At 44.8% G+C, this 172619-nt stretch carries 157 protein-coding genes, 4 tRNA genes and 1 riboswitch (1 of these 162 cut by a window edge); of the genes, 98 read left to right on the top strand and 63 right to left on the bottom strand.

Features of this window, described 5'->3' with window-relative positions; all coding sequences use genetic code 11:
• The first annotated feature begins 48 nt into the window (after positions 1–48).
• From DFP81_RS08390 to DFP81_RS08355, 8 genes are all read left to right on the top strand, one after another.
• Positions 49–1041 (top strand): TRAP transporter substrate-binding protein, encoded by a 993-nt coding sequence (locus DFP81_RS08390; RefSeq protein WP_220342876.1) that lies wholly within the window; start codon positions 49–51, stop codon positions 1039–1041.
• Positions 1042–1151: 110 nt separating this feature from the next.
• Entirely contained in the window at positions 1152–1844 is a 693-nt protein-coding gene (locus tag DFP81_RS08385; protein WP_115897317.1) for an L-ribulose-5-phosphate 4-epimerase, read from the top strand.
• Positions 1845–1853: 9 nt separating this feature from the next.
• The gene (locus DFP81_RS08380) at positions 1854–2705 is read left to right on the top strand and encodes a Cof-type HAD-IIB family hydrolase (RefSeq protein ID WP_115897316.1); all 852 of its coding nucleotides are present in this window, start codon (positions 1854–1856) and stop codon (positions 2703–2705) included.
• Positions 2705–4198 (top strand): FGGY-family carbohydrate kinase, encoded by a 1494-nt coding sequence (locus DFP81_RS08375; RefSeq protein WP_115897315.1) that lies wholly within the window; start codon positions 2705–2707, stop codon positions 4196–4198. Before DFP81_RS08380 ends, DFP81_RS08375 begins: the two co-directional genes overlap by 1 nt.
• Positions 4191–4835 carry a 3-keto-L-gulonate-6-phosphate decarboxylase UlaD gene (locus DFP81_RS08370; protein WP_115897314.1) on the top strand — a complete coding sequence of 215 codons (645 nt, stop codon included), beginning with the start codon at positions 4191–4193 and terminating at the stop codon, positions 4833–4835. The genes DFP81_RS08375 and DFP81_RS08370 overlap by 8 nt, the downstream gene beginning before the upstream one ends.
• 9 nt (positions 4836–4844) lie before the next feature.
• Positions 4845–5603, top strand: coding sequence for an IclR family transcriptional regulator (locus tag DFP81_RS08365; protein WP_115897313.1), 759 nt, complete (start codon positions 4845–4847; stop codon positions 5601–5603).
• A gap of 9 nt (positions 5604–5612) precedes the next feature.
• Complete coding sequence (locus DFP81_RS08360; RefSeq protein ID WP_115897312.1) at positions 5613–6485, top strand: L-ribulose-5-phosphate 3-epimerase; 873 nt, start codon at positions 5613–5615, stop codon at positions 6483–6485.
• A 179-nt stretch (positions 6486–6664) separates the two neighbouring features.
• The gene (locus tag DFP81_RS08355) at positions 6665–7360 is read left to right on the top strand and encodes a hypothetical protein (RefSeq protein ID WP_147299440.1); all 696 of its coding nucleotides are present in this window, start codon (positions 6665–6667) and stop codon (positions 7358–7360) included.
• A 92-nt stretch (positions 7361–7452) separates the two neighbouring features.
• Here the strand turns inward: DFP81_RS08355 and DFP81_RS08350 are convergent, their stop codons facing one another.
• Both DFP81_RS08350 and DFP81_RS08345 read right to left on the bottom strand, forming a co-directional pair.
• On the bottom strand, positions 7453–9087 hold the full coding sequence (locus DFP81_RS08350; RefSeq protein ID WP_115897310.1) for a BCCT family transporter: 1635 nt from the start codon (positions 9085–9087) through the stop codon (positions 7453–7455).
• 753 nt (positions 9088–9840) lie between these two features.
• On the bottom strand, positions 9841–10287 hold the full coding sequence (locus DFP81_RS08345; RefSeq protein ID WP_115897309.1) for a DoxX family protein: 447 nt from the start codon (positions 10285–10287) through the stop codon (positions 9841–9843).
• A gap of 146 nt (positions 10288–10433) precedes the next feature.
• Here DFP81_RS08345 and DFP81_RS08340 point away from each other — a divergent pair, with 146 nt between their 5' ends.
• Complete coding sequence (locus DFP81_RS08340) at positions 10434–11363, top strand: LysR family transcriptional regulator (RefSeq protein ID WP_115897308.1); 930 nt, start codon at positions 10434–10436, stop codon at positions 11361–11363.
• On the opposite strand, the gene ctlX is transcribed toward DFP81_RS08340, so the two are convergent.
• Entirely contained in the window at positions 11347–12273 is a 927-nt protein-coding gene (gene ctlX / locus DFP81_RS08335) for a citrulline utilization hydrolase CtlX (protein ID WP_115897307.1), read from the bottom strand. The two genes, DFP81_RS08340 and ctlX, sit on opposite strands and share 17 nt — an antisense overlap.
• Positions 12274–12429: 156 nt before the next feature.
• Between ctlX and DFP81_RS08330 the strand changes: the two genes are divergently transcribed.
• Positions 12430–12861 carry an Lrp/AsnC family transcriptional regulator gene (locus DFP81_RS08330; RefSeq protein ID WP_115897306.1) on the top strand — a complete coding sequence of 144 codons (432 nt, stop codon included), beginning with the start codon at positions 12430–12432 and terminating at the stop codon, positions 12859–12861.
• Between the two features lie 53 nt (positions 12862–12914).
• Here the strand turns inward: DFP81_RS08330 and argC are convergent, their stop codons facing one another.
• The gene (gene argC / locus DFP81_RS08325) at positions 12915–13850 is read right to left on the bottom strand and encodes an N-acetyl-gamma-glutamyl-phosphate reductase (protein ID WP_115897305.1); all 936 of its coding nucleotides are present in this window, start codon (positions 13848–13850) and stop codon (positions 12915–12917) included.
• 286 nt (positions 13851–14136) lie between these two features.
• On the opposite strand from argC, the gene DFP81_RS08320 reads away from it, so the two are divergent.
• The 13 genes from DFP81_RS08320 to DFP81_RS08260 all read left to right on the top strand — a co-directional run bounded on the left by DFP81_RS08320 (position 14137) and on the right by DFP81_RS08260 (position 24955).
• Entirely contained in the window at positions 14137–15069 is a 933-nt protein-coding gene (locus tag DFP81_RS08320; RefSeq protein ID WP_115897304.1) for a 2-hydroxyacid dehydrogenase, read from the top strand.
• Positions 15070–15243: 174 nt separating this feature from the next.
• Positions 15244–15975, top strand: a complete 732-nt coding sequence (locus tag DFP81_RS08315) for an HNH endonuclease family protein (RefSeq protein WP_115897303.1) — start codon at positions 15244–15246, stop codon at positions 15973–15975.
• Positions 15976–16057: 82 nt separating this feature from the next.
• Positions 16058–16645: a hypothetical protein gene (locus DFP81_RS08310; RefSeq protein ID WP_115897302.1), complete on the top strand. Its 588-nt coding sequence runs from the start codon at positions 16058–16060 to the stop codon at positions 16643–16645.
• Between the two features lie 12 nt (positions 16646–16657).
• The gene (locus tag DFP81_RS08305; RefSeq protein WP_115897301.1) at positions 16658–17038 is read left to right on the top strand and encodes a hypothetical protein; all 381 of its coding nucleotides are present in this window, start codon (positions 16658–16660) and stop codon (positions 17036–17038) included.
• The gene (locus DFP81_RS08300; protein WP_115897300.1) at positions 17028–17696 is read left to right on the top strand and encodes a hypothetical protein; all 669 of its coding nucleotides are present in this window, start codon (positions 17028–17030) and stop codon (positions 17694–17696) included. Before DFP81_RS08305 ends, DFP81_RS08300 begins: the two co-directional genes overlap by 11 nt.
• Before the next feature lie 130 nt (positions 17697–17826).
• Entirely contained in the window at positions 17827–18747 is a 921-nt protein-coding gene (locus DFP81_RS08295; protein ID WP_115897299.1) for a viperin family antiviral radical SAM protein, read from the top strand.
• On the top strand, positions 18695–18997 hold the full coding sequence (locus DFP81_RS18610) for a ParE family toxin-like protein (RefSeq protein WP_425453663.1): 303 nt from the start codon (positions 18695–18697) through the stop codon (positions 18995–18997). Before DFP81_RS08295 ends, DFP81_RS18610 begins: the two co-directional genes overlap by 53 nt.
• 131 nt (positions 18998–19128) lie before the next feature.
• Positions 19129–19602, top strand: a complete 474-nt coding sequence (locus DFP81_RS08290; protein WP_115897298.1) for a nuclear transport factor 2 family protein — start codon at positions 19129–19131, stop codon at positions 19600–19602.
• A 481-nt stretch (positions 19603–20083) separates the two neighbouring features.
• Positions 20084–20341: a hypothetical protein gene (locus tag DFP81_RS08285; protein ID WP_115897297.1), complete on the top strand. Its 258-nt coding sequence runs from the start codon at positions 20084–20086 to the stop codon at positions 20339–20341.
• 109 nt (positions 20342–20450) lie between these two features.
• Positions 20451–20888: an acyl-CoA thioesterase gene (locus DFP81_RS08280; protein ID WP_115897296.1), complete on the top strand. Its 438-nt coding sequence runs from the start codon at positions 20451–20453 to the stop codon at positions 20886–20888.
• A gap of 204 nt (positions 20889–21092) precedes the next feature.
• Positions 21093–22436 carry a site-specific integrase gene (locus tag DFP81_RS08270; RefSeq protein WP_115897294.1) on the top strand — a complete coding sequence of 448 codons (1344 nt, stop codon included), beginning with the start codon at positions 21093–21095 and terminating at the stop codon, positions 22434–22436.
• A gap of 261 nt (positions 22437–22697) precedes the next feature.
• Positions 22698–23066: a plasmid mobilization relaxosome protein MobC gene (mobC, locus tag DFP81_RS08265; protein ID WP_115897293.1), complete on the top strand. Its 369-nt coding sequence runs from the start codon at positions 22698–22700 to the stop codon at positions 23064–23066.
• A 2-nt stretch (positions 23067–23068) separates the two neighbouring features.
• Entirely contained in the window at positions 23069–24955 is a 1887-nt protein-coding gene (locus tag DFP81_RS08260; RefSeq protein WP_115897292.1) for a hypothetical protein, read from the top strand.
• A gap of 11 nt (positions 24956–24966) precedes the next feature.
• Here the strand turns inward: DFP81_RS08260 and DFP81_RS08255 are convergent, their stop codons facing one another.
• Positions 24967–25593 (bottom strand): hypothetical protein, encoded by a 627-nt coding sequence (locus DFP81_RS08255; protein WP_115897291.1) that lies wholly within the window; start codon positions 25591–25593, stop codon positions 24967–24969.
• A gap of 552 nt (positions 25594–26145) precedes the next feature.
• On the opposite strand from DFP81_RS08255, the gene DFP81_RS08250 reads away from it, so the two are divergent.
• The gene (locus DFP81_RS08250; RefSeq protein ID WP_115897290.1) at positions 26146–26451 is read left to right on the top strand and encodes a hypothetical protein; all 306 of its coding nucleotides are present in this window, start codon (positions 26146–26148) and stop codon (positions 26449–26451) included.
• 13 nt (positions 26452–26464) lie between these two features.
• Positions 26465–27154, top strand: a complete 690-nt coding sequence (locus DFP81_RS08245; RefSeq protein ID WP_115897289.1) for a hypothetical protein — start codon at positions 26465–26467, stop codon at positions 27152–27154.
• Positions 27155–27221: 67 nt separating this feature from the next.
• On the opposite strand, the gene DFP81_RS08240 is transcribed toward DFP81_RS08245, so the two are convergent.
• Positions 27222–27306 (bottom strand) — tRNA-Leu (locus DFP81_RS08240).
• A gap of 213 nt (positions 27307–27519) precedes the next feature.
• Positions 27520–28746 (bottom strand): EAL and HDOD domain-containing protein, encoded by a 1227-nt coding sequence (locus DFP81_RS08235; RefSeq protein ID WP_115897288.1) that lies wholly within the window; start codon positions 28744–28746, stop codon positions 27520–27522.
• A 214-nt stretch (positions 28747–28960) separates the two neighbouring features.
• Between DFP81_RS08235 and DFP81_RS08230 the strand changes: the two genes are divergently transcribed.
• The 8 genes from DFP81_RS08230 (at position 28961) to DFP81_RS08195 (ending at position 40919) form a co-directional block, all read left to right on the top strand.
• Positions 28961–29036: transfer RNA gene (locus tag DFP81_RS08230), tRNA-Ala, on the top strand.
• Between the two features lie 63 nt (positions 29037–29099).
• Positions 29100–29175, top strand: a tRNA-Ala gene (locus tag DFP81_RS08225).
• A gap of 130 nt (positions 29176–29305) precedes the next feature.
• Positions 29306–32671 (top strand): exodeoxyribonuclease V subunit gamma, encoded by a 3366-nt coding sequence (gene recC, locus DFP81_RS08220; protein ID WP_115897287.1) that lies wholly within the window; start codon positions 29306–29308, stop codon positions 32669–32671.
• The gene (recB, locus tag DFP81_RS08215; RefSeq protein ID WP_245959119.1) at positions 32668–36375 is read left to right on the top strand and encodes an exodeoxyribonuclease V subunit beta; all 3708 of its coding nucleotides are present in this window, start codon (positions 32668–32670) and stop codon (positions 36373–36375) included. Before recC ends, recB begins: the two co-directional genes overlap by 4 nt.
• A complete protein-coding gene (gene recD, locus DFP81_RS08210) occupies positions 36362–38275 on the top strand; it encodes an exodeoxyribonuclease V subunit alpha (protein ID WP_115897286.1) in 1914 nt (637 codons plus the stop codon). The genes recB and recD overlap by 14 nt, the downstream gene beginning before the upstream one ends.
• Positions 38276–38431: 156 nt before the next feature.
• Positions 38432–39439 (top strand): tryptophan--tRNA ligase, encoded by a 1008-nt coding sequence (locus DFP81_RS08205; RefSeq protein ID WP_115897285.1) that lies wholly within the window; start codon positions 38432–38434, stop codon positions 39437–39439.
• Positions 39440–39452: 13 nt separating this feature from the next.
• Positions 39453–40319 carry a Tim44 domain-containing protein gene (locus tag DFP81_RS08200; protein WP_115897284.1) on the top strand — a complete coding sequence of 289 codons (867 nt, stop codon included), beginning with the start codon at positions 39453–39455 and terminating at the stop codon, positions 40317–40319.
• 93 nt (positions 40320–40412) lie between these two features.
• Complete coding sequence (locus tag DFP81_RS08195) at positions 40413–40919, top strand: chemotaxis protein CheW (RefSeq protein WP_245959118.1); 507 nt, start codon at positions 40413–40415, stop codon at positions 40917–40919.
• Positions 40920–41012: 93 nt separating this feature from the next.
• Here DFP81_RS08195 and DFP81_RS08190 read toward each other — a convergent pair whose 3' ends face one another.
• Positions 41013–42311 carry an inosine/guanosine kinase gene (locus DFP81_RS08190; RefSeq protein ID WP_115897283.1) on the bottom strand — a complete coding sequence of 433 codons (1299 nt, stop codon included), beginning with the start codon at positions 42309–42311 and terminating at the stop codon, positions 41013–41015.
• A gap of 88 nt (positions 42312–42399) precedes the next feature.
• On the opposite strand from DFP81_RS08190, the gene DFP81_RS08185 reads away from it, so the two are divergent.
• Both DFP81_RS08185 and trxB read left to right on the top strand, forming a co-directional pair.
• Positions 42400–43173, top strand: coding sequence for a HesA/MoeB/ThiF family protein (locus DFP81_RS08185; protein WP_115897282.1), 774 nt, complete (start codon positions 42400–42402; stop codon positions 43171–43173).
• Between the two features lie 135 nt (positions 43174–43308).
• Positions 43309–44262 (top strand): thioredoxin-disulfide reductase, encoded by a 954-nt coding sequence (trxB, locus tag DFP81_RS08180; RefSeq protein WP_115897281.1) that lies wholly within the window; start codon positions 43309–43311, stop codon positions 44260–44262.
• Positions 44263–44355: 93 nt separating this feature from the next.
• On the opposite strand, the gene ppa is transcribed toward trxB, so the two are convergent.
• Positions 44356–44886, bottom strand: coding sequence for an inorganic diphosphatase (gene ppa, locus DFP81_RS08175; protein ID WP_115897280.1), 531 nt, complete (start codon positions 44884–44886; stop codon positions 44356–44358).
• A 191-nt stretch (positions 44887–45077) separates the two neighbouring features.
• Here ppa and ihfB point away from each other — a divergent pair, with 191 nt between their 5' ends.
• The 8 genes from ihfB to DFP81_RS08135 all read left to right on the top strand — a co-directional run bounded on the left by ihfB (position 45078) and on the right by DFP81_RS08135 (position 50915).
• Positions 45078–45401 carry an integration host factor subunit beta gene (gene ihfB, locus DFP81_RS08170; protein WP_281272028.1) on the top strand — a complete coding sequence of 108 codons (324 nt, stop codon included), beginning with the start codon at positions 45078–45080 and terminating at the stop codon, positions 45399–45401.
• A gap of 73 nt (positions 45402–45474) precedes the next feature.
• Positions 45475–45798: a LapA family protein gene (locus tag DFP81_RS08165; protein ID WP_115897278.1), complete on the top strand. Its 324-nt coding sequence runs from the start codon at positions 45475–45477 to the stop codon at positions 45796–45798.
• Between the two features lie 5 nt (positions 45799–45803).
• Positions 45804–46982 carry a lipopolysaccharide assembly protein LapB gene (lapB, locus tag DFP81_RS08160; RefSeq protein WP_115897277.1) on the top strand — a complete coding sequence of 393 codons (1179 nt, stop codon included), beginning with the start codon at positions 45804–45806 and terminating at the stop codon, positions 46980–46982.
• A gap of 109 nt (positions 46983–47091) precedes the next feature.
• Complete coding sequence (pyrF, locus tag DFP81_RS08155; RefSeq protein ID WP_115897276.1) at positions 47092–47799, top strand: orotidine-5'-phosphate decarboxylase; 708 nt, start codon at positions 47092–47094, stop codon at positions 47797–47799.
• A 130-nt stretch (positions 47800–47929) separates the two neighbouring features.
• Entirely contained in the window at positions 47930–48247 is a 318-nt protein-coding gene (locus tag DFP81_RS08150) for a ComEA family DNA-binding protein (RefSeq protein WP_115897275.1), read from the top strand.
• Between the two features lie 242 nt (positions 48248–48489).
• Positions 48490–50520: an excinuclease ABC subunit UvrB gene (gene uvrB, locus DFP81_RS08145; protein ID WP_115897274.1), complete on the top strand. Its 2031-nt coding sequence runs from the start codon at positions 48490–48492 to the stop codon at positions 50518–50520.
• Between the two features lie 33 nt (positions 50521–50553).
• Positions 50554–50736, top strand: coding sequence for a hypothetical protein (locus tag DFP81_RS08140; RefSeq protein WP_115897273.1), 183 nt, complete (start codon positions 50554–50556; stop codon positions 50734–50736).
• A gap of 102 nt (positions 50737–50838) precedes the next feature.
• Positions 50839–50915, top strand: a tRNA-Val gene (locus tag DFP81_RS08135).
• Between the two features lie 197 nt (positions 50916–51112).
• Here the strand turns inward: DFP81_RS08135 and DFP81_RS18210 are convergent.
• Both DFP81_RS18210 and DFP81_RS08130 read right to left on the bottom strand, forming a co-directional pair.
• Positions 51113–51268 carry a hypothetical protein gene (locus DFP81_RS18210; RefSeq protein WP_181903058.1) on the bottom strand — a complete coding sequence of 52 codons (156 nt, stop codon included), beginning with the start codon at positions 51266–51268 and terminating at the stop codon, positions 51113–51115.
• Positions 51269–51743: 475 nt separating this feature from the next.
• Positions 51744–52277, bottom strand: a complete 534-nt coding sequence (locus tag DFP81_RS08130; protein WP_115897272.1) for a cysteine hydrolase family protein — start codon at positions 52275–52277, stop codon at positions 51744–51746.
• Positions 52278–52384: 107 nt separating this feature from the next.
• Here DFP81_RS08130 and DFP81_RS08125 point away from each other — a divergent pair, with 107 nt between their 5' ends.
• Positions 52385–53344, top strand: coding sequence for a GlxA family transcriptional regulator (locus tag DFP81_RS08125; RefSeq protein ID WP_115897332.1), 960 nt, complete (start codon positions 52385–52387; stop codon positions 53342–53344).
• A 120-nt stretch (positions 53345–53464) separates the two neighbouring features.
• Here DFP81_RS08125 and pssA read toward each other — a convergent pair whose 3' ends face one another.
• Positions 53465–54802, bottom strand: a complete 1338-nt coding sequence (pssA, locus tag DFP81_RS08120) for a CDP-diacylglycerol--serine O-phosphatidyltransferase (RefSeq protein ID WP_220342874.1) — start codon at positions 54800–54802, stop codon at positions 53465–53467.
• A gap of 258 nt (positions 54803–55060) precedes the next feature.
• On the opposite strand from pssA, the gene lhpI reads away from it, so the two are divergent.
• Together lhpI and DFP81_RS08110 are read left to right on the top strand one after the other, a co-directional pair.
• Complete coding sequence (gene lhpI, locus DFP81_RS08115) at positions 55061–56809, top strand: cis-3-hydroxy-L-proline dehydratase (RefSeq protein WP_115897270.1); 1749 nt, start codon at positions 55061–55063, stop codon at positions 56807–56809.
• Positions 56810–56854: 45 nt separating this feature from the next.
• Complete coding sequence (locus DFP81_RS08110) at positions 56855–57358, top strand: GNAT family N-acetyltransferase (RefSeq protein ID WP_115897269.1); 504 nt, start codon at positions 56855–56857, stop codon at positions 57356–57358.
• 57 nt (positions 57359–57415) lie between these two features.
• On the opposite strand, the gene DFP81_RS08105 is transcribed toward DFP81_RS08110, so the two are convergent.
• The gene (locus tag DFP81_RS08105) at positions 57416–58663 is read right to left on the bottom strand and encodes a cysteine desulfurase-like protein (protein ID WP_115897268.1); all 1248 of its coding nucleotides are present in this window, start codon (positions 58661–58663) and stop codon (positions 57416–57418) included.
• 41 nt (positions 58664–58704) lie between these two features.
• Positions 58705–59355 carry a 2OG-Fe dioxygenase family protein gene (locus DFP81_RS08100; protein WP_115897331.1) on the bottom strand — a complete coding sequence of 217 codons (651 nt, stop codon included), beginning with the start codon at positions 59353–59355 and terminating at the stop codon, positions 58705–58707.
• Positions 59356–59829: 474 nt separating this feature from the next.
• Here DFP81_RS08100 and DFP81_RS08095 point away from each other — a divergent pair, with 474 nt between their 5' ends.
• A complete protein-coding gene (locus DFP81_RS08095; protein WP_115897267.1) occupies positions 59830–61389 on the top strand; it encodes a methyl-accepting chemotaxis protein in 1560 nt (519 codons plus the stop codon).
• A 56-nt stretch (positions 61390–61445) separates the two neighbouring features.
• On the opposite strand, the gene glgX is transcribed toward DFP81_RS08095, so the two are convergent.
• The 4 genes from glgX to DFP81_RS08075 all read right to left on the bottom strand — a co-directional run bounded on the left by glgX (position 61446) and on the right by DFP81_RS08075 (position 70875).
• Positions 61446–63470 (bottom strand): glycogen debranching protein GlgX, encoded by a 2025-nt coding sequence (glgX, locus tag DFP81_RS08090; protein ID WP_115897266.1) that lies wholly within the window; start codon positions 63468–63470, stop codon positions 61446–61448.
• Positions 63471–63586: 116 nt separating this feature from the next.
• Positions 63587–65791 (bottom strand): 1,4-alpha-glucan branching protein GlgB, encoded by a 2205-nt coding sequence (gene glgB / locus DFP81_RS08085; protein WP_115897265.1) that lies wholly within the window; start codon positions 65789–65791, stop codon positions 63587–63589.
• 19 nt (positions 65792–65810) lie between these two features.
• Positions 65811–68948, bottom strand: a complete 3138-nt coding sequence (locus tag DFP81_RS08080; RefSeq protein ID WP_115897264.1) for a phosphorylase b kinase regulatory subunit alpha/beta — start codon at positions 68946–68948, stop codon at positions 65811–65813.
• 307 nt (positions 68949–69255) lie between these two features.
• Positions 69256–70875, bottom strand: coding sequence for a methyl-accepting chemotaxis protein (locus DFP81_RS08075; RefSeq protein ID WP_115897263.1), 1620 nt, complete (start codon positions 70873–70875; stop codon positions 69256–69258).
• Between the two features lie 254 nt (positions 70876–71129).
• Between DFP81_RS08075 and DFP81_RS08070 the strand changes: the two genes are divergently transcribed.
• A complete protein-coding gene (locus DFP81_RS08070) occupies positions 71130–71561 on the top strand; it encodes a YqaA family protein (RefSeq protein ID WP_115897262.1) in 432 nt (143 codons plus the stop codon).
• A gap of 40 nt (positions 71562–71601) precedes the next feature.
• Positions 71602–72267 carry an SPOR domain-containing protein gene (locus DFP81_RS08065; RefSeq protein ID WP_115897261.1) on the top strand — a complete coding sequence of 222 codons (666 nt, stop codon included), beginning with the start codon at positions 71602–71604 and terminating at the stop codon, positions 72265–72267.
• Between the two features lie 100 nt (positions 72268–72367).
• Here the strand turns inward: DFP81_RS08065 and DFP81_RS08060 are convergent, their stop codons facing one another.
• Positions 72368–73975 (bottom strand): NAD(P)/FAD-dependent oxidoreductase, encoded by a 1608-nt coding sequence (locus DFP81_RS08060; protein WP_115897260.1) that lies wholly within the window; start codon positions 73973–73975, stop codon positions 72368–72370.
• 247 nt (positions 73976–74222) lie between these two features.
• On the opposite strand from DFP81_RS08060, the gene DFP81_RS08055 reads away from it, so the two are divergent.
• The 15 genes from DFP81_RS08055 to rho all read left to right on the top strand — a co-directional run bounded on the left by DFP81_RS08055 (position 74223) and on the right by rho (position 91733).
• A complete protein-coding gene (locus DFP81_RS08055) occupies positions 74223–74579 on the top strand; it encodes a Fis family transcriptional regulator (protein ID WP_115897259.1) in 357 nt (118 codons plus the stop codon).
• Positions 74580–74774: 195 nt separating this feature from the next.
• Positions 74775–75602: a 5'-nucleotidase, lipoprotein e(P4) family gene (locus tag DFP81_RS08050; RefSeq protein WP_115897258.1), complete on the top strand. Its 828-nt coding sequence runs from the start codon at positions 74775–74777 to the stop codon at positions 75600–75602.
• A gap of 155 nt (positions 75603–75757) precedes the next feature.
• A complete protein-coding gene (locus tag DFP81_RS08045) occupies positions 75758–76837 on the top strand; it encodes an N-acetylmuramoyl-L-alanine amidase-like domain-containing protein (protein ID WP_115897257.1) in 1080 nt (359 codons plus the stop codon).
• Positions 76838–77095: 258 nt separating this feature from the next.
• The gene (gene serC / locus DFP81_RS08040) at positions 77096–78277 is read left to right on the top strand and encodes a 3-phosphoserine/phosphohydroxythreonine transaminase (protein ID WP_115897256.1); all 1182 of its coding nucleotides are present in this window, start codon (positions 77096–77098) and stop codon (positions 78275–78277) included.
• A 384-nt stretch (positions 78278–78661) separates the two neighbouring features.
• A riboswitch (guanidine-I (ykkC/yxkD leader) is annotated at positions 78662–78769 on the top strand.
• Between the two features lie 62 nt (positions 78770–78831).
• Positions 78832–79884 carry a putative urea ABC transporter substrate-binding protein gene (locus DFP81_RS08035; RefSeq protein WP_115897255.1) on the top strand — a complete coding sequence of 351 codons (1053 nt, stop codon included), beginning with the start codon at positions 78832–78834 and terminating at the stop codon, positions 79882–79884.
• Between the two features lie 88 nt (positions 79885–79972).
• Positions 79973–80791: an ABC transporter permease gene (locus DFP81_RS08030; protein ID WP_115897254.1), complete on the top strand. Its 819-nt coding sequence runs from the start codon at positions 79973–79975 to the stop codon at positions 80789–80791.
• Positions 80788–81633, top strand: a complete 846-nt coding sequence (locus DFP81_RS08025) for an ABC transporter ATP-binding protein (protein ID WP_220342872.1) — start codon at positions 80788–80790, stop codon at positions 81631–81633. Before DFP81_RS08030 ends, DFP81_RS08025 begins: the two co-directional genes overlap by 4 nt.
• Positions 81630–82370 (top strand): urea amidolyase associated protein UAAP1, encoded by a 741-nt coding sequence (locus tag DFP81_RS08020; RefSeq protein ID WP_115897253.1) that lies wholly within the window; start codon positions 81630–81632, stop codon positions 82368–82370. The genes DFP81_RS08025 and DFP81_RS08020 overlap by 4 nt, the downstream gene beginning before the upstream one ends.
• A 3-nt stretch (positions 82371–82373) precedes the next feature.
• Complete coding sequence (locus tag DFP81_RS08015) at positions 82374–83015, top strand: urea amidolyase associated protein UAAP2 (protein WP_115897252.1); 642 nt, start codon at positions 82374–82376, stop codon at positions 83013–83015.
• Between the two features lie 116 nt (positions 83016–83131).
• Complete coding sequence (uca, locus tag DFP81_RS08010) at positions 83132–86776, top strand: urea carboxylase (protein WP_115897251.1); 3645 nt, start codon at positions 83132–83134, stop codon at positions 86774–86776.
• Positions 86773–88617, top strand: coding sequence for an allophanate hydrolase (gene atzF / locus DFP81_RS08005; RefSeq protein WP_245959117.1), 1845 nt, complete (start codon positions 86773–86775; stop codon positions 88615–88617). Before uca ends, atzF begins: the two co-directional genes overlap by 4 nt.
• 248 nt (positions 88618–88865) lie before the next feature.
• On the top strand, positions 88866–89543 hold the full coding sequence (locus DFP81_RS08000; RefSeq protein WP_115897250.1) for a haloacid dehalogenase type II: 678 nt from the start codon (positions 88866–88868) through the stop codon (positions 89541–89543).
• A gap of 30 nt (positions 89544–89573) precedes the next feature.
• On the top strand, positions 89574–89927 hold the full coding sequence (locus DFP81_RS07995) for a YkgJ family cysteine cluster protein (protein WP_115897249.1): 354 nt from the start codon (positions 89574–89576) through the stop codon (positions 89925–89927).
• A gap of 69 nt (positions 89928–89996) precedes the next feature.
• Positions 89997–90704 (top strand): pseudouridine synthase, encoded by a 708-nt coding sequence (locus DFP81_RS07990; RefSeq protein WP_115897248.1) that lies wholly within the window; start codon positions 89997–89999, stop codon positions 90702–90704.
• A gap of 75 nt (positions 90705–90779) precedes the next feature.
• On the top strand, positions 90780–91733 hold the full coding sequence (rho, locus tag DFP81_RS07985) for a transcription termination factor Rho (RefSeq protein WP_115897247.1): 954 nt from the start codon (positions 90780–90782) through the stop codon (positions 91731–91733).
• Between the two features lie 24 nt (positions 91734–91757).
• Here the strand turns inward: rho and DFP81_RS07980 are convergent, their stop codons facing one another.
• The 4 genes from DFP81_RS07980 to DFP81_RS07965 form a co-directional block, all read right to left on the bottom strand.
• Positions 91758–92528, bottom strand: coding sequence for an endonuclease/exonuclease/phosphatase family protein (locus DFP81_RS07980; RefSeq protein ID WP_115897246.1), 771 nt, complete (start codon positions 92526–92528; stop codon positions 91758–91760).
• A 62-nt stretch (positions 92529–92590) separates the two neighbouring features.
• Positions 92591–94060 carry a cardiolipin synthase gene (cls, locus tag DFP81_RS07975; protein ID WP_115897245.1) on the bottom strand — a complete coding sequence of 490 codons (1470 nt, stop codon included), beginning with the start codon at positions 94058–94060 and terminating at the stop codon, positions 92591–92593.
• Positions 94061–94167: 107 nt separating this feature from the next.
• Complete coding sequence (locus tag DFP81_RS07970; protein WP_115897244.1) at positions 94168–95448, bottom strand: DEAD/DEAH box helicase; 1281 nt, start codon at positions 95446–95448, stop codon at positions 94168–94170.
• Positions 95449–95607: 159 nt separating this feature from the next.
• The gene (locus DFP81_RS07965; protein ID WP_115897243.1) at positions 95608–95979 is read right to left on the bottom strand and encodes a glutathione S-transferase N-terminal domain-containing protein; all 372 of its coding nucleotides are present in this window, start codon (positions 95977–95979) and stop codon (positions 95608–95610) included.
• Positions 95980–96379: 400 nt separating this feature from the next.
• Between DFP81_RS07965 and DFP81_RS07960 the strand changes: the two genes are divergently transcribed.
• The 3 genes from DFP81_RS07960 to hemB all read left to right on the top strand — a co-directional run bounded on the left by DFP81_RS07960 (position 96380) and on the right by hemB (position 98471).
• The gene (locus tag DFP81_RS07960) at positions 96380–96850 is read left to right on the top strand and encodes a Dps family protein (protein ID WP_115897242.1); all 471 of its coding nucleotides are present in this window, start codon (positions 96380–96382) and stop codon (positions 96848–96850) included.
• A gap of 172 nt (positions 96851–97022) precedes the next feature.
• Entirely contained in the window at positions 97023–97304 is a 282-nt protein-coding gene (locus DFP81_RS07955) for a hypothetical protein (RefSeq protein ID WP_115897241.1), read from the top strand.
• 174 nt (positions 97305–97478) lie between these two features.
• Entirely contained in the window at positions 97479–98471 is a 993-nt protein-coding gene (gene hemB, locus DFP81_RS07950; RefSeq protein WP_115897240.1) for a porphobilinogen synthase, read from the top strand.
• Between the two features lie 85 nt (positions 98472–98556).
• Here hemB and DFP81_RS07945 read toward each other — a convergent pair whose 3' ends face one another.
• The 4 genes from DFP81_RS07945 to DFP81_RS07930 form a co-directional block, all read right to left on the bottom strand.
• Entirely contained in the window at positions 98557–100071 is a 1515-nt protein-coding gene (locus DFP81_RS07945; RefSeq protein WP_115897239.1) for an alanine/glycine:cation symporter family protein, read from the bottom strand.
• Positions 100072–100380: 309 nt separating this feature from the next.
• Entirely contained in the window at positions 100381–101073 is a 693-nt protein-coding gene (locus tag DFP81_RS07940; RefSeq protein ID WP_115897238.1) for a 2'-5' RNA ligase family protein, read from the bottom strand.
• Between the two features lie 240 nt (positions 101074–101313).
• Positions 101314–103455: a TRAP transporter permease gene (locus DFP81_RS07935; protein ID WP_115897237.1), complete on the bottom strand. Its 2142-nt coding sequence runs from the start codon at positions 103453–103455 to the stop codon at positions 101314–101316.
• An 87-nt stretch (positions 103456–103542) separates the two neighbouring features.
• Entirely contained in the window at positions 103543–104574 is a 1032-nt protein-coding gene (locus DFP81_RS07930) for a TAXI family TRAP transporter solute-binding subunit (RefSeq protein WP_115897236.1), read from the bottom strand.
• A gap of 235 nt (positions 104575–104809) precedes the next feature.
• On the opposite strand from DFP81_RS07930, the gene DFP81_RS07925 reads away from it, so the two are divergent.
• From DFP81_RS07925 to DFP81_RS07910, 4 genes are all read left to right on the top strand, one after another.
• Positions 104810–105448 (top strand): HAD family hydrolase, encoded by a 639-nt coding sequence (locus tag DFP81_RS07925; protein ID WP_115897235.1) that lies wholly within the window; start codon positions 104810–104812, stop codon positions 105446–105448.
• A 73-nt stretch (positions 105449–105521) separates the two neighbouring features.
• Positions 105522–106262, top strand: a complete 741-nt coding sequence (locus DFP81_RS07920; RefSeq protein ID WP_115897234.1) for a class I SAM-dependent methyltransferase — start codon at positions 105522–105524, stop codon at positions 106260–106262.
• Positions 106263–106355: 93 nt separating this feature from the next.
• A complete protein-coding gene (gene acs / locus DFP81_RS07915; RefSeq protein ID WP_115897233.1) occupies positions 106356–108314 on the top strand; it encodes an acetate--CoA ligase in 1959 nt (652 codons plus the stop codon).
• A gap of 32 nt (positions 108315–108346) precedes the next feature.
• Positions 108347–109000, top strand: coding sequence for a LuxR C-terminal-related transcriptional regulator (locus DFP81_RS07910; RefSeq protein ID WP_115897232.1), 654 nt, complete (start codon positions 108347–108349; stop codon positions 108998–109000).
• On the opposite strand, the gene yidD is transcribed toward DFP81_RS07910, so the two are convergent.
• Positions 108997–109245, bottom strand: a complete 249-nt coding sequence (yidD, locus tag DFP81_RS07905) for a membrane protein insertion efficiency factor YidD (RefSeq protein ID WP_115897231.1) — start codon at positions 109243–109245, stop codon at positions 108997–108999. The two genes, DFP81_RS07910 and yidD, sit on opposite strands and share 4 nt — an antisense overlap.
• A 65-nt stretch (positions 109246–109310) precedes the next feature.
• Here yidD and DFP81_RS07900 point away from each other — a divergent pair, with 65 nt between their 5' ends.
• The gene (locus tag DFP81_RS07900; protein ID WP_115897230.1) at positions 109311–110180 is read left to right on the top strand and encodes a prephenate dehydratase; all 870 of its coding nucleotides are present in this window, start codon (positions 109311–109313) and stop codon (positions 110178–110180) included.
• A gap of 181 nt (positions 110181–110361) precedes the next feature.
• Positions 110362–111165: a glycosyltransferase family 32 protein gene (locus DFP81_RS07895; RefSeq protein ID WP_115897229.1), complete on the top strand. Its 804-nt coding sequence runs from the start codon at positions 110362–110364 to the stop codon at positions 111163–111165.
• Positions 111166–111243: 78 nt separating this feature from the next.
• Here DFP81_RS07895 and DFP81_RS07890 read toward each other — a convergent pair whose 3' ends face one another.
• Positions 111244–112008, bottom strand: coding sequence for an alpha/beta fold hydrolase (locus tag DFP81_RS07890; RefSeq protein ID WP_115897328.1), 765 nt, complete (start codon positions 112006–112008; stop codon positions 111244–111246).
• 84 nt (positions 112009–112092) lie between these two features.
• On the opposite strand from DFP81_RS07890, the gene DFP81_RS07885 reads away from it, so the two are divergent.
• The gene (locus DFP81_RS07885) at positions 112093–112698 is read left to right on the top strand and encodes a CDP-alcohol phosphatidyltransferase family protein (RefSeq protein ID WP_115897228.1); all 606 of its coding nucleotides are present in this window, start codon (positions 112093–112095) and stop codon (positions 112696–112698) included.
• 24 nt (positions 112699–112722) lie between these two features.
• On the opposite strand, the gene yfaE is transcribed toward DFP81_RS07885, so the two are convergent.
• The 4 genes from yfaE to DFP81_RS07865 all read right to left on the bottom strand — a co-directional run bounded on the left by yfaE (position 112723) and on the right by DFP81_RS07865 (position 117607).
• Positions 112723–113019: a class I ribonucleotide reductase maintenance protein YfaE gene (gene yfaE / locus DFP81_RS07880; RefSeq protein WP_115897227.1), complete on the bottom strand. Its 297-nt coding sequence runs from the start codon at positions 113017–113019 to the stop codon at positions 112723–112725.
• Positions 113003–114136 (bottom strand): class Ia ribonucleoside-diphosphate reductase subunit beta, encoded by a 1134-nt coding sequence (gene nrdB / locus DFP81_RS07875; RefSeq protein ID WP_115897226.1) that lies wholly within the window; start codon positions 114134–114136, stop codon positions 113003–113005. The genes yfaE and nrdB overlap by 17 nt, the downstream gene beginning before the upstream one ends.
• A gap of 178 nt (positions 114137–114314) precedes the next feature.
• Positions 114315–116579 carry a class 1a ribonucleoside-diphosphate reductase subunit alpha gene (gene nrdA / locus DFP81_RS07870; RefSeq protein ID WP_115897225.1) on the bottom strand — a complete coding sequence of 755 codons (2265 nt, stop codon included), beginning with the start codon at positions 116577–116579 and terminating at the stop codon, positions 114315–114317.
• 308 nt (positions 116580–116887) lie between these two features.
• Positions 116888–117607: a heparan-alpha-glucosaminide N-acetyltransferase gene (locus DFP81_RS07865; protein ID WP_115897224.1), complete on the bottom strand. Its 720-nt coding sequence runs from the start codon at positions 117605–117607 to the stop codon at positions 116888–116890.
• 17 nt (positions 117608–117624) lie between these two features.
• On the opposite strand from DFP81_RS07865, the gene DFP81_RS07860 reads away from it, so the two are divergent.
• Complete coding sequence (locus tag DFP81_RS07860; RefSeq protein WP_115897327.1) at positions 117625–118188, top strand: alpha-ketoglutarate-dependent dioxygenase AlkB family protein; 564 nt, start codon at positions 117625–117627, stop codon at positions 118186–118188.
• 18 nt (positions 118189–118206) lie between these two features.
• Here the strand turns inward: DFP81_RS07860 and pdxH are convergent, their stop codons facing one another.
• Genes pdxH through DFP81_RS07840 form a run of 4 tightly spaced genes read right to left on the bottom strand, consistent with a single transcriptional unit; the run spans position 118207 to position 122192 of the window.
• On the bottom strand, positions 118207–118848 hold the full coding sequence (gene pdxH, locus DFP81_RS07855; RefSeq protein WP_115897223.1) for a pyridoxamine 5'-phosphate oxidase: 642 nt from the start codon (positions 118846–118848) through the stop codon (positions 118207–118209).
• A gap of 2 nt (positions 118849–118850) precedes the next feature.
• A complete protein-coding gene (gene coq7, locus DFP81_RS07850; protein ID WP_115897222.1) occupies positions 118851–119483 on the bottom strand; it encodes a 2-polyprenyl-3-methyl-6-methoxy-1,4-benzoquinone monooxygenase in 633 nt (210 codons plus the stop codon).
• A 14-nt stretch (positions 119484–119497) separates the two neighbouring features.
• Positions 119498–119839 (bottom strand): histidine triad nucleotide-binding protein, encoded by a 342-nt coding sequence (locus DFP81_RS07845; protein ID WP_115897221.1) that lies wholly within the window; start codon positions 119837–119839, stop codon positions 119498–119500.
• 43 nt (positions 119840–119882) lie between these two features.
• On the bottom strand, positions 119883–122192 hold the full coding sequence (locus tag DFP81_RS07840; RefSeq protein WP_115897220.1) for a 7TMR-DISM family protein: 2310 nt from the start codon (positions 122190–122192) through the stop codon (positions 119883–119885).
• 58 nt (positions 122193–122250) lie between these two features.
• Here DFP81_RS07840 and DFP81_RS07835 point away from each other — a divergent pair, with 58 nt between their 5' ends.
• Complete coding sequence (locus DFP81_RS07835; RefSeq protein WP_115897219.1) at positions 122251–122508, top strand: hypothetical protein; 258 nt, start codon at positions 122251–122253, stop codon at positions 122506–122508.
• A gap of 94 nt (positions 122509–122602) precedes the next feature.
• On the opposite strand, the gene DFP81_RS07830 is transcribed toward DFP81_RS07835, so the two are convergent.
• From DFP81_RS07830 to dsbD, 10 genes are all read right to left on the bottom strand, one after another.
• Positions 122603–122968 carry a TauD/TfdA family dioxygenase gene (locus tag DFP81_RS07830; RefSeq protein WP_115897218.1) on the bottom strand — a complete coding sequence of 122 codons (366 nt, stop codon included), beginning with the start codon at positions 122966–122968 and terminating at the stop codon, positions 122603–122605.
• Positions 122969–123065: 97 nt separating this feature from the next.
• Positions 123066–124352: a phosphoribosylamine--glycine ligase gene (gene purD / locus DFP81_RS07825; protein ID WP_115897217.1), complete on the bottom strand. Its 1287-nt coding sequence runs from the start codon at positions 124350–124352 to the stop codon at positions 123066–123068.
• 111 nt (positions 124353–124463) lie between these two features.
• On the bottom strand, positions 124464–126041 hold the full coding sequence (gene purH / locus DFP81_RS07820) for a bifunctional phosphoribosylaminoimidazolecarboxamide formyltransferase/IMP cyclohydrolase (protein WP_115897216.1): 1578 nt from the start codon (positions 126039–126041) through the stop codon (positions 124464–124466).
• An 83-nt stretch (positions 126042–126124) separates the two neighbouring features.
• On the bottom strand, positions 126125–126433 hold the full coding sequence (fis, locus tag DFP81_RS07815; protein WP_243712003.1) for a DNA-binding transcriptional regulator Fis: 309 nt from the start codon (positions 126431–126433) through the stop codon (positions 126125–126127).
• Positions 126434–126502: 69 nt separating this feature from the next.
• The gene (gene dusB, locus DFP81_RS07810) at positions 126503–127492 is read right to left on the bottom strand and encodes a tRNA dihydrouridine synthase DusB (RefSeq protein WP_115897215.1); all 990 of its coding nucleotides are present in this window, start codon (positions 127490–127492) and stop codon (positions 126503–126505) included.
• Between the two features lie 155 nt (positions 127493–127647).
• A complete protein-coding gene (locus tag DFP81_RS07805; protein ID WP_115897214.1) occupies positions 127648–128973 on the bottom strand; it encodes a zinc-ribbon and DUF3426 domain-containing protein in 1326 nt (441 codons plus the stop codon).
• Positions 128974–129020: 47 nt separating this feature from the next.
• Complete coding sequence (gene prmA / locus DFP81_RS07800; RefSeq protein ID WP_115897213.1) at positions 129021–129914, bottom strand: 50S ribosomal protein L11 methyltransferase; 894 nt, start codon at positions 129912–129914, stop codon at positions 129021–129023.
• A gap of 121 nt (positions 129915–130035) precedes the next feature.
• Positions 130036–131376, bottom strand: coding sequence for an acetyl-CoA carboxylase biotin carboxylase subunit (gene accC, locus DFP81_RS07795; RefSeq protein WP_115897212.1), 1341 nt, complete (start codon positions 131374–131376; stop codon positions 130036–130038).
• Positions 131377–131397: 21 nt separating this feature from the next.
• Positions 131398–131850, bottom strand: coding sequence for an acetyl-CoA carboxylase biotin carboxyl carrier protein (accB, locus tag DFP81_RS07790; protein ID WP_115897211.1), 453 nt, complete (start codon positions 131848–131850; stop codon positions 131398–131400).
• Positions 131851–132133: 283 nt separating this feature from the next.
• On the bottom strand, positions 132134–133978 hold the full coding sequence (gene dsbD / locus DFP81_RS07785) for a protein-disulfide reductase DsbD (protein WP_115897210.1): 1845 nt from the start codon (positions 133976–133978) through the stop codon (positions 132134–132136).
• A 107-nt stretch (positions 133979–134085) separates the two neighbouring features.
• Here dsbD and DFP81_RS07780 point away from each other — a divergent pair, with 107 nt between their 5' ends.
• From DFP81_RS07780 to DFP81_RS07755, 7 genes are all read left to right on the top strand, one after another.
• The gene (locus DFP81_RS07780) at positions 134086–134946 is read left to right on the top strand and encodes a hypothetical protein (RefSeq protein WP_115897209.1); all 861 of its coding nucleotides are present in this window, start codon (positions 134086–134088) and stop codon (positions 134944–134946) included.
• A gap of 11 nt (positions 134947–134957) precedes the next feature.
• Positions 134958–136019: a DUF2333 family protein gene (locus DFP81_RS07775; protein ID WP_115897208.1), complete on the top strand. Its 1062-nt coding sequence runs from the start codon at positions 134958–134960 to the stop codon at positions 136017–136019.
• 44 nt (positions 136020–136063) lie between these two features.
• Complete coding sequence (locus DFP81_RS07770; RefSeq protein WP_115897207.1) at positions 136064–136579, top strand: GNAT family N-acetyltransferase; 516 nt, start codon at positions 136064–136066, stop codon at positions 136577–136579.
• Between the two features lie 151 nt (positions 136580–136730).
• Complete coding sequence (locus DFP81_RS07765; RefSeq protein WP_115897206.1) at positions 136731–137150, top strand: tetratricopeptide repeat protein; 420 nt, start codon at positions 136731–136733, stop codon at positions 137148–137150.
• 195 nt (positions 137151–137345) lie between these two features.
• Positions 137346–137498, top strand: coding sequence for a hypothetical protein (locus DFP81_RS18445; protein ID WP_245959115.1), 153 nt, complete (start codon positions 137346–137348; stop codon positions 137496–137498).
• Between the two features lie 17 nt (positions 137499–137515).
• The gene (locus DFP81_RS07760; RefSeq protein WP_245959114.1) at positions 137516–137884 is read left to right on the top strand and encodes a GNAT family N-acetyltransferase; all 369 of its coding nucleotides are present in this window, start codon (positions 137516–137518) and stop codon (positions 137882–137884) included.
• A 26-nt stretch (positions 137885–137910) separates the two neighbouring features.
• Positions 137911–138453 carry an isochorismatase family protein gene (locus DFP81_RS07755; protein ID WP_115897205.1) on the top strand — a complete coding sequence of 181 codons (543 nt, stop codon included), beginning with the start codon at positions 137911–137913 and terminating at the stop codon, positions 138451–138453.
• A gap of 88 nt (positions 138454–138541) precedes the next feature.
• On the opposite strand, the gene DFP81_RS07750 is transcribed toward DFP81_RS07755, so the two are convergent.
• From DFP81_RS07750 to DFP81_RS07740, 3 genes are all read right to left on the bottom strand, one after another.
• On the bottom strand, positions 138542–139348 hold the full coding sequence (locus DFP81_RS07750) for an SHOCT domain-containing protein (RefSeq protein ID WP_115897204.1): 807 nt from the start codon (positions 139346–139348) through the stop codon (positions 138542–138544).
• A gap of 246 nt (positions 139349–139594) precedes the next feature.
• Positions 139595–140431, bottom strand: a complete 837-nt coding sequence (locus DFP81_RS07745) for an EamA family transporter (RefSeq protein ID WP_115897203.1) — start codon at positions 140429–140431, stop codon at positions 139595–139597.
• Between the two features lie 152 nt (positions 140432–140583).
• Positions 140584–141483 (bottom strand): homocysteine S-methyltransferase family protein, encoded by a 900-nt coding sequence (locus DFP81_RS07740; RefSeq protein ID WP_115897202.1) that lies wholly within the window; start codon positions 141481–141483, stop codon positions 140584–140586.
• A gap of 287 nt (positions 141484–141770) precedes the next feature.
• Here DFP81_RS07740 and DFP81_RS07735 point away from each other — a divergent pair, with 287 nt between their 5' ends.
• On the top strand, positions 141771–142628 hold the full coding sequence (locus DFP81_RS07735; RefSeq protein WP_115897201.1) for a crotonase/enoyl-CoA hydratase family protein: 858 nt from the start codon (positions 141771–141773) through the stop codon (positions 142626–142628).
• A 19-nt stretch (positions 142629–142647) separates the two neighbouring features.
• Here the strand turns inward: DFP81_RS07735 and DFP81_RS07730 are convergent, their stop codons facing one another.
• Positions 142648–143538: a pseudouridine synthase gene (locus tag DFP81_RS07730; protein WP_115897200.1), complete on the bottom strand. Its 891-nt coding sequence runs from the start codon at positions 143536–143538 to the stop codon at positions 142648–142650.
• Positions 143539–143653: 115 nt separating this feature from the next.
• On the opposite strand from DFP81_RS07730, the gene DFP81_RS07725 reads away from it, so the two are divergent.
• A complete protein-coding gene (locus tag DFP81_RS07725; protein WP_115897199.1) occupies positions 143654–144235 on the top strand; it encodes a 3'-5' exonuclease in 582 nt (193 codons plus the stop codon).
• Positions 144236–144302: 67 nt separating this feature from the next.
• Here the strand turns inward: DFP81_RS07725 and DFP81_RS07720 are convergent, their stop codons facing one another.
• The gene (locus DFP81_RS07720) at positions 144303–145655 is read right to left on the bottom strand and encodes a D-serine ammonia-lyase (protein ID WP_115897198.1); all 1353 of its coding nucleotides are present in this window, start codon (positions 145653–145655) and stop codon (positions 144303–144305) included.
• Positions 145656–145775: 120 nt separating this feature from the next.
• Entirely contained in the window at positions 145776–147122 is a 1347-nt protein-coding gene (locus DFP81_RS07715; protein WP_115897197.1) for an anti-phage deoxyguanosine triphosphatase, read from the bottom strand.
• 111 nt (positions 147123–147233) lie between these two features.
• Here DFP81_RS07715 and DFP81_RS07710 point away from each other — a divergent pair, with 111 nt between their 5' ends.
• Positions 147234–147524: a LysR family transcriptional regulator gene (locus DFP81_RS07710; protein ID WP_115897196.1), complete on the top strand. Its 291-nt coding sequence runs from the start codon at positions 147234–147236 to the stop codon at positions 147522–147524.
• A gap of 37 nt (positions 147525–147561) precedes the next feature.
• Here DFP81_RS07710 and DFP81_RS07705 read toward each other — a convergent pair whose 3' ends face one another.
• From DFP81_RS07705 to pabB, 3 genes are all read right to left on the bottom strand, one after another.
• Positions 147562–148296, bottom strand: a complete 735-nt coding sequence (locus tag DFP81_RS07705) for a phosphoadenylyl-sulfate reductase (protein WP_115897195.1) — start codon at positions 148294–148296, stop codon at positions 147562–147564.
• Between the two features lie 95 nt (positions 148297–148391).
• On the bottom strand, positions 148392–149042 hold the full coding sequence (locus DFP81_RS07700; protein WP_115897194.1) for an NUDIX hydrolase: 651 nt from the start codon (positions 149040–149042) through the stop codon (positions 148392–148394).
• Between the two features lie 8 nt (positions 149043–149050).
• The gene (gene pabB / locus DFP81_RS07695) at positions 149051–150505 is read right to left on the bottom strand and encodes an aminodeoxychorismate synthase component I (RefSeq protein ID WP_115897193.1); all 1455 of its coding nucleotides are present in this window, start codon (positions 150503–150505) and stop codon (positions 149051–149053) included.
• A gap of 69 nt (positions 150506–150574) precedes the next feature.
• Between pabB and DFP81_RS07690 the strand changes: the two genes are divergently transcribed.
• From DFP81_RS07690 to DFP81_RS07670, 5 genes are all read left to right on the top strand, one after another.
• Entirely contained in the window at positions 150575–151441 is an 867-nt protein-coding gene (locus DFP81_RS07690) for an alpha/beta fold hydrolase (RefSeq protein WP_115897192.1), read from the top strand.
• Between the two features lie 140 nt (positions 151442–151581).
• Positions 151582–152091, top strand: a complete 510-nt coding sequence (locus DFP81_RS07685; RefSeq protein WP_115897191.1) for a GspH/FimT family protein — start codon at positions 151582–151584, stop codon at positions 152089–152091.
• Positions 152088–152447: a hypothetical protein gene (locus DFP81_RS07680; RefSeq protein WP_115897190.1), complete on the top strand. Its 360-nt coding sequence runs from the start codon at positions 152088–152090 to the stop codon at positions 152445–152447. The genes DFP81_RS07685 and DFP81_RS07680 overlap by 4 nt, the downstream gene beginning before the upstream one ends.
• Entirely contained in the window at positions 152440–153336 is an 897-nt protein-coding gene (locus tag DFP81_RS07675; protein ID WP_115897189.1) for a hypothetical protein, read from the top strand. The genes DFP81_RS07680 and DFP81_RS07675 overlap by 8 nt, the downstream gene beginning before the upstream one ends.
• A gap of 5 nt (positions 153337–153341) precedes the next feature.
• Positions 153342–153788, top strand: coding sequence for a hypothetical protein (locus tag DFP81_RS07670; protein ID WP_115897188.1), 447 nt, complete (start codon positions 153342–153344; stop codon positions 153786–153788).
• A gap of 156 nt (positions 153789–153944) precedes the next feature.
• On the opposite strand, the gene DFP81_RS07665 is transcribed toward DFP81_RS07670, so the two are convergent.
• The gene (locus tag DFP81_RS07665) at positions 153945–154208 is read right to left on the bottom strand and encodes a PP0621 family protein (protein WP_115897187.1); all 264 of its coding nucleotides are present in this window, start codon (positions 154206–154208) and stop codon (positions 153945–153947) included.
• A 73-nt stretch (positions 154209–154281) separates the two neighbouring features.
• On the opposite strand from DFP81_RS07665, the gene DFP81_RS07660 reads away from it, so the two are divergent.
• On the top strand, positions 154282–155919 hold the full coding sequence (locus DFP81_RS07660; protein WP_115897186.1) for an NAD+ synthase: 1638 nt from the start codon (positions 154282–154284) through the stop codon (positions 155917–155919).
• Between the two features lie 91 nt (positions 155920–156010).
• Here the strand turns inward: DFP81_RS07660 and DFP81_RS07655 are convergent, their stop codons facing one another.
• Positions 156011–157090 (bottom strand): FAD:protein FMN transferase, encoded by a 1080-nt coding sequence (locus tag DFP81_RS07655; protein ID WP_115897185.1) that lies wholly within the window; start codon positions 157088–157090, stop codon positions 156011–156013.
• Between the two features lie 337 nt (positions 157091–157427).
• On the opposite strand from DFP81_RS07655, the gene rluF reads away from it, so the two are divergent.
• Positions 157428–158450 carry a 23S rRNA pseudouridine(2604) synthase RluF gene (rluF, locus tag DFP81_RS07650; protein WP_181903057.1) on the top strand — a complete coding sequence of 341 codons (1023 nt, stop codon included), beginning with the start codon at positions 157428–157430 and terminating at the stop codon, positions 158448–158450.
• A 278-nt stretch (positions 158451–158728) separates the two neighbouring features.
• On the opposite strand, the gene mdoH is transcribed toward rluF, so the two are convergent.
• Both mdoH and DFP81_RS07640 read right to left on the bottom strand, forming a co-directional pair.
• Entirely contained in the window at positions 158729–160849 is a 2121-nt protein-coding gene (gene mdoH / locus DFP81_RS07645; RefSeq protein WP_245959113.1) for a glucans biosynthesis glucosyltransferase MdoH, read from the bottom strand.
• Entirely contained in the window at positions 160831–162507 is a 1677-nt protein-coding gene (locus DFP81_RS07640) for a glucan biosynthesis protein G (RefSeq protein ID WP_115897184.1), read from the bottom strand. Before DFP81_RS07640 ends, mdoH begins: the two co-directional genes overlap by 19 nt.
• Before the next feature lie 430 nt (positions 162508–162937).
• On the opposite strand from DFP81_RS07640, the gene DFP81_RS07635 reads away from it, so the two are divergent.
• The 4 genes from DFP81_RS07635 to DFP81_RS07620 all read left to right on the top strand — a co-directional run bounded on the left by DFP81_RS07635 (position 162938) and on the right by DFP81_RS07620 (position 167203).
• Positions 162938–164173, top strand: coding sequence for a paraquat-inducible protein A (locus DFP81_RS07635; protein WP_115897183.1), 1236 nt, complete (start codon positions 162938–162940; stop codon positions 164171–164173).
• A 55-nt stretch (positions 164174–164228) separates the two neighbouring features.
• Positions 164229–165872 carry an intermembrane transport protein PqiB gene (gene pqiB / locus DFP81_RS07630; RefSeq protein WP_115897182.1) on the top strand — a complete coding sequence of 548 codons (1644 nt, stop codon included), beginning with the start codon at positions 164229–164231 and terminating at the stop codon, positions 165870–165872.
• Between the two features lie 15 nt (positions 165873–165887).
• On the top strand, positions 165888–166481 hold the full coding sequence (locus DFP81_RS07625) for a PqiC family protein (protein WP_181903056.1): 594 nt from the start codon (positions 165888–165890) through the stop codon (positions 166479–166481).
• Positions 166482–166600: 119 nt separating this feature from the next.
• A complete protein-coding gene (locus DFP81_RS07620; protein WP_115897180.1) occupies positions 166601–167203 on the top strand; it encodes a glutathione S-transferase N-terminal domain-containing protein in 603 nt (200 codons plus the stop codon).
• 109 nt (positions 167204–167312) lie between these two features.
• Here DFP81_RS07620 and hydA read toward each other — a convergent pair whose 3' ends face one another.
• The 3 genes from hydA to DFP81_RS07605 form a co-directional block, all read right to left on the bottom strand.
• Positions 167313–168752, bottom strand: a complete 1440-nt coding sequence (gene hydA / locus DFP81_RS07615) for a dihydropyrimidinase (protein ID WP_115897179.1) — start codon at positions 168750–168752, stop codon at positions 167313–167315.
• Positions 168753–168870: 118 nt separating this feature from the next.
• Positions 168871–170355, bottom strand: coding sequence for an NCS1 family nucleobase:cation symporter-1 (locus DFP81_RS07610; RefSeq protein ID WP_115897178.1), 1485 nt, complete (start codon positions 170353–170355; stop codon positions 168871–168873).
• Between the two features lie 107 nt (positions 170356–170462).
• On the bottom strand, positions 170463–171707 hold the full coding sequence (locus DFP81_RS07605; RefSeq protein WP_115897177.1) for a Zn-dependent hydrolase: 1245 nt from the start codon (positions 171705–171707) through the stop codon (positions 170463–170465).
• A gap of 314 nt (positions 171708–172021) precedes the next feature.
• Between DFP81_RS07605 and DFP81_RS07600 the strand changes: the two genes are divergently transcribed.
• Positions 172022–172619 carry the 5' portion of a TetR/AcrR family transcriptional regulator gene (locus DFP81_RS07600; RefSeq protein ID WP_115897176.1) on the top strand. It continues 62 nt past the right edge of the window, so only the first 598 of its 660 coding nucleotides appear in the window; it begins with the start codon at positions 172022–172024; its stop codon lies off the right edge, out of view.

Below are 172619 nucleotides of genomic sequence, written 5' to 3'. Positions count from 1 at the left end.
ACTGTTCCGATGAAATTGATAATTGGTTAACCCTCAAGGAGAAAAATAATGATAAAAATAAAAACGTTACTGAAGGGTATGGGTCTTGCGTCTGCAATGACATTAGCCGTTAGCGCTAACCATGCAATGGCTGCAACAACTTTGAAGTTGGCGCACGCTGCCCCTGAGTCTGATCTACAGCAGACAATGTCTGTGTTCTTCAAAAAAGAAGTTGAAGCTCGTAGTAATGGCGACCTAAAAATTAATATCTTTCCTCATGGTCAGTTAGGTACCGATGCGCAAATGATTGAAGGCAATCGTATGGGGATTATTGATTTCTCCATTGTCGGCTTGAATAACTACTCCGGTTTATTACCTGAGTCGGCGGCCTTTACCTTGCCATTTATGTTCCCGGACAGAGCCACTGCCTACAAAGTATTGGATGGCAAAGTTGGTCAAGGGGTGCTGAATGATATGCAGGGCTTTGGTCTGAAAGGTTTGGGTTACCCAGAAAATGGTTACCGAAACATCACTAATAATCGTGGCCCGATCCGTGAACCTGGTGATGTGAAAGGCCTGCAGATGCGCGTCAATGGCTCTAAAGCGTTGAACGATATGTTTGCTATTTTGGGCGCTAACCCAACTCAGATTCCTGTGGCTGAGCTTTATACTGCCTTGGAAACTGGTGTGGTAGACGCACAAGATCACCCAATCCCAGTTACGCTTTCTTTCAAATTCTACGAAGTACAAAAGTACTTGAGCTTAACTCAGCACGCGTATTCTCCTTTGGTGTTTACCATGAACTCTAAGAAGTTTAATAAGCTGAGCGACGCTGAGAAAAAAATCATTACCGATGTGGCAGCAGATGCCGTTGCTATGCAGCGTAAATTAAGCATCGAGAAAGAAGACAAAATGATTGCCGAGCTGGAATCCCACGGCATGAAAGTGAACCGTGACGTCGATAGTGCTGCGTTCCGTAGCGCAGTGAAACCTGTTTGGGATGCCTTCATCAAACAGTATGGCGACAACATGGTGAATGAAATTTTGGCTGCTTCAAAATAGTAAAATAACCAAATAGGGGCTTGGTCTGACCTGGTTCGCCCAGCCCCTCTTTTTACTATCGTAAGACATAGCGCGAGTCTATTTCTTACCTTGGTAGTGAGGAAATGAATATGTATCAAGCTCTGAAAGAACGAGTGTTGAAGGCGAATTTACAGTTGCCTGAGTATGGTTTAGTGACTTTTACTTGGGGCAATGTGTCTGAGATAGACAGAGAAAAAGGCGTTATCGCGATTAAACCATCCGGCGTCGAATATAAGCATATGAGCGTTGACGATATTGTGGTGATAGACCTAGAAGGCAACCGCTTAGAAGGCTCGTTAAACCCTTCAAGCGACACCCAAACGCACATTGAACTGTACAAGGCGTTTCCGAAAATTGGCGGCGTTGTTCATACGCATTCACGCCATGCGACTGTCTGGGCGCAAGCCGGTTTAGACATTCCTGCACTCGGTACAACTCATGCAGATTACTTCTATGGTGATATTCCTTGTACGCGTCAGTTATCGGCGGATGAAATTGCCAGTGAGTATGAAAAAAATACTGGGTTGGTGATTATCGAAGAATTTAACCAGCGGGGTCTGGATGCCATGGCGATCCCTGGTGCGGTTATTTCTGGCCATGCGCCTTTTGCATGGGGAAAAGATGCCTTTGATGCCGTGCATAACGCGGTGGTGCTTGAAGAAGTGTCTGCGATGGCCATTGCGACTCGCTCGCTTAACCTTGATATCAAGGTGCAAGAAGAGTTATTGGATAAGCACTATATGCGTAAGCATGGAAAAAATGCTTATTACGGCCAAAAGTAGGAGTGCAGCATGTACCAATTATTGGCTCTTGATTTAGATGGCACTTCATTAAAGTCGGATTTCACTATTAGCCCGGTGCTGGTTGATACGGTGCGAGTGTTAAGTAGAAGCATTCCAGTATTGATAGTAACAGGTCGACATCATACCGCCGCAGGGCCGTATTATCGAGAATTAGGCCTGACTACGCCGGCTATCTGCTGTAATGGCACGTATGTCTATGACTACCATCAGCGCGCCGTGTTGCATCATAATGCGATTGAAAAAAGCAAGGCTGTGCAATTTCTGCAGCTGGCGGAAGCGCGTCATCTTAAGATCGTTGTTTATTTGCAAGATGCCATGCTGTATTCCTCTGAGCGGCCTGTCATGCATGTGGCTAGATTGGCCCAGTGGGCAGAAGGGTTTGCCGGTGAGGTTAAACCTATTATTCGTCAAGTGGATGACTTCGCCACTGAAGTCGATGCTGCCAAACACATCTGGAAGTTTGTTGTAGAAGGAGACGAGGTAGACGAGTTTGCTCAGTTGCCTTTTATTCGCGAGCACTTTACCGGTGAGAAATCGTGGTCGAACCGTATCGACTTCGCCAGCATTGGCAACACCAAAGGTTCTGCACTGGCAGAACTCATCAAGCAAAAAGGCATCGCCGCAGAAAATGTGGTTGCGGTGGGGGATCACCATAATGATATTTCCATGTTGAAAATGGTTGGTATGGGGGTGGCAATGAAAAATGCCGATGCAGGCCTTAAAGGGCATGCCAAGATCATCACTCGCAATGACAACGACAATGACCATGGTGTAGCAGAATTACTGTATACACTCTTTCCTGAATACCTAAAATCTTCGCATCCGCTAGGTGGTCAGTGATGAACTATTTTATTGGCTTAGATTCCGGCGGCACGTTTATGAAGGCGGCCTTGTTTGATGGCTCAGGTCATCAGATTGCGATTGCCAAAGTGTCGGCGCAAGTCGTGAATAAGCAGCAGGGTTGGGTAGAACGCGATTTAGATGCTTTGTGGAATGATGCCAAAGTGGCGATTTCTAAATTGCTGGATAGCACAGAGGTGTCTGTTGATGACATTAAGGGCTTGAGTATTTCAGCCCAAGGAAAGGGCGTTTATCTACTGGATAAAAACCAAAAGAACCTGCGCAACGGAATTATTTCTTCAGACTCTCGCTCTTTAGACATAGTGAAACAATGGCAAGCCGAGGCGTTGCCTGAAACCATTTATCCGATGACGTTGCAAACCTTATGGACTGGGCACCCGGTGTCGATTGTACGCTGGTTGAAAGAGCACGAGCCTGAAAACTACAGTCAGATTGGCGCAATTTTAATGGCCCATGACTATATTCGTTTTCGCTTAACAGGCGAAGTAAATGCTGAGTTAACCAATATTTCTGAAAGTAATTTTTTCAATGCCAACACAGGGCAATACGATCCAGAATTATTGGCCTTGTTCGGTATTGAAGAAGTGTTTGCCGCGTTGCCGCCTATTATCAAGCCTGATCAACTAGCCGGTTATGTGACTGCTGAGGTAGCAAAAGAAGTTGGCTTAAAAGCAGGCACGCCAGTATTTGGTGGCCTTTTTGATGTGGTATCCACCGCCATTTGTTCTGGCGTTGATGCTAATGCGAACTCGTTGAATTATGTGATGGGTACTTGGGCGGTGACATCGGGTATTGCTGACGCCATTACCTCCCTAGATTATCGATATGTGTATGGGCATTACGTGGTGGATGGACAGTATATTATCCATGAAGCAAGCCCAACTTCAGCAGGCAATTACGAGTGGTTTGTTGATTATCTTGGTGAAGATGGCGAGTTTAATCACCAAGAAAACGAAGACTTAGTGGCGGCATTAGAACCCGCCAGCAGTGAATTGTTTTTTGTGCCTTTTTTGTATGGTTCCAACATGGGATTAGGCTTGAAGGCGGGGTTTTATGGTCTGCAAGCCCACCATACTAAGGCCCATTTGATCCAAGCGATTTGGGAAGGGGTGTTGTTTTGCCATAACGTACACTTGGATCGGATGCGCACACGCTTTCCTGATGCGACTTCATTGCGCGTTACCGGTGGCTCAACGGGGTCAACCGTTTGGATGCAAATGCTGGCCGATTTAACCGGCATGTCGATTGATATTCCTAGCATCGAAGAAACCGGTTCTTTGGGCGCGGCGTTAGTCGCCATGGTTGGCGCCAAAGAGTATCCGTCCATCGAAGCTGGATTAGCCGCCATGAAGGTCGACAGTCAGCGTTTCGAACCTAACTCGGCTCACTATGACCAATATCAGCGCAAGTATCGTCGCTATCTACAATTGGTTGCTTTTTTCAAAGAATTCGAGGAACAGAAGAATGACTAAACCTTTATTGCAAATGGCGTTAGATGCCACGGATTTAGACACCGCTTTTCAGTCCGTTTCTCGGGTGGCTGAGCAGTTAGACGTGATCGAAGTGGGGACCATATTAGCCTTTGCTGACGGGGTTAATAGCGTCGCTAAAGTCCGTGAAAAGTACCCGAATCATATTGTTGTATGCGATATGAAAATCACCGATGCCAGTGCCATTCTAACCAAGTTAGCGCTAGACGCGGGGGCAAACTGGGTTACGGTGAGTGCTGCGGCTCACATTGAAACGATTCGTGCGGCAAAGAAGGTCGCAGACCAGCATCAAGGTGAAATACAGATAGAACTTTACGGTCATTGGACCTTTGAAGATGCCAGAGCATGGTACGATATGGGTATTACTCAAGCCATTTATCATAGATCACGAGATGCAGAACTTGCCGGTGTTAGTTGGACAGACGACGATCTTAGCAAAATGCAGCAGCTTTCTGATATCGGTATTGAGTTGTCCATAACAGGTGGAATAGTGCCTGCAGATTTATACCTATTTAAACAAATAAAAGTGAAGTCTTTTATTGCTGGCCGCGCGCTGGCAAGTGACGAAGGTGTGTCTATTGCAGAAGCATTTCATCGCGAAATAGCAAAATTCTGGTAGGTCCTTTTTATGAGTGAGCAAATCAAATCATTAATCAAGGCGTTAAGTGTCTTAGAGTTCTTAGGGAAATTTCCTAACGGGACCTCTTTGAATCACATTTCCCAAACGCTCAAAATGACAAAGTCTTCAGTGCATAGGGTGTTATCTACCTATGAAAGTGAAGGCTATGTTGTGCAGCTGTCGAGTGGCGGTGATTATCGACTTACCATGAAATTGTTGCATGTAGGGCAGAGTGCTCTGAATTCAGATGTTACCGGTTATATCAAACCTCATTTAACGGGGTTATTAGAAGCGGTTAATGAAACCGTTAATTTCATTTCCTTTGATGGCGACAATATTATCTTCAAAGATAAATTGGAACCAAGAGACGCTTCTTTTCGCACTCGTACCTATGTGGGTTTGCATTCTCCTGCTTACTGTTCTGCTGCTGGGAAATGCTTTTTAGCCTTTGCGGATGATCAAGTTCGTGAAGCTTACTGGCAGCGTAATGCCAACACAATGAAGCGTTTAACTGAACGAACTATTTTAGATAAAGAGGAATTTTTTGCATCCCTTGATCGCATCAAAGAGCGTGGTTATGCGATTGATGATGAAGAAAATGAGGCGGGTATTTCCTGTGTTGCTACGCCTGTTTTTAATAAAGAGAAGATGCCGATTTATGCCATCAGTATTTCGTCATTAACCCCTAAAATGAACAGTATGGGTTTCGAAAACCTTGCACAACGCTTGGCGAATACCGCAAAGGCAATCGAAGAAACCCTATCTTGAGGCCATGAGATGATCAATTTTGATAAAAAATTCCGTATGGGCATTTATGAAAAAGCCTTACCTATTGAACTGTCTTGGCGCGAAAGGCTGACCAAAGCGAAACAGCTTGGCTTTGATTTTGTTGAAATCTCGGTAGACGAAACGGACGACAGACAGGCTCGATTAGACTGGTCAGATGAAGAAATTTATGGCTTACGAGATTTATGCATAGAGCTGGATATGCCATTGCAGTCCATGTGTTTGAGTGCGCATCGTAAGTATCCATTTGGCTCGATGGACGATGCGGTGCGTGAGCGTGCCTTTGAGATCATGGAAAAGGCCATCGCCTTTGCTTATAAGATGGGCATTCGCTGTATACAAATGGCAGGCTACGACGTGTATTACGAGCCTCAGTCCGAAGCAACCCATGAACGCTTTATTGAAGGTATGCAAAAAGCCACCAAGATGGCTGAGCGTGCTGGTGTATTACTGGGGGTGGAGATCATGGACACGCCGTATCTAAATTCGCTCAGTAAATTTGAAGTGCTCAAACAGAAAATCCCTTCCCCTTATTTTATGGCGTACCCAGATGTGGGCAATATTTCCGGCTGGAATCACCATGTGCCAACGGAATTAAAACTGTCTCACCAGCACATAGTGCAGGTGCATTTGAAAGACACCTTGCGCGTTTCCCCGGATTGCAAAGGTCAGTTCCGTGACTTGGTAATTGGTGAAGGGCAGGTTGATTTCCATGGGATTTTCAAAACACTGGCAGAGATTGATTATGCCGGTCCATTGGTGATTGAAATGTGGGCCCAGAACGAGAACTGGTTTGACGATATTGCGAAAGCAAAAGCGCGCTTAGAAACCATTGCAAGAGAGTCTGGTCTGGAGTTGAATTAGCGCGGATGGCTTTCTGTTGCACTGCAAAAGCCAAAAAGCTAGATAAATAGCATTACATAAAAGCCAAAAAACATACCGCGAAAATGCCTTTTTTTAGCGCTTAAAAAGGTAACAGGAAGGTTAGCCTAAGAATCCGCAGGTGTTTGGCTTAGCTGCTTTACTATATGGACAATACAAAGATGAGTGAGATGAATAGAGAAACCTATTATGGCGTGCTGAGAGACTTTAAAGGCGGCCAGTTTGAGTCCATCAGTCAGGATTACCATGGCATGTGCCGTGCTCAAGATGAGATGATTCGGAGCCTGCAAGAAAAAGGCGCGACGATCAAAGGTTGGAAAATAGTCGATGAGAATGAAGTTTTCATTATTTCGCCTATTTTTGATTTTCAATTGGTGAATAACCAGAATCACGTCTTCTCTCCAGCCAATGTTACGGGGTTTGAGGTGGAATTGTGTTATCAAGCAGTGGTTCCTGAAAGCGTTGATGAAGTGGAGGCTGTGGTTAACGCCTCTTCGCCAAAAGTGGCTATTGAGGTAATGCGTGAAAAGATTAACCCACTGAGTCATATTGCGTGTGACTTCTTTTTTAACTACGGCATTATCGTTGCTGATGCTTCTGTTGTGGGGGATTTTCAGTTCAACAAGAGTGGTTCAGATGAGGTCTTTGAGTACCAAGCAACAGACTCAACATTACTGGCTGAAAAGCAATATTTCTTAAAGCAAGGCTTGATTGAGTGTGTACGTCGTGGCTACCAAGGCGAGTTCTTTTTCATGACAGGCAGCCTTAATGGAATGTTAGCAGCAGAGACACGTTTAGGCAGCAATGCCATTGTTGATGATGGGCAAGCCATTATCCGTTTTGATGTGGCCAATTAGCAGCAGATCTTTAACCAGTATGGGCGATAAAAAAAGGACAGTCTGAAAATCAGAGTGTCCTTTTTTTGCCTAAGCGATGGAGTAAAACTCGATTATTTATTGATTGCCAAAGAGTCCAGCACGCCTTGGTCTGGGGTTTGTTGGTCCGCAGGTGCGTTCTTGTTGGTGCTTTCTGATCCTGTGTTAGCGATAACATCGGGGGCTAATTCGGAAGAGAAATCCTCTTTTATCCAGCGCAGCATAGACAGGCTCATAATAAAGAGCACAGGGATCATTGGAAGAGCAACCAGCACAGTGGAAGTTTGTACTATTTTTAACCCTCCGACAGAGAGTAATCCTACCCCAACCAAGCCCAATAAAAGTGCCCACAAAATTCTGTTCCAACGAGCAGGTTCCTGGTAGCCACTGATTTCTTTAGTACAGACGGCTGCAAGCATATAAGCAGAGGAATCCACGGTGGTCGCTAAGAATATAAAACACAATAAAGTGAAAAGTGGAATGATGAGGTCTGAAGCTGGCAGCTGTTGTAAAACCGCTACAACCGTAGCAGGAATGCCTTGTTGACTAAGAATCGTTTGTAGGTCGACGCTGCCGCTGACATCTAGGTTAAGCGCGAAACCACCCCAGATAGCAAAGAATGCCCAGCAACCAAATGAACCCCATAGTAGACCATTAAGAATAATGTCTTTAATGGTTCGTCCTCGAGATATCCTAGCGACAAATAATCCCATCATAGGGGCGTAGGCAATCCACCATGCCCAGTAGAAGATAGTCCAATTTTGTGGGAAGCCACTTTTGGCAATTGGGTCAGTCCAAAAAGCCATACGAAAGAAATTATTTACCAAGAGCCCAAAGCTATTAACCCATAGGTTGAGGATGAAAACAGTGGAGCTTGCGAACAACACAAAGACCAATAATATTAACGCCAATACGGCATTGATGTTCGACAGTGTCTGGATGCCTTTGTTTAGGCCGTTGTAAACACTCCAAGCAATCATCGCGATCCAAGCAGACAGTATGATCATCTGAAGGCCAAAGGAGTCTTGTAAGCCGAACATGGATTGAAACAGCTTAGAGACCAGCGGAACAGACAGGCCGAGAGAGGTTCCTACTCCGCCGACAATAGAAAAAATAACAATGATATCAATGGCTTTACCAATAGGGCCATCAACCAATCCGCCCAATACACCACGACATGCTTCACTCAACCTAAGTACATTCACTTTACGAACATACAAGGCATAGCCGATAGGAAGAGCAGGCATCAGGTATACCGCCCAAGGAACCACACCCCAATGAAACATAGGGTACATAGCAGCCCATTCAACGGCTTTGGTGGTATTGGCAGGGATCTCCATTGGCGGAGAAGATAGAAAGTAGAGTGGTTCCACAAAGGCCCAATTACAAATGGAAATGCCTATGCCGGCACAAAATAGCATGGAAACCCACGGTAGTTTGCTAAATTCAGGGGCCTCATCTGGGTCGCCTAATTTGATACGACCGACTGGGCCAAAGGCTAACCAGACCACAAATAGAAAGCTGCCAACACCGGCGAGAAGGTAAAGCCAGCCAAAGGTGCCAGTGCACCATGCGAGTAGCTGATTGACGACAATTTTACTGGCTTCAGGGGTGATAAGTAGTGGAGCGCTTATAGCGAGAATAACTAAAACCGAGGGTAAAAGTAGGGCAAGGTCGATTGCCACTTTTTTATTTTTCCGTGTACTCATTATTGTTTACCAAGATTGTATTTGTTTAGAACTCTGTATGACTGTTTGCTGTAACTCAATTCTCTTTAGGTTGATAAAAGGCGGCCTTATGCACTCAATGTTAGGTTGCATCGCAGGCGAGCATTTATTGGTTAGGCTAATTCCTTATTAGCGAGTTTATGTGCGCAGAAAAGTGTCCGAATGGTGCTGGCAAGACAGCAACTTGTGAGAGAGTCTCGTTGATTTTTATACACTTTTTAATTACGCATGAAGATTAGAGCTGTAACTTATTATTTTAGGTAACTATTTGTCAATAAATAATTTTTATTTGTTTTTCTACCTTGGTCAAAAAAAACCATGAAAAACAGGGGATTAAATGCTCGAATTTAGGTGCTTTTCAGGCGTGTTTGCAAGTGGAATGGCTTTCAGTGATTTTCAATAAATACAGCTCTAACGAGTCTGCTTTTGGTAAGCCCTCAATTGAGCGTTAATATGCGGCGCTAAGGCTTTTGTGAAAGCTCAATAAGACCCCGGACAGAGTCATTCCCCTTATTAGAGGCTTGATGGTGGAAGCGACTGAGGTGATAACCGTTACTTTTTCTAGAGAGTGGGGTCGAGGTTAGAAAAGTTCTCTAAGTTACGCTGAATACGAGAAGAGGTATGACAAATTAACGACTAAAAAAGCGATAAAAGCAGCACCTTTATCGCTTATGATTTTACTGGGTTTTCAGGCCCTCAGATTGATAACATGAGATTGCTGAGGGCCCATGGCAATTAGGACAATTTATTTTGGATCGCTTTGTCCACAGAGAAGCGTCCAGCGCCTTGGATCAGGATGGCGACAGCGACAACAAATAAGCTTAATGCGTATTCGTAGCCGCCATTAGATGCGAATAGGCCATGGCTGATGTGTACGCTGAAGATGGCTATTAGCATAGTAAACGCGACGACAAATGCTGCTGGGCGAGTCAATAAGCCAATCAATAACGCCAAGCCACCAAAGAACTCTGCACTGCCAGCCAAAAATGCCATCAAGTAGCCAGGGTTAAGGCCAAGGCTGGCCATGAATTGCCCAGTGCCTTCTAGGCCATAGCCACCAAACCAACCAAACAGTTTCTGGGCGCCGTGGGCCATTAGGATGATGCCAATAGGCGCACGTAGAATAAGAGCGCTTAGGCTGTTGTTTGTGCTAATCAGTTTTTTCAAAAGTGGTAAGCTCATGTATGACTCCGTTGTTAAGAGGTTTAACTCAGTGTTTAGAATATACGCACATCTTACTATCAATAATATTTATAATTAACATGGGATACATTGAATTATTAGCAACAAAATGGAGATAATAGCATTCTGATGAGTGAGGGGATGATATGGATAGGATAGATGCAATGCGGACGTTTGTGTCTGTCGTGACGGAAGGTAGCTTTAGTCGCGCGGCTGAGTATTTGCAATTATCTCCGCAGTTAGTAAGTAAGTATGTTTCCCAGCTAGAAGAAAAGCTGAATGTACGCTTGTTAAATCGTACAACACGTCGGGTGAGTCTCACGGAAGCCGGCATACAGTACCTGCAACACGCCAAACAAATACTGGCGAGCATAGATGAGATGGAACAACAGTTAGGTGGTTTGCATCAGAACCCGAAAGGCACCTTGCGTATTAGTGCTCCGGTGTCCTTTTCGATCAAGCACCTGGCTCCTTTATTAGCCGATTTTCAAAAGCATTATCCGTTGATCGATTTGGACTTGCAGCTGAATGACCGTAAAGTCGATGTGGTTGAGGAGGGGTTTGATGTTGTGCTGCGCATTGGTGAGCTAAAGAGCTCATCGCTGGTGGCTAAATATGTTGCCCCGATAAGGGTTATCCTCTGTGCCTCCCCTGAATACCTGAAACAGCATGGTACGCCGTCTAAGCCAGAAGATCTTAAGCAGCATAAATACCTCCACTATAGTTATCTTGAAATGGATGAGCGCAATGAGGTTTTTGCTTGGTTACGCAGTAAAAATGTAGAACAAGGGGGACTGTTCGAAAGCAATAATGGCGATGTCCTCGTTGAGGCGGCCATTGCGGGAGCAGGTATCGCGCTGCAACCTACCTTCATAGCAGGCGAGGCAATTAGAAAAGGCCAGTTAGTGCCGCTGCTGTTAGATTATGAACCTAAGGTGATGGGCTTGTACGCTCTTTATGCGCACCGCAAGCTATTGGCAAGTAAGGTGCGCTGTTTTATTGATTTTTTAGACGGCTATTTTGGTACGCCTCCGTACTGGGATGCTTTTGACAAGGACGCTAACTCGCAAGGTTAGAGCGGTGTACGCCTGCAATCATACAGCGGACTGATCCTCCCGCACTTTCGATGGTCGGGATGGCAAGTGGTAGCAGGGTAACAGATTCTTCAATAAGGCTTTTTTGCGCTACGGTGAGTGCATCAAAAGCGGTTTGTGAAAGCGCCAGTAGGTTTTCATTCGTGCCGCGTAATTCAATGGCGTTGCCGCAGAAATTTCGAACTTGCTGGTTGCTTAAATGAATGACTGATAGGCCGCTTTGTTGAAACAGGCTAAACAAGGCTGGGCGGTCTTTTTCTGCCACCATATCCATACCGATCATAACGAACTTAGCACTGATGCACATCATCACATTGGTGTGGTAAATCGGCACACCATTTTCATCCGCAGCATCAAATAGCACAGCTTGATAACCCATTTCTCGGCATACCTGCCGAAACAGCCCTTCACTGGTTCGATTAGAGCGCGCCGCATACGCAATATTGTGCTGGTGGTCGAAAACAATCGACCCGGTTCCTTCTAGAAACGCTTGTTCATCAGCATGGTGTCGCAGATTGATGTGGGTTTGGTAGTCATAGTGGGCGCTCAGAAAATCCATAATGTCTTGGCGATATTCATGGCGACGGTTTGGGGCGTACATAGGGTATTGGATTAGGGTGCCATTATGGTGAGTACTGAACCAGTTGTTGGGGAAAACAGAGTCTGGTGTCGCGTTCGATTTATCCTCAAACACATGTACTCTAACCCCTTTATCTTGCAATTTTTGCACGGCTTCAGAGACTTCATTGTAAGCGCTTAATGCGGCATTTTTACTTTTGCAAGCGTATTGAAATGCATTATCAGCCATGGTTTCAGGGTTAGAGATAAAGCAATGAGGGCGCACCATAACAATGGCTTCAGGAGATTGTGTTTTAGTGATGGTGTGGTTCATGTTAAGCCCCTCTGGAACAGATGAAAGATGAGTTGCCATATTAAAGGGAGTGAACGTTGTTTAAAATGTCATAATTTAATACTATTTGATGAGTTTTTTATCAAATAGTCAGGTTTAGTTGGCACTTTGATAGGTTTGCCAGATGAGGTGATAGTGATGAACCCCTATATTTATGATTCCTTAGATTCAGATTTGATTTCTGAATTGCGCAAAGATGGCAGGGCCTCGGTCTCGTATTTAGCGGACACCTTAAAAGTCTCTCGTGCAACGGTGCAAAACCGACTGGATCGATTGGTGTCGAGTGGCGTAATTTTGGGCTTTACCGTGCGAGTTCATCAGGAGGTAGAAAAAGAAACCGTGCGCGCGATAATGATGATAGAAGTGGCTGGTCAGTCGACTTCTCAGGTTATTAAAAAGCTGCGCGGCATTCCAGAGTTGGTGAAGCTGCATTCAACGAATGGCGCATGGGATTTGGTTGCGGAAGTGCAAACAACCAGCTTAGGTGAATTTGATCGTGTGTTGCGCCGTGTGCGAGAAGTGGATGGTATTTTGAACAGTGAAACCAGCTTGTTACTGTCGACTATGTAAAGGGCATTGTTCATTAGCGCCAACCAGTAGTGCTAATGAACAACGTATCTCGATTACAGGTTAACTGCAGTTTCTTCGGCAAAACCTAACATGATGTTGAGGTTTTGCACGGCGGCGCCAGAAGCCCCTTTACCAAGGTTATCGAGCTTAGCAACCAACACACCAGATTGATTGTCTGGGGCACTCAATACAGACAGCTCAACAAGGTTGGTGTTCTCTAAACCATGAGGTGTTAAGAAAGGCGCGGCGGCATCTTCAACAGCGTTAAAATCATTCACCTTAACAAAGCTATCAGAGGCATAAACGTCAGCCAATTTAGCTTGCAACTGGGCCATGGTGGTTTCGCCTGTTAGCTGAATCGGTAAGAAAGTCAGCATACCTTGGCTAAAGTTGCCCACACTTGGTACGAAAATCGGCGCTTTGTTGATGCCAGACCAAGTTTTAATTTCTGGTAAATGCTTATGGTTAAACGTCAGTCCGTAAGCACCAAAGATTGGCGCGTCTTCACCGTTTTCGTAACGATCAATAAGGGCATTACCGCCACCGCTATAACCAGAAATAGCGTTAATAGAGTAATCCCCAGCCGCAGGCAACAATCCCGCTTCCACTAATGGTTTTAGTAATAGAATTGCGCCAGTAGGGTAGCAGCCAGGATTGGAAACGAATTGTGCGGTTTTGATCTTGTCACGTTGGGTAACGTCCAACTCAGGTAAGCCATATACCCAACCTTCAGCCACACGGTGAACTGAGCTGGCATCCAAAATACGGCAGCCTTCTTCTTTTGCTAAGGCGACGCTGTCTTTCGCGGCATCGTCAGGTAGGCAAAGCACCGTTACATCAGCCTCTTTCATTAGGCGACGCTTTTCTTCTACATCGCGCTTTTTCGCTGGATCAATGCTAATAATGTCGATGTTAGGGTGATTGACCAAACGATCTCTTACTTGCAAGCCTGTGGTGCCAGTTTCACCATCAATAAATACTTTTTTCACTGCCTAGGGTCCTTTACTGTCTGTCTTAACGCATCGTGACTATGTCACCCAAACGAGCTATGTCGTTGGGTTTTCTATGGCGGTTAAGACATTGTTAATGCATAGCGAAGAGTGTAAAGCATCCCGCTTCGAGTGAATAGTTAAGCGCCTTGCTAAATGGCGAAAAATAGCTTGGAACCCTGACTTTTTCTTTTTTGATCCTGGTGCATTTGTAAAAGCCTTCTACCCTGTGGCAGGCTTGGTCCCGAAAAAGTACATGAGCCAATTTACTAGACAGAGATTCGCTATGAGCAATGACCTTTTACTCGTCACCAATAATGAGAAATACAGCGCTAAGCTGAAAGCCGCTTTTTTATCACGTCGTCCAGAAATCAACGTACTACTTGCCGATGACAGTGGTGCAGAACGGGCAACAATGGCCCTTTGTTGGCATCCAGGAAAAGACTTACTAACGCGCTTTCCAAATTTACAGTGTCTTCATTCTGTGGCCGCGGGCGTCGATCATTTTGGTGCTGAGTTACTCACCTCGGGCTTACCGATTTGTCGAGTGGTTGATGATCATCAAAAGCAAGGCATGCTGGAATACGTATTGTGGGGCGCTCTGACAGTACAGCGTAACTTTGACAAGATAAGTGCCAATCAAAAGGAGTCAAAATGGCAAGGCTTTCGCCAGCGCCCTGCATCTGATGTTCGCATAAGCGTTTTAGGATTGGGCGAGTTAGGGCAGTTTGTTGCGCGTGGCTTAGCGCAATTTGGCTATAGCGTATCGGGTTGGTCAAGAAGTCCTAAAAATCTGGATGGTATTCACTGCTACCAAGGGCCAGAAGGGCTAACTGAGCAGCTAAAAGAAACTGAGTTACTGGTGAATTTATTACCGCTAAGCCCAGCAACAAAAGGCATACTGAACAAAGACTTATTTAATAAAATGCCAGAGGGAGGCTACCTCATCAACGTTGGTCGTGGTGGTCACCTGATACCAGGTGACTTAATTGACGCGATCGATTCTGGTCATTTGCGAGGAGCATTACTAGACGTATTTGATCAAGAGCCCCTGCCAGCCAAAGACCCATTATGGACCACCAAAGGCGTCACAATCACCCCGCACTTAGCCTCCGATGCCTCACTTCCTACCATCATCGAACAAGTCGCCGACAACGTATTGAGCTTTGTTAGCAAGGGTGAGCTGACTAATCAAATAGACTTAATAAACGGCTACTGAAGTCGAGAGCCAGATCACAATGTCATTGTTCCCTCCCCTTATGTCTTCTAAGGGGGAGGGTTAGGGTGGGGGTATCTCCTTGTTTTGGTTATTTTATTTGCATTAATGACGAATAATAGTGAAAATCCTTAGATAAACAGTTTGTTTTTAATGAAAAGGAATTTCATTTTATCCATGGCGACTTCAGCTTCTAATTTTGTCTTTCTTAAAGGCCACGATGACTTTCTTTTCACTATTGCTAGGGCAGCAGAGAAGAATTACTCTGATAACACGCCTTCTCGAAACTGGCATTTAGATTGGCAAAATTTATTGGGCTGTCGCAACGGTGGCAGCCAACGTAATGTTGTTGATGCGAGCCAGCGTTTTACCAGTCCTGAAAGTTCTTGTGATGTGCCAAAAGGTGAGAAAAACCTAGACGGTATTATTTTGAACCCACTCCAGATCCCCGCTTTTCCTAAGTTGTTTTCCTGTGACAGATCCACAGGCGCTTTCTCTGTTGATTCAGACGCTTGTCAGCAAGCGGAGGTGGATGAGGCCGTCGTCCAAAATACGATTGATGAGCTGAATCTTGATGCTGAGCGTTTAAAACGTTTTCGTAAAGTCACTCTAAATAACCTCAATACTCAAATGACAAGCTTAGTAAGAGAAGGATTGTCTATTGGGGAAGCCCGTGAAAAATTGGCCAAAATGACGTTGAGAAAAAATAGCGCTGGTCATTGGCCTAAGTTTTTTACCAGCATACGCCGCTATCTTGGTCATGGCGCAGAAGATCAACTAAGAGCGATTCAGTACAGGGGTAACTGCAAAGAAATCGCTGCTTTTAATGTGTGTCTTTATATGGAATGTGATACTTGTGAAAGTGATCAAGCAGCAAGAGTAAATCGAATTTCAATAAGTAATCTATGATCGTGTTTATAGATTTGCAAATTTTAAACGCGGAACCTAACCAAAAAATCAATTAAATAAACTATAAGTTTAAGGATAAACAATGTCATCTAAGATAAATAAAATACAAAATCATAAGAATCTATTTTTGAGGTTTTTTAAGTCATTTTTAATGATTTTATTTGATTGTTCGATACTGTTGTTGGGGGTTATGGTTCTGTTTTCTATATTTTATATGCCATTTGAAGATAGTTTTAGATTTAACGAGTTAGATAACTCAGAAATACTTACATTACTATTTTTTTCTTTTTTTACATTGAAGTTCTTCAATAAAAAAGAGTTTGAAGGTTGTGGTTCTTGGGTTCGAGTTAAGGGTTATTTGCTAGCTATTTTAATTCCTGTGTTTATTTTAATTTTTGTTTTTATTGTTTTTTCCTTTCTTAATAAGCTGGATTCTTATGAGTTGGTGTCGAGTTTAAAAAGTTATTTTTCTTTTGTTGTTATGGTTGTTACTTTTGTTTTATTTTTTCTTTCGAGTTCAAATAAATTAGATTGGTTTAAAAAGCTAAAGAAACGTTTTAAAAAATCGATGAAGGTGGTCAATTTTCATATAATAAAAAAGTTTTTTTCTGGTGGCGAAGATGACACTACATCAGCCTCTTCTAGTTCAACTCAGTCTGATAAAAATTAAAAGGATTTTAATGTGATTAAAAAACAATGGGTGAGATTTATTCTGATAGCGTTGCTAACAATGAGTGGCAATAGCTTTGCTCGTAGTGATATTCCGATTGAAAATGGTTCAGGCTTCTTAGTAAGTGCTTGCCAAGAAGTAGTTGATATTTACGATGCTCATGGTAAAGAGAAGTTTTTAGCTTCTCAGCGTACTTCTTTAGCAGAGGGTATTCGAACAGGCTATTGTCTGGGTGTGATTATGCAGTACCGACAGCATGCAAGTTACTGTCGCTATGCACAAAACAACGTTTTAGAGATGGCTCAAGCTATTGCGCGTACCAATATGACTGAGTCCCAGTTAAAACGCACTAGAACTTCAGATATGTTGCAGGAAGCGTATTGTGGGTCTTGATTTCTACAGTGTTCCAGAGGCGTTAAAGTTTTTGTTTGGTTCACAGGTGTTAGTGGAAACGCCGTCTTTGCGAACCAGGGCTAACTCTTTTCTTCGTAATGGGGTCGTGAGTTTTCAAGCGGATTTGAATGTCCATAAGAATACAAATACCATTCAAGAAAGTGAACTGGATACCTTGTTTAACGCTATGCTGTTGAGCGCTATTTTTGCGGATTCAAAGGAAGTGAAAGCCATTTTCTGTGAACCTGAGAAGCGCGCTCAATGTGCAGGAGTGGTAAAGGCTATGTTTACTCGTCAGCATTCGTTGGCGGGTATTGCGCTTTCTAGTAGTAAAACGTCGGCTTTTGTTACGTGTCTTGAGGGGGATTTTGACCTTAGAGCGGAACGTTTACCCAATCCGTTTAAAGCTTTGCCTCAGACCACGCTTGGAACGAACTCTTCATTGCTTCGTGTGTTACTAGCTCAGGCCGCCGTGCTGGAGCCAATGGACAGCATTCTTATTAAGTATTTGGATGGCGAATGGCTCGAAGCCAAGGCGTTGATTGACGAGTTAGATGAAACCGCACATGGTGTGGCAGAGCTGAAGGCGGAAATTGATAAGAAGATTCATGACGCAGAGGAGGTGGATGATCTTCTCGATTTTATGCTCAAACTTTAGCGGTCGCATCGTTAAGAGTGTGAACAATAAAAAAGCAAAATAATTTAACAAACTGCTATGTTGTGCAGTGCACAAGTTGAATCTAGGTTTTGTTGCCAACATCCCGTTGGCAACAAAACGGAGATTCAATATGAAATCATTTGCTACTGGCACACAACGTAAAACTGACTTGGTTATTAACTTCCACATGACGGAAAGCTGCAACTATAAATGCAGTTACTGTTATGCCATTTGGGACGACCTCGAAGCAAAAAGTGAGCTTCATAGGTCATCTGATAAAGTGGAATCCCTTCTTGAAAATCTGGCGTCTTATTTCCTTTCAGACAATCCATTAAAAGCCCGTATGGGTTATGAAAATGTACGTCTCAATTTTGCCGGTGGCGAGCCTATGTTGCTGGGTCAGCGTTTTATCGATGCAGTGAAGCGTGCTAATCACTTAGGTTTTAAAACCTCACTTATCACCAACGGTCATTATTTAACCAGTGAGATTCTAGATGATATAGGCGCCTCTTTGGATGTGTTGGGTATTAGCTACGATTCGGCTGATCATGATATTGCTAAAAAAATAGGTCGGGTGGATAGAAAAAATCGCTGGATTACAGCGGACGATTTACTGTCGATATGTTCCCGTTATCGGACCTTAAACCCAACCGGTGTGTTGAAGCTTAATACCGTGGTAAACACGGTAAATAAAGACGATAGCTTGCTGCCTTTAATGACTCAAATTAATCCAGATAAATGGAAGTTGCTTAAGGTTCTGCCTGTTCATAATCACGATTTGGTCATCTCTCAAGATGAGTACCTAGCCTATGTGAACCGTCATCAGGTGTTGTCGGATTTTATTGTAGAAGAAGACAACGACGCTATGACGCACACTTATTTAATGATTAACCCAGAAGGCCGTTTCTATCAAAATTCAGAAGCAGGCTCAGGTTATTTATTGAGTGATTCAATACTTGCAGCCGGTGTAGAAAAGGCGCTAGAGCAGATTCCTTTTGATGTTTCTGGCTTTCAGCAGCGTTATCAGCTTATCCCTGCTGTCGAGGTGTAGGATGATGAAACTCATAATCCAGGGGTTGGATTCTATTCCTCGATACTTGCGTAAAAAAGCAAAAAAAGAAGCTTTACAGTTATCTCGTTCACCAGAGAGTAATAGGAGGTGGAAAAAAATGCACAGCAAGAAAGGTATGATTCGCAGCAAAATTAACCGCTCTTATCGTTTGGTTGTTTGCTGTTCTGATATTAAAACAGGTCCTTATTTTGCTATGAGCCACGCTGAGTTTGATCGGCGTTATAGCTAGGAGGCAATGATAGAGCCGTGGCTAGTAAATAGGTTGCGAAGTAAGAAGGAGATCAGCTTTGCATTGCAAAAGTAGAACGACTTGTCTATTCTGTGTGTAGACAAGTCGTTCTACTATCTAGGAGTGAACCCATGAGTGACGAAGCGAAAGCCCCTTTTCCACCTTACACAGAGGAAACAGCCAAACAAAAAGTGCGTATGGCAGAAGATGCTTGGAATACAAAAGACCCAGTTAAGGTATCTATGGCGTATACCCCAGATAGCCGCTGGCGAAATAGAGACACCTTTCCTGTGGGGCGAGAGCAGATCCAAGAGCTGCTGACCAACAAGTGGCAGAAAGAGCGGGATTATCGTTTGGTAAAAGAGTTATGGGCCTATGACAACAACCGCATAAGTGTACGCTTTGCCTACGAATGGCAAGATGCTGAAGGCAATTGGTTTCGTTCTTATGGCAATGAGAATTGGCAGTTTAATGAGCAGGGGCTGATGCAGGAGCGCCATGCCAGCATTAATGATTTGCCTATTGCAGAAAGCGAGAGAAAGTTTCATTGGCCAGCAGGGCCGCGGCCGCTTGACCATCCAGAGCTAAGCGAAATGGGCCTGTAGGGATGCTGACAAGGCGTAGGGAGGGAGCGAGCAAGCCGTTTCAGCCTCAAGCTTTCACAGAAATTCTCAATTAAGGCGCGCAGCTGATGGCGTGTCGCCCCCTTGCGAAGCATCATATGACAAAGCAACGAAATGGCTTTGTCATTTTTTTGTGTAACGTTTTGCGGCTGGGTATTGGCTGAAAAAGCTGCGCCCTATATTATCTTATTGTCGAGCTTGTAAGGAGGGAGCTAAGTAACTGTCTGATATAAAAGATTAATTTCTTATCCTTTCCGGTTTTCTTTGCTATTTTTCTAGCTTGCTTCTTTCTTTGTGTTGGCTGTTTCTCGTTGAGAGACGCATTTTTTGTAGATTTTCATCTATTGATGACAGTTTTTTGTCCAATTCTAGTAGGTTTTCCCTGTATAAAAGAGATCCTTGAGTAAGTTGTATCAAGAGCGACTAACCTTAGAGGGTATGACGGGGAAAGAGGGTTATATACATGGTTTATCAAGTTAAGCGCAGTGATTTAAAGGGGACCTACAAGTGGGACCCTGTCGAACATAAAGGCCCGAATGACGATATTGATAAAGAAAATGGTTTTGAAATATTGGCGTTAATACAAGCCTTTTATAATGAAAGAGAGTGGCTAACCGACAGCAATATACATGCGGTTGAAGCGTATCTGAAATTGTCATTTTTGAATGAAGTGCGCTCCCCTCAAAAATTAGCCAGTTACCTGCGAAGCGAATTTTCGTAATGCTTTGGTAAGTCGATGTTTTGTTGAGTCGAAGGCGGCGCTTTAGGTTGCGCTGTGGACACATCAGCTGATGTTTTAAAATTATATTTGTTTTAGCAAGAGGTTTTGTATGCCGGAGACGGAAGAAAAAGTAATAGGGCGCTTAACGACTCGTACGGTTGCGATGCCAAGTGATACTAACCCCGCTGGTGATATTTTTGGCGGTTGGGTAGTGTCTCAAATGGACATTGCAGCGGGTATTTGTGCTGGGCAGCGAGCACAATCTAGAGTGGTAACGGTTGCGCTTGATGGTATGAGTTTTATTCGTCCAGTTAAAGTTGGAGATATTTTAGGTATTTATACTCATGTAGACTCAGTTGGCCGTACCTCTATGAACATTCATGTGGAGGCGTGGGTAAGACGTGGCCGCATTGGTCAGCGTGAAAAGGTCACCGAAGGAAATTTCAAATTTGTCGCGATCGATGAGGAAGGGCTACCGATGCCAATCCCGAATGAAGCGGATTTGCCAGATTACGTGCTAGAGCATTTGTCTGAAGAGAATCAATAACAGGCATAAAAAAAGCCCCGAAGCATTTGCTACGGGGCTTTCTTATGTTGGTACCAGTAGGCGGACTCGAACCGCCACGCCTTTCGGCAACGGATTTTGAACTTATACTGTCTTTACAAAAAAGCTTGCTAATCATAGACTTATAGTTACTTTTAAAGTTGCTATGCAACTTTCTATACAACTATGAGCATCAGAGGATGAGCTATGGTAGCAAAATACGAGCGTTTAGCGAAGAATTTAGCGATTTATCGTCTTAAAAACTCTAAAAATTTTTATGCTCGTATACGAGTAAACGGAGTAGAAATTAAGCGAAGTTTGAAAGTTGCAGATGAAGATGAAGCAAAATTTCGGGCTTGGGAACTCCGTTCCGAACTTGAAAACCGAAATAAGCAAGGGTTAACTATTTTAGCTAATAAAAAAGTTTATGTTGAAGACATTATCAACAGTGTAATTATTCAGTTAGATAGTAAAAAAATACAGCTACAAATCTATAAAGACTATAAAACAGTTTTTTCAAATTTTATCATTCCATTCTTTAAAAATGTCGAAATTGTTGATTTTACAACTAAAAAAATAAGAGATTATTTTGATGGTCAAGAATTATCAATCACAAGAAAAAATATAAATAAAACGTGTTTTAAGATGATTTTTGATTATTTAGAAGAAGAAAAAATAGTTAAAAAGAATGATATTCCTGTTTTACCAAAAATTAAAGCTATGAAAATTGAAACGAGAGACGCTTTTAATGGTGATGATTTGGCAATGATTTTAGAGCACCTGCCAAAGTTTTACGAAGTTGAAAAAAATGGCAGGAAAGCTAATTTTAAGACCGTTGAGTATAGAAAAATATTAAATGAATACTTTATTATTTTGTTAGAAACGGGTGTAAGAACGGGTGAAGAATTTATAAACTTACACTTTAATGATATAAAAAAGAAAAAACATTCTTACTATAAAGATAATTTATTAATAGAAAATGATAATTATCTTGTTAAAATCACGAAAGGAAAAACAAAAAAATATTCGAGCGGTCGAGTTATCGCATTAAGTTCAAAAGCCATTAATGCAATTGTTAATATTGCAAAAATCACTCAACAAGATAAAAATATCACAATAGACAATTTTATATATAGTGACAAATTAATTTTAGAAACATCTTTTGGTAAAATTGCAGAGTTTAGCGATATCTTCAAGCAATTCACAGACTATTTAAAAGAAAATAATTTAATAAACACTCATTATACTTTATACAGTTGTCGCCATACCTTCATTACTAAAAGATTAATGCAAGGTGTAGATATTTATCTAATTGCAAAATATGTTGGTAGTTCTGTTGAAATGATTGAAAAGCATTATGATAGTTATAAATTATCACAGCAAGCGCATATAGATAGTTTGACAGATTTTAATCGCAGTGAGTTAGAATTAAAAGCTATCCTAAATAATGTATCTTATACAGATTATGATGATGTTCCGCCGGATTTAACCGAAGAAGAAAAAATCAGTTTAGATAAACAAGCAGAAGAATTTTTCAAATATAATAAATAATATATCAATATCTTTTTCAGAAAGGGCACGAAGTGCCTATTCTCTTTTCTCTTTTTGCTTCTCTAATGCCAATTTGACAGATCAATATAATATGATAAATAAAGTATATTGCGAGTTGAGGCTTGGGTTCCCCATTCCGCTCGATTTTCTCCGAAAATAAAAAATTAAAGGTAATTTTTTAAAAAACATTGAAGAGATAGAGGTATATATAATTTTCCGCATTAGCATTTGGATAAATTATTAAAATAAAAAGTGATTAGAATGAAAAAATTAAATAAAAACAAAAGAAGAAAAAGTATAAATATTAGGCTCGATGATTACAACCATAAATTATTAAATGAGATAAAAGCAATCTCTGGTTTTAGAACGTGGGAAGAGTTTATATTGCATTATATGAATAACGGCAGAGGCTTTAAAAAAGTATTAGTAGATGAGGAAGGCCAATCTTTAAAAGCATTAAACCACCTGATTAGATATGGAAATAATCTTAATCAATTAGCCAGAAAAGCAAATGAAAATAATTTACTTGATGAAGATGATATTAAAGAAATTAAGACATTTTTAAAAGAAGGTATTAAAGCAAGAAACTATTTCTTAAAACACGTTAAACCTTTTAATAGGAGTAAATAAAAATGGCTATTTATTCTTTAAAACACGAAGGTCAAACGCTAAAACAATTAAAAAAAGTTATTGCATATAATACCAATGATAAAGATGGATTAAACTCATTAAATAACCCCAGATTGATTTCTGTTACTTCTAATATCGGTTATTGTGAAAATACGAATAATAAAGATGATTATAATGACTTAATAGATAATTTTATAATGACAGTAGATAGTAATTCAAAACTTTCTAAAAACAATAGACAAAGACATATTTATGATCATTCTGTGATTTCTTTTTCAGAAGAAGATGATAAAAAATATTCTATTAAAGAATTAGAAAAAATGGCTATCGAAACGGCTAAGCTATACGAGCCAGGTTTTGAAGATACTCCATATCTCATCTATCCACAGATGGACAGTGGAAAGCTCCATTATCACGTTGTAAGAGGCTTACACGATGACAATGGAGATTATCACAGAGTAAAGAATTCTAAATTAAAAATGCAAAGCGCAGCCCAAAAAATTGAGAAAAAACACAACTTAACTTTAACAGGTAAAAATAATCCAGAAAATTATATATTTAAAATGGACGATAACGGAAAAATGGAAAAAATATATTTTCCAAAGAAATATGAAAATACTAAAATCTCTAAAAATAAAAAAATTGAAAACAATCATATTATAGATTTAAAAAATAAAGAAGTTGATGCAATAGATTTTAATAAATCAAAGATAGTTAATAAAAAAAATAAAGAACAAAATATAGCCAAATCAAATTATAAAAAAACAAATGATTTTGTTAATGATAAATATTCTAAAATAGAAAAATTAAAAGAACCTATCAATTATAGTTTTTTAGATAATATTAAAAATCAATTCACAAATCAGAAGGAATTAGATAAAGAATATAGAAATAAACTTATTAAAAGAGAAGAAGGCTATATTGATTCTGGAATTAAAAAATATCATACAGATTTATCAGATAGAAAAATTAAAGTAAAAAGATATAATTCTGAAATAGACAAAGAAAATAAAAAATCAGAAATAATAAATAACTCAATTAATTCTTTAAAAGGTAAAAATAGAAGAAATGATATTAGAGAAGAAAAATATGATACTTTTAAAACTAAAATTAATGACTTATATAAAAAATCAGAAAATGCTATGTCTTTTTTAAAGTTACTAAATGATGAAAATATTGAAATATCTGTCATTGAAAGAAAAAACCGAAATGGTGGTATTACTTTCACAGATTTAAAAAATGATATTTCTCTATCTGGTAGTAAAGTAAACTCATATTTTTCATATGGTAAAATGAAAAAAAATGATAAACATCTTTTTGACTTAATACATAATTATGAAAGTAATTCTATTAAAAAATTAGAGAATGACTATAAAAATGAAACTTTAAAAATAAATGATAATTATAAAAAAATTGAAAAAAATGGAGAAACTTTAATTTACTATAAACTAAAAGATAATGAAAAAAGACCATACAATTACAATCTAAAAATCTCAGAAAATAAAGATAGAATTTCATTTGGTCAAAACTCAAATGATTTTGATTTAAGGCTATCATATCAATGTGCGAAAGAGATGGGATGGAAAAATGCCACATCAGAAAATAAAGAGTTATCAATAAGATTAATGAAAATTGCTTATAGCGAAAATAAAGATGATTTGCTATTTTTTAGAAGTAAAGAAAAGCTTTCTTTAGTTGATCTTAAAGAGGTTACTAATGGAAAGCGCCTTAAAACGAAGCATTTAAACGAATTGTTAGACAATGATATGCTTCACGAAAAAGACGCTCAAAGGGTAAAAGAAGAGCTAAAAATTAGAGGTTCTATTCAAGAAAAAAGCTTTGATTGTGATGAGCCTATAAAAAATAGCGTTAAAGTAAGATTTCGATAAAATAATTAATTTTAATAATGAAATTTATAATGTTCTTCCAAAACTTCTGCGTTTTGATTTACTGGGTATTTATACTCAAAATCTACATTTATGCTTTTGAAAGCGTTTTTAATCTGTCTTATTCTTTCTTTTCGTTGTTTTTTCTCTGGAACTTTTAATACATCTAATAAATAATTTAGATGTAAATATCCTTTTTTATGATTTTCAATTATTAAGGCTAGTTTTGTTGCTTTTATATCTCTACAAGATTTTAATTTTTTCAATTCAATTTTATTAAATCCAGTATTTTTTCTCATTTCTCTAATATATTGATATGAAAGCTTAAAGCTGACTAATTTATTATTTACTGAAATAGTATCAAAAAAAGGTGATTCTAATGAGTTTATGATTTCTTCTATTGTATTAAAAGTTAATTTCCCAGATCTAGGTAAAAAACTATTTTTACCTAGCAGGCCATCTATGGTGAATGTCTGTATATAATCTACTTTATTTTTTCTATAAATTATTGTTGATATTGATAATATAGCTAAAAATACTTTAAACTTTACATTGTCTTCAAAGTCAAATAGATATTTGTGTAATTCATTTTTAGGCTTCATAATTTCTTTTGTTAATGGTAAAAATATTAATTCGTTCATTTCTTATTATTCCTTAATTTAAGCTTAAAAACTTCTTATTTAGAATAATTCTTTAACAATATATTGTTTGACAAATTAATATTTGATGATATATTTTTAATTATTCCCGTGAGAAAGGAAGTTTTTAAAATCATATGCATTAATTTGTATATGATTTTTTTGTTTCTAATATTCAATTAAACATAAATTTCAATAATGTCAAATATAGATAATGCGAAATGACCACCCCCTCTAATGCGAAGTGGCCACCCCTTCTAATGCGAAGTGAATACCCCCCTATTAATATAAGATATATTAATAAAAGAATTATTAATATAATAGTGATTGCTCTGTTTTATTAAGAGCATTAAGAGATAAAGAAATATGCCGCTTCACGGCTTCTGATGAAGGTCCGAAGAGCGAAGCAATGAGTGTATTAAAGAGTGCTTAGATGGTATTTCTGGCAGTGCCTAAAAGGAAGTAACATAAATAAGATATTTAAAGCATTGTTAGTCTATTGACTTTAATTGACTTTTTAGTATATTTTAACCTTTTTTTAAAGGAATAGAGATAATGACTGACATTGAAGTTTTTAAAGGAATTAAGGTTGATATTTTAGATATAAAAAAATCTCTCGCTGAAAATGACATAAATTCATCTTCAAAAAAGTACTCAGTTTTGAAGGAAAAGCTCAGGAATATGTCAAAAAAAACAAATGATGCTTTATATTTTTCTTATGCGATAGATGAAATACTCAATAAATCTTTTACTGCTAGAAAAAACACAAAGAACTTAACTCTTATTGCTCAATGTGTTGCAGACGCTAATAGTTATGTAGATTATTACATTGATATAATTAATAGTGATAAATTAATATAAGGATATTTTAATAATGCGTAAAGAAAAATTCATTCCTTTGAGTGTTGTTATGATCATTGCAGGTTGTGCAAGCTCACCCTCAATTCAATATAATTATGTAGCTAAGCTTAAAAAAACCTTAGTCCCAAGTATGCAGCAAGAAACTACTGTTTTTGTTGGCGATGCTATTTTGTCAGACAGGACATATTACGAAGTAGAAGCTTTGCACCTTAACGCCCCAGCCGCTTATGGGCTGTATCATTTTTCAAGTGGCTACTATTCGAAAATAGGCTCTGATAAGGATAGTGATTTTTATTCACCTTTTCCAATAGGTGAGCATAGCAGTTCTACTAATTTAGAAGGTGATGCTCGTAAATACGTTCAAGCTATCGCAGTAAAGAAAACTGGCGTTGGACAAATATGCCCTATACATTTAATTTCAGGCATGAAATGTATTAATGCTGATATTGAAATAGAAAAAATTCAAGCTAAAGATAGGGACTCTTTTGAGCAAACTCTTTTATATAATGGTCGTGTAGGTAATACAGTTAATATTGGGTACAGGGAGTTTTCAAATGGGCTTGCTCGTGCTGCATTTACAAATAATGTTGGGTATGATTTAAGTCAATCTAAGCAAGTGTCTTACAAAGGGGCTAGAATAGAAATTCTATCGGCTGATAATAGTAAGATTACATATAAAGTTATTAGTGCTTTTTCTCATTGAGTATATTACTTTATTTTAAGTATTTTTAGAGAAAAAAAAGCCACTCATTGAGTGGCTTTTTTGTATGTGGTAGCGCTGGGCGGACTCGAACCGCCACGCCTTTCGGCAGGGGATTTTGAATCCCCCGTGTATACCAATTTCACCACAGCGCCATATTTTGAAAAGCTATACAACTATTATACAACTTTTTTTGATATGTTTTATTTTTCAAGTTGTTGATATTAAAGAGATTTTACCCTAAAAATCAATAGATACTTTCGATTTTGAATCCGTCGTGTCTACCAATTCCACCACACTGGCCTTGAAAAAGGTGATGCGTATTCTATGGTTTTTCTCAGCGCTGTCAATCAATTAAGCTAAAAAAATTAATTTAATTGCTGCAGCACCTCGTCGGCCCACAACATGGCGTCTAAAAATGCGCGATTAAGCTGTGCGCGTTTCTGGTGAGGGATTCGTTGTAGCTTGCGCCACGCCTGCTGCTCTAGATTCATGGTTTGTTCTAGGTAGTTACCAAGAGGTCCTTCGAACTTTAAGATGGCATCCATCACATCTTGGCTAAGAGCGACTTGGCCTAAGATAGCGGATTTTTCCATGGCAAATAACACATCAATACCAGACATGACCCCAGTAATAAAAGCGGAGTCTGCCATTTCTTTGTTGTCTAATTCGGCAATAAGTTGGCAGCAGCGGGCTCGGGTCAGTAATATTTTGAAGAGAGATTTTGGTTGCTCAGAGTTCGACGTTAATGTGATAAGCAGTGCCCAGCGCTTTAGCTGCACCAAACCCAGGAACACGACAGCGTCTTTGATAGAGTCGACTGTTTTGGGGATACCACTGACTGGGCTTTTTAGGATGCGTAGCAATTGAAATGAAAGCGTAGGGTTTTGCGCCACCATATTGGTGATGGTATCAATGCTAATGTCTTTGTCTTGCAATGCATTTACTAAGGTAATGGCGCTTTGTGCTGCAGAAGATATTTTTTTGCCTTTGATAATCTCAGGTCTTTGTAGGAAATAGCCTTGGAAAAGGTCAAACCCAAGTTCTCGGCAATAATCAAACATGGCTTGGCTTTCGACTTTTTCTGCTACCAGAATCAAGCCTTTTGCTTTGAGGGCTTTGATCTGCTCTAAATACTCTTGTGGGGGGGTAGTGAGAACGTCGATTTTCACGATGGAAACCCAAGGCAGTAGGCTTAGGTACTCTTTATCGAAGTGGTAGTCGTCTAATGCAAAGCGGTAGCCTGCTTGTCGCCACTTTTTGACGGCCTCGATAAATTCTGGAGTAAGTTCCTGATCTTCTAAAATTTCGATGTACATGGTTTCGGGGGAGATCGGGAAGAAGGCATCGGACAACATTAGGTCAGTTGTCATATTGATAAAAAAAGGTTTTCTTAATTGCGTTTCTAAATGGGTGATGCCGATACAAAGGTTGACCAGCACTTGACTGGTTGCCAGCTCACCGTCTAGAACATTGGCGTTCTGGCTGTCTTGCCCGCGAAACAGCAATTCATAACCAAACAGTTCTTTAGATTTTTTGAAGATGGGCTGTTGCGCCATCATTAAATCGTCTAAAACATGAGGAAAATCAACCATAATTATTACCCTTCCGGATGACTATACGACGCTGATAAGCGCCACTTCTTCCCAGCAATTGAATTATAATAAAAGCACAAATTACGTGTTCTCCACAATCTTATTTAGTAGGTAATTTCTGAGGCCAAATCTAGACGAGGATCAATTAGTTAAAACTCAGCATGAAAGGGTTGACAGTGCCCCGAAGCGGCCATAAAATCTTGCGCTGTTTTGAGGGGCTATAGCTCAGCTGGGAGAGCGCTTGCATGGCATGCAAGAGGTCTGCGGTTCGATCCCGCATAGCTCCACCAAAACAATCCCAGGACATTTTTGTCCAAGAGTGACCTTATCTTATCGATAAAGCGACACTGTTTGGGGCTATAGCTCAGCTGGGAGAGCGCTTGCATGGCATGCAAGAGGTCTGCGGTTCGATCCCGCATAGCTCCACCATCCTTGATACATCCTCTGAAATGAATCCCCTAGCGAAACGAATATAGTCTTCTTTTTTGGCGCCTTGAAGGTTAGGCTTAACTCTGTCTGCTTGTTCTTACTTTTCATTGCCGATAACAAGGATTCGTGCATGTTTCAGCTTTATACAGGTAACCGTCTTGAAGATTTAGCGGTACTGCTGGCAAAAATATTGGCGCTTTCTCCGCCGCAAAACCCGTTCAAAGATGAGCACATTTTGGTGCAAAACCCTGGCATGGCCCAGTGGCTAAAAATGTCGCTGGCGGAATCTCATGGCATCGCTGCAGGGCTCACGTTTCCACTTCCTTCTACTTTTGTTTGGCACAGTTTTGCGCAAACCTTGTCGGATATTCCAGGGCAAAGTGAGTTTAACAAACCGTTTCTGGTTTGGCGCCTGATGCGGTTGCTTGATGCACGTTTATCCGATGAAGAATTTCAGTCATTAAGCTGGTATCTGCAAGACGATGATAGCCAGGTTCGGCGCTTTCAGTTATGCACCAGTATCGCGGATATTTATGACCAATATTTGGTGTATCGCCCGGATTGGATAAAAGTCTGGGAAGGCGGGGAGAGCCAAGATGAATCCTTAGCTTCACTGTTTGAACAGCAGCCTTGGCAGGCCATTTTGTGGCAAGACTTGGTGGCGGATGTGAGTCAGCGAGGCGAGTCTTTATACCATCGTGGTAACTTGATCGAAGCCTTGGCGGATGCCACGCGCTCGCAGACGCGACCGCCAGATATGCCTGAGCGAATTTTTATCTTTGGGGTGTCTTCACTGCCGCCTAATACCTTGGAATCTCTGCGGGTGCTGGCGTCTTCTGGCTGGATAGAAATGCATTTATTTTTGCAGAACCCGTGTCGCTTCTACTGGGGCGATGTGGTTGATAAGCACTATATTGGCCGGGTTATTAAGCGCCAAACCCTAAAGCCAGGTCTAAGCATGGACACCTTGCATTTGGATGCCAACCCGCTGCTCGCAAGCTGGGGACGATTAGGGCGGGATTACATCGCCCAACTGCAAGAAATGGCCGACAATGAACTGGAAGTGTTTGAAGATTATCTCAATGAATCGCAACAAGGGTTGCTGCAATGGGTTCAGCAAGATGTGCTGACATTAGAAAACCATGGATCTGCTGAAGAGCGGGATCCAAGCGTTGAAATGGCGCACTATCGTCACCCAATCGAAAAACAAGATCAAAGTGTCCGCGTACATTTATGCCACAGTCCATTACGCGAAGTGGAAGTGCTACACGACCAGTTGTTGGACATGTTTGAGCGCGATCCTAGTCTGACGCCGAAAGATATTATTGTCATGTTGCCTGATGTAAACACCTACAGCCCATTTGTTAAGGCCGTATTTGGTGGCTCAACAGGAGCATCAGAAGGTCATGGTCATAAGAGGATTCCGTTTGCCTTAATTGACCAATCCGGCGGCATGGAAAACCCGATAGTAGATGCCTACCTGTATTTATTAGGTTTGGGTGAGAGCCGCTTTACCTTATCTGAGCTGATCAGTGTTTTGGAAGTGCCGGCGGTGTTGGCTAAATTTGAATTGACGCCGGAGGAGTTGGAGCGAATTCGACAGTGGTCTGCTGAAGTTGGGGTGCGTTGGGGGTTAGACGCACACACGGCAGAGCATCACGCGCTGCCAAGCCAAGAGTCGCATACCTGGCTTAATGGTGTGCGCCGTATGTTGCTCGGTTATGCCATGGGCCATGATCATATCTGGGAAAACACCTTAAGTTATGGGGATGTAGAAGGCCTTGAAGCCGCCGTCGCTGGTAAGCTGGCCGAGTTTTTAGCGGCAATTAATCAAGCACAACAAAGGTTACAGGCGTCGTTAACACCAAAAGACTGGATCGACATGCTTTACTCGCTCAGTGAGCAGTTCTTTTTGGTGGAAGAGGACGACAGTTTCCCAACCTTATTAAGTAAGCAGCTGGATACCCTGACATTACAGTGGCAGCATGCGTATTTTGATGACAAATTAGATCAGCAAGTCATCCGTCAGTTGCTCACGCCTATGTTGCAGGAAGCCCAAGGTGGGCAGCGTTTCTTAGCGGGTCGAATCAATTTTTGTACGTTAATGCCAATGCGTTCTGTGCCTTTTAAAGTGGTTTGTGTACTTGGTTTAAATGAAGGGGACTATCCACGTAGCGTCGCTCCGATGGGCTTTGATCTAATGGTGGGCAATTATCGCAGTGGCGACCGCAGCCGTCGCGAAGATGACAAGTACCTGTTTTTAGAAGCGCTTATGTCAGCTCGAGAGTGTTTTTACCTGAGTTATGTGGGTAAAAGTATTCGAGATAATAGCGAGAAAAACCCCTCTATTTTGGTCAGCGAATTACTCGAATATATGGCACAAAGTTGTGTCTTTGTCGGCGATGAAACGCTGAGTCCAGAAGAGGCACAAGACGCATTCTTGAGCCAGTTAGTGATAGAGCATCCATTGCAGCCGTTTAACGAAAGCTATTATCAACAAAACCCTCGTCTTTACAGTTATAGCGAGCAATGGTTACCGGCAATATTAGCTTCTCATATAGAGCACGATACGCCTAATATTCATCCTTTGGCGGCGCAAGAGAGCAGTCGTGCAGAATTACCATTAGAAGAATTATCTCGTTTTATTGGTAACCCAGCGCGCTATTTCACCCAGCGGCGATTAAAGGCGTTTTTGAGTTTACGGGAAGAGGAAGAGTTTGAAGATGAGCCTTTTAATCTGGAAGGTTTATCTGGGTATTTGTTACGGGAGGACATGCTGGACGCGTTATTGCAAGGCGATGATGAGACCTTTTTTAAGCGTCTTCCATTAATGGGTGTGCTGCCTTACGGCGCCTTTGGTCGTTTATCTTTACAGCAATACCAAGATCAATGTCGGCAGTTAATTCAAGTGTTGCAAGGCTATGGTTTTGCCCATTGTGAACCGCTAGAGGTGAATCTTCAGCTTGGCGCATTTGCCTTACAAGCTTGGTTAAAGCTGGACACACCCACGACGCGTTTATCCTATCGTATTGGTGATCTTTCCGCTCACCAGAAAATGCAGGCATGGATTGAGCATTTGGCCTTGTGTGCACAAGGAACCCCGAAACAACATCACCTAGTGAATCTGGCTAAAAATGGCAAGGTTACTCAACATGGATTTATTATTTTGCCCCCGGACGAGGCGAAAAATCATTTATCGCAAATAATAGCCTTATTGCAGCAAGGCTTGTGTGAGCCGATTCCTTTGCCTTCAAAAAGCGCCGACGCTTGGTGTAAAAGCTATTGCGCTTCAAAAACCGCAGAAGATGAAGAAGCGGCTTGGCAGCAAGCACTAAAAATTTATCAAGACAGCAGCAGTGCATTTAGCAGTAGTGAAGTAGACGATGCCTACTGGCAACGCTATTTTCCATCTTTGGTTGAGCAGCGCGAGCGCTTTACTCAGTTATGTGAAGCGATTTGGTTACCAATGCACCGTCATTTGGAGTTGTTTGAATGAGCGAAATTACATCAGCGGGCGTCACCAGTGCCGAGTCATCAAGGTCGATGGCCCCAACCAACATGGCGCAGACGGTACAGTTGCTGGATGCATTAACCTTTCCTCTGTTTGGAAAGCGGCTTATCGAAGCCAGTGCTGGCACAGGTAAAACCTATACCATTGCCAATCTTTATTTACGCTTACTGGTCCCTACGGGGCTGCCAGGTGATCTAGAAAAACCGTTAACGGTGGATCAAATCTTGGTGGTGACCTTTACCGAAGCAGCCACCGCTGAGCTCAAAGCGCGGATCCGTGGCCGTATTCGAGTTGCCCGTAAAGCCTTGATGATGGGCGCCACCAAGGATGTGTTTTTGCAGGACTGGTTGGCGAATATGACAGACAGCCAGCAGTCCGATGCCATTGAAAAACTGCTCTATGCAGAAAAGCAAATGGATGAAGCGGCGGTGTTTACCATTCACGGTTTTTGTCAGCGGATGTTGAGTCAAAACGCCTTTGAAAGCCGTATGTTGTTCCAACAAACCATAGAAACAGACGAGCAAGCGCCTTTAGCCATGGCGGTTAAAGACGTTTGGCGTAGTGAGTTTTATCCGCTTGATGACAGTAAGGCGGCTTTGATTAAACCTATTTGGTCTTCTCCAGACGCACTGCAAAAAGATTTGTCCTTGTTGCAAAATCAGCCAGACGCAAAGTTAGTCACGCCAGATTATGATTGGCAGTCGGCTTTAGCGGCCTCTCAGCAAGCGATTGAAGTGGTGAGATCCACCTGGCTCGAGCAATCTCAAGACATTATTGATGCATTAGAGCACAGTGGTATTAAGCGTACTTTCTGGCGCAAAGACCCATCCAAAGATATTCAAGCGATGACGCAATGGGCGCAGTCATCCCGTTTTGAGCTGGATAAAAGTCTGGAAAAATTCGACACCAGTGAGCATGCCACCCGTTTGAGTAAAAACGGCGAATTGCCAGCCCACCCTTTCTTTAGTGCAGTACAAGCGTTAAGAGAATCTTTCCCTGAGGCGGGCCGATTAAAGGCGGTGTTGTTGCAACAATTATGGGAAAAAACCCAACAGCGCATGGCGCAGTGGAAACGCAGCACACAATCTTTGACCTTCACGGATTTGTTAACCTCTTTGGATGTCGCCCTAGAGCAAGATGACGCTGGCAAGCTTGCAGAACGTATTCGACACCTCTATCCGATAGCATTGATCGATGAGTTTCAAGATACAGATGCGGTTCAGTATCGCATTTTCTCCAGCGTCTATCAGCCTGCGGATACAGACCAACAGCGCTTGGGCTTGATTATGATAGGCGACCCGAAGCAGGCGATTTATGCTTTTCGCGGGGCGGATATTTATACTTATTTGTCGGCGAAACAAAGAGTAGATAGCGTCTACTCTTTGGCGACCAATTACCGCTCATCTGCGGCCATGATCCAATCGGTCAATGCCTTGTTTAGTACCCATGAGGCCCCTTTTAGGGTGGAAGGCATTCCCTTCGTTGAAGTGCAAGACCGCGGCGTAGCAGGGCAGTTTTTACGCCAAGGGGAGCAACAACCTGCGTTGCAGTTTCTTTACCAGCAAAGTGATGAGCCTGTTTCGAGTGCTCAGTATCGAGGGGCCATGGCAGAGGCGTGCGCAGCGCATTTGCACGCCATCTTGTTAGAAGGGCAAAGGGCAGAGGCTTGGATCGGTGAACGAGGCGTACGGCCAAAAGACGTGGCTTTGTTGGTGACCAATTTTAGCCAAGCCAATGCCTTAAAAGACGCATTGCGCAAGCGCGGGATTCCGAGTGTTTATCTGAGTGATAAAGGGTCGGTGTTTGAAACCGTAGAAGCTCGTGAACTCTTGATTGTGCTCACCGCTATCTTGTCGAACGCCCAAGAAAGTAAGATGCGCTCTGCACTGGCTACCAGTTTGGTTGCCTGGTCATTAGAAGACTTAGACACCCTGAATCACGATGACGTAGTGTATGAAAAGTGGGTGCAGGCGTTCCAGAGTTATTTAACCCTCTGGGACAGCCAAGGCCTGTTGCCTATGCTGCGAGCTTTTATGGCGGATGTGGATCTAGCAACCCATATGTTGCAGCAGATAGGCGGTGAGCGAAAGCTTACTGACTTTTTGCATCTGAGTGAAAAACTACAGCAAAAGTCACTGGAATTAGACTCCAAAGAAGGCGTGTTGCGCTATTTACGCTTGGCCATTCAAAACCCCAATGGCGACAGCGACGAGCAAAAAATTCGACTAGAGACGGATGCGGAATTGGTTCGTATTGTGACGATTCACAAAAGTAAGGGGCTAGAGTATCCGATTGTTTATCTGCCATTTGCCTTAACGCCGTTTCAAAATCGTGGCAGTTCGGCGCTTTACCATGATGATCAGCAACAGTTATGGATTTCTATTGACCCGGACGAAGAAGAACAGGAGCGCCATACCCAAGAGCTGTATGCCGCCGAAATTCGTTTGGCTTATGTGGCGTTAACTCGCTCTAAAGAAGCCTGTTTCATTGGTTGTATGGAAGTAGGTAAGGGCGCGACGAAATCTCGGGAGGCCATTTGCGACGTTCATTTAAGCGGCGTGGGGGCTTTACTGTGTGAAGGCGAACCCTTGGAAGCGGGAGGCTTAGTGCCAACGCTGACTCGCTTAGTGGCGCGCCATGCTGAGGGCAAAATGAGTCTGGTGAATTTGCCTGATGAAGCGCCGCAATTAGCGCGCTTTGAAATGCTAGAAGAACGCCAAGATACGCCCCAAGCAAGACGTTTTACCGGCCGCGTAGAGCGAGATTGGTGGGTTGGTAGTTATTCTTCATTGGTTGTAGAGGCGGCCGAGCAGCAGGACCAAAGCTTGCCCGGGTTGGATGAAATGACGCGCTTGCAGGATGTTTTTGAAGAGCTAGCAGAAGGGGATTCATTGCTGCTGGAAGAGGCGGGAGAAGTCTCGCAGAATCGTTTTAGTTTTCCCCGTGGCGCTAAGCCAGGTACCTTTTTACATGACACGCTTGAAGGCAAAGGGATCCAAGAGGTGGTGAGTGAGCCCAGTTTTAGGGATTTATTAAAGACCAGCAATCAAGCTAGCATGGCTGCATTTTATGAGCGTCAGGGCTTTGCCGAGTGGCAATCTGTGCTCAATGAATGGCTGGTGGACATAGTCAATACTGAGTTATTGGAGGGCGTGTGTCTTGGGGATCTTCCGGTTTCTGCTTGTCGCAAGGAAATGGAATTTTTCATGCCGGTAAATGGGATGAATGCCTTGCAACTTGACCGTATTGCGCGTGAGCATGATGCGGTGTCTCGTTCTGCTCCAAACATTCAAGATCGACCATTAAAAGGCATGCTAAAGGGCTTTATCGATTTGCTCTTTGAGTGGCAAGGGCGATATTACGTATTGGACTACAAATCTAACCATTTGGGCGATGATTTTTCTGCTTATCAAACCGCTGAAGTAGAGCATGCTATTGCGGAGCACAGGTACGATTTGCAATACCAGTTGTATACCTTGGCACTGCATCGTTTGCTGAAACAGCGGTTACCAGATTATGACTATGATACCCATGTTGGTGGTGTGGTGTATTTGTTCTTAAGAGGCATGACGCCTGGGCAAAGCACGGGTATTTTTAACACGCGACTGTCAAGGCAGCACCTTGATGCTCTCGATCAACTCTTTAGCGGTACATTGACGCAGGAGGAAGGCCAACTTGGACTTTTCTAATCAATTGGATTTATTGGCCGAAGCCGAGTTAAGCAGCATAAATCCGCTACTTGCTTGGCAAACATTGGGGGTATTGCGCCCGATAGATCGTCAATGGATTGAGCAGTTGGCTGACCACGCCGGAGAAAATCAGGGAGCGGTTCGCATTGCAGGTGCATTATGCAGTGCCTATCTTGGTGCTGGGCATATTTGTGTGGACTTAGCGAGCTTATGGTATACGCCGCCAGAAGGAATTACAGCGAGAGAGCTGCAGCAAACCTTGGCTGCCAATGCTGTTTATTCGATTGCCGATTGGTGTCATGTGTTGCAGCAAAGTGCTCTAGTGAGTCTTGCACCAGTTGGGAATACAGGGACTTTGTTAGAAAATCCCATGGTGCTTAACCAGACGCGGTTGTATTTATATCGTTATTTTCAGTATGAGCAACAAGTGCTGGATTACCTAAAAAAACAAACCAGTGCCCCCCCTTTTACACCTGATGCGGCGCTTATTGAACGTTTGTTTCCTGACAAAAATGAGACCGTCGATTGGCAAAAAGTGGCGGTCGCTAATGCCGCCAGTTTGCCGTTTTCAGTGATCAGTGGTGGCCCAGGTACGGGGAAAACCACAACGGTAACCAAATTGCTGGCCTTATTGGTGTCCCAATCCATCGCCCAAGGTAAGGCGTTAAGGATCCAGTTAGCGGCCCCGACGGGCAAAGCCGCAGCGCGTTTGACCGAGTCTATCGCTAAGGCAAAAAGCTCGTTGCCACTAGCGGCGGATTTGCAAGCCGCAATTCCTGAGCAAGCCAGCACTCTGCATCGCTTGTTGGGCAGTGATTTTGGTCGCAGTCGCTTCAAGCACAATAAAGACAACCCGTTGCATCTTGATGTGCTGCTGGTGGACGAAGTGTCGATGGTGGATTTGCCGATGATGGCAAAGCTGATCGACGCTTTGCCAACGCACGCGCGGTTAATTTTGTTGGGCGATAAAGATCAATTGGCTTCGGTGGAAGCGGGCAGTGTCTTGGGGGATTTATCCTTGGGCATTGAAAATGCGTATTTTCAAGCGGATTGGGCGCAACGCTTAAGCCAGCTTACGGGGGAAAATGTCAGTCAATTTGCTAACCCTAAAGCACCGTTAATCAGCCGATCATTGACCTTATTACGTACCAGTTATCGCTTTGATGCGAACAGTGGTATTGGGCATTTGGCAAAAGCTATGAACGCAGGTAATGCACAAGACGCTCTGTATCAGCTGCAAAATAACCCTAATGATGTGCATTGGCAAATACCCCCAGAGCAACAGACTAAGCCAAATATTGCCGCCTTGGCGAAGGGATATGATGAATATTGGCAGGCGGTGCGTGAGCAGCAAGACATAGGAACGCTTTATGAGGCTTTCTCACGCTATCAAATATTGACCGCGGTGCGCCAAGGGGAATTTGGTGTGGAGCAGGTTAATAAGCAACTGGAGCTGTACTTTTATCAGCGCGGACGGGTCAAAGATCCCCATGTGTGGTATCCAGGAAAAGCTGTCATGCTGACCCGTAATGACGCCAGCCTTGGCTTGTTTAATGGCGATATTGGCTTATGTATGCCAGATGAGTCACAGCGCTTACGGGTTTGGTTTATGCAACCTGATGGCTCTTTTACTGGCTTATTGCCCAGTCGATTGAGTGCATTTGAGGTGGTGTTTGCGATGACGGTGCACAAATCACAAGGGTCTGAATTTGAGCGCGTCGCTTTATTGTTACCGCTGACGCCTTCGCCAGTGCTGACGCGCGAATTGATTTATACCGGCATCACGCGAGCGAAGCAGGACTTTACCTTGTGGGGGGCTGCACACCTGGTTCAGGTGGCGGCGCAATCTCGGATTCAGCGTAATTCCGGCTTGCCTGAGGAACTTTGGCCCAACGCTTGATAATCAGGTATTTGTCACCATTAATAGAAAATCCTATAGGGGAATAAAGTGGAAAAGCAATATTAGGCTTTTGTAAGATTCTTGCTGTGATTCTTTTATGGTAGGGTAGGCGCAAATTTTGACACTAAATACAGTAACAAGAGAGTAGTAGCAGTAATGGCAAAAGAAATTGTTTTAACCGGTATTACAACTTCAGGTACACCGCACCTAGGAAACTATGTGGGGGCGATTCGTCCAGCAATTGAAGCAAGTCGTCAAGAAGATACTGACGCCTACTTTTTTATGGCCGATTACCATGCTTTGATTAAATGCCAAGACCCTGCACGCGTGCAGCAGTCGCGCCAAGAAATCGCCGCGACCTGGCTTGCTTGTGGCTTGGATACTGACAAAGCAACTTTTTACCGTCAATCCGATATTCCTGAAATTGCTGAACTGAACTGGCTGCTGACCTGTGTTACCTCAAAAGGGTTAATGAACCGCGCCCACGCTTATAAAGCGTCTGTGGATGCAAATATAGCCGACAACCAAGACCCAGATTTTGGTATTACCATGGGCTTATTCTGCTACCCAGTATTAATGGCGGCAGATATCTTGGCATTTAATGCCAATAAAGTGCCTGTGGGTCGAGATCAGATTCAGCACATTGAGATGGCGCGTGATATCGCCGGTCGTTTTAATCATTTATTCGGTCAGCACTTTGTCTTGCCAGAAGCGGTTGTAGGCGAAGAAGGCTCTATTTTGAAAGGCCTAGATGGCCGCAAAATGAGTAAGAGTTACAACAATACAATTCCGCTTTTTGATACTGAGAAAAAACTTCAAAAAGGCATTAATAAGATTAAAACCAATTTATTAGAGCCAGGCGAAGCAAAAGATCCAAATGACTCAACTGTGTTTGATATCTATAAAGCTTTTGCAACACCAGAGCAAACAGAAGAAATGCGCAATAAATTTGCAGAAGGTATTGCTTGGGGGCAAGCGAAGAAGGAACTTTTTGAGTTGATCAATGGTCAACTAGCTGAGCCTCGTGAAAAGTATCTAGAACTGATGGCAAACCCTGCACAAGTGGAAGCGATTCTTCAAGCGGGTGCAGAAAAAGCACGAGCTCGTGTGCGTGGACTTATTTCCGACCTTCGCAATGCCGTGGGTCTTGTCAATTTCAAATAAATTGGAGAATTTTGTGAAATCAACAGTATATGCCATGTTAATGGCGTTTGTTCTAGCAATGGGCGTAGGCGGTTTTAGCGCGGATGTCCAAGCGAAGAAATTTGGTGGCGGAAAGAGCTTTGGTAAGAGCTTTTCTATTTCTAAATCAAAGAGCAGCAGTGCTTCTACTATTCCGAAAGCGACTAACACCGCAGCACCGAAGAAAAGTGGTTTTCTTGGTGGTCTAGGTGGCGGCCTATTAGGCGGCTTGTTGGCTGGTGGTATTTTTGCTGCGCTAATGGGCAGCGGCGCATTTGACGGCATTTCATTCGGCGATATCTTATTGTTCGCTGTGATTGGCTTCTTGATCTACAAGTTTTTCATCGCGCCAAAACGTCGTGCAGCACAGGCTCAAGCAGCAGGTTATGGCACAACAATGAATCGTGAAGCAGCGACTTCTACACGCGATCAATTTACACCATCTCCAATGTCTGGCGTGCCAGGTTTTGGTGGCCAACCAGAGTTTCAGTTGCCACCAGGATTCAACGAGCAAGCGTTTGTTGCTGAAGCAAAGAATCATTATATTGCACTGCAAAAAGCGTGGGACAATAATGACTTTGACGAGATCCGCAGCTATGTAAGTGCTGATCTTTATACTATGCTTCAGGAAGAAAGAGCCAAGCATGGTGAAAACATGCCTCGCACTGAAGTGATCTCCTTGATGGTTGAGCTTGTTCGTGGTGAGTTTATTGGCTCTATCGCGTCCATCTCACTAAAATTCTCGGGCTGGATCAAAGAAGGCGACCAAACTTCTGATACCAATGAAGTTTGGCACTTGGAAAAGAATATGTCAGATGAGAAAGGCAATTGGACGATTGTTGGTATTGAACAAGAAAACTAATTGTGGGTTCTTTCTGAGCTAGGTTTTACGCGGAGTCATTGATGCAATGGCTCCGCGTTATTGTTTTAATAAAATCGAATATGGAAGTAAGTCATGTCAGAGTTGGCGCCAATTAAAGAATCTGGAAAAGCCTTAGCGGATAGCAAGAAAGGTGAATTGCTACAATATCTTACCTTTAAATTGATCGATGAAACTTACGGCATTAATGTTTTACAAATCAAAGAAGTGCTTCGTTACAGTGAAATAGCTCCAGTGCCTGGTGCGCCTTCTTTTGTTCTAGGTATCGTTAATTTACGTGGTAACGTAGTGACGGTAATCGATACGCGTGTCCGTTTCGGTTTGCCTGAATGCACTATTACGGATGACACTCGTATCATCATTATTGAGCACGATGGCGAGCAAATTGGTCTATTGGTCGATGCTGTTCAAGAAGTATTTTATCTTTACCAAGGTGAAATTGAGCAGAGCCCAAGTGTCGGTAACGATGATGCTTTGATGTTCATTCAGGGCGTTTATCAGAAAGACGATGAATTGGTGATCTTGCTTGAATTAGACCGTATGTTTGAGCCTAATGACGCGCTTGGCCTTGAAGCAATGTAATCAAATGCCTTGCCATTAAGTGCATACGCAAAAAAAACCATGCCGAAGCATGGTTTTTTTATGTCTAAAATAGCGCTTATTGGGAGGCTTTGCTTAACGGTCCCAGTAAGCCTCTTCCAAGCTGTCTTCTCGCTCTGGAAGGCCACGAGATAAGCGTGGAGCGCTTTGTGCGAGAATTTCATAGCTCACGCGATTGGCGTATTTACATATTTGCGCAAAAGAAGAGTAAGCCAAGAAAGGGGCCGCGTGTTTGCTTGAATTAGGTTGGGCTTCGCGGTGAAAATGGTTGGCAGAAATGTCGTGTAGCAATGCCGACAAGGCGCCATCCCCAGCGCCATTGGTGTTGCGGATTTTTTCTGGGCCACCCATATATGGGTCAATATGAGAAAAGACTTTTATCGGGTTCTCACACGCTTGGCGCATCATTGGGCGGCTGAACTCCCAGCGATTAAAGTCTGCAATATTGGCGGACTTTATTGGGTTGGTGGTCTCTCGCTTTAGGCTGCTTTCTGTATGGCCACATAAATATAAGCCATCTGGCCCTGCGGTAAGCAATACCATGTCCACATAATCTAGAATCGCATCGGCCGCTTGTAATGGATCCGCAAAGCCGGTTAATGCTTCGGCTTCAAGCTCGTTCATGGCCAATACATTTACATCGCGTTTAATGAGCTCAAGCAGCTCGTCGTGATGGTCGTCAACCAGGTGTTTAGTGCCAAGGGTTAACACAGTGGGAATATGGTGCTTATTGGCATAAGCCATAGAGGTTAGCATCGCCTGTTTAATGGGTTTTCCTTGATGACGCAATGGGTAGGCACAGCTAACAAAGGCCGCGGCACCAGCGATAATCTCTTCAGGAATGTGGTCGTGGCTAAGTTCATCCATATCTCCAGGAGCAATGGCAAAGGTGCGCTCGCCATCGGGAGTGATTAAGGTGATACCACGGCCAATATCACCGCTCACACCTTGTAGGTGATTCATATCAACCTTACTGCTGGTATGGCAAATGTAGTGATAAGCTGGTGAGCCTAACGCGATGTTGGCGGACATAACGCCAAGTAGCACGGATTTGTCATCGGCTAACACTGAGTAGTTATGTATGGTGTTGCCGATGGTGCCGCCAGCAAAGTGATCAGAAATGCTTTGCTCGGCGGTTAATCTTTCATATATGGCAGAGGCGGTATCAACATCGACTAAGTTAGATAAGCCTTTTTGAATGTTGAAGTTTGTTAGAAAATCATCAGAGATATTGGCAATAACATCGACAATGGTCTCGTCTAGCCCGACAATATAGGTGTCTTTATCAGGACGAACTTCAGAGGTAGGCAAAATAGGCTTTGCTTCAGAAACCGGGAAATAGTGTTTGATTTTACGTCTACCTGGGAATTTCATACTTTTTGTCCGCTGAATAAGTTAATGGTTTTATTTTATCAAAACATTGACCGATCGGGCAGTTATCTAAAATAAATGTAAGAGAAAAATGAACGAATCACAGCTTGATCGATATAGCCGACAACTTTTGCTTCCCACCTTTGATATAGAAGGGCAATTAGCTTTGTCGAGTGCCACCATCTTGGTGGTTGGTATGGGTGGCTTGGGAAATATTGCGGCCACCTATTTGGCCACAGCTGGCGTTGGTGAATTAATACTAGCAGACGGTGATCATCTAGAGTTGAGTAATTTGCCACGCCAAGTTCTTTATAATGAGTCCTATCTTGGCCATAACAAAGCGGATGCGGCAAAAGCAGAACTGCTCGCCAAAAACAAAGACTGTAATATTCACGTTATTACAGAGCATTTGGTGGCAGACACGTTTGCGCAAGCCGTGGCGAAAGCCAGTGTGGTGCTCGATTGCACCGACAATTATCAAGCCCGTCAAAGCATTCATCGAGCGTGTTTCGCAGCAAACACTGCGTTAGTCAGTGCGGCAGCGATACGTTGGGAAGGTCAGTTGATTAGCTTTCGCTATGAGCAAAATGACACCCCTTGTTATGAATGCCTTTACCCTTCAATGTCTGATAGCCAGCTCAGTTGCAGCGAGAGCGGTGTGATTGGCCCTGTAGTAGGTTCTTTAGGCGTGTTGCAGGCGTTGGATGCCATTAAAATTGCCAGTGGTTGTGGGCGAGTAGAGCACGGCTTGCTGAAATTATTCGATGGTTTAGAAGGGCGTTGGCGTGAGATGCGCTTAACTCAAGATCCTGAATGTGCCTTTTGTGGTACTCGAACTGCGCAAACGGCGATACGACGCGGTTGAAAAGCCATAGAAGATCCCTATTTTAGTTATTAACATTTTTCGCTAAGCATTTTGGCGTAGATTCGTTAGAATCCGCCTCAAGAATTTTATCTGGCCATTTTTGTCAGAAAACACTTATTTACAGGAGCAAATTACATGAGCGATGTGAAACACGCTAAATTAATGATTTTAGGGTCTGGCCCTGCTGGCTATACCGCTGCAGTTTATGCGGCTCGTGCCAACTTAAACCCTGTAATGATCACTGGTATGCAAATGGGTGGCCAGCTAACGACCACCACAGACGTAGATAACTGGCCTGGTGATGATCTGGGCGTTCAAGGTCCTGAATTAATGGACCGTATGCGCAAACATGCAGAGCGTTTTGAAACTGAAATTATCTTTGATCATGTTAACAAAGTGGATCTGAATAACCGTCCTTTCCGTTTGGAGGGGGATAGCGGCGTTTACACTTGTGATGCTCTGATCATTTCAACGGGTGCTAGCGCTCAGTACCTTGGTCTTGAAAGTGAAACGAAATTTATGGGGCAAGGGGTTTCTGCTTGTGCCACTTGTGATGGTTTCTTTTACCGTAACCAAGACGTTGCTGTGATTGGTGGTGGTAATACGGCGGTTGAAGAAGCCTTGTATTTGGCGAACATTGCGAAAACTGTCACTGTGATTCACCGTCGCGATAAATTCCGTTCTGAAAAAATCTTGTCTGACAAATTGTTGGAAAAAGCGAAAAACGGCAACGTGAAAATCGAATGGTACTCAGAGCTAGATGAAGTGCTAGGTGATGATACTGGTGTAACAGGGGTTCGTATTAAAAATAGCCAAACCGGTGAGAAGAAAGATCTAGCGGTAGCGGGTGTTTTTGTGGCGATTGGTCATAAGCCAAATACAGACATCTTCCAAGGTCAGCTAGAAATGAAAGATGGCTACCTTAAAGTGCAAACTGGTTCAGAAGGTAATGCTACGCAAACCAGCATTGAAGGTGTGTTTGCCGCTGGTGATGTGAGCGATCACATTTACCGTCAAGCGATTACTTCTGCCGGAACAGGTTGTATGGCTGCACTTGATGCTGAGCGTTACCTAGACTCTTTAGCATAAGTTTTATTGAGCCGGAAATAAAAAAACCGATCCTAGGATCGGTTTTTTTATGTCGGTAATACTCCGCTAGCCAGGGGGCTAACGGATTAATAATTACTGAGCGTTGTAAGCTTCTACGCCTTCAACTAGGGCTTTTTTCGCTTCTTCAGCGTTCGCCCAACCTTCTACTTTAACCCACTTGCCCTTTTCAAGAGTTTTGTAGTTTTCGAAGAAGTGTTCGATCTGGTCACGTAGCAATTGTGGAATGTCGTTCACATCTTGGATATGACCGTATTCTTTGCTTAGTTTCTCGTGTGGAACAGCAACCAATTTTGCGTCCAAACCAGCTTCGTCAGACATGTTTAGCACGCCAACTGGACGGCAGCGAATAACAGAACCAGCAACCACTGGGTATGGAGTGATGACGAGTACGTCAACTGGGTCGCCGTCGTCTGCAAGCGTGTTGTTCACGTAACCGTAGTTCGCTGGGTAGAACATAGGAGCCGTCATGAAGCGGTCAACAACAAGCGCGTCCATGTCTTTGTCTACTTCGTATTTTACCGGGCTTGCTTGAGCCGGGATTTCGATGATTACGTTAATGTCATTTGGCACATCTTTGCCAGCAGGAATTTTACTATAGCTCATTGTTTTATCTTCCAATGGTGTTAAATATGGTCGACATTATAAAAGCTCACTAAGGTCTATGCCAGTTATCGAAGCAATCGTCTCGTGTTTATTTGCAAAAATTTTAGGAAAAATGCTTTAAATTCGCTCGAAAGCTTTATAACTTATTGCTTTCTTTCTAGATTTAGCTAGTCTTACAGTGTGATCAAAATATAGTCGCGGAGACGAAAATGACAAAATCTGAGCTGATAGAACTGTTAATTGATCAGCAATCTCACTTGCCAGTGAAGGATGTTGAAGAAGCTATTAAGACAATGCTTGATCATATGTCTGATGCTCTGTCGAATGGTGAGCGCATCGAGATTAGAGGTTTTGGTAGTTTTTCATTGCATTACCGAGCACCAAGAATAGGCCGTAACCCTAAAACGGGTGAGTCAGTTGAACTGTCGGCAAAGTATGTTCCGCACTTCAAACCAGGTAAGGAATTGCGTGAATTGGTGAATCTTCCTAATGCTGAGATAAACGAACTTAACTAATTTTCGTCTTATGCCTCGAAATTTGTTAGCTATCACGGCATAATGTTGCCATTCTAATTTGGTGGGTTGTTTTATGCTTAAATGGCTGAAAAGAGTTGTTTTTACAATTCTGATTGTCTTTTTCCTTGCCGTTGGTGTGTTTTTCGCCATCAAAAACCCCCAGCTTATCCATCTTGATTTGGTTTTTTGGCAAGGACCTGAATTAAGTGTCGCTTTGTACATGCTTCTCTCTTTCGCTATCGGGGCTTGTGTTGCTCTGCTGGTGAGCTCTGTCACCTACTTACGTTCTGAACGCCAAGTTCGAGTACTTAATAGACGTCTTGAAAAAGTACAGCATGAGGTTGAAAGCTTACGTAAAGCCTCTCTTGCTCAAGAGTTGTCAGTAGGGAAGGAGTAACGGCGTTGACCGAAGTTGGGTTGTTTATTGTTCTTTTTGCTGCGCTATTTCTAGGCTGGGCAATGGGGCGGAAAAACTCGGTCAAAAAGCCTAAGCGAGATAAAAAAAGTGTACCACCAGACTACTTTCGCGGGCTTAATCACCTGCTTAATGACCAGCACTCAGAGGCCATAGATGCCTTTGTTGATTCCCTAGAAGTCAATTCTGATACTTTTGATATTCACCTCACTTTAGGTAATTTGTTTCGTAAAAAAGGCGAAATTCAAAAAGCCATCAATGTGCATCAAAACCTACTTGCACGGCCAGAAATTACACAGCGCGAAATGCGCATGGTACAACTTGAACTGGCCAGTGACTTCATGTCGGCAGGCTTGTTAGACCGAGCAAGCCGTTTGCTTCTCAATATGGCTACCGCGTCTAAGAAGAGCGAATTTCATTCAAAAATCTTAACCTTGTTGGTCGACCTTTATGAGTTTGAACAAAGTTGGGATAAAGCCATTCAAATTAGCAGTGAGTTGATTAAAGACTCTCCAACGAAAAAAGAAATTAAGCGCTTGGCGCATTTTCACTGCGAAATGGCTGAAATTTTATCGAAAAAAGAGCAATGGAAAGAAGCCTTTCAGCATTACAAGCAGGCTTTAGGGGTTGACCCTAGCTGTGTTAGAGCCAGTGTGGGAGCGGCCAATGTGCTGAGTAGCCAGCGCCGTTATCGCGATGCGATCAAAGAATTAAAGCAGGTAGCTGAGCAGGATCCAGAGTTTATCTCTATCATTATTCCTCAGCTAAAAGACTGCTACCAGCGTGTTTGGGGTGGCAGTGGCTTTATTAAGTTTCTCCAGGAGCAAAATCAGAAGAAGCCATCAGCGGCTTTGATTTTGGCCCTTGCGCAGCATTATATGGAAGATGATAAAGAATACGCCGAGATGTTTTTGGTCGAACAATTACGCTCGCACCCAACATTAAAAGGCTTTCGAGAGCTGATTAACCTGCAGATGAGAGATTCCCGCGGGCAGAATCAGCAACACCTTGAAGTGTTATTTGAATTGATCGATCAGCTGGCTCAGGTAAAACCACAGTTTCAATGTCGTCAATGCGGTTTTTCTGGTTATCAGCTGCATTGGCAGTGTCCAAGTTGTAAAAATTGGGGCGTGGTCAAACCGATTCATGGTCTGGAAGGTGAATAGCTTTTTTTAAGCTAAAAAATAGTAGAATACCCAGAGTAATAAATCGCATTGTTACTATTGTCGTTGAGGATAATAGTGAGCAAGTTAATATAGAAAAAGAGGACCTTGAATGAGCTGCCAATCCCCTATAGTGGTTGCCCTAGATTACCCAACCATGGCGCAATCTATTGAGATGGCGAAACGACTAGACCCTAGTCAATGTCGCGTTAAAGTGGGTAAAGAACTGTTTACCACAGCAGGTCCTGCTATTTTAGATGCGCTGCATAAGTTGAATTTTGATGTGTTTTTAGACCTGAAATTTCATGATATTCCTAATACGGTGGCGAACGCAGTGAGCGTGGCAGCCGACGCTGGTGTTTGGATGGTAAACGTTCATGCTTCTGGTGGTCGTCGTATGATGGAAGCATCAGCAAATGCACTGGCACAGCGCGCAGACAACCAAACCCTTCTGATTGCGGTCACTGTATTAACCAGTATGGATCAATCGGATCTTGCTGAAATCGGCATTGATTTGACGCCAGAGCAGCATGTGAAACGTCTTGCTAGCTTAGCGCAGTCATCGGGAATGGACGGTGTCGTTTGTTCCGCGCAAGAGTCCTCAATGTTGTCTAATGAACTAGGCAAAGACTTTGTACTTGTGACGCCGGGCATTCGTCCAGCGGGTTCTGCACAAGGCGATCAAAAGCGTATTATGACGCCATCTGAAGCCATGGCAGCAGGCAGCCATTATTTGGTAATGGGGCGTCCTATTACGCAAGCCGCTGACCCTGTTGCCGTGTTAACTCAGGTTAATACTGAGTTGGGTGTTTTTGCTTAATCTCTGATTACTTGCAGAATCGCAGAAAAGCTCTTACGCTAAAACCGTGATCCGTTCTTTTTAATTAAAGCGCAGATCACGGTTTTTTTATGGCAGGACGTCATATCACTCACATAAAAAGGATTTTACGATGACTTTAGTTAAATACATTGCTTCGTTTGTACGCGCTTCACTGCTCATGTTTATGCTTTCCCCATTGCTGGCTTTTGCCGCCCAACCACTGGACATTAATACGGCAACAGCGGACCAAATTGCCGCAGTAATGTCAGGCGTCGGCGCAAAAAAAGCCCAAGCGATTGTGGCATACCGAGCCGAAAACGGCCCTTTTAAAAGCGTCGATCAGTTATCTGAAGTAAAAGGTTTAGGCGATGCTCTTGTTGAGCGTAACCGCGATCTAGTGCAAGCGGGAATGCCGCAAATGCTGGATGGGCAAGAGGCGACACAGTAAAGTATTCGCTCTCGATATGAGAAAGTAGCTTTATATTGCTGAAAAAGCGATGGAATGACTTTCAGAAAGCCAAGCTAATATGACATTAGCTTGGCTTTCTTTTGCCTATTAAAGCTAGTGGAATGCCTTTTTTGCGTCCTTGTAGGTGTCTCTATATTCTTGTCTTTTTCTTAGTATAATCAGATTTGAAGGCAAAAATTTGCTACTCTATTGAGTCGTTTGTTACTCCTTAGGAAGAAGTCGTGTCACAAGAATTTCAAGTTGTTTCTTCATATGCCCCTGCGGGTGATCAACCTAAAGCCATTGAAAAACTCGTGCAAGGTGTGGAGGCTGGGTTAGCGCATCAAACGCTGCTCGGTGTGACAGGCTCTGGTAAAACCTACACAGTGGCAAACGTGATTTCTCAAGTAAAGCGTCCCACCATAGTCATGGCACATAACAAAACGCTGGCCGCGCAATTGTATGGTGAATTTAAAGAGTTTTTTCCAAATAATGCGGTTGAGTATTTTGTCTCTTATTACGATTATTACCAGCCAGAAGCCTATGTGGCTGCATCGGATACCTTTATTGAGAAAGACGCCTCCGTCAACGAACACATAGAACAAATGCGCTTGTCTGCGACTAAAGCCTTATTAGAGCGCGAAGACGTTATTATTGTCGCCACGGTTTCCGCGATTTATGGCCTGGGCGACCCTCAATCTTATTTAAAAATGATGCTGCATTTAGATCGAGGAGATCGGATTGATCAGCGAGCGGTATTACGTCGCTTGGCTGAGCTGCAATACAGCCGTAATGATTTGGTGCTGGAACGTGGTAATTTTCGTGTACGTGGCGATGTGATTGAAGTGTTTCCGGCGGACTCTGAAGATACAGCGATTCGTATTGAGCTGTTTGACGATGAAGTGGAAAATCTCTCTATGATTGACCCACTGACCAATAAAACGATTCGAAAAGTGCCGCGTATAACCATCTATCCTAAGACACACTATGTGACGCCAAAAGAAACCGTAGTGGCGGCGATTGAGCGTATTAAAGTGGAGCTTGATGAGCGTTTAGAGCAGCTCAAATCGCTTAATAAATTGGTCGAGTTGCAGCGTCTTGAGCAGCGCACTCGATACGATTTAGAAATGATGCAGGAACTGGGTTACTGCTCAGGCATCGAAAACTATTCGCGTTATCTCTCTGGGCGAGAAGAGGGCGCGCCACCACCAACATTGTTCGATTATTTACCCGCCAATGCCTTATTAGTGATCGATGAATCTCATGTGACCGTGCCGCAAATTGGCGCTATGTACAAAGGCGATCGCTCGCGCAAAGAAAACCTAGTTGAATACGGCTTCCGTTTGCCATCGGCATTAGACAACCGGCCAATGCGCTTCGAAGAATGGGAGCAAATAAAGCCGCAAACTATTTTCGTCTCAGCGACGCCGGGCAAATACGAAGAAGAGCATCAGGATTGGGTAGTTGAGCAAATTGTCCGTCCAACAGGCTTGGTTGATCCTATTTTAGAAGTGCGCCCTGTGGCCACGCAAGTGGATGATTTATTATCTGAAATCAATAAGCGAGCCCCGATCGGCGAACGCGTATTGGTCACCACATTGACTAAGCGCATGGCAGAAGATTTAACCGATTATTTAAACGATCATGGAGTGCGAGTGCGTTATTTGCATTCGGATATAGACACGGTCGAGCGGGTTGAAATTATTCGTGATCTACGACTGGGTGAGTTTGATGTTCTCGTCGGGATCAACTTATTGCGAGAAGGCTTGGATATCCCTGAGGTCAGCTTAGTGGCCATCTTGGATGCCGATAAAGAGGGCTTCTTGCGCTCAGAACGATCGTTAATACAAACCATAGGTCGTGCTGCTCGTAATGTGAATGGTAAAGCGATTCTTTATGCGGATCGAATTACAGGTTCGATGGAGCGCGCGATGAGTGAGACGACCCGTCGTCGCGCCACGCAAGAAGCTTATAACGAAGAGCATGGCATCACTCCGACAGGTATTAATAAATCGGTTGAAGACATTCTAGAAGGTGCGTACAACCCAGGCGCTGGTAAAGGCCGAGGCAAGCAAACCAAAAAAGTGGCCGAAACGGCAAAAGATTATCAAGTAGAGAGCATGGAAGATGTTGCGCAAGTGCGTAAAGCCATGGTGCAATTGCAGAAAGAGATGATGCTTGCTTCAGAGAACTTACAGTTTGAGCTAGCGGCAGGTTATCGTGACCAGATTCGCCAATTACAAAAAAAATTAAAAGAGGTGGGGGAAGGCTAAGCGCCGCCTTACTGGACTCAAAGCGAGGATATTATGGCCATCACATTACGTAACTACAATATTGTTCGAGTGATCGATAACGGTGTTATTGTCAATTGCACCGTACTCTCAATGTGTTATGAATTTGCCACGGTAAAGTTCCGTGGCAAAGAATACAAAGTTCCTTATCATCTAATTGATGAGGTTGTTGGGCATGAGTTGTTGATTCCAGTTTGATCATGGAATTAGGCTTTTTCCTCTGAGAAAACAAACACTTCAAAAAAATGCCGCAAGGGCTTGTCAAAGCCAAACTCCTGCGTATAATAACCAACACTTTTTAGGACTATAGCTCAGTTGGTTAGAGCGCATCCTTGACATGGATGAGGTCGGCAGTTCGAATCTGCCTAGCCCTACCACTTATTTAAGTAATAAAATCAAGGGCTTACATTAATTTGTAAGCCCTTTTTTGTTTTTGTTTATCTCTTCTTTATCCCGTTTTTATCCCCAGTATCCCTTTTTTAGTAGCGGTTAGCCGCTGTATTTCTAGTTGTTGATGTCTTTTAGGTGGGGTTATTTCATGCCCTTTTTTGTTCGCGTATAAAAAAGAGAGCGGCTAGCTCTCTTCGTCATCAATCAGTTTAGCTAACTCTCGGGGGATTCGTTGATCTTTCCAGTTGATGTTACTCATATCAATTGTGCTGATATCTAGTCCTGCTGCGACTTGTAATGGCTGAGTTTGCTCATGACCGTCTATGTAGTGATTTGTCATAGATTCCGTTGCATGGCCAGAGCCTTTTAACAGGACAGCCTTTTAACAGGACAGGCATATTAAAAAGTCAGCATTAACGGGGCTCTTAGCAGAGGTGTCCTGATAAGCATCATGTAGACGAAGGGTCGAACCCTTTTTTGCCCACCCAACTTCCTAGCTCCAAAAGAATGCTTTTTAACAGGACAGGCATCTTAACAAGTCAGCATTCACGGGGCTTTTAGCGTGTGTGTCCTGATAAGCTCTGCCTACTTTTTAACAGGACAGGCATCTTAACAAGTCAGCATTTACGGAGTTCTTAGCATGCCTGTCCTAGTAAGTACCGATAAGTCAGTATTCACGGGGCTTTTAGCGTGTGTGTCCTGATAAGCTGCTTTTTCAAAAAGGGCTTTGACCCTGATTTCACCTAGGTGCTCTCACTGCTTTTTAACAGGACAGGCACTTTAAGATGCCTGTTTTTCTCGGCATCGTTTGTTGCTTATCCAGCTAAAGAGGAAGCTGCTTTTTCTATAGAAACACAGTTTACGCGACGCGAAAGTCCCGCGAGGGCAATATGATGCAGTAATGCTTCGCGGGTAGTGCAGGCTTTCCCAATCACTTCAACTTGGTACTTTTCAGCTGAGGCTGATAAGGCTGTATGGGTAATGCAGTGTTGTGTCATCATTCCGCATAACAGCAATGTTTCTACATTCAAAGAGGACAAAACTTCTTCAAGATTTGTCTGCTCAAATGAGTCTGCAAAATGTTTTATGACAAGGGGAGCGTTCGGTGCCAGTGCTGTGATTTGTGGGTGGAGCTCGACGCCATGGGTTGCAGGGTTAAAAAACGGAGCGTCTCCCTCGGCAGGGTCGGCAACATGCTGAATGAAAATAATCGGTGTGTTGTTTGCTAACGCGTGCTTCATGGTGTCTAAGATATTGTTCAGCACAGACTGGGTGTTCCATAAGGGGAAAAGCCCTTCATCAAAGTAGTCATTCTGTACATCAATTACTAATAATGCGGTTTGTTTCATGGTTTGTACCTCTTAAGATAAAAAACCATGATGCCGAGAAAAGTACTTCTATCTAAGTGGCAAATTTGCCATATTAGAGTCCAATAGTGACAAGAAAAGCCAATGCTATGACAATTTATCAATTTGCCATCATTCAATACCCAAACAGTTTAAAGTCAGCCATATATGGCTTAGAAGAAATGTTTATTCTAGCTAACCGTTTTTGCCAAGAAGCCGGCTTAGCGGCACGAATTGAAACGAGCATTTTACGGTTAGATTCCCTATTGCTAGGCGCCTCGCTTCCAGAGCAGGGTTATCACGCTGTGTTGATTCCGCCAAGTTTAGATAGAGCGGCTTACGAGACTGTTTCGCCAAAGTTAATAGATTGGCTGAATGAGCAGCATAAGCAAGGGGCGATATTGTCTAGTGCCTGTGCTGGGGCATTTTTTATTGCGGAAACAGAAGCGTCAAAAAACCGATGTTTAACCACTCATTGGGGATTGGCTGAGGTGTTTAGACAGCGCTTTCCAAGCCACCAATTGGATACATCGAAGATCTTAATTGATCAAGGGGATATTATGACAGCTGGGGGGATGATGTCTTGGATGGATTTGGGCATTGCTATGGTCCAGCGCTTTACTCAATCTAGCATAGTGAACCAGCTTAGTAAGACGTTGGTGATGGATACGGGGGTCAGAGAGCAGTCCTATTATCAGCAATTTATTCCTCGTTTTGATCACGGAGATCAAGCCGTGTTGACGGTGCAGCATTATTTACAAGCTCACTACTCTGAGCTAAACCGTATAGTGAGTTTGGCGAAAATAGCCAACCTTACCCCTCGAACCTTGCTGCGCCGCTTTCATAAATACACAGGGTGGACTCCTTCTGAATATATTCAGAGATTGCGCATCCAAGCTGTGTGCAATGGTCTAGAAGAATCCACTCAGTCATTTGAAAGCCTCGCCATCAAAGTAGGTTATGAGAATGCGGGGAGCTGTCGTAAGGTTTTTCAGAAAATTATGAGGCTAACGCCGAGTGAATTTCGTCGACGCTTTAAGGCAGCCCAAAAACCAATAGCAAGTGAATAACCTGACCTAAGTGCTAAACAGGGTAAGTGCTAGGTGATGAAGTTTGATTAGCTGATTCTGAAACTTGCATAGCAGGGCGACAGAAACATAAAAGGAGCCATATGGGCTCCTTTTATTTGGCTACAGAATACGCTTTAGTAAGCGATCAGCACGGGTGCGAATGACGCGTCTAAGCAGTCGTTTCACGCGTACCGGGTAATGGCGGAGGCTTTCCAGTTGTTTATAGCTTTTGATGCGCTGGGTATGGGTGAGTATATTGTCGAATTCAGCAAGAAACTGTGCTTCTAATTGACCTTCAGGATCTTGAATAAAGAGGCCATTTTCAAGGTCTAATGACCAAGCTCGAGGATTAATATTGTTGCCAGTTAGCAGCATGGCTTGTCGGTCAACCCAGATGCCTTTTAGGTGATAGCTGTTGGCGTCGTGTTTCCATAGATGAATAGCAAGGTCGCCAGAGCGAATATAACTTTCGTTGGCACGGGCAAAACGACGCAGTGTTATTTCATAAAGATAAGGTAGGCCACCGATCACTTTAAAGGGTTGTTCTGGGGGAATATAGAAGTCGTTTGCTGTTTTGTCGCCAATGATAATATGCACTTTCACACCGCGTTTTATCGCTCTTTTTACTTCTCGAATGACGGTTTTCGGTGGATTAAAATAGGGCGTGCAGAGATAAATTTCCTGTTTGGCAGACGCCAATAACTGAACGATGGTTTGATTCAGCTGGTTGTTTCGCTTGCCAACTCCTAATAGCGGCGTAATGGCAATATGACCTTTTTCCATTGCTTGATGACTGACCTGGTAGGCCGCTTTTGATAAGGCAATGCGAAAGCGTTTAATGCTTGATCTGATTTCTTTGGTGGTAGGTAGGTTACCTTGAGAAAGGTCATATACCGCTGGATGATCAATCATTTGCTGGCGAATAAAGTCTGTCATGCTGTCGGCTAACGCTGCATTAGTCACGACGTGATAACGGTCAAATCGATAGCGTAGCTGCTGATGAAGGTAGATGTTGTTTAAGCTGGCCCCGCTGTAAATAACGGTGTCATCGATGATAAAACCTTTGAGATGCAAGACACCAAAAACTTCTCGGTTACGAACCGGAATGCCATAAACGGGAATCTTGTGTTCGTGCTGCTGGGCATAGTCTTGGTAAAAAGCCGCATTGCCTTGGCTTTTATCTGCGCCAATTAGGCCTCGTTGTGCTCTATGCCAATCCACACAAATGGCAATATCTAAATTAGGATTCTGTTGTTTTGCCTGATAGACAGCAGACAACACGGCTTGTCCTGCCTCATCGTTTTCAAGATACAGTGCGGTTAAGTAAATGCGTTGTTTCGCGTTTCTAATGGCATCGAGTAACTGCTCACGGAAAGATCGGGCAGAATGCAGTATTTGAAACTGCTCGGGGTGAATCGAAAAAGAGGGCAATGAATCAAATGAAGATCTAATTGGCATGATACCAGCAGGCTACCTTTTATGTTGAGCTAACGAATAATTATAACAAAATCGCCGTTTTTTGCCCATAAAATAAGGGTTTGCTTTACTTTTTATTTTCAAATCGACATGTTTTTTGAGCAAAGTTACGGTGTTTTCTGAGCGCTAGAAGGGCGCTTTTGTTTCTTTGCGACATGCTTGTTCCCTGATGGTGCAGCTTGTAATGAAAACAGATAGTCTTTAGGTAGCAGAAAATCTCATCTCTAAAAAAAGGGAGTAATGATGTTAGAAGATGACGACATAAAGCGCGCGCAAAGGGTGCTTGTTCACGGACAAGGGGCGGGGGAGGTGCTGTTTTCTCATGAAGGCCTAAGCCTTTGGGGAGGGGTAGACCCAGACACCAGTGAAGTGATTGATCGTCATCACCCGTTATCTGGCCAACGGCTAGCAGGTAAGGTTCTCGTTATTCCCTGTGGGCGAGGCTCTTGTACGGGCAGTGGGGTATTAATGGAGTTAATGCTAAAAGGCCTTGCGCCCAGTGCGATTATTATTAATCAGCCAGAAGACATTTTAACCCTAGGTGTGCTCGTTGCGGAGGAAATGTTTGAAACTTCTATTCCTGTGATTGAAGTGTCTAAAGCAGCGTTTAACGATTTAGAAAATGAAGATTGGTTGTCTGTGTCCGGGGACCTATGGTGTCGCTCTAGCAAATTGGCTCCACCTACAACTCTGCCCCTTATTTCGTCTGCTGAGCTGACCTTATCTGAGTTTGACCAAGCTTGTTTATTGGGTGAGCATGGTAAGGCTCATCAGGTGGCCATGCGTATTATTATTCGCATGGCACAGCTGCAAGGTGCGCCTCATTTAATAGATGTCTCTCAAGCTCATATTGATGGTTGTATTTATACCGGTGAAGCCGGTTTACGCTTCGCTCAAACACTGGTGTCATGGGGGGCTAAAGTTGCGGTGCCGACCTCGTTAAACTCGATCTCGGTAGATCGCCAGCGTTGGCAAAAACAATCCGTGCCAACTGAATTTGCACAAGCTGCCAGTGACCTTGCAGATGCTTATTTAGCGATGGGCTGTGCAGCGACTTACACCTGTGCACCTTATTTATTAGCAACGGCTCCTAAACAAGGTGCGCATATAGCGTGGGCAGAATCCAATGCCGTGGTGTTTGCCAACAGCGTATTGGGTGCGCGCTCGTTAAAATACCCTGATTATTTAGATATTTGCATTGCTATTACGGGCCGTGCTCCTCATGTTGGCTGTCATTTGGATAATCAGCGAAAAGCCCATTTAGTGGTCAAGGTGGCTAAGCCTGTCACAGCGGATGAGTCTTTTTATCCGTTGTTAGGCTATTGGCTTGGCAAACAAAGTCAGGGCCGCATTCCTGCTGTTGTAGGTTTAGAGGCGGCACAGGTAACACAAGATGATTTAAAAGCCTTAGGGGCGGCATTTGCAACCACCTCATCGGCCCCCATGTTCCATATTGTTGGTGTGACGCCGGAAGCAGGCAGCCTAGAAGGGGTTATAGCTCAACAAAATGTCACTCAGGTAACACTAAGTAAGGCTGAACTTGCTGCCGTTTGGTATTCGCTGAATTCTACCAAGGCAGAGCAGATAGACATGGTGTGCTTAGGCAATCCGCATTTTTCATTGAGTGAAATAGAGCACCTGACGGCGCTCTTGTCGGGCAAGGAAAAAGCCGATAAGACGCGTGTCGTCGTTACTTGTAGTCGCGCTGTTTATGATGCTGCACAAGCGCAAGGTTATGTTGCGCCATTGACGGATTTTGGTGTGGAATGGATTACAGATACTTGTTGGTGCATGATAGATAAGCCCATTTTGCCAATGTCAGCACAAACCATGATGACAAACTCAGGTAAATATGCCCATTACGGGCCGGGTATTTCTGGTTGTGGTATGCGTTTCGGCAGTTTAGAGGCGTGTGCAGTCGCCGCGCAAACCAGCCTGCAAAGGTTTGCTTTACCCCATTGGTTGGCGGGTGTTTCCGATAGTCTATGATTAAACGTAAATGGCATTTTATTCCAAGCAGTTTCTGGAGGCATGATGGAAATTCGTAAAATTAAATTCTCTGATGTTGAGCAAATTACGGCGATTTATAATGTCTATGTAGACAGCACCCAAGTGACTTTTGAAGAGGCATGTATCACCCCAGATGAGATGCACGAACGGGTCGAAAAAGTCATTAAAAGCGATTTGCCATGGTTGGTATTGGAAAGCGAGGAAGGGGATGTTTTAGGCTATGCCTACGCTTCACCATGGCATCATCGCAGTGCTTATCGCTTTACTGTAGAAACAACGGTCTACCTCATGCCTGAAGTGCAAGGGCAAGGCTATGGCACCATTTTATACGAAGCTTTATTAGCCTTGCTGCATCAGCAAGAGATCAAAAGTGTTATCGGTGTGATTGCGTTACCCAACGAAGCGAGTATTGCCTTACATGAAGCATTAGGCTTTGAGAAAGTCGGTGAGTTTGCTGACGTTGGCTTTAAGTTCGAGCAATGGGTCAGTGTGGGGTATTGGCAGCTTCTTTTAGAACAAAGTGATTGATCAGTCACTGAGCGATATAGCCAAACACAGCGCCGAGTGCTGTATTTGGCTTTTCTGTTAAGCGTTTGATGCCGCGACTAACTGTTGTAGCTTCTGGCAAAAAATCTTCACTTCTTGTTGGCTGTTATAATGCAAGCAGCCAACACGCACCACGCCACCTTGGTCTGTTAGACCCAGTTGATCATACAATCCCTGCGCATAAAAATTGCCGTCCCAAAGACAAATTGCTTGCTCACCAAAGAATTCTGAAATGGCTCGGGGCGAAATGCCCTTGATGCGAAAAGCTATGGTTGGGGTGCGCTCTGCGACACGCTCTAAAGATTCAATACCGTATAAGGTAAGGTTAGGGATGTTTAGTAACTCTCGGATCAAGGTCTGGCTTAAGGCCTCTTCGTGATTGCTGATCTGCTCAAAAGCCGATATCAGACGGGTGCGCCGATCACCATTTTGTTCGCCTAGAGACGCTAAATAATCAACGCAAGCAATGTATCCCGCCATGGCTTCGTAGTTTTGAGTGCCTGTTTCCCAGCGATTTGGGTCGATGTTTTTGGCAGGCGCTACCTTGTAGGGTGTCAGCTGAGACAAGGTATCGGCTTTTGCGTAGAGCACGCCCAAATGCGGGCCAAAGTATTTGTACGCAGACGATACTAAAAAGTCGCAACCCAACGCTTGTACATCAATGGCGTGATGGGGAGCATAATGCACAGCGTCTAAGTAGGTGAGGGCAGTAGAGTGTTTTTTGACGCGCTGCATCACCTCATTGAGGGGGACAATCGAGCCTGTTACATTGGATGCACAAGTGAACGCAACGAGGCGAGTGCGTTCATTGAGTAAGCTTTCTAAGTGAGTTAGGTCAAGCGTACAGTCGTCTTCATTTACTTGTACATAATGTACTATTACGCCTTTTTCTTCGGCTAATAATACCCAAGGTGAGACATTCGAAAAGTGGTCTAGATTGGTGACAATGATTTCATCACCTGCTTGCCAATCTCGAGCAATGGCCCGACTCATATGAAAATTAATGCTGGTGGCGTTGGCGCCGAAAATAATCTCTTGCTCACTGCGGGCGTTGTATAAATCTTTGGCTGCTAAGCGAGCTTGGAGCATGACCTTTTCTGTTTCTTTGCTGGAAAAGTACGCGCCGCCCAAATTGGCATTAAAATGGCCAAGATAATCTTGCATAGCGGTGAGTACACTTTGGCTCACCTGTGAGCCGCCAGGACCATCTAGAAAAATCGCAGGTTGGCCATTGTGCTGATATTGTAACGCCGGAAATAAGGCGCGGCATTGCTCTAAAGGGTGCATCTTTTTCTCCACTATTATGTAGGCCAATAAACCTTGTACGATTAGTGCACTAAGTTAGCTGTTAAAACAAAAATATCCATGTAGCCAAAGTCGCCATCGACAGGGTTGATAGGCTGAGCGCTATGGAAAAATTTACGGTCGTTTAACACCACGAACTCTCCTTGATCGAAGTCATGGCTAATCATGGCAGGGCTACTTTCATTAAGATGAATATTGATGTTGCCGCCTTGGATGTTATGGCGTGCCATGACATAGATAGCAATACGATCAAAACCATCTTGGTGCACCCCTTCAGGAGCCACTTCGGCGGTTTTATGGTCGGCAAAAATGCGCAGTTGATGGACTTCGATTGGCGTATTGTCTTTTACCTCAGCCATTTTCTGGAAGTGCTCAAACAGCTCTGTAAAAGCAGGGTCTTCAACCGTTTGATCTTCGATTTCAGGGTAAACGCGAACCACATTGCCTTGAAAATGATTAATGCTCTCATCTTGTACAAAAGCTTGCGCAGCAAGACGTGACAATCGTTGATTGTTCATGACAAAGCGTGAATAACGGCGTAGTCGAAATGCACCGTCCGCATACGGGCTGGCAGGCAAGTTCTCAAAGGAAGATGCGAGGTGGTTCACACTGTCTGGTGTCAGCTGGCCAAGTTCAAGGTAGAAGTTGTCTTGATTGGTTTTGTCAGTAAACATGAGCGGATCCTCAATTAAGCCTATTGGCAGATCGTGCGCAATGGCATTTATTGTTGTTTTGGGCATTATTCGCCTTGTGAGCGTACTTCTAGTGTAGCGATTAATGGCCAAAATAGTTTTGCTTTTTATGTGCTAATTTGGCCATTTAAAGGTTATCTAAACCTTATATTTATGATTTTAGGAATAATTTATTCAAATTAGTCGAAGGCTATTAGATTGTTGAATGAACCGCTGAGGCAGTAATAAGGGGACTGTGATACGGCATTATTTAAGCTAAATAAGAGTCATGGTGTCGTGTTGAGCGTTGAGACTAGATGTGAGCAGAGGTATGACAACAAGGCGGGATAACGGAGCTCATATTAATAGATGATCGTGTTTTAGCGCGCCTACTACTTTAGTCGTAGTGTGACACTTTTGTCTCTCGCTGACGTTAGGATAGGGGCATATTCTAATAAAAAATGCTAGGGATAGATTATGGCTTATGTTCAGCTTGGGAGCCTATTTGCTCTGTTGATTTTATTCGTGGTTGGTTATTTTCAAAGCGTTATACCACCACTTTATAGTCTACTAGGTGGTGCTTTTAGTTTACTCGCTTTGCTTACTCAAGCAGACCTTGGTCTGTACCGTGTGCCTCGTGCTAGAGAGCGCCAAGAAACCTCTTCAACAGATTATTCCCAGGTGAGTAAAAATGTCACACGGGCGACTTCAAACATGGCAATAGGGGCGGCGGAAGTCTCCCATTTTGTTGATGTTTTAAATAAAGACATTGGTTTTACCAGTGATGACAGTTCACAAATTTCTCTGGCGGCCAAAGCGCTGTCTGATACCAGTGTGAGCTTATCGGATAATTTAACTCAGGTAGCTCGGACCATGGGCGATACGGCGCACTCCAGTCAAATAGCTCAGTCTGCGTTGCAAACGAGCCGTGACCAAGTGGGTGAATTAACGCAAAACGTCCAAGCGGCCAGCGTACAATTGAGCCAACTAACGCAAAGTGCCGATGCCATTGATCATATAACGATGGTGATCAAAGGGGTGTCCGAGCAAACTAATTTGTTGGCACTAAACGCCGCCATCGAAGCGGCAAGAGCCGGTGATCAAGGTCGTGGTTTTGCCGTAGTTGCTGATGAGGTGCGAGCCTTGGCGGGTAAAACAGCCGATGCGACAGAACAAATATCCAAATTGCTGATTGAAGTGCGGCAAAATAGCCAGCTAAGCAATACGCAAATGACCGCCTTGAAAGCCTTAAGTGAGTCTCTTTCTGAAACCTTATTAGGGGAAACGGAGCGCTTTATGGTGTTAACCAGAGAGGTGCAAGAGGCCTCTCTGGTATTGTCTGAGATTGAGCATACGGGTGAATCGTTAGGCGCCACCAGCCTACAGATTACCACCTCTATATCTCGCATCAGTGACGCGCTTGATAATATTAACCAGCGCAGTGAGCAGTTATCCAGCGAAGCGTCTGGCCTTAGTGGCGGGGCTGAAGTGGTGTTTAGAGAGTTGGCAAGCGTAGACCAGTCACTGTTTTTTTCTGACTTAGTAGCGGCCGCACAGCAGGCCGCCAAAGCCATTGCTCAGCTTTTTGAGACGGCAATTGCAGATGGTGAATTATCTCAAGATGAAGTGTTTTCTACCCAGTATCAAGCGATTGAAAACACCCGACCACAAAAATACAGCACACCGTATAACGCTTTTACCGATCGTACTTTCCCTCAGTATCAGGAAAAAATACTTGAGCAGCACAGTGAGGTGATTTTCGCGGGGGCAGTGGATGTGAATGGCTACTTCCCGACGCACAATAATAAATTCAATCAGCCACTAACGGGAGACTACGAAACCGATCTGGCAAACAATCGCAGCCGCCGTATTTTTGATGACCCGACAGGACGCCGCTGTGGTGCCCATCAAGAAAGCTTTCTGTTACAGACCTATAAGCGTGATACTGGCGAAATTCTTCATGATTTGTCAGTGCCTATTATCGTGCAGGGTCGGCATTGGGGTGGTTTTCGAGTCGGTTTCAAGCCTGCATTATAAGCAGGCTTGTGCTTGATGATTGCCGTGTGATGAAGACTACCAGCCGAGCTGGTTGGTTAAGTTAATTTGGCTAGTAGTACACCACGATAATCGCAAATGAGTTGTTTATCCTCAATATGTAACCCTGGGGTTTGGTAGAGCACATCGATTTTCCCCGCATTGCTTGGCAAAGGCACATGGAGCAGTTGGTCATCTCGATAGAACACCAACCAAAGCCGGTTGGATAAGTCCGCAGAAGTGAGTGTTAATGCCAAATAATCTCGCTCGCTTTCCGCCCAGTCGAGCTCAGACATAGGTTGGCTTAATTGATTCAACCATTCGATATGATCTGGCTCAACGTGTTGATACAGTGGGTCATCTTCAAGATAGACTTCTGCCAGTATGGGGTAGGCTTTACGAATTTTCATTAGGCTCGAAATCGTGGTTTGTAAGGCTTTGCGGGCCTCGCTTTGTTGCCATGAGAGCCAGGTTATTTCATTGTCTTGGCAATAGGCATTATTGTTACCTTGTTGGCTGTGAGAAAGTTCGTCGCCGCCTAACAAGTGAGGCGTCCCTTGGCTTAACAGTAACGTGGCGATAAAACAAAGTTGCTGGTTAAGGCGTTGAGCTTGTATCTCTAGATTATCCGTGGGGCCTTCGTGGCCGAAATTCTGACTAATATTGTCACCGTGTCCGTCACGGTTATTTTCCATATTGGCCAAATTATGTCGGCGGTGATAGGAGACTAAATCATTGAGCGTATAACCATCATGATAGGTTATATAGTTAACCGAATGTAATGCGCTACGGCGACCTTTATGGAAATAATCTCGCGACCCCATAAGGCGGGTTGCGAAGATAGGGGTTACGCCTTCATCACCGCGCCAAAAACGTCGAACTGTGTCGCGATATTGATCATTGCACTCTAAAAAACCCCGAGGGAATTGACCGACTTGATAGCCATCCGGGCCAATGTCCCAAGGCTCCATAACCAAGCAGGTGTTGCTTAATATAGGGTCCTGTAAAATAGCTTGTAACAAAGGCGCTCTAGGAGTGAACTGATGCTCTGTGCGGCCTAAATCGACTCCCAGATCGAAGCGAAAACCATCCACCCCCATCACCTCGACCCAATAGCGCATGCTATCGCAGATCAAACGAATGGACGCCGGATGATAAGTATCAAAGCAATTGCCACAGCCGGTGTAATTTAGATATTCGCCTTCTGCGTGGCGATAGTAATGGGCGTTATCCAGCCCGCGATAGCACACGCTGGATTGGTTAAGTTCACTTTCCGCGGTGTGGTTATAAACGACATCTAAAATTACCTCAAAGCCTGCGTTGCGTAAGCCATCTACCATTTGTTGAAATTCAACAATCGCATCTTGTTGCGCATAAGAAGTCTCTACTGCAAAAAAGCTAATAGGGTTATAGCCCCAGTAGTTTTTTAGCTTAAGCTCTTGTAAATGTCTTTCATTTGCAAAGCTAAAGCAGGGCATCAATTGGATGGTGGTGATGCCTAACTCTGTGAGGTGAGCGATGCCAGGTTCTGAAATAACCCCCAAATAGGTGCCTTTTAAAGCATCATCAATAGGCAGTTGTTGGCTGAAACCTTTGACATGCAACTCGTAAAGAACGCGCTGTGAGGGGAGAACTTTGGTGCGTTTTGGTCGGTTGGGTGTTGGTCTTACGGTTTTGACAATGGATTTAGGCACACAGTAGGCAGAGTCAACCAAATGCGCTTCGCCTTGCTCATTAATGGCTGCTTGGTCAGCATGCCAAACCAGCTTGCTAGTTAGCGCTTTTGCATAAGGGTCAATCAGTAACTTGTATTCATTAAATAGTCGCTGATGGTTTGGTTCAAACGGCCCTTTAGCACGTAATCCATAGCGTTGGTTTTCAGTCAGCCCTAGTACTTCCATATGCCAAATGCCACGTTGTTTGGCGACAAATGGAAGGCGTTCTACTTCATTATCTTGCTCATCAAAAAGGCACAGCATTAACTTGGTGGCGTCTTCTGAAACGACGGCAAAGTTGACACCATTGTCAGTCACACTGGCCCCTAACGGAAACGCGTGACCATTGTTAACGGCATAGCTGTTCATTACATCTCCTTAATGACGCTGCGCCCGTGATGCACGGGCGTTGGTTGGTGCCATAATAAAGCAGTAAGCCTCTTACTTAATTCCGCAACGAATGCCGTAACGGCTTGGCGTTATGTTTATCCGAGCCATTTTAAAAAGAGAGCAGAAAGAGGGGGCACTTTCACCTCGATGCTGTGCGTTTTACCATGACTCTCGACGGCTTCTGCTGTGTATATATGATCACTTGATAAGCCTTCATAATGCAGATAATCGCTGCCTTGGTATTTCCCTTCATCACTGTTAAATACCACTTGGTAGCGTCCAGATTCAGGCACTCCAATTCGGTAATGGTCTTGGGGGACAGGAGTAAAGTTAGTGATGGCGATGCCGTGTTCAGGGCTGTTTTTCGCTTTGCGAACAAAAGCTAAAATGCTGTTCGCGCTATCATCATAGCTTATCCATTCAAAACCAAGACCGGAATGGTCTAGTTGCAACGCGGTTTCACTCTTGTACAGCTGATTTAGTTCTTTGCTCAGTGTTTGTTGCCCTTGATGGTAGTCGATATCGAGTAAATGCCAATCTAATGAGCGCTCGTGGCTCCACTCACGACCTTGTGCAAATTCGTTCCCCATGAAATTAAGCTTCTTACCAGGGTGGAAATACATGTAGGCGGTAAAAACACGTAAGTTAGCGAATTTTTGCCATGGATCACCTGGCATTTTTTCTATCATGGAGCCTTTACCGTGCACCACCTCATCATGAGACAGAGGCAGCACAAATTGCTCGTCGTAGGCGTATACCATGCTAAAGGTTAACTCACCTTGGTGATATTTTCGGTGCACAGGGTCTTTTTTAATGTATTCAAGAGAGTCATTCATCCAGCCCATGTTCCATTTGAAGCCAAAGCCAAGGCCCTCCATATAGGTTGGCTTAGACACACCAGGAAACGCGGTGGACTCTTCGGCTACCGTAAAGCAGCGCGGATGATTGAGGTAGACGGTTTCATTTAAACGGCGCAAAAATGCTATGGCTTCGTAGTTGTGATTGCCGCCATCCTGATTAGGGACCCATTCTCCTTCTTCTCTCGAGTAGTCCAAGTAAAGCATGGAAGCGACGGCATCGACACGCAGGCCATCAATGTGAAATTCTTCTAACCAATAAACCGCGTTACTGATTAAATAATTCACCACATGTTCTTTGCCAAAATCATAAATCAGAGAGTTCCATTCTGGGTGCCAGCCTTTCTTGGGGTCAGGGTATTCGTATTGCTTTGAGCCATCAAAATTGGCTAAGCCGTGACTATCAGCAGGGAAGTGCGCTGGGACCCAATCCATAATAACGCTGATCTTCGCTTGGTGAAGCGCGTCGACCAAGGCTTTAAACTCTTCTGGGCTGCCAAAGCGTGAGGTAACCGCATAAAGGCCAACTGGCTGATACCCCCAAGAGCCATCAAATGGGTACTCGGTAATGGGTAATAGTTCCACATGGGTATAGCCCATTGTTGTTACATAAGGCACTAGTTCATCAATGAGCTCTAGATAACTAAGCGGCTCATTGTCTGCTTTACGGCGCCATGAACCAAGATGCAATTCGTATATGCTCATTGGTTTTTCATAGAGGTCTTCTATTGGACGCTCGGTCCACGCCGAGTCCTGCCACTGATGTTTATGATCAAAACAGGTAACACTGGCAAAAGAAGGAAATTGCTCGATTCGCTGGGCATAGGGGTCAGTGCGATGGGGCAGTAACTCGCCATTGTTGGCGCGTATCTCATATTTGTAACGCACGCCATGATTAACATCGGGAATAAACAGGCGCCAGATACCATCACCACTACTGGACATGGGGTGCGCGCTGCCGTCCCAGCCATTAAAGTCACCGACCACTGAAACTGACCGCGCTGCGGGAGCATAAACCGCAAAACGGGTGCCGTTTATGGTCAGCGATGAGTCGATTGGAGCGCCAAGTGGAATCGCACCTTGGCTTTTGTATAAGTTTGCATGGTGATGTTCAGGGTCAGAAAACGTGGTATCTGAAAATTGATAAGGGTCCACTATGGTGAATATCTTATCGCCATAGGCCACTTTAAGCCGGTAATGGAAATAGTCTTTTTGCTTTGGCAGATGCAAGTGGAACAAGCCTTCTTTGGTGACTTGAGTCATCTTACCTATAAGGGTTTCATTGTTTATTTCCAATACACTGATTGCGGTTGCGCCGGGGCGCCAAACAGTGAGAGAAAGTCCTTTTTTATTGTCTTCTTGATGTAATCCTAAGCAACCAAATGGGTCGGCACAACGGGCGTTCAAAACATCGTTGATAAGAACATTTTTAAGCAGATCCATTCACTTCTCCAACCAGGGTTTAGTGTTTTTTATCAGATTGTATATTGTGTTGTCGACTATGAAGCTTACTTACTGACCAACGTAAATATTGATTGGCTTTACTGAGTGTCAATTGGGCAAACTCGTCTAATGCCGCCTCGGCTAAATTGTCTCTTGGGTGATCTGCCCGATATTGTTTTGCATGATCGAGTGAAGCGTGGGAGACCAGCACAGGTAAATTGATTTCTTGCTCAAAGCGACAGTGTTTATGTTGCTGGCAAAATTGAATGTAGGCATACAGGCCTTCAAAGATTAAGCTTTTATACCAGCTTGGGTGAATGTCTGAAGTCAGTGACTCAATAAGAACCGCAAAGGTGTCTTCACCTGGGGTCATAGAGCTGAGAGTGCGTTTACAGTCAAGTGTGGTGTTGCTCTGTAAGTCACCGAAGACAATGGTGTCTGCATGGTGAAGGCTTTCCCAAAGTTGCTGTAACATTGACTCTGGCAATTTCGTGATCATTCCTTGTTCCTCCCGCCAGTCAAACCAGTCCACATCCTTCATATTTATATCATTGGCATCCACATTGTGGTGGTAACGCACATTATTAGCAACCTGAGTGAATTCTACGTGTTTTTGTTTGAGCACTTTAGAGAGTGCGTTATAGAGCTCATTTGGCGAGACATGTGACAGAGTGTCAATGACTGGGCTGGTTTCTTCCGGGTCAAAGTGGCGCGCACAGAGCATCGCTAAGCTGTGTATGCGTAAGGTTCGCACTCCAGCAAAGTAATCAGGATGTACCTTGATCAAGGTGCCAGCAATGGCGATCAGTTCATAACTAAGTACCATGCTTAAAGAAGACGATGAAGTGGATTTGAGCAGCGCTAAAATTTCATCTTGGTGCAATGGTAATGAAATATCGGTTTCGTCTTCTGGGGTTTCGCCAAGCACGAGTAATCGTTGGCGTACTGTAATGTCGGCGATATAGGTTGCCAGATCAGTAGAGGGTTTCAGCATTAAAGAAAACAATAAGCGAGACGCTTTCCAATTGCCGTTTAATAGCGCTTGAGTGTAAACCGAATTCAATACTCGATAAGCAGTAACGGCCGGTGTTGAGCCTGGAACCGTGTTCATCAGTGAGCGCCTCGCCCCGAGCTCAATCAGGCAATCAATAGCTTCTTCTAGGGACGGCTGCTCGTTTAAGCGCGCCAGTAATTGTTGTGTTTCTAAGGTGTGAGTTTGGCTCGCATCATAATCGCTTGGTGTGCTAGAAAGCTGCCATGGAATTTGGTGTACGGGTAAACTCGTGCCAAGATGATGCTGCTCAGGAGAGGCGATGGTGATGGTTCTTCGACTACCGGATTTAAACGCATTTTTTGCCGATTGAGGAATTACCCTAAACTCTTCGAGTTCACGGTTTTGCAACTGACGAATAAACTCAAACAGCTCATCTGCGCCTTGCATTTCACTCATGGCGTCATCAATTAGCACAGTAAAAACGGCATTAGCCGGGTAGTACCAATGCTGCCCAATAATGCTTAATTCATTACGAATATGGGTTTGAAACAACGCCGGGTCTATTTTCCGATAATCCTTGTCTTCATTTTGGATCCAAGACAGGCAAAGGTAATTGTCCTCATTAATGTGAAAAGGCTGTGACGTGGCTAGGCTGTTTAATGCACGATTTGGCCGACCTTTTAAGCCTAAGCTGGTTGAAACCCCTAGGTGTTGATAAGTCTCTACCAATTGTTTGGCGCTGATGGTTTTTAATGGCGCAATTTCATCGACGGTTTGACATAAGCAACCCGCCGCGAGAAGTTTTTCTTTCACCTCTTCATTTTGTGCCAAGATAACCATGGAGGTGGTGACTTTATTCGGGCGATATTGGATTTTATGCAGACCCAAAGGGTCAAGGTCATTGGTGGTAATGAGCTCGTCATCCAGCATTGTTCCTACCAAATATAGGCTTTGCGCCCATACTAGTGGGAGGTTGTCGTTGGCAACTCGAGTTTGCGATCCAGGTTTTTCTTTTTCCGCTAAAATATTTTCTTTGGGTACATAGTAGAGTTCAGGCAGCAACATCTGGCCGTCTTTTTCAACCATGAGTCCTTCAAGCTTGTAGCGGTAGTAATTGGCACTTTCCCAATCGCGAGCAAATAAACGGCCAATATACAAATAAGTGAAAAAAAGTGGCCATTCGGATTCAATGTGCTCAAAATTGATCAGTTCGTTGTACTCATAGTAAATACGGCTTTGATCTTCTAAGACTGACTGATGCCCATCTAATAGAAAGCGTTTACAGCCGTATTCACCACCTAACTTATCCAGTATTTCTTTGCGGGTACGACGCGCTAGTTTCTCATCGTTAACGGCAAAAGCTGGAAAACTAATGATACTTAACAGGGCGCTGTCGACTTCTTTAGAACGTGATTCTTTCGGCAGCAAGGATTGCAGCACCGATCCAGCTCGTGCTACTGCATCGGCAAAAGAGTGAATAACCGCCCATTCTGGGCCATCCTCTCCGAAAAGGTTTAACCCATCTAGGGCTTCCATTGCCGCTTTTGCCATGCCCACTGAGCTTGCGTTGATTTCTGCTTTACCGTTGTTGACTTTATTGCCGCGTTCCCAAATACCATAGTCAGGTGTGCGATAGGTGCGAGAAATATAATAAATAAGGTTTTGAATAAAGTTGGCTTCATCCCGTGAAAAAATAACCTTACTGCCGGCTTTTGTCATTTGCGCCAGCATCAATAAATAAAAACTGGTGGCGTCAATTTGCAAGTGTCCCCAAGCATCATCGGCAACGGCTTCAAGGCCGGTTTTTGTGTCGTACTTAGCGTGTAGGGCATCTTTAGGGTCAAGGCTGTGCTTGAAGGCTTCTACTTTATGGGATTGGCGCATCATGGCGAATAGCAAGCCGCGCATCATTTTAATGCAGGCGTGTTCTAATTCATGGGCGCGTTTATCTGGGTTTGAGGCTCGTTTATAAGCGAGGGACAAAGCCCAAACAGCTTGAATGCTGTAGACATTATCTCGTACCCATGCGTCGGTGTAATTGCCATGGTTGTTGATACTGGTACTGGCTGGAAATAAACCTGTTACAGGGTGCTGACGAGAGAGAATAACCGCTTGAATATGTTGATAGAGAGAATCTAGCTTTTCTTGTATATCGAACGCCATATTTAGATGCCTCTGAAGCGAATACGCTGTGAATCTGCTCTTGTGTCTACAAGGTAGCGTGAAACAATAAGTAGCGGCCCGAAAGAAGCAGAGCCGTCCTTTCTCTGCTCTAAGCATATGGTGACTGGCGTTGAAGATAAAGTGGTAAAGTCATTTCTCCTTTATTCTTCAACGGCTTTGCTAACGTTCGTCGCTGTTGCTAAGAAAGCAAGATTGATGCCTATTTGTTGCCGCTCTTCACCTTGTCTTGCACACTCGCCTAGTTTCACTCAGCTGTGTTGATTAAACGTGATAGAGCGGCAGGGGATTAAATGCTGAACTGTTTGACCAAACCGCGTAATTGCGCAGCACAGCCTTGTAAATTCTCCACGGAGGTTTGAATGTCATGGGAATTTAAAGTGGTCGCTTCACATACTTGAGCAATCTTTTCTAAGGTTAGGTTTACCGTGTTAGAAGATTGATGCTGACGGTTCGCTGCTTGGGTTATTTGGCTGTTTAAGTCTGAGATAGACAACACGCCATTAGCAATATCGGTAAATGCTTGGCTTGCTTCTGCGGTTTTTTCGGCGCCTTCGTTGGCGGTAGTCTGTGCGCTTTCCATAACACGAACAGAGGCAAGCGTTTGTTGGGTGAGCTCTTCAATAAGGTTACCAATCTCAGTTGCGGCTAATTGTGAGCGTTGGGCCAACTGGCGAACTTCGTCTGCAACCACGGCGAACCCTCGACCTTGCTCTCCTGCTCGTGCGGCTTCAATGGCAGCATTAAGAGCTAATAAATTCGTTTGATCGGCTACCTCGGAAATAATGCTTAAGCGATCGTTGATGTTGTTTACATCGGTTCTTAATTGCTGTACTTGCTTAGTGGCGTTACCGACTTCTGTGGAAAGTTGCTGGATTTCTTGTTGCGCTTTCTTCATTACGCTCAGCCCTTGTTTAGAATGCTGACCAAGTTCTAGAGCGGTTTGGCTGGCTCGCTCGGCCATTGTCAGAGTTTCTTCTACGGCGCTAAGTACACCATGCATCAAAGAGGAAGTTTGCTCTGTGTCGGTTAACTGTACGGTGACACTGGAGACGGTTTTTTGAGTTGACTGACCGGTTTTATCAACAATATCGTCCAGCGTTTCACTGGAGTGACTGACCTTGCCAACAATAGACTGAAAGTCGCTCATCATGCGGTTAAATGCCCCCGCCATTTCTCCCATTTCATCCTTGCCATCAAAATCGACACGACGTGTTAAATCGCCTGATTCTTTTACCGCCGTCATGGTGTTGCAAAGGCTAGTGATTCTGGCTGTGACCAAATGGATAATATAGAGAGCAGTGCCGCCGACTAACACAGTTAATACGCCTACTAGTACGGAATAATCTATCATCGCACTAAAAAACATCTCCCAGACTTTATCCATTGATTCTGTGGCCACTAAGGTAAGCTGCAGCGGGGCAACATAGTCTGCGCTTGCAATAATCCGGCGAGCTTGGTTAGCACCATCTTGGTAATCAAATTGAAAACTATGAACAGAATAGGGCGTGGTGTTGTTTGCTGGGTGTTGGTCGGCTAGCGCGGCGAGCAACGACGGTGGCGCGGTTTGCTTTGCATAATTTTCAGCAGCCACAAGCAGTTTATTGGAGTCATCTAACACCCATAAGCCTTGTTGATCACCATAACGGATATGAGAGAGCGCGTTAATGGCTTGCTGCCGAGCTTGTTCAGGGGAAAGTTCGGCGTTTTTTTGGGACTGATAAATCGGTGCGATAATAGCCTGCGCAATGTGCAGTACATCTTGCGTGTGGCTTTCTCTATCGTGCATGCTGCTTTGGAAAAGCGTGCCGAGCGAGACTAAAATGAGAGCGCTTGTACCAATCGACATCAGCGCGATAATTGCCCATAGTTTATAGCGTATTTTGATGTTATTAATCCGGTTTAACATAGGCTTTTCCCTAGAATATGTTGTCCTTATTCTACGGGTGAGATGACAAGAACTCGAACCAAAAACCTTGATCTAGATCAAGCTAAACGAAATCTGTGTGGTTCGGTTGGATGTTTTTTGCATTTTTAAAATGCCCAAAAAGCAATCAGTTATTGGCTTTTTTATTTTATAAAGAGTGAAACAGAGGCCTTTTTTGCGCTGAAACAAGGTAAACTTTGATTCTCACACTGGGTGAGTAGAGGCCGAGTTTTTATTTGAGTTATCTTGTCGTTTTTGCTGTTTCGTTTTTATCCGCTACGATACTGCCGTTAGGCTCTGAAGGGGTCTTGCTTTATTATGCCAGTGACACCAGTTTAGCGGTGTTTTGGCTATGGCTGTGGGCCAGCGTCGGTAATACATTAGGGGCGTTAGTAAATTGGTATCTAGGGCGTTATTTGGTCGCTTATGAACACCGGAAATGGTTTCCTGTGAAAGCCAAACACCGCGCAACTGCAGAAGTTTTTTTTAATCGATATGGTTTGTGGACTCTGTTTTTCACATGGTTGCCGGTAATTGGTGATGCTATTTCTTTGATTGCAGGTGTATTTCATTCACCAATAAGGTATTTTTTACCTTTCGTTTTTGTCGGTAAGGCGTCAAGATATGCATTACTGTTATGGGGACAAAGCTGGTTACTTAACGGTTAGCTGAGCTCTATTTTATTGCTGTACACGGAGGATTGGATAAATGGGTATAATGAAAAAACTCTTGTTGGTGTCTGTAGCTTTGTCGCTCAGTGCTTGTTCTGTGTTTGAAGGTAAAAATACTTTTATGACCTATCAAGACCTTCAAGATAAAGTGAAAACACATGATACAGAGCTACAAGATATGCAAGCTAAGCTCGATCGTGTTGATCAATTAGAGGCGGAAGTGGCGGAACTTAAAAAATCGCAAACCGGTGGCACTGCCAACAACCCAGCGATGAATACTGCTGACGCGGCTAATGCCAGTACAGATGGTATGCCGATGCCTGTGGCGAATGTTGCCCCTGCGGTAACAGCAGCACCTGCACCGGTGAAGCCAAACTACAACAACACACAACAAAACGTCGCGACGCCAGTAGCCGTTCAATCTACTCAGCAGTCTCAAGATGTGCGTTATGGGGTTCAGCTTGCTGCCTACGCGAGTCAGGGTGAAGCGGCACGTGGTTGGCAAGTATTACGCAGTGCCTCTCCGGATACTTATGTTAATTTAGTACCGCACGTTAATGAGAAATCCGTTAATGGTCGTACTATGTATCAGCTAAAAGTAGGTCCTTTCTTAGATCGAGCTTATAGCGTTGACTTTTGTAATATGCTCAAGCAAAAAGGTCAGGATTGCTTGATTAGCCGTTACGATGGGCAGCCATTGTAAGCGTGTTTTGCTTCTATCCTTGCTTATAAAAAAGCGCGCTATGATTAGCGCGCTTTTTTTTACCTTTTTTCTAGTCTGCGTTAGCTAGAAAGAAACTGGGTTATTTAGCGTTGTGATTGATGCTCAGTGCCATGGCTTCGGCGATTTTGATGCCGTCAATGGCCGCAGACATTATGCCCCCAGCATATCCAGCGCCTTCACCTGCTGGGTATAGACCTTTGGTGTTGATGCTCTGGAAGCTATCATCGCGCTTAATGTTGATGGGCGCTGAAGTGCGTGTTTCGACACCTGTTAGTAAGGCATCTTCAAAAGCAAACCCTTTGATTTTTTTGTTAAACGCAGGAATCGCCTCACGAATCGCTTCAATACAGAAATCAGGTAATGCGTCGGCCAAATTGGTTAACTTAATGCCAGGTTTGAATGAAGGGATAACACTGCCCAGCTCAGCAGGAGTTTCATTTTTCAAAAAACCACCGACAGTTTGCGCTGGGGCATCATAGTTGCTGCCCCCCATGACAAAGGCATGGCTTTCTAGTTTACGTTGAAATTCAATCCCTGCCAGAGGCCCGCCTGGGTAATCAGATGGGTCAATACCGACAACAACGGCGCTGTTTGCGTTGCGTTCATTGCGTGAGTATTGGCTCATACCATTGGTAACAACACGATTTTCTTCTGATGTTGCAGCAACCACTGTGCCACCTGGGCACATACAAAAACTATAAACAGAACGGCCATTCTTACAATGATGCACCAACTTATAATCAGCGGCTCCCAGAATCTCGTTGCCCGCATTTGGCCCAAAACGCGCTTTATCAATGGCGCTTTGTTCGTGCTCGATCCGAAAACCAACAGAGAAAGGTTTGGCTTCAATATACACGCCTTTTTCATGCAGCATTTCAAAGGTGTCGCGAGCACTGTGACCAATGGCTAAGGCAATGTGTTTGGAGTTGACGCGTTCCCCATCAGACAGTGTGACGCCAGTGATCTGGTTGTCTTCAATATGGATATCATCGACTCGAGAACTAAAACGAATTTCACCGCCTAGTTCAATAATTTGGGCGCGCATTTTTTCGACCATGGCAACCAGTTTAAAAGTACCAATGTGTGGCTTGCTGACGTACAGGATTTCATCTGGTGCGCCGGCCGCAACAAACTCATTGAGTACTTTACGGCTGTACTGCTTAGGGTCTTTTACTTGGCTGTAGAGCTTGCCATCGGAAAAAGTCCCAGCGCCACCTTCGCCAAATTGCACGTTAGATTCTGTGTTGAGTACTTTCTTACGCCAAAAACCAAATGTGTCCTTGGTACGTTCACGAACTTCTTTGCCGCGCTCTAGAATAATAGGTTTGTAGCCCATTTGCGCGAGTACTAACCCTGTTAATAAGCCACAAGGACCAAAGCCAATCACAATAGGGCGCTCTGTGAGGGTGGCAGGGGCTTGCGCAACAGGATGGTATTCTAGATCAGGCGTGGCTTTGATTTGCTGGTGGTCTGCAAATTGGTCTAATAATGCTTGTTCGTTCAAGGTTTCAACATCTAGCGTGTAGATCAAAAGAATAGAGGCTTTCTTTCTGGCGTCATAGCCGCGGCGGAAAATAGAAAAGCGAACAAGTTGTTCTGCTTTGATGCCCAAAGTGGACAAAATAGCGTGTTCTAAAGCGGTGTCATTATGATCCAAAGGTAGCTGGATATTCGAAAGTCTAATCATAGAGAAAATTGGGTCTTGAATGAGTGAGGCTATGGTGAGCCGGGGCTGCAATAATAAGCCATTTTAAGAGAAAAATCTGGTCTGAATCGACGAATAGGGCGTCATTTTCCTCTGCTGTTTACGATTTTTAGCTGCCCCTGCGGATGGTGTTGTTGATCTATTGATCATAGAATGACGTGGAATAAACAGTACAATTTGTTGATTTAAATCCCTTTTTTAAATTAGCGAGTGAGATATTGGAAGGGATATGAAAAAGACAGATAAAAAGCGTGAAAACGCACTTAGAGAAGCCTTGACCAAAGTTTGTGATCAGATGCTAGGCGAGGTGGCAGGGTTTGTGTGGCTGACACATTTGGTGGATTTTAATCGATTTCCTCAGTCGGTTAAAATTGTCTGTGTTTTTGAACGCGATGAAAACCTCGAAAAAGCGCTGGCAGAGGGGCAAGATGCGCGCTTTTATCAAGCCATTGATGAGCAATTTAAGTTGGCCAATGTAGGAATTAAAAATAGTCGACCTTATGTGAGCTTTGACACTGAAGAAGCCTGCGAAAGGTGCCAGCAAGGTAATTGGAATCAGCGTTTTAAACGGCTTTCGTTACATTAAAATGTGACTCTCAAGGCCTAATGATACACATAAGTGAGTCATCTAACCGATGGCGTAAATCTGGCCTGAATCCATTTTGGTTGTAAAGTATTTTGACCTCTTGGTTAAAATTTTGTATTTGTAGAAGGTTCGGCCTGATCGTGTTGATGGCTTGTAAGTCCTTGTTTTTGCTAATTCATATAAAGGAGTTTTGAAATGGTTTCTGCGACATTGCGTACTTTAGTTGTCTCAACCGCCTTAGTGGCTGGCAGTATTTCGCTTCCAGCTTGGGCTGAGGATTCTTCCTATACCACAAAAGATTTAAACGAGCAGTTGGTGATGGCCAACTTATGGATGCAGGCATCGGCTGAATTTAAAGCCTTGTCTTATCAAGCATTTAATCTTGCCAAAATGCGCTTTGATAGCTATGCCAATGCACATAGCGGCACTAAGAAAATCGCCATTGTGGTTGATGCGGATGAAACCATTATCGACAACAGCGCGTACGAGGCTTGGTTAGTTGGAAGAAATGAAGGTTACTCTGGTAAAACATGGGGTGAATGGATGAACGCAGCCGAAGCAAAAGCATTGCCAGGTGCGGTAGACTTTTTGAGCTATGTGGCTCAGCAAGGAGGCGAAATCTTCTATCTAACTAACCGCAAAGTGAGCGGCTTAGAAGGTACGCGTGAAAACTTAAAGGCATTGGGTTTTCCTCAGGTGGACGATGAACACTTGATGTTAAGAACAACGACCAGTGATAAAGAGCCTCGTCGCATGAAAGTGGCAGAGAAGTATGATATCGCCTTGCTTATGGGGGATAACCTACATGACTTTTCCAAAGACTTTAACACCAAAAGCTTAGCGCAAAGCTATGCGGCAGTGGAGAAGAATAAAGCACTTTTTGGCACTCAATTTATCATCTTACCCAACCCAACTTATGGTGATTGGGAGGGTAAGGTTTACGATGGTAATTGGGGGGCATCGGCGGCTGAGAAAGATAAAATGCGCAAGGCGCATTTAGACCCTTGGCAACCAAAGCAGTAATTCGCGAGCAATACATCGAATAGAAATAGGCTGATCTAGGATCGGCCTATTTATCTTGTAAAGTGCGAATGTAATAGCCAAGTGCAGAGGACTGCCAAATAAATGTAAAGCCTCTTTCATCGCGGCTATTTTGCGATAGGCTTAAGGGGGGATTGATGACAGATGAGGTCGCATTGAAAAAGCCAGGTGTTTACATTATTTGCTGTGTGGCCATCGCAGTAGCGTCTTCTGTTCGTGCGCAAAATGAGCTGGTTACTCAGCAGCGCCAAGTCGAGTTTGACCGAGTTATAGCTGAAAATAAAACCATAGGAAGGACAACACAAGAAAGGATCGAGCGTCTTAGTAAGGTGTTATTGGGTGCTCCCTATGTGGATGGAAACCTCGGAGAAGGGGCAAAGGGACGCTATGATCAAGACCCTTTGAGTCGCTTTGATGTCTTTGACTGCACAACGTATGTAGAAACTGTGCTGGCAGGGGCCATGTCACAATCGGTTGATGACTTTTTACCTAACCTGAAGAAAATTCGTTATCAAGATGGTTATGTGTCTTTTTCCTCTCGTAATCATTTTCCAAGTGCGGACTGGCTGCCGAATAATCGTTGGATGTTAAGCGACGTGACGCAAAAAATAGGCGCATCACAGACTCGATTTGCGAAGACATTGATCGATAAAAAGTCTTGGTATCAGCATATGAGGATAACCCGTTTACAAGGTCTTGAGTTACCCTCGGAAGCGAAAAAAAACAGGCTGTTGGAGCTGCAGCAGCTGGGAACTCAATATGCACCAGAATGGGTAACGACGCCTTATATCCCTCTCACTGCGGTATTTCAAAAGTCGCCGGTGTCTGAGCAAAAACACGCACAACAAGTCAGCGCGATGCACCACTTAGAGAATGACCCAAAACTGAGTAAAAAAGCGAAACAAACGGCATTGCGGGAATTGGCTATTAAGCAACATCTAGAGAATTCAACGATCAACACGGCATTATTAAAGCGCATTCCCAATGGTAGTGTGATTAGTATGGTGAGGCCAAACTATCAAGTGAAGCAATGGATTGGCACGAATATGAACATCACTCATCAGGCTATAGCGATACATAAAAAGGGTCGTTTATACATACGTAATGCCAGTTTGCTGAAGAAAGAAGTGGTTGATCAGGATTTTGTGACTTACTTTTCCCGATATTTAGAAAACTCCTCTCTTAAGGGCTTCAACGTCCAACTCCCCACCTTTTAATAGGCAATGTTTAGTCTTGTAGGGGCGTCTTAATCTTTTGCTCTTACGTTTGTTATTTGTCTGTAAGCTTTTATTAGCCGTTTTTATCGCAATTTCTTGGTGCCAACGAAAGCTGACGTTGGTACTAAGGAATCACCAAAGCGCATCGTATTCTCCTTATAAATAGAATGGTGCAAAGCGCGGTTGCTTCTTCATCAAGTCGTTTTCCGACATTAAGCGCTTTGCTGATACAGACTTGTTTATGAAAGGTGAAAAGACATGACTAATGCTAACCATCCAGCCCTTCTCGGCTCACTAAGTTCTACCGCACCAGCGGATGAAATTATCAATTTTAGCCCCGGGCCAACCTCTCTTCCAAAAGCAGTGGAAGACAAAATAGCAGCCTGTTTTACCCAGCCTGGATTCACCTCATTGGCGTTGTCACACCGTGCACCAGAGTTTTTAAAAATACTCGATCATACGGTTATGAAAGCCAGAGAGGTAATGGAAATACCGGATGATTATGAAGTGCTTTTTACCCATGCGGGGGGGCATGGGCAGTTTGCAGCACTGCCATTGAACCTTTGTCATAATTCATCAGATGTGGCTTCTTATGTGGTCAATGGTACTTGGTCAACAAGGGGTGTTGAAGAGGCGAAAAGGTATTGCCAAGTGCACACAATTGATGGGCGTGATCCAACAACAGGTGCTTTTACCAGCTTTCCTGAATTAACAGAGGAAAACATACATCCTAATAGTAAGTATGTTTATCTTTGCTCCAACGAGACCGTTAATGGCATCGAGTTACATAAGTTACCGAAACTTCCAGAATCCCTGAAACATATCCCCTTGGTCGTCGACGCGAGCTCTGATTTTTCTACTAAGCCGATTGATTGGCACGGTAGTGGTGTTGGTGTGTTGTTTGCCTGTGCGTCTAAGAATATTGGGCATCCAGGGGTCACTATGGTGGTTGTTCGTAAAGACTTATTAGGCGATGGGAAAGCCTCTCCTTTGTGCCCAGGCGTATTTAACTACACCACCAATTGTGACGCTGGAAACCTATGGAATACCCCCGCAACCTTTAATATCGAGGTGGTGGGTTTTGTTATGGATTGGATCGAAGCTCAAGGTGGTGTGTATGAAATAGAGCTACGCTCCATCGCCAAAGCGGCGGCGATTTACGATGTGATAGACAGTTCGAATGGCTTTTATGGCACACCGGTTCCAGATAAAGCATTGCGCAGCCGAATGAATGTCCCTTTCAATATTAAAGGTGGTGATGAAGAAGCAACCAATGCTTTTCTGATCGCCAGTTGGGAAAAAGGTATGGTTGGGTTGCGTACCTTAACGCCGTTCGGTGTGGGTGACTACCTAAGAGCCAGTTTGTACAACGGCGTGACAGTAGACGAAGCCAAAAAACTGGCTGACTTCATGCGCGAATTTGCACGCAACTACGCATAATTAGAGAGCCTGTTTTGTAGGTTGCGAACGCTATAAAGGAGCTTCTTGCCTTTGCACTAGCTTTTTATATTCAATTGAAAGCAGCAGAAGGAAGAGGCTTCTTTGTATTTTCTGTCTGGGGGGTTGAGGCAGTCGAATAGATAATGCAATAACATAGTTTGGCAGCCAATTTGCGTTTTGTGATTGCACTATATCTATGCCAAACAAGAAACCAGATGGTTTTATTTGGTGCGGATTATAGATGGTGTTTTTTGCTTTGATTAATGTTCTGGCCAAATATTTAAAATAAGTATTTTAAAAACAAAGGCTTATTGTTTTTGGCACAATGTGTGCTTTTTCTGGGGTATGTTCGTACCCTTGGGAAGTCGAGCATCACAATTTGCTAAAATAGAGAGCTAGGGTTCCGGTTTCGATTATATCGAAATGACTGGTCCGAGAGCTTTCGACCTTGGATGTTTCAAGGTTACACGGAGGGATAAAAGCCCGGGAGACCACATGGCGATATTGCCAAGGGTACTCCATGTGTAACTAAACAAACTGAAAAGGTGAATTCAATGAAACACTCTGCGAAAAAAGTAACCATTCTGCTTTGCTCCCTCCTTTTATCCGCTAATGCATTAGCACAAGATCACTTTAAGGTGTGTTGGTCTATTTATGCTGGTTGGATGCCTTGGGCTTATGCTCAACAATCTGACATCATCAAAAAATGGGGTGATAAATACGGTATTGATATCGACGTTGTGCAAATGAATGATTATGTCGAATCTATGAACCAATACACAGCAGGTCAATTTGATGGTTGTACCATGGCGCAAATGGATGCGCTTACCATTCCTGCAGCGAGCGGTGTTGACAGCACGGTCTTGATCGTCGGCGATTATTCAGATGGCAACGACGCCGTTATCCTAAAAGACAAAACGGGTCTAAAAGACATTAAGGGACAGAATGTTAATCTAGTGCAATTTAGTGTGTCTCATTACTTGCTTGCTCGCGCTCTTAACTCTGTTGGTATGAGTGAAAAAGACGTCAGCGTGATCAATACCTCAGATGCCGATATGGCCTCTATTGCCAGTACCAAAGATGTGACCTCTGTGGTGACTTGGAATCCCATTGCCAGTGAAATACTGAACATGCCAAATACTCACAACGTCTTTGATTCTTCTAAAATCCCAGGTGAGATTTTAGACACCATGATAGTAAATACTGACACTTTAAAAGAGAACCCTGATTTTGGTAAAGCCTTAGTGGGTGCTTGGTATGAGATTATGGGATTAATGCAAGGTGACAGCGCGAATGCCAAAAGCATTCGTACTGATATGGCGAATGCGGCCGAAACCGATCTTGCCGGCTACGATGCTCAATTAGCCAAAACGCACATGTTTTATACCCCTCAAAGTGCCCTCGAGTTAACCAATAGTAAAGAATTGTTTGCCACTATGAAGCATGTGGCCGAGTTCTCATTTGAACACGGTCTACTTGGCGATGGCGCCCCAGATGCAGGGGTTGTGGGTATTCAAATGCCATCGGGTGTTTACGGTGACGAGAACAATATCAAACTTCGTTTTGATCCTACCTATATGCAAATGGCGGCAGACGGCACTCTGTAACGCATCCAAAAACCAACGACGTGTATGCGTTAATGGGCTTACAAGGAAGTAAGCCCACAGCGGTGAAACGTCGTCCTGGGATCAAATTATGAAGAAACTTATCAACTATACCCCAAGTCGAAGCAACGCAATCTTATTAGGTTTACTGCCTTTTGCTTTGCTGATCGTGCTTTACATGATCAGCTCTGATGCACGCTTGGCAATTAACCCAAGCGATAAGATATTGCCCTCTTTTAGTAGCATGGGGGAGGCCATGTATCGCATGGCATTTACCCCAAGTCGTCGCACTGGAGACTATGTCTTCTGGCAAGACACTTTAAGCAGTCTAATGCGGTTAGGATCAGGTGTGCTTATCGCCGCTTCAATAGGTCTATTTCTAGGCCTGATGACAGGCGCTTTGCCTTTGTTAACTGCGAGTTTGTCGCCGTTACTGACGGTCATATCCCTGGTGCCGCCATTGGCGTTATTGCCAATCTTGTTCATCGCAGTAGGCTTGGGTGAAACCTCAAAAATAACCCTTATTGCTATCGGTATAACCCCTTTTATTGCCCGCGATATTCAGCGCAGAGTACAAGAAATACCCTCTGAGCAATTGGTGAAAGCACAAACATTAGGGGCCAGTACCAGTCAAATACTCATCCGTGTGTTGTTGCCTCAGATACTGCCGAAATTGATTGATGCTGTGCGTTTGTCTTTGGGAGCTGGGTGGTTGTTCTTGATTGCCGCTGAAGCGATTTCCTCTACCGATGGCTTAGGGTATCGAATCTTCCTAGTGCGTCGCTACCTCTCTATGGATGTGATTTTGCCCTATGTGGCTTGGATCACCTTGCTGGCTTTCTTGGTGGATTACTTATTGGGTCGTTTAAACCGACGACTCTTTCCTTGGAGTTTGGAGGCGCGCTCATGAGTCAATTAGAAGCAAAGCAAGCTGCAAAAACCATGATACAAGCGAAAAAACTGGGTAAGCGCTATGGCCAAGATGTGATCCTAGAGCGTATCGACATTGACGTAAAAGAAGGTGAATTTGTAACCTTGGTTGGCGCTTCTGGGTGCGGAAAAAGCACCTTTTTGAAAATGCTATTGGGCATTGAAACCGCCACTGACGGTGAGCTCTTGCTGGATGGTAAACCGGTACCGAATGAACCTGGCTCAGATCGTGGCATAGTGTTCCAGCAATATTCTGTCTTCCCACATATGACGGTACTGGAAAATGTGGTTGCGGCAAAAGGTTTTGAGAAGCGCTCCATCAGCGGTTACTTATTTGGTAAGGAGAAAGCCTTAGCGAAGCAAGAAGCCAGCGATATCTTGCAACAAGTGGGATTAAGCCACGCCCTTAATCGCTATCCACATGAATTGTCTGGTGGTATGAAGCAGCGTTTAGCAATTGCACAGGCGATTATTTGTAAGCCGCGAATTTTGCTTTTAGATGAGCCTTTTGGTGCTCTTGACCCCGGCATTCGTGCAGACATGCATACCCTAGTGCTGGATCTATGGCAAAAGCACAAACTGACGATTTTTATGGTTACCCATGATTTGAAAGAAGGTTTTCACTTAGGCACACGCTTATGGGTATTCGATAAATTACGTCATGACCCCCATGCGCCAAACGCTTATGGCGCTTCAATCACTTATGACTTACCAGTAGGTCATGCTCCCGCCCCATTGTATGAAGAAATTGATCAGCGTATCCGACCTGTTTTTGATCCTTCCAAGGATACGACTGATGACACCACGGAGAACGCATTATGAAGAAGTATGAAACCCTTATTCCTGCTGCAAGCCATTGGTCACTAAAAGTACGTCGGGGTATGCAAATGACCCTGACGGACATTGCAGGTGATGGCAACCTAGGCATGGTGTTTTATAACCCTGAAAACCTATTAGAGCATTATAACGCACCAGATACGTTAAAAGGCCAGCACACTTTTAGGCTCACCAAAGGCCACTGTTTGTATTCTGATATGGGGCGTATTTTCGCTTCAATTATTGAGGACTCAGTCGGTTGGCATGAAACCGTATGTGGTAATAGTCATGCTTCCCATATTACTAGCAAATGGGGCGTTCGAGATTACCAGAGCGATCACAATGAATGGATGCAAAATGGCCATGATGCCATGCTGGTTGAAATGGCCAAATATGGCTTGACTCAGGCGGATCACGCGGCCAATTTGAATTTATTTAGTCGAGTCAGTACGGATGCTGAAGGCAATATGGCGTTAGTGGAAGGAAACAGCCCAGCGGGCTCAAGTGTCACTTTGCGCTTCGAAATGGACACGCTAGTCATGCTGCACACCTGCCCGCATCCCTTGAGCAAGGCCGCCAGCTACCCGAAAAAACCTATCTCTATCCTATTAGAAAAAGCCCAACCTGTTGCCGACGATGATTTCTGCAAGATGTCTCGACCTGAGAACCAACGCGGCTTTGCCAATAATGAACTGTATTACCTGGGTGCCCCAGCCAATACAACAGACGCTATGGAGGCGTAACCCATGATTAAAGAAAGTGTATTCACGACAGACAGTGCAGATGAGGCGTTTCATATTGATGCGGGTGACTATTTTATTGGCACAGTAAAGGCGGGCAGTACTTTTCGAATTGTGGATTTAGAAGGCAATCAGGCGGCGGATACCTTGTTTTATAACGCCAACAAACCTGCTGAACGTTATAGCGCAACAGATACCATTCGTGAACAAGGCAATGTCTATTTAACCGCAGGTTCGGCGATTCGGTCGAATGAAAATAATGTCATGTTAGACATAGTGGCAGACACCTGTGGTCGCCATGACACACTCGGCGGCGCGTGTGCCACAGAAAGTAATACTGTGCGTTATGACTTAGAAAAGCGTTGTATGCACGCCTGTCGTGACAGTTGGATGTTAGCCATTGCTGAACACCCTGAATACGGTCTGTCGAAACGTGACATCAGCCACAATATTAACTTTTTTATGAATGTTCCAGTCACTCAAGAAGGTGGCCTAACCTTCGAAGACGGTATTTCAGCGCCCGGTAAATACGTAGAGATGGTGGCTAAAATGGACCTTATTATTTTAATTTCGAATTGTCCTCAGCTGAATAATCCTTGTAACGGTTATAACCCAACCCCAGTTGATTTACTGGTATGGCATCCCTAGCGATTGCTAATGGATATAAAAATTCATTCTACAAAAGAACACGCTAGATAACTTTAACCGCTCAGTGGACGACCACTGATGTAGTTCATTCCGGGACGGCCCGGCAAGGTTGAACCATGTTTAACAAAGTATTAATCGCCAACCGTGGCGCCATTGCGACACGCATTATTCGCACCTTACAAACAATGGGTATCCAGTCTGTGGCTGTGTATGCTGAGTCGGATGCTAAAAGTCTTCATGTAAAACGTGCCGATGAAGCCTTTTCATTGGGCGAAGGCAGTGCCGCTGACACCTATTTAGATATGGAGAAAATTCTTCATATAGCCAAACAAAGCGGCGCCAAAGCGATTCATCCAGGTTATGGGTTTCTAAGTGAGAACGCCAATTTTGTGCGCCGCTGCGAAGACGAAGGCATTGCGTTTATTGGACCTACAGCAGAGCAAATGATTGAATTTGGCTTAAAACACCGTGCTCGCGAACTGGCCGAGCAAGCCAATGTTCCGCTTTCTCCAGGTTCTGATTTACTGGTTGACCTTGATACTGCCTGTCAGACGGCCAACCAAATTGGCTACCCTGTGATGTTAAAAAGTACCGCTGGTGGCGGTGGTATCGGCATGCACCTGTGCCATGATGAAAACAGTTTACGAGATAATTTCGAGTCAGTACGTCGTCTAGGAGCAAATAATTTTGCCGACGACAGTGTGTTTATCGAGAAATTTATTGCTCGAGCTCGTCATATTGAAGTTCAAGTTTTTGCTGATGGCAAGGGCGGTGCTTTGGCGTTGGGCGAACGTGATTGCTCTAGTCAGCGTCGTAATCAAAAGGTAGTAGAGGAATGTCCGGCCCCGAACTTGACGGATGAAGTGCGTAGTCAGTTGCACAAAACCGCTGAGTTGTTGCTGTCTTCTGTGAAGTACCGTAATGCCGGAACGGTTGAATTTATTTATGACATGGACACGGATCAGTTTTACTTTTTAGAAGTGAATACTCGGCTACAAGTAGAGCACGGCGTCACAGAAATGGTGTATGGCGTTGATCTGGTGGAATGGATGGTGCGACTGGCCGCCGGCGAACCACTGGCGCTTGAAGACAAGCGTAACAAGCTACAAGCCAATGGCCATGCGGTGCAAGTGCGCATCTATGCCGAAGACCCTTATAAAGACTTTCAACCATGTGCCGGCCTATTAAGCCAAGTGAGCTGGCCAGTGGTCGAGCAGGCGACCAGTTCAGAGGTTCGAATTGACCACTGGATAGAGACAGGAATACAAGTCTCGCCGTATTTTGATCCTATGTTAGCCAAGGTGATTGTGCATCAAGAGACCCGTGATAAGGCGTTTGCAAAGCTCCATAGCACGTTAGAAGAATGTGTTTTGTATGGCACAGAAACCAATTTGGATTACCTTAAAATTTTAGTGACGGACCCGGTCTTATTGCGCGGTGAAGTAAGCACTCGCTACCTGAATGAATTTGTCTATCAACCGGCACGAATTGATGTCTTAAGTGGCGGTACGCAAACCACCTTACAAGATTTTCCTGGTCGTCAGCACCATTGGAATGTGGGCGTTCCTCCTTCTGGCCCGTTTGATAATTATCACTTTCGTTTGGCCAATCGCTTATTGGGGAATCCACTGGACGCCGCGGCGATGGAGATAACACTTCAAGGGCCGAGTTTGCTGTTTAGCTTTGCGACCTTGGTGGTGATTTCAGGCGCCAATATTGAGGTAAAACTGGACGGTGAAGCGGTTCTAAATAATCAGGTTTTAGCCATTAAGAAAGGTCAGACATTGACCTTTGGACGTATTAAAGAAGCCGGTGCCCGCGCTTACCTTGCGGTTTCAGGTGGCTTTGATTGCCCTGATTATTTGGGCTCAAAATCCACTTTCACGCTCGGTCAATTTGGTGGTCACAATGGTCGGGCACTGCAAACCGGAGATGTGCTTCACACCTTAGCTAAGCCGTTAACTGAAAAAACAGAGGCAGCAGAGCCGACCCCATTACTGCCAGCAGGCTTACTACCAGAGCTAACCAATGAGCATGAGTTGCGCGTCATTTATGGCCCCCATGGTTCGCCGGACTTTTTCACCCCAGAAGACATAGAAATGTTTTTTGGAACGGCCTGGGAAGTGCATTATAACTCCAGCCGAACCGGCGTTCGTTTGATCGGCCCTAAGCCTAAATGGGCGCGTGATAATGGCGGTGAAGCGGGCCTTCATCCATCCAATATCCATGACAATGCCTATGCCTTTGGTAGTGTTGATTTCACTGGGGATATGCCGGTTATTTTAGGCCCAGATGGGCCATCTCTTGGTGGTTTTGTTTGTCCTGCGACCGTGATTAGTGCTGACTTATGGAAGCTTGGTCAGCTGCGCGCCGGCGATAAAGTTCGTTTTGTTAGTGTCAGCTTAGACGATGCGAGTGCATTAGAGCGTGCGCAAAATACCGGTTTGACGGAGCTCATCTCATACGAACAATCTATTATTCCACGCGCTGCACCACATCTAGAGGGATCACCGATTTTAAAAACATTATCAGCGGATCGTTTTAAGGACGAGATTGTTTATCGTGCCGCAGGTGATCACTTTTTATTAGTTGAGTACGGTGAGCAAATACTGGATATCCGTTTGCGCTTTCGGGCTCATGCGCTGATGCAGTGGCTAGAGAAAAATAGCCTTTCTGGTATACGCGAGCTAACCCCAGGGATTCGTTCCTTGCAAATCCATTATGACAGTCAAGTGTTACATCATCAGCAGTTACTGGATCATCTAGAAGCCGCAGAATTGGCGTTAAGTGAGAATTTAGCGGAACTGACGGTGCCTTCTAGAACGGTCTATTTACCCTTGTCTTGGGATGACAGAGCGTGCCAAGAAGCCATTGATAAATACGCTCAATCCGTGCGTTCTAATGCCCCTTGGTGTCCGAGTAATCTGGAGTTTATTCGGCGTATTAACGGCCTTGAAAGCATTGCCGATGTGAAAGACATTCTGTTTAGCGCCAGTTATTTGGTGATGGGGTTAGGCGATGTCTACCTAGGGGCACCTGTTGCCACACCAGTGGATCCGCGTCATCGATTGGTAACGACAAAATACAATCCAGCGCGTACCTGGACCGCAGAGAACTCAGTCGGTATCGGTGGTTCTTACTTGTGTGTGTATGGCATGGAAGGGCCGGGTGGTTATCAGTTTGTTGGTCGTACCTTGCAGATGTGGAATCGATATCGTTTGACCAGCGCCTTTACTAAACCTTGGTTACTGAGGTTCTTTGATCAGATTCGTTTTTACGAAGTGAGCCATGAGGAGTTGGAACAGATTCGTAAGGATTTCCCCCATGATAATTACCCGATTCGTATTGAAGAAAGTACCTTTTCCTTGTCTGAGTACGAAGCCTTTATTGGTGAGAATGAACAGAGCATTGATGCCTTTAAAGAAGGTCGCAATCAGGCGTTTGAAGAAGAGCTGGCCAATTGGCACGCCAATGGACAATTTCATTATGACACCGATGAAGCACAAGCCGTTGAAACAGAGGTGACTTGGAGTGAAGACGCCATTGTAATCGATAGCCCAGTATCAGGCAGTGTTTGGCAAACTCAAGTCGAAGTAGGACAAAAGGTAGAAGCTGGCCATTTATTGGTCATTCTTGAGTCAATGAAAATGGAAATCCCTATTTATGCGTCCAGTGCGGGTGTGGTGTGTGATTTGTTATTAACAGACGGCAGCCGTGTGAATGCTGGGCAGGCTATTGTGGTTTTGGAGGAAGAGGCATGAGTATTACTATGACGACGAGCACGGCAAACGAGCCTCTGGATATGGGATTCTCAGCGTTACGTGCTGCTTATCAAGCGGGCACGACGACACCTGAAAGTGTGATGGCGGGTATTCGTGAGCGCGCGGCCGAGTATGTGGATCACAATATTTGGATTCATTTATTAACGCAATCTGAGCAATCAAGATGGCTTGATGGATTAAAAGACAAGGATCTGGCGACTCACCCTTTATGGGGGATACCGTTTGCCATCAAAGACAATATTGATCTAGCAGGCATTCCGACAACCGCGGGCTGCGAGGCTTTTCGTTATGTTCCTGAATCTTCCGCGAAGGTTGTTCAGCAGCTGGTTGATGCCGGAGCTATTCCGGTAGGGAAAACCAATTTGGACCAGTTTGCTACAGGGCTCAATGGCACTCGGTCGCCATTTGGTGCCTGTCATAATGCGTTTGATTATGACTATATCAGTGGTGGTTCAAGCTCAGGCTCAGCCGTGTCTGTTGCGTTGGGGTTGGCCAGCTTTAGTTTGGGCACAGACACTGCAGGCTCGGGTCGAGTGCCAGCTTGTTTTAATAATTTAGTCGGAGTGAAGCCCACTATTGGATTGTTGTCTGCCACTGGGTTGGTGCCTGCTTGTCGCAGCCTGGATTGCATTACGATATTTGCCTACAACACAGACGATGCGAATATTGCCTTAGCGGCGAGTGAAGGCTTTGATATTCACGACGGATACAGTCGAGAGAACCCATATGATAATCAGGCTCGCCAATATGGTTTGCGTACAGGTTCCTTAACCGTTGGGGTGATTGCCCAGCATCAGCTGAAGTTCTTTGGTGATAAAGGCTATGAAAAAGCCTATATGGCGACCTTAGAAAAGCTCAGTGCGGAAGGCTTTGTGTTCCAAGAAATAGACTATGCGCCGTTTGATGAAATAGCTCAATTGCTTTATGAAGGGCCTTGGGTAGCGGAGCGTTATATTGCCACACAGCCGCTGATCGATGACAACCCTGACGCTATTTTTCCTGTGGTGCGTGAAATCATTGCCCCAGGAGGCAAGCCGCCCGCGACGAATTTATTCAAAGCGCAATATCGTATTAATGCGTTGAAACAAATCTGTTTGGCTCAGATGGCGAACCTAGATTGTTTACTGACACCCACCGCAGGACGTCATTTTACGGTAGCTGAGATGCTTGCTGAGCCAATTAAACACAACAGTGAATTGGGCTATTACACCAACTTCATGAACTTGATTGATTTGGCCTCTATTGCGGTACCGACCACTTTAACGGAAGCGGGAATGCCATTTGGTATTACCCTAGTTGGACCTACCTTTAGTGATCGTATGCTGATGTCGATTGCCAATCGGATACAGCAAGCCATGCCGTTGAAAAAGGGGGCCTTGGAAAGCATGGCAACGCCAACTAATGCGCTTCCGGTAAAGAGTGCAACTAGGATAGAGGTGATGGTGTGTGGGGCGCATTTGTCCGGTCAGCCACTGAATTGGCAATTGACAGAGCGCGGTGCCAGTTTGGTCGAGAAAACCACCACGGCGGCCATGTACCGTATGCATTTATTGGCTGGTGGGCCGCCACTTCGACCTGGATTATTGTTGGATAAAAACAACGGGCAAGCCATAGAAGTGGAAGTCTGGTCCGTTCCTAGCGAAAACTTCGGCAGCTTTGTGGCTGGTATCCCAGCGCCACTGGGCATAGGTAAAGTGACCTTGATAGATGGTCGTCAAGTGTCTGGTTTTATTTGCGAACCTTATGGCTTCGATGATACGCAGGATATTACTCAATTTGGCGGGTGGCGTGATTATTTAGCGTCGCGAAACGAGTCGTAACTCGATTTCTATGATAATGAGAGCCTCTTTTCTTTTGAAAAGGGGCTTTTTTATAGGGCTTTTATCGCGAGTTGGCGATAGGGGGGGATTATGGCAAGGTTTGACCTTTTTTAGCACTGTGTGGACACATAGTTGAGCAAGATAAATGCTATCTTTGTTGCTTAGATAGGACGTTATATTTTCCTTCTTTACGGAGGAAGTGCGTTGAATTCATTGTTGTTATTGCAATATAAGAGTGAGAAGAGCTTATGACACAGAAGACGATACTGTTTGATATTAATGAAACCGTGTTAAACCTTGAGACCTTAAAGCCTAAGTTCAAGGCGGCCTTTGGTGATGACGGCGTCATGTCTCTGTGGTTTGCCAGCTTGTTACACTCTTCAACTGTGTGTGTGGCAACGCAGGTGAAAACCGACTTTGCAGCTTTAGCTGGCGTGGTATTGGACGCTGTTGCAGTGCGCAAAGGGGTCGCGTTATCGGCACCACAGCGTGATGATATTTTAACAGGCTTTGCGAGTCTTCCTCCCCATGATGACATTCAGCCCGCCTTACAGCGTTTAAAAAGCGCGGGGTTTCGTTGCGTGGCCTTTTCTAACTCATCGCTTAATTTGATTGCGACACAAATCAACAACGCGGGCTTGTCCGAGGTGTTCGATGATATTTTGTCGGTAGAGTCCACTGGGAGCTTTAAGCCAGATCCAAAAGCCTATCAATTTGCCGCAGAGACATTGGGCTTACCCCTTGCGGAGTTACGCCTTGTGGCAACACACGATTGGGACACCCATGGCGCCTTGTCAGCAGGAATGAAAGCAGCCTACATAGCTCGCACACCAGCGCTTTATCACCCTTTGTATCGTTCACCAGATATTCATGGCAACCACATGGGTGATATTGTCGACAAAATAATTGCGGTAGAATGCTGTTAGATTCTTTTTCTGATAACAAGGTCAAGCTTAATGCACTCTAATCGCGATATCATTGCCCGCCTACGAGACAATATTCCCTCCTTCAAATGCGTAGAGGGCTGTCATGATTGTTGCGGCCCAGTCACCACTTCGTCAGAAGAGATGTCACGTTTGCCAGTAAAAACAGAGGCAGAGCATGAAGCGGCGTTAAATGAGTTTAACTGTGTGCATTTAGGTCCTGATGGTTGTACCGTCTACGATGAACGGCCATTGATCTGTCGTCTGTTTGGCACTACGCCGCGTATGGCTTGCCCGAATGACAGAAGGCCTGAGCAAATGGTGGACCCAAAGATAGAGGAAGAGGTGCATCATTTTATCGCGACCACACGGCAGGTGTTAGTCTAGAGGAGGGCAGCGGCTTTGGTTTTGGGTCCGTTGTACTCTGTTGTGTTCACCTTCTGAATCTGGTTTACCATGCGTCTTGATAAATTTGTTTGTAAAAGCACCGAACTGTCCAAAGAACAAGCCATTAGAGCGATTCATCGAGGCGAGTTGAGCGTGAATAATGAGGTGGTTCTCAATGAGGCGCATCAGGTGCATGAGAATAATCTTGTTAAGTTGTTGGATGAAACGCTTAAAGCGCGGGCTTTTCGCTATATTATGATGCATAAACCCGCTGCCACCGTGTGTTCTAATATCGATGAAGTGTACCCTTCTTTGTTTAATGGCTTGCAGATTGAGAAACCTTCCGAGCTGCATATAGCCGGGCGCTTGGACGCAGACACCACGGGCCTGGTGTTAATCACCGACGATGGACGTTGGTCTTTTGATATCACTCGGCCTGAAAAAAAGTGTCATAAAGTCTATCGTGTTACCCTGTCGCGAGCCTTGTCTGAGCATCAAGCGGCGCAGATTGCAGAACAATTTGCCCAAGGCATTTTGCTGCAAGGAGAGTCTCAACTTACTCAGCCTGCACGCTTGCAGCGGGTCACTCAACAGCAAGTATTGCTAACCCTGACAGAAGGTAAGTTTCACCAAGTAAAGCGCATGTTTGCCGCCGTAGGAAATCGTGTCATTGGTTTGCATCGAGAGCAAATTGGCGATGTTCGTCTAGATATTGATGTCGGACAGTGGCGTTATTTGAGTCAGGATGAAGTGGCTTCATTTGGCCGTAATCGCTAGTTTTGTCATCCTCCGCCCCTTTTTTATTGCCGCTCAACGCAGCAATAACTCCCTTATTCCTAGAGCAATAATGCTATGACACGAAAAATATTAAGTAATAAAGGTAAGCGCAGTAAAGACCTTACCCCGGAAGAAAAACCTGAGGATCTGTATCCGAACGATCCCAAAAAACGTTTCTTAAATGGGGTGGCTGTGCATCCTTCTCCGGCTATGCGTTTGGCTTCTAGTTCTACTGAGTTGTCGATGCGCGCCATGGATTTGATAACGCCGATAGGTCTGGGACAGCGAGGCTTAATTGTCGCACCTCCTGGGTCTGGTAAAACCACTCTGTTAAAGCATATTTGTCAGGCTGTGAGCGGTGCGTACCCAGAGATTAAGCTGTATGCCTTGCTGATTGATGAACGCCCTGAAGAAGTCACCGATTTCAAACGCAGTGTGTCAGCAGAAGTGCATGCGTCGTCTTCGGACAATAGCCACGTAGAACATGTGCGTGTGGCCGATGAGTTGTTGGAGAAGGCAATCATTCAAGCAGGGGAAGGCGAAAATGTGATGATAGTGATTGACTCTCTGACGCGCTTGTCCCGTGTGCATAACGCAGGCCAGCGTAGTAGTGGCCGAACCATGTCGGGCGGGGTTGATGCGCGTGCGTTAGAGATTCCTCGTAAACTGTTTGGCGCGGCCAGAAAAATTGAAAACGGTGGGTCATTGACGATTCTTGCGACTGTGTTGGTAGACACGGGAAGCCGCATGGATCAGGTGATTTTTGAAGAGTTTAAAGGCACAGGCAATATGGAAATTGTCCTGTCACGGGAGTTGGCGAGTCAGCGCATTTTTCCCGCCATAGATATTGCGAAAAGCAGTACCCGTCGTGAAGAGTTGCTTATCGAGGAAAAAGACCTTGAAGCGGTTCGTCAGTTACGTCGTTCCTTTACCAATCTTAAGCCCCTAGAGGGGACTCAAAAGCTGTTGTCTTTATTGAAAAAACACCCAAGTAACGCGGAAGTATTGGCGCTGTTTACTCCCCAATAAACATTGTCAGAGTGCCAACAACGGCTATTTTGTTAGCTGTAACGACAAGCTGATTGGGTAGTGGTCAGATGAATGAATGTCGCTATGTACCTGAACATGAGTCACCTCGAAACCACGACAATAAACATGATCAAGGTGTCGGAATAAATGGTTTAATCGTGGCTGACGTACCATGTCGACTTGCTGCAATGAATATTCAGCGGCCAGCTTGTTAAAGCTCGCCAGCCTTTTTTTATTCCAGGTATTAAAATCTCCCGCTAATACAATAGGGCCATTATGCCCTTGTAGTGTGTGCGAGATTTGTTCTAGGTGTGCTCTGAATTTTCCGATGGCAACAAAGTTGATGAGATGGGCGTTGATCACCAAGAGAGAAGACGCTGTCGTGCTGCCAATATCGACTAATGGGTATTCAATGGCCAACAGCATTTTTTTGGTTTGGGTGAGTGGCTCACCATGTTCGGAGGCGGAAAAATACTGTGATTGTGCAGCCACGGAAGCCCCTGTTTTCACCCCCGTTTCTATGTTGCTTTTGAGGTTTCGAAAACTGCTCGCCATAATCCATTGATGCTGTAAAGAGTGATGAAATAGGTTATCAAACGGGGTGTTTAAAACGGCCTCTTGCAACAGGATTAAGTCTTTGTTGTGAATGAGAGAGGAGAAGTCCTTTTGCCAGCCTTTTCGTTTGCATTTAAATACATTCCATAGCAGCAGTTCGATGTTTGGTCCTAGGGCTTGCTTAGGGGCATTGCCCATTAGGGTAAGAGATTCAACGGAGCGATAGCGTTGTGTGATCATAGCAGGCCTCGGGTATCTATAAATCAGCCTAATAGGCTGATTGTTGACTCGTTTTATGGGCTCTATAAATAGGGCGAAAATAACCGAAATAAGTTATTGCGTATTTTTTTATAGAGCGCCAATTGGTTTACCTCTTCTGCTCGAACTGGCTCGGCATTTTTTTGTTTGTCTTTGAACAGCTGGGTTAATTGAGCATTTAAGTTGCTATCAAAACATTCTAGATTAATTTCGAAGTTAAATTCTAAACTTCTCGCGTCCCAGTTGGTGGAGCCAATAAATGACCAAACATCATCGATAAGAACGATTTTGCTGTGATCAAATGGTCGACTGTTTTTATAGATACGAATACCGTGCTCAATGATACGAGAAAAGTTGGCTTCCATTACCCAGTCAATAAACGGAATGTTACTGCGTGCAGGAATGATAATATCGACCGCGACGCCACGAAGCGCGGCGGCATGAAGTGACGTCATGAGAGTTTGATCAGGAATAAAATAGGGCGTTATGATTTTGACGCTTTTTTGGGCGCACACTAACGCGTTTATTAGCGTCCAGCGTATTCTATTATGGTATTCATCCGGCCCATCTTGCACAACGCGAGCCACCACTTGGCTAGGCGCTGTTGTTGACTGAGCCGATTGTCGAGCGGCGCTTGGGTCAAACAATGGAAACTGAATTCGCTCGCCAGTGGCAAAGAACCAATCCTCTACAAACACCTTGCTAATTTGGTCAATCACCGGGCCTGTGACTTTAAAATGAACATCATCAATTGGGTGTTGTGATGTGTTGACCAGATTGTTTTTGCTCACATTCATGCCACCAATATAGGCCACATCACCGTCAACACAGAGTATTTTTCGGTGGTTTCTTAAATTAATAAAGCGAATCCCAGTTAAGGAAACAGCCGGTAGAAAGCGGGCTGTATTTACCCCTCTTTTGGTCAAGGCTCGATCTGATTTGCGCCAGCTATAGCCGACCCCAATACCGTCTAACAGCACATTCACTCTTACCCCTCGTTGTTGTGCATCGGATAAGGCGGTGACGAATTGTCGGCCGAGGGAATCGTAGTCAAAAATATAGCTTGATAGCACCACAGAGTGCTGGGCATGTTTAATGGAGCGGATCATTTCGGGATAAGCGCTATCGCCATTAATTAACGGAGTGACCTGATTGTTCGTGGCAAAGTTAACCGGATGAATAGCGTAAGCGGCTTTAATCGCAGAATGCCAAACCTCTGGGAGTTGATGAAAATCAAGCGCGGAACAAGGCTGACGAAAATCCGCTTTGAGGGGGTGTGGGTGCTCACGTTGCGCCAGTCGTTTAATACGATTGATGCCAAATAGCCAATAGAAGAGGCTACCGATAATAGGTGAAAAAATCACCAGACCAATCCACGCTAGTGAAGTGCGGTCATTCTCTTTGAAGAGCAAGATATGCAGCGAACTTATTAACGATAAAGCGATATGCATCAGCAGCACATTGGTAACCCAATGAGCATAAATCCAATCAATTAATGAAGCCACGATTTGCATAAATTCCATCCTAGCGAGTCGTTGGTTAGCAATAAAAAAGAGGCCGATAGGCCTCTTTAGCATTCTACTCCGAGAAACGGTCTTTAAGAAATCTGTCGGTAATCGTGCTACTGACTTTTTTGCTTGCGTTCTGTTTTAATCGGATGCTTTGGTTTGCTGCCCGTTCTTGGTTTAGACGGGCCTTTGCGTTCAGGCGCTTTACTCTTACGAACAAAATTCAACACAGAAACAGGTACGGTTTTTCGAACCGGGAATTCATCGATTTCTTCACGTTCGATAACATGTTTCAAACGGCTTTCGATTGCGCATAGGTTTTTAAAGTCTCCCATGGCGACAAAAGAGATAGCTTCACCATCTGCACCGGCACGACCAGTTCGACCAATACGGTGAACGTATTCTTCTGGTTTGAAAGGTAAGTCGTAATTTACCACACGGCTCAGATCGCCAATGTCGATACCACGTGCGGCAACGCCGGTCGCCACGAGATATTTTAATTTACCAGACTTAAAGTCAGCGAGAATTTTTTCACGCATGGCTTGGCTTCTATCACCATGAATCGAGTCTGCTACTATGCCGCGTTTAGCCAGCTGTGCAACCAGCTTAGCGGCACCGTGTTTTTTCTCGATGAAGATCAGCGCCTGATCCCATTCTCGCTCTTTGATCAAATGGCTAAGCAATGCTGATTTAGTGTCTTTATCAACGGTAATTAACCATTGTTTGATCGTTGGTGATGTCTTCGTACGCGGTGAAATCTTTATTTCTGTGGCGGCTTCACTGACTTTGCTGTCGGTAAAATCATAAGACAGTGAGCGCACACTGTCTGTGATGGTCGCAGAGAAGAATAGATTTTGACGGTGTTGAGGCAGACGATCTAAAATTTTGTACAGATCGTCCGAGAAGCCCATGTCGATCATTCTATCGGCTTCATCTAATACTAAGATTTCAAGTTCATCAAAGTGAATGGCACGTTGGTGCGTCAAATCAAGCAAGCGGCCTGGTGTCGCGACCAAAATGTCTACACCTTCAATTAAGCGCTGCTTTTGTGGCTCGATATCCACACCACCATAAACGGCGAATGAGCTGAGCTTTAAATTTTTGCTGTAGAGGGCAATATTGGCTTCTACCTGTACAGCCAGCTCACGGGTCGGCGTCAGGATAAGTGCCTGTACACGCTTACCACGTAGAGTCCCTTCCTTGTTCAGCTTTTCCAGAATCGGCAGCACAAAGGCAGCGGTTTTACCGGTACCGGTTTGAGAGGTTGCGACAAGATCTTTACCAGACAGAATAACCGGAATGGCTTGTCTTTGAATCTCAGTAGGGGTGCGGTAACCCAGTTCTTTAGTGGCTTTTACAAGAGGACTAGAAAGCCCAAGTTTTGAAAATGGCATAGATGCTCGGACAGATTGTCATAAGGAGAGTAGCGCGCAGTATACAGTAAAAAAGCAGGTAGAGAGATTTTGGCTTGAGAGCTGCCAAAATAAAAAATGGTGACTGTAAAAAGTCACCATTTTTTAAAGTATTAGATCGGGGGAATAGCAGGTTTGCAACTAAGCAAAACGTTGTTCAAGATAACGAATAATGTCTGAAGACTCATACATCCATTCTACTTTGCCGTCTTTTTCAATACGTAAACAAGGGACTTTTACACGACCACCGCCGGCTAACAATTCCTGACGGTGTGGTGATCCTTCAGAAGCGCTGCGCTTTTCAATTGGCAGGTTCAGCTTGTATATCGCGCGGCGAGTTTTGATGCAGAAGGGGCAGGCAAAAAATTGGTAAAGTGCCAGTTGTTCCACTTCTTTATTTACTTCTTGTTGCTGTTCTGGCGTGCGTTTTAGTTTGGATCCACGGGTGACGAGGTCAAGCGTCGCAATAATCACGCCTAGTGCATTGCGGATAAGCTTTATCAGTATTTTCATTCGGGCTACTCGTAGTGTTTGGTCAAGAAAAGTATTTTATTAAATGGTCAGCATTCTAACGGTAAAGTGCGCTTGGGTTAAGTATTAAGAAGCAAGTAGCGTTTAAGTTACACGATTGTTAAGGGTCGTGTTCTGGTTTTAAAACTTGTGTTTTTGTTAAGCATCTGGTCAATACTCTACTGTTCTCATATTGAGACAGAGGGATTTGTACCTTACTTAACTCCTTATTTGTGACAACTTATCTGGTTTCGAAGTTATGCGGCTTCTTGTAATAATAAGCTAGGCCTGCTGGTATAGCCTTGCACTTATGAGCAGGAATAACGCATACGACGCGATGACAGCTTATATGGTTAGCATCAATAAGCGACGTTTCGTGTCACATTAACGATGAGGTAATGACATGACAGATATTGATATTGGCATTAATAAAGCAAATAGATCTGAAATTTCAGAAGGCCTAAAACGCCTGTTAGCCGACTCTTATACCCTATATTTACAAACACATAACTTCCATTGGAATGTCACAGGATTACAGTTTCGCGAGCTGCATTTGATGTTTGAAGAGCATTATCAAGAGTTAGCGACTGCGGTGGATGACATTGCGGAGCGGATTCGGACGTTAGATGTCCCAGCGCCTGGTACGTATAAAGAATTTGCCAAATTGACTTCAATTGAAGAAGTGGATGGGGTGCCGAGCTCAGCAGAGATGGTGAAAATCTTGACGAAAGGGCATGAACAAGTGATTAGAACATGCCGAGATGTATTGAAAATAGCACAAGAAGCGGATGATGAGTCTTCTGCTTCTTTAGTGTCTGATCGCATGCGGATACATGAAAAAACCGCTTGGATGCTAAGAGCAACTCATTCTTAGTCGCTCTTTTGTGGCGCAACAACAAAGCCAGTGAGATCAAATCACTGGCTTTTTTTTATTTGTTTTGCCTAGCGCTGGATTGGCGGTAGGTTTATTGTCGTGATCACTCGCTTAACCCTTGCCTTATAGGTGATAATGCACAGGAGCATATTGCTATTGTTAAGGATTCATCATGCACTTGGATAAAGCAAAAAAACGCATCGCAAAACAAGTTAAAAAAGGCTTCAAAGGATACCCTGCGATTGAGTTAGAGTATTTTGGTAGCAATAAAGAGTTGGCCACAGAAGTGGTGATTCGTTTTACCATGGAAGAGGGGGACGCTTGCCAAGAGCAGCGTTTTAATGCCAAAAATGATGTACGAGAAGATGAAACCATCCAATCTGTTTTGGTTAAAATCATGGAACGGGCGGATGCCAAAAGTGTGACCGAAGTGGCGGGTGTGACCCTGCTTTAAAGAAGGTTAACTGGAGCATCATTCGCCGTAAAGAAGGCGAACTTGCTCTAGGAAAATGTGCTTATTTGAAGAATCCTGTTTGCTACGCATGGTCTATTGCCTTTTTACGGGTGTATCCTTTTATCCTCATTAGTTAACCGCGCCCTTTGATGCGCTAATTAGTAAGGATTCACCATGTCTCTTTCCACTGCCGATTCCACTGGTCCTCTCAAACGTTTACGCCGCCTTCGCGGCACACCCGCTATGCGCGATTTAGTCCGCGAACACGATTTTTCCTTAAACGATTTAATTTACCCTTTATTTATCGAAGAGGGGATTAAAGAGTCCATCCCGCTGACGAAGTTGCCGGGTATTTCACGTTTGCCGGAACAGGCTTTGGCGCAAGAGGTAAAGGATTTATTTGCCTTGGGGATTCGCTATGTTATGCCGTTTGGTATCAGTCATCACAAAGACGCTTTGGGCAGTGATACTTGGCGCGACGATGGCTTGCTAGCGCGGATGATTTTAACTATCAAAGAGACCTGCCCAGAAATGATAGTGATTCCTGATATTTGTTTTTGTGAATACACAGATCATGGTCATTGTGGCGTGGTGCATAATGGTGATGTCGAAAACGACGCCAGTGTTGAGAATCTGGTGAAACAATGTGTAACGGCGGCCAAAGCAGGGGCAGACATGTTAGCACCGTCGGCAATGATGGATGGGCAAGTATTGGCGATTCGTCAGGGCTTAGACGCTGCAGGTTATAAGAATGTGGGCATTTTGGCCCATTCAGCTAAGTTTGCTTCTTCTTTCTATGGCCCATTTCGTGAAGCAGTAGAAAGTGAATTGGACGGCGATCGAAAATCTTACCAGCTTGATTGTGCGAACGGTCGTCAGGCCATGCAAGAAGCCTTATTAGATGAACAAGAAGGGGCAGATATCTTGATGGTGAAACCAGGTACGCCCTATTTGGATGTACTGGCTAATTTGCGCCAAGAAACACACTTGCCACTGGCGTCTTATCAGGTGGGCGGTGAGTACGCGACTATAAAATTTGCGGCACTGGCGGGTGCCATTGATGAACAGCAGGCGGTGTTTGAAACCCTAGTCGGTTTTAAGCGTGCTGGGGCGTCTTTGATTGTCACGTATTATGCTAAACAAGTGGCTCAGTGGTTAGCAGAATAAACGCAGAGTGAGTGGGCTAAAAACAAAAAAGGGCTAATCCGATTAGGATTAGCCCTTTTTATTTAACAAGAATTAGCAATAGGCGCTATTTATTTTTCGCGTCTTCTGCTTGTTGTTTCTCGTAACGCTGTTCCCAGAAATCCGCGCCTTTAATGCCAAGTGCTTTCGGGTTGAAGGTGTATTTTTTAACACCTTCTGCTTTTTGACGTTCGTAGTCACGCAGTGCTTTCATGGTAGGTTTTGCTAGGAAGAAGATCACTAAAATACCGACAATGTTAATCCATGCCATCAAGCCGACACCTACATCACCTAGGTTCCAGATGTAACCTGCGGTGTTAACGGTACCGTATGCGACCATGAACATGATCAATAATTTCACTAGGGTTAGTGGAATATTGAATTTCAACGCACGACGCAAGTAAGCAACGTTGGTTTCTGCAATGTAGTAGTACGCCAAAATAGTGGTGAAGGCGAAGAAGAACAAGGCGATGCCCACGAACATAGGACCGACGCTACCAAATACACTTGCCAACGCCATTTGGGTAAAGGCTGGAGAGGAAATGATAGTAGAAGGGTCAACGTTCTGAACGATGAATTGTCCGTCTGCTAAGCTGCCTTGTACATTGTATTGTTGAGTGATTAGAATCATCAATGCCGTAGCAGTACAAATGAATAAGGTATCAACATACACAGAAAAGGCTTGAACTAGACCTTGTTGTGCTGGGTGTTGTACTTCTGCCGCTGCAGCAGCGTGAGGGCCAGTACCTTGACCTGCCTCATTAGAATAGACGCCACGTTTTACACCCCAACCAATCGCCGCACCAAAACCTGCCTGAGCGGTAAAAGCATCAGAGAAGATCAGTTTGAAAATGTCAGGCACTTGATGGATGTTTAGGAAGACAACGATCAACGCCATCACAATATAACCAAGCGCCATGAAAGGCACGATGATCTGAGTGAAGTTTGCAATGCGTTTGATGCCACCAAAAATGATGAAGGCCAAGACCAGTAAGATCACCGCCAAGGCCACCAATTTGGTAGAGCTAACATCGCCAAAAGCACTGGATACTAGGTTACCTGGGCCGAAAATCTCAACCACCGCATTCCCCACGGCGTTGGCTTGAATACCAGGCAAGAAAATACCACAGGCAATGATAGAAGACAGAGCGAACAACACACCCAACCAACGCCAGCCTAGGCAACGGTCGAAGTAATAGGCAGGACCACCACGGTATTGGCCATCTTCACTGACTTTATAAAGCTGACCCAATGTAGATTCTGCGTACGCTGTGCTAGCGCCTAAAAACGCCACCACCCACATCCAGAAAACGGCACCTGGGCCACCAAAGCCAATGGCAGCGGCAACACCTGCGATGTTACCGACACCAACACGACCAGATAAAGACACTGCGAGGGCTTGAAAAGAGGAAATGCCCTTGTCTGATTGATTTGAGTTAAGCAGTAAGCTACACATTTCTTTGAAATGCCTAACTTGAGCGAAGCGGGTAAGGATGGAATAAAATAATCCTGCGCCAAGGCACAGATAGATTAAAACTGGACTCCAAATGGCTCCATTTAAGAAATCAATGAATGCTTGCATATGATGTTCTCCAAAGTGATTGCTTGGTAAGCATTGTTATAATTTTCGCAACGGCTTATTAGGTGCTAATAATCCAAAGGGCTTCTATCAGCAAGTCATTATCTTGAGGGAAAGATATCAATGAGTTGAATTGCTAAGCAGAAAAGCGGTAGCAATCTAGCATGAAAAATGGAAATGAAAAAGTAAATCGGAGTTTCTTGATAAAATTAGTGTTTTTTCTGATAAAACAACAAGGTGTGGATGTTTTTTAAGCAGCCCTGAAAAGCAAGAAGCAGCAATAGGCTGCTCCTTGCGGTTAACGAGGATAGGCTATTTAAAATAGTAGTGTGCAATGACTTCTTTCTGTTGTCCCCATTGGTCAGATATGCCGATTCCAACGCCTATGATTTGGCCTTTGGCCATAGGTGGGTGTGTTTTCATCATGCTATGAAAGGCGGCTAATTTTGGGCTAGTTTCATTCGCCAGTAGCGTTAAATGGGGTTGGAAGTTTTGAAAAACGTTAGGGCTGCCATAACGTTTAAATGCAGCGAGTTTATTGGGAAAGTTTTTTACCCAAGTAGGAAGAGACGCCTGTTGATTTCTCATTGGTTCGAGCGCCAGTGTGATTTCGTCAGCAAGCCTTTGTAGCCGACCCGAAGGTGAGATATCAATAAAAGCCCACTGGCTTTGAGTGACGGTAAAGCCTTGGGCTTGAATAGGAAAGGCTTGAAAGCGAGCCACAACTTTTGCAACGGCCTGCTTGATGGATTGCTCTGAACCTTGTGGGTAGTCTGTCAGGTATAAAGTTGCGTGGACTGGAAATCCTTTTTCATAAAAACTGGTAATACCCTGTTTTTTTAGGCCCTCGCTGGTCTCTTGGACTAAGTCTATGATCGGCTGAGAGGGAATGGCAAAGACATTAAAGCTAACAGATTGGTTTGCTGCATGGGCAGAAAAAGGCAGTAGGCTAAGGAGAAAAGTCAGTACGAATGTGAGTGGCGTGAAGGTGCGTGTCCTAATCATAAATGAGGTCCTTTTACATTATTGATAAGCCAACAGAAGGCGAGATTCAGTGGGTCATAATAACCAGTAAAGCAGAGCTTAATGAAGTCTAAATGACACGCGAACCTCAGCTTTTAGGTTGATCCTCTAGAGGGCGTGGGAATGAGCAATAAAAAGCCGGTTTTCACTGACTGACCTGTTGATAAGGCCTGCAGTAAAAACCGGCGGTTGGTAGCCAACTTGTTTGTGCTAAGTTCGCTCCTAAGAAGCCGTCAGGGCGTTACTTTTAGCGTAGCTTCTATTGCCAATAATAAATATGACTAAGAAGATAACCAACCCGACTATTTGCAACCAAATATCAAAGTATGGCCACAGCATTAATACTGAGGCAGCTAACGCTAATATTCTGGCTGGAATAGAAAGTTTGTCTTCTAAATACCCTTCCATGGCAGCCACTAACGCATAAAGGCCGAAGATGGCGAACAAGGTTAGACGAATCAGAGTTTCTGTATCGCCGCCAATCAATGGTGTGTAAGCCATCAACAGTGGCACGATATAGAGTCCTTTGGCGAGCTTCCAAGCCATCATACCAGTACGCATTGGTGGGGTTTTCGCAATGGCCGCAGCGGCAAATGCGGTTAAACACACCGGAGGCGTCACATTACTGTCCTGGGACAACCAGAATATGATCATGTGTGCGGTAACCAAGATCATGGCCACATTGTTTGCGCCCAGCGCTTGATCCATCAGCATACCTTTAAAGTCTGCTGGAACCTGTGCTAGCAAGGCGGCAGCTTGTTCCATCGGCATGCCTTGAGCCAGTTGTGCAATGGCGCCAGGATCGACCAACATAAAGACGGCAGTAGCGGCTTGAGGCAAGTTACCACTGCTCATCATTTCTAATAATTGGCTTTCGGCAATTAGGTTAAAAATAGCAGGAGCAGATAGTGTTCCTAAGACAATATAAGATGCAGTAACAGGCAGCCCCATCCCCAATACTAATGAGGCAATGGCCACCAATACTAAGGTTAGGAACAAGCTACCGCCAGCCCAATCGGAAATCATAATTGAGAAAGTGTTGCCCACACCAGTGGTGCTGATGACATTCACAACCAAACCGATACCGATAAGCAGAACCGCGGTTGTTGACATGTTTTTAGCGCCTTGAGCCATGGCGTCTAAAATGGCAACAGGGCCCATTTTATGGCTCTTTGAAAGCCATGAAGAGACAATAACGGCCAGAATACCTAGACCTGCAGCATAGGTTGGTGTGAAGCCTTGGACGAGCAAGGTTACCAATACAGCCAATGGCAGAATGTTATGCCAACCTTCTTTTAATACCTGTGAAATCGGTGGGCCATCTTCTTCAACAGAAGTGACATTTTGTCGTTTAGCTTCAACTCGGACAAAAAAACCGACCGACAAAAAGTAGAGAATAGCTGGGATAGTTGCGACACCAATAATGGTGACGTAGGACACTTGGGTATAAGACGCCATGATAAAGGCGCCCGCGCCCATAATAGGAGGCATCAGCTGTCCACCGGTGGAGGCAGCCGCTTCAATGCCCGCGGCGAAGCGTGCAGGAAAGCCAGCTTTGCGCATCAGTGGGATAGTAATCACACCGGTGGAGACAGTGTTGGCCACGGAAGAACCTGATACAGAACCCATCAAACCGGAGCCTAATACAGCGACAAAGCCTGGTCCGCCAATCATCTTGCTGGCCAATGAACGGGCTAAAGCGATGATAAAGTCGCCAGCACCTGATTTCACCAAAAAGGCACCAAAGAGGATAAACATGAAGACAAAGCTCCATGAAATCCGAGAAATAGAGCCGAACATACCGTCGGTACTAAAGAAGCTTCGGTAAAGCAGGGTTTCAAGGCTTAGGCCAGGGAAGGAGAAGGGCCCACCAATCCATTTTCCCCATAACACCACATAGGTAAGCGCGACAAGAATGAGAAAAGGAATGAACCAGCCACTGGTTCGGCGTATGAGTTCCAAGGACAGTAATACTGCAATGCTGGAGACAATCCAGTCACTGGTGTCGAAGGTGACACCGCGGGCGTACAAGGCGTCTTCAAAAAAGACGATGTAGAGCACCATCCCGATCAGGGCTAACACGATCAGAATGTCAAAAAATAGGGCGATTTTACTATCGCGCCACTTTGGGTTGGCTGGAATCAATAATGCACACAAGGCGCCAAAGCCGGCAAAGTGAAAAGCGGAGATTCTTAGTTCAGGTAAGGTGCCTATAGTATTGATATAAATATGGGCAACGGCAAGAAATATAGACAAGGCGAAGACAAAGCGTGTCAGCCAAGTACCGTCGCGGTGTTTGGTTTCGAATTCTTCTAAATTGATATCATTCTCGGAGGAATCTATCGAATCTTTTGAAGCGGTCATAAAACAGCTACCTTTGTACAAACAGGAGGAAAGCAGAAAGCAGGGGGCAGTATCGCCTCATCGAGGCGATACTGCCGAAGGGTTTAATTATTCAATAATCAGGTCTGCTGGGATTTTAATCCCTTGTTCGCGGTAATAGCGAGCAGCGCCTGGGTGCAGTGGGACTGGTAATCCTGCAATGGCTTTTTCAAGTGACATCACCGCCGTTGCTTTATGAATTGCGCTTAGGTAGCCTAAGTTTTCATATAACGCTTTTGTTAGCTGGTACACGTCCTCGTCTGACACATCAGCACGTGTTGCTAAGAAGTTAGGTTGAGCAATGGTATTAATTGGTTTGCTTTGACCTGGGTAAGTATTGGCCGGTACGACATAACGGGTCCAGAGATTGTAGTTGCCATTGGCTTCTTTCACTTGCTCGTCAGTGAAATCCAAAACGGTAACATTGTCGCCACCTAATGACGCGTACAAACGAGTCACCGCACTAACTGGTACGCCAGCTGGTGTATTCATGCCATCGATGTTGCCGTTTTGCATGGCATCAGCGCTGGCGCCGTAGCCCATGTAGGCCAAGCTAAAGTTGTCAGGTTGAATGCCTAACCCTTTAAAAATTTGACGGCCTGAGCCTTCAGTACCAGAGTTTTTTGGACCAATCGAGAATTTGTTGTTAGTACCTTCGATTCCTTTTAGGTCTTCAATGGTGCCTGTTTTAACTAGATTAGATCTTACTGAGAAATGCTCAACGTTTTGCCATAACATAGAAACAGAGCGCAATTCCGTCTGTTTGCCTGATTGGGTTAATGGGCCTTCGCCGTTCCATGCCCAAGCGCCGTAAAGGCCTTGTAGAATGGCAAATTGTGCTTGGCTTTCTCTAAGTAGTTTGATGTTTTCGCCTGACCCTGCTGAGCTAATAGCGGACAAAGACATGCCAAATTTAGGCTCTAGCTTTACTTTACTAAGGGTGGCGATAGCAACACCTACTGGATAATAGGTTCCGCCAGTGGAGGCGGTTGCAAGAATGTAGTTTCTATTGTCTGCCGCGATACTGTTGCTTGCTGTTAAGGCAATGGTTGCGGCAGTGGCTGTAGAGAGAATCGTTTTTGTAAAAAATCCCAGTTTCATTTTATTTTTCTCCTTGGAGAGAGTCTTATTAGTTATTCTTGTTAAGGTTTTGCTCACGGCACTCATTTCGTCAAGTACAAAATTGGACGCTTTATGATTACAGGGTAGTCACTTATGGCTGAAGTGGACTGCAGTTTGTAAAAAAAATTCAATGAATAGGCCGTAATAATACTTGGGGCTTGTTTTATTATGCACATTTATTCCGTTTTTATAACCAAGTGTAAGGGGATTGTCCATGAAAAATGCAAATATCAAGGTCGTGATGTTTGATTTAGGAGGGGTGTTAGTCGACCTTGGTGATGTGAGTCAAATGCACGATATGCTAAATACTGAAGGTGAAGAGTCTGAGGTGTGGCTAAAGTGGTTGCGTTCTCCTACCGTGGCGGCGTTTGACTCAGGCAAAATCAGCTTTGATGAATTTGCCAAGCGATTACCAGAAGAAGTAGGCAGTTCAGTGGCTGTAGAGACCTTCAAGCAGGCCTTTCAAGCGTGGCCAAAAGGCTTATTTGCAGGGGCTTTAGATTTAGTAAGATCGGTAAAGCCACAATATCACCGAGCGATTTTATCGAATACTAACGCCGCCCATTGGTCTCGTCTAATGAACGAAATGGCGCTTGCGGGAAATTTTCACAGTTATTTTGCATCGCATTTGATAGGGTCGGTAAAGCCGGATCGCGCTATTTATGATTATGTGCTTGATGCGTTACAAGTCGCGCCAGAAGAAATCCTGTTTATCGATGATAATCAGGTGAATATTGATACAGCGCAATTAATGGGCATTCAAGCGTATCGGGTGAAAGGGGTTGAGGAAGCAAAAAAGGTATTAAATTCCTATAATGTATTACAGAAATACGCGGTACTTGCGGAAAAATAATAACATATTGCGCTCCTTTGACAGGACGTCATTGTCGTCGAGATAGCAAAATAATTTGAATAGGGTATTTCTTATGCGTTCTTTTGATGGGCAATCTTCAGGTATTTATTCACGAGTCCGACCGACCTACCCTGCGGAGCTGTATTATTGGCTTTCGCAGCAGGTTAGCACCCCTGGAACAGTTTGGGATGCGGCATGTGGTACGGGTCAAGCTTCGATTGATTTGGCAGCGTATTTCGATCAAGTAGAAGCGTCAGATATTAGCGAATCGCAAATTGCAGAAGCTACCCCACATCGCAAAGTCAATTACAGTGTCTTTCCTTCGGAAAAAACCGAATACCCAGATAATCATTTTGATGCGGTATGTATTGGCCATGCTTTGCATTGGTTTGATTTAGATTTATTTTGGCAAGAAGTGCGCCGGGTGCTTAAACCTGGTGGGCTTTTTGTCTGCTGGGGCTACAACTGGTTCACACTTGGTGAGCCAGAAGATGTAGTGATTAAAGAGCATGTATTGCCGTTACTGTCTGCCTATTGGCCGGTGAAAAGTCGTTTGTTGTGGAACCAGTATCAGGATATTTCGTTTCCTTTTGAAGTGATTGAAGTGCCTGAATTTGATTTGTATTGTAATTGGTCTGTTTCTCAAACTATGGACTTTATTCGCTCATGGACAGCTGCCCAGCTGAGAATCCAAGATGAAGGCGATGATTTTTTAGTCGAGGCGGATCAAAAGTTGCGTTCGGTATGGAGTGACCCTTCCCATAAGAAACAAGTCACGCTGCCCTTTTTTGTTAGGGCAGGGCGAATGAAATAATGAACGTTAAGACTAAAGTGGAATAGATCATAGAATTTAGCAGGCTATAGTAGCGTAAGCATCCTTAAAATAACTTTAAAAATGGAGCGAGTTATGACGTCATTATACAGTGATAAAGCTAATGAAGTGGCTAATAACGCCACGGTCAGCCAAGCAGAATTCGAAAAACGCTACCAAGAATCGATTCAGAACCCAGAAGCATTTTGGGCCAAAGAAGGTCAGCGTTTAGATTGGATCGCCCCTTATACTAAGGTAAAAAATACCTCTTTCGAACGGGGTAATGTCAGCATAAAATGGTTTGAGGATGGCACTCTTAATGTCGCCCATAACTGTATCGATCGTCATTTAGCAAAGCACGCCAATAAAGTAGCCTACTACCTTGAGGGTGATGAAGAAAATTCAGATAAAACGGCCATTACCTACCAAACATTACACGATGAAGTGGCTCGTTTCGCTAACCTACTAAAGCGCCAAGGGGTCGGCAAGGGTGACCGGGTCGCCATCTATATGCCGATGATTCCTCAAGCCGTTTATTGCATGCTAGCCTGTGCGCGCATTGGCGCTATTCATTCCGTTATCTTTGGTGGTTTTTCGGCTCATGCCATCGCCGACCGTCTTAATGACTGCCAGGTCAAAGTGGTTGTTACCGCCGATGAAGGTCGCCGTGCGGGCAATACAATACCGTTGAAACATAATGTGGATATGGCGCTAGAAAACAATGCTTGCCCGTCTGTCGAAAAAGTCATTACCTATCGCCACACGAATAAAGAGGTATCTTGGTTCGAAGGACGTGATCTAGATTGGGCGCAAGAAGTAGAAAACGAAAGCACCGAGTGTCCAGTTGAGCCAATGAATGCGGAAGATCCTTTGTTTATTTTGTATACCTCAGGATCAACCGGTAAGCCAAAAGGGGTGGTGCACACAACCGGCGGGTATCTAGTGTATGCCGCGATGACTCATGAACTGGTGTTTGACCTTAAACCAGACGATGTCTACTGGTGCGCTGCAGATGTCGGTTGGATTACTGGGCACAGCTACATTGTGTATGGACCTTTGGCTAATGCAGCCACCAGTATGTTGTTTGAAGGTGTGCCAACTTACCCTGATTCAGGACGGATTGGACGTGTCGTTGATAAATTCAACGTGACTATTTTATATACCGCGCCGACCGCCATCCGTGCCTTGATGTCTAAAGGTGAGGAGGCTACCTCTACCAGTAAACGGGACTCGTTACGAATTTTGGGCAGTGTGGGAGAGCCAATTAACCCTGAAGCCTGGTCTTGGTATTACACAGAAATTGGCAACGCATCTTGTCCTGTGGTGGACACTTGGTGGCAAACCGAAACCGGCGGCATGATGATGACACCGCGTATCGTACAAACCGATATAAAGCCAGGCTCTTGTACTGGACCTTTGTTTGGGGTGCAACCAGCATTGTTAGACGCACAAGGGGTAGTGCTAGACGATCAGGGGGTCAAGGTCGAAGGTGGTCTGGTTATTACCGACTCTTGGCCAGGCCAAGCGCGTACGGTTTATGGCGATCATGAGCGCTTTGAGCAAACCTACTTTAGTACTTTTGAAGGCATGTATTTTACCGGCGATGGGGCTTGTCGAGACGAAGATGGCCATTATTGGATAACCGGTCGAATGGATGATGTGTTGAACGTTTCTGGACATCGCTTAGGAACAGCAGAGATTGAAAGTGCGCTGGTGGCTCATCCTGCGGTTGCCGAAGCGGCTATTGTTGGCTACCCCCATGATATTAAAGGCCAGGGAATTTATGTTTATGTGTCCTTGGTGGACGGGACAGAGCCAAGCGATGACTTAATGAAAGATCTGAAGCAGTTTGTGCGCAAAGAAATTGGCCCGATTGCGACCCCAGATTTGATTCAATGGGCAACCAAAGGCCTGCCAAAAACACGATCAGGTAAAATCATGCGTCGCATCTTGCGTAAGATTGCAGCGAATGAGCAAGACCAGTTAGGAGACACAAGTACCTTGGCTGACCCAAGTGTGGTTGATGATTTGATTGATAACCGTTTAAATATGTGATCTTAATAACACTTTAAAAAAAAGAGTCGTTAGTGATTTCACTTATTATTGCAGATGATCATCCTCTGTTCCGTAGTGCCTTAAGCAGTGCACTAGGAGCAGAGATGAAAGGGATTTCTATAGCAGAAGCTTATGATCTGGATTCCACTTTGAGCTGTTTACAGCAAATGGAGGATGTGGATCTGCTGCTGTTGGATTTAAATATGCCTGGTAGTGGTGACTTATTTGGCTTGATTCGTATTCGTACGGATTTTCCTGATATACCGGTTGCTGTCATTTCCGGCAGTGATGATGCAGGCATGGTGGCTAAAGTGATCGAAGCTGGTGCCCTTGGGTTTATCCCTAAGACCAGTGAACCGGTAATTTACAGCAATGCGATTAATGCAATTTTAGCTGGGGATATCTGGCTACCTAAGTATCTCGAGTCTGAGCTACAAGGCATGCCTAAACCGGATTTGAGCATGCAGCATCGTGTGGCAGAGCTCACACCACAGCAATATAAAGTGTTGTGTTATTTGCATGAAGGACTGTTGAATAAGCAGATTGCCTATGAGCTATCGATTTCTGAAGCAACCGTCAAAGCCCACATTACGGCAATATTCCGTAAGCTTGAGATTAATAACCGTACCCAAGCGGTGTTGGTGGCCAGTGATCTGAAGTTACAGATAGGCAACCAGAAAACCTAGCTTTCCTCTTTCTCTTTTTGGCAGTGGCGACAGGAAGGGACAGGGTCTATCCCGCCTTCATGCCATGGGTGGCATTTTGCCAATCGTCGTATACCTAAATAGATTCCCTTGATAATTCCGAAGCGCTCAATGGCTTCTATCATATAGCGAGAACAGCTTGGGTAAAATCGACAATTATTGCCAAGCAAGGGGCTGATCAAAAACTGGTAGCCTTTGATGAGCTTAATAAAGAAGGTTTTTATCATAAGGTTGCTTTGTCTTTTAAAACGCGTTTTAGTGTTTGTTTTCACCCATATAAAACGACTATACCATGCCAGAACAAATGACACATTTCGATGCCACTCAGATAGTTGCCTATCAAGGCGAACCTGGTGCCTATTCGCATTTAGCGTGCAAACACACCTTCCCAGATTGGAAAATGGCCAACTGTGCCACCTTTGCAGATGCCTTGCACATGGTAGAACAAGGTGACGCCTATTATGCGATGATTCCAGTGGAAAACTCTACTGCAGGTCGCGTAGAGGAGATTTACCGTGAATTAAAGCGTACTCAGCTGTATGTGGTGAAAGAGCATTTTGAACCGGTAAATCATTGTCTGATGGCGCGCCATGGGATGACACTAGAGCAGGTAGAGAGGATTGGCAGTCATCCACAAGCATTGGCGCAATGCGATACTAATATCAAAGCATTAGGGGCAAAAAATCTTGCCATGTACGATACCGCGGGCGCGGCAAAACACCTTGCTGAGCAAGCTGAGGAAGGATTAGCGGTTATTTCCTCTGAACTAGCGGCTGAACTGTATGGGCTGAATATCTTAAAAAACCATTTTAATGATACTCAAGGCAACACAACGCGCTTTTTAGTGTTTGCTAAGCAGCAAAAAATGCCTGCTTTTGAACCCCAGAAAACCTACATTACTTCGTTTATGTTTCGCGTACGCAATATTCCAGCCGCGCTATATAAAGCCATGGGTGGTTTTGCCACTAATGGAATTAATATGTTGAAGTTAGAGAGTTATATGGTGAATGGGCACTTTACCGCGACTCAATTTTACGTTGATGTCGAAGCGCATTTTCAAGACCCTGCGATGCAGGTGGCATTGGAAGAGTTACGCTTTTTTTCCGAAGAAATTCGCATGTTGGGCACTTATTATGCCGATGAGTATCGTTGCCAAGACTGACGAGCAACAGTGTGCTGTAACACAGTCAATCTCTACGGAGGCTACTTCATTTCATCAATCTGTAAGAAAGCCATGTTACCTATGTAGTTAAGCGGGTATGAATGCAGTCTGCTGGTAGGCCATTTTAGGCTCAGTATTATGTGCGCAACCCATATTTAGAACGACTGCATAGGTCTAGCTGATGAGTAAATTCTTTAAGATGGTTGTTAACCGTAGCATTCGGTTAGTGGGTAATTTGGTGAAAGCCTTTTCTTACCTGTTTCACCTTGTCTTCCCGAACCTTCGTTTTGTTATTCCTGAATATTCAAAAGCGAAGCTAACGTCTCGACATCGCTCTGCCATCCCTAATGTTATTTGGCAAACAAACTACTCGAACCGTTGTACTTTACCTGTGTATGTTAATTACCTTTTTAATCGACTTATGTCGTTGGATTGCGATTATCGCTATGTGAGTACTGAGGCTCGGGAAGCTTTCCTGCGTGATCATGCCCCTGCGGATGTCTATCATGCCTATCTAAAGCTCAATGACGGGGCTGCACAGGCAGATTTATGGCGGGTTGTGAACTTGCATTTGAATGGCGGAATTTATATGGATATAGATGCGTCCTTGGTGTGGCCAATTAGTCAGACTTTAAAGCCTGAATACGATGCTTTCTATATCAAGTTCAAAAAGAACAACACGCAATTTACCAATTTCTTTTTGGCTACAAAACCTGGAAATCAACACTATCAGCAGGTGATAGAAAAAATCGTGTCTAATATCACCCATTATCATGCTTTGAAAAAGAAAGGCGTTTACAACACAACAGGCCCAACGGTGTTAAATCATGTTCTAGAGGGGGAGCAAGTACACAGTTCGCCGCGGGGCTATGTTTGCATTCAAGGAGCTTTCACTAATGAGTATTTTCAGTATCTTGATAAACCGAAAGGTAAGTGGACGCATTTGCATGATGACGATTTGATTAAGGCTGTGTCTAATCGTTAAGCCGTATTCCCCTTGCTGTCGTTAAAAGCGCCCTGATAAACAGGGCGTTTGTCGTTGTATTGCACCCTCAGTTTATCATTATTTGCTTAAAAAACGCTTCACTAAGCCGGTAAAGGCTGCGGGTTTCTCTGCGTGCAACCAGTGTCCTGTTGCAGGGATCATTTTGAATTCAGCGTTAGGAAAAAGTGTCATAATCGCACTTTGGTAATCGGCAATGATGTAGTTGGACTTCTCGCCCTTGATAAAAAGGGTCGGAGTATCGATAGCAGCAACGATTTCTGGTTTTTTAAGAATGGTCGGATAACTGTTAGCAATATTGTCGAGAGAGATCATTAATCTTAACCCCTCTTCTTTTTTTGTAAGATTTTTCAGTAAGAACTGTCTAATAGGTAGGCTTGGTTCAAATTGAGCCAGAATGGTATCTGCTTGTTTACGGGATTGAATATCGGCTTGGTTAATCGCTTTGAGTCCTTTGATTATCTCGGTATGACCAGGTTGATAATCGACTGGGGAAATGTCTGCGATGATTAGCTTAGTTATTTGATTAGGCTGGGCCATAGCGGCCATTTGCATGGCAACTTTACCGCCCATTGAATGTCCGAGCAGGCAGAACGACGTCAGTTTCGTTGAGTTCGCCCAGTCTAGAATAGCCGTCGCCATTTTAGGGTAGCTTGCATCTTCAAGGGGAGAAGAGTGTCCGTGATTGGGTAAATCTAGGCAGTAAACAGTGAAGTGTTCAGTAAGTGATTGCGCGATAGAGTGCCAGTTGTCTGCGTTGCCAAAAAGACCATGAATGATGACAAGAGCTGGGCCAGCTTCTCCGTATTGTTTTGCGTGTATCATAATAACCTTATTGTTCAACATCAAATTTAACCTATTGTAGCAAGTCTTTAGACGCTTCGCTGCCATTCAAACAAGGCACTTTTTATGCTAGATACTTTTTTTATTCGTACGTTAAAACAACCGTTGGCGCGCTTGGCAAAGGGGTTAGATGGTTTGGGCGTGACGGCCAATGGCATTACTCTAGTGGGTTTTTTGTTTGGCATAAGTGTGTTGCCAGCCTTGTATTATGAAATGACATTTTTGGCTTTATTACTGGTTCTTATTAACCGTGCAATGGATGGTTTGGATGGTGCGGTGGCACGCATTCAAGGGCCGACGGACTTGGGTGGTTATTTAGATATCACGTTGGACTTTATCTTTTATTCCGCAGTGGTGTTTGGTTTTGCCTTGCTGAACCCTGCTGAAAATGCGCTGGCGGCGAGCTTTTTGATTTTTGCTTTTATGGGTACGGGAAGCAGCTTTTTGGCCTTTGCCATCATGGCGGAGAAGCGCAATATTGAGCGTTTGGATTACGGTAAAAAATCGTTGTATTTTTTAGGCGGGTTAACCGAAGGTACAGAGACCATCTTGTTCTTAGTGCTGATTTGCTTACTGCCTAATTACTTCTCAGTACTGGCTTATGTGTTTGGTGCAGCGTGTTGGATCACAACGGTAACCCGAATTTACGCAGGTTACCGTACTTTGTCTTAATCAATCCGAGCTTAGATGCCGTGGTTAGTCGTGAAAAAAAGCAATCTCAATGTCGCTTTTTACAATCGCACAACAAGCGAGCATATAGCCACTGTGGACCCAAGCTAGGGGTTCAAATGGGTATTCCACTTGTCCCCATAAAAGCTTGATAGAGCAAGAAGAGCAGTAACCTTCGCGGCACTGGTATTCTATGTGTATTCCTGCTCTTTCAAGCTGTGGGAGCAAGGGCTCGTCTTCAGTGACAAGAAATTGCTTTTTCCCCAGTAAGACGCGGTGAACTTGGTCTTTAGACGGCGTACCTTGTTTAGAGGTCGAAGTCATCGAAGTCTGAATCGTCTAAGTTATTGTCTGTTTGACCTACCAAATAAGAGCTGATTTCCGCTTCTTGTGGAGCAACCTGAACGTTGTCACTGACTAACCAAGCATTGATCCAAGGGATTGGGTTGTGCTTAGTGCCGAAGTAGGCTTCTAGACCAACCGCTTGCATGCGTACATTGGTGATGTATTCTACATATTGACCCAAAATTTGTGCGTTCAAACCAATCATTGAACCGTCTTTGAATAGGTAGCTTGCCCATTCTTTTTCTTGCTCAGCGGCTTCAATAAAGATGTTGCGCACTTCTTCTTGGCATTGTTCAGCAATCACGGCCATTTCTGGATCGTCTCTGCCTGATGCCATTAGGTTGAGCATGTGCTGGGTGCCAGTTAAGTGAAGGGCTTCATCACGGGCGATCAGCTTGATGATCTTGGCGTTACCTTCCATTAGTGTGCGTTCCGCAAAGGCGAAGCTACAAGCGAAGCTGACGTAAAAACGAATGGCTTCCAATACGTTAACAGACGCAATGGTCAGATAAAGGGCCTTTTTAAGGGCTGGCATAGAAATCTCAACACTGCCTTTGCCTGGGACATTATGCGTGCCCATGCCCAATGTGTTGTATAAGCTGACCATTTCAATTAAACGATCGTAGTAGACGGACACACTGTCGGCGCGCTTAGTGATCTCGGAGTTCACGGTAATGTCGTCAAAGATAACGGTTGGGTCGTTGACGATATTACGAATAATATGAGTGTATGAGCGGCTATGAATGGTCTCACTAAAGGACCAGGTTTCGATCCATGTTTCTAGTTCTGGAAGCGAGACAATCGGTAATAGTGCCACATTAGGAGAACGGCCTTGCACACTGTCGAGTAAGGTCTGGTATTTCAGGTTGCTTAAAAAGATGTGCTGTTCATGCTCGGCCAGCTGTTGGAAATCTTTGCGATCGCTAGAAAGATCCACTTCTTCTGGGCGCCAGAAGAAAGACAATTGCTTTTCAATTAGCTTTTCAAAAATAGGGTGTTTTTGCTGGTCGTAGCGAGCAACATTGACATTTTCACCAAAGAACATAGGTTCTTTCATACTATCGAATTGCTTGCGGTTAAAAGTCGAATAACTCATTGCTCAGGGGATTCCTTAAATTCATCAGGCCATTCTAAAAAGAAAAACCTTAGAGAGTGATTAATTTTCTGTTTCGCTTTACACAACTAAGCCCCATCCTAGGATGGGGCTTGTGTCTGTGTTATTTAAACCCGGTTAGCCGGTTAGTAACACAGGGCCTGTATAACAAATTTCAGACCTAAATCTTACAAGCACCGCCAGCGCAATCATCAATGTCATCTTGCTGATCGTCCGCACCATCACGAGTGTTATGGTAATACAATGTTTTCACACCCAGTTTGTAAGCGGTTAGAAGGTCTTTTAGGATCACCTTCATTGGTACTTTTTGAGACTCAAACTTCTGTGGATCGTAGTTTGTGTTTGCTGAAATCGCTTGGTCGACAAATTTCTGCATAATGCCCACAAGCTGCAAGTAACCGTCGTTTGAAGGGATGGTCCATAGTAGCTCATATTGCTCTTTTAGGCGATCAAACTCAGGCACAACTTGCTTAAGAATACCGTCTTTACTGGCTTTCACAGAAACAAAACCACGTGGCGGCTCAATGCCATTGGTTGCGTTACTGATCTGAGACGAGGTTTCAGAAGGCATCAGTGCGGTTAGGGTTGAGTTACGTAAGCCATGTTCTACTATGTCAGTACGCAATGCTTCCCAGTCATAGTAAAGCTCTGGTGAAACTATGTTATCGATTTCTTTTTTGTAAGAGTCGATTGGCAAGATGCCTTTTGCATAAGTCGTTTCGTTGAAGGCCAAACATGGACCAAATTCTTTCGCTAACTTGTTCGATGCTTTAAGTAGGTAGTACTGAATCGCTTCGAATGTTTTATGGGTTAGCTCGTTGGCACTGCCATCTGAGTAACGTACGCCATTTTTCGCAAGGTAGTAAGCGTAGTTGATAACACCCACACCCAAGGTACGGCGTAGTTCAGTGGCGCGTTGGGCCGCTGGAATTGGGTAATTTTGGTAATCCAACAAAGCGTCTAGTGCGCGAACGATCAATTCAGACAGCTCTTCTAGCTCGTCTAGGTTTTCTAAAGCACCTAGGTTAAAGGCAGACAAGGTACAAAGGGCGATTTCGCCTTCTGGATCGTCGATGCGGTTTAGTGGCTTAGTAGGAAGTGCAATCTCTAGACACAAGTTGCTTTGCTTAACCGGTGCAACGGCAGGGTCAAACGGACTGTGTGTATTACAATGGTCGACGTTCTGTAGGTAAATACGACCTGTGCTAGCACGCTCAGAAGCAAATAGAGTAAACAACTCAGATGCTTTAATGGTTTGCTTACGAATGGTGTCGTCTTGCTCATATTTAAGGTACAGACGATCAAACTCTTCTTGGTCAGCAAAAAAAGCATCGTAAAGGCCTGGTACGTCAGAAGGGCTGAACAACGTAATGTTGCCACCTTTGATCAAACGCTGGTACATCAGGCGGTTAAACTGCACACCGTAATCTAAGTGACGAACGCGGTTTTCTTCAACACCACGGTTGTTTTTCAACACCAGAAGACTTTCTATTTCTAAATGCCAAATTGGGTAGAAAACAGTCGCTGCACCACCTCGAACACCGCCTTGTGAACAGCTTTTTACAGCTGTCTGGAAGTGTTTGTAGAACGGAATACAACCTGTGTGGAATGCTTCACCACCACGGATTGGGCTGCCCAAGGCACGGATTGCTCCGGCATTAACGCCGATGCCTGCGCGTTGGCTAACGTATTTCACAATGGCACTAGAAGTGGCATTGATAGAATCTAGAGAGTCACCACATTCGATCAATACACAGCTGCTGAACTGACGTGTTGGAGTACGAATGCCAGACATGATTGGTGTCGGTAGGGAAATCTTGAACTTAGATACGGCATCGTAAAAACGCTTGATCAATTGCAAACGTTCATTCTTGTCATAGCCGGCAAACAAGCAAGCTGCCACCAAAATATAGATGAACTGTGGGCTTTCGTAGATCTGACCTGTCACACGGTTTTGAACTAGGTATTTACCTTCTAGTTGTTTAACGGCCGCATAAGAGAAGTTCATATCACGAGAGTGATCAATAAAACTGTTTAACTGCTCGAAGTCTTCTTTTGAGTAATCTTTTAATAGATTTTCGTCGTAACGCTTTTGCTCAACAAGGTTTTGCACATGATCATAAAGATGCGGTGGCTCAAAATCACCAAATGCCTTTTTACGCAAATGGAAGATCGCAAGACGCGCTGCAAGGTATTGATAATCTGGGGTGTTTTCCGAGATTAGATCCGCCGCTGACTTGATCAATGTTTCATGAATATCAGTTGTTCGAATCCCTTCAAAGAACTGAATTTGGGCTTTTAATTCGACTTGGGAAACGGAGACATTGTCTAGGCCATCTGCGGCCCATGTGATGACTTTATGAATCTTCTCAAGATTGATGTTTTCGGTCTTCCCGTTACGCTTAGTAACTGTGAGAGTGCTCATGCCTTAACTTCCCATTAGTGCATTAAGTGGTTTAAGAGGTGTTTACTCTATCTAGTGTTGGTGTGGCTGTCTTAACACTATATATAGTGTTTATGTAACCTGACAGTGCGAACAATAGTGCTCTTTTTTTTAAAAATCAAGACTTGAAAAATCGTCAAACTTGAGAGTTATTTGTATCTGTAAGTGCCTACTAACTAGATTCCCCATAAGAAGCGGAAACTTGGTGGGAGGCAATATAAGAATGGCTTTTTTTAACTATTTTTACGAAAAAGAATAAGCCTTTTTTCTTGCCCAAACATCGAGCAAGGTTAACTGCTTAGCACTATTTTGGTGAAGGCAACTAAGGCAAATAAAATAACTTGATGCACTAGGTAGATAGGCAAAGCAAAGCGTCCCATTATGCTGAGAAGTCGGCTGAGAAAATGATTGGGAAGAGGGCATTGGTGCCAATTTAGATAGCCTAACAAAGGTCCGATGAGAACCACGCCAATCCAAGGTAGAGGAAACAAAATATCCAATGTTTGATGGGGTAAATTTAACTGGTGTACGATACTAGGAAAGAGATTAGGGAAGTGTAGCCAAGTCGTTTCGCTGTGAATCACTAAGATAGCGCTACCGATTAGGCTGCTAATAATAGGATAGCGACTTAGGGGGCGCACTAAGAAAGTCGCAAGGAAAATAAAGTGCAAAATACCAAAAAATATCCAATGATCCGGCAGGGCAAGATAAGTACCAAGCGAAATGAGCGTCGCCGCCAGTAACACTTTTATATCGCGTTGCCATATGACAAGCCTGAGGGATCGGCGGTTAGACAGGTAAGTAGACCAGCCTACGGCGGTGAGAAATAAGGTAACAATGAGGCGTCTAAAGTCGACCCAAAAAGGGTCTGAAAATGAGAACGAGATAAATCCAAAGTTGCCTAGATCCCAACAAAAATGAAAGATCATCATCAGCAATACAGCCAACCCTCGATAGGCATCAAGGAATAAACTACGTGAAACCGTTAACGCATCAGAATGAGCTGACATGGGAGTCCAAAGTAAATGTGGCTAAGCGAAGCAGGCCATCATACCGATACTCAATTTCGAGCTCAAGTACTCCAAAGCGACTGTCTTATCTGAAAGAACGGCTAGTGTGGGAGCAAGAGAAGCTACTGATGTATGGCCGTGAAGTCAGTGTACCGCGACGGGTTGCCTTTTTGGGGGATGCTGGTCTTTGTTACCATTATTCGGGCAAAGACCATTATGCGCATGGTTGGCCTGATTGGCTGTTGTCTACTAAGCAAGAAGCTGAGTCATTATCAGGTCAAGCGTTTAATTGTGTGTTATTAAATTGGTACCAAGATGGTAGCGATTACATGGGGTGGCATTCTGATAGTGAGCCAGTATTGGGGCCAGCTCCTGTGGTTGCTATGTTGAGTTTAGGGGCGCAAAGGGAGTTTCTATTTCGCTTGAAAGGCAACCATAAAATAAAGTGGCAGTTAAGCTTAGAAGATGAAAGTTGGCTAGTGATGGCCGCATCCACTCAGGCCCTGTGGCAGCATAGTTTGCCAAAAAGAAAGAAAGTACAAGAGGAGCGAATTAGCTTAACGTTTCGGCTCCTCTTATGATAATGGGCTGGTTTCCGCTTAGGGGGCTTTGCGCTCTAGCGTCCACTGATCATCTTTTTTGGTGAAGCAGAGTCGGTCGTGAAGTCGGCTAGGGCGACCTTGCCAAAATTCAATAAAAGTCGGCTTCAATGTGTAGCCGCCCCAATTGTCAGGGCACGAGACTTTCTGATCCGCAAAGGCGTTTTCTTCTGCTTTGAAGGCTTTTTGCAGCTCATCTCGGTTGCGGATTACAGCACTTTGTTTTGAGGTGCGAGCCGCTAATTGGCTACCGCGAGGGCGACTGGAGAAATACGTTTCTGATACCTCGCGAGGCACTTTCTCGACTTCGCCTTCAATACGAACTTGTCGCGACAAAGTAGGCCAAAAGAAGGTCAAACAGGCTTTGTTATTGTGCGCCAGTTGTTGGCCTTTGGCGCTGTCGTAGTTGGTATAAAAGGTAAAGCCTGATTCATTATGCTCTTTGAGTAAAACCACACGGGTGTGAGGTTGGCCTTGTGCGTCGACTGTGCTGATCATCATGGCCGTTGGGTCATCGACGCCTTCGTCAATCGCAAACGCAAGCCATTGGTCAAAGAAAGCTGACGGGTTATCGCCAACGCTGTCTTCGAGCAGATCTTCAAATTGATAATCGCGCCTAATTGCGTGTAGATCACGGTTCATAATCAAATCCTATAAGTAGAGGTCGTCATGACTTTTGAAACCTGTGTCATGATGGCCATAATCGGTTGTGGAAAAACATAACCGCCAGACGCTAATGCTGCTTGCTTGTGTTTGGCCTCATCAAGACGCATTTGTGTCAGAATGGCTTTACTCTTGGCGTCCTGCTGAGGCAAAGCATCCATGTGTTTGTCTAAGTGAACGCAGACTTGGTCTTCTGTCGCTGCCACAAAACCAAGACTTAACCTATCGCTGATCAATCCCGCGCTGGCACCTATTGTAAAAGACGCGCCGTAAAATAATGGATTTAAGATACTGGGGCGGCTGCCTAGCTCATACAGGCGTTGTTCACACCAGACTAAGTGATCCACTTCTTCTTCTGCAGCGTGCTCCATCTCTTCTCTGACTGCGTCTAATTTCGCCGTGCTGGCTTGGCCTGCGTAAAGCGCTTGCGCACAGACTTCGCCGGTGTGATTAATGCGCATCAGTCCTATCGAATGCTTACGCTCGGCGTCGTTTAATGGTGTGTCTTCGAGATTGTTTGCCGGCGATGTCCGTTGAGCACTGGCAGCATGAGGTATGAGGGTCTGCAGGGCCCGATCAAATTGCAATACGGCTTTATCTAGAAAAGAAAACATCTAATCTCCTGTCATTAACCTGGTGGCCAGGTCATAGCGCGACCACCTAGTACATGCATGTGAATGTGATACACAGTTTGGCCACCCATTTCATTGCAATTCATGGTGACACGATAGCCTGCGTCGCTGATGCCTTTTTGTTTAGCAACTTTGGCGGCAACGATAGGGAGTTTACCCACGATTGGTGCGTCGGCATCCGTCAGATCGTTCAACGTACTAATATGACGTTTTGGAATGACTAAAAAGTGCGTTGGCGCTTGCGGCATTATGTCTTCAAAGGCAATGACATCATCGTCCTGGTACAAAATAGTGGCCGGTATCTCGCCTTTGACTAATTTACAAAATAGACAATCCATAATATTCCCTTTGATTTCATTGTTTAAGGCGTTAGGTGTTTTTTCAAGTGTCTGTTCGCAAAGGCTTGATGCGGGGCAATAAAGTGGTTCTTAAGCGCTCACCTTTACGAGTTAGGCGTAATAATTGCTGTAGCAGCTCCGCTTCCAATGCACTGCAAGGAATGAGCTCATCAAAGCCAATGGTTTTTGCGTAATCGCGGGACATTTTAACATTATTTGTGATCAGTAAGCATTGGTCTTCCGGTCTCATGAGAGGACGGATTTTTTGACAGCTAATATGGGGTATATGTCCGCCGTTATCAAACAGCACAATCACACTGCCGTTACGTCGTGTTTCTGGCTTGTCTAAGAAGGACAGTAGCTCATCAAGCAAAGAGAAGTGTTCAATGCTGTAGGGCTGTGCTTGTAAAATATTAAAGGCTTGTTGTAAGTCTGCGTCGTGCTGTCCAAATAACACTAGGTCATAATAAACATCTTCTTTCTGTTCTAGGTTCATTTGGCGCACGTGTGCATGAATAGGGATGTTGATGGTTAATGCGCGAGCTTGCTCATGAAATGTGGTCTTGGTGGTGGCATTTAGCTGTTCTACCAACAACATAATATAGCTCATTCCTAGATCAACGGAACTGTCGTGGGGGGATACCCTTGTTGGTAACGGATAGCAGCGCAGCTCAAGAGCGGTGATGCCTTCGCGCTCTAGGTCTTGCCGTGTAATTTCCAAGGTTAAGGTTTGATCCGTATAGTACTTAAACTCTAACAGCATGGCTTCAATGAGGCGTTGAATGAGCTCAGCGTTGTGCAATAGTTCAACATGGTTAGCATTTTTTACTATGATGTCGATGCTGGCGTTATCTTGATCAAGCTGTTGGAAGCTGTTGTACGCGTCATCAATGATGTTGTTTAGAAAAACCGGCAAAGACTGCTCTGTTGCTAGCGAATTATCATAGTTTTGTTCTGCATTAATATAATAGTCGAGGCGCTCCGCTAAATTCTGTAAGTTATTATTGGCAACTTGGCCATTGTGTACCAGAGGTTTATTTCTTTCGTTTGTGATGTTTCTTTCGATTTGCGCAAAGCTGCCGTCGATTACATTAAGTTGTCGGCGTAGACGGCTTGATAGGTCAGATAATAGATCAAGCAGCTTAGTTTGGGAGTGGCGGGTTAACCTAACATGATGCCTGAGCAGAGGGTTCAACTGAGCGATCATGCCGGTAAAGTGAATCATGGCTTCGATAATGATCGCAATAGTGAGTCCCCATTCGTAAATGCTGGGATTGGGGAGCACGCCATAGGCAGACATAATCCAGATGGAATACCCCAACAGCAAGACAACGCGAGCGATTAAATAATATCCAGAGAATGGGCTGTGTTTTAGAAAAGCATAGACTGCCAGTGCGGTGAGAAAAAATAGCGTAGAAAATGTCATTAAAGACAAAAAGAAAATATTGATGAGCTGTGGCTCAATGGTAAATATTGCTGTGCCTATTGCATTGATTACTCCCAAAGCGATCATGGCTTTATCTATATTGGGAAAATAGGACTTAGTGTCTAAATAGAGGCGAGAGAAAAAAGTAATAGCGACGCCGCAAGACAATGCTGCAAAGTTGTAAATCCGTTCTTGAATACCTATCCGATCGGGAAAAAACTGCGATAGCTGTCCATGCAATGCCAGGTGCAACAGGGCGATACCGAGCAATAGCAGACTATACAGAATGTACATCGGGTGTGAGCTTTTGAGGTAGAAAAACAGGTTGCTCACGAACAATACCAGCAGAATCCCCATCAAGAGCCCGGTAAACGAGAAATCCTTTTGTGAGTCAAGGGACATCTGAGACAGGGTTTTTAGATGAATCCTAGCATTAATGGGTAAATGAGATGACAGCTTGATATAGACAGTAAATATCGGTGGTGTGGCGTTGGGCATAGGAAACAAGTAGTTGGGGTGCTCAACGAGGCGGCTACTATAGGGGCGTGCTTCGCCAAGCCGTGCTTGGGCCTGGCTGCCATACAAGTTAGGAATGTAAATGTTGAGGTATTCTAGGCGTGGGGCGCTTACCTCAAGCAATACAGGTTCGTTTTTTGTGATCCTAATGGCTACTTCAGTACGTAACCAGATATTACCTTTGACTAAACCAAGTTGTAAAAAGCGATCATTGACAGGCAAAAACTGTGACGTATAGGCTTCTGACGCAATGTTATCTATGGTCAGTTCGCCCGTTTCGTCGATAATGTATTGTGCACTTTTTGATACGTCAAAATCGCTGTGATTATCGTCTATCAAAGCAATATTGTTAGCAGCCCAAGAAAAATTGGTTGCACATAATAAAAAGAGTAGAATAAGTCGTGAAAACAAAAAGCTAGCCCAGCCTATTTGAAGTAAGGCTAGTATTATTAACTAGATAGGGGATGAAATGCTATATCCAATTTTAGTGGAGTATTATGTTTGGTTTGGCTTAGCGCTATTGTGCCTTACTTGGTTCACTCGCCAACATACACCAACAGCACGATCCCGCTTCATGTACGGCTATAGCTTGATCATGGTTCTTGGCTTTTTACTGGCATTGGATTGGGTGGCAGGTGTGATCTTTGGTTTGATTGTGTTGGAGGTTGGACGCACATTTAAGCAATGGTTGAACAAGAAAGAACAGCAAATACAAAAGCCAGACTAACAGACTTAAACGTCTTATTTGATGACCTCACTTAGCAAAACGACCGCGGCTAAACGAGCGGTCGTTTTGTATCTGAAGCACATGTCTGGTTAGATTATTTGAACGAGATAGACGCTAAGATACGACGCTCACCTTGAAACGGTTGGCGGGCATGCAATACGGTGTGGTTATTGATCCACAATACATCCCCAGCTTGCCAAGGGAAGTTAACGCAGCTGTTATTCATTTCTTGGATGAGCTTATTTAAAACCTGGTCGTTCATCGGCTCGCCATCCGCTGTTGATACGGCGGATTTACCTTGGTTGCGAGCGTCATTCCAGCCGGTATAAACCGCGCTAATGGAATTAAAGAATACCTTTTGTTGGGTTTCCTCATCATAACGAATGGCGGGTAAGGCTTTCGTTTCAGTTTTCAAGTTGCCATCTTCTAGCCATTCCCATGACATACCGGCTTCGCGCATTTTCTCTTCAGCTTGCTCGTTATGGATAAGGTAATAGATAGAAAAAAGGCCTCATCTAGAGGCCTTTTTAATGCTTGTTTGTCAGCAGAACTGGGTATTACTTTTGCTCGCGAGCAATGGCACGGTGGCCAATGTCGGTGCGGAAGTAAACTTTATCCCATGACAAGGTTTTAACCACTTCGTAAGCACCAGCTTGCGCATCAGCTACTGTGTCGCCAAGAGAGACAGCGCACAATACGCGACCTCCGTTGGTTACCACTTTGCCATCTTGTAAAGCAGTACCCGCTTGGAAGACTTTTTGGTGTGTTGGTAGCTGTGTGTCTAAACCAGAGATGACATCCCCTTTAGGGTAGCTTGCAGGGTAACCGCCGGCGGCTAAAACAACGCCTAAGCTTGCTCGTGGATCCCAGTCGGCTTCTACGCTGTCCAGTTGACCATTGACCGCAGCTAAACACATTTTCGCCAAATCAGAGCGCAAGCGCATCATGATAGGTTGTGTTTCAGGGTCACCAAAGCGGCAGTTGTATTCCAGTGTTTTTGGTGTGCCATCGGCGGCCACCATGACACCAGCGTACAAGAAACCGCGGTAGCGATTGCCTTCTGCGTTCATGCCTTTAACTGTTGGCATGATGACTTCGTTCATGATGCGATCGTGAATCTCAGGGGTGACCACAGGAGCAGGGGAGTAGGCACCCATGCCGCCAGTGTTCGGGCCTAGATCACCATTGTCGCGCGCTTTATGGTCTTGGCTGGTTGCCATAGGCAATACGGTTTCGCCATCCACCATACAAATAAAGCTGGCTTCTTCACCCGTTAGAAATTCTTCGATAACAACGCGGCTGCCCGCATCGCCAAACGAGTTGCCTTGCAACATGTCTTCAACTGCAGCGATGGCTTCTGCTTCTGTTTCTGCCAAGATAACGCCTTTGCCTGCGGCAAGGCCGTCGGCTTTAACCACAATTGGCGCGCCTTGCTGCTTGATGTAAGCGACAGCTGGTTCGATCTCGGTGAAGTTGCCGTAAGCCGCCGTTGGGATATTGTGGCGAGCTAAGAAATCTTTGGTGAAAGCTTTAGAGCCTTCAAGTTGCGCTGCAGCGGCTGTTGGGCCGAAGATAGCTAAACCCTCTTTCTCAAAGGCATCTACGACACCGATAACCAAAGGTGCTTCTGGACCAACGATGGTCAGATCGATGCTTTCTTGTTTAGCAAATGCCACAAGGTCAGCAATGTCGGTCACGCCAATATTAACGTTTTCGACTTTATTTTCTGCGGCTGAACCTGCGTTACCAGGCGCAACAAAGACTTTTTCAACGTCGTTGGATTCTGCGGTTTTCCATGCCAATGCATGTTCACGGCCGCCGTTACCAATAATCAGAACTTTCATTCTTATATCCTTTCTAATATAAGCCAGTGGGTGACTCCACTGGCAAATCGCTAAATAGTGACACTGCTAGAGTGACGGCTGTTTAGTGGTACGTTTTTAAACGTGACCGGATTAGTGGCGGAAGTGGCGCATGCCAGTGAAGACCATTGCCATGCCAGCTTCGTCTGCTGCTGCGATGACTTCTGCATCACGCATAGAGCCACCTGGTTGAATTACTGCGGTAATGCCTGCTTGCGCCGCCGCATCAATACCATCGCGGAATGGGAAGAACGCATCAGAGGCCATTACAGAGCCAACCACTTCTAGGTTCTCATCCGCGGCTTTAATACCAGCGATTTTGGCGCTGTAAACGCGGCTCATTTGGCCTGCGCCCACACCGATAGTTTGCTCAGCTTTAGCATAAACAATGGCATTAGACTTAACAAACTTAGCCACTTTCCATGCGAACAATAGGTCATTCAATTCCGCTTCACTTGGCTGGCGTTTTGATACCACTTTAAGGTCATCTAAAGTGATGGCGCCGTCGTCACGGTCTTGAACCAATAGACCACCGTTTACGCGTTTGTAATCTAGCGCAGCAGGTTTGTCAGCTGACCATTGGCCACATTCTAGCAAGCGTACGTTTTGCTTAGTTGCAACGATATCGGCTGCTGCTTGGCTGACGCTTGGGGCAATGATGACTTCAACGAATTGACGATCGACAATGGCTTGCGCTGTGTCGGCGTCTAATTCTTGGTTAAAGGCGATGATGCCACCAAAGGCAGACGTTGGGTCAGTTTGGAAAGCAAGGTCGTAAGCCGCCAGTTGATTGTCAGCTGTTGCCACGCCACAAGGGTTAGCGTGCTTAACGATAACGCAGGCTGGCTTGTCGAAGCTTTTAACGCATTCTAGAGCGGCATCTGTATCGGCGATGTTGTTGTAAGACAAGGCTTTACCTTGAATCTGTTTCGCTGTGCTGATGGACGCTTCTTTTGGATTCGCTTCTACATAGAACGCCGCTTTTTGATGTGGGTTCTCGCCGTAGCGCATTTCTTCTTGCTTGTTGAACTGCAAGTTAAAGGTACGAGCGAAATCTTCACTGCCACCGGCGACTTTTTTGCCTAGGAAGTTAGCAATTGCGCCATCGTAATGAGATGTGTGTTCAAACGCTTGTACCGCAAGATCAAAGCGTTGTTCGTAGGTTAGGCCACCGTCTGTTTTTAATGACGCCAGTAGAGCATCGTAGCTTGCTGGAGAAACAACAATCGCTACGTCTTTATGGTTTTTCGCTGCAGAGCGAACCATAGTTGGGCCACCGATGTCGATGTTTTCAATGGCCATTGGTAGATCGCAGTCAGGACGTTCGATGGTCGCTTCGAATGGGTATAGGTTTACTACTACCATGTCGATTTCGTCGATGCCGTGTTCTTTCATGATCGCGCCGTCGATGTCACGACGACCAAGAATGCCGCCATGCACTTTTGGGTGCAAGGTCTTCACACGGCCATCCATCATTTCTGGGAAGCCGGTGTAATCAGATACTTCGGTCGCTGCTACTTGATTATCAAGTAGTAAGCGGTAAGTACCACCAGTAGAAAGAATTTCGACGCCCTGTGCAGTCAGTTCGCGTGCGAATTCGACAATGCCTGTTTTGTCGGAAACGCTGATTAGAGCTCGTTTGATTGGAGTAACAGTAGTGTGATTTGCCATTGTGGTTCTCGCAATTGATTAACGCTAAATAAACAAGGGGAAGGTAAAACGAAAAAAGGGCGAAATCGCCCTTTTCTCAATGGTTAAAGCATGCCGTACTGCTTTAACTTTTTGCGCAACGTGCCTCGGTTTAAGCCAAGGATAGTTGACGCCTTTGTCTGATTGTCTTTTGTGTAGCTCATGACAGACTCTAGCAGAGGTGCCTCAACCTCGGCTAAGACCAACTGATACAAGTCAGTCACAGGTTGCCCATCCAAGTGAGCGAAATAGTTTTGCAGTGCTTTTTCAACATTGTCACGAAGAGTTTGTGACTGCTCTGAAGAAGCAGCTTGAAACGTTTGAGTATGAGTTTGTTCTACCACAGAATAACCTTCTAGTTTAAAGCTAACCATTTAGTAATAGTCATTGAGCATAGACCACGGCAGATAATATATCAGTCGCGCCTATGAAATCTTTGTCTATTAAGTACAAGGTTCGTTTGTCATATGACAAACAAAAAATTCGTTCAATTGATCGAGCTGTTCTTGCGTATTATCAATACGGTTAAATAGGCTACGAAATTGTGTTTTGTCCGCCAACGTTTGCAGGTACCAGCCAACGTGTTTGCGTGCAATGCGCACACCTAGGTAATCACCATAAAATTGGTGAAGAGCCTTAACATGACTGATCACTAACTGTTGCACTTCTAGAAGAGAAGGAGGTGCTAACAGCTCATTGGTTTGTAAATAGTGGTTTATTTCCCGAAAAATCCATGGTCGTCCTTGTGCGGCTCGACCAATCATCACGCCATCTGCTTTGGTGTAATCCATAACAGCTTTGGCGCTCTTAGCGTCCTTGATATCGCCATTAGCAAACACTGGAATAGTGAGTTGCTGTTTAATGCTGGCGATGGTGTCATATTCGACTTGGCCTTTAAATTTGCATTCACGAGTTCTTCCGTGAACGGCTAACGCTTTAATGCCAATGTCTTCTGCCATCTTGGCAATGGTAACACCGTTTTTCTGGTCTAAACTCCATCCTGTTCGGATTTTCAATGTAACAGGAACCGACACACTATTTACTACCGATTCTAGTATTTCTCGAACCAACACTTCGTCTTTTAACAGGGCTGAGCCTGCCGCTTTATTGCATACTTTTTTTGCTGGGCAGCCCATATTGATATCAATGATTTGCGCGCCAAGCTCAACGTTTTGTTGAGCCGCTTCTGCCATCATTTGTGGGTCACCACCAGCAATTTGTACGGATCTCGGAGAGACTTCGGCATCGTGAATTAAACGATGGCGACTCTTGGTTGAGTTCCATAGACGAACGTCGGACGTTACCATTTCTGAGACGACCAAACCGGCACCTTGATCATGGCAAAGACGGCGAAAAGGCAAATCTGTTACACCTGCCATAGGGGCAAGAATAACGGGTTTGTCAACGCAATATGAGCCAATAGCAAATGCCATGTTGTTCCTGAATACTGAATCGGATGTTAAAGATCGGCGACAATGTCGAGCGGGCGTGCATAATACCTAGTCAATCGGCATTTTTGAAGTCTTGACAGCACAAAAATTGGCTAAATTTTGTGCTTATTTTGTCGCAGGCCCAAAATAACCCTAAATTAGTATGAACGAGTCTCAGCTGGGAAAACGCGCAGCTGGTGAGTAACCGCTCTTGCGCCGGGGTCGCGGATTGGAATAACCAAGTGGATTGGCGTGTTTGGTGGCATATAGGTGATGTCTAAGAAGTCTTTGTCTAAGTAGTTTTTGGGGGCAAAGAGGCGAGCCGCGACCGGAGCGCCATTAAGGTCAAAAAACTCCAGAGCGATCTTAGGCATAGGTTGAGCGTAGCGGCTGGTGTTGGTAATGATGGCGTTGACTAACAGTGCATTCGTTTGTGTCGGGTGGCTCTGAATACGTACGTGTTGAATGCTGATGGCATGAATGTCCACAAAAGTCGGTAATGTACAGCCAGTATAGGTGCAAAAGGTACGGTAGAAAACGCGGAAGTTTTCTGATTGGCTGCCTTGCACAAAGAAGTGCCCAGTGAGTTGATACAAAAGAGCAAAAAGCGCCATTAACGCAGCTAAAAACCACAACAAGGTGCGCGGTTTTTTGTGGTTTTTTTGCTCTTTTTCATACTCACCAATCAAGGGGGCTAAATACTCTTGGCTGGATATTTGGTTCAGTGCGCTGTTTTGTTGAGTGACTCGGTTCGGAGACTCTACCTCAGCGGCATTTTGTGCCAGCGAGTGCAGTGCGACCATATAGTCAGGCTCTGGTTCTTTTGATTCAGGCTCTGAATCTGTGTTTTTCGGGGGTGACACAAAGTGTTCAATGGTTTCTTTTTTAATAGGCTGAGGCTTGGGTGAGGCGCTTAAGGCGGCCTCTACTTCTGCCAGTTCTAATTCCCAAGGGGCTGGTTCATCGCCATTGTGGGTTGGTCTTTTTACGCCGTTAGGAGGATTCTTTTTAACTTGCTCATCCTTGTGCGTCCCTGAGTTAACATGAGGCTGAGGGCTTTCATTGGATGAGCTGTGAGAGGGCGCTGAGACAGGCTGTGCCGGTGTATCAAATAGCGGGTCGTCTGGTGTGCCTGGGGCTAAATCATTTTCATCAAAGAGCGTCTTTAGCCATTCTGGGTTGACGGGCTCATCATCCGCAGAAGTAAATAACATGCTTTTGTTCTGAGGTGTTGGCTCGTTTGATGCTGGCTCGTTTGATGTCGGCTCAGCAGGGGCTGTGCTATAGGTGTTGTTATCTGGTGTATTGTCACTTACGGGTGGTGTAGGAGTGGTCGATAAGGGGGTGTTGCTGGCTTCCATGGCGTCAAAAATATGAAAGCATTGGCCGCAACGCACTTTTCCTTTTGCCATGTTCAATACATCTTCGGTTACACGAAATGCAGTGGAACATTTAGGACAACGAGTAATTAAACTATCGGTCATTGCGTTACGGCCTTCCTTATCGAACTTTCACAAATTACGGTGTCGTTTTATGCGTTTTTAACGCCAACAATGCGTACCCACTCTTCTTTTTCGGTGATGGATTCAATGGTAAACCATTCTTGATACGCCTCGATGACCTCTTGTGCTTGATTGGCCAAAATACCAGACAATGCCAACTTACCGCCCGTTTTTACCAAGGCTGTAATGGTTGGAGCCAATTGAGCAAGTGGGCCAGCTAAAATATTAGCAACGACAATATCCGCTTGTAAGTCAGATTCATACGGCGGCAGCTTAACTTCAATGCGTGCAGGGTCGATATTGTTACGTTCAGCATTGGCTTGTGTGGCTTGAACGGCTTGCGGGTCAATATCGATACCCACCATGTTATTGGCGCCCAGTAATAAACCTGCAATGCCTAGAATGCCAGAGCCACAGCCATAATCAATGATGGTCTTGTTTTGACAGTCTATGCTGTCGAGCCATTGTAAGCAGAGCGCTGTCGTTGGGTGGGTGCCAGTACCAAATGCCAAACCTGGGTCGAGCATTAGTGTGATGGCGTTTTCGTCCGGTACTTCGCGCCAGCTTGGGCATACCCACAGGCGTTCGCCAAATTGAATCGGGTGGTAGCTGTCCATCCACTCCCGTTCCCAATCTTTGTCTTCTACGATTTCGATTTTTAGTTCAAGAGAGTCGGCATCGCCTAATGCAGCGGCTTTATGTTCAACCGCGGGACGAATGTGCTCAAGATCAGCATCCGCTTCAAATAAACCAGTGACCTTGGTGTGCTTCCATAGTGGAGTAGTGTTTAGGTCTGGTTCATAAACTGGATCGTCGTGCACGTCTTCAAAGGTGACCACGATAGCGCCGCAATCTAGCAGAGTATCTTCAAAGGCAGGGACGTGCTCAGGGGTAGTGTTTAAACGTATTTGAAGCCAAGGCATAAAACAGAATCCGAAATATAAACAAGCAAGGGATAGGATAACGAAGCTGGGGAAGGTTCGCGAGTAGAAAATGATAACCCCTAGCGATTTTTACGGTCGCTAGGGGTAAAAGCATCAGCGATTAAAGGCCGAGCTTCTTCTCCAAATAATGGATGTTAACACCGCCGGCAATAAAGCTCGCATCGTTTGTGAGGTCTTTTTGCAGATCAATGTTGCTCTTAATGCCATCGATGAAGGTTTCATCAAGTGCACCAGAAAGGCGTTTCAGAGCCATAGTACGATCCGGCGCATGACAGATGATTTTGGCAATCATGGAGTCGTACGTAGGGGGTACTGAGTAGCCACTGTATAGGTGAGAGTCAACGCGTACACCATTACCGCCAGGGGCATGGAAGTAGTTCACTTTACCTGGGCTTGGCATAAAGGTTTTCGGGTCTTCTGCGTTAATACGAGCTTCTACCGCATGGCCGTTCAGCTTGATGTCTTCTTGTTTAAGAGACAAAGGCAAACCGCTGGCAATACGAAGCTGTTCTTTAACGATGTCAACGCCAGTTACCATTTCTGTAACAGGGTGTTCTACTTGTACACGAGTGTTCATTTCGATGAAGTAGAAGTGACCATCTTCGTATAGGAATTCAAACGTACCAGCGCCGCGGTAGTTGATCTTGATACAAGCATCAACACACGCTTGCAAACAAGCCTGACGAGATTCTTCGTCCAGCATGGGTGCTGGTGCTTCTTCCAATACTTTTTGATGGCGACGTTGCAAAGAACAGTCACGGTCGTATAGGTGTACTGCATTACCTTGGCCGTCAGCCAGTACTTGAACTTCTACGTGACGTGGGTTTTGTAGGAATTTCTCCATGTAAACCGTGCTGTCACCGAAGTAAGAGCCTGCTTCAGATTGGGTAACACTGATGGACTTCAGTAGGCTGCCTTCGTTGTGAACAACGCGCATACCACGACCACCACCACCTGCAGCGGCTTTGATGATAACTGGGAAGCCGATTTCACGGGCAATACGGATACATTCTTCGTGGTCTTCTGGCACTGGGCCGTTAGAGCCAGGAACGGTAGGAACCCCCGCTTCTTTCATTGCTTTAATGGCAGATACTTTATCGCCCATAAGGCGGATTGTTTCTGCTTTAGGGCCGATGAAGGCGAAGCCAGAGCGTTCTACTTGCTCAGCAAAATCTGCATTTTCAGCCAAGAAACCATAGCCTGGGTGGATACCAGAAGTGTCTGTCAATTCTGCTGCACTGATGATAGCAGGAATGTTCAGATAGCTTTGTGCTGAAGGGTTTGGTCCGATACAGATGGATTCGTCTGCTAGGCGAACATGAAGTAGGTCGCGGTCAATCTTAGAGTGAACCGCAACGGTTTTGATACCGAGTTCTTTACACGCACGTAAAATACGTAGCGCGATTTCGCCTCGGTTTGCAATCAATACCTTATCGAGCATGATGAAACCTATTGCTGTTGATTAAACGATGGAAACGAGAGGTTGATCAAATTCAACTGGCTCGCCGTCTTCTACTAGGATGGCAGCAATAGTACCAGACTTATCAGCTTCGATTTGGTTCATCATTTTCATTGCTTCAACGATACAGATAGTGTCGCCAACATTGACTTTTTGACCAACTTCAATGAAAGGTTTGGCGCCAGGAGCGGAAGACTTGTAGTAAGTTCCGACCATTGGAGAATTTACTGTGTGGCCAGCAATTTCTGGTGTTGCCGCTGGTGCCGCAGAAGAAGCAGGTGCTGCTGGCGCTGCCGCTTGAGGAGCTGCTGGTGCCGCAACCATTTGTGGTGCTACTGCAACAGGTGCGCCGCCACGACTGATACGAACGGCTTCTTCGCCTTCTTTGATCTCAATCTCATAGACATTAGATTCTTCTAGAAGCTCGATTAGTTTTTTAATTTTGCGAATATCCATTGTTACTCTCTTCTTTCGGTCAAAATTGTTTAGTGTTTTTATAAACACTAATCATTATTAATTCGGCACGCTCTGGCAAAAATAAAGATCTTTTAATGCAGAAATTGCAGAACAGCCGTCCTGGCAATTCGCTAACATTAAACGACCAAAGGGAAAGGGTCAGAGTCATGTGGCGAGAAATTATCGTTAAAAACCGTGAAATTGTCCAGTTATGACGTAAAAAAACCAAAAATCGCTCGCTTAGGTTGTTATTTAATCAGTGGTAAACTTTACCTCGTTTTATTTAATTGTTTTTCACGAAAAACTGCAGTCTCGTTAAAACTTCCGCCTTTGTCGGCTCTCCAATCAATGTTAAGTCTTTTTGTTCGTTACCTTGGGCGTCTAAAAAAACCAAGGATGGTGGGCCAAAAAGAGCAAACTTAGCCATTAACGCTTTATTCTCAGGTGTGTTTTTAGTGACGTCGACTCTAACCAGTTGCACCTTCTCTATCAGAGGGCGAACGTCATCGGCTTTGAAAATTTCTTCTTCCATGACTTTGCAGCTAATGCACCAATCAGCATATAGGTCTAGCATTATGGGACGAGGGTCTTGGTTGGCCAATAGAGCAGGAAGTTCTGTTAGCCCGCTTATCGTGGTTTTAAATAAAGGAATTGATTCTGAGCGTATGCCTTGTTGATTATTGACAATGGGCTTTAATGGGTTGGTCGCACCACTGGCTGCACCGTAGAGCTCAAACGCTCCGATAACACCAAAAAACAGGGCGCAAAACCAGCGAACAGGGTGGGAGTATGAAGACGTGGCGCGATGCAAGAAGTAAGCGCTAATCGCAAAGGCCAAGGCTGCCCACAAAATGAGGTGGGTAATAGCGGGTAGCCAGCGGGTCGCTAACCATATTGAAACCGCCAATAAGGTAAACCCCATGATGACTTTTGTGTCGTGCAGCCAGGGGCCGTTTTTGGGCAATACTTTGGGGCCGAACAAGCCAACTAAGAGTAACGGAATACCCATTCCCAAAGCCATGACAAACAGCATGAGGGCGCCATACCAGATATCTCCTTGGCTGGAAATGAACAGCAATATCCCCGCCACTGGCGCAGAAACACAAGGTGAGACGATGAGTGTGGCGAGTACTCCAGCAATAAAGGTATGAAGTGTTGTGCGTATGCTTGAAGTGGTGTCAGGGTTGCTGCTTTGCTGTAAACGGTTTTGCCAAGATAGCGGCAGACGCAATTCATAAACACCAAACATGGCGAGCGCCAGCGCAATAAAGAGAGCCGCACTAATGCCCAGTAAAATAGGGCTTTGTAATTGTGCTTGCAGATTGAGTTGGGTGCCAAAGACACCGGCAATAGCGCCAATGGCACCGTAAGTCAAAGCCATAGCCAGGACATAGACGACACTATAGTAAAAAGCACCAAGTTTAGAGCGACGGGTTCCTACCACGATGGCGCTGACAATCGGGATCATAGGCAGTACGCAAGGTGTGAGAGAGAGTAGCAGCCCAAAGCCAAAGAGTGCCGCAATGGCGGTCCACAGACTGCTTGATGCTAGTAAATGGCTAATAGACGACGCTTCAGAAGGGGAAAACTCAGGTGCTTTTGAGATCACTGGTGATGGTGTTTTGTGCTCAATACTAGGTTTGGTTTGCTCACTGTTTAGCGCGCTCAATTTTTTTTCTACTGGCGGAACGGTAAATTCAATTGGCTCTACTTGTGGCGCGTAGCAGAGGCCTTTTTCAGCACAACCTTGATAATGTAAGGAGGCCTTGATTTTAGTGCCCGCCGGCAAAGTAATGTCATAATAAATAGGAATCGAGAGGTTGTGTTTGTATACAATGACATCACCGAAGTATTTGTCGGTTTTGTCTTCTCCTTTCGGCAGCGCCGCGAAATGCAGTTTATCGGCTTGTGGCCCAGAAAGAGAGAGGCGGTTCTGGTATAGATAATAACCATCATGGATCAGCCAGTGTGCTTTGATTATACCATTTTGAGGTGCATCAACAGACACTTTAAAAGCTTGTTCAACGGGTAGAAAGTTAGGCTCTAACGAATTATTGGTGGGGGCAAAAGTAAAGGCAAAAGCTGTGCTATTAACCAAGAGTAAAACAAGTACAATCAATGTGCGCATAATAATCTTTCATAAAATAAGTTAGAGTGCGTGAATCTATTCCATCACGCGAACAGCGGATATAGACTATCAAGCCACCAAAAAGTTGCCACTGATAAGGGGGTAAATTGAGTATTAAAGCGATATCCTTACTGTTTGCTGTCATTTTCCTAGCAGGGTGTCAGGGAAATGTGAAAAAATCAGCTGCCTCCAAGCAGCAAGAAGACGCTTCTTCCGTGGTGGCTGGAGCAAGTGCGTCAGAACCCATCAACAGCGAAGCGCCTGCCGCAAAAAAAGCGTTAAGGGTTACGAATGAAAATGCCATCAGTCCCTATCGAGCACTGACAGAGCAATTGATTAAACAAGGTCAGCAGGCGTTAGCGGAACAGCGTTTGCTAACGCCTGAAGAAGACAATGCAAACTTGTATTTTCAGGCTGTATTAGGACGAGACCCAGGTAATTACCAAGCGACTCTCGGCATCGCCAGCATCGTTGACAGATATAACGAATGGGCGTGGCGGGCTGCACAGCAAGGCAACTATTCAATGGCAGAACGGTATTTGGATTCAGCGCGCTTAGCTAACCCAGAAGACGCCACTATTAGTCAAATGTCAGCTCGGGTCGAGCGCTTAAAAAAGCAACGGCTAGACGCGGCAAAACAACGTCGTACCGCTCCCGCTAAATCTGCGGCTTCTTCATCCGTTGAGCCGTCCGTCAAGCCAGAGCAACAGAGACAACCAGAGGCAAAAGAAGGGCAGTTCTTTTTGCCAAAAACACTATTTAGTTTGAGCGATGATGAGATTATTGAGAAAATGCAGCCTATCATCGACCAGGTAGCAAAAGATAAAAGTGATGTGGCCATTTATTGGCCAAATGACAAAGAAGCACGACTGCTTTATCAAATTATTAATAGTCGTGTGCTTGATTATCGTGTGCGAGCAATGATTTATCATCGTGCAAAATACATGGTGGAATTACAACAGAATTAAGGTGAAAAATGATGGCGAGTGTATTAAGTAAATTGCAGTTTTGGAAAACGAGCTCCCATATACGCGGCTTATGGAAATGGCTGCTGGCACTGGTTTGTATATTAGTGATTTTGTTGTCGATACTCGGTATGTATTGGAGCAATGAGCCAAGTCAATTTGATGTGGTTGCCGAAGCCAAAGCAACGGCACAAGCGCGCGATGATCTCGATGAGAATAAACAGCTGGTTGTGGGCTACACCACCGCCAATACTCTGCACGAGATGGTGGATACTTTATTGAATAAGCCAGGTGGGTTTATTTCTAATGATGTGATGCCGCCAGGTATTTTTATGGACAACATGCCTTCTTGGGAATTTGGTGTCTTGGTACAAACTCGCGATCTAGCACGTGCGATGCGTAAAGAGTTTAGCCGCTCGCAATCCCAATCCACCGAAGATGTGAACCTGAAAGTCGCTGAGCCGCAGTTTAACTTCGATAACAATAGCTGGGCATTGCCGTCTAGTGAAAGCGAGTATCAGCGTGGTAATCAAGAAGTACTGTCGTACATGGATCGCTTGTCGGGAAACTCTTCCCAAGCACCCGCGAAATTTTATGCCCGTGCTGATAACCTAGTAGATTGGTTGTCAGATGTTAGTACGCGTTTGGGTAGTTTGTCTCAGCGTTTGTCTGCCAGTGTGGTGAAAGTTCGTGAAAACACAGATTTGGCCGGTAATAAAAGCGCACAGGAAGCAAGCAACAATAACAACGAAGAAGCTTATAAATACGTTAAGACTCCTTGGGGTCAGATCGATAACGTTTTTTATGAGGCACGCGGCACAAGCTGGGCCTTGATTCACATTCTTAAATCCGTAGAAGTAGATTTTGCACCGACATTGCGTGATAAAAATGCATTGGTTAGCTTGCGCCAGATTATTCGTGAGTTAGAAGCGACCCAAGAAAGTATTTGGTCACCAATGATTCTAAATGGCAGTGGTTTTGGTGTCTTGGCGAACCACTCTTTGGTGATGGCGTCTTACCTTTCTCGTGCTAACGCGGCCTTGATTGATTTGCGCAGTTTGCTTGAGCAAGGCTAAGCCGCGACAGCTTCAATAACGACAGTCTTAGAGACAATAGCGGTATGAATACAAAGCAAAGTCATTTTATTCGTGCCGCTGTTTTAGACGACGCCCCGGCTATTTTAGCCATCTTTCAGCAAGGTGACCCGTTTGCGGTCACGACCAATCGACAAGACTGCATTAGTCTGCTTGATGTAATGGAATGGCTTGAAACGGCCACTGACAAGCACCCCATGTTGGTGGTTGAATCCCATGGCGAGGTGCTTGCTTGGTGTTCTCTTGAGCCTTTTTATGGTCTTCCGGCCTTTGATAAAGCGTCCGAATTTAGCCTCTATGTTGCTCCTGAGTATCAACATAGAGGGTTGGGAAAACAGCTTGTTCATTATTTATCTCAGCACCAACACGACATTGGCTTTACCCATCTGATTGCGTTTATCTACGCCAGTAACGTACGTAGCCAAGGCTTTTTTGCTAAGCAAGGGTTTGAGCAGTGGGGGTTATTGCCCAACATTGCGCAAAATGGCAGCGTCACAGAAGACATTCACCTTTTTGGCAAAGAGTTTGACGCGCTAAGTTAGTACCGTTGTCGAAATGTTAGCTCCATCGTTTTTATTTTTTTGCCCTCTTTTAAAGATAAAGAGAACATTGTCATAACAGAGCTGTCATAACGCCGTGATTAAAATTACCATAGGCGATAATTCCCTTTGAACGCTTACCCTAGAGTGACCTATGAACACGAAAATTTATAAAGCCGTTTTTGCCCTCGCCAATGAGCTAATGTCTTGTGCGAACAAGAAGAATCAAGCTGGCTTTGATGAGCATTATGCTCAGCTTAAGAAAATCTGTGAAGACAATGACAAGACAGAGAAAGACCATCCGGTGCAGTGGGAAACACTTGCAGATTTTACCGATGATATTGAATTGGCCATCGCCATTTATGGTAAAGCCTTAGCAAAGGCGGAAACGATCAATTCAAAAGACTATTTATCTTCTATTGGCTACTCAATGGCCTGTCTGCAAGCCGAGTTTGGCGATACGGCAGGGGCTATCGCCTCGTTAGAAAAGGCTAAAATCAACAGTAATAAAATCATTGATAAAGAACTGAAAGCCGACATCCACGATAGATTAAAAGAGCTACAAGACGCCTAACCACACTCTACAGCACGTTACTCAGACAATATGGCTAACGTGCTTCTTAGATCGACTTCTTTCCTATACTCCGCTCATTATTTTCTCGCTTTTCATCTCTGTCGTTTTAAAATGATTCGTGCTGTTTTGATTGTCGAAAAACGCAGAAAGGCTCACTAATTTATTGCCAAGCTTGTCTAACGTAAGAGGGAATATATGTTTACATTGGATGTTGAAAAAGACTTAAAACTGGCTCTGGTTCACAGTACATTTGCTCCCTTATATTTGGATATTGTGACGAAAGAGCGTGACTATTTGGGGAAGCGGCTGGCTTGGCCGCCACAGGCTCATGATGACGGTTTTTTCTGAATTTTATTAGTCGCTCTTTGCACGACTACGCTGATGGAAAATCACTGGTTTGTGCAATATTTTATAATGACACCTTAGTGGGTAATATCAGCTTTAACAGCATCGATTATGATCTGAAGAGGGTGGATATCGGTTACTGGCTAAGCGCTAATTATCAAGGTAAAGGGATTGTCTCTAAATGCGTTACTAAACTAATAACCATGGCCTTTACTGATCTCAATATGGAGAAAGTCCAAATATCAGCGGCGCTAAACAATCAGCCCAGTCGCCAAGTGTGTGAGCGCTTAGGTTTTAAGCTTGAAGGCGTGATTACACGAGCTGAAAAGGTGAATGGTCGAGTGCTTGATCATGCTATTTATGGATTAAGTCGAGCAGATTGGCGTTAGGTTTGGTCAATATTTAGGAGATGCTCATGCTAGTAAAAGAAACGACGGGCCTTATCGTGGTGGATATTCAAGGTAAGCTTGCTCGCCAAGTCTACGACAGTGAATTCTTTATTTGCCATTGCGAAAAGCTGATTAAAGCTGCCCAAACGCTCGCTTTGCCAATTATTTACCTTGAACAAAATCCAGATAAGTTAGGTTCCACAATAGAAGAAATTCATTCGTTATTAGCCCCATTGGCGCCAATCGAAAAGTTTACTTTTAATGCTTGTGAAGACGCTAAGTTTGTCGAAGCGGTACAGGCAGAATCACAGGTAACCACTTGGCTAGTGTGTGGCATTGAAACGCATATATGCGTCTATCAAACCGCCATTGGCTTGTTGGATCGTGGTTACGGTGTGCATTTGGTCAGTGATTGTGTTGCTTCTCGAACGCAGGCTAATAAGCAACTTGGGATAACCGCACTGATGAATAAAGGCGCGGCAATCACAGGCTTAGAAATGTGTCTTTACGAACTGGTAAAAGACAGCAGAGCACCGGAGTTTCGTTCTCTTCTCGGTTTAATCCGCTAGGGTGTTAAAGCACGAATGAGAGAGTGTGAAACCACTCCCTTTTATTTAAAAATCAATAAGCTGGAGTGGTTTGTTGCTGTTATCTCGATTAGATACGATTAAGCAGTTCTGTTTTTTTCGAGTTGTATTCGTTTTCTGATATGGCGCCTGCATCTTTTAATTTGGCCAGCTTCTCGATGATTTGTAGAGTCTCATCAATCGAGGTAGTGCCGGGCAGATTGGTGTGTTGTGGCGCATTATTAGTTTGCGTTAAATGGCTATCTGTTTGGTTATTTGTCTGGCTATGGTTAGTCGGCGCATAGCTATTCTGTGTTGGTTCAGCGAAATTACGCTGTGGGGTAGGCGCTATGCCTACGCCCGACACGATAGGCAAACTATTGACCGCGATAGTGCCGTATTGGCTGCTGAAGGTGAGAGAAGTATCGCCACCTTGTTGTTGGCTGACGCCACTAATATTGTTATCCAGTGTGTTGTAAACGGTCACTTGGCCATTAAGTTCCACCGCCAAACGATTAGGAAAGACAGCGTAGCGAATATTGTTTTGCGCGCCACTGCTAAATGGCTGCCCCAAATCTCCTGGCCACCATTGGTTACTGCCAGGTGTGCCTTTTGGAATCGGCACAAACACTTGACAGTTAGCTAGGCCATTGGCCAATTCATTACAAAGGTTGTCGACGGTATTTTTCAAACCATAATTGAACATGTCGCCTACCATGGTCATGCCACCGCGCATCCATTGACCGCCGCCTCCTAACTCTGGGCAATTGAATTGTGCCATGCTACCAGCGCCATTATTGACGGCGATCAGCATGTGTATTACTGCATCGACACTTAGGTTGTATTTTTGGCTAAGGTTATTAACTAATTGTTGTCCGTCTTGCGTTAAATTTTGCATATATGGCTCTTTTAATTAAGTTAAAAAACGGCGCGCTGTTTGGCTTTTTTACGGTTAGCAGGTTCCGTGAACTTGCTAGTCTAGCATAAGGGCGAGTGATTAAATGTGACACAATTGATTGTTTTTTAAACTCTTGTTTGTGGCGTTTAAATACCGAAGAGGTGAATCCTAGTCCACTCTCCTTTTTTGTTTAAAGGTGAGAGCGGACAAGGTCTTAGCAAGGAAGGCGAATACTGTGCGCAGGTCTTATGGTGTTTTAGTTAAGCTTGCACCAAGGCAGGCGAGACTGATGGCGAAAATGCCAAGCCATTGGAAGCTGCTCAATTGCTCATTCAGAATAATCGCACCAGCCATAGCGCTCACTGCAGGAGAGGCGCTCATCAAAACCCCAAAAATACTTCTAGGGAGTCGCTTTAGCGCATACATATCAAGTAAAAAAGGCAGCGCGCTGGATAAGAGTGCGATGACGAGGCCTAGCAGGAGGACGGTGGGCGTAAAGAGAGCGGATCCCGCTTGACTGATACCGATAGGCACCATAAAAAGTGCAGCGACAAATAGGCCAGTCGTGACACCCTTGCTGCCAAGTTGTGAGACAGTACTGGCCGTTTTGATATACAGCCCCCAGCAAATAGCGGCTAAGACGGCGTAAACAAGTCCAGTGGTGCTTAAGGCTGCATTAGCTTGGTTAAATGGCAAAAGCAATACACCGATTAACGCTAACAGAATCCATAAAATATCGGTTTTGCGTTTGCTTGAAAGCAATGAGATGGCGAGTGGGCCGAGCACTTCGATAGAAATGGCAATCCCAACAGGGATGTGAAGAAAGGCACGGTAGATTAAGAAGTTCATCAGCCCAATCATGGCGCCGTAAGTGATAATGCTGGGCCAGTAAGTGGCGCTGATCTTGGCGCTCCATGGCTGAAATGCGATAGCAAGGAGGACAGCGCTGATACCAATACGCAGCGCAGCGACGCCATCGGGGCCGACCATTGGAAAAATGGTTTTCGCAAAGGCGGCGCCAACTTGTAAAGAAATAAGCGACGCAAAGGCGGCTGCCATGGGAAATTGTGCTGAAGCTTTCATAAATCCTACTCGTCCTTGTGGTGATATTAATTTGCTTCTGTTTGACCCGATGTGGTGGCTCTGTTTGCCAAGTAGAGTATACAGAGCCACCACGAGGCTCTTCCATCCTTAGCTCTCTAGCGCTGTCGCAGCAAAGGTTAATTCGATCATGGTTAAGCGTTTACGCTCTTCTGCCATTGTGACAGTAGCTCGATATGCTGTGGACCAATGCCACAACAGCCACCAATAATATTTGCGCCAAGAGTATGCCATTGTTTTGCAAACTCAAGATACTCTTCCGGTGTTAGGTCTCGAGATGCGTGTGCACCTTCATTGGCTTTATGGTCAACTGGAATAGGGGCGAAGCTGTTAGCATAGGCACCAATGTTGATTTGCTTGGCAGACTCAGCGACACGGACAGCTGTCTCACGAATGGCTTGTGCAATTACTTCAGGTACTGAACAGTTAAAGAAAATGCCCTCTGTTTTTTCTGCAAGTATGGCATCCAGCGCGTCACTTAGAGGTTCCCCTGAACGTAAAGTAGCGACTTCCTTTTCATCATCGCTAAGGGTAAAAGAGTAGTAGCAAGGTTGGCTTGCTTTGCTGAGCAAGCTCGCGCTTACTTTTGCTTCTTGTACGCTGGAAATGGTTTCTACTAGCCAAAGATCGACATAAGGTGCTTGGGCTTCATATAAGCTATTTAAAATATCGAAAGCACGATCGTTTTCAAACAAATCTGGACGGTAAGAGCCAAATGGCGGTGGCAATGAGCCGGCGACTAGTACCTTTTGAGACGCTTTCTTAGCCACGTCTCTGGCAATAATAGCAGCTTGTTCTGCTAGTGCCGCTCCACGTTCTTGATACAGGTCTTCGCCAAGATGAAAAGGAACGCAGGCATAGCTGTTTGTGGTGATGATTTCTGCGCCGGCATCGATAAAACCTTGATGCGCTTGTGTAACGTACTGAGGCGCGACCATAAGCGATTCAGCGCTCCAGTATGGTTGTGAAAAAGGCGCACCCATGCGCTTTAGTTCGCGGCCCATGCCGCCATCTAGAATTGTTAGGTTTTTCATTGCTCGTGTCTTCATGGCTAAATTGAGAGGCGGTTATTCAACCATAATTTGGCGTTAATGATAATGAAACTTCGTCAAGGAAAGTATGAGAAGCGCTCAATCTTGCTAACTTGCGTCTTTATTGCACAGAGCATTGGCTAAGATGGCGCTGGTTGTGGTCTTGGTCGTCTTTTATCCTGCTTATATATCGCTTGATTCGATGGACTAAATCTTGCTAATTTGATGGCTCTGGTTGTTTTCTGAACACTTATTTGGCTTGTTAGAATAATATAAAAAAGGCGAGAGCGATGGCGATTAGCGATGAAAAATTAACCTGTTTTAAGCTGCATATTAAAGACCATATTGCACACATTCAGTTGTCTCGACCGCTGGAGCTGAACACCATGAATAAGGCGTTCTGGAAAGAATTGCCCTGGTTAATTAAACAATTAGACGAGCAGGCCCTAGCTCGAGTTATTGTCCTGTCATCGACCGGTAAGCACTTTAGCGCGGGTATGGATTTAGGGGTATTTACCAGCGGCGACGCAGTGCCACTAACCGGAGACCCGGGGCGGATGGCAGAAAACCTAAGGCGTGTGGTGATGCAGTTACAGGCCAGTTTGTCTTCTCTTGAGGAGGCTCGCCTTCCTGTTTTAGCTGCGATTCATGGTGGCTGTATCGGAGGTGCGTTAGATTTGGTGTGTGCGGCAGACTGCCGTTATGCTACGGAAGATGCCTTTTTCACTATCAAAGAAACCGAGCTTGGAATGACCGCTGATGTGGGAACCTTACAGCGTTTTCCTAAATTAGTTGCACCTGGTTTGGCTCGAGAGTTGGCTTATACCGGGCGCAAGTTTAGTGCCTTAGAAGCGAAAGAAATGGGCTTTGTTAACCGTGTTTATGCTGATCATGATAGCTTGATTGCCGGGGTGTTAGAGATAGCTAAAAGTATCGCGAAGCATTCACCATTAGCGGTGACGGGTTGTAAAGAAATGATTAACTATAGCCGGGATCATGGAATAGAAGACAGCTTAAAATACATGGCGACTTGGCAGGCAGGGATGTTTCGTCCTAACGACATGATGAAAGGATTCGCTGCAAAGCAGCAACAAACCCAAGCAAAATTCGACAATATTTGGCCACAGAAACCCTTGTTTGAGAAATAGCGAATTAGCCAGTGAATGCTTATGCTAGAGCCAGCTGACCTTGATAACAAAAATGCCTTAGTTGTTGTGTAATAGGGTCAATAAAACACATCTCTTTGGCGAGCAGTTGTAACGGCTGTGTGTAGTTGTCCTCACTGAGCGCTTGCAGGTGAGGGTAGTACCTGTCATTTAGAATCGGCCAACCAAGTGTTTGCATATGCACCCTTAATTGGTGGGTGCGCCCGGTGATTGGCATCAGCTCAAATAAGGCTTGTTGCGTGTTTTGTTGTACGCAGCGAATCACTGAATGGCTGTTGGCTTCTCCTGCGCTCACCTGCATTCGAAAGCTTGGTTCACCTGCCTCAAGACGATTTTTAACTGTCCACTCTTGCCCTACTGGCTTTTCATTAGGGCGAATATTAGCAATGGCCTGATAGGTTTTTTGAATCTGTCGGGTTTTAAACAGCTGGTGATAAGAATGACGTGTCGCTGGGTTGATTGAAAAAATGACCAACCCTGCGGTGACCCTATCCAAACGATGCAGAGCTTGTAAATTCGTCAAGCCAGTACGTTGGCGCAGGCGAGTCTGTAGGCATTCATTAACAAACTGACCACCGGGGGTAACCGCTAAAAAGTGCGGTTTGTACGCCACTAACAAATGCTCATCTTGAAAAACGATGGTTTCTTGAAAAGGAACCTGAGCTTCGTTTTCCACTTCACGATAATAATAGACCCTTTGTTGTGGCTGAAACTCAGTTGTTGAAGTGATTAGGCTGCCATCATGCCAATGGACTTTGCCCGCGGCCATGCGTTGCTGCCAGGTGTGCTTGTCAATGTAAGGGAATTTAATAATGAGATAATCGAGTACAGTAACGACGCCAGGGTTGTGCTGAGGTAAACTGAACTTTGAAGCGGAGTCAGAAATAGCCATGCCGTGCTCAAACCTTAAACCTGTACAGATGAGGGTGACATTATAACATGGTCTTAAGTGTTCTCCGGGCCTTGCCAATAAATCAAGTCACATAGAATAACCAAAGAGAGAAAATATGGAGCGCCCTACTAAAGAGCAGATTAAGGCATTGCCTTATTATATTGGCCTTGGTTTGTCGGATATTATAATCATTGAAAGTGAGCAACAAGCCAATGATGCGCTGAGCACATTAGAGAGAGAAGTCTGCCTAGGATTTGATACAGAAACCAAACCGACCTTTCGTAAAGGCGAAAAAAGTCCTGCACCGGCTTTAATTCAATTGGCGACTGAGTCGACAGGCTATCTTTTTCCGACCCGTTTTGAGTTTGCACTTAATGCCGCGAGAATGTTGCTAAGCAATGAAGCGATTCAAAAAGTGGGCTTTGGTATTAAAGACGACAACAAAGCATTGCGTAACAAGCTCGATATAGAAATTGCCAATACTCAAGATTTGTCGATTATTTTGAAGCGCAAGCTGGGTGAGAAAAATACCATTGGTGCTCGTGCCGCTGTGGCTATGGTGCTAAAACAGTGCCTAAGAAAAGGTGCCCAGATTTCAAACTGGGGAGCTTACCCACTGAAGAAAAGCCAAGTTCTATATGCCGCAAATGATGCCCATGCGGCAATTTGTGTTGCGAGCGCCTTGCGCCATTTGTGATCTGGAAAGCGTTGGAGGCGATGCTTAGCGATCACCTCCATTTTAGGCATGGGTTAAACTGCTACGGTTAGCTTGGCTGTTGAGTATTTTCTTGTTTGGCTTTTGCCAAGTAAGACGCCATTTCGCTTTTCGGTACCATACCACCGCCTGTGGCCCATACAAGATGAGTAGCATTGGCCATTTTACTTTCGTCTAATGCACAGCGTTGTCGGTACTCGGCGTTATTTAATACCTGTATTGGACCAATGATGCCGGCCAAGGCAGACGGTTCTAACAAGATACCCTCTAGCTCGCTCATATCACCTAGATGACGATACATGCGCTCATCCGAGAGCGTGTAGTAGCCATCTATTAAGCGCTCCATCGCACGTCCGACAAACCCGGAAGCACGCCCAACCGCTAAGCCATCCGCTGCGGTTAGGTTATCAATGCCAAGATCCTGAACCGAGATCTGATCGTGTAATCCGGTATGTACTCCGAGTAACATGCAAGGAGAGTGGGTAGGCTCAGCAAAAATACAATGTACGTGATCGCCAAACGCCATTTTCAAGCCAAATGCCACGCCGCCAGGGCCACCACCCACACCACATGGTAAGTAGACGAATAATGGGTGATCTTCATCCACTTTAATGCCTTGTTGAGCAAATTGTCTTTTGAGACGTTCGCCGGCCACCGCATAGCCCAGAAATAACGTTTGCGAATTTTCATCGTCAATAAAGAAACAATGGGGATCATTGGCGGCCTCTTGGCGACCTTGTTCTACGGCTACCCCATAATCTTGTTGGTACTCGACGACGTTAACACCATGTTTTCGAAGCGTGTCCTTTTTCCATTGGCGAGCATCTGCAGACATATGAACCGACACCGAAAAGCCCAGTTTAGCGCTCATAATGCCAATGGACATGCCTAGGTTTCCGGTTGAGCCAACGGCAATGCTGTATTGTGCGAAAAACTCTCTGAAACGCGTTGATGCTAATTTTCGATAGTCGTCGGTCTTCGAAAGTAAGCCTGCGGTGATGGCGAGTTGTTCGGCGTGTGACAGTACTTCATAAATGCCTCCACGGGCTTTGATTGAGCCAGAAATTGGTAAGTGGCTGTCTTTCTTTAGCCGTAAATTGCCTGTGATGGGCTGCTGGTAATGGCTTTCTAGTCGGCTTTTCATAGCAGGGATCTCAACCACGTCAGATTCAATAATGCCATGATTTGCCGCTGTTTCAGGAAATACTTCAGCTAAATAGGGGGCGAAACGAGCCAGCCTGTTACTGGCGTCTTGAATGTCTTGAGCGCTTAACCCGACGTAAGGTAAGGCGTCTTTTAGAGGCGTGATATTGGGGTTAAACCAACAGGTTTCTTGCAGTTCGATGAGCTGTTTTAGTTGCGGGTATTGCTGGATAAGTTGTGCGATATTGATTGCGGTCATTTTAAAAAACCTAATAAAAGAAAGGCATAGCGATGTATTTGATGCTCAGCCTGCTGAGAAAAATAACTGGGCAGGCTGAGTAGTGTTAAAGCATATGGGAGGCGTTCAAACACCCCTAAACTACATGGGCTCGAACACAGAGCCTAAACTAGGAACGAACAGTTTGTTGTACATGCGGCTGGCGTAGTCATCGGTCATGGATGCCATATAATCGCAAATAATACGTAGCCCATGGTGGCCTTCAGCGGTGTTTTTTTGCCATTCCTGGGCGATTTCCCGAGGCAGGAGTCGGCTTGGGTCAGCCGCCAGTGCTTCAAACATTTCTAACAACATTTGTTGGCCTTTGTAGACCAGCATTTGCACCTCTGGGCGTTGAATAATATGCTGCATTTCGAAGTTTTTTAAGAGCGCCAAGGCTTGTCGTTGGCCTTCTGGTAAAGCAACCTGAAAACGCAATAGAGGGTGTTCAAATGCGGTGTTTTCGACCACCTGACAAGAAGTAATAAACCAGCTGACAAGGCTGCCGATGGCTTCTTTGCGCAAATGGCTTTGGCGGCTAAAAAGCTGGGTTTTAATACGGCTAAGATGTTCCGTCAGAAAAGGCGATGCGAGGCTGGCGAGCTTAGGTTCTAAGTGATCGCTCCACATTTCCTTGGTTACCATGCCTAATACAATGGCGTCTTCTAGGTCGTGCACGCCGTAGGCTATGTCATCCGCTAAGTCCATAATGCTAGTGTCAAAGCTTGCATGGCTTGATTTGGCGTGACACTCGGGAGCAAAGCGCTGGGTGTGCTGTAAGGTGCTTTTGTCCTTGTCACTAAAGGGGGCGATAATCCATGAGAGCAAATCTTGTTCTTCTTGGTAGACGCATTTTGGTGGTGCCCAATCGCTGGCTTTAAACTGTCTGAAACGCTCTGGCTTTGGAGGGTAGTTGCCAACGACTTCATTGTGCAGAACAGGGTATTTTAAAATGCCTAATAAGGTTCGGCGGGTTACATCCATACCATAGAGAGGGGAATAGGAACCGCGTTTTCCTAAGATACGCAATGATTGAGCGTTGCCCTCGAATCCGCCATTTTGGTTCATCATAAAATTGAGCGCGACTTCACCACCATGGCCGAAGGGAGGATGACCAATATCGTGGCTTAAGCAAACGGTTTCAATGAGGGCGGTGTCTGCTAGCCAGCGCTGAAAAGGCGCATCAGCGGGCGCACTGTGTTTTAGCTGATGAACCAACCCATTACCGATTTGTGCCACCTCTAAGGAATGAGTAAGGCGAGTGCGGCTGTAGTCGTTTTGGCGGATAGCCAAAATCTGGGTCTTAGACTGTAAGCGACGGAATGCCGCGCTGTGAATAATCCGCGCCCGGTCTCGTTGGTAGGGGGTGCGGTAGTCATTGTCACGAGATGGTTGGTAGCCGGATTGCCTCTCGTGCCAAGGCAACATCTCATCTTGCTTTATAGTCATGCTCATACTCTACGTATGTAAGGAATTATCAGTCTTTCATTAAAACACGACTTAGGTCAATGTGTCCGTGAAAAGGCTTCGTCATAATGTTCCCAATTATAAGGAATCGTTATGTTAAATACTCATCATCTAGTGACATTTAAAACATTGGTGGAAACGGGTAACTTTACCCAAACTGCACAGCAGCTAGGATTGACTCAACCTGCAGTGAGCCAGCACATCAAAAAGCTAGAGCAAGGCTTGGGGGCAAGCTTGGTTATTCGCCATGGTCGAACCACGGAGTTAACCCATGCCGGTGAAGTCTTGTTTAAGCATATTCTGAATTTGGAAGCCTGTTACCAGCGTTTTATGGAAAAGTGGCAGCAAGAGGTTGTGGAGGAAAGGGATCAACAGGCGAGCTAACCCCACCTGTTGATTTACTCAGTTGCCTAATACAGGCTTATTGCTGCGCGGTAGGAATGAGGTTGCCGATGTGCAGGCCACATTCTTTGTGCTCAGACTCTTCCCACCACCAGCGACCTTCGCGCTCATGTTGGTTAGGTAGCACCGCACGGGTACAAGGTTCGCAGCCAATACTGACAAAGCCTTTGGCATGCAATTCGTTGTATGGCACATCAAACATCTTGATGTAGTTCCAGACGTCTTCAGATGACCAATTGGCCAATGGATTGAATTTATAAAGCGGCTTTTCCTCTGAGCTAAAAGCAGAGTCTAATTCAGCGAACGCTAAGACATTTCGGGTGCCAGGACTTTGGTCTTTACGCTGTCCTGTAATCCATGCATCTAAGGTAGCGAGTTTGCGTTTTAGCGGTTGTACTTTGCGAATGCCACAGCATTCTTTGTGGCCGTCTTCGAAGAAGCTAAATAGGCCTTTCTCACGGGTGAAGTTTTCTAATGCTTCACTGTTTGGTGAAAGGATGTCGATGTCGATCTTGTAGTGTTTGCGTACTTGCTCAATGAAACGATAAGTCTCGGCATGCAAACGGCCCGTATCCAGAGAGAACACTTTGACATTCTTGTTGGCTTTGACCGCCATGTCGATCAATACAACGTCTTCAGCACCACTGAATGAAATGGCGATGTTGTCGAACTCTTTCATGGCGTTATGAATGATTTTTTGCGCTGCGTCTTCTGTGTTGTTTGCAACGAATGACGTTAAGTCGAAAGTAGACATAGTCTGTTATACCACTAGCTAAATTTAAGTTGTCTGTACCATAACAATTTGCGCGGGCGTTGCAAAAGAAGAAAGCACACTAACCTTATAATGGCTTAGCGAATATGGTTGGAAAGGGTCTGATAAAGGCCGTAAAGGATCCCAGCAGTCACTCCCCAGATACGAATACCTTGATAATTTATTTCGAAATATCCCCGCGCCACTGTGCCCAGTTGTTTGGTCTTAAACTGATAATTACTGGGGTCTAATAAATAGTCTAATGGTACCCAGTGGACGGATTTTACTTCGTCTTCGCATAAGCTCATTTCGCTAAAACGCGTCATCTCGGCGACGATGGGCTTGATACAATAGCCAGAAATTGTACAGTACTCGCCGAGCTCACCAATAAGATCAAAGCAATCAGGCGCCAGTCCAACCTCTTCTAAGGTTTCTCTTAGGGCGGTGTATTGGATGCTGGCGTCGTCGGGGTCGTGCTTGCCCCCAGGAAAAGAAATTTGCCCAGGATGATTGCGCATGTGTAACGCGCGCTTAGTGACCAGTACATTAAGTTGGTCGTCTTCCGGTGAGCGCCAAATTGGGATTAATACCGCCGCGGAGCGGTATTTGAGTTTGTAGGCACTAGGCGACATGTCTTTGTCTGGGTTGTAAATCGGGTGTACTTCTTGTGTCGTGTCTAGCGCAGCGCGTATCTGATCTAAGTTAGCTAAGATAGGAGGGGCGTTTAAAAACTGCACAATGTCGGACATACTTCGGCCTATTTCAAAAAATCATCTTCAAGAGTATGAGTTAATTTACCTACTTTGGTAAAGGTTTCTTGGTACTCTTCATGGTATTTAGAATCAGCGACTAACCCGCCTCCTGCCCAGCAATGTAGCTGTCCGTGGTCTGCAACCAGCGTTCTGATGGTAATACTTGAGTCCATTTGGCCATTGACACTGAAATAGGCAATAGAGCCGCAGTAGACAGAGCGCTCATGGGGTTCGAGTTCATCAATGATTTCCATTGAGCGAATTTTTGGGGCACCAGTGATTGAGCCACCGGGGAAACTTTCATGGAAGACTCGGATAGATTGGTCTGCGCCATCGATTCTGCCTTCTACGGTTGACACCAAATGATGGACATTAGCGTAACTTTCGAGGGCAAAGAGTTTAGGGACGTTAATGCTGCCCGTCAGGCAGGTACGACCCAGATCATTGCGTAATAAATCGACGATCATTAGGTTTTCGGCTCGGTCTTTCTCAGAGGCCAATAATGTGTCGGCGTTGGCTTTATCTTCTGCAGGCGTTGCGCCACGGGCAATAGTGCCTTTAATGGGCTTTGATTCGACACGGCCTTGGTCACACAGTAAGAAGCGTTCGGGCGAATGGCTCAGAATGGTTTGCTGCTCGCCAAGTTCCATAAAAGCAGAAAACGGTGTGGGGCACACTTCACGCAAACGAAGATAGGCGTCCATTGGGTCGCCGGTATACTGAGTTGAAAAGCGTTGCGCTAAATTCACCTGATAACAATCACCAGAAAGAATGTAGTCTTTCACTTTATCGAACTTTGTCTGGTATTGGTGCGCAGTCATATTGGACGTGAATGGTGCTTTTAGCGCAAAGCTGGCCGCTTTGGAAATGCCATCAAGTGCTTGGTTCGCCAGAGGTTTATCTGTGTTATCCAGTGCTTTATTGATCAAAGAGAGCAGTTTCTCTTCCTCTTGTTGGGAGCACCAAGGGGTAATAATTAACTCGGTTTTCTGCTCCGCGTGAGAGGAGATAATAGTCCAACCATAAAGCCCCACACTGAGTTGATCTAAACTGATATCGTGCTGCACATTATCCGGTAAGGTTTCCACGTAGTGGCCGCATTCATAAGCATAATAACCAAGCAGGCCACCCACAAAAGGCAGCTCCTTAGGGGCATTTTTAGCCCATGATTCTTGTGTGCTTAGGGTTAGTAACTGTTCAAGTAAGGCGAGGGGAGAATCGGTCTTGGTAATGGTATAAAGTGGCTGGGCTTGTTGCTCATCACGCCATTCAAGGTGAAAAGTATTTTGTTTTGCGCAGACTCTAGCTAGCGGGTCTGCGACTAAAATGTCAAACCTAGTGTCAGGAAATTCATCGTGATTACTGTCCAATAATGCAGGGTAAGGCAGGCTCCTTAAGGCTTGGTATAGAGAGAGTAAAGAAGCCTGGTAGGGCAGTGTTATCCGTTTTATTTCTGGCATAATGGAACCACGATTTCAAAAGTTTACAATTGTAGTCCTTTAATAAGGGCAACCACAGGGTTATTACAAGTGTCTGATGTACATTTTCTTAGTTTAATTAACAGCCGTATTGCCTATCGACTTTATGAAAATAAAGAAGCGACCAGCGAGCGCCATTGTTTATTGCTTCATGGTGCGGGTGTTGCGGGTGAAATCACCTATTCACCGATACTGCCTTATTTTAAAGCCTGGCGTTGGATGTTGGTGCCGGATATCAAAGGCATGGGGGAGTCATTTCATCTTCACGGTAAAGAGGCCCCGGTTACCATTAGTGAGCTGACTCACGATATGGAAGCGCTGTTGGCGCACCTCAATTGGCAAGATTTTGATCTAGTGGGGTATTCACTGGGCGGTTTGATTGGCCTTAATTTAAACCATCGACGGGTGATGTCTGGGCACATGCCGCTGAAAATGGCACTGATGGAACCTGCGTCTTTAGACCGTGAAAACCTTGATGCCTTGACCGAAGTTCGCCAAAAGTATCGTCAAGCTTCCAACATCATTCGTGATACGGGGGATGTGGAGTTAGGCGTGGCCCATTTTATGGATGGTGTGTCGCCGAATCGTCGTAAACATCCGGTGGCTGAAGCAACAACGCAGTCTCGTTTAGCACATCGACCCCATGGTTTTTCTTACGCGCTGGATGCGGTGACGAATCATGTGGAAGTTTTAGCGCAAGCGCCAGAGCATAGAGACGCAATGATTCGCTCTGCCAAAGAGGTCTTGCTGTTTTCTGGTGAGTTAAGCAGTGAGCATTTAAAAACCCATTATCAAAAGTTAGCAGAGCAGTTGGAAGGCTGGCAGCATAAGGTGATGAGTGCCTGTGACCATTCATTACCATTCCAAAAGCCAAGACAAATCGCAAAATTTATTAATCAATGGTTTGACGCAAACTAGATTTTTACGCAAAGGTGAACTGTAATAAGTAAACAACAGCCGCAGCAGAGACGGCGCAAATACACTATGGATGGTGTGTGATACGTCCCTGAATGCAGCCTGTTGGCTGATCATAAAAGGCTAGGAATAAGGAGGTTTCTATGCAAAACAAAAAAGGCTTTTCACTCCTTGAAGTGATGTGTGTACTCGCTATTTTAAGTTTTTTAGCGTTGGTTAGCTCGGGAGTGATTATTCAGCACGCACAAACGAGCCAGCATAAAGCCATTCTATTAGAAGACGTTAAAAACCTGAGTAATGCGCTTCAGGAGGCTCGTTTACTGGCCATACAATCAGGCGACAGCAGTTATGTTTGTGGTGGCGTCGATTGTCAGGGGAACTGGTCAGACGGCTTTGTCGTAATGCAGCCAGAGTCTTACGGTGGCTTGTATCGAAGGGTGACGTTTGAGCACGATGTCAGCATTGTCTGGCAAGGTTTTCCGGCCAATAAATCCCGTATAACTTTCCTTCCTAATGGCCTATCCGGCTACCAAAATGGCACTTTCTTATTTTGTTATCTTGGCTGGCATACTCGTTTGGTGATTAATCAAAGTGGTCGCTTTTATGGTGCCGATGTGGTGGCGACAGAAGACAGTGATGGGGCGTGCTCATGAAACATCATGGTTCTGTAGGGTCTACTTTGATGGGAGGGTGGATCACTTTAGAGATTTTGCTGGCGCTGATATTACTGTCGGTGGTACTGCATTTGGTGCAGCGACAATCGGCTAATCAGTGGCAGACTATTCATCAAGGGCAGCAGGCAGCTAACCTAGAGCAGAATCAAAACAAGCAAGCCTTAATGGTTCAGCTTACTGGCTCAGGGAGCTGGTTAAGCAGTGAGTATTCGACACAGCATGGCAGTTATCCAGAGTGTCAACCCTGCACAGGCGCTGAGTTACGGGTGTGGTTTCGTGCTGCCCAGTATGAGGTTTCGCCTAAGGTGCAATCTATGGTACGTCAGGATGAATAACCAGCGGGCCACGTTGCGCGGTGGTTTATTATTGGAACTGATGCTGGTGTGTGCGCTATTAGCCATTATCTTACCTTTGCTAATTGCACCTCTTTGGCAGCTGCAACAACGACATGGCGTCGCGCTGACGTATCTTGATCAGTCAAAATTTCAAATAGCATTGGCGTCGCAGTTTGAGGCGCATTGGTCGCGATTGTTGCCCGCCGCTTGTTATCTTGATACTGGTCTGAGCCTAACCATAGGCACAGCAGATGAGCCTCCTGCACGTTTATCCCAGCGTTCACTCGTGCCGCAGTCGGACTGGCTAGAAGCGGTAGATTATGGCGCTTGTCGTGTGTCTTTAGGGACTGTAAATAGCCCGCTCGTTAGTGCTAATCATTGTGATTTAAGTGCTGGAGATTGGGTGCGAGTGGCCAGTTGTCATACCAGTGAACAGACCCAGGTGGCACAAGCGAACGGGCAATCCTTCACCCTAAATCTGCTCGATCAGGATATGCTTGGTCAAACCGCATTCCTTGAAAGCCAGCAGGCTTTTTATTGGTACGCAGGGGAAGGTAAAAATGGCCAGCCCGCTTTCTGGCGAACGCCTCAGTTAAGTGGTAACTCTTTGGAGTTATGGGCGGGGCTAATGGCCTTGGCTATTTCACCTTTATTGGATGAAAATCAAGACGGTTTGGTGGATACCATTGATGCACGTTATGGCACTTATTCATTAACTAAGGTACGGGCGTTATGGGTAGAGTATTTGTATCAATTGTCTCCTTGCCAAGCGGCGACGCAGCCACCTCAAACTCAGGTTTATAACACATTACGAGGTGAACGTTGGCAATACCTTGCTCCCTGTCAGGGTGTGGCTAAGCAGGTTATTGTGCTCAATGGTTTTGGTTGAAGAAGATGATAAAGCCTAGTTTATTGCGAGGCTGGGTGTCGGTGCCTATTTTACTTTTGCTAATGACAGTGGCGGGGCTCTCAGTGGCCTATCAGCAAAGATTAGAAGCACGTTTTTTATTGCGCTCCACACTACAGGAGCTGAATCAAAATCAGCAACTATGGCTGGCCTTTGAGCAAGCGGTTGTTGCGCCTGTGGTGTTCGCTCAAGCCAGCCAAAGCCAATGCAGCGGATTCTGTCAGCTGACCACGAACGCCTATGCTAACGACAGTCGCAATTGGCATCATGAGGATGCAACACTGACGTATATTTGGCGCTATTATGTTGATACAGAAGGAGACTATTTTTACCGGTTATGTGCTCGCTATCAGCAGCAAGATTATTGCTGGTGGTGGCAACAAGCTCGGCTGACAGGGCGTGGCTTTATTCAGGTCGTTGATGCGTCATCATGACGACTCTTTCTTATAGCGCGTTGCTAGAGAAGAAGGGCTTTTTTACCGATTATGCGCCCATTATATAACCTCAAGAGTCAGCCATAAGATTATTGCTGGTGGTGGCAACAAGCTCGGCTGACAGGGAGTGGCTTTATTCAGGTCGTTGATGCGTCGTTATGGCGACTCTTTATGAAACGCTTGTAAGTGCTCTTTACTGCAAAAAGCATTGGCATCTTGATCATGGATAGCATGGGATTTCGGGATATGAATATTGCACTGTTTGCAGCGTACCATGTTTTCCTGATTCTTTGGCTGGGCATTGTTGGCCGCCGAATCGGGCTTGTTTGAGAGCTTTGTACGTTGAAAAGCGACAACTTGGCGGTATAACCACCAGCCAATTGCGAAAATAGCAATAAAAACGATCAATCGGACGATCATATACTTTACCTAGGTTAGGGAATTCCAGACAATAAAGGGCATATTCTAACAGAGTTAACGAGATAGCAACTGTATGACATTACGAGTAGCAATGGCCCAGCTGGATATGCTGGTCGGCGACATAGCCAAAAACACACAATCTGTGATCGACGCGGCACACACAGCCCGAGACAATGAGCAGGCGGATGTGATTGTTTTTCCTGAATTGACCTTAACAGGCTATCCACCAGAAGATTTATTATTGCGCCCCAGTTTAGACCCGCGTATTGAATCTGCGTTACAGCGGATTCTAGATGAGGTTCATGACATTTATGTTGTCGTCGGCTACCCAAGACGTATTGACGGGGAGCTATTTAACTGCGCTGGGGTTCTCTATCAAGGCGCTATGCTGGCGGAATACGCTAAGCAAAAACTGCCTAATTTCTTGGTGTTTGATGATAAGCGTTACTTCAGTGAAGGCCGTGAAGCGGGTATTTTGCAGATTAAAGGGGTAACAGTCGGGCTAAGTATTTGTGAAGACATCTGGCACCCAGAGCCAATTGCACAAGCAAAAGCAGCCGGTGCAGAGCTGATCCTTAATCTTAATGCTTCGCCTTACCACATTGAAAAAATGGGCGAGCGAGAAGCCCTATTACATCAGCGCGCGACGCAAGTCAGCCTGCCGATTGTGTATGTGAATTATATGGGGGCGCAAGATGAGTTAGTCTATGAAGGCGGCTCTTTTGTGGTTAATGCAAAAGGCGAGAAAGTCTTCCAAGCGCCTTGGTTTGAGTCCGGTTTGTATTGCGTTGACATGATAGTAGACGACAGTCAGCCTAACAAAGTTGAGCCGGTTACCGGTAGCATAGCACCAGCATTAGACGTTGAGGCCAGCGTTTATCAAGCCATGGTGTTAGGTTTACGAGACTATATTGAAAAAAATCGCTTTAAAGGCATCGTATTAGGCTTAAGTGGCGGTATTGATTCTGCCTTGTCCTTGGCTGTTGCAGTGGATGCAATAGGTGCTGATCGTGTGCAAGCGGTGATGATGCCATACACCTATACCTCGTCGATCAGCTTGCATGATGCAGAAGAAGAAGCCAATTTGTTAGGCGTAAAATACAGTGTATTGCCGATTGAGCCCATGGTCTCCGCCTTTAGTGATGTGTTAGCACCAGAGTTTGAAGGGCTGGGTAAAGACACCACAGAAGAGAACCTTCAGGCGCGTACTCGTGGTGTTATGTTAATGGCGATGTCGAACAAAAAAGGCCTAATGGTACTGACAACCGGTAATAAGAGCGAAATGGCGGTGGGCTATGCCACCTTGTACGGTGATATGGTTGGCGGTTACTCAGTGCTTAAAGACGTGTTTAAAACCTTGGTGTTTAAACTGTGTCGTTACCGTAATACTTTAGGTTATGTGATTCCTGAGCGGGTTATCACGCGACCACCATCCGCGGAGCTGGCACCGGATCAAAAAGATGAGGATTCATTGCCTAGCTATGACGTGTTGGATGAAATCTTACGCATGTACATAGAGCAGGATATGAGCGCCGAAGCAATATTGGCGACGAATCAATTCGATCGAGAAACCGTGTACCGTGTGTTGCGCCTAGTGGATGTCAACGAATACAAGCGCCGCCAAGCGCCAACAGGTGTGCGCGTAACAGGGCGTGGCTTTGGCCGTGACCGTCGTTATCCGATTACCAATGGTTGGCATATTGGTGAATAAGCGATGAGCGTTATCGTCTAGTCGTAAAAATGGCCGCATTATGCGGCCATTTTTTTGTGCGCTTGTTGCTGCGCGAAGACGTTCAAATGGTCTATTTTTTATTGCTTTCGAAGGTTACTCGGCTAGAGTCTGCAAGTGTTTGGCTAGTGGAATTGACCAGCTTGCCTTGCTTGTTTTCGATAAAGAAGACTTCTAAGTTCTCTTTTTGAGCGATCTTAGCACCTTCTTTTTGCCCCAAGCACAACATGGTGGTTGCCCAGGCATCACTGACTCTAGGGTCGGTGCCAAAGACGGAGGCTGAGACCAAATCATGACTAACAGGCTGGCCGGTAATAGGGTTGAGTATGTGTGAGTACTCTTTGCCATTATCATCAAAATAGTGGTGGTAGGTTCCTGAAGTATCAAGAGATACGCCACTTTCATCATGAATGGTGACAATTTGATAAGGGGTTGGATTGCCATTGTCTGATACCGGACGTTCTACCGCGACACGCCATTTATCCCCATTAGGTTTGTGGCCTTTGATTTTCATGTCGCCACCAAACTCCACCAAGTAATTATTTACCCCGTTGGCTTCTAGAACTTGGCTCAACTTACGAATGGTATAGCCTTCGCCCATAGAGGAGAAATCGACCTGTAGGCTGGGGATCGTTTTTCGAATGCGTTTGCCAGCATCGTCAACTTCAAGCTTGTCCATGCCAAGCTCTGCTTTTGTTGCAACCAGCTCTTGTGCGCTCGGCACATGAAGAGATTCTTTTTTGAAACCCCATAAGTCAAATAGGGGGCCTATGGTTGGATCGTAGCAACCCCCTGATTTTTGATTAATGTCTTTGGCGATGTGAACGAGCTCTATAAAATCCTGGGATGCTGGCTGCCATGCGGTAGAGCTGCTGTGATTAAACTCTGAGATGTAAGAGTCATTTCGCCATGTGGAAAGCTCTTTATCGATCTGGGCTAGGGTATTGTTAAAGCGGCTTTTGATGTCCGCAACTGGCACAGAGGGATCAGACCAAAAACTGATGTGGTAGGTGGTGCCTTGGGCATAGCCTTCTACTTTTTCTATCTTTGGTGGCTGGCTACAGCCAGTCAAAATCAATGCGCTGGCGAGAGACAAGGTGCCAAAGCGCAGCACGGCTGGCAAAGAAAGTTGTGATTTGATTGCTGTAAGCATGAAATGAAAGGTCCATTCAAAATAAAATCTGCGCGCAGTTTACCAATAGCCTTAGCGTAACTCCACTGTGGAAGGGGGCGTGTGGCTTTATGAGGGAGATACAGTAGCGGGTTAGAGCGCTTTTTAAATTAGCTGAAGTAAGGTGTTGTTTGATCTTATAGAGGATGAAAATCTATCTTTTTCGAGCTTTTATACAGTTTATTCGCGCTCAATCCCTTATAATCTCAGGGCAAATTTTATCTCTTCCCAATGCGCTGTTAAACTGTGGTGCGTATTGTATTGGCGTTGCTTTAAGCCCCTTCACCGTGAACATTAAGAATTTATAAGACAACTATTTATGCTGAATCTTTCTAACACAATCCGATTAAATAAATACATTAGCGAAAGTGGTATTTGCTCCCGCCGGGACGCCGATCGCTTTATCGAACAAGGTAATGTGTTTATTAATGGCAAGCGAGCAAAAATAGGTGATCAAGTCGCGCCGGGCGATACGGTGCGCGTAAATGGGCAATTGATAGAACCTCAAGATGCAGAAGACTTTGTCTTGATTGCCTTAAATAAGCCTGTTGGTATTGTCAGCACCACTGAAAGTGCTGAGCGCAATAATATCGTCGATTTTGTTAAACACGGTGTGCGCATATTTCCGATTGGTCGTCTTGATAAAGACTCCCAAGGTCTGATTTTTTTGACCAACAACGGTGACCTGGTGAACAAGGTGTTGCGTGCTGGTAACAACCATGAAAAAGAATACCTAGTGACGGTGAACAAGCCTATTACCGAGGATTTCATTAAAGGCATGGCAAATGGTGTGCCTATTTTGGGTACTATGACCAAGAAATGCCAAGTCTCCAAAGAGTCTAATAATGTGTTTCGAATCACTCTGGTACAGGGCTTGAATCGTCAGATTCGCCGTATGGCCGAGCATTTTGGTTACGAAGTGGTGAAGCTTGAGCGCATTCGCATTATGCACATTGGTTTAAAAGGTTTGCCGGTGGGTGAATGGCGTGATTTTACGCAAAAAGAAATAGAACTGTTGTCGAAGGCCATCGAGGATTCTTCTTCTGAGGCGGACAATACCAAACCAGTCAAACAGGGGAAAAAAGCCCCCCACAAAGCGAAGAAAACCCCAGCCCCGCGCGCGAAATCAGGGGCCTCGCCGGCTCGTGGCAAACCAGGCGGTAAGCCGTACCGTCCTAATGGTGCTTCTAACACTCCGAACACCAAACATAAGCGACCTGGGGAGAATGGCCCTGCTAAAGGGGGAAGACCTGGTCAAAGACCTAAGCCCGCAGGCTCTCGACCTACAGGGTCAAAGCCAAATGTTAAGGGCAATCCACGTAAGCCAAGGGCGTCTCGCTAACCTCTTTTTTGTTGCTGCTGTTTTGCCTCTGGGGTTGCTGTCGCGACGAGCGGGCAGTTTTAAGTCGTGCAGAGCCGCCATATAGCGGACTAAAAAGACCACTTTGGTGGGGAGTCGGATGAAGCTTCTGCTTACCGATTGCTTTGACTAAAAGTCCACTAAAGCAATAGGAGACAGCGCCTTGAAGCAAGGTTGGTTTAGCGGAAATAAGACGGCGGCAACCAATAAGAAAGCGCTAAAGGATTGTGGACGAGAGCTTGCTCGTCCACAGAGGTAGGTTAGTGCTGTGGCAGGTATTTCCCCATCGCTAGCATCAAAGACTTATGTTTCAAAATGGCCAAGCACTCGCTTTCTTGAAGGTGTTCAGTGAGTTGCTCCAAATTCGCGCTTTTATCAATTTGCCATTCAGCACAAATGCGACTGCGACACAGGGTGTTTTCTTCTTCTTCGGGCAGCTGGGCAAGATACCAGTGGTAAAAATCGACATCCTGAACAAAGCGCTGTAATGCAGGTTGAGTGACTGGGAAATCGTCTTGAGTCACTTGCGCTTGTTTATCGTTTAGTCGTTTAACGATGCCGGTTGGGCGCTTTTCTTGAGATGCACGAAGTAACATGCATTTGGATAAAAGGTTACCTCGCTTTTCCCCACCACTTAACCAAGATAGTGGAATTGAAAACACCAAGCCTATGGTTATCGGTAAGGACCAGTAGAAAAGTTCAAGGCTTAGGAACAAGGCGCCAGCCGCCAAGCCAGCACCGAGAAGGGTGTGGGATAAGTGCGCGCGAGCCACGGTCTTCCAAGGTGTTGCACCATCATCTCGAGACTGAGGCTTCCAGCCACTATCGCGTCCTTTTAATACATCAAACACAACCAAAAATTGCGAGAACATCAAAATAGGCGCGTATAGTGCAGAGAGCAGCACTTCTAATAGCGTATCGAGTGTCAGTAAAATGGGGCCACCAAATGCAAGGCAGCGTTTGGGATGCACCATAGCGCTTAACCAACCATACACTTTAGGGGCTAAGACAAGCGCCATAGAGAGCTCGAACAGCAACAAGGCTTTTTGGAAATCAAATACTGGCCAAGTTGGGAACAACGAAGGGTTGGAAAAGTATTCAGGTCGCACAAAATGCGCCTGTACTGCCAGAGCAAAACCGACGGCAATCAGTAAAAACCAAAAAACAGCACTTAAATAGGAGAAGATGCCTGAAAATAGGTGCACGCGTGTCGCAAAGTGAAACCCTCGTGCCAATAAAAACGCTTTGTGTTGTAGGTTACCTTGGCACCAGCGGCGATCTCGGACCATGACATCGATGAGTGATGGCGGCGCTTCTTCATAAGACGCCTCTAAATCCATGTCAAAACGAACCCCCCAGCCTGCTCGACGCAGCATCGCCGCTTCCATAAAGTCGTGGCTCATTACATGACCGCCAAAAGGCGCCTTGCCGTCTAAAATGGGCAGGCCACAGGACTCAGCAAAGGCTTTGGTGCGAATGATCGCATTATGTCCCCAGAAGTTGGATGCGGTGCCATGCCATGCCGCCAAGCCAGAAGCATAAACAGGCCCAAAACATTGGTTGGCAAATTGCTGGATGCGACTATATAGCGTGTTGGCTTTAATAATGGTTGGTAATGTTTGTATTAACCCTAGACCAGGTTCCGCTGCCATCCGGCGAGACAGGCTGATTAGGCATTCAGCGCTCATTAAACTGTCTGCATCGAGAACAATCATGCTTTCATAGCGCGCCCCAAAGCGGGTCACCCATTCAGCGATGTTACCTGCTTTACGCTCGTTGTTATTGTGTCGGCGGCGGTAATAAATAGGGCAGCCTTGGTCCTCATGGTTGAGCAACGGATAAAAGGTGTGTTTTTCTTTAATGCAAGCAGCAGAGCGATTGCTGTCACTGAGAATAAAAAATGCAAACTTGCCGGGAGCTTTTTCTAACAGATCCGCGTGCATGGCTTCTATGCTGGCGCGGATGCGAGCTGGGTCTTCATTGTAAACCGGTAATAAAATAGCAGTAACGCCATCAGGTTCGGTTTCTTTAACGCTTCGAGAGAAGGGCCAAAGGCGGCATAAAAAGCCAATCGTTGCTTGTGAGAAGGCAAAAGAAATCCAGGTGAAGTTAATGCAAAACAACACCAAAAAGGCCCATTGTAAGCCTGCAATAGCGTTGGTGCTTAACACCGCGTACATTTCTGTCGCACCATACCAGGTGAGACCTAATGTGACGCAGATGACACAAAGGCGGGCGCATAAGGTACGCAGCAAAAAAGGCTTTATTAGCTTTTTCGCTGACTGACGTGGCTCGTTTACAGCATGACGAGGCATGTCCAGTGGTGCTTCTTGCGGTAACGCGAGGCGTTCTTGTTGAGTCATCATTTTTGTTTTAACCATCGATATAACCATGTGGACGCAATAGGTTGATTATTTTCTTTCAGTTGGGCGCGTAATTCGGCTACGTCTGCTTCAAGAGGGTCAAAGGTGATATACGCTCTAACACCATGAATATGAGGGTTTTTGATCACACGAGTACGGAGGATCTTACCTTGGCTCGCGCTGATATCCACAGTAACCTTATTGATGTCTGTTACTGTTAAATTACTGTAGTCGATCAGCAATTCTTGGCTATTCTCAAGCTCAGAGGCGGCTTTAGCGCTGCGTACGATATGTGGCTTTCCTGCCAGAGTTGGTGTGTCATTGGGCAGGGTAAGCTGGTATGAATATGTGTACGGCGTGTCTTTTTTAAGGCCGTCTTTTGGTTGCCAGTAGGCGACAATATTATCGTTGTGTTTTGAGTTGGATGGGATTTCTACTAACTCAATATGACCTGCTCCCCAATCATTGAGCGGTTTGATCCAGCTGGAAGGGCGATTTTGGTAGTTTGCTTCTAAATCTTGGTAATCATGGAACTTATTATGACGCTGAATTAACCCAAAGCCTTTTGGCGAGGTGTCAACAAAAGCGCTGATTTGCAGATTTTTAGGATTATTCAGTGGACGCCATAGCATCTCGCCTTTGCCGGTCTGGATCTGTAAACCATCAGAGTCGTGCAGCTCTGGGTGGTAGTCTGGCTGATCAGAGATATCCAACGAACCATCGTGCATAAACATGGAGGTCAGTGGTGCTAAGCCAACATGCTTAATGTCGACTCGTGGGAATAAGGTGGCTTGAACGTCGACACGGGTAGGGGCGCCTGGGTAAATACCAAAGCGAAATGCTCCTGTCACACTCTGGCTGTCTAATAGGGCATGGACCACAATGGCTTTTTGGGTGACAGAAGGTCGCTCGATCCAAAAGTGTTTGAAGCGAGGAAACTCTTCTCCCATCGGTTGTGCCACATTGATGGCCAAGCCGCGAAAAGATAAACCGTAGCTCTGGCCTTTTGAAATAGCACGAAAATAGCTGGCCCCCTGAAAGACAATAAACTCATCGTTTTCAGAAGATGAATTAAGTGGGTAATGAAGGCGTAAGCCTGCGTATTTACCTGCTTTGGCAATCATTTCGTCAATTTTAGGTGTTGGTGTGGTGAAGGACGAAGCGGATACGTCCAGTGGGAAACCGCGCCCATTTTCAACCACATCAATCGACACTAGGTCTTTGTATAAATAGCCTGGTGCAAATAACTGTATGGAGAAAGGTGTGGGTGTATTCCCCCAAACGGCTTTGTTCTGCTGGAAATCTATTTTCTGATAGGTTTCGGCGTCTAGGTTGGTGAGCATTTCTGGTGCCACATCAGGGGGAACCATGGGAGATTTAGCGAGATTTCTTGCAAGATTAATCACAGTTTGGGAAGAAAATGCATAATCGTTTTTTTCGTCTTTCTCTGTACCACTAACTGGCTTAGTATTCTCTTTGGCAGACACAGGGGATGCTGGCTGAACCACAGCAGTCGCTTCAGCCTCTTTGTTGGTCGCCTGTTGGGCATCGGATTGTGGTTTTATGGTGGCGTTATTAGTCGGTGTGTTCGTCTGACTGGTGGCAGCTTGCGTAATCGCGCTGAACAACACAGAGACCACAATAAAAAAGAATTTAAGTGATGTTAAATTATGCATAGTGAAAAAAATGAGCTCTAAGTAAACAGGCAGAACTGAATAGAAATTGTGTTCTGAATACTGTGATTGTATGAGCCTCTGACTCCTTGAGAATCTCTTTTAATTTAAAGTCTTATGATAAAGCTTTCGAGTTTACATAGTGAGTTTTTGGTGTCTGAGAAGTGAAAAGATTTTGCGAGCTTGTTGTCTTTTTTTGCAGGCAAAGTGCAAGTCCTATCCTTTTTTTTAAGCGAGTTTACGTTGTGATAAAAATGAACCTATTTGTGAGTAAAGTATCAAAATAGTCAAAACAAAGTGTGGCTCTACTTACAGAGCGTGCGATCGCAGGTTGTTTCCTCGGTGGATGCGCAAAAAAGTCGATTTTTGATAACTATATGCTGGGCTTTTCAGTGTTTGGCATTGTTTTACTACGCTATTTTTTAGGAAGGCCATGAGTCGCTTCAAATTTAATGAATATGCAACTGTGTGTGATGAATGCGATTTGGTGAATATCATTCCACCAATGGCGCAGAGTGAGAAGTTCACTTGCTCTCGGTGCCACCATTTACTGATAAGTCTACCGACTCATAGAATAGAGAAAATACTCGCCTATGGTGGCTCTGGTTTATTAATGTTGGTGTTGTCCCTAAGTTTTCCCTTTTTGAGCTTCTCGTCATCTGGCATCGGGCGAACCGTGACTTTTTGGCAAAGCATGTCAGTGTTATTAACCCAGCACTTTACTTTCTTAGGCGCATTATTAATTTTTGTTTTGCTGGTTTTGCCAATCTGTTATTTACTCAGTGTTGTGGCGCTGGCGTGGTTAATTAAAAAAAGAAAGAACAGAACCGTTCAGCGTTTATTGCTGCGTACCATCACTGTGATTCAGCCTTGGTTAATGGTCGATGTTTTTCTCGTCGGTGTGCTTGTGGCGTTAGTTAAGATGCAAAGCATGGCGGACATCAGCTTTGGTTTATCATTTTGGTCGTTCTGTGGTTATGTTCTGTGTTTGTTAAAAAGTGTTTCTCTCGTTGATCGACGCTGGTTTTGGCATCAAGTGGCTGGGGCGGCGATGAGTCCTGCTTCGGTTGCGCTGCCCGCCCGTTCGCAAGGTCTAATAGGCTGTCATTTTTGCGCGGCGGTGGTGGCTCAAGAAGACCCACATTGTGGGCGTTGTGGTCATACTACGCACAGTCGTAGGCCAGCGAGTGCGCAAATCACCATCGCACTGTTAGTGGCGGCGTCATTGATGTATATCCCTGCCAATCTACTGCCTATTATGAAAACAACCTTTCTTGGTGTGACTGAGCCTTCCACTATTTTAGGGGGCGTTTTTCAGCTGTGGGGCATGGGGTCTTATCCGATTGCGATTATTATTTTAATCGCGAGTGTGTTTATTCCGGTTGCGAAAATATTGGCACTGGCATGGTTGTGTTGGCAGTTGCGTTTTTCGTCACGTCATTCAACCACACAGAAGCTCAAGCTGTATCGCATAACCGAGTGTGTTGGACGCTGGTCAATGATTGATATTTTTGTGGTCGCGACATTAACTGGTTTGGTGCAAATGGGCGGCTTTATGTCCGTGCTGCCCGGTGCCGCGGCTTTATCGTTTGCGGCGGTGGTCATTTTAACCATGTTGGCAGCTATGTCTTATGACGCACGCTTGTTATGGGATCAAGAACAGCCTTAAAAAGTACGCAGTGTGATTAGTGCTAAAGCAATATTAATGAATAAGGGGATACACCTTGAGTGAGTTACAAGAGAGCAGCCAGTCGGTGGGCAAGGTACGCTTTAATTCGATTTGGCTTGTTCCTTTGCTGGCCTTAATTGTGGCTGGCTGGATGGTCTATCAAAATTGGTCAAGCGAAGGACCAGAAATTACCTTGATTGCCTCTAATGCAGAAGGGCTAGAAGCAGGTAAAACCAAAGTCAAAGCTCGTAATGTGGACATTGGCACCGTAACTAATATCCGTCTTAGCGGTGACTATAATACCGCGATTATCCAGGTTCGTATGAACAAGGATACGGAGAATATGTTGCATCAAGACGCCAAATTCTGGGTGGTTAAACCCCGGGTTGGTAAAGAAGGTATTAGTGGTTTAAGCACTCTACTGTCGGGGGCCTATATTGATATGGAGCCAGGAACCCATGGCGAGTTTAAATCTGAGTTTCAGGTGCTAGAGCAAGCGCCTCTCTCCACGGCAGAAGACAAGGGTCTTCGCTTAATGCTGGACAGTACTGGTAGTTCAAAGCTAGATGTAGGTACTGTCGTACATTTTCGTGGTTATGATGTGGGCTATATTGAAAAAGTGGGGTTTGACACAGCGGTTGGAGCAATAACCTACCAAGTGTTTATCAAAGCCCCATACGATGCCTTAGTAAGTCGTGGTGTTGAATTCTGGATGACACCGGGCATAGCGCTAAAAAGCTCTGCACAAGGTGTTGAAGTGCGTGTTGATTCATTGGAAACCCTGTTATCTGGTGGCATTAGCTTTGGTTTGGTTCATCGTCAGAAGGCGAATAAAGAGGTCGAAGACTTAACTAAGTTTCATCTTTATAAGTCAAAAGAAGAGGCGCAAAACCAGTTTTATAACCAGTTTATTGATTATGTGTTTTTGTTTGGTTCTGATGTTAGTGGCTTGACGGCGGGAGCGCCAGTTGAATTTCGTGGTATACGTATTGGTACGGTTGAGCAGGTTCCTTTTACTGGCTTGTCTATGGTTGAGTTAACCTCACTAAGTCAAGCGGCTATTCCTGTGTTGGCACGAATTGAGCCACAACGGTTAAATAATGGTGACCAAGATCTGACTTTAAAAGAGTGGCAAGACTTGTTTGACAAGCGAATTAAAAGTGGTTTTCGCGCGTCGTTGAAAACACGTAATTTCTTGACGGGCGCGAAATCTATCAATATTGATTCCTACCCTAACGCTTTGCCTGTAAAAGCACAAAAAGTCGCTGGTATTGATGTGTTTCCGGTAACCAATGCGGGCTTCTCAAATATTGAAAAGAAAGTGACAGAAATTTTAGATAAACTGGCTAAGGCACCCGTTAATGAAAGCCTGCAAAGTATTCGAAACACCATGAGCAATGCCAACGATACTTTAGCTACGGTAAAAGATGTGTCGAAAAATGTAGATGATTTAATCAACCAGCCAGGAGTAAAGCAATTACCTGATGAGGTCCTCGGCATAATGAATCAGGTGTCGCGTATTTTAGAGGCTTATCAAACCAATGGCGAAATTGGTATGCCCCTAAAAGAAAACCTTAATGCGTTGGAAAAATCTCTGAATGAGCTTCAACCCTTATTAAGACAATTAAGAAATAATCCGAATACTTTGATATTTGATAAGCAAGCACAGCCAGACATACAACCTAAAGCCGCACAGTAAAGAAAGGAAATGAAAATGAAAAGTAACACTGTAAAGGCTCTGATGATAGGTGGGTTGGCGTGGCTATTGTTAGGTTGCGCCAACACTCCACTGACCAGCAGTGAATACCTGCTGATGGATAATACACCTAAAGTGGTGATTGATGATGCGCGTACAGAGGTCAATATTCAGCTGCTGCCTATCCAGGTGGCCGACTATTTGGCGGGCAGTGAGATTGTCTTGTTGTCTAAGCAAGGAGAAGTGTATCGCTCGCAACAAAATTTATGGGCGGAGCCCTTATCCGCGCAATTGAATCGTTTGACCATGCAGGGCTTTATGCAGCGCTTACCACTGACCGATTGGTATCGAGGAAATCACTCTAAGATGAACGACCTGCTCAAACTGAGTATAGAAGTAGATGCCTTTTATGGGGACTTAGAGGGGCGAGTGCATGTCTCTGGGCGCTGGACATTGTTCTCAGCAAGTGGGCAAATTATGCGTGATAAAAGCTTTATGGTAAGTGAAAAATTGGCTCAGAGTGGCTACCCAAAGTTAGTGCAAACACTGGCAAAAACTTGGTTCCAGAAAGTGCTAGACCCGATATCGAAACAAGTGTCAGAGGCGCTTTAACCATCCGCTGCCCTAGTATTTTAATGCCGTTGGCTATTCACAGAGGTAACAGAAGACGAGTATATTGAAGCAAGCCGATACAGCAAAGGCCTTCAGCGAATAATAAAAAGGAGCGTTTTATGGAGCTTGTGGTTGGAATGGAGTCGACATGGTCATTACGCGTTTGGCTGTGCGCCAAATTAGTGAATATAGAGTTGACTGAAGTTGTTATTGATCTTTCTGTAGCCGATCATAAGACGAGGCTGAATCACTATTCTCCATCCGGATTGGTGCCAGTGTTAACCTCCGGTTCACTAGTCGTGCATGACTCGCTTGCGATTATAGAATTTCTTAATGAACTGACAAAAGGGGCTTTATACCCCCCTTCATTAGAGGACAGGGCGGTTGCTCGTAGTTTATGTGCTGAGATGCATTCGGGTTTTAGTCGATTGCGCCAACAGTGTCCTTTTCGTTCGTCAGGAGCAACACCATTTCAAACAATACCTGATGACTTGCAGCAAGAACTGTTGCGAGTGGAAGCTATCTTTGCGCAAGCAGAGGGGCCATTTATGTTCGCTACACCCGGTGCAGTTGATGCTTGTTACGCGATTTTAGCTTGTCGATTGCAGCAATACGGCATTTATTTATCGGGTGATGCTGGAAAATATCAACAAAGCTTATTGCAGTGGCCATTATTGAAAACTGCGCTTAAGCAAGCAGCGCAGTGGCAGCACAGTGTTTAAATAAAGCGTAGGCGATATATTTCAGGACCAGACAGATTAAAAGCTAAAAGGGCACATCATTGTGCCCTTTTTTTCTGATGTTCATCAAACACATCACAAAGTTGAATCTTTAGCGCTGTACTGCCTCGGGTTTTGCTCTTTGTTGGCGCTTTTTCAGTGCTTCATAAAAGGGAGCATAAGTGGGGCGATCAATGTATTTACCATCACCTGACTGGGCAATTAAGTTTCCTTGATGCCAGGCTAATTTACCGTTACAAATAGTGGTTTCTGGAATGCCATGAATCGTCATACCCTCAAAAATACTGTGTTCAATATTGGATTGATGTGTTTTAGCCGATAGGGTTTTTTGTGCATTCGGGTTCCAGATGACGAGATCGGCATCTGCGCCAACCCGCACACATCCCTTATTTGGGTAAATATTAAAGATCTTAGCGGTATTCGTAGAGGTCAGAGCGACAAACTCATTCGGGGTGATTTTGCCTTCATTAACGCCTTTTTCCCATAACACCATCATACGCTCTTCGACCCCAGCTGTGCCATTTGGAATTTGTGTGAAGTTGTCTTTGCCCATGGCTTTTTGTTCACTGCAAAAGGCGCAATGGTCAGTGGCGGTAGTTTGCAGTGTCCCCCCTTGCACACCTTTCCATAGGGCATCTTGGTGATGTTTTGGGCGAAATGGTGGGCTCATTACATGGGCGGCGGCAGTTGCCCAATCAGGGTTTTGGTAAACACTGTCATTGACCGTTAAGTGTCCGGCCAACACTTCCCCAAATACGGTGTAGCCGTGGTCTTTAGCATAGCGGATCGCATCCACCGCTTCTTCGGTAGAAACATGTACTAAATACAGAGGAGCACCTAGGGTGTTCGCAATGCTAATGGCACGATTCGCCGCTTCTCCTTCAACCGAAGAGGGGCGGGATAAAGGATGTGCTTCTGGTCCTGTGATGCCTTGTTCCATTAATGAATTCTGCAGATGATAAACCAGTTCGCCATTTTCTGCGTGGACCGTGGGTAAGGCCCCTAATTCAAGGCATTTTGTGAAACTTGCTACGAGAATATCATCGGTGGCCATAATCGCGTTTTTGTACGCCATAAAATGTTTAAAGCTGTTGACGCCGTGTTGCTTAACCAGGGTTTCCATCTCTTGTGCAACGCTTTCATCCCACCAAGTTATGGCAACATGAAAAGTATAATTTGAGTGGGCTTTTTTCGCCCATTCCCGCCACTGCTGGTAGGCCTCCAGTAGGGATTGTTGGGGGTTGGGAATGACAAAGTCTATTATGCTCGTGGTGCCACCTGCCAGAGCAGCTCGAGTACCAGAGGCAAAATCATCCTTCGCGACTGTGCCCATAAAAGGCAGCTGCATATGGGTATGGGGATCAATACCACCGGGCATAATAAGTTTATCGCTGGCATCAATTAGCGTCGCGTTTTCTGGTGGTGTTAACTGTTGGCCAATTTCGACTATCTTATTATTCACGCAGACAATATCAGCTTGATAGGTTTCCTCGTGGGTGACTATGGTCCCCCCTTTGATGAATAGGCTCATAACGTCGTCCTCTGTTTTGTGTTGTTATCATTTTTGTTAATCATCGAGAGCACTACCACCGGAACACGAGTGAGCTCCAGTGGTGGGCAAATACAGGTTAGTCTGTGCTGAAGATTTGTTAAGGTGACAAGGCCTCAGCCTGACCAACGGAGGAGGTCTGTAGCTTCGCAATAATGAAATACACCAAGGCGCCAGTAAAAGCGCCAGTGAACCAACCGTAGCTGTAAAACCAGCTAAGGGCAGATACATTGAGGGCAATCAAGGTAATGGCGACAGGTACCGCAAACGCGGTAAGACCTGCACTGTTAAACGTTGGGTAAAGGCTATTTGGCGTGTAAAGTGCAACCAAATCTAGGTGTTGTCGTTTGATTAAGAAGTAATCCACTATCATGATGCCGGCAATCGGACCCAATAAGCTGGAGTAGCCTAACAGCCAGTTGGAATACATGCTTTCGACACTCACATCAGATTCTAACCAGCCCATCTTTTTCAATAGCTCCCAACTCATCAGAGCAATACCAACAAAGCCGGTCAATAAGGCTCCGCGAGTGTGGTTAATGTATTTAGGGGCAATGTTTTGGAAATCGTTGGTGGGTGACACGACATTGGCTGCGGTATTGGTGGATAGGGTGGCGATGATGATCAATACCATGGCAATGGCGACCCAAAATGGGCTGTCTATTTTGCCAATCAGAGAGATAGGGTCGGAAATGGTTTCCCCCACCAGCGTTGACGACGCCGCCGTTAACACCACGCCTAAGGCCGCAAAGAAAAACATCGTTATAGGTAAGCCTATAATTTGCCCCAATACTTGGTCTTTTTGGGATTTAGCATAGCGGCTAAAGTCAGGGATATTCAATGATAGGGTGGCCCAAAAACCGACCATGGCGGTTAAACCACCGAAGAAATAGCCCCAAAAACCAGCCTCTTCAGGTCGATTAGCGGGCGTTGCAAGAATGTCAGTAAAGGAGACTTTACCGCCAGCCCAAATCATCAGGCCAATACTTACGATCAATAGCAAGGGCGCAGACAGAGTTTCAAGCCATTTTATTGACTCAGCCCCTCGGATCACCACATACATATTTAATGACCAAAAGATGAAGAAACCAATGACTTCGCCAACTCCGCCTAAGCTTGCCCAGCTAGAAGACACGGCGGACAAAAATAAATGAATGGCGAGGCCACCAAACATAGTTTGAATGCCGAACCAACCACAGGCGACTAGGCCACGAATTAAACAGGGAATATTAGAGCCGACAATACCAAAAGAAGAGCGTAATAAGACTGGAAAAGGGATACCAAACTTCGTTCCAGGATAAGCATTTAAGGTTAACGGAAATAACAGCACGACGTTAGCGACTAAAATGGTGAGTAACGCCTCCATAACGGACAAACCAAAGTACGCCGTTAATACACCGCCTAAAGTATAGGTGGGCACACAGATTGCCATGCCGACCCATAATGCGGTGATATTCCATTTATTCCATGTGCGTTCATGTACTTTTGTAGGCGCTAAATCATCGTTATACGCGCTACTTTGCTTAAGGTCGCTGTCGACCTCGAGTTCGTAAAACTCACCTTGTTGGACAGATTTACTGGTCATGCTTCACCTCTTCTTTTGTGATTATCAGTGTCAAGTCATTATCGCTAACGTATTGTTATTATTTTAATCTTGGTCAGGCTGTCACTTGCACAGCCCTTATTATGACGTTAAGCCTGGTGCTGTTTGGCAATCCGCTCACTGGCTTCAAGCATAGTATGTAGCAAGACATTAGCACCGGCTGCACATTCTTCAGGGGAGCTGTATTCAGCTTCATTATGGCTAATACCATTTAAACAAGGAGTAAATATCATGCCAGTAGGTACTAGGTCTGCCATATAGCAAGCGTCATGGCCAGCCCCGGCATAAATATCCATGTGACTGTAGCCAAGCTTTTCAGTGGCGGCTTTGACATCATCAGAAGCATTAAACTCAACAGGGGCGAAATACCAAAAAGGATCAATGTTGACGTCTAAACCGTGTTCCTCAGCAATTTTTTCAGCAAAGGCTAGGAGCTCTTCATGCATAGTTAATAGGACATCTGGCCGTGGGTTGCGTAGGTCGGCACTGAATTTCACATTACCTGGGATGGTGTTGCGAGAGTTTGGCCAAACCTGCATAAAGCCGACGGTTCCCAAACCGTTTTCATGTCGGTCGGCAATGGCTTTCATTTCAGTTACGATAGCAGCAGCAGCGAGCATGGCGTCTTTGCGTAGGTGCATTGGAGTGGTACCAGAATGAGAAGGGCGTCCGACGACTTCAATGTTGTACCAACGAATCCCTTGACCTAGGCGCACAATACCAATGGCTTTTTTCTCATCTTCAAGAATAGGGCCTTGCTCTATATGAGCTTCAAAGAAAGCCCCCATATTGCGGCTGCCCAATTCCATGTCGCCTAAATAACCTATGCGGGCTAATTCGTCCCCTAGGCGGATACCATTAACATCTGTTTTGTTAAGCTCGGTTTCTAGGTCAAAGCGACCAACATAAGTTCCAGATCCTTGCATCGCAGGCTGAAAGCGAGAGCCTTCCTCATTGGTCCAAACTGAAAACTCCATTGGCGTTGGGGTTTCTATGTTGTTTTCATGTAATGTGCGCAGCACTTCAACCCCAGAAAGAACGCCAAAAACGCCATCGAATTTTCCACCGGTTGGCTGGGTGTCGAGATGGCTGCCCGTGCCAACGGCAGGCAAATCATTATTAAGTCCTGGTCGGCGAGCAAAGATATTGCCAATCTTGTCTATGCTTATTTCACAACCGCACGCTTTACACCAAGCCACAAAAATATCTCGTGATTGCTTGTCTAGATCGGTACCTGCAAGGCGATTACAACCGCCTTTTTCCGTGCCGCCAATTTCACCCATTTCCATAAGAGTGTCCCAAAGGCGTTGCTCGTTAATGCGTAGATCTTGCATGTTTTTCTCCTAGATAGCGTATCTCTTTGAAATCATTTATTTTTACCAAAAGGTAAAAAACTTATCGAAACAAAATAAAACACTTATTCTTTCCGATAGAAGAAAGAATATAATGATTTATCATTGGTTCGTGATTGGCAAAAAGTGTATTAGACTTTACAGAAAGCAATTAGCAGGCCAACTTTTAATATTAGCAATCGAAGTGATATACTAATTTAAGTGATTTTCGATGCTACTTTAACGTTAGAATGAAGTAAATAAGATTATAAATAGTGATTTTTATAGGTGTTGTCAAATAAAGGTAGGGATAAGCTTTGATTGAGAAAAAACCAAAATATACTAAACAATCAGTGAATAGAAAGATTTTAGAGTCTCGTATATTACGGTCAGCAGAAATTGTTTTTGCTTCTAAAGGGTTTAGTGGTGCTTCAATGGAGCGCATTGCAGAAATATCTAAAATATCCAAGCAGAACCTTATTTATTACTTTCCAAACAAGGACTTGCTATATAGGAGGGTGCTTGAAGAAATTCTGGATATTTGGATCGAGAAGCTGTCTTTTTTAGAGAATCATGGCGATACACCAGAACAAGTCATACGCAGTTATGTGCGTGAAAAAATGCAGATCTCACGCCTCTATCCTAATGGTTCTAAGGTCTTCGCTCATGAAATAATCAGTGGGGCACCCGTGCTCAAAGACTACTTGATTAGTCATTTGAAACCGCAGTTTGAGCGTGACATAAAACTAGTTAAGTCATGGATAGATAAAGGATTAATTGATGAAATAGACCCAGAGAATTTGTTTTTTACCATTTGGGCGGCGACTCAAACTTATGCGGATTTTTCGACTCAGATTGAAGTTTTGTTAGGCAAAAAACAGTTGCAAGAAGAGGATTTCGAACGGGCTGAAATAG

This window comes from Marinomonas pollencensis (genome assembly GCF_003387375.1).
Taxonomy (GTDB): domain Bacteria; phylum Pseudomonadota; class Gammaproteobacteria; order Pseudomonadales; family Marinomonadaceae; genus Marinomonas; species Marinomonas pollencensis.
Note: the sequence above shows the minus strand (reverse complement) of the source record. Positions and strands in the feature narration are given on the sequence as shown.

Bases quoted from the DNA above. Each gene is read 5' to 3' on its own strand.
- DFP81_RS08390 (WP_220342876.1), top strand. From the start codon at position 49: ATGATAAAAATAAAAACGTTACTGAAGGGTATGGGTCTTGCGTCTGCA.
- DFP81_RS08385 (WP_115897317.1), top strand. From the start codon at position 1,152: ATGTATCAAGCTCTGAAAGAACGAGTGTTGAAGGCGAATTTACAGTTG.
- DFP81_RS08380 (WP_115897316.1), top strand. From the start codon at position 1,854: ATGTACCAATTATTGGCTCTTGATTTAGATGGCACTTCATTAAAGTCG.
- DFP81_RS08375 (WP_115897315.1), top strand. From the start codon at position 2,705: ATGAACTATTTTATTGGCTTAGATTCCGGCGGCACGTTTATGAAGGCG.
- DFP81_RS08370 (WP_115897314.1), top strand. From the start codon at position 4,191: ATGACTAAACCTTTATTGCAAATGGCGTTAGATGCCACGGATTTAGAC.
- DFP81_RS08365 (WP_115897313.1), top strand. From the start codon at position 4,845: ATGAGTGAGCAAATCAAATCATTAATCAAGGCGTTAAGTGTCTTAGAG.
- DFP81_RS08360 (WP_115897312.1), top strand. From the start codon at position 5,613: ATGATCAATTTTGATAAAAAATTCCGTATGGGCATTTATGAAAAAGCC.
- DFP81_RS08355 (WP_147299440.1), top strand. From the start codon at position 6,665: ATGAGTGAGATGAATAGAGAAACCTATTATGGCGTGCTGAGAGACTTT.
- DFP81_RS08350 (WP_115897310.1), bottom strand. From the start codon at position 9,087: ATGAGTACACGGAAAAATAAAAAAGTGGCAATCGACCTTGCCCTACTT.
- DFP81_RS08345 (WP_115897309.1), bottom strand. From the start codon at position 10,287: ATGAGCTTACCACTTTTGAAAAAACTGATTAGCACAAACAACAGCCTA.
- DFP81_RS08340 (WP_115897308.1), top strand. From the start codon at position 10,434: ATGGATAGGATAGATGCAATGCGGACGTTTGTGTCTGTCGTGACGGAA.
- ctlX (WP_115897307.1), bottom strand. From the start codon at position 12,273: ATGAACCACACCATCACTAAAACACAATCTCCTGAAGCCATTGTTATG.
- DFP81_RS08330 (WP_115897306.1), top strand. From the start codon at position 12,430: ATGAACCCCTATATTTATGATTCCTTAGATTCAGATTTGATTTCTGAA.
- DFP81_RS08320 (WP_115897304.1), top strand. From the start codon at position 14,137: ATGAGCAATGACCTTTTACTCGTCACCAATAATGAGAAATACAGCGCT.
- DFP81_RS08315 (WP_115897303.1), top strand. From the start codon at position 15,244: ATGGCGACTTCAGCTTCTAATTTTGTCTTTCTTAAAGGCCACGATGAC.
- DFP81_RS08310 (WP_115897302.1), top strand. From the start codon at position 16,058: ATGTCATCTAAGATAAATAAAATACAAAATCATAAGAATCTATTTTTG.
- DFP81_RS08295 (WP_115897299.1), top strand. From the start codon at position 17,827: ATGAAATCATTTGCTACTGGCACACAACGTAAAACTGACTTGGTTATT.
- DFP81_RS18610 (WP_425453663.1), top strand. From the start codon at position 18,695: ATGTTTCTGGCTTTCAGCAGCGTTATCAGCTTATCCCTGCTGTCGAGG.
- DFP81_RS08290 (WP_115897298.1), top strand. From the start codon at position 19,129: ATGAGTGACGAAGCGAAAGCCCCTTTTCCACCTTACACAGAGGAAACA.
- DFP81_RS08285 (WP_115897297.1), top strand. From the start codon at position 20,084: ATGGTTTATCAAGTTAAGCGCAGTGATTTAAAGGGGACCTACAAGTGG.
- DFP81_RS08280 (WP_115897296.1), top strand. From the start codon at position 20,451: ATGCCGGAGACGGAAGAAAAAGTAATAGGGCGCTTAACGACTCGTACG.
- DFP81_RS08270 (WP_115897294.1), top strand. From the start codon at position 21,093: ATGGTAGCAAAATACGAGCGTTTAGCGAAGAATTTAGCGATTTATCGT.
- mobC (WP_115897293.1), top strand. From the start codon at position 22,698: ATGAAAAAATTAAATAAAAACAAAAGAAGAAAAAGTATAAATATTAGG.
- DFP81_RS08260 (WP_115897292.1), top strand. From the start codon at position 23,069: ATGGCTATTTATTCTTTAAAACACGAAGGTCAAACGCTAAAACAATTA.
- DFP81_RS08255 (WP_115897291.1), bottom strand. From the start codon at position 25,593: ATGAACGAATTAATATTTTTACCATTAACAAAAGAAATTATGAAGCCT.
- DFP81_RS08250 (WP_115897290.1), top strand. From the start codon at position 26,146: ATGACTGACATTGAAGTTTTTAAAGGAATTAAGGTTGATATTTTAGAT.
- DFP81_RS08245 (WP_115897289.1), top strand. From the start codon at position 26,465: ATGCGTAAAGAAAAATTCATTCCTTTGAGTGTTGTTATGATCATTGCA.
- DFP81_RS08235 (WP_115897288.1), bottom strand. From the start codon at position 28,746: ATGGTTGATTTTCCTCATGTTTTAGACGATTTAATGATGGCGCAACAG.
- recC (WP_115897287.1), top strand. From the start codon at position 29,306: ATGTTTCAGCTTTATACAGGTAACCGTCTTGAAGATTTAGCGGTACTG.
- recB (WP_245959119.1), top strand. From the start codon at position 32,668: ATGAGCGAAATTACATCAGCGGGCGTCACCAGTGCCGAGTCATCAAGG.
- DFP81_RS08205 (WP_115897285.1), top strand. From the start codon at position 38,432: ATGGCAAAAGAAATTGTTTTAACCGGTATTACAACTTCAGGTACACCG.
- DFP81_RS08195 (WP_245959118.1), top strand. From the start codon at position 40,413: ATGTCAGAGTTGGCGCCAATTAAAGAATCTGGAAAAGCCTTAGCGGAT.
- DFP81_RS08190 (WP_115897283.1), bottom strand. From the start codon at position 42,311: ATGAAATTCCCAGGTAGACGTAAAATCAAACACTATTTCCCGGTTTCT.
- DFP81_RS08185 (WP_115897282.1), top strand. From the start codon at position 42,400: ATGAACGAATCACAGCTTGATCGATATAGCCGACAACTTTTGCTTCCC.
- trxB (WP_115897281.1), top strand. From the start codon at position 43,309: ATGAGCGATGTGAAACACGCTAAATTAATGATTTTAGGGTCTGGCCCT.
- ppa (WP_115897280.1), bottom strand. From the start codon at position 44,886: ATGAGCTATAGTAAAATTCCTGCTGGCAAAGATGTGCCAAATGACATT.
- DFP81_RS08165 (WP_115897278.1), top strand. From the start codon at position 45,475: ATGCTTAAATGGCTGAAAAGAGTTGTTTTTACAATTCTGATTGTCTTT.
- pyrF (WP_115897276.1), top strand. From the start codon at position 47,092: ATGAGCTGCCAATCCCCTATAGTGGTTGCCCTAGATTACCCAACCATG.
- DFP81_RS08150 (WP_115897275.1), top strand. From the start codon at position 47,930: ATGACTTTAGTTAAATACATTGCTTCGTTTGTACGCGCTTCACTGCTC.
- DFP81_RS08140 (WP_115897273.1), top strand. From the start codon at position 50,554: ATGGCCATCACATTACGTAACTACAATATTGTTCGAGTGATCGATAAC.
- DFP81_RS18210 (WP_181903058.1), bottom strand. From the start codon at position 51,268: ATGACAAATCACTACATAGACGGTCATGAGCAAACTCAGCCATTACAA.
- DFP81_RS08130 (WP_115897272.1), bottom strand. From the start codon at position 52,277: ATGAAACAAACCGCATTATTAGTAATTGATGTACAGAATGACTACTTT.
- DFP81_RS08125 (WP_115897332.1), top strand. From the start codon at position 52,385: ATGACAATTTATCAATTTGCCATCATTCAATACCCAAACAGTTTAAAG.
- pssA (WP_220342874.1), bottom strand. From the start codon at position 54,802: ATGCCAATTAGATCTTCATTTGATTCATTGCCCTCTTTTTCGATTCAC.
- lhpI (WP_115897270.1), top strand. From the start codon at position 55,061: ATGATGTTAGAAGATGACGACATAAAGCGCGCGCAAAGGGTGCTTGTT.
- DFP81_RS08110 (WP_115897269.1), top strand. From the start codon at position 56,855: ATGGAAATTCGTAAAATTAAATTCTCTGATGTTGAGCAAATTACGGCG.
- DFP81_RS08105 (WP_115897268.1), bottom strand. From the start codon at position 58,663: ATGCACCCTTTAGAGCAATGCCGCGCCTTATTTCCGGCGTTACAATAT.
- DFP81_RS08100 (WP_115897331.1), bottom strand. From the start codon at position 59,355: ATGTTTACTGACAAAACCAATCAAGACAACTTCTACCTTGAACTTGGC.
- DFP81_RS08095 (WP_115897267.1), top strand. From the start codon at position 59,830: ATGGCTTATGTTCAGCTTGGGAGCCTATTTGCTCTGTTGATTTTATTC.
- glgX (WP_115897266.1), bottom strand. From the start codon at position 63,470: ATGAACAGCTATGCCGTTAACAATGGTCACGCGTTTCCGTTAGGGGCC.
- glgB (WP_115897265.1), bottom strand. From the start codon at position 65,791: ATGGATCTGCTTAAAAATGTTCTTATCAACGATGTTTTGAACGCCCGT.
- DFP81_RS08080 (WP_115897264.1), bottom strand. From the start codon at position 68,948: ATGGCGTTCGATATACAAGAAAAGCTAGATTCTCTCTATCAACATATT.
- DFP81_RS08075 (WP_115897263.1), bottom strand. From the start codon at position 70,875: ATGTTAAACCGGATTAATAACATCAAAATACGCTATAAACTATGGGCA.
- DFP81_RS08065 (WP_115897261.1), top strand. From the start codon at position 71,602: ATGGGTATAATGAAAAAACTCTTGTTGGTGTCTGTAGCTTTGTCGCTC.
- DFP81_RS08060 (WP_115897260.1), bottom strand. From the start codon at position 73,975: ATGATTAGACTTTCGAATATCCAGCTACCTTTGGATCATAATGACACC.
- DFP81_RS08055 (WP_115897259.1), top strand. From the start codon at position 74,223: ATGAAAAAGACAGATAAAAAGCGTGAAAACGCACTTAGAGAAGCCTTG.
- DFP81_RS08050 (WP_115897258.1), top strand. From the start codon at position 74,775: ATGGTTTCTGCGACATTGCGTACTTTAGTTGTCTCAACCGCCTTAGTG.
- DFP81_RS08045 (WP_115897257.1), top strand. From the start codon at position 75,758: ATGACAGATGAGGTCGCATTGAAAAAGCCAGGTGTTTACATTATTTGC.
- serC (WP_115897256.1), top strand. From the start codon at position 77,096: ATGACTAATGCTAACCATCCAGCCCTTCTCGGCTCACTAAGTTCTACC.
- DFP81_RS08035 (WP_115897255.1), top strand. From the start codon at position 78,832: ATGAAACACTCTGCGAAAAAAGTAACCATTCTGCTTTGCTCCCTCCTT.
- DFP81_RS08030 (WP_115897254.1), top strand. From the start codon at position 79,973: ATGAAGAAACTTATCAACTATACCCCAAGTCGAAGCAACGCAATCTTA.
- DFP81_RS08025 (WP_220342872.1), top strand. From the start codon at position 80,788: ATGAGTCAATTAGAAGCAAAGCAAGCTGCAAAAACCATGATACAAGCG.
- DFP81_RS08020 (WP_115897253.1), top strand. From the start codon at position 81,630: ATGAAGAAGTATGAAACCCTTATTCCTGCTGCAAGCCATTGGTCACTA.
- DFP81_RS08015 (WP_115897252.1), top strand. From the start codon at position 82,374: ATGATTAAAGAAAGTGTATTCACGACAGACAGTGCAGATGAGGCGTTT.
- uca (WP_115897251.1), top strand. From the start codon at position 83,132: ATGTTTAACAAAGTATTAATCGCCAACCGTGGCGCCATTGCGACACGC.
- atzF (WP_245959117.1), top strand. From the start codon at position 86,773: ATGAGTATTACTATGACGACGAGCACGGCAAACGAGCCTCTGGATATG.
- DFP81_RS08000 (WP_115897250.1), top strand. From the start codon at position 88,866: ATGACACAGAAGACGATACTGTTTGATATTAATGAAACCGTGTTAAAC.
- DFP81_RS07995 (WP_115897249.1), top strand. From the start codon at position 89,574: ATGCACTCTAATCGCGATATCATTGCCCGCCTACGAGACAATATTCCC.
- DFP81_RS07990 (WP_115897248.1), top strand. From the start codon at position 89,997: ATGCGTCTTGATAAATTTGTTTGTAAAAGCACCGAACTGTCCAAAGAA.
- rho (WP_115897247.1), top strand. From the start codon at position 90,780: ATGACACGAAAAATATTAAGTAATAAAGGTAAGCGCAGTAAAGACCTT.
- DFP81_RS07980 (WP_115897246.1), bottom strand. From the start codon at position 92,528: ATGATCACACAACGCTATCGCTCCGTTGAATCTCTTACCCTAATGGGC.
- cls (WP_115897245.1), bottom strand. From the start codon at position 94,060: ATGCAAATCGTGGCTTCATTAATTGATTGGATTTATGCTCATTGGGTT.
- DFP81_RS07970 (WP_115897244.1), bottom strand. From the start codon at position 95,448: ATGCCATTTTCAAAACTTGGGCTTTCTAGTCCTCTTGTAAAAGCCACT.
- DFP81_RS07965 (WP_115897243.1), bottom strand. From the start codon at position 95,979: ATGAAAATACTGATAAAGCTTATCCGCAATGCACTAGGCGTGATTATT.
- DFP81_RS07960 (WP_115897242.1), top strand. From the start codon at position 96,380: ATGACAGATATTGATATTGGCATTAATAAAGCAAATAGATCTGAAATT.
- DFP81_RS07955 (WP_115897241.1), top strand. From the start codon at position 97,023: ATGCACTTGGATAAAGCAAAAAAACGCATCGCAAAACAAGTTAAAAAA.
- hemB (WP_115897240.1), top strand. From the start codon at position 97,479: ATGTCTCTTTCCACTGCCGATTCCACTGGTCCTCTCAAACGTTTACGC.
- DFP81_RS07945 (WP_115897239.1), bottom strand. From the start codon at position 100,071: ATGCAAGCATTCATTGATTTCTTAAATGGAGCCATTTGGAGTCCAGTT.
- DFP81_RS07940 (WP_115897238.1), bottom strand. From the start codon at position 101,073: ATGATTAGGACACGCACCTTCACGCCACTCACATTCGTACTGACTTTT.
- DFP81_RS07935 (WP_115897237.1), bottom strand. From the start codon at position 103,455: ATGACCGCTTCAAAAGATTCGATAGATTCCTCCGAGAATGATATCAAT.
- DFP81_RS07930 (WP_115897236.1), bottom strand. From the start codon at position 104,574: ATGAAACTGGGATTTTTTACAAAAACGATTCTCTCTACAGCCACTGCC.
- DFP81_RS07925 (WP_115897235.1), top strand. From the start codon at position 104,810: ATGAAAAATGCAAATATCAAGGTCGTGATGTTTGATTTAGGAGGGGTG.
- DFP81_RS07920 (WP_115897234.1), top strand. From the start codon at position 105,522: ATGCGTTCTTTTGATGGGCAATCTTCAGGTATTTATTCACGAGTCCGA.
- acs (WP_115897233.1), top strand. From the start codon at position 106,356: ATGACGTCATTATACAGTGATAAAGCTAATGAAGTGGCTAATAACGCC.
- yidD (WP_115897231.1), bottom strand. From the start codon at position 109,245: ATGATAAAAACCTTCTTTATTAAGCTCATCAAAGGCTACCAGTTTTTG.
- DFP81_RS07900 (WP_115897230.1), top strand. From the start codon at position 109,311: ATGCCAGAACAAATGACACATTTCGATGCCACTCAGATAGTTGCCTAT.
- DFP81_RS07895 (WP_115897229.1), top strand. From the start codon at position 110,362: ATGAGTAAATTCTTTAAGATGGTTGTTAACCGTAGCATTCGGTTAGTG.
- DFP81_RS07890 (WP_115897328.1), bottom strand. From the start codon at position 112,008: ATGATACACGCAAAACAATACGGAGAAGCTGGCCCAGCTCTTGTCATC.
- DFP81_RS07885 (WP_115897228.1), top strand. From the start codon at position 112,093: ATGCTAGATACTTTTTTTATTCGTACGTTAAAACAACCGTTGGCGCGC.
- yfaE (WP_115897227.1), bottom strand. From the start codon at position 113,019: ATGACTTCGACCTCTAAACAAGGTACGCCGTCTAAAGACCAAGTTCAC.
- nrdB (WP_115897226.1), bottom strand. From the start codon at position 114,136: ATGAGTTATTCGACTTTTAACCGCAAGCAATTCGATAGTATGAAAGAA.
- nrdA (WP_115897225.1), bottom strand. From the start codon at position 116,579: ATGAGCACTCTCACAGTTACTAAGCGTAACGGGAAGACCGAAAACATC.
- DFP81_RS07865 (WP_115897224.1), bottom strand. From the start codon at position 117,607: ATGTCAGCTCATTCTGATGCGTTAACGGTTTCACGTAGTTTATTCCTT.
- pdxH (WP_115897223.1), bottom strand. From the start codon at position 118,848: ATGAACCGTGATCTACACGCAATTAGGCGCGATTATCAATTTGAAGAT.
- coq7 (WP_115897222.1), bottom strand. From the start codon at position 119,483: ATGTTTTCTTTTCTAGATAAAGCCGTATTGCAATTTGATCGGGCCCTG.
- DFP81_RS07845 (WP_115897221.1), bottom strand. From the start codon at position 119,839: ATGGATTGTCTATTTTGTAAATTAGTCAAAGGCGAGATACCGGCCACT.
- DFP81_RS07835 (WP_115897219.1), top strand. From the start codon at position 122,251: ATGCTATATCCAATTTTAGTGGAGTATTATGTTTGGTTTGGCTTAGCG.
- DFP81_RS07830 (WP_115897218.1), bottom strand. From the start codon at position 122,968: ATGCGCGAAGCCGGTATGTCATGGGAATGGCTAGAAGATGGCAACTTG.
- purD (WP_115897217.1), bottom strand. From the start codon at position 124,352: ATGAAAGTTCTGATTATTGGTAACGGCGGCCGTGAACATGCATTGGCA.
- purH (WP_115897216.1), bottom strand. From the start codon at position 126,041: ATGGCAAATCACACTACTGTTACTCCAATCAAACGAGCTCTAATCAGC.
- fis (WP_243712003.1), bottom strand. From the start codon at position 126,433: ATGGTTAGCTTTAAACTAGAAGGTTATTCTGTGGTAGAACAAACTCAT.
- dusB (WP_115897215.1), bottom strand. From the start codon at position 127,492: ATGGCATTTGCTATTGGCTCATATTGCGTTGACAAACCCGTTATTCTT.
- DFP81_RS07805 (WP_115897214.1), bottom strand. From the start codon at position 128,973: ATGACCGATAGTTTAATTACTCGTTGTCCTAAATGTTCCACTGCATTT.
- prmA (WP_115897213.1), bottom strand. From the start codon at position 129,914: ATGCCTTGGCTTCAAATACGTTTAAACACTACCCCTGAGCACGTCCCT.
- accC (WP_115897212.1), bottom strand. From the start codon at position 131,376: ATGCTCGATAAGGTATTGATTGCAAACCGAGGCGAAATCGCGCTACGT.
- accB (WP_115897211.1), bottom strand. From the start codon at position 131,850: ATGGATATTCGCAAAATTAAAAAACTAATCGAGCTTCTAGAAGAATCT.
- dsbD (WP_115897210.1), bottom strand. From the start codon at position 133,978: ATGCGCACATTGATTGTACTTGTTTTACTCTTGGTTAATAGCACAGCT.
- DFP81_RS07775 (WP_115897208.1), top strand. From the start codon at position 134,958: ATGGCGAGTGTATTAAGTAAATTGCAGTTTTGGAAAACGAGCTCCCAT.
- DFP81_RS07770 (WP_115897207.1), top strand. From the start codon at position 136,064: ATGAATACAAAGCAAAGTCATTTTATTCGTGCCGCTGTTTTAGACGAC.
- DFP81_RS07765 (WP_115897206.1), top strand. From the start codon at position 136,731: ATGAACACGAAAATTTATAAAGCCGTTTTTGCCCTCGCCAATGAGCTA.
- DFP81_RS18445 (WP_245959115.1), top strand. From the start codon at position 137,346: ATGTTTACATTGGATGTTGAAAAAGACTTAAAACTGGCTCTGGTTCAC.
- DFP81_RS07755 (WP_115897205.1), top strand. From the start codon at position 137,911: ATGCTAGTAAAAGAAACGACGGGCCTTATCGTGGTGGATATTCAAGGT.
- DFP81_RS07750 (WP_115897204.1), bottom strand. From the start codon at position 139,348: ATGCAAAATTTAACGCAAGACGGACAACAATTAGTTAATAACCTTAGC.
- DFP81_RS07745 (WP_115897203.1), bottom strand. From the start codon at position 140,431: ATGAAAGCTTCAGCACAATTTCCCATGGCAGCCGCCTTTGCGTCGCTT.
- DFP81_RS07740 (WP_115897202.1), bottom strand. From the start codon at position 141,483: ATGAAAAACCTAACAATTCTAGATGGCGGCATGGGCCGCGAACTAAAG.
- DFP81_RS07735 (WP_115897201.1), top strand. From the start codon at position 141,771: ATGGCGATTAGCGATGAAAAATTAACCTGTTTTAAGCTGCATATTAAA.
- DFP81_RS07730 (WP_115897200.1), bottom strand. From the start codon at position 143,538: ATGGCTATTTCTGACTCCGCTTCAAAGTTCAGTTTACCTCAGCACAAC.
- DFP81_RS07725 (WP_115897199.1), top strand. From the start codon at position 143,654: ATGGAGCGCCCTACTAAAGAGCAGATTAAGGCATTGCCTTATTATATT.
- DFP81_RS07720 (WP_115897198.1), bottom strand. From the start codon at position 145,655: ATGACCGCAATCAATATCGCACAACTTATCCAGCAATACCCGCAACTA.
- DFP81_RS07715 (WP_115897197.1), bottom strand. From the start codon at position 147,122: ATGACTATAAAGCAAGATGAGATGTTGCCTTGGCACGAGAGGCAATCC.
- DFP81_RS07710 (WP_115897196.1), top strand. From the start codon at position 147,234: ATGTTAAATACTCATCATCTAGTGACATTTAAAACATTGGTGGAAACG.
- DFP81_RS07705 (WP_115897195.1), bottom strand. From the start codon at position 148,296: ATGTCTACTTTCGACTTAACGTCATTCGTTGCAAACAACACAGAAGAC.
- DFP81_RS07700 (WP_115897194.1), bottom strand. From the start codon at position 149,042: ATGTCCGACATTGTGCAGTTTTTAAACGCCCCTCCTATCTTAGCTAAC.
- pabB (WP_115897193.1), bottom strand. From the start codon at position 150,505: ATGCCAGAAATAAAACGGATAACACTGCCCTACCAGGCTTCTTTACTC.
- DFP81_RS07685 (WP_115897191.1), top strand. From the start codon at position 151,582: ATGCAAAACAAAAAAGGCTTTTCACTCCTTGAAGTGATGTGTGTACTC.
- DFP81_RS07680 (WP_115897190.1), top strand. From the start codon at position 152,088: ATGAAACATCATGGTTCTGTAGGGTCTACTTTGATGGGAGGGTGGATC.
- DFP81_RS07675 (WP_115897189.1), top strand. From the start codon at position 152,440: ATGAATAACCAGCGGGCCACGTTGCGCGGTGGTTTATTATTGGAACTG.
- DFP81_RS07670 (WP_115897188.1), top strand. From the start codon at position 153,342: ATGATAAAGCCTAGTTTATTGCGAGGCTGGGTGTCGGTGCCTATTTTA.
- DFP81_RS07665 (WP_115897187.1), bottom strand. From the start codon at position 154,208: ATGATCGTCCGATTGATCGTTTTTATTGCTATTTTCGCAATTGGCTGG.
- DFP81_RS07660 (WP_115897186.1), top strand. From the start codon at position 154,282: ATGACATTACGAGTAGCAATGGCCCAGCTGGATATGCTGGTCGGCGAC.
- DFP81_RS07655 (WP_115897185.1), bottom strand. From the start codon at position 157,090: ATGCTTACAGCAATCAAATCACAACTTTCTTTGCCAGCCGTGCTGCGC.
- rluF (WP_181903057.1), top strand. From the start codon at position 157,428: ATGCTGAATCTTTCTAACACAATCCGATTAAATAAATACATTAGCGAA.
- mdoH (WP_245959113.1), bottom strand. From the start codon at position 160,849: ATGGTTAAAACAAAAATGATGACTCAACAAGAACGCCTCGCGTTACCG.
- DFP81_RS07640 (WP_115897184.1), bottom strand. From the start codon at position 162,507: ATGCATAATTTAACATCACTTAAATTCTTTTTTATTGTGGTCTCTGTG.
- DFP81_RS07635 (WP_115897183.1), top strand. From the start codon at position 162,938: ATGAGTCGCTTCAAATTTAATGAATATGCAACTGTGTGTGATGAATGC.
- DFP81_RS07625 (WP_181903056.1), top strand. From the start codon at position 165,888: ATGAAAAGTAACACTGTAAAGGCTCTGATGATAGGTGGGTTGGCGTGG.
- DFP81_RS07620 (WP_115897180.1), top strand. From the start codon at position 166,601: ATGGAGCTTGTGGTTGGAATGGAGTCGACATGGTCATTACGCGTTTGG.
- hydA (WP_115897179.1), bottom strand. From the start codon at position 168,752: ATGAGCCTATTCATCAAAGGGGGGACCATAGTCACCCACGAGGAAACC.
- DFP81_RS07610 (WP_115897178.1), bottom strand. From the start codon at position 170,355: ATGACCAGTAAATCTGTCCAACAAGGTGAGTTTTACGAACTCGAGGTC.
- DFP81_RS07605 (WP_115897177.1), bottom strand. From the start codon at position 171,707: ATGCAAGATCTACGCATTAACGAGCAACGCCTTTGGGACACTCTTATG.